Here is a 230,686-nt window from a genome sequence, read left to right on the forward strand (position 1 = left end):
CGTCGGCCACGACGAACAATCCGTTGTCGCGGGCCTTGGACGCGGCCGCGGGCATCGTCGACAACACGACGGTGGACCCATCGCCGGGGGTCGTCGCCAGTACGCGGCACGGGATCGTGATCGACACGTCGCGAGCGGTCTGCGCGACCAACGGGGCAGTGACGGACGCCGACGCGCCCGTCTGCTGCGGCCACGTGATCGACGCCGTGGACGTGCTGACCGGAAGGAAGGGTGTCAGGACCCCGGCGACGACGGCGACGAGTCCGGCGATCGCGGCGACGAGGGCGACGGTGCGGGATCCGGGTCCGCCGGACGCGCGCTGCGCAGCGGATTCGGCGGTGGTGTCGGCGTTGCCAGCGGACACTTCAGGCGACTTCGGCACAGGCGCATCGTAGTCAGCCATGCTGTGACAAACCCAAATCCTCTGTTGGCCGAGTCCCCGCTGGCCGAGCAGCGTCGTCCGAGCGCAGCGAGGCTGCCGGGTTCCCTCCTGCTGGCCGAGCAGCGTCGTCCGAGCGCAGCGAGGCCGCCGGGTTCCCTCCTGCTGGCCGAGCAGCGTCGTCCGAGCGCAGCGAGGCCGCCGGGTTTTCTCCTGCTGGCCGAGCAGCGTCGTCCGAGCGCAGCGAGGCCGCCGCGTCCGTCGAGGTCACTCGTCGCGACAGCTGCTGCGATCAGGAGAACCGCATGAGGATCGAGTGCACCGCCTGGGTGACGGTCATGCGGTCGTAGGTCTGGACGAATTCGAAGGTGCGCTCGAGATCAGGCCCGGCATCGTGCTGGTCGCGCGCCGAGAGCAAGGCCGCAAAGTGCGGTCCGAGGACCGCGACATTCCACTCGTTGATGAGGTCGTCATCCGCGTCGAGGGGGGCGCGGTGCACGTTCCCGTCCCGGATGTCGGGGAGTCCGACGCCGTAGACCCCGGCCAGGCCGGTTTTCTCCGACATCTCTCGCCACCGCTTCGCGGTCCGCGAGGTGAAGTGCTCGGCGAACTGGAAGGTGCCCAGGACGATCGCGGCACCGCCGATGGCCGCCTGTTCCTCCAGGGCCTTGCTCATCTCGATGAGCAGGCGCTTGTTGCCCATGCGCGGGGAGATCGAGGTCGACGCGATGCGGTAGGGCGTCGACTTGTCCGGGCCGGGCGTCGTCCAGACCGGCATCTCGGGCAGCGGCACGACGGTGCGATTGGCGAGGACGGACGGGTCGGTCACGGCCGGGTAGAGATCACCGATACCGAAGGCGGCACCCATGGTCTGCGCGGTGATGCGGCTGTCCTCGTCGTCGACGCCCTCGGCGATGACGACGGCATGGCTGCGCTCGGTGTGCGCGGCGAGCGCGTGGGCGAGATGGGCGGCGTCGGAGCTGGTCCGTGATGTGAGCAGCTCGGCGCCGGTGACGATGATGTCGGGCTCGACGAGGGAGAGCAGGGTGGCCGCGTGCTCGCTGCGGACCAGGCCGTCGACGCAGATGATCTTGCCCGCTGCGCGAGCGCGGGCGACGCGGGCGAGTGTTCGTTGCGGACTGCGTTCGACGGCGTCGGGCAGGATGACCATGACGTGGCGTTCGAGGCTGCGCGTGGTCTCGGCGTCGAGGTTGTCGATGAGGTCGAGATCGAGGGAGACCAGCAGCGGCAGGATCTTGGCCAACGACTGGGCGCGCTGGGACGCGGCCATCTTGCGCTTGCGTTCGTCGAGGACCGGATGCTCCTCGACGAGCCGGGCGGCGCGTTTAAGTGCGGCGGCGGTGGCGAGGCGGGTTCCGGCCGGACCCCGGAGCTGCAGTTCGACGGCCGCGAGAGCTCCGTCGGACAGCCGGCAGACCGGCGCGAACTGCATGTGGAGCTCCAGATCATCGAACAGGGTGAATGATCGCGTTTCGGACACACGTGCCTCCCCGTCAGAGCGAGAAGCGCCCCGATCGATCTGGTGGACGCGGTTTGCTACACATCCTGTTCGCGGCAAAAGCCTGTGGCCAGCGTAACAAACCGCGTTCTCCGGACACGATAAAGTAGCCCTTGGTTATTAAGGTTCCAAGCGCCGCAACGTATTCGACTGTGAGTCCTGTTCGTGTATCAGTGCCTGTTCGGGGTAGTGGTTGACGGAAGGTGTTACCGCGGTCGCGACCAACGGGGGAGAAGGTCGCGACCGCGGCTCCGGGGGCGGGTCCGGGGGTGTGGTGACCCGCTACTCGGTCTTCATACGGCGAGGTCAGCGGGCTGCGTCGGCCGCTTCCTTCTCGCCGCTCGCGCCGGCGTGGGTGAGTTCGCCGGTGTAGCTCTCGAGGTGAGCTCGCACGAACCACTGGAACTTCTCGAGCTCGGCGGTCTGGCCGATCAGGATGTCCTCGGTGATCGGATCGATGTCACCGATCTTCGAGATCCCGTCGCGATGCGAGGTGATGAAACCGTCGTACACCAGGTCGAGAGCGCCCAGGTGGGCCTGCGCGGTGTCGCGTCCGATGGAGTAGTCACTCCACGAGCGGTCCTGCTCGATGGCCTTGGCGGTGCCCTTCGGCGATGCGCCGAGGGTGGCGATGCGCTCGGCGATGGTGTCGGCATATCCGCGGACGAGCTCGACCTGGGGGTCGATCATCTCGTGGACGCCGATGAAGTTGGCGCCGACGACGTTCCAGTGGATGTGCTTGAGGGTGAGGTGCAGGTCGTTCAGCGCGCTGAGGCGCTCCTGCAGGATGCCGGCGACCTCGTCGGCGGCTTCATTGCTGAGTCCTGGTGCGGTGAATTTCGGCATACTTCGACGCTAGGCGCGCCGCTCCGGGGTGACGAGCGTGAAGGGGCATGAGTGACGGAACCGAGACGGCAGGTCACAGTGCGGTAACGAACGCCTGTGCGGGTGTTTGCGGCACCGACCCGCGGGAAGCGTAACCGCAGGTCGGCGCCGGTGTGCCCGTGTGCGCCGGTTCGTTACTCAGTAACCGCTCGAGCGCATCGGGGCGGGGTCGTACAGCCCGGAGCGTCGAGCAGTACCGAGGTCGAGTTCCGCGGCCGGTGCCGGGATGATCTCGGTGAACTGTTGCAGTCCGCCCCAGTCGCGTCCCCAGTTGTTACGGAGGTAGGTGGGCAGGAGGGTCGGACGCAGCATCGCCTCGGTGATGCCGAGCGGGCCGCCCGCGGTTCCCGACATCCAGGTCTGGCTGTTCTTCCGGGTGGCCTCGGCGTCGGGCATGATCCGCCACTGCGGCACCTCGAGGACGCCGTTGCGCACCTTCATCGGCTGCTGGCACGGGAAGACCATGCCGGGCAGCCAGTCGATGAAGACCGGGTCGGTCTGACCGACCACGTCGTTGAGCGTGGCCAGGGTGCTGACCCGCGGCGGCGTGACCGCCACCCACTCCGACGGTGCGGCCGCGGTGTCGGCGACCTCGACCCGCACGACGGTCGCCCGCTGCGGCGCATCGGCGAGCGGGAACCGCAGGTTGCGCCAGGTCGGCGTCTCGCCGATGTCGATCGGGAACATCCGGCCCAGAGCAGTCACCCGACCGTCGGTCTCGACCCGGCCGAACTGCATCGTGACCTTCTGGCCGGCGTGGACCACCCCGATGCCGTCGACCGCCTCCACCGAGCCGGCGACCGCCATCGTCAGCAGCGGGGCGTCCTCGGAGCGTTCGGGCAGCTGGTACCAGTCCGAGGTCAGCGACCCGGTGCCCGACGGCGAGCCGTAGCTGCCCAGCACGGGCGTCACGGCGGGGTCGAGTCCGAACGGCAGACGCACCGTCGATCCGTTGACGCCGCGGGCGCCCTGGCCGCCCTCGGTGCCGCCCTGAGCGGATGAGCTGTCGGCGGATTCGTCGGAACCCGCACCGGTCTGGGCGCTGTTCTGCGCACCCGAGGTGGTCGACGACTCGGTGCTCTCGGTCGCGTCGACCGAGAGCCGCCCGGGTACGCCGTTGGGGGTGAATCCGGTGGCGTCCGAGCCGGCCAGCGCGGCGGCGACACTCGGCGCCGGCCGCCCGTCGACGGCCGCGGGCCGCAGCAGACCGGCGGTGGGATCGGCCTCCACGAGGACGTCGTTGGCCAGCCCGCACGAGTTACCGGTGAGGGCGCGTGCGTTGGACTTCATCCACGACCACGAATCACGCTGCTCGTAGGCGCCTTTCGCGAACGAGGCGACCATGAACAGCACCATCATCCCGGCGATGACCGGCAGCGGGGAGAACTTCAGCTTCGAATACCACTTGTCGCCGCCCCGGGTTCGGGTCGTCTCGTCGACGAAGTCGTCGCGGAAGTGGAACCACAGACCCGCCAGTGCGGTGGCGACCGCGGCGACGAGGATGAACCAGGCGATGTTGATGCCGCCCACCGTGGGTGGGCGGTCCCACCACGGGACGCCGTAACTGCCCACGAACCACCAGCCGTTGGTGCCGGCGAAGGAGATCCCGGTGATCGCCAGCACCGCGGCCGCGAAGAAGCTGCGGTTGCGGCGAGATCGCAGCACCGCCGGCGCCATCATGGCGCCCGCCGCGGCGGCGAGGCCCGCGGCGATACCCGCGTACACACCGAAGTGGTGGGTCCACTTGGTCGGTGTGAAGGCGATGAAGAACATGGTGCCGAGGGTCACCGCGACCAGGCGCCAGATCGGCGCGCGCGCAACGCCGTTCGGGTGCTCCCGACGGAGGAGGCGGAGCAGTACGACGAAGAGGCACAGGATCATCGCCAGCACGCCGAAGCGTCGTGCGAGCGTGCCGTCGGCGGTGGGCAGGATCAGGTAGTAGTAGCGGATCGGCTCCTGCCACCACTCGAGCGTCGGACCGACGTCGGAGGCGACCTTGTTGCCCGCGATCAACGGCGCGAGCGGTTGATCGGCGAAGATCTGGAACAGCACGGCGGTGCCGGCGGCCAGGATGGGGGCGAGCATCGGCAGCAGGCCGTCGCGGGAACGGCGCGACACCAGCGTTTTCACGATCGGCCGGATTCCGGCGAGCAGTGCGGCGACCGCCATCAGTCCGCCGGGAGCGAGGGCGAGCGTGAAGGCGGCGGTGACCACCGCGATGGCATAGGGGAGCAGTCGGCGGGTCGCGATCGCGCGCTCCACACAGCACCAGGTGAGCAGTGCGCCCACGGCCTCGGCCGGTTCCGGACGCAGACCGTTGTTGAACGGCAACCAGATCGCGAGGAAGACGAAGGCAGCCGACCACACGGCGGGCGTGCTGTGCCGGACCGCGCGGCCCAGACGCGGGATCACCTCTCGGCTGATCAGCCACCAGCCCAGCAGGCCGAGAAGAAACGCGGGCAGGCGCATGAACGGTGCCGCGACGCTCACGTCCGTCATGGCCGAGATCACCTGGAAGTGCCAGCCGAACGGATCCTGCGGCACACCGAAGTAGCGGAAGTAGTTGTCGGCGTATCCGGCGTCGCCGGTGATCCGGCCGACGATGAAGTTGTAACCGTCGTCGGAGGTGTTGGCGCCCGCGAACCACCAGAAGGCGAGGATCGCGAACACCGCGACGTCCGGTGGTCGGATGGTGAACCATCCGGACGGGAGGAAGCGCTTGTGGCTGCGGCCATCTCGTCGATCCAGAATCCCGAGTGCGATCAGCGAGACGATCGTCAGGAGGATGCCGAGCACGATCGCGGTGAGCTTCAGCGGGGTGGGGGTGCTGACGTAGCGGGTGTCGATGGTGGCGCGCAGCGCCAACCCGTCGCGCGGCGCGTCGGCGGCCAGATCGCTGTAGATGCCGACGATCTGGGGACGCATCTCGTGGTCGGGCAGGGCGAAAGCATGCGAGGCACCCGAGTCCGCGGCCGGTTCGGGGAGACCCTCGAATCGCCCGCTCACCCCTTCGCCGTCGGCCTGGAAGACGATGCGGCAGTTCGGGTTCGTCTGTGCGGCGGTGCGATCGGTGTTCAGCAGCGCGACGTTGCGGTCGGTGAGGGTCAGCGCGTCGGCCGTCGCCCGGACGAACAATCCGCGGGCGCCGGCGTCCTGGCCGCCCTCGGGGATGGTCGACAGCAGCACCCCGCCCTGCGCGGGCAACCGGGTGGCCAGCGAACACGGCACCGACATGTCCATGTCGATCGGGACGAAGGACACCAGCGGCGCGGCGACATCCGAGACGCCACCACCCTGCGGCCATTTCAGTTCCGCGGTCGACTGATTCACCGGGAGCAGCGGGGTGAGGACGGCCAGCAGGAACCCGAGCAGGCCGGTGACGGTCGCGACGATCTTCGGGTTGACCCTGATCTTCGGGTTGCCCGCCGCCAGGCGGGAAGTGCGGGACTCACTCATCGGATTGGGGCTCCACCCTGATCGAGCCGGTGCGCGACCAGCCCCATTGCGTCGTCGATGCCGTGTCGATCCGCGCGTCGGGCGCGTCGGACACGAGCGGTGTCAGCTTCTCCAGTGCGCCCCAGTCGCGCACCCAGTCGTCCTGCAGGTACGTCGAGACCGCCGACGCCGAGGTGGTGGCCTCGGAGATGCCCAGCAGCCCGCCGTCCACGCCGGCCTGCCAGGTCTTGGACTGGGAGTTGGTCAGCGGGTAGTCGCCGAGGATGCGCCACTGCGGCACCTGCGCGACGCCGTGGGAGACGCCCATCGGCCGCTGGCACGGGAAGTGCGAGGCCACCCCGAAGTCGATGAGCGTGGGCGCCGCCGATCCGACGACCTCCTGCAGCGTCTGTAACCGCGGGGCGCGCGGCGGTGTGATCCCGATGAACTGCTTCTCGCCGAGATTGTTGTCCTGCAGGGACAATCGCATCACGGTCGCGCGCGGCGGGGCCGCCGACATCGGCACCCGCATGTTGCGCCACGGCATGTTGAGGATCACGGGCCCGGGGTCGATCGGCAGGATGTCGGGGCCGACCTGCTCGAAGGTCCCGTCGACGCCCGGACGCCCGAACTGCACCACCATCTTCTGTCCGAAGTTCCGTACGCCGAAGGTGTCGATGGTCGAGACGGCGCCCGCGGTGCTGAACACCAGCAGCGGCGACGCGGAGCGGTCGGCGGGCAGGTCGTACCAGCCGGTCGTGAGCCGCGCCTCGCCCGGATATCCGTAGCTGCCCAGGACCGGCGTGGTGGCGGGGTCGAGTCCATAGGGCAGTTTGGCGGTGGAACCGTTCACGGTCTCCGGTCCGCGCCCGCCGGTGGTCCCGGCACCCAGCCCCCCGGTGATGGCGAACGGGCGGGCCATACTCGCCGACACGTTCATCTGTCCGGGCCGCTGGCTCCCCGGCTCGGGCTGGAGGTCGTCGGGAATCCCGTTGGGGGAGAATCCCACCGGGTTCTCGCCGCGCAGCGCCTGGGTCGTGGTCGCGCCGCCCGCCGGGGTCAGCATGCCGGCGTTGGGATCGAGTTCGACGAGAACATCGTCCGCGAGGCCACAGCTGTTGCCGCGCAGGGTGTCCAGATTCTCGGCCAGGGCCGTCGACGCCGGGTATCGGGTCACCGCGGCCTTGGCGAACAACAGCAACTCGACGATCACGAGGAGCCCGGCGATCACCGCCAGCGGAGAGGAGGCGAGAAAGAGTCGTCGACGATCGGCCCGTGTCTCGCCGGGCCCGGTGTCGGCGTGGGCGAGACCGCGATTGGTGACGTAGTCCAGGCGCAGGTGCTGCCACACCGCGACCACGGCGGCGATCACGGCGAGGATCAGGAACAGGGTCGACGCCTGGTAACCGGCGATGACCGGCGCCCGGTCGAACCAGGAGATGCCGTATTCGTAGAGGAACGGCCACGAGTTGTATCCCGCCATCGCCGCCGCCATCGCGAACAGCAGCCCCGAGACGAACACGGTCAGGTTTCGGGCCGACCGGGCCGCCGACTGGGCCACGGCCACGGTGGCCACCGCCGCGATCGCCGACGCCAACCCGGCGAGCACGCCGAACTGGATGGTCCATTTGGTGGGCGTGAACGCGAACAGCAGCAGGGTGACACCCACGGCGCCGATCAGGCGCCATGCCGGCCCCGGGTCGACGCCGCGAATCCTCGTGCGGCGCAGCATGACCGCGACCGTCACGAACAGGCCGGCGAGCAGGAGCAGCAACGGCACCCGACGGGTGAGAGCGCCGTCGTCGGTCACGACGGAGATGAAGTAGTACCTCAGGAACTCCTGGTGCCAGGAGATGACCGGTCCGACCGTGTAACGCAGCTTGATCGCCTCGAGGACGGTCGCCAGGGTCTGATCGCGGAACACCACGATGAGGACGAGCATTCCGGCCGCGGCGATCGGCGCGAGGAGGGTCAGCGTCGACGTCCAGACGGAGCCGTCGAGTCGTCTACGCCGGTCGATGAGGATGTGCAGCAGCGAGCGGGCCGCCACCAGCAGGATGGCCACGCCGACGAGGCCGTGCGGGGCGAGTGCGAGGGTGAACCCCGCGACCAGCGCGGCGAGGGCCGCCGGCAGGAGTCGTCGTGTCGCGATCGCGTGTTCGGCGGCCCACCAGGTGAGCAGCGAACCGAGGACGATGATCCCCTCGCTGCGCAGCCCGCTGCAGAACGGCAGCCAGAACGCGGTGAACGTCAGGGCGGCGGCCCAGATCGCCCAGGAACTCCGCCGTACGGCCGGACCGAGACGGGGTAGCAGCACACGGCTGAGGACGAACCACGACACGAGTCCGGCGACGAGTTGCGGGATGTGCATCCACAGCACCGACGGCGAGACCGACGACCACGCCGCGAGGAAGCTGTAGTACCAGTCGAACGGTGCTTCCGGGATGCCGTAGAAGCGGTAGTAGTTGGCGAGGTAGCCGAAGCCGTCCGCGGTACGGCCCATGTTGAGGATGTAACCGTCGTCGGGCGAACCGGCCCCGAGGACGCTCCAGACCAGCAGGATCGCGGTGACGATCAGGTCGGTGGCCCGGGGTTTCAGCGAATGCCACCAGGAGCGGGTTCGCGCGCCGATCCGCCGGTGGTATCCGCCGATGCGATCGAGCAGCCCCAGCGCGACGACGGCGACGAGAACGGACAGGGCGGCGAGCGCCATCACCACGATCTTGAGGACCGACGGCGACGATTCGTAGCGGTTGTCGATGGTCACCTGCACGCGGAGGCCGTCGGCGGCGCGAGCCTGCTCCGGGCTCAGGTTGCTGAAGATGCCGTCGACCTGGGGGCGGCGGTCCGGTGGCAGCGTCGTCGACTCGCCGAGCCCGACGAACTCCGCGCCGGGGCCGGTGGGCGCGGAGAAGATGCGCAGTTCCCGGCATCGGTCCAGGTCGGCACGCGCGGCGGTGGCGGCAAGGCTGTTCCGGAAGGTCACGGTGATCGCGGCGTCGGTGGCGGTGACCCACAACGACGACGACTTCGACTTCGGCGCGTTGGTCGGCATGGTCGCCAGGACCACCCCGTCCTCGGCCGATGCCAGCGTCGCGCATGGGATGCGGGCGTCGAGGGTCTGCGGGGTCTGCGCGATGAGCGGGGCCATGACCGATGAGGTGTCGGCGCTCAGGTCCTGTCCGGCGGGCCAGTCGAAACCGGCGTCGACGGCCTTGACTGGCAGCAGTGGGGTGAGGGCGCACAGCACGATGCCCGCGACTCCGGCCACGATCGCCACCCACCGGGCGGTGCCTGCGGAGATGCTGGTCCCCGGCCCCGACGTGGCCGGCCCCGGCGACGACGGTTCTGCGGAATCCTCTGGCGAGGTCGGGGCTGTCACAGGCACGGTGCCTCATCGTAAGCGACGTGCCTCAGGCCACCTAGGGCCCACCCCGCAGCCCTGATCGACGAGGTGCGTGAACGTCGGTACCACTGCTTCCTGAGGAGCGTCCGGAGCTTGCGTAGGGCGCGTCACCCCCCGCTCCCTGAGAAGCGTCCGGAGCTTGCGTAGGGCGCGTCACCCCCCGCTCCCTGAGGAGCGTTCGGAGCTTGCGGAGGGAGCGTCACGAAGGGTCCCGCCCGCGCGACAGCTCAGATCTTGCCCGCGGGGCGGAGCCTACCAGCAACCACCGACAATCTTCAGTGGCGACTAAGCGGAGGAAACATTCTGGCGGACAACACATTTCGCTCTGCCGACTGCCCGCCTTTCGTGTACAGTCGAACGTACATTCGCAGCATCTGTTCTCGGGGGGAGGTGGCCGTCATGGCCGACACCACGCACGGCGACGATTCGGTGGCGCCGCAACCGCGTGCCGTCGAGCTGGTGGCCGAGTTGCATGCGATCCTCGACGAACTGCAGACCGTGGACCTGTCACCGTGCACCGATACCGAGTTGGCTGACGTGGCAGCCGAGACCGAACGCGCCATCGCACGACTGACCGTTGCCGGTGACCGGCAGATCGATCAGGCCGAGGCCCGCGACCTCCCCCGCAAGTCCGGCTGCCGAACCCTCATGCAGTTCATGACCCACCGGCTGCGGGTCTCCAACCCGGTGCGTCGTCGTAAGCAGATGGATGCCACCGCCACCCGCACCAGCCTCGGCGGCGAAGTGCTTACGCCCGAACACCCCTGCCTCGCTGAGGCGTTCGCTGCGGGAGCGGTTGGCTCTGCACACGTGCAGGCCGCCCTCGATGTCCTCGACCAGATCCCCCACGCTGTCGAGCATGATGTGAAAGTCGCTGCCGAGCGGCAGATGGCCGAGATCGCCGAAGCCCACACCCCCGCCGACATCACCCAACTCGGCGAACGTCTCCTCGCCCACCTCGACCCCGACGGCACCCTGTCCGACGACACCGACCAGAAACGACGCCGCGGCGTATGGATCGGTCGGCAGCGCGCCGATGGCACCGCGAAGATCTCGGGCACGCTGACTCCCGCACTCGCCGCCCGACTGACGATGATGTTCGCGGTCTGGGGTAAACCCGGACTCAACAACCCCGACGACCCGAACTCGCCCAGCGGGCCGGCCGGCACCGCCGATTCCGACGCCCTGGCCCTCGCAGCCGACCGCGACCAACGCACCCCCGCGCAGACCAATCACGACGCACTGGACGCCGCACTGGCCGCCGGTTTCGCCGACGGCACACTCGGCACGTCGCATCGCGGGCTGCCCGTGCAACTGATCATCAAAGCCGACCTGAACGACCTGATCCGCGAAGCCGGACTCGCCACCACCGCCACCGGCACCCTGCTCCCCATCCCCGACCTGCTCGCGATGGGCGCCGACGTGCAGCCGTGGTTGGCGATCTTCAAAGATTCGACCGCCGTGCCGCTGTACTTCGGTAGGGGGAAACGTTTGGCCACCCGCGAACAACGCCTCGTGTCCTTCGCCCGCCCCGACGGTGAAGTGTGCTCGGCACCCGGGTGCGACCAACCCGCCACCCAGGTCGAACTCCACCACGCCCACAAGGACTGGGCCAAAGGTGGTTTGACCGACATCGACGACCTCGCACCGGCCTGCCCCCGCCACAACCGCATGGTCGGCGACCAGCCCGGGCAGTACACCACCCGCATCGAACGGTCCGGACCCGACGAAGGCCGCTGCCTCTGGCGGCTCAACTCCGAACCCGGCGCGCCACCCAACCCCGAACGCCTCAATCGCCGGCCCGACATACCCCGGCGATTCGCCGAACATCTGAACACCGTGCGCGACGAGATCCACGGACCACCAACCCGGTCCGGCGACCAGTCGCGCCCCGACCTGTCGCGCCCCGACGCCGTCGGTCATGGCGACAGCGGTCGGCGTCTCGAACTCGCCTACCGCGAACTCGTCCAGCCGCGAACACTGCCGGAGCATCCCACCACTCGACCACTGACCCCGGTCGAAGCAGCCCTCGCACGCATCCTCGCCGACCATCCGTGACTGCGGAGCAGCTCGCCGGGCTGACTGCCACCACGGCGACCGGGCCGTCAGCGCCGCCGAATCGCTAGCATGCCGCCTGACTGTCAGTGCCGCAGCGGCGCGGGACTCCACAATCCGCTGCGGGTGGCCGTGCCGGTCTCGATCTCGGCGAGCGTGTCGACGTCACCGTATGGCTCGTAGCGTTCGAGGGCGCCCCAGTCGCGTCCGATGTCGGCCATCAGGTAGGTCGGCAGCGCTGTCGCCTGCTGGGAGACCTCGATCCACCCGAGCGGGCCGCCGCCGAAGCTGTTCTGCCACGCCGACACCGCGGCCGCCAGGTCGGACCCGGGCTTGATGCGCCACTTCGGGATCTCCGCGACCCCGACGTCGTGGGTGAACGGACGCTGGCACGGGAAGGCCAGCCCCGATGTCCAGTCGATGTGGACCGGGTCGGTGTCGCCGACGACGTCCTGCAGGGTGTCCATCTGCGGGATCCGCGGCGGGGTCAGCACGATGAACCGGTCCTCGGCGAGGTTGTCGTCGGTGGCGACGATCCGCACCGCGGTGGTGTCCGAGGGGAGCTCGTCGGTGTTGTATCGCAGGTTTCGCCACGACGGGCGCGGGCCGGGGTCGATGAGTTCGGTGTCGCCCGCGGCCTCGAGATCGGCGTCGCGGGTGTCCGGGCCGATCGGGTCGGCGGTGTACTCGAGCATGACGTTCGGGTTGTCGTACTCGCCGGCCACCGCCATCGTCAGCAGCGGGCGGTCCCGCCAGTCCTCCGGCAGTGCGTACCACCCGGAGGTGAGGCGGGCCGGCACCTGGTCGAGCTTCGAATAGCTGCCCATGACCGGGGTCGACGCGGGGTCGAGGAAGAACGGGAGGGCCGCGGTGCTGCCGTTGATCCCGGGCTCGGAGATCTCGCCGCCGCCGGTGCCGCCGGGGTTGGAGTTGACGATGTCGGGGGACTGCCAGACGTCGCCCGACAGCACGCCGAGAGATCCCTCGCTGGCCGTTGATTCCAGTGCCGTCGGCACGCCGTTCGGGAAGAACCCCGAGGTGGTCGGGGAGGTGCCGGGTGCCGGTGGTGGTCCGCCGAGCGGGTTGGACAGGGTGGGATCGACCGGACGGAGCATGTCGCGGTTGGGATCGGATTCCACCCAGACCTTGTCGGCCATGCCGCACGGTTTACCGGCGACCGCGGCGAAGTTGGACCGCGGGACCGAGTACGACGAGCTCTGGTGGATGCCGGCGAAGATCGCGGTGACGATCTGGAAGACGACGACCGCCATCGCGAGGTAGGCGAGCGGCGCGGCGGCCATCGAGGCGATCAGCCGCCTGTACCAGCGCTGATGAGCGGCGTCGCCGGCGGTCGACTCCTCGACGTGCGGATCGGTCCCGGTGAACGGCTCGCGGAAATGGAACCAGAGCGCGAGGAGCAGCAGGGCGAGCGCGGCGTAGAGCAGCACGCTGCCGAGCATGATGCCGCCGATCTTGACCTGCTCCACTCCCCACGGCATGCCCCAGGCGGAGTAGTAGTAGTACGAGTTCGGCGCGGTGAAGGCGAGACCGCCGATGAACAGGACGAGCGCGCAGAACAGGGTGCGGTTGCGCCGGGAGTGCATCGACTGCTGGCTGGCGGCGATCGCGGCGATCGCGGCGAGGGCGGCGGCGATGCCCGCGAAGACGCCGAAGTGGTGGGTCCACTTGGTGGGCGTGAACATGAGGAAGACCAGCGACGCGAAGGTGATCGCGACGATGCGACGCGTGGGGCCGATGGCGGTGCCCGGGATGCGGTTCTTGCGAACCAGCACGGCCGCCGAGACGACCAGTCCCAGGATCATGGCGAGCACGGCGAAACGTCGGGCGATGGAACCGTCGGCAGAGAAGGCGAAGAGCGCCGAGTAACGGCCGATCTCGTTGTACCAACTCATCGACGGGCCGAGCGCCGACTTCATGCTCGACGCCTCGGCGAACGACCGCAGGGTCAGGTTCGAGAACACGACGAAGACGACGAAGGTGCCGGCGGCCAGGATCGGCGCGATCAGCGCGACGAACGACCAGCGCAGTGATGTGCGGCGGTCACGGTCGGCGGCTTCTGAATCCTTCGGTGACGAACCAGTGGACGAGGTGGAACCGGACAACTCGGCGACGACGCGGGCCCGCTTGATGAGCGCCATGATCATCGGCCGCGCGCCTGCGATCAGTGCGGCGACGGCAAGGAGGCCCGTCGGCCCGGCGGCGATGCTGAAGGCACCGATCAGGCACGCGACCGCGGCGGGCAGCATTCGGCCGGTGGCGATGGCGCGTTCGACCGAACACCACGTCAGCAGCGCACCCAGGCAGATGATCGGCTCGGGCCGCAGGCCGTTGTTGAAGGGGAACCAGCACGCGAGGAACGCGAATGCGGCGGTCCAGGCGACCATCGGTCGGGTCAGGGCGGCCCGGCCCAGACGGGGGAGAACCTCGTGACTCACGATGAGCCACACCAGGATTCCGCACAGGAGTGCCGGCAGTCGCATCCACGGGCTGGCCACCGAGACGTGGCTGAGCAGACCGAACACCTGGTAGTACCAGCCGAAGGGTGCCTCGGGCGCGCCGTACCACCGGAAGTAGTTCGCGGTGTAGTCGCTGTCCTGGGCGACTCTCGACATGGTCAGGAGATAACCGTCGTCGGAGGTGTTGGGCCCGATCATGTGCCAGAGGATCAGCGCCCCGATGACCACGTAATCGCGGGCGTTGAGACGCCACCATCGGGCCGGGAAGATCCGTCGATGGCGGCGACCGTCGGTCGAGTCGAGCGCGGCCAGTGCGGCCAGTGACAACAGCGTCGACGCCACTCCGACGATGACGACCAGCCACTTCGAGATGGTGGGCGCGGTGTTGTAGCGCGAATCGATCGTGACGTGGGCGTCGAGGCCCGCGATGTCGGCGGCGGGGCCGGACAGGTCGGTGAAGAGGCCGGTGACCTGGGGGCGTTGATCGGGCCAGTACTTGAAGGCCTCTTTGTCCTCCGTCGTTCCTGCGAGCGGTTCGTCCTCGCCGTCCTCGTTCTGGGTGCCGCTCGTCATGCCGACGAACTCGGCGGTCACCGCGTCGGAGTCGGCGTGCACGACGATCTCGCGACAACCCTGGTCGCGCATGTCCTGCAGCGTGGCCGAGACCAGCGAGACGTTGCGGATCACGACCTCGACGCCCTGCCGGTCCAGGGGCGCATCGGCAGCGCCGGTCTTGCGGATGAACAGGCCGCGCTCGCCCGACTTCGGTGCCTGCTTCGGAGTCGTCGAGAGCAGCACCGATCCGCCGGGCGGCAGGTCGTCGACGGCGGTACAGGGGATCGTGACGTCGAGGTCGACGGGTGTGTAACCGATCAGCGGCGACGACACCGAACCGATCTGTCCGTTCTGGGGCCAGTCGATCTCGGCGGTTCGCTGCGACACCGGCATGAGTGGTGTCGCGAGTGCGAGGAGGAACCCGAGCAGTCCGGTGACGATGGCGACGATCCTCGCTCGTCGAACGGTCTGCGATGGCACAAAGAGAGATGGTAGCCCTAGCGACGTCTCGTCCCGGTCGGTGGCGGTCCCGGCGTCGGAGACTCGCCGACCGGCAGGTCAGGGCCAGTAAGGTGAACGCCATGTCCGACGCCGAGGTGACCGACCGTCTGCCGATCCTGCTGCTCAACGGTCCCAACCTGAACACGCTCGGCACCCGGGAGCCCGCCGTCTACGGCTCGGACACCCTCGCCGACGTGGTCGACCTCGCCGAGCGCACCGCCGCCGAGCTCGGCTTCGGGGTGCGCGCCGCGCAGACCAATCACGAGGGACAGATGCTCGACTGGATTCACGAGTCCGTCGGCGAGATCAGCGGCATCGTCATCAACCCCGGCGGATGGACACACACGTCGGTCGCTCTCGCCGACGCGCTCGCCGTCCCCGACGTCCCCGTGCTCGAGGTGCACATCAGCAATGTGTATCGGCGCGAAGCGTTTCGTCATCACTCCTATGTGTCCCCGATCGCGGCCGGGGTGATCGCCGGTTACGGCATCCGCGGCTACGAGTTCGCGATCCGCAGGCTCGCCGAACTCGTCGACTGACCCCGCGCCCCGTCGACTGTGCGCGGTGTGATCTCGCCGGAGGCCTAAGCGCGTCGAGTCACGGTGACTCGACGGAGGATTCGAGAGCGCGGTCGAGGATGGTGCGGAAGCCCTTGGCCAGTGCCTGGTGGGAATGCAGCGTGCCGCTCTCGAAGCCGATCAGCAGATACATTGCCGCGGTGGCGAACTCCTCGGCTTCGTCGCGATCGTGGAGCACCTCCTCGTAGGTGGCCGCGATGATGTCGCGGCGCTCCCGGTCCACGGTGTGCTGGATGGCGAGCACCTCGGGGTCGTGCGCGGCCCAGACCCGGATCGCGGCCTCCGTCGCGTGTGGCAGCCGTAGGCCGATGTCCGTGAGGGCGTCGAGACGCTCCCGTGGATCGGCGATGTCGCGAGCGCCGGCGATCAGTCGCTGGCTCTGTTCGTCGCGCCAGTGACGGATGAGGGCGGATCGGTACTCGGCCCAGTTCCCGAACGCGTGGTAGAAGCTCCCGGTGGTCGTGCCGGTCGCCTCGCAGATCGCTGCCAGCTTCAACCCCGCATGGCCGTGATCGGTGAGGATGGCCAGGCCGGCGTCGAGGTAACGCCGTTGCGTGTACTCCGACGGCTTCGCTTTCTTGCCGGTGGCCATCACCCCAGTGTGCTGCACGAATGGCGAGGTCGGCGCCCGGGGTCCGTGCTCCCGCAGCACCGCGAACACATCGAATGTGACCCCTTGCACATTTCTATAAGTCGACTTACAGTGACGTGGCACTCACCGAGGAGGACATCCGATGGGCAAGGCGACCCGAAACCAGGGACTCGATCCACAGACGCAGTTCCACGAGATCTACCGAAACCTGTCGACCTTCGACTTCCCCTGGGACATCAATCAAGCGCTGAGCTTTGCCCTGTTCCGCACGTATGCGGTGCCGAGCATCGGCCGATTGCTCGACGAGACGCGTGCGTTCACGGCCGAGACCCAGAAGCGCTACGACGACACCTCGCTCCTGCTGGAGGTGCCGCTCCTGGACGGATTCGACAGCAGTCGGGGCAAGTCCGCCATTCGGCGCATCAACCAGATGCACCGCATGTACGACATCAGCAACGACGACATGCGTTACGTCCTGTCGACATTCGTGGTCGTCCCGAAGCGGTGGATCGACGATTACGGCTGGCGGAAGCTGACCGACGACGAGGTGACCGCGTCGGTGAACTACTACCGGACGCTCGGGCGCCACATGGGGATCAAGGAGATCCCCGAGACCTACGGCGCTTTCGAGACCCTGATGGACGCCTACGAACGCGAGCATTTCGCGTTCGACGAGGGTGGTCGCCGCGTCGCTGATGCCACCAAGAGTCTGCTCGCGTCGTTCTATCCCAAGCCGCTCGCGCCGGCGATCGACGTCTTCAGCCGATCGCTGATGGATGACGCGTTGCTCGAGTCGTTCGGCTACCGGCGACCTGGACGTGTCGCGCGGTTGCTGTCGATCGGAGGACTCAAGGCGCGCGCCCGGGTCGTGGCCGCCCTGCCGGCCCGTCGATCACCACAGTACGTATCCGAGATGCAGCGAATTCGCAGCTACCCGAACGGTTTCGACATCGAGAAACTGGGCACGTTCGCGGGTGGCTGCCCGGTTCGGCACCTGCCGGCCGAGCCTGCACAGCACGCTCCGGCCGGGAGCTGAGGCTCGGGCTGCGTCTGCGGAATCTGCGAAAAGGTTGATCCGTTCGCTCCGAACCCTTGCGCCGCGGAGGCATTAGTGCAACCCTGGGGTTGCATCAATAACCGGCGACGAGGGAGCACCGATGAATGACGACACAGATACATATGACGTGACCGGTTCGGCGACAGCCGAATTCGACCGGATCGAGCGCGAGATCTCGATCGACGCATCCGCCGAGAGGGTCTGGTCTCTGGTCAGCGAGCCGGGGTGGTTCATCAACGACAAGGCGATCACCGAGCACCGGATCGAACGCGACGGAGACCTGTCGACCATCCACGACCCGGCTCACGGCGCCTTCACGTTCCGCACCATCGCACTCGACGAACCGAGATACGCCGCGTTTCGGTGGCTCGCCGACTCCGCTGATCCGCAGTCGGATTCGACGCTCGTCGAGTTCTGGATCACGCCATCGGAATCCGGCGTTGTCCTCAAGGTCGTGGAGTCCGGCTTCGCGTCCCTCCCCGGAACGGATGCCGAGCGGCGCGCGCGGTTCGACGGCAACAACGAGGGGTGGACCATCGAACTCGAATTGGCGCGAACACATCTCGGCGGCGTGCATGCCTGACGTCGCATCGGTCGAGGTCTTTGCCGCGCTGTCCGATGAGAGCCGATGGCAGATCCTCACGCGCCTGGGTTCGGAACCCGCATCCGCGTCACGTCTCGCGGACGAGCTCCCGATCAGTAGGCAAGCGATCGCGAAACACCTCCGCGTCCTCACCGAGGCAGGGTTGGTGACCTCGTCACGGGTCGGCCGCGAGATCCGATACGAAGCCGTGGGGACGCAGCTCTCCCGGGTCGCGCACCGGCTCGACGCCATCGGACGAGGCTGGGACCGCCGTCTCGCCGACATCAAACTCCGTGCCGAGCGGGGTTGAGCCGCAGGATTTCCTGCTTCTCAAGGGTGGGGGAGCGCGCCTCTCAGCGTGCTGACGACTTCAACACCTCGTCGATCGCCCGGGCGGTGTCGGCGGCGTGGGGTGCGCGGATCATCGAGATGTGATCGCCGGAGACGTCGTAAAAGCTCACCTCGCCCGACGACATCCGCCGCCACAGGTCCGGGTCATCGGGATTGGTGCGCGCCCGGATGACGCCGACGGGGCCGGCGTGGTCGCGCGGCCGGTAGCGGCGGATCATCCTCGTGCCCAAGCGGAAGAACACGACCCACTGCACGGGGGTCGGGAGCTGCACCATGCCGGCGGTGGGCACGAGGACCGCGAGCACGATCTCCTTCACCACCCGTTGGGGGAGCGGCTCCTTCGCCGGGGTGGGATCGTCCCCGGTGCGGTCGGGGAGGGCGGTGTCCTGGGTGTCGCCGCGTCGGGCACGCAACCGGTCGAGGACTCCTCCCTTCTCGCCGCGGACCCGGCGAGCCAGTACCGGGTCGAACAGCGAGTCGAGGACGACGACCGGATCGCACGTCTCGCCCGCGTCGGTCAACCGCGCAGCGACTTCCATCGCGACGAAACCGCCGAGCGAATAACCGCCGACCTGATACGGCCCGTGGGGTTGAACCGACCGGATGTCGTCGATCGCCCGTCGTGCCGCGGCGCGAACGGAATGATCGGCGCGGCCGCGCTTTTCGACGCCCCGCGACTGGATCGCGTAGACCGGGCGGTCGGTCTGTAGTGCGCGGACGACCGGGGTCAGACTCGTTGCGAGGCTGCCGGCGCCGGCGACCAGGAAGATCGGTCGGCCGGTACCCTTTCGCAGCGGGATGAGGGTGGCACCCGAGGCATTCGCCGAACGTTCCCTGGCGGCGGACTCGATGCGCTGCGCGAACAGCGCGATGGTCGGCGCCTCGGCGAGCATTGCGGTGTTCACGTCGAGTTGGAGATGATGCTGAACCTCGGCCAGCATCTTCGCCGCGGCCAGCGAATCGCCCCCGAGCTCGACGAAATCCTCGTTGCGGCCGATGGATTCGAGACCGAGGATCTGGCACCAGAATCGGTGCAGCGCCATCTCGGTCATCCCGCGGGGCGGCTCGTGATCGGGGCGGGCGGGCGGCGGTGGCAGTGCTGCCCGGTCCACCTTGCCGCGCTCGTTGCGGGGTAGTTCGGCGAGGACGACGATGTCACGCGGGATCATCCACGGTGTCAACGTCTTCCCGAGCTCCTGCCGGATCTCGGCCGGCGAGGGCGACCACTTCTCGGGATCCACGGCGACGTGGGCGGTGAGCCGGGCTTCGTCGCGGTCGGCGGTGACGACCGCGTCGGTGGTCCAGGCCAGGGCGCGGAGCGCGGCTTCCACCTCCAGTGGTTCGACGAGGTAGCCGCGGATCTTGATCGCGTCGTCGCTGCGTCCGAGGAGCGCGAGTTCGCCGGACTCGTCGAGTCGTCCCAGATCCCCGGTGCGATAGCGGGCTCGGCCGTCGGGGAGCTGGATGAAACGCTCGGCGGTCAGCTCCGGATTCCGGTGGTAACCGGACGCGATGTGAGCGGACTCGACAAGGACCTCACCGGTGGCGCCGACGGGCAGGTCGTTGCCGTCGGCGTCGACGATGCGGACGGACTTGTCCGATGCCGGTACACCCACCGGAATGGCGCCCGGTTCGATGTCCCGGTCGGGTGGGAACAGATTGAAGGCCAGGTTGCCGACCTCCGATGCGCCTGCCCAGCAACAGAAGACCCCGCCGGCGAGGATCGTGTCGCGGGCCAGCTGCACATCGGCACGATGCGTCGGTTCGCCACACGTGGACAGCAGGCGTAGCGAGTCGACGGCGTCGTCGGCCGACAGTTCACCCAGCCACGACCGCAGCAGCGACGGGGTGCAGTGTGCGGTCGTCGCCTCCTGCGCGACCAGCCAGTCCCGCAACCCGGTGGTGGTGCGGCGGCGGACGTCCCACAACAGCATGGTCGACCCGTTGAGCAGGCTCATCGCGAGGGCGTCCAGGCCGCCGCCGAAACTGAGCGGTAGGAGGACCACGGCACGATCCGCCGGCCGCATGCCGAGGAAACGGCGGCCGTCCCGGGCATGGTTGACCGGCATCTTCTGCGACAGCACAACGCCTTTGGGGGTTCCGGTCGATCCCGAGGTGAACAGCAGGACCGCCGGATCGCTCGGTCCTGGCTCGACGACGTCAGTTCGCGAGGGCTCGGCCTCGGCGTAGGTGTCCAGCAGTTGCGCACCGGAGCGTTCCAGCACGACGTCGCGTCGGTCCGGTGGCAGGAACGGGTCGATGAGGACGAGGGGCCGCCCGGAGCACAGCACGGAGAGCATCGCGATGACCGAGTCGATGTCGGATTCGATCTCCACTGCGACGGGTCGGCCCGAGTCGGTCGTCGCGGTGATCGTGCGCGTGAGGTCGTCGACTCGTCTGGCGGCATCCGCGAAGGTGATGGACTGCTCGGGCGTCCGGATCGCGATCGCGTCGCCACGGGCCGCGGCCACCGCTCGCCAGCGGGCGGCAGCGGTGCGCGCGGTGCCGGTGCCCGGGAGGTCGGTGACGACCGCACCATCGGGGTGAGTCGGACGTGTCTCGAGAGGGTTTTGGCTGGTCATGTCCTCAAACTTCCGCGGAGGCGGGAACGTCGACGGTCATGGACGGGCCACGGGAACTCGAGCCCGGGCAACGGTGCCACGCCGTGCGGGACTCGGCCCCTCCTCCGGCCCCGCCAGCTTGCTAGGTAAACCTACCTTTAGTTGCGCGATGCAGCACGACCGGGAGCCTGCGCACAGCGTCGTCCCAACGCCCGAGATCGCCGAATGTAACCTGTTCACTGGTCGCCGGACACTGTGTTCAGCGCCGGTCCGTCGACGATGATCGGGTCGTTCGACTTGTGCGAGGAGAGATCGACGATGCAGTACGACGAAGTGGTTCTGGGGCGTCGCAGCATTCGCGGGTTCACGCCGGACCCGGTCCCCCGGGAACTGATCGAGGAGATCCTCGCTCTCGCGATGCGGGCACCGTCGTCGATGAACACGCAGCCGTGGAACTTCCACGTGATCACCGGCGAGCCGCTCGATCGCATCCGCGCCGGTAACACCGAGCGCAATCTCGCGGGTGTCCCTCATTCGCGAGAGTTCCGGACAGGTGCGGAGAAGTTCACCGGCCCGCACCGCGACCGCCAGGTCCAGGTCGCCAAGCAGCTGTTCGGTGCCATGGGCATCGCGCGCGAGGACACCGAGATGCGGCAGGACTGGGTGCTGCGCGGTTTCCGCCAATTCGATGCCCCGGTGTGCGTGATCGTGACCTACGACCGCATCCTCGACGGCAGCGACGACACGCCATTCGACTGCGGGGCGGTCTCGACCGCACTGGTCAACGCCGCCTGGTCCCGCGGTCTGGGCGCGGTCATCAACAGTCAAGGCATCATGCAGTCACCCGTGGTCAGAGAACACGCCGGGATTCCGGACGACCAGGTGATCATGAAGAGCATCGCGCTGGGCTGGCCCGATGATACGTTTCCGGCCAACTCGGTGATCTCCGAGCGCAAGTCGGTCGAAGAGGCCACCACCTTCGTGGGCTTCGAGTAGTAGCGGCGTCGCACCCTGGTCCGGTGGCGGCGGTCAGCGCGGTAGGCGGGTCATTCCGTAGAGTCGCTCGGCCCGCACGCGCAGCAGTCGCCGCTGTTCGCGCACCATCGCGGCCCGATACTCGTCCCAATCCGGATGATCCTCACCGCGAAACGCCCGATACCAGGCGACCAGGTGGTCGACGGTCGCGTCGTCCGGAGCCGCCGCCACCGGACTCAACGAGCCCGTGCCCTCGACCACGGCGTAACCCGAGAAGAATCCGTCGCCGAGGACATGGAGACTGACCCGGGGATCACGCTCGACGTTGCGCGACTTCGCGCGCGGCGCCGTGACCGAGATCAGCGCAGACTCGGTCTCCGGCTCCCAGACATGAACGACGTTGGACGATTGTGGTCGTCCGTCACGCCGGAGCGTGATGAGGATCGACTGCTGGTGATCGGCGACGATCTTCAGCAGTTCAGGGTCGAGGGCATCTCGGGGAACGTTCATGCGCATCTCCAACGTCGGCGGCGCAGAGATCCTTACCAGGGAACCTCAGATCGGGCGGAGTCGAGGCCGTCCGCGTCAGCGCGACAGCGCCTCACGTGCGGCCGTGGCGACTCCGCCGCGATGGATCGGTCCGTGGCCGGGAAGCAGTATGTCGGCCTCGAGCTCGGTGAATCGTTCGACGCTGCGTCGAGCCGTGGGTTCGTCGTGCTGGAAGAGCGACGGGATGCACTGTGGGCCGGTGATCGTCGAGATCTCGTGTCCGCTCACGAGCGCGTCGCCGGATACCAGGGCGCGGCCGTCGGCGACGAGGTAGGCGCTGTGGCCGTCGGTGTGGCCGGGACTCGCGACGGGGACGGGCGCACCCGGGAGATCGAGCGGTTGCCGCTCGTCGACGGCGGCGTCGACGGGGAAACCCGACGCCCGTGCCAGGCCCGCGCGGCTGAGGACACCGAGCGGAGTGGTCTTGGCGAGCCATGCCCATAGTCGCGGATTCGCGACCTGCGGGGCGAGGTCGAGTGCATTGGCCTGCTGAAGGTGGTGGCGCAGCGCGTGATCCACCTCGACCGCGTCCATGTAGACGTCGAACCCGTACTGCGCCTGCAGCTTCACGAGGCCGCCGAGGTGATCCACGTGGGCGTGGGTGAGCAGTGCGCCGCGCACATCCTCGGGCGTGCGGCCGATCCGCTCGATGGATTCGACGACCTGACCGGCCTGCCCCGGGTAACCGCCGTCGATCAGCGTCAGTTCACCGTCCTCCTCCAGGAGGATCCAGTTCACGACGTCGGTGGAGACGAAGTGCGTCGTCGAGGAATCGCCGTCGACCCGGGTGATCGTCATCGGACGCGAGGTGCCGAACGGGAGCCGCATCGTGATCACTTCCGGACGACGAGGACGAACGGGCCGCGCTCTGTGACCTCGAAGCGCGGGTCGTCGAAGACCGTGGGGTCGAAGGTGACCGTGTAGCGCTTCACGTTGGGGTCGTTGGGATAGACGTCCTCGGCGAGACGGAGTGTGTAACCGTCTGCGCTGTACCGGAACAGGAAGACATTCGGCGGAGTCCACGGCGAGCGGTCGAGGGCGTCGACGAGCTGGTCGGCGTTCTCGCTCTCCGCCCATCGCGCGATCGCCGCTGCGCGCTTGTCGAATTCGGCGAGCGGATTCGCGTAGTGGGAGGTGAGTCCCTGGAAACCCCAGTAGGGGTAGATCGACAGGAACCCGAAATCGGCGGTGAGAACGACGTTGTCGGTGCGCGGCTTGCCGGTCTGCTCACGGATCAGTGTGTCCAGCTCCGCGAAATACGATTCGGCGCCGGCCGGGCGGGCATCGGCGCGTTCGCCGTAGCCGTCGGTGTCGGTGTAGGCGGTGGTGATCTCGGTCCCCAGATGGCCCGGGATGCTCTGTGCCATCGCGATGGCCGAGAGAACGGCGAGTGCCCCCACGACGACGCGCACGTCGCCGAACCGGCGCACTGCCCAGTGCGTGAGATCGACGACGCCGAAGACCCCGGCCGCGCTCAGGGTGGCGACCAGGATGGGCTCGAGGCGGAACGAGAGCAGGGTGGTGCCCAGTGCGGTCATCAGCATCGACAGCAGACAGAACAGGTAGACCGTGACGACCGTGACGCCCATCGCCAGGGCGACGGTGCGTGTGCGGAAGCGCACCAGGATCCACAGGAGGCCGATCATCGTGATGGCGCCGACGAGATCCAGGCCGAACATCGGGAGCGGCAACACCGAACCGCGCTCGGGCAGATAGTGTTCGGCGGTCCCCCCGCTGGCGGGGGTATTGGTCAGGCGCGCCCAGAGGTAGGGCGCCCAGACCAGCAGTGCGATCAGTCCGGAGATGACCCCGACGGCGACCAGGCGACCGACCACCGCGAGCACCACGCCGCGTCGTCGGCTCGTGACGGTCGCCGATGGAGTGGCCTTGTTCGACGCGCCCAGCCATCCCTGCACAGCGAAGTAGCCGGCCAAGAGGACGGCGGTGAGGGCGAACAACCCGGTGTAGAGCGTGTAGGTCGCGGCCGAGATACCCAGGAACACACCGGATGCCGCCACGGCAGGCCAGCTCGTCGCGCCGAACAGCGGGCCCACCGGTCCGTCGGCGGCTCGCGTTCGCCCGCGCAGCGCGTAGGTCAGGGTGATCAGCATCGGCACGCCGATCAGCACCAGAATTGCGGCGTACGGTTCCGGCGAGGCATACAGGAGAGTGACGGTCGTGACCGCGAGCCCGAGCGCGACACCGCGATCCGCGCCGAACATGCGAATGAACAGGATGACGCCCACGGCTGCCGCGACCGACATCGACACGATCGCCCACGTCTTGTAGGCCTCCCAGCCGGGCTGGCCGAGCAGGTTGGCGAAGCGGCCACCCCACCAGAACCAGCCGGCCGGGTAATAGGGCGCCAGGTCGGTGTAGGTCATGTCCGCGAGGTGCGGGCTCGACGTCATCCGGGTGAGGTACTCGGTGCGGAACTCCTGATCGACCGACAATCCGAACAGGTAGAGACGTGTTGCGCCCAGCGGCATTCCGATGGTGACGGTGACGAATCCCGACATCGCGGCCGCGGACAGCGCCGGCACCAGCAGGCGTCCCTTGCCGTACCGGTAGAGCAGTGCGGCCACCACCAGGATGGCGATGGCGAGCACCTGCCCGGCGGTCGTCAGCGACCGGGTCACGTTGGAGGAGTTGAACGCCGGCCAGTCGACGGTTCCGATGGCCGTCAGTCCCGCCATCGACACCACCCCGCCGACCACCACGGCGATCAGCAGTGACAGTGCCGTCCGCCCGTAACCGGCAGTCGTTCCGGGCCGGCCCTGGGCGTCGCCGTCGATTGTTGCTGTGGCGTCGGAGCTGTCAGTGGTGGCGGGATGCGTCATCGTCGACTGGGATCAGATCGGCAGCTTGCGGAAGATCGGCCGCGGGATGTGACGCAGCACCATCATGATGTAGCGGAACGGTCCCGGCACCCAGACGATCTCCTTGCCCTTGGTGGCCGCGGCCACGGCCAGGCGCCCCACATCTTCCTTGTCGACCGTGAGCGGCGCTTCCTTGACATGCGCCGACAACCGGGTGCGCACCTGGCCGGGACGGATGACGAGGACGCGAGCACCGAAGGGGCGCAGCGCCTCTCCGAGTCCGAGGTAGAACCCGTCGAGGCCGGCCTTGGTGGACCCGTACACGAAGTTGCTGCGACGGACGCGCTCGCCGGCGACCGAACTCATGGCGATGATCTGACCGTGTCCCTGGGCCTTGAACTTCTCACCGAGCAGCACGCCGACGGACACCGCTGCGGTGTAATTGATCTCGGCTTCGGCGACGGCGAGGCCGTGATCCTGCCAGGCCTGTTCGTCGTCGCCCTGGATGCCGAAGGCGACGATCGCGACGTCGACGTCGCCGTCGGCGAATGCCTTGTCGATGACGGCCCGGTGGGTGTCGGTGGCGCGGGCGTCGAAGTCGATCTGGGTGACCTCGGTGGCGCCGGCGTTCTTGGCCTTCGCCACGGCCGCGGCGGCGGTGGGATCACCCGGCAGGGTGGCGAGGATGACCCGCGCCGGGCCCTTGGTCAGGTACTCGGCGGTGATGGCGAGCCCGATCTCGGAGCTGCCGCCCAGGACCAGGATGGACTGCGGGGCGCCCACGGCGTTCAACATGTGTACTCGCTTTCGATGACGTGCAGGTCGGTGGGGTGCGTCGGAAAGGCTGGGAGTCAGGCGAGTTCGAGTCGCCGGCCCATGTCCGACATGAACACCCGGTTGGGGTCGATCCGACGACGCGTGGCGATCCACTCGTCGATCTCCGGGTACATGGCGTGGAAGTTCTCCGCCGACGTGCGCGAGTCCTTGGCGGTGTAGAGGCGGCCGCCCATCGACATGACGCGGCGGTCGAGCTCGTTGAGGAACTCGGCGAGATCGGCCTTGACGGGGAAGTCGAGGCAGACGTTCCAGCCCTTGAACGGGAAGCTCAGGGGCGCCCGGTTGCCCTCGCCGAAGAGCTTGATGACGTTGAGGAAGCTGACGTGGCCCGACGCCTGGATGTCCTCGATGAGTGCGGTGAACTCGCCCTCGTTGCCGGTCGGGACGATGAACTGGTACTGGCAGAAGCCGCCACCGCGTCCGTACGCGTTGTTCCAGTCACCGAACACGTCGAGCATGTGATAGAACTGCGCGAGATTTTTGACCTTGCCCTCGCTCGGCGGTCCGATCCGGTAGTAGGCCTCGCCGACCGCGGAGAAGCTGAGTTTGTTGGCGAGCCCGCGCGGGAAGATGTCGGGGAACCGGACCAACGGCTTGTTGTTGAACGACAGCGGGTTGTCCCGGTACTTCTCCGGCAGTTCGTCGACGCGGGCGAGGTTGCCCCGCGAGAAGGTGCCGCGGCCCAGCTTGGGCGGTGCGCTGATGGTGTCGAACCAGCCCGAGGCGTACTCGTACCCGTTCTCGAAGCCGTCCTCGAGGTGCAGGTCGATGGTTTCCTGCAGCGAGCCGGTACGAGCGGTGTCGGCGATGAAGTACGCGCTCTCGGTGCGCTTCATCTGGATCGTCGCCCGCAACACGATCCCGGTCAGTCCGATGCCGCCGATGGTCGCCCAGAAGAGTTCGCCGGTGGGATCGTCGGCCGAGCCGCCCGGGGTCAGGGTCAGGACCCGTCCGTCGGCGACGAGGAGTTGCATCTCGACGACATGATTGCCGAAGCTGCCCTGGCTGTGGTGGTTCTTGCCGTGGATGTCGTGCGCGATCGCGCCGCCCACCGTCACCTGGCGGGTGCCCGGAAGAACCGGCACCCACAGGCCGTGCGGGAGCGCTGCCTGCATGAGCGCGTCCAGGGAGACGCCGGCATCGACATCGACGGTGGCCGATTCGTCGTCGATGGCATAGATCCTGGTCAGTGGCGTCATGTCGATCGTGAGGCCGCCGCTGTTCTGGCCCGACTCGTTGTAGGAGCGACCGAGTCCACGGGCGATGACGCCGCGCTTGAGGTAATCCGGCTTGTCCGCGTTGTCGTCGGCCACGCGGGCCACGGCCTCGGCGATGACCTCGGGGTACGGCGTGGACAGGACATGACCCTCGATCGGGGTGGTGCGAGACCAGCCCACGAGCTTGCGGGTCGTGATCGGCAGCAACTCTTCAGTAGACATCGCTAGAGAGGGTACCTGGGCGAGGTGCCCACCGACCGTCATGCCGGGGCCGGGTCCGGGAGGCGCACCGGTGGACACGAGGCCCGTCGGTGCCATCAGGAAACGAACCATTGACTGATGGCACGATCCGTGGTGGCATGCATCACAGACGCAGTCCCGCGTACGACGAGGAGTCCGGCATGGAAGCGCTCAGTGATGTGACCCGTTCCGACGACGGGATCGACGAGGTGTCGCAGCGACTGCTGGCGTCGGCCGCGCGGTTGTCGCGCAATGCGCTGACGGAGATCGACTGGGAGGCGCCGCTCGACCCGGGCAAGTACGGCTGCAGCCCGGAATGGTCGACGCTGTACGGCACCGCGTACTGGGACGAGATGACCGAGCAGCAGCGGATCGCCCTCACGAGGCACGAGACAGCCTCGATCATGAGCATCGGCATCTGGTTCGAGATGATGCTGCAGGAGATGGTGATCCGCGACCAGTACCTCGGGGACTACCACCGGCCGGAGTTCCAGTTCGCGCTGACCGAGGTCGCCGACGAGTGCCGGCACTCGCTGATGTTCGCCAAGACGTCGTACAAGCTGACCGGGACCAGCTATACGCCGCACCCGCGCCTGGGTCGCTTCGGCAAGCTGTTCATGCGGGTTGCCGGCAGCGAAGTCGCCTACGCCGGAATCCTTGCCGCGGAGGAGGTCCTGGACGTGCTGCAGCGCGGGTGCATGCGCGACGACCGGGTGCTGCCGCTCGTGCGGACCGTCAACGAGATCCACGTCCTGGAAGAATCCCGGCACATGCGATTTGCTCGCGAAGAGGTCCGCCAGTCGATGCAGGACGCCAATTGGCTTCGACGACAGTTCAGTTCGGTGATCACCGCGATGGCGGTGTCGTACATCCTGGTCAGTCTCGTCCGTCCCAAGGCCTACGCCGACGCCGGCTTGGACCACCGTCGCGCCGTGGGGGAGATGCGCCGCAACCACCACTTCCAATCGATGGTCCGCTCGGGCTGCGCGCACCTGATGGGTTTTCTCGACGACGTCGGCCTGCTCACCCGGCCCGCGGCGCGCATCTACCGCAAGGTGCACATGCTCTGACGGCGCGACGAGACCGTCTACTCGACGTTGTCCACGGTCTCATCGGCGTGCTCGAGAACGCCCGCACCGCCTTCGGCGAGTTGGGCGCGTGAGGTGTCCTTCAGTGCGACTCCCGATCGTCCGAGTTTGCGGGCGCCGTCGACGAGGGATGCGGTGATGGCGGCCGCGGTCGTGTAGTCGAGCCCGCCGGGCGGGTGGATGTTGGAGATGCAGTTCCGGTCGGCATCGCTGCGCCCCGGTCGGGGGAGGTGGGTGAGGTAGATCCCCAGGCTGTCCGCGACCGACAGACCGGGACGTTCGCCGATGATCACGATGATCGTCTGCGCGCCGAGGGCTTCGCCGATGTGATCACCCAGGGCGACCCGGGCCTGGGTGGCGATCACCGGGGGCGCGATCGAGAACCGCGAGCCCAACTCGTCGATGAGCGCCGCGAGCAGTCCGCGTCCGTGGTCGACGAGCGCGCGCGGCGACAGACCGTCGGCGAGCACGATCCCGACGTCCGAGCCGGTCTCGGGCAGATGTGAGAGGTCGTCGGGCTGCCGTCCGAGGTCGGGTCGTCGTAGATACTCACCGCGGGACCCGGCTCTGCTGGAGACATGCAACGCCGGCTCGATGTCGACGTCGCTGATCTGCTCGGTGAGGGCGGCGACGTCGAGTGGTTCGTGAACGGCATCGCGGGCGGCGGAGTGGGCGGCCTTGAACTCGAGCACCCGCTGCGACGGGAGCGAGTTCCCCGCCCGGCCGAGTCCGATGCGCGCCTGTGTGGTCTGCCGCAACTCGGCCCAGGGGTCCTGCGCCGGCCGGGAGGAGGCGTTCATCGGGCCACGGTCAGTGATCGCAGGGGTGAGGTGTCCAGATCGACGGGCAGGATGCGTCCGTCGGGGTCGACCATGCCGAGCCCGGCGAGCCAGGTCTCGAACTCCGGGGCAGGGCGAAGGCCCAGTGCGCGGCGAACATACAGCGCGTCGTGGAACGACAGGCTCTGATAGCCGAGCATGACATCGTCGGCGCCCGGGACCGCGATGACGAAGGCCGCCCCGGCAACGCCGAGCAGGGTCAGCAGAGTGTCCATGTCGTCCTGGTCTGCTTCGGCGTGATTGGTGTAGCAGACGTCCACGCCCATGGGGAGGCCGAGGATCTTGCCGCAGAAGTGGTCCTCGAGGCCGGCCCGGATGATCTGCTTTCCGTCGTAGAGGTATTCGGGCCCGATGAATCCGACGACCGTGTTGACGAGCAGGGGTTCGAGGATGCGGGCCACTGCGTAGGCGCGCGCCTCCAGGGTCTGCTGATCGACGGGTTTGCCGCCGGTCCCCAGGTGAGCGTTCGCGGAGAGCGCCGACCCCTGCCCGGTTTCGAGATACATGAGGTTGTCGCCGACCGTGCCGCGATGCAGCGACCGTGCGGCCTCGTTGGCTTCGCGCAGGATCGAGATGTCGATCCCGAAGCTGCTGTTGGCCTTCTCGGTGCCGGCGATGGACTGGAACACGAGGTCGACCGGCACGCCTTGGTCGATCATCTCGATCGTGGTGGTGACGTGGGACAGGACGCAGGACTGCATCGGAATTCCGAAGCGTTGCCGTATGTCGTCGAGCAGGTGCAGCAGGTCGGAGGTGGCGTGAGGCGAGTCGGTTGCCGGGTTGATCCCGATGACCGCGTCCCCGCACCCCATCAGCAGTCCGTCCAGGGTTGCTGCGGCGATGCCGCGGGGATCGTCGGTGGGGTGGTTGGGCTGTAGGCGGGTGGAGATGCGTCCGGGCAGTCCGACGGTCGTGCGGAATGCTGCGGAGACCGTTGCTGCCGACGCGGCCAGGATCAAGTCCTGGTTGCGCATGATCTTCGACACCGCGGCAACCATCTCTGGTGTCAGTCCCGGTGCGACCGCGGCGATTCGGGCGGCGCTGTCCTTCCGGACCGCGGTTTCCAGGAACCAGTCTCGAAGGCCGCCGACGGTGAGGTGTGCGACCGCCTGGAACGCGCGGCGGTCCTGGGTGTCGATGATCAGTCTGGTGACTTCGTCTGTCTCGTAGGGAACGACGGGATTTTCGAGGAAGGTCGTCAGCGGGAGGTCGGCGAGTTGCCAAGCCGCAGCTGCACGTTCGGCATCGGACTCGGCGGCGCACCCGGCGAGTTCGTCGCCGGAGCGACGGGGGGTGGCCTTGGCCATCAGGTCGACCAGCCCGTCGAATGTGTATGTCGTGCCCGAGATGGTCTGGGTGTAGCTCATCGGAGATCCTCCTCGGCTTCGGCGAGGGCGGCGAACTCCTCGTCAGGAGAGTTGGCCACCAGGTGATGGCGGCTGTACAGCGCGAAGTACAGCATGAACAAGGCGAACACACCGAGGCAGCACAATGCTGCGACCACGTCGACCAGGAACGTCGCGATGACGGCGATCAGTGCGACGACGAGGGCGAAGCCGGTGGTGACGACGCCACCGGGGGTGCGGTAGGGGCGATTCATGTCGGGTTCCCGCCGCCGCAGGATGATGTGACTGACCATCATCAGCACGTAGCTCGACGCCGCGCCGAAAACGGCCATGTTCAGCAGCAGGTCACCTTTCCCGGTCAGCGACAGCAGGAAACCGATGATGCCGGGCACGATCAGCGCCAGGGTCGGCGCCTTGCGCTTGTTGGTCACCGACAACACGGGCGGCAGATAACCTGCGCGCGAGAGCGCGAACAACTGTCGCGAGTATGCGTAGATGATCGAGAAGAAGCTCGCGATCAGCCCGGCCAGTCCGATGTAGTTGACCACCTTCGCCATCGACGAATCCCCGAGTGCCTCGACGAGCGGATTGCCCGACTCCGACATCGGCCCTGCGCCACCCGCGCCGGTGGTGAGGAACAGCACGGTCACGCAGGTGACGAGCAGAACGCTGATCGCGGCGATGATGCCCCGCGGCACGTTGCGTTCGGGATCGGCGGCCTCCTCGGCTGCGAGCGGCACGCCCTCGATGGCCAGGAAGAACCAGATCGCGAACGGAATCGCCGCCCAGATGCCGAGGTAACCGAACGGCAGGAACGATGACGCCCCGGCTGCGTCGGTCGGTGCGATGTCGGTGAGATTGCCGACCTCGAAGTGCCCGATCGCGGTGATCGCGAAGATCACCAGGCCGATCAGCGCAATCGCGGTGATCGCGAACATCACCTTCAATGCCTCACCGGCGCCCGACAGGTGAATCCCGATGAAGATCGCATAGACGGCCAGATAGACCCACCAACCGTCGGTGATCCCGAACAGGTTCAATGATTCGACGTAGGCGCCGATGAACGTGGCAATCGCGGCCGGTGCGATCGAGTACTCGATCAAAATCGCTGTGCCCGTGGCGAAGCCGCCCCATGGACCGAGGGCGCGGCGCGCGAACGTGTAACCGCCACCGGCCGCGGGGAGGGCCGAGGACAGTTCTGCCATTCCCAGCACGAGGCACAGGTACATGGCCGCGATCACCACCGCGGCGATCGCGAGCCCGCCGAAACCGCCCTGTGCCAGTCCGAAATTCCACCCCGAGTAGTCGCCGGAGACCACGTAACTCACGCCCAGGCCGGCGAGCAGCAACCACCCCGCGGTCCCGCCCTTGAGCTGGCGTCTTGCCAGATAGTCCGGAGACTCCGAATGGCTGTCCGCACCCCCGGCGTGGTGCGCGCTCGCCGAATCGTCGATGGCCATGATGGCCTCCCTTTACTCAGGGGCCAGCCACTCGGTGCTCCGGGCAACTCTGGTCCAAGAAGATGTGACGCCCGACACTAAGTCGCGCAACGTTGCAACCGAGTTGGCCAGGTTGATCACCTACCCGACCGGCCAGGTCGATCGGCCTGCGCACCCTGCCCGCGCCACGGCGGGTCGCAGGGCCCACCTGTTCTGACGGACCAGGGTCGACGGGCCGCGGTTCAGGAATCGTGACGCGGGGGAGTGATGATCGCGGCGTTGACCAACGACAGCAGGTCCTCGACCCTGATGCCGTCGGGCAGCTCGGTGGCGAAGTCGGTCTCCAGCGAGGCCAGCCCGTGCGCCATCGCGAAGGTCGCGATCGCGATGAGATTGCCGGGCACTCCGCCGCCCCAGCCGTCATCCGCGGCGTCGGAGACCGTGCGCATGTGGAGTTCCCACGCCCGTGCCCGCGCCGCGACCAGCTCCGGGGCCTTGTTGTCGACCAGGCGTGAACCCATCATCAGGCCGACCGCGGCGCGGTGGTCGCGCGCGAACCGGACGTAGACCTGGCCCAGAGTGGCCACCGCCTCTCCGAGCGGCGCATTGCCGGGCAGCTGTTCGAGCGCACGGGTGTGCTCGGCGTGCAGGGTGTCGAACCCCTGCACGGCCACCGCCGTGAACAGCGCACGGCGATCGGCGAAGTGGTGGGCCACCGACTGATGGGTGATTCCCACGCGGCGAGCGATGGCGCGGAGGCTCGCCTTCTCCGGACCGGCCTCGTCGAGCTCGGCGACGGCCGCGACGAGCAGCGCCTCCCGGACCTCGGGTGTGGTCCGGCGTCGGATCGGGCAAGCCGGCTTCTGCATGTCCGCGATTATGTCCCACCCATGCGGGTGAGTTGGCGGACTCGAGGTCGCCGGGGCACGTGCTCGAGGCACGTCTCGGACCCCTCACTGCCGCCACGACCCGTTAGGTTAGGATGCGCTAACTGGCAGGGTCGGGGTTGACCGGTGCCGCTCTCGGCAGCGCCGATTCGTGAAAGGGCTTGTTGCATGCGTGCGTCCGTGGTTCGACGTGGAGTGGTGCTGGCGGCGGCGATCGTCGTGGGATTGGCGGGGTGCTCGTCTCAGTCGGACGGCGAGGACGACTCGGCTGCCGGTGGCGGAACACAGAGTGTGGAGCATGCCCGGGGCACGGCAGACGTTCCGAAGAATCCGCAGCGGGTCGTCGTGCTCGAGCCGGTGGAACTGGATACCGCGGTCGCGCTCGGGGTGACGCCGGTGGGCGCCGCGGTGGCCAGCAACGTGGCGGGGATTCCGAAGTATCTGGGCGTCGATGGGGTGGAGCCGGTCGGAACGGTGCCGGAACCCGATCTGGAATCGATCGCCGCCTTGAAGCCGGACCTGATCCTGGGTACCGAGTCTCGTCATTCCAAACTGTACGACCAGCTCGAGTCGATCGCGCCGACGGTCTTCATGGCGTCGCAGGCGGACCCCTGGCAGGAGAACGTCCTCCTGGTCGGGCAGGCGTTGGGCCGCAAGGACAAAGCGCAAGAATTGCTGAACGGCTTCAACGAGCGGTGCGCCCAGATCAAGGACACGTATGACGTCGAGGGCGAGACAGCGAATCTGATCCGGCCGCGCGACGAGACGACACTGAGCCTGTACGGACCGACCAGCTTCGCCGGCGGGACCCTGCAGTGTGTGGGGTACACGATCCCCGACCGCGAATGGGAAGACGGTCTGCAGGCCGACATCTCGCCGGAGAACATCCGGCAGGCGGTGGCCGACGACGTGTTCATCACGACGAGTGATGTCGACGACCCGTCGACGATCCCTGCTGCCATCACCCAGAACCGGGCTGCGTTTCCGTCGGTGACATTGGTGGACACCAGCTATTGGATCTCGGGAGTCGGGCTCAAGGGCGGCGCACTTGTTCTCGACGACATCGAGCGGTTCCTCCAGAAACCCTGATGTCGTCGTTGATCGACGCACCCGCCGGCACCGGCAGCGAGAACGCGGCGTCCGAACGGATGCTGCGGGCCTTGCCGACGTCGATCGGCCTGATGGGTGTGGCGCTTCTTCTCATTGTTGCGGTGGCGATGTCGCTGATGATCGGGTCGAACTCGATCACACCGGCAGCGGTGCTCGAGGTTCTCCGGGGTGGCGGTTCGCCCGAGGCGCGGTACGTGGTCATGGAGCTGCGGATCCCGCGTACGGCCGTCGGCCTGGTGGTGGGGGCGGCACTCGGCGCCGCCGGCGCGTTGATCCAGGCGTTCACCCGTAATCCGCTCGCCGACCCGGGCATCCTGGGAGTCAACGCGGGCGCTGCGTTCGCGGTTGCGGTCGGAGTGGCGTTCTTCGGGTTGCAGAGCATTCTCACCTCGGTCTGGCTGGCGCTTCTGGGGGCACTGGTGGTCACGCTCGGGGTGTATGTCATCGGTTCGTCGGGCCGCGGTTCGGCCGACCCGGTGCGCCTCACCCTGGCCGGCGTGGCGCTGGGCGCGGTGTTCTCCGGCATGACCACGGGTATGACGCTGAGCAATCCGGATGCCTTCGAGCACATGCGTTCGTGGAATGCGGGCTCGCTGGTCGGTCGCGGGCTGGATGTGCTGGCCCCGACCGTGCCGCTCGTAGCGGTCGCCTTGCTCGCGGCGTTCGTGCTGGCCGCCGGGTTGAATGCGCTCGCGCTGGGCGAGGATGTCGCGCGGGCGCAGGGGGCGAACGTGCGCGCCCTCCGCATCGGCGTCATCGCGTCGGTGACGGTTCTGGCAGGCACCGCGACCGCGCTCGCCGGGCCGATCGCCTTTGTGGGACTGATGGTTCCGCATGTGGCGCGGTGGTTGTTCGGGGTGGACCAGCGCAGGATCCTGGCGGCGTCGGTGGTCCTGGCGCCGGTGCTCGTCCTCCTCTCCGACGTGCTGGGGCGAATCCTCATCTCGCCGGCAGAGATTCCGGTCGGCATCGTCACGGCGTTCGTCGGGGCGCCGGTACTGATCCTGTTGGTTCGGCGGCAGAGAGCGAGCACGCTGTCATGACCGGCACCGGGTTGATCGACGTCGGTTACCGACGGCGGGTGATCGGCGTCGGTCCGTACGCGATGCCGGTGCGGGCGCGCAGCGTGGCCGTGGGTGTCGGCCTCGGTCTCGCCGTCGTCGTCCTCGGTGTCGTCGCACTCGGGCTGGGAACCTATCCGTTGTCGCCACTTGCCGTCGTCGAGACCCTGCTGGGCGGGGGCGACGCGCTCGATCGCACCGTGGTCTTCGAATGGCGACTGGCACGCACCCTTGCCGCGATCATTCTCGGCGCACTACTGGCGGTGGCCGGCGCGATCTTCCAGACGGTGACCCGGAACCCGTTGGTCAGTCCGGACATTCTGGGTCTGTCCAACGGGGCGTTCACCGGCATGCTCGTCACCGTTGTGGTGTTCTCGGCGAGCTGGTCGCAGATCACAGCCGGAGCGGTCGTCGGTGGTGTGGTGACCGCGGCAGTCATCTGGATGCTCGCCTACAAGGGTGGATTGCAGGGTTTCCGCCTCATCGTCACCGGCATCGGGGTGGCGGCGATGCTGGCGTCGCTCAACACGTGGATGCTCCTCGAGGTCGAGCTGGACACCGCGATGTTCGCCTCCGCCTGGGGTGCGGGGAGCCTCAACGGTGTCACCGCAACGCCTTTGATCGGCGCCGTAGGCGTGGCGATCGTCCCGGTGATGGTGCTGGCGGTCCTGACGCCGCGGATGCGGCAGCTCGACCTCGGTGACGACGTGGCCGCGGCCACCGGGGCCCGCCCCGCCCTCGTTCGCACAGTGGTACTGCTCAGCGCCGTCACACTCGTGTCCGCGGCGACCGCGGTCATCGGGCCGGTCGCCTTCATCGCCCTCGCGGCCCCGCAGATCGCACGACGACTGTCCGCGACTCCGTATCTGTCGCTGACGATATCGGCGCTCGTGGGGGCACTGTTGCTGCTGGCGTCCGATGTGATCGCCCAGCACGTTCTGCCCGTGACGTTGCCCGTCGGGGTGGTCACCGTCTCGGTGGGAGGCATCTACCTCGTCGCCATGATCATCCAGGAGATCCGTCGCCGTGCCTGACAAACACTCACCCACATCCGGCAACCGGCCCCGCACGTCGACCGAGGGCTCCGTGCGGTTGCGCGCCGACGACGTGACCCTCGGCTACGACGGCAAGACCATCATCGCCGGGCTGAGTGCGTCGATCCCGGACCGGTCGTTCACCGTGATCATCGGCCCGAACGCGTGTGGCAAATCCACACTTCTCCGTGGCCTGTCACGACTTCTCGCGCCCACGTGCGGGCAGGTGATCCTCGACGGCAAGGCGATCTCGAGCCGGCCGGCGAAAGACGTGGCGCGGCGCCTCGGTCTGCTCCCACAGTCCGCGATCGCGCCGGACGGGATCACCGTCGCCGATCTCGTTGCGCGGGGGCGATATCCGCACCAGGGTCTGCTGCGGCAATGGAGCAGTGCCGATGAGCAGGCGGTCCTCGACGCGCTCGAGGCCACGGGGACTGTCGATCTCGCCCCGCGACGCGTCGACGAGCTCTCCGGCGGGCAACGCCAACGCATCTGGGTGGCCATGGTGTTGGCGCAGGAGACCGATCTTCTCCTCCTGGATGAGCCGACAACATTTCTCGACATCGCCCACCAGGTGGAGCTCATGGAGTTGTTCGCGCATCTCAACCGCCAGGGACGTACCGTCATCGCGGTCCTGCACGACCTCAATCACGCAGCCCGGTACGCCGATCACATCATCGCCATGCGGGAGGGTGAGATCCTCGCGGCAGGCCCACCCGCGGAGGTGGTCACCAGCCAACGGGTCGAAGAAATCTATGACCTGCCCAATGTCGTCATCGCCGACCCCATCACCGGCGGGCCCCTCGTCGTACCCCGTCCGATGCCCGTCGGATCCATCCCGCACGTGGAGGCAGCACAATGACGCAGTCGATCGAATCGACCCGACCGTGGGAGTACAGCGCATTCCCGGTGACAGTCGCAAGCACACAACGGATCTCGCCGAACTTCATCCGCGTCACCCTGCTCGACCCGTCGCTGGGGAATTTCGCTCCCTGGGGCCTCGACCAACGCATCAAGCTCGTCCTGCCCATGGTCGACGGCACCGAACCCGACTTCGGACTCCTCGAGGACCCGACCCCGCACCCGAAGCAGTGGTACACCCGTTGGAAGGAGCTCCCGGCGGATCGCAGGAACGAGCTGCGGACTTACACCCCGTCGGCGATCCGTCCCGACCAGGGTGAGATCGATGTCGACGTGTTCGTCCACGAGCCGGCCGGGCCGGCTTCGCGATGGGCTCTGACCTGTTCGGCCGGCGACCGTCTCGTGATCACCGGGCCGGACGTCCGGGTCGGGCGCACCGGTTATGGAATTCACTACCAGCCACCTCACGCACCTGATCGGTTGCTCCTGATCGGTGATGAATCCGCGATGCCGGCGATCGGCAACATCATTGCCGCCACGCCGCCCACCACCCGCACGGATGTGTTGCTCGAACTCGCCGACCCACTCGACGACATCGTCGGTGCGGGACATCCGCACGCTCGGATACAGCACGTCACCCGCGGGCCCGACACGGGCCGACGGCTCGAAGAAGCGGTGCGGGACTGGGGTGCTCGGCATGCCGGCGACTTCCGGGACACGCTCCCGGCCGCCTATGCCTGGATCGCCGGTGAATCGACCACGACGACCCGGATTCGTCGGTACCTCACACACGAACTCGGCATGGACAAGAATCACGTCGCGTTCCTCGGATACTGGAAACTCGGTGGGCCGCTGGTCGGATGAGTGGCGGGGTCGAGAACCAGATTGCCTCGCCGACCCTCCGAGTCACCGTCCCATGGAGTAGAACTCGTCGTTGGGTGCGACCGCCGTCAGGTGTGCGAGACGGTTGGATGCGGCGAAGAACGCCGTGATCGCACCGATGTCCCAGATCTCGACGTCGGTGAGCCCCGCTGACCGAGCCCGGGCCATGTCACTGTCCGCGAACAGTTCTGGTGTCCTGGTGAGGGCGAGACTGAGATCGACGATCGCGCGCTGCCGACCATCCAGGTTCGCGCCCGCCGGGTTGGTTGCGACGTGATCGGACAGGTGTGAGTCCTTGGACCGCACACGCAGAATGGCGCCGTGGGCGACGACGCAGTAGATGCACCGGTTCGCTCCGGACGAGGCGACCACGACCAGTTCGCGCTCGGCTTTCGACAGTGGCCCGGGTTGGTCCATCAGGACGTCGTGGTAGTCCAAGAAGGCTCGCAACTCGTTTGGTCGGTGCCCCAGTGCGCGGAAGATGTTGGGGACGAAACCCGACTTCGACACGATGGGTTCGATCCGTTCACGAAGGTCAGGTGGCAGGTCGGCGAGCTCGGTCAGGGGAAACCGACTCGTACTCATGGGCAACGCCTTCCGTCACAGGGGCAGACTCTGTTCGCTGCGCGACAAGCCAATGCTCGCGCCTGGTGACGTGACTCACCACCCCCGGAAGGAGGGGGCGAAACCTTGCCAACGATCGATGTCACATATAGAGTCCCTGCCACTGGCAGTCTGAGTGTGGTCAGACCAGGGAAAGTCCAGGTCGAACCGCACGAGGGCTGATGTCGATGGGGGTCCGATGAAGAAATCCGGTGCACGTGGCGGCTCGCTGTGGATCGTTCTGGTGGTCATCGCTGTGATGGCGGTGTCGGCGTTCTATGTGGGCAAACTGCGTTTGAGTGAGATCCCGGACCGGGCGATCGGGCACTCACCCCCGGCGCCGCAGGCGGGCGTCGTGCGCGACAAGTCGATCGAGTACGTGGTGACCGGCCCGGCGGGATCATCCGCGCGGGTGTCCTACATCGAGCCCAGCGGGCGGGTCGTGGACGACAAGGTGTCCGTTCCGTGGCGGGTGGTGCTCCGAACGCGGGAACTGACGACATCCGTCGGGGTCCTGACCCAGTCATCGGGCCGCGGAACGGTGTCATGTGCGGTGCGGGTCAACGGATTCGAGCGCGCGCGGCAAGCCGGCTCGGGCGCCGACGGCAGCACTGTCGCCAACTGTCTGGTTCCGGTGGCGTAGATGAGCACCGACGACGGGGAACGGCAGATGGCCACCACACGCGGGCGGCTCGCGCGCCTTCGGCACGGGCTCTTCGCGGAGATCCGGCGACCCGTGCACCGCGAGGTGCTCCGTGACGGGGCATCGTCGCGTCCCCGGTTCGCGCGCTTCCTGTACGCCTGCTCGATCCCGGTCATCGTCATCTGGCTGCTCATCGCCGGTGGTCTCAACATCGTTGTACCGCAGCTCGAATCGACGGTCACCGAACACGCCCAGTCCTTCCTGCCCGACGAGGCGTCGTCGGTGCAGGCGCTGGTCAAGATGGGCGAGTACTTCGGCGGCGGGGGCAGCAACAACTTCGTCTACGTCCTGATGGAGGGTGACGAACCGCTGGGACCGGAAGCCCGCACCTACTACAACGAACTCCTGGCCGAGCTGACCGCGGACACCGAACACGTGAACTCCGCGATGGACCTGTGGTCGAATCCCGATCTCGCCCCGGCGGCGCAGAGTTCCGACGGTCATGTCGCCTATGTGCTGGTCAACCTCGCCGGCAACATGGGCACGGCGCTGGCCATGGAGTCGACCCAGTCCGCGCGCGACACGATCGCCGCGTCGACGCCGCCACCCGGCATCGACGTTCACGTCACCGGACCGTCGGCCGTCGTCAACGACGAGATGGTGGCCATCAACGACTCCATCATCCTGCTGGTGTCGGTGTGCGCGTTGCTGGTCGGCGCCGTGCTGCTGCTCGTCTACCGATCTGTGGTCACCGCGATGGTCCCCCTGTTGGGCGTGGGACTGGCCCTGGCGGTGGCCCGCGCGACCATCTCCTTCCTGGCCGAGAACGAGGTCATCAAGGTCTCGATCTTCGCCGCGGCGCTGTCGGCGGTGATCGTCCTGGGCGCAGGCACCAACTACGGGATCTTCCTGGTGGGCCGCTATCAAGAGGCCCGACGTAAGGGGCGCGACCGGGAGGACGCCTATTACGACGCGCTGGCCGGTGTGCAGCACATCGTCGTCGCGTCGGCGCTGACGGTCGCGGGTGCGATGGCCTGCCTGGCGGCAACCCGACTCGCCATGTTCAGCACGTCGGGATTGCCCTGCACCATAGCAATTCTCATCACCCTCGCCGCTGCACTCACCCTCGGGCCGGCGGTCCTCGCGGTCGCGACCCGACTGGGTTTCGTGGAACCCCGGGAGTCGGCCTCACCGCGACGCTGGCGCCGCATCGGCACCACCGTCGCACGCTGGCCGGGTCCGGTACTCGCGGCGGCGCTCGCCGTTCTCGCGGTCATGATCCTTCCGCTCGCCATGTACGCGCCGAGCTACAACGAACGCCGCGCGCAACCGGCGGACTCGCCCGCGAACGTGGGATTCGCTGCGGCAGACAGGCATCTACCGCCCAACATCATGGCGCCGAGTGTGCTCATCGTCGAATCCGACCACGACATGCGCAATTCGGCGGATCTGATCGCACTCGCGCAGATGACCGACGCGGTCGCCTCGATCGACGGTGTGAACGCCGTCCAGGGCATCACCCGCCCCCTCGGGCAGACCCTCGACCAGGGAACCCTCACCTCGCAGGCCGGGTACATCGGCAACCGCTTCGGGCAGATGACATCGCTTCTGCGCGATCGGATCACCGATCTCGACGCGATCGGCGCAACGGTCGACCGCCTGGACACCGCCATCGACGGCGTCGACGCCGCGCTGCGGCAAGGGGCGGCCGGCGCGGGGTCGCTGTCCGACGCCACCACGCAACTGCAGCAGACCAGCGACTCGACGCTGGCCAAGGTCGACGAACTCTCGGCGGGGATCGCGCCGATGCGCGGGCTGGTCCGGTCGATCCCGCAGTGTGGGGATGTCGCCGCGTGCCGCACCGCCCTGACCGGGCTGTCCGTTCTCGACGACGTTCCCGCCCTCCGCGAATCGGTCCGGGATCTCGCCAACGGCACGCGGTCCCTGAGCGGCGCCTTGCCCACCGCCGCCGAGCAGATCCCGACGCTGCGCGCCACGGTCACACAGATCCGTGAGCTGGTCGGGCCGTTGCGCACGACCCTGGGGGCTCTCCTCCCGCAGGTGGGTGAGATCACCGACTTCCTCGACGAGGTCAGTGGCGCGTACTCGGCGGGCAGTCCCGCTGCCGGCGGATTCTTCCTTCCGAGCCAGGCGTTGGAGAGCCCGCTCTTCCAGAGCGGTATCCCGTACTACTTCTCCGACGACGGCAAGGCGACGCGGATGATCGTCACCCCGCAGCGTGAGGGATTCAGCCGTGACGCGATGGACGTGAGCGCGCACGTCATCCCGACTGCCCTGGGCGCGATCAAGGACACGTCCCTGGCCGGATCCACCGTCAGCATCGGCGGCCCCGGCGGGACCCTGCTGAACATCGAGTCGTTCGCGCACGAGGACTTCATCGCCATCGTCGTCGCCGCCTTCGCCTTCGTGTTCTGCGTCGTCCTGTTCTTGCTGCGCAGTCTGGTGGCGGCGCTCGCCGTGATCGGGACCGTCGGCCTGTCGTATCTGTCGGCAATGGGGGTGTCGGTGTTCCTGTGGCAGGGCATCATCGGCAATCCACTGCACTGGTCGGTCGCGCCGATCGCGTTCACCTTCCTGGTGGCCGTCGGCGCCGACTACAACATGCTGCTGGTCAGCCGCTTTCGTGAGGAGTACGGGGCCGGCGGCGGCACCGGACTGATTCGCGCCATGGTCGGCACGGGAAGTGTTGTCACGCAGGCAGGTCTGACGTTCGGGATCACGATGCTGGCCATGCTCGCCAGCTACGCCCACAATGTCGCGCAGATCGGCACGACCGTCGCCATCGGACTCCTGATCGACACTCTCATCGTGCGGACCCTGGTCATGCCGGCGATCGCACGTCTCTCCGGCCGGTGGTTCTGGTGGCCGACGCCGTTCGTGTCGCTACCTGCGCGACGGACCCGCCTGGAACCCGAACACGACGAGCAGATGAGTCCGACCGTCGCGCAACGGCTCTGACGGTCGTTCGAATCCCGACCCGCTACTGCACCGGTTCGATGCGTAGCGAGCTGATGTGGCCGCCAGGCGTCGACCGTGAACCGGTTGGCCAGATCCCCTCTGCCGCCGGGGAAGTCGCCTTCGATGCGCTGGATGGCGATGACGGCGTCGCCGTCGCGCTCGATACGCATCAGTGTGGCCGTGTACGTGAACGCGTCGGCGACTGCCGCGCGCCACGAGGCGATCGCGGCACGCCCGTCGTAAGTGTGTCCGTCGTCGACGACGGCGGCGAACTCGGCGAACAGCGCGGAGATCCGGGTCGGATCTGTGCTCGGTGTCGCGTCGAGGTATGTCTCGACGACCGGCGGCGACTTCGGCCGCGCCACCCGTCTCAGCGCGAAAGCGTTGCGGTTCTACCACCGCGTCGGACTGCTCGAGCCGGCTCGCATCGATGCCGCCACTCAGTATCGCTACTACGCACCCGAGCAGATCGACGACGCACGTGTGATCCACCCATCCGGTCACTCGACATGCCGGTCGAGGAGGTGCGCCGTGCGCTGACAGCGCCCTCCGCAGCTGCCAAGAACGAGATCATCGCCGATCCGTCAGCGAGCACGGGATCGGTGCGACCGGGCCGGTCAGGGAGACGTATGTCGACGGCATCCCGGGCCAGAGCGGGACAACCGAGATCGCGTGGCCGGTTCACAGCTGACCCCGGTGGCGACAGGCCGCGGGTTTCACGGCCGTCGTCGAGGGGCACGCGGTGGACACAACCCGACGACAGGAGCCCGGCACATGAGTCACAAGCCTCCCAAGGACGTCCAGGAAGCAGCCCAGCGCGCGGTTCGATGGATCGACGACGGCAAGGCGGGGAAGGGATTCACCGACACCGGCCGCCATCGGGCCCACCAGTTGGCCGAGGGCAAGGACGTCGACGACGAGCAGATCCGCAAGATGCGCAACTACTTCTCCCGCCACGAGGTGGACAAGGACGCCACCGGGTTCAGCAACGGTGAAGACGGTTTTCCCTCGGCCGGACGTGTGGCCTGGGATGCATGGGGTGGCGACCCCGGACGCCGATGGGCGAACTCGCAGAAGATCGAGGGGGAGTGACCCGGGCCGCCAGGAGGACTCGGTGAAGATCACGGTGTTGGGGGCGCCGAGTAGTGCCGGTGCCTACTGCGTGGGCGTCGAACGTGCGCCCGCCGCATTGCGAGACGCCGGCCTCGTCGAGCAGTTGGCTGCCACCGGCGCGGAGGTCGTCGACGTAGGAGATCTGACGACAAGGTTGTGGTTTCCCGACCGGCAGAGCCCGTTCGCGCAGAACCTGGGTGGCGAGACGGATGCACTCGAGGAACTCTCCGCAGCTGCTGCCGGCTTGCTCGCAGCCGGGCAGCGTCTGCTCGTGCTCGGCGGCAGCTGCACGGCTGCGGTCGGGATGTGTGCCGCGATGGCGCTGGGCGGCGAACGCCCCCGCATCGTCTACGTGGACCGGCATCTCGATCTCAACACCCCGCGCTCGACGGCGGAGGGTTCGCTGAGCTGGATGGGCATGGCGCACGCGTTGGCCGTCGAGGGGGCGGCGCCGGAGTTGGTCGGCCTCATCGACCGCACGCCGATGCTGCACCCGTCGGACCTGGTCTACCTCGGAGTGGATGTGACTCGGGAGACCACTCGGTGGGAACGCGATCAGGTTGCCGAGCTGGGACTCGCGATCGTCGATCAGCGAACGCTCTGCGACGACCCCGGAGATGCGGCCCGCACCGCCCGCAGCACTCTCGCCCCCGGTCCGTTCGTGGTGCACCTTGACGTCGACGTGCTCGATTTCCTGGACGCGCCGATCGCCGAGAACGTGAACGGACGCAACAGCGGTCCGACCATCGCGATCCTCGAACAGGCCCTGGTCACGCTGCTGCACGACCCTGACTGTCGGGGGATGTCGATCGGGCAGCTGGACCCCGCGCGCGCCGCGGCGGATCGAACTGCGATACCGAGGCTCGTGTCGGCACTCGTCTCGGCACTGACCTTCACCTGAGCGGCCCGGGTCGGATCGGTGAGCCGGTCAGCCCAACGCGTCCACTCCCAGTACCGCGGCAGCGGCGTTGCGGCCCGGGATGCCGCTGACCCCGCCGCCGCGTCGAGCACCCGCCCCGCACAACAACACTCGAGGATGCGGGGTCTCGACGCCCCACTGGGCGACCTCGGCGGCGGTCTCGGCCCATGGCCACTGCAACGGCCGGTGGAAGATGTGCCCGCCGGGGAGTCCGATTGTGTCTTCGAGGTCCTGTGGCGTCTTCACCTCGATGCACGGACGACCGTTCAGGTCATGCGCGATGACCGACTGAACGGGTTCTCCGAGTACGGAGTTCAACGACGCGAAGGTTGCACCGACGGCGTGTTCGACGGCACCGGGTTCGTCGAACACCTCGGGCGGCATGTGCAGGCCGAAGAGAGTCAGCGTGTGTTTGCCGGCCAGCTCCGGTCCCAGGATCGACGGATCGCTGAGGGTGTGGCAGTAGATCTCGCAGGGTGGGAGATCCGGCACCTCACCACGATTCGCCTGCCGCCACGCATCGTGTAGTTGGGTTGCGGTCTGGTTGATGTGGAACGTTCCGGCGAACGCCGCCGCCGGCGAGACCGACCCGTCGCGGAGTCGCGGCAACCGGTCGAGCAGCAGATTGATCTTGAGCTGTGCTCCGCGGACGTCGGGCTCGCAGGGGATCGGCACCCCGTCGAGAAACGTGTTGAAGACCTGAGGCGCGCACGCCGCATAGAGCATCGACCCGCGATAGGTCCCGTCCGTCGTCCCGACGGTGCCGTCGTCGGGATCGACACCGGTGATCTCGACTCCCGTCACGAAGTCGGCGCCCGCCGAGTTCGCCGCCTGATACAGCGCTCCCGACACCGCGCCCATGCCGCCGACCGGCACATCCCAGTCCCCGGTTCCGCCGCCGATGACGTGGTACAGGAAGCAGATGTTCTGGCGCAGGGACGGATCGTCGAGGTCGGCGAAGGTGCCGATGAGTCCGTCGGTCGCGGCGATGCCGCGGACGAGATCGTCGTCGAAGTACTGGCGCAGGAGCGTGCCCAGCGGCAGCGTCGTGAGCGCTTCCCACAGTTCGGCGGTCGAGGTGTCGGTGGTGAGCCCGTCTGGGCCGACGACGAGGTCGTGCATCTCGGCCGCGGTGCGTAGGGGTTGGGTCATGGTCGGGAACACGCGGTCGGCGACCACGCCGAGCCGACGGTAGAACGACCGCCATGCGGTGAAGCCGACGTCGGACCCGGTCACCTCCCGGAACGTCGCGGCCGTCGCGTCGTCGTCGAGGGTGTCGACCAGGATTCCGCGCGCCGGGTCCGAGGGCACCGGTGTGTACGACGAATAGCGTCGGCGGACGAGCGAGATGTCGAGGTCGAGGTCGGCGATGACCGCGCGCGGCATCAGCGAGACCAGGTAGGAGTACCGCGACAACCGCGCGGACAGACCGGCGAACGGTGTCGCGGACACGGTGGCGCCGCCGACGTGGTCCGCTTTCTCCAGGACCAGCACGCGGCGTCCGGCGCGGGCGAGGTACGCGGCGGCGGTCAGGCCGTTGTGGCCCGCGCCGATCACGATGTCGTCGTACGACGCGTCGTCTGCGATGCCCATCGGTCCAGCGTTCCAGATCGACACACGACGCAGGATGCGGTTGTCGACATATCCTGATGCGGTGGACATCCCCTCGGTCGAGCTCAGCAACGGAAACTCGATCCCCCTGGTGGGGCTCGGCACCTACAACATGCTCGGCCGGCCGTGTGTGAGCGCCGTTGGGTCGGCCATCAAATCCGGCTACCGCCTCCTCGACACCGCGCCGCGGTACAGCAACGAGCTGAGCGTCGGAATGGGCCTGCACGGCACCGGTGTCCCCCGCGAGGACATCGTGGTGCAGACCAAGTTGGGTGGCGGCGACCAGGGTTTCGACGAGGCGATCAACGCCGCCAAGGAGAGCGCCCGGCGGCTGGGCGTCGCCCACATCGACGTCTACCTCATCCACTGGCCGTGCCCGAGCCTCGGCCGCACCGTCGACTCGTGGAAGGCCCTGCTGACGCTGGCCGACGAGGGATATGTCCGCACGCCGGGCGTGTCGAACTTCAAGCAGCATCACCTCCAGATGCTGTTCGACGAGACTGGGCGGTGGCCGGTGCTCAACCAGATCCAGTGCTCGCCGGTCCTGCCGCGCACCGAACTGCGAGAGTTCATGGCCGAGAGAGGCATTCACGCACAGGCATGGCATCCGACGGGCCGCAAGGAGGGGCTGCTCGCCGATCCGGTCATCCTCCGCATCGCGCGCAAGTACGGCAAGTCGCCCACCCAGATCGCGTTGCGGTGGTCGGTGCAGAACGGCATCAGCGTGGTTCCGAAGTCGTCGCACACCGGGCGACAGCTCGAGAACGCCGACCTCTTCGACTTTGCTCTCGACGACGCCGATCTCGCCGAACTCGCCACCCTCGACCGCGGCGAACGCGCCGCCCGCGACTCCGACGTCGACGAGGAGTTCTGACCCGCCTCGGCTAGGGTGTCAGCGTGTCTCGACCCGATCCCGGTGACCACGACGAGAACGCCGTCGGCGCTGACCACCATCTCCACGACGCCGATCACCCGCGTCACGAGGACTTCGCCACCCGGCATGCGCCGATGCCGATGGAGTTGCCGCTCGACGACGAAGAGGCATCGACCGACGTCGACCTGAAAACCCAGCTCATCCGGTTCGTCATCACGGGCGCGGGCTCCGCCGTCCTCGACTACGCCCTCACCATGTTCCTGCAGTACGTCGTCGGAGTGCCGGGGGGTGTGGCGAAGGCGGGCGGGTTCATCCTCGGCACCACCACGGCGTATCTGATCAACCGTCGCTGGACCTTCCGTGCCGAGCCGAGCACCGCGCGGTTCATCGCCGTTGTGTGCCTCTACCTTGTGACCTTCGTGGTGAACGTCGGGTTGTACGGCTGGTTGTCGCACCTGTGGGAGGAGACGGCCCTCTACTCCGCGATCGCCTTCGTCATCGCCCAGGGCACCGCGACCGTGATCAACTTCGTCGTCCAGCGGATGGTCATCTTCAAGATCCGCTGACCGGCCGGGTTCGGCATGCAGGGTCCCGCGCCGCGTCTGCCGGTTACGGTGTCCGGATGAGAACAGCGGTCGTCGTCGGCAGCGGACCCAACGGACTCGCAGGCGCGGTGCGCCTCGCGCAGGCAGGTCTCGACGTCACGGTCTTCGAGGCTGCCGACGAGATCGGCGGCGGGACGCGGAGCGCAGAGTTCCTCGAACCCGGCATCGTGCACGACGTCTGCTCGGCCTTCCATCCGCTCGGCGCTGCCTCGCCCTACCTTCAGACCCTCGGACTCGAGCGGTACGGGCTACGGTTTCTCAATCCCGAGATCGACGCCGCGCACCCGCTCGACGACGGCACCGCCGGCCTGTTCTATCGATCCGTCGAGAAGACCGCAGCGGGGCTGGGTCCCGACGGTCGTCGGTGGCGGGCGATGTTCGGCTCGCTCGGCGAGCATTTCGGCACCATCGCCGACGATGCGCTCGGCCCGATGCTCAGGGTGCCGCGGCATCCGTTGCGCTTCGCCGGCTTCGCGGCCCGGTCGGCACTGCCCGCGACCACGCTGGCGAGAGCCTTCTCGACGCCCCAGGCGCGGGCCCTGTTCATCGGTATCGCGGCACATCCGTTCGTCCGCCTGAACCACATCGGCACGGCCGCGGGCGGAGTCATGCTCACCGCCGCCGGACATGTCGCGGGCTGGCCGGTCGCCGAGGGCGGTTCGGCGGCGATCTCCCGTGCGCTCGCGGCCCTCCTGGAAGATCTCGGGGGCAAGATCGTCACCGGCAACCCCGTGCACTCACGTGCGCAACTCGACGCCGACATCGTCCTCTTGGATGTCGATCCCACTGCCGCGCAGCGCATTCTCGGGACCCAACAGCCCGAGCGCGTTGCGCGGGGGTACCGGCATCATCAGGCCGGACCGGCAGCGTTCAAGGTCGACTATGTGATCGACGGCGAGGTCGGCTGGACCGCACCCGGTTGTGACCGGGCGGGCGTCGTGCATCTCGGCGGCACGATGGACCAGGTCGTGAGGTCGGAGAACGCTGTGCTCGACGGTCGGATGCCCGACGATCCCTTCGTACTCATCGGGCAGCAGTGGTTGGCCGACCCGGGCCGGGCAAAGGGTGACCTCAAGCCCTTGTGGGCGTATGCGCATGTGCCGCAGGGATTCAGCGGCGACGCGACGGAGGCGGTGACGGCCCAGATCGAACGCTTCGCCCCGGGGTTCCGATCGCGGATCCGGGCCACGCGGAGCGCAGGCCCAGCCGATCTGCAGGCCGAGAACGCCAACTACGTCTCGGGGGACATCGGCGGCGGCCGAAACGACCTGTGGCACCTCATCGCCCGTCCACGCCTGACGCCGAATCCCTACGCCACGGGAGTCGAGGGCGTGTACCTGTGCTCGGCCTCGACCCCGCCCGGCGGCGGCGTGCACGGCATGTGCGGATTCCGTGCGGCCGAGGCGGCGCTGGCTGCTCGCTGACGCACCGCAGGTCGGGTTCTGGTCGACGGGGTCGTCACGCCCGCTGCGGCACTTCGGGCGGGATCGCCGCGAGCAGCTTGCGGGTGTAGTCGGTCGCCGGGTCGTGCAGGATCTCCGACGCCGGTCCGCTCTCGACGACCTTCCCCTCCTGCATCACCGCGACGGTGTCGCTGATCTGCTCGACGACGGCCAGGTCGTGCGCGATGAACAGGTACGTGAGGTTCTTCTCGCGCTGCAGCTCGGCGAGCAGGTCCAGCACGCTGGCCTGCACGGAGACATCGAGCGACGCGGTCGACTCGTCGAGGATCAGGATCTCGGGGTCCGAGGCCAGCGCACGCGCGATGCTCACCCGCTGCCGCTGTCCGCCGGACATCTCGTGCGGATAGCGGTCGAGGAACGACGCGTCCAGGCTGACGTCGGCGAGCAGCTGCTCGGCGCGTTGCCGCATCCCGTTGCGGCTGTCGGCCAGGCCGTGCGTCCGCAACGGTTCGGCGATCGACGCGGCCACGGTCATGCGGGGGTCGAGTGATGCAGCCGGGTCTTGGAAGACCATCGCGACCCGACGCCGGAGCAGGGCCTCGTCGGAGCCACCGACTCCGACGGCCTCCACCTGTCGGCCGTCGACGGTGACCGCGACGCTGCCCCGGACCGTCGTCCCCTGACCGGAGGTGATGAGTCCGGTGATGACACCCGCGATGGTCGACTTGCCCGAACCCGACTCACCGACGATGCCCAGGGTGCGACCGCGGGCGACGTCGAGATCGACACCGTCGACGGCGTGCACCACCTGCCGTCCCGACGGACCGCGGACCACGTAGTCGACGCCCAGCCCCGTGACACGTAACAGGGGGTCGGCATCGATCCGCTTCTCGAGGGCCGGGGCGTCGCCGCGCTCCACGACCTTGCTCAGCAGCGGACGCGAATCGAGCAGCGTGCGAGTGTAATCGTCCTGCGGGTCGTCGAACAGCGTTGCGACGTCGCTGCTCTCGACGATCCGCCCCTCGCGCATGACCATCACGCGGTCCGCGATCCGACCGATGACGCCGAGGTCGTGGCTGATCCACAGGACCGCCATTCCGCGTTCGCGCTGGAGTTCGGCGACGAGGTCGACAATCTGCGCCTGCGTGGTGACGTCGAGTGCGGTGGTGGCCTCGTCGGCGATGAGCAGCTCGGGGTCGCAGGCGAGCGCGATGGCGATCATCACGCGCTGCCGCTGGCCGCCGGACAACTGGTGGGGATAGGAACGCAGGCGGTTCTCGGGATCGGGGAGGTTCACGTCGCGCAGCAGCTTCAGCGCGCGCTCCCGCGCCTCGGCACGCGTGAGGCCGAGATGGCGGCGCGGGCCCTCGGTGAGCTGCTGCTCGACGGTGAGCAGGGGATTGAGACTCGACGACGGGTCCTGGAAGACGAATCCGACGCGCGAACCGTGCAGTGCCCGAAGTTTCGACGGTGTGGCGCCGACGATCTCGGTGTCACCGAGAACCGCCGAGCCGTGGACATAGGCGCTCGGCGCGTCGAACAGTCCGGTCGCCGACAGGACGCTCAGCGACTTGCCCGATCCGCTCTCCCCGACGATGCCGAGCGTCTCACCCGGTGCGACGGAGAAGCTGATGCCGTGCACGATCTCTCGCGGGCCGACACCGACGACGAGATCCTCGACGCGCAAGACCGAACCGTCGGATTCGTGGCGCTCCGCGGTCGAGGGTCTTGTCACCGTCGGCGACCTGCGCTCGTGCCCCCGGTTGCGCAACAGCGTGCGCTGACGCGGGTCGAGTACGTCGCGGACCCCATCGCCCACGAGGTTGAACGCGAAGACCGTCACCAGGATGGCCAGACCGGGAAAGACGCCCATCCACCACGCGGTGGTGATGAATCCCTGTGCGTCGAAGAGCATCCGGCCCCACGACGGGTCGGGCGGTTGAACACCGAGGCCGAGGAACGACAGTGCCGCCTCCGACAGGATGGCGAATGCCAGCGAGATCGAGGTCTGGACGATGACCGGTCCGGAGATGTTCGGCAGCACATGGCGTGCCAGGATCGCCGGCGTCCGCACGCCCATCGTGCGTGCCGCCTGGACGTACTGGGTCTGCCTCACCCGCAACGTGTCCGCCCGGGCGACGCGGGCGAAGATCGGTATGTACACGACGCCGATCGCGATCATCGCGGAGGTGACGCCTGGCCCCAGGACGGCGACGATGGCCAGCGCCAGCAGCAGGACCGGGAACGAGAACACGACGTCGACGATGCGCATGAGCGCCGTGTCGAGGACACCACCCGCGAAACCCGCGACCATGCCGAGGATCACGCCGACCGTGAGGGAGATGGCGACCGCGATGACCGCCACCCGCATGCTCACCGATGCGGCGAGCACGACCCTCGAGAAGACGTCGCGCCCCAGGTCGTCGGTGCCGAACAGGTGCGACCAGCTCGGCGCCTGCAGCGCGTTCGGGACGTCGATCTCGTTGGCGCCGTAGGGAGCGATGAGTGGACCGAACACTGCACAGACCAGCACGACCGCGATGATGACGAGCCCGATCACCGATGTGCGATTGCGCAACAGCAGGCGCCAGGCCGAGTCGGTCGGCGCGCCGGAGCCCGATGCCCCGGTGGCCGACTCGTCGGCGGTGCCCGGCTCGGGAGGATCGGGTGAGGTGAGGGTCATGACAGTCGGATCCTGGGATCGATGACGGCATAGAGGATGTCGACGACGAGGTTGACGACCAGGAAGATCACCGCGATGAGCAGGATCGCACCTTGCAGCACCGGGTAATCGCGGGCGGCGACGGAGTCGTAGACCAGCAGGCCCAGCCCGGGCCAGGCGAACACGACCTCGACGACGATGACACCGCCCAGCAGGCCGGCGAACTGGATACCGGAGATCGTCAGGACGGGTACGAGCGCGTTGCGGCCGACGTGGTCGAGCATGACCTTTCTGGTGCTCAGACCCTTGGATTCCGCGGTGGTGACGAACTGCGCGTTGACCACGTCGAGCACGGACGAGCGCACGTACCGGGTCATGATCGCCCCCGTGACCACCCCGACCGTGATCGCCGGGAGCACGAGGTGTTCCAACCATCCGAGCGGGTCGTCGGCGAAGGGTTGATACCCGGCGGACGGCAGCCAACCGAGCGCGGTGGAGAACAGCCCGATCAGCAGGATGCCCATCCAGAAGTCGGGCACGGAGATCCCGAACTGACTCACGACGCGAATGACGTTGTCGGCCATACGCCCTTCGCGCAGTGCGGCCCAGAATCCCAGCGGGACGGCGATGAGCAGCGCGACGACGATCGCCGCGGTCGCCAGTGTGATGGTGGCGGGGAGCCTTTCGAACAGCATCGTCGTCACCGGTTCGCTGTTGCGGAAGCTGACTCCGAGATCGCCGGTGAAGGCGTTTCCGACATAGTTGACCAGCTGCGTGGCCAGTGGCTGGTCGAGACCCGACGCGCTGCGCAGCGCTTCATACGATTCCGGCGTGTAGCGGGTGCCCAGGGCGATCCGCACCGGATCGCCCGGGACGATCTGCATCAGGAAGAAGACCGCGACGATCACGCCGAGAAGCACTGCGACCGTGTAGAGAAGCCGCACGAGGATGAAACGCAGCAGCGGTGACTGCAGTGCTGTCATCTCAGCTCCTCTCCAACCGGGCATCGCGGAACCGGATGGCCTTGTCGGGGCGGACGACGTATCCCTGCAGCTGTGTCACGAAGGCCTGTGTCGACGACGGGTTGTAGAGGTAGAGATAGCTGACGTCGTCGGCGATGATGCTCGCGGCGTCGGCATATGTCTGTTTGCGCGTCTCGACGTCGAGTTCGGTACGGCCACGGTCCAACAGCGCGTCGACCTCGGGGTTCGAGTACTTCTGTGAGTTCGAGGTGCCCTCGGAATGGTGTTGGGCGTAGTAGAAATCGTCCGGGTCGATGTTGCCCAGCCAACCGAGTAGCAGAGCGTCGAAGTCGCCTGCCGCCTGACGGTCGAGCCATGCGCCGAAGTCGAGCTGTTCGATCTTGACCGTGATGCCCACGTCCTCCAGGTTCGAGGCGATCACCTGTGCCGCGGTCACCGTCTCGGGATACTCGGTGGTGACCATCAGCCGCATGTCGAGGCCGCGGATCCCAGCCTGGCGCAGAAGCTCTTTCGACTTCGCGACCGCGGCGTCGCGATCGAGGCCCGCGGTGTAGCGGTCATATGGGGCGAACCAGGGACTGGTCGACGGAATGGCGAGCTGATTCGGTGTCGCGGTCCCGTATCCCACGACCTGAGCGATGGACTCGCGATCGAGCGCGTAGGCCACGGCTTGCCGGACCCGGGTGTCCCCGAACGGTTCGGCGTCGAAGTTCATCGTGACGTACCAGTAGTCGTTGGCGACCACGGTGCCCACATCGAGTGTGTCGTCGCGGCGCAGGATGCTCAGCTGCTGAGCGGGAATGGCGTCGGTCCAGTCGATCTCACCGGATCGCAGTGCCGACACCGCGGTGGTGCCCTGCGAGATGAAGCTGAAGTGGACTCCGTCGACGGCGGGTGCGCCACCCCAGTAGTCCGGGTTGGACGCGAGGACGATCGAGGCGCCCGGGGAGCGGGAGACGAACCTGAAAGGGCCTGTCCCCACGGGTGTGGTGGCGATCTCGCCGGATTCGGCGTTGCGCCGGTTGACGATGGCCAGTCCCTTGAACCCGCCGATGCTGGTGAGGAGGTTGGGTGTCGGTGCCTTGACGGTGAATCTGACACGGCGTTCGTCGAGTGCGGTGATCGAGGTGATGGCATCGAGTTTGTATGCGTTGGAGAGTTCTTCGTCGATGATCCGTCGGAAGGAGTACTCGACGTCGGCTGCGGTGAGTGGGTCGCCGTTGTGGAACGTGACCCCGTCGCGCAGGGTGAAGTCCCAGTTCAACCCGTCGGCGTCGACCACCCAGCTCTCGGCCAGGGCAGGCCGCATCTGCAGCTTCTCGTCGGGCTCGACGAGGGTGTCGAAGACGTTCTCGAGAACTTCGAACGTGAAGTAAGAACTCGATTTCTGTGGATCGAGCTGATCGGGCTCACCCGCGATGGCTGCCTTGATCGTGTTGGCGGTGTCCGATGATCCACCACCGCATGCGGCCAGGAGTGACGCGCCGAGGATCGTCGTGCCCGCGACACCGGCGACCCGAAAGAATCCGCGCCTGCTCAGCGACGACGACATCGACCCCGCGGCCGAATCGGTCATCGCTGTCCTCCCGCCCGAGGTGTTCACTCACCGGGGTGTGCGCACTTGTCCGTTCGTGCAGTCTGCCCCAGGGTGTGGGGTGGTGCAACAACGGACGCGGCGGCGCGTCGGGCCGGTGCAGTGCGTCGGGTGCGGTGGGCGGACCCCGATCTCAGCCGTTCATTTTGGCGATCACGTTGTCGGCGTACCAGTTCAGGTGATCGATCTTGGTCTGCAGCGGCTCGGTGTCCTCGCCCATCACGTAGGGGAGCCGGAAGCCGACGATCACGTCGGTGATCCCCTTGTCTTCCAGTCGCTTACAACCATCGACCGTATAGGCGTCCATCGAGATGACGTGGATCTCGAACGGGTCGTTGGTCTTACCCTCCGCCTTGCGGATCTCGGCGATCCGGTCGAGCAGCGTGTCGAGTTCCTCGGGCGGCCCACCGCCGTGCATCCAGCCGTCACCCCGGATGACCGCACGACGCAGTGCGGCGTCGGCATGCCCGCCGACGAGCAGCGGGATGGGCTCGGTGGGTGCGGGTGTCATCTTGATCTTCGGGATGTCGTAGAACTCGCCGTGGAACTCGAAGTACTCGCCGGTGGTCAAGCCCCGGATGATGTCCATGCACTCGTCCATGCGCTTGCCGCGACGCTTGAAGTCCACGCCCATGAAGTCGTAGTCCTCGGGCCACGGGCTGGTGCCCACACCCATCGCGAACCTGTTGTTCGTCAGATAGGCCACCGAGGCGGCCTGCTTGGCGACAAGCGCCGGCGGCCGCACCGGCAGTTTCACCACGAAGGGCGTGAAACGGATGGTCGAGGTGACCGCACCGAGAGCAGCAGCCTGGATGAACGTCTCGATGAACGCCTTGCCGTCGAGGAACTCGCGGTTGCCGTCGGGGGTGTACGGATACTTCGCGTCCGACTCCTCGGGGTAGGCGAGCGAGTCGGGGATGGTGAAACCGGCGTACCCGGCCGACTCCGCAGCCTGCGCGAGCGGCGCGTAATACGACGGATCGGTCATGGCCTCGGCGAACGTGAACCGCATCATGCTCCTCGGGACGGCAAGTGGAACTGCCCTCACAGTAGAACACGTTCTAGTTACGTGGCATGGAGTTCGTGATCGTGGCAGGTGGGAGCGGGTGCTAGCGCCGCCCGGCGAGCGGATTGGCTGCAGTCGCGCCGGGGCCGGCGTGCACGCGGAGGTCGCCGACGGCGATGTGCTCGCCGCACGCCGAGCACGTCGGTTCCACGGTCATCGTCTGCCCGCACGAATGGGTCGACACCACCGGCGCACCGTCTGCCGCGGTCCACTTGTCGCCCCACTGACGCAGCGCGGCCAGCACGGTCCAGAGGTCGCGCCCCTTCTCGGTGAGGCGGTAGTCGTAGCGCACCGGGTTGTCTTGATACGGCTCCTTGGTCAGGACGCCGTGCTCCACGAGGGTGTCCAGTCGCTGTGTCAGGACGTTCCGGGCGATGCCGAGGCGAGACGAGAACTCGTCGAAGCGCGTCACGCCGAACATCGCGTCCCGAACGATGAGCAGCGTCCACCATTCACCGACGACCTCCAATGTCTGGGCGATCGAGCAGTTCATCCCGGCGAACGAGGCGCGGCGCATGAAATCCAGACTAGTGGGTTGCGTGACGCAACTCAACCTGCTTGCATGAGTTGCGTGAAGCAACTCAGCAGGCACAGCCCTGTCGACGACGGATTGTCGGACAGTTTCGGAGCGACCCCGACCGGCGATGGCCGTTGGTCGGCGACCATCGACCCCTCCTGGTGGGGGTGGTCGGGTCCGCACGGCGGTGCGATCGCGGCGTTGGCCGTCCGGGTCGGTGCCGATGCGGCGCCCGACGTATCGGTGCGCGCTCTCGATCTGCGGTTTGTCGGCAAGCCGGACGGCGGGGAGTTGCTCCTGACGCCGTCGGTTCGGGAGGTCGGTCGGTACACCCGGATCGTCGATGTGACGGTCACGCAGGCCGGTGTCGAGGTCGCGACGGCGTCGGTCACCGCGGGACGCGTCGGCGATGCGGAGATCACGGATGTCGTCGATCGGATCTCGGGCGTGCCTGGTCCGGAAGGACTGGCCGCGTTCATGATTCCACCCGACATCGTGCCCATGGGTGCGCATTTGGACCTGCGGCCGGTCGACGGTCCGCTGCCGCTCACCGGCGCGAGCGAGTCGTGGATGCGCGCCTGGATCACCACTCGCACCCCGATGGCCGTCGATGCCGCCTACCTCGCTCTGCTCGCAGACTGTCTGCCGCCCGCGGTGTTCCTGACTCTGACTGCGCCCCTGGCGCTTCCGACGGTCGCCTTCTCCATGCACGTGACCGCCCCGTTGGACGATCCGACCCCCGCGCCGGTTCTCGTCCACACTCGTAACACGTCGACGTCCGGCGGGTGGTCGGTGGACGACACCTCGCTGCGCGACCGCAACGGCCGACTCCTGGCCTCCGCACGCCAGAGTCGTCGCGTTCTCGGATGGCCGACCCGATGACCGCCACGCGTGCCGGAACATCCACCCCGGCCACACGTCACGCGCGTCCGGGCATCGTCCTGCTCATACTGTCCGGAGCCGCGTTCATGGCCAGCCTCGATGTGTTCATCGTCAACGTGGCCTTCGACGACATCGGTGCCGACTTCGCCGACGCGACGCTGTCGCAGATGTCGTGGATCCTCAACGCCTATGCCATTCTGTATGCCGCACTGCTGGTTCCGGCCGGGCGGATCGTCGACCGGTACGGTCGCAAGGGTGGATTCCTACTCGGTCTGGCGATCTTCACCGTCGCGAGTGCCGCATGTGCTGCAGCGCAGGGGGTGTGGTGGCTGGTGGCATTCCGGGCGCTGCAGGCGCTCGGCGCGGCGATCCTGACCCCGGCGAGTCTGGGGTTGGTGGTCTCGACGATCCCGCCAGAGCGCCGCGCCCGGTCGGTCCGCATCTGGGCCGCCACCGGGGCACTCGCCGCTGCGTTCGGACCGGCTGTCGGCGGGTTGCTCGTCGAGGCGTCGTGGCGCTGGGTCTTCCTGGTGAACATCCCGGTGGGTGTGGCAGCCCTCGTCGCCGGGGCTGTTGTGCTGGCCCGTCCCCGGAACGACTCGGTCAGCGGCTTTCCGGATGCACTGGGTGCGACGCTGCTCGTCGTGTCGGTCGGTGCGCTCACGCTCGGCCTGGTCCAGGGAAGTGAGTGGGGCTGGTCGGACTTCCGGATCACCGGGGCATGGGTGATCGCCGTGGTGGCTCTGGTGGGGTTCATCGTCAGTTCGATGCACCACGACGAACCGGTCATCGCGCCGGCTCTGCTCCGGGTCCGGGCGTTCTCCGTCGCCAACGTGACGATGCTCCTGTTCTCGATCCCGTTTGCCGGCGCACTGCTCGCGAATATTCTGTGGCTGCAGCAGGTCTGGGGCTTCTCGCCGATCGCGACGGGGCTCGCGGTGTCGACCGGACCGCTGATGGTCCCGATCTTCGCGGCCGTCTCCCATCGTCTCAGCGCACGCGTGCCGGTCGGTGTGCTCGTCGCAATCGGGTGCGCATTGTTCGGGCTCGGCATCGTGCTCGTCGCCCTGTCGGTCGACGCCACACCCGATTTCGCATCGGAGATCCTGCCGGGGTGGCTGATCGGTGGCGTGGGAGTGGGATTCGCGTTGCCGTCGATCCTGTCGTCGGCGACCGCCGACCTACCCGCTGATCAGGCGGCGACGGGGAGCGCGGTGGTGAACATGAGTCGCCAGATCGGCATGTCCCTCGGCGTCAGCCTGCTGGTCGCGATCATCGGTACGTCGGTCGTGTACACAGACGTGCACCAGTCGTTCGTGACCGCGTGGTGGGTTCTCGCGGGAATCGCTGCGCTGGGGGCGATCTCGGCACTGGGGATGACACCGCGGCACGGTGCTCCCTGATCCGAAAGAAGCGCCCCCTCTGCTCTCTGAGGTGGCCGGACCCATTGCTCCCTGAGGTGCGAGGAGCGCAAGCGACGAGCCTCGAAGGGCTCGGTCACGTGCCTCGCAGGGCCCTTCGAGGCTCGCTTCGCTCGCACCTCAGGGAGCGGGGCGGGCTCGTCTCACTCCAGGGAGTAGAGCAGGATCAAGCCCTCAGGGCCGCGTGAACCGCTCCCGGCGTCCGAGGCCGCGGAGGCGTACCCACTCGGCGAACCCCTTCGGATCGCGTTGCTGCACAAGGAAGAACCATCCGAACCGGGCGTACTCCTGGGGCAGCAGCTTCCGGAGTCCGGGCTGGCTCATCAGATAACCGCGGTTGCGGTACGTGAAGAACCGCTTGGTCTCGTTGTCCGGGTACTGGGTGTGCATGCGACCGCCGAGAATCGGGCGGAACTCTGCCGACCCGTCCGGGTGCAGGTAGCCCGCGCGCAGGCATGTCCCGAACCGCACGCCGGATCGCACCAGACGACGGTGCACCTCGACCTCGTCGCCGCGGAAGAACAGCCTGAGGTCGGGAACACCCACCTGCTCGAGGCAGTAGGCAGAGAACAGCGCACCGTTGAACAGGGACGCGATACCGGGCAGCAGGTCATCGGACTGCGCCTCACCGTCGGCAAAGAGCTCCGATCGCTTCCGCCGCCAGACGAGTCCACGACGCAGCGGGAAGGCGAGGGTGTCGGGGTCGTCGAGGTTGGCGACGACGGGCGACACCTCGTCGAGCTGATGCCGCTCGGCGCAGTCCAGGAGCGTCGAGAGCACGGTCGGTCCGTCGGGGCGCCCGTCGTCGTCGGCGCACCAGACCCAGTCGGCGCCGAGGGCGAGCGCGTGCAGCATGCCGAGGGCGAAGCCGCCGGCGCCGCCGAGGTTGCGCTGCGAACCGAGGTACGTCGTCGGAACCGGCTGTGCGGCAACCAGTGCCGCCACCTCGGGTTCGTCGGCGTTGTCGACGACGATCAAGTGGTCGACGGGCCGGTCCTGTCCGGACACCACGGCAAGTGACTCCGCCAGCAACTCGACGCGACGGTGGGTGACCACCACCGCGATCACCTTCTGGCCGGCACCGGCGTCGGTCACTCCGGCTTCCCCTGCGCGTCGGACTTCTCGAGGTCGGCGATCACTTTCCGGACATGCGCCGCGGCGTCGGGTCCCTCGTACGCGCCGACGACCTCTTCGATGCCGCCTTCCATCCGGACCTGACCGTGGTCGATCCACAGGGCGCGGTCGCAGAGCTGGGCCAGGAACTCGTTGGAATGGCTGGCGAACACCAGGATTCCCGACCGTTCGACGAGCGCCTGGAGCCGACCGCGTGCCTTGCGCATGAAGTCGGCGTCGACCGCACCGATGCCCTCGTCGAGGATGAGGATCTCGGGATCGATGGAGGTCACGACGCCGAGCGCGATACGCACGCGCATACCGGTGGAGTAGGTGCGCAACGGCATCTGCAGGTAGTCACCGAGCTCGGTGAACTCCGCGATGTCGTCGATCTTCTTCAGCATCTCCTTGCGGGTCATGCCCAGGAACATGCCGCGGATGATGATGTTCTCGTAGCCGGAGATCTCCGGGTCCATGCCGACGCCGAGGTCGAAGACGGGTGCGACGCGGCCGTGCACCCGGCACGCGCCGCGGGTGGGTTCGTAGATGCCGGAGAGCAGGCGCAGCAGCGTCGACTTGCCTGCGCCGTTGTGTCCGACCAGGCCGACCCGGTCGCCGTGCTTCAGATGCAGGTTGATGTCCTTGAGCGCCTCGACGACCACCACGTTCGACTCGGTGGAACCGATCACGCCGCCGGCGGCGCCGATGACCGACTTTTTCAGCGAGCGCGTCTTGGCGTCGAAGATGGGGAAGTCGACGCACGCATCCCACGTGTCGACCCGGACCCGATCGTCGACGGGGTTGATGTTCTTGGCCATCTCGATTCCGTCCCTACACCCAGTACGCCACGCGGGCCCGGTAGTTGCGCATCACCAGCATCGCCAGCACCCAGCCGACGGCGGTGCAGCCCAGGACGACGGCCCAGTGATAGAACTCCACCGGCTCACCCAGCAGCGGCCCACGTGCGATCTCCAGGTAATGGAACATCGGGTTCAGCTCGACGAGCTTCAGCCGCGACGACGTCTCGCCCGTCGAATTGCCCAGGCTCTGGGTGGTCCAGATGATCGGCGTCATGAAGAACACCAGCTGCACCACGGTGGTCAGGAGTTGGCCGATGTCGCGGAACCGCGTCGACAAGATACCGAAGACGATGGTCACCCAGATCGAGTTCAGCACGTAGAGCACCAGCGCGGGGACGATCAGCGTCACCGTCCAATTGAGCGGCGGCGGAAAGATCAGGAACAGGATGACGATGATGACGACGTTGTGGGCGAAGATGATCAGCGCTCGCCACACGACCCGGTAGACGTGCACGCTCACCGGGGCCGGGAGCTGCTTGATCAGGCCCTCGTTCTTCGAGAAGACCTCGGCGCCCTCGAGGATCGAGCTCGAGATGAAGTTCCAGAAGATGAAACCGAGTGCGACGTACGGCAGGAACACCTTGATGTCCATGCCGAACAACTCGCCGTAGAGCAGGCCCATCGCGATGGCGGTCACACCGGTTGCGATGACGATCCACAGCGGTCCCAGCACCGAACGGCGGTAACGCTGCTTGATGTCCTGCCAACCGAGATGGAACCACAGCTCGCGGCTTGCGAAACCGTCGCCGAGGTCCTTGACCGCGCGCGCGAAGCTGCGCGAATCGGACCCCTCGGGACGCGCGGGAATCGCGTCGTCGTCTACTACCGCTGACACGAGGAGTCAGCGTACCCGTCGGCCCATGTGCTGCTCCCCGCTGGTTGAGCAGGCGACGAGCGCAGCCGCCGGGGCGAGCAAGCGGCCAAGGAGCGCGTCGAGGTCGAGGAGCCGTGTCGAAGCCACTCGCCCGCACCCACAGCTGTCAGAGGTACTGCCCGGTGCTGTGACCGGGACCGCCGGGCGCGGGCATCCCGGGCGGGAGTGCGCCCTGTCGCATCTGCTCGAGCTGCGCGCGGGCGGCCATCTGCTGGGCGAACAGTGCGGTCTGGATGCCGTGGAACAGGCCCTCGAGCCAACCGACGAGCTGGGCCTGTGCGATACGCAGTTCGGCATCCGACGGGGTGCCCTCGTCGGAGAACGGCAGGGCGAGCCGCTCGAGTTCTTCCCGGAGCTCCGGCGCGAGCCCCTCTTCGAGTTCACGGACCGACGACTGGTGGATCTCACGCAGGCGGTTGCGCGACGCGTCGTCGAGCGGAGCCGCGCGAACCTCTTCGAGCAGCTGCTTGATCATCGTGCCGATCCGCATGACCTTGGCGGGCTGCTCGACCATGTCGGCGACGCTGGTCGATTCCGACGAGTCGTCACCAGCCTGCCCGTCCATCCCCGCGCCGACGACGATCACGTTGTCGGAGTCGCCTGCCGAGCCGAACGGTCCTGGGGTCGGGCCGGGTCCTGGAGTGCCTTCGATAGCCATGGGCTCCATTGTGCCCGGACACCGCGAAACGGCAGATGGCCGACGTCTATCCTCGTGCCCATGCCCTTCGACGTCGCCTATGTGCGTGGATTGATTCCATCACTCGGCGACGGCTGGATTCACCTCGATCCGCAGGCCGGAATGCAGATCCCTGACTCGGTCGCGACCGCGGTGACCACTAGTTTCCGCAATCTCTCGGCTGCCCCGGGAGGGGTGTATCCGTCGGCCCGCGTGAGCGCCGAGGTGGTCGACGGCGCCCGGCGCGCGATCGCCGACCTCGTCGGCGGCGACGCCGCGGGTGTGGTCCTCGGACCGTCGCGCTACGCGCTGTTGTCCGGTCTCGCCGATGCGCTCGCGCCGCACGCGTGGTTGCGCGGCGATGTCGTCGTCACGCGCCAGGACGACGAACCGAACATCGTGCCCTGGCTCCGTGCCGCCGATCGGTACGGCGGCCGCGTCCGCTGGGCCGAAGTCGACGTCGAGACCGGCGGCCTCCCGGCCTGGCAGTTCGGCGACCTCGTCACCCCGGAGACGGAGGTTGTCGCGGTGACGCTCGCGTCGTCGACGACCGGGGCGATCACCGACATCAGCGAGATCGCGCCCCTGGTCCGTGAAGCAGGTGCGCTGCTTGTTGTGGACGCCACGAACGCCGCGCCGTACCTCAGCCTGGACATCCACGATCTGGGTGCCGACGTGCTCGTCGTGTCGGCCGAGCGCTGGGGTGGTCCGCGGATGGCGGCCATGGCCTTTCGCGAGCCCCACCTGATCGACCGCTTGAAGCTGATGGCCATGGATCCGGCCGCGCGCGGGCCCGCCCGGCTGGAACCCGAACCGCACCAGGGCGCGATGCTCGCGGGGCTCGTCGCATCGGTGGAACATCTGGCCGGACTCGACGAGGCCGGCATCGGCAAGCGGCGGCGCCGCCTCGTCACCTCGATGGACGGTGTCTACGAATATCTCCAGCGCCTCACCTACTACCTGGTGACGACACTGTCCCAGCTCAACCACGTGAACCTCGTGGGCACCGAGGACAACCGGATACCGCTGGCGAGCTTCACCGTCGAGTCCGTGGGTGCGGACAAGGTGGTCCGACGCCTGGCCGACAACGGTGTCTGCGCACTCGCCGACCTCCCCAATCGCGCGCTCGCGCGCATGGGCGCACCCGATTTCGGCGGGGCCGTGACGGTCGGGCTGGCCCCGTACTCGACGCCATACGAGGTCGACCACCTGGTGCGCACGCTCGGTTCACTCGCCTGACAGCGCGCCGGTAACGTGCCGGTATTCACTATGGTGTTGTTTGAGTTAACGACAATGTATGTTGTCATGCTGTGTCGGCAAAAACGATTGATGGTCCAGACAAGGGCCCACCCCGGTCGCTCACCGCTGCCGAGGCGGAGAGTTGGAAGAACCTGGTCGACGGCGGCTGGGCGCTGTTCGCCCGCGTCAACGACGAGTTCACCAAACGGAGCCTGTCCGTATCCGACCTGCGCATCCTCGAAGCGGTCTGCACCAGCCGGCAGTTGGGCGTGAGCGAGGTCGCCGATGCGGTGCACATGCGCGTCAGCACGGTGTCGCGCATGATCGCCCGCCTCAGCAACGACGGCGACATCGAGCGCCTCGAGTCCAAGGTCGACGGGCGGCATCGGCTCGTGCGTCTCACCGATCAGGGACGACGCACCCTCGCCGACCACGTCAACGTCCGCGATCGGGTGATCCGGCAGTTCGTCGTCGACGCGATGAGCCCGGACGAGTTCGCCGCGCTCGGTGCCGCGTTCCGCAAGATCCGCGCGGCGGTCGACGCCGCGGAACCTCCTACGGCCGGTTGAGCATTACTGGTCACTCCTCGACGCTCAGCAGCACCTTTCCGACGACGTCTCCGCTGTTGAGGTGATCATGCGCGGCAGCGGCGTCGGCGAGCGGGAACACGCGGTCGACGACGGGAACGACCTCCCCGGCTTCGATGAGCGGCCAGGTGCGGGTCAGCGTCGACGCGACGACCTCGGCCTTGCCGCCGGGTCCGTGCACGGGCCGGGCGCGCAGCGTCGTGCCCATCACGGACAAACGCTTCGCCAGCAGATGCCCGAGGTTGATCTCGGTGGTGGTGCCGCCCTGCATGCCGATGATGACGAGGCGCCCGTCGGTACGTAGCGCCTTCAGGTTCGACTTCAGGTATTTCGCGCCGATGATGTCGAGGATGACGTCGGCGCCGCCGGCGTCCTTGAGGACCTCGGCGAAGTCCTGGCTCGAGTAGTCGATGAGGATCTCGGCTCCGAACTCGCGGCAGCGTTCGAGCTTGTCCGGGGTGCGAGCGGTCACCGCGACCCGCGCGCCCATCGCATGGGCGATCTGGGTGGCATGCGTGCCGATACCGCTGGACCCGCCGTGGACCAGCAGGAGCTCGCCGGTGGTCAGGTGAGCGGTGTCGAAGATGTTCGACGACACCGTGCAGGCGACCTCGGGCAGCGCCGCCGCGGACACCAGATCGATGCCCTTCGGGACCGCGAGCAGCTGCTCGACCGGCACGGCGACCTTCTCGGCATAACCGCCGCCGGCGAGTAGTGCGCACACCTCGTCGCCCTCGGACCAGCCGGAGACGCCATCGCCGAGAGCCGATATCCGCCCGGAGACCTCCAGGCCGAGGATGTCCGACGCTCCGGGCGGCGGGGGATAGTTGCCCGCACGCTGCAGGATGTCGGCGCGGTTCACGCCGGCCGTGACCACGTCGATCACGACCTCACCGGCCTCGGGGGTCGGGTCGGGCACATCGGAGAGGGACAGGTTCTCGGATTCGACGACGATGGCTTTCACCTCTTCGATGGTGTCACAGCGCACCGGAGTGCCAGGCGAGGTCCGTTCCGGCGTCGCTGTGTAACCTTGCTCGTCAGGGAAGCGTGGCAGAGCGGCCGAATGCACTCGCCTTGAAAGCGAGCGTGGGTAAAACCACCGGGGGTTCAAATCCCTCCGCTTCCGCCAGGGGCCCCACCTGCGTGCGCAGGTGGGGCGTTTTCGTCATCCAGGTGTGGTGACCGCCGTCGTCAGCTCAGCCGATGACGTGCGATGTGCGAGTCGCCGCCGCACCTCATCGCGAATTAGCAGTGCGAGACGCTCAGCACGGGGCTGTCGACGCATCAGCGGTGAAGGGTGCTGCGGCCGAGATCACGCCGAACGGTCGCAGAGGATCGGGTCTGACCGTCCGTGGGTCCAAGCGTCTCGGCCTCCTGTACGAGATGGGGGTGCGACGCGCGGAAGATACTTCTAAAAAAGGAAATGCCTGGTCAGAGGTGCTTGAGCCAAACTTGGCGGGTTAGTCCCTAAAAAGAGTCAGTTGTCCCCTTGGCCCACGCGGGTACGTACTGCATGTGCTTCCGGCCGGCATCCGGGTCGTGGGGTGCGATCCACCCCGCTTCGAGGGCTTCTCGAATGTATGAGCTCGCGGTCGACGACTCCTTATCTGAAAGCCCAAACCGCTCGCGTACCGTGCTGTTTGTAATGCGTTCACCGCTGACGAATTTTAAGACGGCGTGGAGATACAGGGCCCTTATCCGTTCTTCCTTGCTCATCTCGTTTGGGGCTAAGTGCTGAAAAAGAGTTACTGCGGTGTGATTTTCGCTAACTCGCACTAGAGGTGCGGGAAGCTGGTACATCTCTATCTCGGCCGCAATACGGTCCCACCCGCTGCCACGCTCCTCGCAGATATGGCAACGCCTCATCATGTAAGCAAGTTTCTCATTTCGCGAACGTGGCGGGGCGTCCACGAACCGCGCGGGATCCACGAGCGGGGTGCCTGGATTGGTAAACTCAATTCGATTGTCGTACAACTCGATTAAAGGTCCGCTACCGGATATCGAGAAGTCTTGGTGAATCAGAGCGTTCGCCACGATCTCGCGTACAGCACTGGGCGGAAACATGCTGACCTCAGTGCGAAGTGCCCGACCGATTATCTCATTAGACGGCAATAAGTTGTCAATGTAGTCGACTAGACCAGTAAATCCACAAGCGTAACCGCGTCCACCGAGCTGCTCTTTCTCCGCGGTCAGCTTGTTCTTCCCTTTGTACTTAATGACACGGGGCGCTTTTCGCTCCAGCGCAGGAAAGTCTGTTAGACGTTCCGCGAACATAAGGGCACCGAGATTGGTTATCGCGTACCGTCCAGACGGCTCCAAAACAACGATCTGGTCAGCAACGAGCGCCTGAAGAATAAGTTCGGGTGTCGTCGGGACCGCCCTCTGTTGGAGCGTGAAGTAGACGCCATACTCTAACTGTTCGAGGACCTCATCTACCTCCAGCCCCGTCACGGCGAGTCGGTGTTCGAACGGGACGTCGTCAAGGTTCCGGTACAGCTGCTTCGCCTGAACAGGGTGATCATTCAGCTTCTTCTTATGGCTGCCGATGCGGATGTACGCGGTGCCGTTGAACAGCACCGGTGCGTGACTGGCTGCCGCAATCTCGAGGACGCCGACGTCCTTGCCAGCGATCTTGCCGAAGTGAAGCGTCAATCCCGGGTCCGGGCGCAACTTCGACAACAGCCAGAGGTGAAGGGATTGGTTGCCCTTCTTAGCGGTCCTCAGGTTGAAGGATGTGCCGACGAGTGAGTGAGTTCCGTCTTGAACGCCCCAAACTATGTACCCGCGGGACTCGCCATGCAGAGCCGCTGAGTTGGATAGAGCCGAGACGTAAGCCCCGATCTCCTCCGGGTCGGCCATATTCTCTTTGAACTCGAGCCACTCGCTCTCGGCTGGTTGCTCTCGCAGCGTCGTGACGAGTGCCTCAAACTCAGTACTTGGCGGGTCGGGTGGTGGCGGCGAGGGGGGAGTCACAAGTTGTGACGTTAGTTCAATCAGCTCAAAGAGGTGTGCGCCTCGGGGCTTCCTCCGGCCGCATGTAGCGGATGTCTAGTGGCACCACGGTGTTAGCGGCTACCTCGAGCTCAAGTTCTGCCGGTCGCTCACGTTTAGTTATGCGCGCATATTCGGTGTCGAACGTCATCGTAGTGGGCGTGAGGAACCCGCCAATCGCGCCCTATGACGATCGACCTGGCCGTTCGGGCTCTCTGTGTCACCGTGGACGAGGACCTGACCTCGCTCGCGATCGCATCTCATGACAAGCGCAGCGTCGAGCGGACTGCCGGCCTGTTCGGCTACGACCCGGGTGAGGAGTTGGAGGTAGTTGCGGTCGTCATTGGTCAGCGAGGGATTGATGGCACTTATGCAAACATGGTGCAGCCCATGTAGGACCTGATGGGCCCGCATGCTGCCCGCATTTGTCCTCTTCCGGGTCCCGAGCGGGTGGGAGCCTCTTCTGAGATCGCCTAGCTTCGTCGGCGGGGCCGAGACGTGGAAGGTAGAGCCATGGTCACCGGTGATTTCACCGTTGCATCGTTCAACGTCAACGGGATTCGGGCTGCGCGTCGTCGTGGCTTCGACGCCTGGCTCGCCGGACGGCAGCCCGATGTGGTCGGACTGCAGGAGTTGCGGTGCGGCATCGACGACGTCGGCGACTTCGACGGCTATCACGCTGCGATCGAGGTCGGCTCCATCGCGGGACGGAACGGCGTCGCGGTGCTCACCCGAGACGAACCGGCCGCGGTGCGCACGTGGGTGAGCCATCCGCCCAAGGCTCGAGGACTGCCCTCCTTCGCCCACGAGGGTCGCTACGTCGAGGTCGACCTCGCCGATCGGCCGCTGACCGTTGCCAACATCTACCTGCCCAAGGGTGGGCTACCCGCCGAGTTGCAGCGTCCCGGTTCGTCGCGCGAGACGCTCGACGGTGGCGCCAAACACGCGCGCAAGCAACGCTTCCTGGCCGGGTTCACGCGTGAGTTGGCGCGCAACCGGCTCGCCGCACGCCGCGCCGGTCGGGAGTTCCTCCTCCTCGGTGACCTCAATGTGGCGCACCTCGAACACGACGTCACCAACTGGCGCGCGGCCCGCAAGATGGAGGGCTTCCTGCCCGAAGAACGGGCGTGGTTCGGCGAGATCACCGGGCCGCGCCGGCTCGTCGACGTCGTCCGCGCACTGCACGGCGACCGCCCCGGACCGCTCACCTGGTGGAGCTGGGCGGGCGAGTCGTTCGTCAAAGACGTCGGATGGCGCATCGATCACCAACTCGCGTCGCCCACACTGGCCCGGCGGGCGCGCGCGGTGGTCGTCGACAAGGAGGCATCGCCGGACGCTCGGCTGTCCGATCACGCCCCGCTGGTCGTCGAGTACGCCGAGCTCTGAGTCCGGGCGCTCGGCGCCATCCGGATCACGCAAGCCGTTTGTGGCCCAGTGGCTTCGACTCGGCGCCTCGACCTCGACGCGCTCCTTCGCCGCTTGCTCGGCCCGGCGGCTGCGCTCGGTGCCGGCTCAACCAGCGGTGGGTGCGGTGCCGGCTCAACCCAGCGGTGGGGTGACGGGGCGCCTTCTCACGCGACCGTCAGCACTGCTCGGAGGTACTCCCACTCCATCCGTCCGTCGGTGAGGTAGCGGTCGGCGTGGGCGGCGATGGCGGCGTCGAGTTCGGCGACCCGCGCGGGGTCGTCGCCGATGTTGCGGTACGCCACGATCGTCGGTCCGTAGTGGGCCTTGAAGAACTCGCGGAACGCCGCGCCGTCGTCGAACTCGCTGATCTCCACGGTCTCGGTGACGAACTCATGGTCGGTGACACCGAAACCGAACAGCGACCGCACGTGGTCGGCGTCGCCCCAGAGCGGACCCGGCTGCGCACCGGGCGGCGGTGGCGGGGCGTACGGCTTCATGACCGCGAACAGTTCGCCGATGAAACCTGTTGGCGTCCAGTTGATCAGCCCGATCCGTCCGCCGGGTCGTACGATGCGGACGAGCTCGTCGGCACACTTCTGATGGTTCGGCGCGAACATGACCCCGACACACGACGTCGCGATGTCGAACTCGTTGTCATCGAACGGGAGATCCTCGGCGTCGGCGGTACGCCAGGTGATCGGCAGGTCGCGGTGCCGGGCTTCGCCCACGGACAGGAGCTCGGGTGTGAGGTCGCTGGCGACGACGTGCCCGCCGGCCTCGGCCGCCGGTACGGCCACATTCCCGGCGCCGGCGGCGACGTCGAGGACCTTGTCCCCGGCGGTGACGTGCATTGCGTCGACGAGGCGTCGACCCAGCGGTGCGATGAGGTCGGCGACGGCCGGATAGTCGCCGGAGGCCCAGAGCTTGCGGTGGCGAGCCTTGATCTCGGCGTCGAACGGGGCGCGTTGCGAAGTGGTCATGATGAAAGGTCCCTCGAGTCGTCGGATGGCTGTTGTCCGTGACCGGACACAACGAGCATCCGACGAAGCCCGGCCCGGGCTCTAGACCAAGATCTGTACCGGTGGCAGTTCAGTTTCTGTACTGGTCATCAGTCGACGACGGGTGTGTACTGGGTCGAGGAGGTTTCGACACGGCGCCTCGCTTCGCTCGGGGCCGGCTCAACCAGCAGCGGGGAGGCTGCGATGACATCGTATGGACAGTTCTGTCCGGTGGCCAAGGCGATGGAGTTGCTCGACGAGCGGTGGACAATTCTCATCGTTCGCGAACTCCTCCTGGGCAGTAGACATTTCAACGAGCTACGACGCGGCGTGCCGAAGATGTCGCCGGCACTGCTCACCAAACGGCTGCGAAGTCTCGAGCGCGCGGGGGTGATCAACCGCTCGGAGGTCGGCGGACGTTCGGTGTACACGCTGACGGCCATGGGCGAGGAGCTCACGACGGTCGTGGAGGCGTTGAGCGCGTGGGGTATCCGCTGGATCGGCGAACTCGGCGACGCCGACCTCGACCCCCATCTGCTCATGTGGGACATGCACCGCACCGTCCCCATCGACCGATGGCCGCGCCGACGCACCATGGTGCAGTTCGTCTTTCGAGACGTCATCGGCAAGGCGAGTATTTGGTGGCTGGTCGTCGCCGGCGGTGAGGCGCAGGTGTGCGACTTCGACCCCGGCTACGAACTCGACGCCACCGTGGTGACCGATTTGCGTACTCTCACCGAGATCTGGCGTGGCGATATCGACTGGCGTCTCGCGCTCACGAGCGATCGGGTCGAGATCCACGGTCCCGCGGAGGTGGCTCGGGACGTGCCGTCGTGGATCGGTCAGAGCCTCACCTCGGCGATTCCGCGACCGGCCTGAGCGTGGCTGAGCCGGTTCAGGCGATGTCGCGACGGAACGTCGTGTACCGACCGATGACCGCGAACGCGGCGATGTAGGCGAGCATCACGAGCGCGCCGGCCCACTGCGGGAGCAGGTCGTCGCTCCCGCCGCCCATCGTCGCGAAGAAGCTCGATCCGACAAGGGCGTCGGCGGCCGACCCGGGCAGGAACTTCGACACCGAGGACGTGACGTCGAACGTCGCGAGTGCGATGCGCGCGATGGGTTCGACGAGCTGGGTGAAGGCCAGCAAGATCACGATCGCAGCGACCTGGTTGGACACCACCGCGCCGAACGCCACGCCCATCGCCGTCCACAGCACCATCACCAGCATCGAGAGACCGATCACCTCGAGGGTGGAGCTGTCACCGAGGAACGCGCCGTCCCCGACGGTGGCGAGGATCGGTGCCGCCGTCGCGACGACCGCCAGCGTGCCCAGGACGCCGTAGAGCAGGCCCATCGGGATACCTGCGATCAGCTTCGCCACCAACAGGACTCCGCGTCGGGGCTCGACGAGCAGACTCGCGGTGATGGTCTTGTGCCGGAACTCCCCGGTGACAGCGAGGCTGCCGATCACGAGGGCGAACACATACCCGATCGGGCTGGTGAGCGCGTAGATCGAGCGGGCCAGGTCGGCGCCGACGAGGGTCGTCGGTTGCTGCATCGCATTCTCGGTGGTCATCGAGAAGGCCAGCGCCGCACCGATGAAGCCGAGGTATACGACCATCGCGACGAGCAGTACCCACCACATCCTGGTGGAGGTGAACTTGCGGTACTCGGCGATCAGCGCGGCCCTCATCGGACAGCCTCCGGCGACGTCGGGCCAGCGGCCGGGGGACCGGGTGGACCGCTCGGGAAATGACTCGTCGGTGCGTCCGACGACCTCGTGAGGTTCAGGAAGACCGCCTCGAGGTCGGCGCCGACGTCGGCGAGCTGGTGGAGTTCGATGCCCGCGGCGAAGGCCGCCGTACCGACCGTGGCAGCGCTCACGCCGGGAATCCGGAAACCGTCGTGGGTGTCCTCGACCTGCCAGCCGCGCTCACCCGCGAGCGCGACGAACGACGCCCGCGACGGGGTCCGCACGACGACCGCGTGCTCGGCCAGCGCCTCGAAGTCGGCGAGCGTCGACGCCCGGACCAGCTTGCCGTTGCCGATCACCACGACGTCGTCGACGGTGCTCCGCACCTCGGCGAGCACGTGGCTGGAGACGAGAACCGTCCGTCCCTCGTGGGCCAGTGAACGGAGCAGTCCGCGCAGCCACACGATCCCCTGCGGATCGAGTCCGTTCGCCGGCTCGTCGAGCAGGATGATCTGCGGGTCGCCGAGCAACGCGGTGGCCAGGCCGAGGCGCTGCCGCATGCCCATCGAGTAACCGCCGACGCGGCGGTCCGCGGCCTGGGCGAGTCCGACGAAGTCGAGCACTTCCCGGCATCGTGACGTGGGGACGCCAACCTGTGGAGCGAGCGCTTTGAGGTGCCCGAGTCCGGTGCGCCCGGGGTGGAAGCTCGACGCCTCCAGTGCCGCGCCGACGTGCTGGGCGGGTTGCGGGATCTGCCGGAACGGACGGTCGCCGATCAGCGCCCGGCCGGTGGTCGGTTCGACCAGGCCCAGGAGCATCCGCAGGGTCGTGGTCTTGCCCGAACCGTTCGGTCCGAGAAACCCGGTGACGCGACCGGGCGCAACGGTGAACGAGAGGTCGTCGACCGCGGTCAGGCTGCCGAACCGCTTGGTGAGACCGTCGATCGTGATCGCGGGTGACTCCATCGGTGCCTTCCGTTGGTGGGTTGGCCACTTACGCTATCAAACGCGCTCGTAATCAACCGGATTCGCGAGAATTCACCGGAAAGAGCCGGGAGTTGGTGCGCAATCTGTTGCGGCGCAGTCCAATCGGAGTTCAGCTCACAGCCAGTCGCGTTTACGGAACGAGAGGTAGAGGCCGACGACCACCACGACGATGAGCGTCGTGCTGGTGATGAAGCCGAGTAGTCGCTCGAAACCGGGGAACGGCACATTCTGTCCGTAGAAGCCGGTGATGGCGGTCGGCACGGCGATGATCGCGGCCCACGCGGTCAGCTTCTTCATGACCGTGTTGAGGCGCGCGTCGGCGAGGGTCAGGTTGGTCTCGAAAACGGTGGTGATCATGTCGCGCAACGACTCCGTCCACTCCGATGCGCGCAGCGCGTGGTCGTAGAGATCGGAGAAATGCGGATCGAGTTCGGGCGGCGCGTGGTTGTCGAACCGTCGTCGCTGGATGCCGGCGATCACCTCGCGCATCGGCAGGACCACCCGCCGTAGGACGACGAGGTCCTTGCGCAGGTCGTAGGTTCTGCGTTGCAGCTCGCGCCCCGGGATGCGCTCGTCGAAGAGCAACGCCTCGAGATCTTCGATCTCGTCGTCGAGGCGCTGCACGGCGTCGAAATGTCCGTCGACGACGACGTCGAGCAAGCCGTGCACGAGCGCGCCGATCCCGTATTGCATGGCCCCGCTGTCCGACCACCGCCGCATGACCTCGTCGATGTCGAGCGCCGGGGTCGGTCGCACGGTGATCAGTGCGTTGCGTTTGACGAAGACGGAAATGCGGTGCAGGTCGAACATTCGCGCCCGTCCGTTCGCAGAGGCGCGGAAATCGGTCGCCGCGGAGCCGTCATCGTCATCGTCCCGGTCCTCGGACTGTGCGTCTCCGTTGTGCAGCGACACCGCGTAGACCATCACGAAGGTGTGCCCGGTGTACGTGACGGTCTTGACCCGCTCGGCCGCCGCGACGGTGTCCTCGATCGCGAACGGGTCGAGTTCGAGTTCGTCGGCGAGCCGGGACAGCGTCTCGTGGGTGGGACATTCCAGATCCGCCCAGATCAGTTTCTCGGGATCCTCCAGGCAGTGGGAGATCTCGCCGAGGTCGAAGCCGTCCACCGGATCACCGTTCCGCCAGATCTGACCGCGGATGCGTTCGACGCCGCGAGGTTCCGACACATCCGAGGGCACTGTCATGTGGCCATCGTGACACCGTCGGACGTTTTCCGACGGTTCGACAGGCAGTGGCGACGTCGGTCACGCCGGGTGGTCGTCGTCCGCGGGTAGCATCGAAATCGGTGTCTGTGACGGGAACGGACACCGAATCTCCAGGTAAGGCGGCGACGACATGGTCGACAGCAGTTCCCGCGGACATCGGTTGATGCCCGCGCGCACGAGCGAACAGATCCGCGAGTGGTGCGATCGTTCCGCGGTGCCGGGCGAGCGGCGCGAACTGTCCGACACCGCGGCGCTGCTCATCGCGTCCGGATATCTCACCCCGGGTGGGCGGGCGATCGTGGTGCGCCGGATCTCCACCGGCCGGCCGATGCCGTCGATGTCCGCGGGCTTCGGCGACCTCCGACGCATGCAGCGCGCGATCGTCCAGATCGAACACCAGTTGTCGAGTCCGGTGGTGCCCGGCGTGGTCGGTGCCGTGATGCGCAACCGGCTCAACGGTCTGCAGCGCCGCCGCGAGGACGCCCGCAAGCAGATCGTCGCAGCCAAGGGTGTGTTCGCGTCGGGAACCAGGGCGATCCGGCGCGAGCGGCGCGAGAACGTCTATCTCGAGATCGAGGAACGAGACCGGCTCTTCGCCGGCCTGCTGTGCACGCCGACCCCCAACGTCAACACGTCGAGCTATGTCCGTCGCGCCGGAACCGCGGCGTTCGACCGGATCGCCGGCGTGGTCGGGCAGGTGGCCGCGAAGTCGGGCAACTCGCAGGCGGGGCAGTGGGCCGACCAGTTCCTGTCCGGCGTGCGCGAGGCGCCGGGGGGTGCCGCGCAGGCCGGTGCGCCTCGCGCCGCGACCTTCGTTGACGGTTACGAGACGCTCTTGTTCATCACCGGCCACTACTACGACCGCATCCTCGGCAACCCTGCGTGGCGTTCCGACCACTTCGAGGTCCAGCGCACCCAGGTGAACCTGCATGCCGAGGTCGCCGAGATCGCCGCCGACGTCATCGCACTGCGAGCTGTCCGCATCGACCTCGATCGGGCCAAGCGCAACGGCGGCTTCGACCGCACCTTCGCCGCGCAGATCGATCAGCGTGAGACGACGCTGCGACCGGTGTGGACCGAGCTCATCGACCGCGTCCAGGCGCTCGGCGAGGTCGCGCACGTCGTCGAGTCCGCGGCCGTCGAGTTACAGGTCCTCGCCGAGTACAACAAGGCGGCCACGCTGGATGATCGCATCGACGCGCTGATCGCGAGATCAGGTGACCGGGAGATCTCCGTCGACAACGCCAAGCGACTCACCGAGCAGGTCCGCAGCGGCGAAGAGCAACTGCGGATCTATCGAGATGTGTTGCAGGGCAACATCGCGCGGATCTCGCCGGCGGTGCCTCGCGAGCTACCCGCCCGCTACGAGCCCTCGTGACCACGCGCTGAGGTAGTCCTTCTCGGCGGGGGTGAGCCTTCGCAGGGTGTGCTTCTCGATGTCGACGACGGCCATCTGCGTACTCGCCACACATGCCGGACGACTGTCGGCTTCGGCGCCGGCACTGCGGATCTCGTAGCCGATGGTGAAGTCCACTGAACGAAAGCCCCTGATCCACATCCCGATTCGCAGTGGCGAGTCGTCGTGGCGCAGCTGTGCCTGGTATCGGATGTCGACGTGCACGATCATCGCGCTGGTGATCAGCGGGGCGTGGTCCTCGCCGGCGCTCAACAGCCACGCGATGCGCGCCTCCTCCATGAGCGTGACCATCCGCGCGTGGTTGATGTGACCGAACGCGTCCATGTCCGACCATCGCACCCCGACGTCGGCGACGTACGCGAAGTCGTGTCGCCCGAGCCTCTCGGTCGACGGTGCGTCGTCTGGCTGGGGAGGCTGGGGGTGAACAGCAGGTGAACTGGGCATCGTCGACTTTCCTCGGCGGTCCCGGTGACCGTGAGACGCCGTGGTCACGGCCTTCCACTCCGCTGGACGCCGGGTAGTCTGTGAGTCTAGATGTCCGCGCCGCGCCGATCCGACCGGCGCGGACGCGTACGTGGTGACACGACGGGTCCGAGTGCGCTCGGGGGGACTGTCGGCGAGGGAGTTGGCTGGATGTCGAGGCGATTGATCGCAGGTCTGGTGTGCCTGATGGCGGGGATTCTGTTGACCCCCGCCATTGCCGACGCGGCTCCCAAACAGGTGGCGCGGATCGCCAAGTCCGAGAAACTGAGCGCTCTGCGCACCGACATCTGGGTGTTCTCGCCGGCGATGAACGAGCGGATCAAGCTCTCGGTGCTCACGCCGGTCGGCGGTTCGGCGCCGCGCTCGACGGTCTACATGCTCGACGGCGCGGGCGCCGAGGGCGCGGTCAGCGACTGGATCACCAAGGGTCGGGCCGGACGCTTCTTCGCGGACAAGAACGTGAACGTCGTGCTGCCCACGGGCGGCAAGGGCACCTTCTACACCGACTGGCAGAAGAAGGACGCGGCGCTCGGGAAGCCGATGTGGGAGACCTTCCTGACCAAGGAGCTGCCCCCGCTCATCGACGAACGGTTCGACGGGAACGGCCGCAACGCCGTCATCGGGCTGTCGATGGGCGGACAGGCCGCATTCTCGCTGGCCATCCGTCATCCCGAGATGTACACCGGGGTGGCCTCGCTCAGCGGTTGTCCGCCGGTGTCCGGGCCGGTCAACGAGGCGTATGTCCGGGGCACCGTCGGCCGCGACGGTGGCGACGCCACCAACATGTGGGGCCCGTTCGGTTCCGCGGGCTGGCGCGCGCACGATCCGAGCCTGCATCTGGACCGCCTGCGGGGGAAGAACATCTTCATCTCCGCCGGGTCGGGTGCCGTCGGTCCCCTCGACCTCCAGCGACAGATCGATCCGGAAGAGGGGCCGCGCGAGGTCGTGACCGCGTCGTCGTCGGCGCTCGAACTGGGTGCATACCGCTGCTCGCTGGAATTCGCCATCACGCTGCGCGCGGCGGGGGTGCGCTATACGGACGGGTTCCGGCTCATCGGAACCCACACGTGGGCGTACTGGGAGCGCGATCTCGAGGTCCTCTGGCCGACGATCGGCCGCGGGCTGTAGTCGGCCGCGGGCTCGCGATCGCGACGACAGATCGTCAGGCCCGCGGGCCCTCCCAGTTCTCGGCGAACCGTAGGAACACGTCGTCCTCGGTGGCGTTGGTGACGGTCACCCGGACGCCGTCACCGTCGAACGGGCGGACCACCACACCGGCGTCGACGCAGGCGCGTGCGAATTCCATCGACGCCGCCCCCAGCTCGAGCCACACGAAGTTGGCCTGTGAGTCCGGCACCCGGTATCCGGCGTCGCGCAGTCGAGCGGTGACGCGGGCGCGTTCGGCGACGACCGCGTCCGTGCGGGCCAGCAGCTGCTCGCCGGCATCCAGGCTGGCGAGCGCTGCGGCTTGCGCCACGCTGCTGACCGAGAACGGGATGTGGACCTTTCCGAGGGCTGTGATGACCTCCGGGTCGCCGATCGCGTACCCCACCCGCAACCCGGCCAGTCCGTACGCCTTCGAGAAGGTCCGCAGCACCACCAGGTTGGGGAACTCACGGCGGAGCTCGAGTGCGTCGTACGCCTGATTCGACGGCAGGCGCAGGTACTCGAAGTACGCCTCGTCGAGGGCGACGACGATGTCCGACGGCACGTTGTTCAGGAACTCACGGAGATCGGCTGCCTCGACGACGGTGCCGGTCGGGTTGTTCGGGTTGCACACGAAGATGAGCCGCGTGCGGTCGGTGACCGCGTCGGCCATCGCGCGCAGGTCGTACGTCAGGTCTCCGGTGAGCGGGACCTGCACCGGTGTCGCGCCCGCGACGCGGGTCGCGAGGGGATAGGTCTCGAACGACCGCCACCCGAAGACCACCTCGTCGCCCGGTCCGCTCGTGATGAGGATCAGGTTCTGGCAGAGGATGACCGATCCGCAGCCGACCTGGACCTCGTCTTCGGTGACACCGAGCCCCTTGGCCAGCGCCGCGGTCAGCTCGACCATCCCGTTGTCGGGGTAGCGGTTCACGCCTGCGGCCGCGGCGCCGATGGCGTCGACGACGCTCGGCAGCGGACCTTCGGTGACCTCGTTGCTCGCGAGTTTCACCGCTCCCGGAAACGTCTTGCCCGGCACGTACACGGGAAGGTCGTCCAGGTCGGGGCGGATTCGCAAGCTCACCCGACCAATGTAGGCCGCGACCCCGGAGACGCAGAAACCGGCTCTGACCAACCGGTTTGCTTGTGGACGCGAAGGGTGTGTAACCTTTCGACTCGGCAGTTCGAAAGGACTCCGCCAGGGAGGCGTGCCAGAGCGGCCGAATGGGACTCACTGCTAATGAGTTGTTCCGCTTAAAACGGAACCGGAGGTTCAAATCCTCTCGCCTCCGCCACCGCAGTCGGCCGACGGCGGTACAACTGAAGAGCTGTACAACTGAATATCACGCGCCCGTAGCTCAACGGATAGAGCATCTGACTACGGATCAGAAGGTTTGGGGTTCGAATCCCTACGGGCGCACCACAGAGGCCCGTCACCGATCCCGGTGGCGGGCCTCTTCTGTGTGCGCCGGACCCTGGGTGGGTGGACGAGGTGCCGGGGCACACGCTCTGGGGCACGGCGGCTCTCGGGCGGTCGCCGATGAGCTCGCGGATGATCCGTCGTGGTGCCATCCATCCTCACCGGGCCGCGCGGCGTCGACACGAGTACGGCACTACCCCAATCGGCGAGGGGGTGGCTACCCGCGGAGGATCACCAGCTGCTGGGTCGCCCGGGTCATCGACACGTAGCGGTCGACCGCACCCTCGATGCCCGCGCCGAAGGAGTCGGGGTCGACGAGCACCACGAGATCGAACTCGAGTCCCTTGGCGAGGGTCGGGGTGAGCGACCGCACGCGGTCGGTCCCGGCGAACCCCGGTTCGCCGATCACGCAGGCGATCCCGTCTCGATGCGTCGACGTCCACTCGCCGACCACCGCGTCGAGGTCCGCGCGGTCGCCGTACGTGACCGGAATGTCCGCCCGCCGAACAGAAGTCGGCACATTCGCGTCGGGGAGAACCGCGCGGATGACGGGTGCAGCAGCGTCCATGATCTCCTCGGGGGTTCGGTAGTTGATCGTGAGTCCCGCCGCTGTGACGTCGCTCAACCCGACCCGCTCGAGTCGCTCGGCCCAGGACTCGCCGAATCCTCGGCGAGCCTGTGCGCGGTCGCCGACGACGGTGAAGCTCTTCGACGGGCAACGATCGATCAGCATCTGCCACTGGGCGTCGGTCAGTTCCTGTGCCTCGTCGACGACGATGTGCGCGAACGGCCCGGCCAGCGGGCCGGTGGTCTCACCGTCGAGGTCGTCCCCGAGGTTGTGGCGCAGGTTCTCGTGTCGCAGCATCGCCATCAACCCCTCTCCGTCGTCGTGGACCTCGGCGGCGATCAGGTCGTCGACCACCTGGTCGATCTTCTCGCGCTCCGCCTCCCGGTCGGAGCGCTGCCTACGACGACGGGCCGACGCCGCCGGGTCGCCGATCCGGCGGTGGGCGCGGTCGAGGATCGGCAGGTCGGCCTCGGTCCAGGCGTCCGGGTTGCTGCGCTGGAGTGCGCGGACCTCGTAGGGTGACAGCCACGGCGCGCACATGCGGAGGAAGGCCGGCACCGACCACAGGTCACCGACGATCTCCGCGGCGTCGAGCACCGGCCACGCTCGCGAGAATGCCGTCACGAGTTCGTCGTTCGCCGACAGTGCACGACGCAGCGCGTGGTGCGGCACGTCGTCGTCGTGTCGCGACGCGATGATCGACATCAGCTCCTCCCAGACCTCGTCGCGGGCATCGTTGTGCGCCGTGCCGCGTTCCGGTACGTCGAAGGCCTCCGCCCAGTCGGTCGGGGTCAGAGTTGTCTCGGCCCAGGGCGTTTCGACGACAAAGGGTGCTGTGGGTGGTTGTTCGTAGAACTTGACCGCCGGTTCGACGGCCTCGACCATGCGAGCCGACGACTTCAACCGTGCGACGGCGGCGTCGGCTTCGGTTGTCGCCGAATCGCCTTCGGCAACCAGATCGGCGAGAGTGCATGTCTGGACACTCTCCTCGCCGAGGCTCGGCAACACATCGGCGACATACGAGAGGTAGGGCCGGTGGGGCCCGACGACGAGCAGCCCGCCCCGATTGCCGGCGAGGCGCGGATCGGCGTAGACGAGGTAGGCGGCACGATGCAGCGCGACGACGGTCTTGCCGGTCCCGGGCCCGCCGTCGACGACGAGGGCGCCGTGCGATCCGGCGCGGATGATCGCGTCCTGATCGGTGGCGATGGTGCCCAGGACATCCCGCATGCGCGGAGAACGACTGGCACCGAGGTCGGCGAGGAAGGCCGACTGGTCGTCGAGTGCCGCGTGTGAGGCGAGCACCGCCGGGTCGTCGACGAAGACCTCGTCCCAGTAGTCGGTGATCCGACCGTGTGTCCAGCGGTAGCGGCGTCTGCTCCGCAGCCCCATCGGGTCACGCCGGGTGGCGGCGAAGAACGGCGCGGCCAGCGGCGTGCGCCAGTCGACGAGCAGGGTGTCGCCGGTGGGATCGGTCAGACCGAGCCGGCCGATGTACAGGATCTCCCCGTCGTCGCGGACCAGACGGCCCAGGCAGAGGTCGAGGCCGAATCGGCGCAGAGATCGAATGCGCGCCCCGAGCTGGTGGATCTCCATGTCGCGGTCGACCGCCCGGCGGCCCTTGCCGCCGGCTTCGCGCCGCAGTCCCTGCAAGCGTTCGTCGGCGTCGGCCAGCGTGCGGCACAGATTCGTGGTGATCGACGTGAAGTGTCGAGCGTCGTCGGCGATGAGGGCGGGATCGTTCTTCGGGGAGAGGCGGTGAGGGAGGTCGAACACCGCGGTGGTCGTCGAAGTCGCGTCGGAGGGGGCGTCGGGGGCTGAGGTCACAGAGAGGGGCTCCGAATCGGCAGGCGGCAGGGTGGTCTCGGCAGGTGCGACAGCGATTCTGCACCGCATGGGGGGCCTTGCGGCAAGCCCCTGTCCAGGGCTTATGGTGAAAGGGGAAGAGCGATCGTCGGGCGCGCGGGTGAAACGGACCCCGGTTTCATGTGATCCGATGACCAATCAGCTGTTGCGGGCCGCGATGGTGTATGTGAAAGTACTTTCAGTTCACTACGGTGAACTCCTATCGGTGGGGCCTGTCAGGGGGCTGCCGCCCCCGAGCGCACGGGGGCGGGGCGGCAGCGCGGCCACAGCCTTCATTTCCCGGTCTCCCGGGTCGCGACTCATTCGACCGACTGGTCCGCTTCTCTGCACCGCATCGACGTGACCTGCGGCTTTCCGATCGTCGGCGTGAGCACCAGACCTCGCGCCGTAAGGTCGGAGGTGGAATGACACGCGGCGTCGCGCCGGTCCGCCGGTTCGGAGCGGGTGCTTCGACGCGTCGACGACGACGCAGGATCTCGACCGGAGGCCGACGATGGGACAGCCGTACGGGGAGCCGAACCACGGCGCCCGTGATCCGCGGCACCGCGGCGAGGTCGGCGGCCTGCCCGCCGGGTCGCCCCGCGACCCCTACGGTCGGCCCGTCGCGACACAGCTCTATCCCCCGCTCGGGTACGCCTCCGACGGCACCCCGATGTTCCGTCCCGGCCAGCCGACGAACACCGAACTGAACCTGGCCGAGCGCGCGGAGCGCGCAGAGGCGGAGCGCATCGCGACCGCCGAGCGCGAGGCCGACAGCTCAGCCGGTGAGTCCCGTTCGCGCATTCTCGACGTGCCCACCGCGACACTGATTCTGACGCTCGGGGTGGTGGTGCTGCTCGTGGTGGCCTTCGTCGGTTTCCTCGGTCTGCGCAACGGGTCGTCGGACGAACCGGTCGCGGACTCGCCGCTCATCACCGACACGATGCCGATCCCGCGCACTTTCGAACCGCCCAGCCTCACCCCGCCCGAACCGGGACAACAGCTTCCGGGCCGGCCCGGTGAGCGAATCGACCCGCAGAACAAGCCGGTGACCTACGAGGCGACCATCGACGGTCAGGCCACCATCCTGTACGTCGACGACGCCGGCCTGCGCTCCGAATTCGCCCCGACGAATCCGTGGACTGTTCGCTTCACCGGCGGGATCAACCCGCTGCGTCTGTTGGTGATCGCGGGGACGGGTAGCTCGGTGAGCTGTTCGATCACTGTCGACGGCGAGAAGGTGGTGGAGGACACGGTGACGCCGTCGTCGACGCGCCGAACCGCGTCCTGCATCGCCTAGGTGTTCACGTCCCCGTCACCGCGAATACCGCGTGTCGGTCGGATGACCTGCTCGTCCGATGTGTGATCGGGGCCGTGGCTCGCTACCGTGGTCTCGTGAGTTCTCCGCAGACAGCCCCTGACAGCGGTCAGTCCTCCGCCCCCACCGACGAGTTCAAGACGATGCTCACGTGGCGAGGCGAGGACACCGATCGACTCGAACAGGTCCGCCTGGTCGTGTCCGGCACGCGCCTCAAGGCATACGGACGGATCATCGCCGCGGCGACCGCCGACCACGAGGCGTTCTCCGCGTCGTACGAGCTGCAGACCACCGATGCCGGTGTGGTCAAGCGGCTGACCGTGCACCTGGTGCGCGCCGACGGCGAGACGCAGTTCGGCATCACCCGCGACGACGAGGGCACGTGGCTGATCCGTCGCCCCGACGGCGAGACCACCCGCTCGGACTTTGGCGGCGCGCAGGACGTCGAGCTTGCCCTGTCGCCCATGTTCAATTCCCTGCCGATCCGTCGCGGCGATGTGTCGACCTCGTCGACCGAGGCCGCCGAGGTCCCCGTCGCCTACATGTACCTGCCGAGTGGTGAGGTGAAGCCGGCGACGATGTCGTACACCGCGGTCCAGGGCGGTTTCGAGGTGGTCTCGCCGCTCGCGACGACCACCATCACCGTCGACGACAACGGTTTCGTCCTCGACTACCCGGGTCTCGCGCGCCGGGTCTGAGGGCGGCCGGTCCCGACCTCAGCCCACCCACACCCGGCCCTGGTGGGCCTGACGACGCAGTTCTTGCTGCCAGCCGTCGTCGCCGACGGTCACCCCGCTGATGACCTCAGCGGTTCCGGAGTGCAACTGCTCGTAGGCCGACCGGGCGCGGTGCCCGTCGTCGACGAGCACTTCGACGGTGCCGTGGTCGCGGAGTTCGTCGCGCGCTGCGATGAGACGGTCGATGGTCTCACTGAGGACGTTGAGCACCGCGATGCCGTTGGCCTCGATCATCGCGCGTTGCAGGGCTGGTGCCGTGCCGGCGACCCGGGTTCCGTCGCGGAAGCTGCCCGCCGCCAGCCGCAGGGCGAGATCGCTCTCCCCGGCTCCGACGGCGGCGGTGGCCGCTGCGGTCAGATGCGGCAGGTGAGAGATCGCGGCGACCGCCCGGTCGTGCGCGTCCGGAGCCACCGGCACCACACGTGAGCCGACGGCCACAGCCAGCGAGGCCACCGTCAGCCAGTCGTCCGACGGCGTGTCGTCGGTGGTGGTGACCGCCCACATGGCCCCGTCGAAGAGGGCGGCGTCGGTCGCTGCCCAACCCGACGAACTGGTTCCCGCCATCGGATGGCCGCCCACGTACCGGCCACCGGGGTGGAGGTGGGCGAGCACGCGCGCGACTTCCTGCTTGACGCTGATGACGTCGGTGACCAGGACGCCGGGGGCGTGTTCGGCGAGAGCGGTCACCAGCGGCTCGATGGTCGTCACCGGCGTCGCCAGCACGACCAGCGCGTCCGACGACGCCGCGCGCTGAAGTGTCGCAACGAGATCCGTAGACGCGTCATAGCCGTCGCCGGTGGCGGCGTCGACCGTCGCGGTTGACCGGTTGTAGCCGAAGGCGTCGTGTCCGGCGTCGTGCAGGGCCCGCAGCAGTGACCCGCCGATCAGCCCGAGACCGAGCACGCACACCGGTCGGGGGAGGACGGGAGCGGGGGACGACGGCGCGGCAGTCACCCTGACACGTTCCCATACCGGTCACGCACGGTGAACCGGGACTTGGGAGTACCGGTGATAGGGGCTACGGTTTGCTGCATGGCCGGTGCCGGATTTGGGAAGTCGGGGTCGAACGCGCAGGACGTGGACGACGACATCGACGGTTTCGCCGTGGCGGTCGTCCGCGACGAGAGTGGCTGGAAGGTCACCGCGATGAAACCGTCGGCGCTCTCCGACCTCGAGGACGCCGAAACCCAGTTGCGTGAGCTGCGTTCCGCGGGCGCGGTGTTCGGGCTTCTGGACGTCGACGACGAGTTCTTCATCATCGTGCGGCCGTCCCCGACGGGAGCGCGTCTGCTGATCTCCGACGCGACCGCCTCCGTAGACTACGACATCGCGGTCGACGCGCTGGACGCGCTGAACGTCGAGGTGCCCGACATCGATCCGGACGAGCTCGACCAGATCGATCCGTGGGAGGAAGGGGATCTCGGGTTGCTCGCCGATCTGGGACTGCCCGACGCGGTGATGAGCATCATCGTCGGCGACACCGATCTCTACGCCGACGAACAGCTCGGCATGATCGCGGCACGGCTCGGCTTCGCCGACGAGCTGGGCAAGGTCCTCGACTCCCTCGGCCACTGAGTCGGCACGAACTCGTGCGATGAGTGCGCCCGCCTGGGAGGCCATGGTTCGTGCGGCGCTCGACGCGGCAGCACTCTCGGGGACCGACGACGTTCCCATCGGCGCGGTCGTGTTCGACCCGGAAGGCATCGAACTGGCTCGCGCCGCCAACCGCCGCGAGGCCGATGGCGATCCGACGGCACACGCCGAGGTGCTCGCTCTGCGTGCGGCGGCGCGGGCGTTCGGTGACGGCTGGCGCCTGCCCGGATGCACGATCGCGGTGACCGTCGAGCCCTGCACCATGTGCGCGGGCGCGATCACGCTGTCCCGGGTCGACGCCGTCGTGTTCGGAGCATGGGAGCCCAAGACGGGCGCGGTCGGCTCGCTGTGGGACGTCGTGCGCGACCCGCGGCTGTCGCATCGGCCCCAGGTGAAGGGTGGCGTGCTCGAACCCGAGTGCCGCGCCCTCATGGTCGACTTCTTCGCCACCCGACGACATCCGTGACCGCGGCGTCTCGGGGTCGCGAGACATCAAGATCGGTGAGATCTCAGGGTCCCGTCCGGTGGTCGTGGCCGCTCGGTCCTGGCAGATTGGACTGCAGTACCCCCGACCCGCGAGGAGTAGTCATGACCGATCCGTCCGACAAGGTGACCGCGGCCTTCGACACCGCGAAGGCGAAGATCAACGAACTCGCCGAGAGCGGCAAGGTCCAGGAGGCGCTGGGTACCGCCCGCGACAAGATCGACGAGTTCGTCGAGAGCAAGCAGGTGCAGGACGCCCTGGGCACCGCGAAGGACAAGCTCAACGACCTCGCCGAGAACGAGAAGGTCCAGGAGGCGTTCACCACCGCCAAGGACAAGCTCAACGAGGTGTCGCAGAAGTTCAACAACCGCTGACCTGGGGTTCTGCAGACCATCGTGGTCCTGTGGCACGGTGGAAGCAGGAGTCAGCTCCTGAGCGGCGGCGTTGGCGTCGAGCCGTGGCGCGACGAACGTCGTCGAGTTCTTCCACTCGGCCGATGGGCCGAACCCTATCGAGGAGGCTTCATGGGAACCACTGACGACGCACAGAACAAGGCCGAAGAGCTGAAGGGTCGCGGCAAGGAAGCTGCCGGCAGCCTCACCGACAACCAGGACCTCAAGAACGAGGGCAAAGGTGACCAGGCGCAGGCCCAGGGCAAGCAGAAGATCACCGATGCCGCTGACGCCGTCAAGGGCAAGATCGACGACGTCAAGGACAAGCTGACCGGCCACTGATCCAGCCGGCCGCCCGGCGGTGCTCGCCTGACCAGCCGATTTAAGTCTGACCGCCCCTCTGCGGTACAGTCTTCGGCGGTGGCGTGTCCGAGCGGCCGAAGGTGCAGCACTCGAAATGCTGTGTGCGGTAACCCCGTACCGAGGGTTCAAATCCCTCCGCCACCGCCAGAAATGGCCCCCCACTCGCAAGGGTGGGGGGCCATTTCGATGTTCTGGCCGCGGTTCCGCGGATCAGCCCATGCTGAACGGCTTGCCGTACACGGCGATCGATTGCGACACGTTGTCGGTCGTGATGCTCACCTTGGCGTAGGAGCGGGCCTGTGCGTAGCCGGCACAGCCGTTCACCATCATCGTCTCGTTGGTGTACGCCAGGGTGCCCTTGCCGCCGGCGAAGCTGATCGACGACGAGTGTCCGGCTGCACCGAACGCGTCCTTGTACTCACGGTCGTTGATGACGTAGTTGACCGCCTGGCCGGGGCCGATGGTCACGCCGGCTCCGGTCTCGGCCGTCGTGGTCGCGCTCTGGAGGTCGTAGTCGGGTGCGGTCGCGCCGGCCCGGCTGTTCGAGTTGCCGCCGAGGGTGAGCTGGCAACCGACGATGTAACCCGCGCCGACGCCGATCTTCGCCGCCTTGTCGGAGGTGGTCACCACGTACTTGCCGGAGACCCATGCATTGCGATGCAGGGGCGTGCCGCCCATGGAGGGGTTGATCCGCGCGGATTCGTTGCTGCGCGTGATGGTCACCGTCGTACCGTCTTTCAACTTCTTCGTGACGGACTGTCCGGGGAGTTGGACGGCGGTGTCGGCCTGCGCGGGTGCGGCGGTCAGCGCGGGCACCAGTGCCGCGCAGGCGATTGCGGTTGTGGCCGCGATGATCCGGGTGCGCGCGGCGGGGCGCTGGGGGACGGTCATGGGAGCTCCGATTCGGCGAGTCTTGGTCATGGTCAACGGGTTCGCGGTCAGCCGATGGAGAACGGCTTGCCGTAGAGGTTCACCTTCTGGTGCACCTCGCCGGTGGTCTCGATCGTGGTGAAGGCACGGGCCTGGGCGTACCCGCCACAGTTCTGCACATCGATCTGGGCGTCGTCGTAACCGAGATGGTAGGTGCCGGCCTTCTCGATGTTCTTGGTGTTCAGCACCACGAACGTGACGTCGCCGGCGGCAAGTGGAACGGTCAGGGTGCCCGAGAGCGACGGCGCGGTCGGGGTCAGCGAGCCGGACAGCCCGCCCTGGAGGCCCTTGATGTTCACCTGGCATCCGATGATGTAACCGGTGGACAGTGTGGCGGCGGCGCCGTTCGTCGCGGTTCCATTGCTCCCCGGTAGTGTCGTCTCGCCGGCCGCACCGACACTCGGCCCTGCCTTGGCGGGCTTGAGATGTGGTGCGTACAAGGTGATCTGGCCGCTGACCCAGGTGGTCCTGGACACGCCGTTCGCGGCCATCGACGCCGAGACCCGGGCGCTCTCCTCGGACCGGACGATCTGGATGCCCTCACCTTTCGCGGTGCCGCCCGGAAGTCGGACGAATGCGTCTGCGCCCGCCGACGCGGCGCCGGCGAGCAGCGCGGCAGTCACCGATCCGCCGATGAGTGCGGACAGTCCGACGGCCCGCAAGGTTCGTTGTGTCATCTCGTGCTCTCCTCGTTTCGTCTCCCCGTCCGCGGACGGGGTGTCGCACTGCGTCGAGAACTCATCGCAGGGGGATGAGCCCGTCAGCTGCGGCAGGGTGGCGATCGTAGGTGAACGTACCCTAAATAGAAGATGAGTGAAAAACTATGTAGGGGTTGACACACACCCCTCGAATAAAGGTAGCCTAACCTCTGTAAGGCGGTGGGCTCCTCCGGCGTTCGCGGGTTGTGGTTCACGCACTGTGTGTCGGGTTCGACTGCAGCGCAGACGAACTCGTTGACCATCGGGGATGTGTGACTCGGACGTCGACTTCGTGCTCGCTGCTGGGAGCAGCCCACGACATTCACGGTGCATTGCCCGCAGTGCACACCGGCGACGTCGTCATCGACTTCGAACGCTTCTATGAGTCCGTGGAGTGGATGGCCGAGCAACTGGTCTTCTGCGGGGTCACTCCCGGGAGCCGGGTGGCACTCGCGATCCACACGGGTTGGGAGTTCGTCCTCGCGTGGCATTCGTTGCTGGAGGCCGACGTCGTGACGGTCCCGATCGTCCTCGGCCCACGCTGCAATGCGGTCGGCACTCAGGATGTCGGTTTCGTCTTCGCCCACATCGACCAGTGCGTCGAGGTCGAGGACTTCGTCGAAGCCGTTGTGCCGCCGGCTCCATCCCGGGTGCTGTACCGGGTTGCCGGTGATTTCGTACTCGTCGCTCTCGGACGGGCTGCTCCGATCCGCGAGGAGGGTGGTCTCGTCACCGACCTCGAAGCCGGGTCTGTCGACAGTGCTCGCCGCCTCGTGGCCGAGGCGGAGTGGATGGCCGAGGACGACGGCGGTGTGCGGCGAGGTGTCCGTGTCCGACTGGAAGGGGATCTCGCCACCCGCGAGACCATGGTCCGAATTCTCGCGTGTGCGTCTGCCGGCGCATGTGTGGCGGTCGACGCGCCCTTCGGGCTGCCCGAGTGGGGTGCCCCCGTCGCTCCGTGACCGATGCGCCCGATACCTCAGCCCAGCGCGGCGGAGACCCGGTCGGCGAGGTCGGTCTCACGACGCCGGGCGAGGAGGCCGAGGATGTCGTCGACAGTGGAATCGTCGGGTAACCACAATGATTCCGCGAGTATCCGGGTGAGCCGGGACCTGGTGATGCGTTCCGGGCGACGTCCGATCCGGGTCAGGATGGCGTTGCCGGGTGACGTGCTGGAGTGCTCGGCCCGTCGAACGGCGAAGGTGCTCGGTCCGAAGTCGAGGAAGACCGCCGAACCGGCCGTGAGTTCGAGTGCGTCGATGAACCGTTTGATCGAACCCGTCCGTGCCTGAACCGACGCCCACCTGAAAGTCTGTGACCCCAGCGCGGTCTCGAGGACGACCGGTGTGCCGGGGCCGATGCCGAGGACGCCGGCGAGGGCGCTGGGAATGTTGAATCCTGTTCCGCGACACTGCGCCGGAGTGATCGTCGTCGCCCAGTGCACGACGTCGTTCTCGCGGTACAGGCCGCGTGTCCGTCCAGGCGTCCGGCGGGGCCGATGTGTTCGTTCGCGCCGGGTGACAATGCCGCCGCGGGTCTGGAACTCGCCGGCCCCGGCGTACGCACGGATGGTGGCCTCGCTGACGTCGTGACGGCCGCGGATCGTCGCGATGACGTCGTCGAGAGGCGCGGCGCCGTCGCGGTCGGACAGAATCGCATCGATCTGCAGATGGACCGGTTCGTATCGTGGGAGGCCCCACTCGGCGAGGCCATAGCGGGTGCGGTCGGTCTTGACGATACGTGCGTCCGATGCGAGGGCGTTTCGAATACTGTTGTGGGCACGCGGGATCGACGATATCGCGTCCACAATCTCGTCGAATGTCAACGGCGCGCCGTGTATCGCGAGCGTCGCGACGACGATCTCCCCCGTCGTCGAGCGGGTGGCGATCGCGTGGCCGTCGAGCACTTCGTATCCCGCCCGCCGCAACCACCGTGCGGCCGAATCATCGGACAGGCCGAGGTGGTCGGCGATCGCGGCTACCGGGGGCACCTCGCCGGGGCGTGCCGCCGCCGCGACGGCTGACTTCGTGAACTCGGCGACCCTTCGGAGGCTGCCCCGGATGATCCAGTTCTCGCTCGTGCGCAGACCCGACGCCGCGGCCACCACTCGCCAGCACGGGGCCTCGAGGTCGCCCACCGGTGACCCGGCGAGCGTCGAGTCGCCGGTGAGCGCAGTGGCGTCCGCGATCGGCGCGGCCCGCCGGTCGATCATCGCCGACAGCTCGGAGAGAACCGGATCGGCGTCTATCAACGAGGCCAGACGGGCTCGGAGGGAGCGATCGATCTGGGTGATCCGCTCGCGGGACAGTCCGAGGATCTCGGCGACCTCTGACTGTGTTCGAGGGTGGGCGGCGTAGACCCGCTCGGTCAGCACCCGCCGCTCCTGGCCGGACAGTCCGGCGTCGAAGGCGGCGACCGCGTCGAGCGCCTGCCTGTCGCCCGGCGTCCGTTCCGACGCCGAGAGTCCGCTGGCATGCGCGGTCATGGGTGGTGCGTTCTCGTCCACCATCGGATTGTCCCCCGAGCACAAAGGTCCGGAGGAAGTCTGGCCTCCGCGACCGTTCCCGTTCGCCTCTCGCTTCCATAGTGTTCTGGATCACATCGACCACCACGAATTCGGAGGCAAGTCCGTTGACCAGCACGTACTTCGCATGGGATCTGACCCACCGCGCCGACACCCCGTGTGTTCGCGATGACGAGGTCGCCCTGGACTACGCCGGTTTCGCGCGGCGCGTCGAGGGTGTCGCCGAACAACTCAGCCGGGGTGGCGTTCGACGCGGGGACGTCGTGGCCACCTTTCTGCCCAACCGGATCGAACTGCTGGTCACGCTGATGGCGGCATGGCGGATCGGTGCGGTTGCCACTCCGGTCAATCCGGCATTCACCCCCGCGGAAGCCGAGTACCAGCTGACGGATTCGCGAGCACGGGTCGTCATCGGCACACGCACAGCGGAACTGGGGTCCGGACTTGCCCGGTTCGACGTGGATGAGCTGGCGACGGGGCCGAGCGCGGACTGGCGGGGCTCAGAATCGCCGTCCGCCGACGACGACGCACTGCTCATCTACACGTCCGGCTCCACCGGCAAGCCAAAGGGTGTCCGGTTGTCGCACGGCAATCTGCACTACATGGCGTCGACGATGGTCACGCACTTCGGTCTCACCGAGGCCGACCACGCCCTCTTGGTGCTGCCCCTGTTCCACGTCAACGCCATCTGCGTGAGCTTCCTGGCGCCGATGCTCGCGGGCGGACAGCTGAGCATCACCGGAAAGTTCTCGCCATCAAGGTTCTTCGATGATGTCGCACGCCTCACCCCGACATACTTCTCGGCCGTGCCGACAATCTACGCGCTACTCGTGTCGCAGGACGGACTGACGAGCGAGGCCATCGGGTCACTCCGGTTCGCGGTCTGCGGCGCCGCCCCGATATCGAGGGAACTCCTCGATCGGGTCGAAGGCGCCTTCGGGATACCTGTCGTCGAGGGCTACGGCCTGACCGAGGGCACCTGTGCGTCGGCCTGCAATCCGGTCGTCGGAGTACGCAAACTCGGGACGGTGGGCCCCGCGCTTCCGGGCCAGCGGATCTCAGTCGTCGACGAACAGGGCACGGAGGTGCCCACCGGTGAGATCGGTGAAGTGGTCATCAGTGGGCCGAATGTCATGCGCGGCTACCTGAATCGACCGGAAGCCACCGCGGCGACCATCGTCGACGGCCGACTGCACACCGGGGATGTGGGCCGGCTCGACGAGGACGGATACCTCACCCTGGTCGACCGCATCAAGGACATGATCATCCGGGGCGGGGAGAACATCTATCCAAAGGAGATCGAGAACGCCCTCGCGACCCACCCGGACGTGCTCGAGTGCGCGGTCGTGGGCGCGCCGGACGAGCTCTACGGCGAGTTGCCGGTCGCATTCGTCGTCGCATACCCGGGCCGCGCGCTGGACGCCGAGACGCTGGCTGCTCACCTCGCCGGTCGATTGGCAAAGGTCAAGCAGCCGAGCATCATTCAGGTCGTCGACCAACTCCCGCGAAATCCGGTGGGAAAGATCGACAAACCGGCGCTGCGATCCGGTCTCCGAAGTCCGCAGCCCATCTGATCCTCACGTCGACCCGACCTCGACGCCCGCGCTGGGCGCCGGGTCGGTGGCCGGCGCGCCGAGACCGGGAATGCCCGACCCGCATCACATCACAACCGACACACAGAACAAGACAAGGAGTGCGCACCAATGGGACTCACCCAACCAGACTTCCCCCAGGTGGACCCGGAGACATTTCTCCAGCGGCCGTTCTTCGACCGGATTCGCGTGCTGGGAGCACATTGGGCCGACCACGGTTTCGGGACACCGAAGATGGTCCATCTGATCTATCTGATGAAGGTCTTCGTCTTCTACGGAGGCGTCGGGATCGTGCTCGCGACGCTGACATCCGGACTGAACCCGCTGCATGTGACCGAGTGGTGGAATCAACCGATCGTCTATCAGAAACTGGTCTTGTGGACCGTGCTGGTGGAGGTCCTGGGCATCGGAGGGTCGTGGGGGCCGCTGGCCGGACATTTCAAACCGATGACCGGTGGCTTCCTGTACTGGCTGCGGCCACAGACGATCCGGCTCCCACCATGGCCCGGCAAGGTGCCCCTCACCAAGGGTGACTCCCGCACCGCGTTCGACATCGCGGTCTACGCGCTCATACTCGCGAATCTTGCTGTTGCGATAGCACTCCCGGGTATCGTGTCGAACTCGCTGGACTCGGTGGTGGCCGACAATCAGGGACTGGTGAACCCCGTCCTGATGTACCCGCTCATCGCGTTGTTCGTCGTGATCGGCCTGCGTGACAAGGTCATCTTCATCGCCGCTCGCTCCGAGCAGTACCTCCCGGCGATGATCTTCTTCGGCTTCCTGCCCTTCGTCGACATGATCCTCGCGCTCAAACTGCTCATCGTGTCGGTCTGGGTCGGCGCCGGGATCTCCAAGCTGGGACATCACTTCTCGATGGTGATCCCACCGATGCTGTCGAACACCCCGTGGCTGCCGAGCAAGAAGATCAAGCGGGCGCACTATCGCAACTTCCCCGAGGACATGCGGCCGTCGAGGCTGGCCGGCGGCGTCGGGCACGTCCTGGGCACCATCGTCGAGGTCGTCACCCCACTGGTCTTGCTGGTCTCGACGAGCAAGTCGCTCACCGTGGCGGCGGTCGTCCTCATGGTGTGCTTCCACTTCTTCATCCTGTCGACGTTCCCACTGGCCGTTCCGCTCGAATGGAACCTGCTCTTCGCCTATGCCTCGGTGTTCCTGTTCCTCGGATTCCCGGCCTGGGACGGCTATGCGCTGACCGACACGTCGATGCCGTGGGCGATGGTGCTGATCGCCGCCGCGCTCTGCTTCTTTCCCGTGCTCGGCAACCTCCGTCCCGATCTGGTCTCGTTCCTCCCGTCGATGCGCCAGTATGCGGGGAACTGGGCGTCGGCCACCTGGGCTTTCGCGCCTGGTGCCGAGGAGAAGCTCGACCAGCACATCGTGCGGCCCGCGAAGAACACCCGCACCCAGCTCCTCGCGTCGTACCCGGCCGACGTGGCCGATGTCGTGATGCACCAGCTGCTGGCCTGGCGTTCGATGCACAGCCAGGGGCGTGCGCTGTACTCGCTGATGATCCGTCATCTCGGCACCGACATCGACTCCTACACGCTGAGGGAGGCGGAGTTCTCGTGTAACTCACTGGTGGCCTTCAACTTCGGTGACGGGCATCTCCACGACGAACGGCTCATCGCGGCGCTGCAGAAGCGGTGCGGTTTCGCGCCGGGCGAGTTCACGGTGGCCTGGATCGAGTCCCAGCCGATCCACCGGGGCACACAGCGGTTCAAGGTGATCGATGCGGCGCTGGGCGTCATCGAGACCGGGACCTACCGGGTGGTGGATGCGGTGAACGAGCAGCCGTGGCTGCCCAACGGCCCCATCCCGTTCCAGGTCGACTGGACTCTCGACGTTGACGCTCGCCGCGCCGTCACCGATCCTGAAGTGGTGCATGAACCGCAGATGCGCTCCGATGACCGAAGCGCGACGCCGGTCCGGCTGACGGATCAGGCGCCGCAGTGACCACAGCTGTCGTGGTCGGCGGCGGGCCCAATGGGCTCGCCGCCGCTCTGCACCTGGCGCGCAACGGTGTCGACGTGCAGGTCCTCGAGGCGGCCGAGGTCGTCGGTGGCGGGGCCCGGTCGGGCGAGCTCACGGTGCCGGGTGTCATCCACGACCATTGTTCGGCCTTCCACCCGTTGGGTGTGGGCTCGCCGTTCTGGTCGGAGGTCGGTCTCGAACGGTACGGGCTGGTGTGGAAGTGGCCCGACGCCGACTGCGCACATCCTCTCGATTCCGGTGAGGCCGGGCTGCTGTTCCGCTCGGTCGGCGCCACCGCGGCGGGGTTGGGCGCCGACGGATCGCGCTGGCAGGCGATGTTCGGTGATCTGGCCCGGCATTTCGACGATCTGGGCGACGATCTGCTCCGTCCGGTCATGCACGTGCCCGGTCACCCGATCCGGTTGGCGTCGTTCGGGCCCCGAGCCGTCCTGCCTGCCACCGTCATCGCGCGCTGGTTTCGCACCGAGCGTGCCCGCGCGCTGTACGGCGGGATCGCGGCACACCTGTTCTCCCGGTTGGACCGCCCGCTCACCGCGTCGCTCGGGCTGATGATCGCCGCGAGCGGACACCGTTACGGATGGCCGGTGGCCGAAGGCGGTTCAGGGGCGATCACCGCGGCGATCGTCGGCGCACTACGGGATTCGGGCGGCAAGATCGAGACCGGTGTCCGGGTGAGCTCGCGTGCCGACCTGCCGCCGGCGGACATCACGTTGCTGGACTTGTCCCCGGCGCAGGTCCTCTCGATCTTCGGCGACGAGATGCCGGCTCGAATCCGACGCTCGTACCGGCGTCACCGGATCGGGTCGTCGGCGTACAAGGTCGACTTCGCGATCGACGGGGACATCCCGTGGTCGAATCCGGATTGCCTGCGAGCCGGGACAGTGCACCTCGGTGGGAGTTTCGACGAGATCGCCCACATCGAGCGACAGCGAGCGGCCGGTGTGATGGTCCCACGGCCGTTCGTCCTGCTCGGTCAGCAGTACATCGCCGATCCCGGTCGCAGTGCGGGCGGCATCAATCCGATCTACGCCTACGCGCACGTCCCTCGAGGCTTCGACGGGGATGCCACCGAGCAGATCGTCGCGCAGATCGAGAGATTCGCCCCCGGATTCCGTGACCGGATCGTCGCGACCGCGAGCACTGGTACCGAACAACTCCATGCCTCGAACGCCAACTTCGCCGGCGGCGACATCATCGGCGGAGCGAACGACGGGTTGCAGATGGTCCTAAGGCCCCGTGCGGCGCTCGATCCGTACGCGATCGGAGTACCGGGTGTGTACATCTGCTCCCAGGCCAGCCCGCCAGGTGCTGGTATCCACGGGTTGTGTGGGTACCATGCCGCCGAGTCGGCATTACGGTACGCACGGTCGACACGATGACCGCCTCGCGATCGTCCCGTGCGCTGTGGACAGCGGGAGACGCCGCGCGCGACCGGCTCGCCGGAGTTCCCGCGGCAGCCGGTTCCGAACTGCTCGAGCAGGCGGCCGTGATCGCGAAGACGTTGCAGGAGAACGTGTCCGACATCGTCTCCGAGTTGAGTGCGATGATGGCCCGGGAGATCGATCAGCTCGACACCGACCCCAAGCTGGTGGAGTTGCTCGAGGCGAGCGTGCACGGCAACGTCTCCACGATCATCCACGTCCTGGCGAACGACATCCCGATCGAGCACCTGCAACCGACCACCGCCGCGGTGGAATACGCGTTGCGACTGGCGCAACGGGACGTGCCGTCGAACTCGCTCGTCCGGGCCTACCATCTCGGGCAGAACAGTGTGATGCGCCAATGTTATCGATTGGTCGAGGATCTCGATCTCGACGCGGGTCAGTCGATGGCGTTGACCCGGCACATCTCCGATGTGCTGTCCGGTTACATCGATTGGATCTCCCTGTACGTGTTCGAGGCGTACGAAGATGAACGCCGGCGGTGGCTCGGGGTCGAGGGCAACGTGCAATCAGCGGCCATCCACTCGTTCCTCGACAGCGCCGAACCCGATGAGCGGGCCTTCGAGTCCGAGACCGGTTATCCACTGGACCGGCGGCACGTCGCGCTCATCCTCTGGTCCTCCGACGATGAACCGCGCGAACTGGTGACGCTCACCCACGCGGCCCGCGAACTCGGTACCCGACTGGGCGGAGGCGCACCACCGATCGTCACCGCGATCGACCGTTCGACGGTCTGGGCCTGGATTCCCTTGGTCGGGCGGGACATCACCGACGACTCCTCCGTGGTCACCGTCCGCTCGACCGTGCCGGCGGGGATCCGAGTCGCGGTGGGACTGCCTGCATCCGGGGCGCGAGGATTCCGGCGAACCCACGAGCAGGCGCGCGCCGCCTACTCGGTGGCGACCATGCCGGGTGGTACGGCGGATCGGGTGATCGGATTCGGAGACCGGGGTGTGGCCGTGGTGTCCCTGCTGGCACGGGATCTCGAGTCGACGCGGGCCTGGGTCCGGGAGGTCCTGGGCGGGCTCGCCGAGGACACCTCGACCGCGAACATGTTGCGGGAGACCCTGTCTGTGTACTTCGCCACCAAAGAGAGCCATCTCCACACCGCCGAGCGACTCAACCTCCATCGCAACACGGTGAAGTACCGGGTCGGCAAAGCACTCGCCGAGGTCCCGTCGGACCGCGATCGCCTGGATCTCGCTCTGGCACTGACGGTCTGCGAATTCCTCGGGCCGGTGATGTTCACCCGTTGAGCGTCGGTGTCCGATGTCGTGGTGTCAGGCGCCGTCGTTCGACTTCTGGATGTCCCGGCGGGGTTGCCCGGTGATCTCGTCGATCTTCGCGCCGGTCGTGGGTGCGAAATGCGTGTCGTCGAACCGAGGCCTTCCGTCGACGCGCAGGTCATACCGTCGAAGTATGTCTCGCACCGGGTCTTTCATCTCGGCGAAGACGAGTGTGATGGCGTGGGTGCGGAGATAGTCGTCCAGTTCGACGAGTTCGTCGACCGCGGTGGCATCGATGTCGACGATGGGTTCGGCCGCGATGATCACGGTGTGCAGTTGTCGGCCCGCTGTTCTCGCCTCGCGGACCTTACCGCGGACGTAGTCGTCGAACATGCCGCCGTTGGCGAAGAAGAGTGGTGCGTCGAACCGGATGATGAGCACACCGTCGATGCGTTCGGCGTCGGGATGGCGGGTCACATCGTGGTAGCCGCGTAGACCCGGAACCCGCCCCAGCTCCGTCCGGTACGGACGCCACGCGAGATTCACGAAGGCGATGAACGACAGGCCGATCGCCACCAGGATGCCTTGCAGGACACCGATCAGCGCAACACCGAGGAACGCGGCGATCGACAGCGCGCCCTCGACCCAGTTGGCGCGGAACAGCGCCACCACGCCGGAGATGTCGATCAGCGAGATTGCCGCGGCGATCACGACGGCGGCCAGCGCTGCCGACGGCAGGTAGGCGGTGACTCCCGGTGCGACGAAGATGAACACGACGATCAGGAGCGCCCCGACGACCGCGGCGAGTTGCGATTTGGCCCCGGCCTGTTCGGCCACCGGGGTCCGGGACGACGACGCCGAGATCGCGAACCCGCTCAGGAACCCGGTGGCGATGTTGGCGGTGCCGATGGCCGCCATCTCCTGGCTGCCGTTGACCTGGTCGCCGGCTCGGGCAGCAAAGGTCCGGGACAGCACACTCGTGTCGGCGAAGGCGATCAGTGCGATACCGACAGCCGGGCCGATGAGGCTGATGACGTCGTCGACGGTCACGCCTTCCAACGACGGTGACGGGAACCCGCGGGGCATGGCGCCGACGACCGGCAGATCGTCGGACCATCCGAACACCGCCACTGCGACGATCGAGGCCACCACCGCGACGAGGACACCGGGAATGGCCTTGCGCCAGAACTTGAGCGCGAAGATCAGGACGAGGCATGCGATGCCGATGGCCGAGGGGAGCAGTTCGGCCTCACCGGACGCGACACCCTTGACGATGTTGACCGCCTCCTGGATGACGGAATCGCCGTCGACGCTGAACCCCAACAGCTTCGGCAGTTGGCTGAGCACGACGACGAGTGCGATTCCGTTGAGGTAACCGATACGGATCGGCTTGGACAGGAGATCGGTGACGAAGCCGAGCCGGAGCAACCCGCCGATCAGCAGGACCAGGCCGACCTCGATGGCCAGTACGCCGGCGAGCGCGATCCGTTCTTCGTCGAACGCCGCGAGCGGGATGATCGACGCCGCGATGATCGGGGCGAGCGACGAGTCGGGGCCGAGGACCAGGATGCGGGACGGTCCGACGGCGGCATACACGAGCAGCGGTATCACCGTGGCGTAGAGCCCGGTGACCGGCGGCAACCCGGCGACTTCGGCGTATCCCATACCCGCGGGGATCAGCAACGCCGTCAGCACGATACCGGCGACGATGTCGCCCTTCAGCCACGACTTCTCGTAACCGCGGAGCACTCCCAACCCGGGCAGGAGCCGTGAGACCGTTTCCGGTTGCATCAGGCGATTATGGGCCTTCCCGGCCGCGTCGGCACGCCTTTGCCGAGTGGATATCGTGCCGGATTCGATCGGGTCAGGCGGTGACGGTCCGGGCGACGCTTCTCGAGGCCGATGTCCGCGGCGGGATCACGGGTGACAGCGCGAGGGCGATGGTGCCGGTGACCGTGAGATGCGCGGGAACCTCGGCGTGCAGGGTGCGACGATGGCGGGAGAGGTCGACCACGGTGAGGTCGGCCATGGTGGCGCCCGCGAGGTGCGTGCCGGGGAAAGCGACGTCGAGCACCGCGGAGTGCAGGGGGAGAGCGGCGTCGACCTGGACGACGACGCGACCGTGTGCGGCAACCGCGGACGTGATCCGGGTGACCAGGGTGGGGAACCACACCGAGGTCGGGCACAGGGACTGGCAGACCGGTTGGCCCGCGGTGTCGAGGTAGAACGCGATCTTGCGGTGCAGGGATTCTGCGCGGAGCGAGAGATCGCCGGCGACGACATCCGTGCCCGACGCGTGCAGCGTTGTTCCCCACGTTGTCGTCTCGAACGTTCTGGTCACGGTGACACCTTTCAGTGAGGGCAGCATGTCGAACAAGGTCACCGGATCAGATCTACTCCGTGAAATGTTGTCGGGGAACAGATCCTGGCGCTAAGAGTTCGTCAATTCGGCTGCTGCGACGCAAGCATCTCGAGCGCGACGTCCCGAGCGGCGTCGAGTGCATCGGGTTCGACGCCCATGCCGGCGGTCACCAGCGCCCCCTCGTGCAGGATGAACAGCCGTTGCGCCAGTGTGTTCCCATCGGAGACACCGGCATTCGCCGCGACCGAGCGGAGCAGGTCCCGTAGCTCGTACTTCTGCCCGACGATGATCGGATAGGCCGGATGGTCGGGATCGCTGATCTCGGCGTGCGCGTTGATCATCGCGCACCCCTTGTGGCCTCGGTCGGCCGACCAGTCCCGCGTGGCGTCGAAGACCGCGGAGAGTTGCGCGCCCGGAGTCGCGTCGGCTGCGTCGAGCCGGGAGCGGAGGAATTCCTTCCAGGTGGCGTTGCGGGCACGTAGGTACTCGACCACCAACTGTTCCTTGGAACCGAAACGGTCGTAGAGGGTGCGCTTCGTGACGCCTGCCGCCTCCGCGATGGAGTCGACGCCGACCGCATGGATCCCGCGCTCGTAGAACAGCGAGGAGGCCGCGTCCAGGATGAGGCGGGCCTTCGGCGTCCAGTCCACGGTCGCCGGTGCGGCCTCGTGATGAGTGGTCACATGACAAAGACTACACCGATCGGTAAGGTCGGCGAACATGCAGACTTCACAGATCGGTATACCCGCGCGGTGGGCGACCTTTGCGATGTCGGCGGTGTTCGTCATCTGCTGGTCGTCTGGATTCATCGGAGCGAAACTCGGCGCCGGGGCGGCATCGGTGCTCACCGTGCTCATGTGGCGCTTCCTGGTTGTGGCGGTCGTGCTCGGGGGTGTCGTGTACCTCCTGTGGCGGCGGCGTGGTCTGGCGACGATGTCGGCGAGGTGGCTCGGTTCTCAGCTGGTGATCGGGGCCCTCTCGCAAGCGGGTTACACCGTCACCGTGTACTGGGCGATCGCGCTGGGCGTCAGCACCGGCACGACGGCACTGATCGACGGCGTCCAGCCGCTCGTCGTCGCCGCTCTGGCTGGGCCGCTGCTCGGGGCGGTCACCCATCGACGCCAGTGGTGGGGACTGCTCGTGGGAGCGGCCGGCGTCGTCGTGGTCACCTGGTCGGACGCGGCATCGTCCGCAGGTGCGCCCTGGTGGGCATACCTGGTTCCACTGCTGGGGATGGCCGCCCTCGTCGCGGCCACCTTCCTCGAGCGGCGCGTCGACGACTCACCCTCGCCTGTCGTCGTCTTGGCGATCCACTGCGGAGCGTCCGCGGTGATCTTCACCGTGGCAGGGCTTCTCGCGGGAGTGGCGATGCCGCCGGCAGACGGCGCCTTCTGGTTGGCCATCGTCTGGCTGACGGTGCTGTCCACCTTCGGCGGCTACGGGTTGTATTGGGTGCTCCTACGACGATCCGGCGTCACATCGGTGAACACGCTCATGTTCCTCATGCCGCCTGTCACCGCTGTCTGGGGCACCGCGATGTACGGCGAACCCTTCGGCTGGGCAACGGCTCTCGGGCTCGTGATGGCATGCGGCGCCACCTGGGTGGTGAATCGTGCGGCACCGCCGCCCGAGGCACGTGATCCGGGAGAGGCCGAAGCGCGTACGGCAACCGCTGCTCCCTGAGGTCGGGCGTTGCACCTCACCCGGCGGGTTCGTCCGTGCGGTCTCCGTCGGCGCGCCAGGTCACCGTGACCGGGACCTGGTCGTCCCACGGTTGGCGGGTGACGAGGTCGGCGACACGCACGTACCCGCGCTCGAACTCGCCGATCGCCGGGTCGACGAGACGGTACTCCTGCGTCTGACGGTGAATGGGTTGCGCGTCGAGCAGCACGATCCGAACTTCACCGGGCTCGAAATGGCAACGTCGCTGCAAGGATTCGATGAGTTGCTCGTTCGAGAGATGCCCGTCCCCGAAATTCCACCCCATCGCCGTGCTGCAGATGCGTTCGCCGTCGGTGAGGACGTACTGCTCTTCGGGCGTCGGGTGCATCGCTCGGTGCGCCAGCGTGAACAGCGCCCGACCGTGACTGTTGAACGAACGGAACGCATATCCCATGTAGAGCGGGATCTGGGCTGCTTCCGGGCTGCCGTAGAAGCGTTCGAGTTGTGCGGCCGGCATGGACGCGATGGCGACGATGCCCTGCTCGATCTTCGCCGACGCCGACGGTTTGATGCACCACAGGCCGGTGTCCCAGTTGCCGGCGTAGTACCGCATTCCCGGCAGGAACGAGACCTTGCGCGGCATCAGATTCCCGACGACGACAGTGCCGGCGGAGACTGCGAAGAGCAGTATCGGCCAGGGCGATTGGAGATCGGTCAGTCCGATGCCGGGGTGACCGAGGAAGATCGCCACGATCCCGAACATCATGAAGACGTTCCACTCCAACGGAACGCCCATCGGGATCGACGACAGGATGCCGAAGTGGAAGACGAGCATGATGGTCGCCGCGATCGCGGTCACCCATCCGCCGTGCGAGAAGAACAGGACAAGCGGGACGAGGCCCTCGATCGCAGTCGAGAAGTGGGCGATCCACCGCGAACGACGCCCTGGCCTCAGGTCATCGGGGAAGTTCTCGAAGAACTTGCGCTTGATCTTCGGCGACCGCCAGATCGGGTTGTTGGACATCATCGTCGCGATGACGAAGGGGAAGTGTTTGTTCAGCTTCGACGTCGCCGCCCCGAGCCAGATGCAGAGGAACACCAGCTTCGCAGCGATGATCATGTCGACACCGCTGAAGAGGAACGCGACCGTGAACGCGCCGTAGACCTCGCCGCGCGCCGCGAGGAACACGGTCTTGTCCCGGAGACCGATCGCCGCGAGCAAGCCCACCACGGCCCAGATCTGCCAGCTGGGGAGGACGCCGACCGTCGTGTCCAGTTCGGGGATCGCGCCGGAACCCGGGCTGAACAGCGCGATGACGAGGACGACGAGCAGCGCGCCGTAGAGGACGACATCGACCGGACCACGAGAGTCTCCTGCGGTCAACGGGATTCGCGGCCACGGTGGTTGACGGATGGTCTTCGGGCGCAACCAGTAGAGGATCGAACCCAGCGGTGGGAAGAACCGGTTGTTCAGCGGACCGAACCCACATCCGAGGCCCACGACCTCGAACAACATGGTGTAGAGCACGATCTTCTGGAAGACGATCGGCTCGTTGTACCAAGTCGTGACGTCGAAGAAGCCGTCGACGCCGGGGGTGCTGATCACGATGACCCAGCCGATGAGGATGTAGGCGAGGATCTTGCCCACATAGAACAGGTGTAGGGCCACCGGCGTGCCGAACCCGACTTCGGCCCAGTGCCGGGCCATCGGCTTGATCTTCTCCGCGCGAGAGCCCCGGCTCCACGTCGGGAAGTCGATCTCCGGGGTCGTCTGTTTCAGGAATCCCATCGTCGGAGAACCTAGCAAACCAAGTGCTTGCTTGGCGCCAGTTCGGTTGTCTGGGCGACAGCGACCGTTGTCGTGTGAACCGTGGTCTACTGAATGGATGATGTACGTCGTGATTGCCGTCTTCGTGGTGGTCATGGCGGCGGCCCTCGTCGTGCTGCTGGGCATGGCGATCGGCGCGTTCTCGGCGATGTTCACCGGCATGCGTGACGACATCCGCAGCCGGAGGACGGCCACACGGTCGAAGGCAGGCGGCCCACTCCCGGCGCGCGCACCCGAGGAATCCTCGGCGGACCCGTTGGCCGACCTCGCCGACACGCTTCGGGTGGCGCAGGCCCGGCGGTGGAAGTCATGCGAGTCGATTCGACAGCGCCTGGACGTCGATCCCTCCGACGGCGGGGAGGGCGATCCCGGCGGGTTCATCTTCCGAGCCCTGGACATCTGGTGTGGTCGATCGCTCGAGGGGTTCGACGATGGGCCCGATGATGCGGGAGGTCGGGCTCAGAGGTACAGACGTGCCGTGGACGAACTCGACGGCTTCTCGTCCGACCCGATAGGTCAGATCGCATGGACGACCGCGTCGGTTGCCGAACGCATCGACGGTCTCCCCGCGTGGCGCCTCGACTTCTTCGATCGCCACTCGGTGCGCGCCGACCTGAGCGGTGAGGTCACCGCCATCGCGAACGCGGCCGTCGGCCTTCGCGACCAGTTCGCCATTCTCGGCGACGCGCCGGCGGGGCACCTGGCCGCCGACCCGGAAGTGGTCTCCACGTTTGCCGAGAAATCACTCCTGCTGTCGGGCCGCCTCGACGAACTGGTCCGGCGCCTGGAGGCGTTCGCCGGCTACGAGCGGATCGTCGCGCAGATCCAGCATCGGCAGGAGAAGCAGGCGTGGCTCGACCGTGTCGGCGGGATCAACGATTTCGAGCATGTCGTCGCCACCGAATGGGATCGGGCGGAGGCCGACCGGGTGCGGCACATGGCCGACGAATCGGATGTGCTGGCCTCGATCTACCTCGATGAGATTGCGCCGTTGGCGAAGTCGTTGAAGCGCAACTGACCGAGACCGGTCGGTGTGCTCATCGCGGGGCGGTGACGATCTGGAACAGGACCTCCCGGCGGACGACGAAACCCAGTTGCTCGTACAACCGGATCGCGCTGACATTGCGGGCGTCGGCATGAAGGATCGGGGTGTCGCCTCGGTCCCGGATGCGGTGTGCCAGATCGAGTACGAGTCGTGAGGCCAGCCCGAGGCCGCGAAACCCCGGGTCGGTGCACACCGCGCTGATCTCGGTGTACCCCGGAAGCCCCAGCCGTTCGCCGCCCATCGCGATGAGACGACCGTTGCGTCGAATCCCGAGATAGGTGCCCATCTCGATGGTGCGAGGACGGAACGGGCCGGGGCGGGTCCGTTCGACCAGATCGGTCATCTCCGGCACATCCGCAGGTGTCAGGGGCACGGCCTCGTCGTCTCGCCGCGTGTCGACGCCTGCATCGATCATCTGTACTCCGGGCAGGTCCATCGTCGTATCCCATTCGTCTGGTGGACGATTGGTGACCACCGGCAAGAACAGGGAACCACCCGGACCGACGAAATCGGCGGCGTCCGACCAGTCCTGCGCGGTGGGAGAGTCGGGGAGAGCTGCCATGGGGCAGACGTCGGGGTGATACCGCAGAGCCGAACCATGGCGCTGTGCGAAGTGGGCGTGCGGACCGGTGAGCGCGGCGAGAGCCGGATTGTCGAGCAACGCGTGACCGGTGATTCCGTGTTCGGGTACCCGTTCGTCGGTGATGCGGTCGGTCACACGGTGACGATACGCCCACACGGTGCGGACATCGGTGGTGGCACGTCAGGGTGCGGGGTTGCACGTGGGTGTTGAAGCCTGTGGATGTATTCGGGAACGTGATCGGCCCGCGCTGTTACTGTCCGCCGTGTGAATTCACCCTATCCGCCGGGATACTCTCATCGCCCGAATCCCGGAAATCCGCGGCCTATCCGGCATCCCGGTCCGCATCCCGCCTTCGGCGTCCCGGTGAACCGTACTCCGCCGCCACGGAAGCAGGGGAGCGGATGCATGGTCGCGCTGCTGATCGGTGGTGGAATCGTCCTCGGTGTGGTCGTTCTTGCCGTCGGGCTCATGACGGCGTTCCGCGACGGGCAGAGGGGGGCGGACAGGGAACAAATGTTCGCAGTGGGCGACTGTGTGGTGTGGAACGCGGCGGGGACAGTGTTCGACCGCGTCCCGTGCTCGTCGCAGCGTGCGGTGGACAAGGTCTACGCGGTGGTCGAGCTGACGGAGCTCGCTCGATGTGTCCAGGTGGACGGAGTCGAGCGTGCGGTGACCCTGACGTCGCCGGACCGCGTGGCCCTCTGTGTGGGTCCGAAAGACATCGATCCCTCGAAGTCCATCAACAATGTGCAACGGGGCGAGTGCATCTCGTCCGAGGTGCCGCCGCAGCGGCCACGCCGGGTGGCGTGCACCGAAAGCGGGGCGAGGAAGGTCGACGCGCGAGTCGACCACCCGTTGCCACAGAATCATCCCGACGCCAAACGGGATTGCATCAACGCGGGAGCCGCTGATTCGACGCTGATGTTCTACTACGGGGCCGATGGAGTGGTGGACGGGAAGCATGAGGCGCATTACCGGTTGCTGTGTCTCTCGGATGCGCGTGGTTGATCATTCGTGTCGAAGTCCATGTCGGTGAGGTGCCGCAGAGGGTCGGGAGGGGGCGTTCGATGATGGGTGGACGTTTGGTGAGTGCACTGTTGAGACTGTTACGCCGATGAACCCGGCCGGCGGCGCCCCAGGGCCGCGCTCACTCCGGGGACAAACCGGCCAGGATTCGAGCCATCAGGTAATTGGACACCCGCAACTCACCGTTCCGAACGCGTCACCAGGAACTTGTCACGCAAACTGGAGACATCGAGCAGGCCACTCGGGCGGCCGCCGCCCAATACGAACGCACCGGGCACCGCGATTCAGCCGGTCTCCGGTGGACGCCAGTCGATGTCTGTGCGGGAGAGTGTCGTGATGTTGTCGCGGCCCAGCCAGACCGGAGTACTGACTGTTTGCGTGACGTACAGCCCGCGGCGTGCCGCGACGACGCGGTCGTACTGGCTCGGCCAGTTGATCTCGGTGGCGATCCCGTCGAGTGTTGTACGTCCACGGTCTAGCGCGCGTTGCACGTGGACCGGCGCGGGCAAGCGGTCGGACTTGTTGATGTTGCATCTTTGACAGGCGGTCACGAGATTGGCCAGTCCGTCGATGCCCAGGCGTGACCACGGTAAGACGTGATCTACGTGCCGAAGGCGTGTTGTCGTAGTCCCGCAGTAGAAGCACGACGGGCCGAACCTGTCGACCAGAGCTTCTCCTGCTCGCTGCAGGGATACTCGGTCGGTGCCGAAGAGGTGGCCGACCAGGTCCGGACCGTCGTCGAGGATGGCCTTGTTCATTCGACGCACGTCATCCACCCAGGCGAGTTGAAAAGCCGGTTTGAGCAAGGGGGCAAGGCGCGCAAGGGAGAGACAGACACCGGGGAACAGCGTGAGCCTGTTCCCGTGATCGATGACCACTCTTCGCGAGTCGGTCCCCATCCACGAGTCGTCATACAGGAAGCGTTCATTGGTATCGCCAGATGTCAGGTTCTGCAGGAGTTTCAGTGGATAGCGGACGAGGGTTCGCTTCACATTGGCATGGGCGATCAAGTATGTGTCCGACCTACGCGAAGCGAACAGCTCGGCTGTGCCCTGGCGTGGCCCGGTGGTCTGGGACCGCAAGACGGCAACCGCGTCGAAGATGACCCCTCGACCATCGCTGGATTGACGCAACTGGTTGCCGTCGAGGGGTCGCAACTGACGCCAGTACAGTTCGATCACTCGGCTCGTGAGTTCATCCAGGTCGATGTCCACCGGCGCCTCGGTGTCCTCGGGAACGGACTCGACGGCGAGGTCGAGCAGCGCCACGAGCACTGCGAGTTTATAGGTTGCTGTGCGCCTTCCGTTCTCGAGAATGGCGACGAGCTTCTGGCCGAGAGTCAAGGGATCGGCGGGGACGGACACCCAAGAAGCTTACGACTCTGCCAGTGGCCGCATGTGTTCGACGACTTTCGCCCAGTTCTCGAATCCTGGCCGGCCGAAATGAATGTGGGTCCCCTGGAAGTCTTCGACGCCGCGGGCGGTGCGATCGTCGATGATGAAGTCGCCTCGATTGAGGTTCTTGTGGTGCGAGAGGATTAGTCGCTTGTGGGCGCGGGAGTCCTTCTCGCGTCCGAAGTGCATTTTCACCCACAGCAGCTTCTCGGTCCAGGCGAGGGGATTGTCCCAGGGGGCAGTGGACAGGATGTAGGTGTCGAACAGTCGCGACAGGTCGTCGAAGGCTTCGATGGCTCCGGGCATGGGGTCCATCAGAGAGAAGATCCCGGGAACGTCGTCGAGTCGGCCCTCGAATCGTGTGTGCTCAGCTGCGCTGAGTTTGTCTATGCCGGAATGGAAATCGACGAGCGTGTTGTCCATGTCGATGTAAAGGATCTTCTTGGTGGTAACCACCGGTGCCTCTGTCATGATGTGTGATTCCCTCTGCGCTGGATCAGTTGTGACGATGGCTCATTCTTCCGACAATGTTCGGGCCGTGACCACGGTCGAAAAGGGGCTCGAACACCTGACACTCACAGAGTAGGACGGAGGTATGACAGTTTGACCGTTTCGCGTCGGCACCGCACAAGGCTGGGCGGGTGCATGTGATGCACCCGCCCAGCCTCTTTCGGATCTCGACCAGAAGGTCGCCGAGTCCGAGAACTCCGTAGAACTCAGTTCGAGACGATCTCCACCGGCACCGCGTTGCCGAGGGTGTGCCCGACCGGTGAGCTCGCCTGGACTTTGGCGTGTAGCTCGTCGAGCTTCTCGCGCGGGGCGTCGGAGTCGATGGTGACTGTCGCGGTGATGGACTCGAACCCCGCATGGCCCTCCGCCAGGCCGAGGAAGACGTGGAGGTCGAGGTCGCCTTTCAGATCGATTCGCAGATCCTTGAGTTCGATGCCCGCCGTCGTGGCGTTCGCGGCGTAACCGACGGCCAGGCAGTTGCCCAACGCGCCGAGTAGTTGCTCGACGGGGTTGGGCGCCGTGTCGCCGCCCCCGAGCGCGGCGGGCTCGTCGGATGCGATCGGCGAGAAGTTGCGAATCCGGGCCGCCGATGCGAACGAACCGTTCCACTGGACGTGCGCGGCCCACGTCGTCTGAGCCTTGGTGGCGTCGCCCTGGATCGCTTCGACCAGTTGGCCGACGGCGGCGATGTCCACGTCATTGAGGCGGGTGGCGGTCTCGGTCATGGTGCTCCTTCGACGGTCTGGTTGCCGACGAAGCTAGCGGGCGACGCGGTGACCGGCGAGGTTCTGCGTCAGGCTGGGCGGAAGCCTTCACTGTTGTCGCACGGGAGCGCATCCTGCGCGTCCGCAGATCGTGATCCGTAGCGCTGTCGACCCTGACTGCCAGACTTCAACTCGACTGACAGACCTCGATCGAAGTCTGTCAGTCGAGTTGAAGTCTGGGAGTGAGGGCGAACAGCGGCTGGGTGGTGGCATGAGCGCACCGAACCCGCTAGATTGTTCAGCATGCTGAACAATGTCGAGGTGCCTAGTGTGTGCCGCCACTCGCCGAGGACTGAGGGGCGAGTGTGACACCTGGGGAACAGGTCTCGATTCCACTGGCGCTGTTCGACTTCGTGCCGGTGGTCTTCGGCGCTCTTGGTGGATTCATCGTCGCTCGCCGAATCGGCTGGCTCCCTGCGTATGTCGGCGCCACCCTGGTCTTTGTCGGTGGATTCGCGAAAGCTACCTGGAAGCTTTTGGCTGCCTCCGACGTTGCTGATATCCCCAGGCTGGCGGATGGGTTGTTTCCACTCATGGGATGCGGGTTTCTGCTGCTCGCGGCAGCTGCGTGGGGAGTCCGCAACCTCGCGGTCGCTCTCCTTCTCATGGGTCTGGCGGCTGTTGGTGTGGCGGTACCGGCGATCGCGGACTGGTACCTGATCGCGGTGATACTCGGATCCACAGCGCTCTACGCCGCCCTCGCTCGCGACGCGTGGAAGGTCCGTGACGTCACGACGGTGGCGCTGCTCGCCGTGTGCCTGGTGGCGGCTTACACGCTGGGGCCGCTGGCGGGTCGAGAACAGACGCTGTCGCTGCAGTGGCTCGAGCAGTCGATCAACGCGGTCGGCCAGGCAGCTTTCGCGCTCGCCGCTTGGCGGCTGACGCGTGTGGTTCGCTCGGATGCGGCACGGGACGGGACCGGGGTGCTGACGCAGCACAGCCTCTGACACGGCCCGCCGACTGAGAATGTCGCCTGTCTACCAGGTGATTTCGATCTCCAGCTCGGATTCGTCCTCGCCCCGCTCGATCTCGATCTTCAACTGGACCCTGGCCGGGATGTCCACGCGGACGGTCTTGTTGTTCTCCACGAAGGACACTTCGTTGTGTCGCGCGATGGCGTCCGCGAGTTCGTGAATCTTCTTCGCCGCCTCCTCGCGAGTCAGTTCGGTCTTGGTCTTGTGCTCGAACAGTTCGTCGCTCATCAGTCCATCTGAACCGACCGGATGGGTCCGGTCAAGCGACATGCGTGCTGAGAAACGCCGACCCGTGACACGGACACCTTCTGGTCACCCGCGCTTCACGATCCATTGAAAGTGCTGCGCGACCCTGAGGATCATGACCCAACCCGAACGAGTCGGCACCCCGTCACGACGCACGATTCTGCGCACCGCCGCTGCGGGTGCGCTGCTCGTCCCGGTCGGATCGGCGATGGCGGCCTGTGGGTCGTCGAATACTGGTTCGGCGGCACCGAGCCTGGTCCGGAATCGCCCCGTTCTCACTCATGGAGTGGCCTCCGGGGAGGTCACCAGCGGAGGGGCACTCGTGTGGGCGCGGTCGGACCGCCCGGCGACCATGATCGTCGAGACGGCGTCGAGCGAGACCTTCACCAATGCACGGAAGCTCCGTGGACCGATGCTCACTCCCGCCGGCGATGGGACCGGCCGACTGCGGGTGGCCGGTCTGGAACCCGGGCAGACCGTGCACTACCGCGTCACTCTCGAAGGTGAGGACGGGGCGCTCTCCGAACCGGTGACCGGCGTCTTCACCACCGCTCCGGTGCGAGAGGGGGACATCAGGTTCCAATGGTCCGGTGACGTGGTCGGTCAGGGGTGGGGAATCAACCCCGACATGGGCGGGATGACCATCTTCGGCACCATGGCCGATCGCGATCCGCAGTTCTTCGTCCACTCCGGCGACGCCATCTACGCCGACAACCCCGTCGAACCGACGCAAGAGCAAAATGACGGCAAGGTCTACCGCAGTATCACCAGCCCGGCGAAGGAACAGGTGGCGCAGACCGTCGACCACTTCCGCGGGAACTACGCATACAACCTGACGGACCATCATTTTCGACGCTTCGTCGGGTCTGTCCCGCAGCTGGTGCAGTGGGACGATCACGAGGTCGTCAACAATTGGTTCCCGGGCGAGAGCCTCGCGGGGCAGGGGCGCGAGGGTTACATCGAGATGAGCGTCGATGTGTTGGCGCGCAATGGACGTCAGGCCTGGCAGGAATGGCAACCCGTCGAGATCGGCTCCGCTGGTCGTGTGTATCGCAAGGTCTCGTACGGCCCGCTGCTGGACGTCTTCCTCCTCGACATGCGCAGCCACAAGGACCCGAATCCCGATGCCTGGTCGAAAGACAACGCCGACGGTCTTCTCGGTTCCGAGCAGACGCAGTGGCTCATCGACGGACTCCGGGGTTCGCGGGCCACGTGGAAGATCGTCGCCAACGACCTGCCGCTGAGCATCGTCGTGGAGGACAAGAACACGACACCGGCCCATGGCCCGAAGGCGATGGAAGCAGTCGCGCAGGGGGATGACGGTGGCCCGCTCGGTCGAGAGATCGCGTTCTCTCGCATCCTTTCTCAGACGAGGGACGTTCAGAACATGGTGTTCCTCACCGCCGATGTCCACTACGCCGCCGCGATCTCCTACGAACCCGACCGCGCAGGCTTCCAGGACTTCTCGCCGTTCTGGGAGTTCGTGGCCGGACCACTGCACGCCGGAGCGTTCCCCGAGAGTCCGCTGGACCGTACATTCGGCGCCGAGTACGAGTTCGTTCACGCGCCGACGGAGTCGAATGTGTCGCCGGCCGAGGGGTTCCAGCACTTCGGCGAGGTCACGATCGACGGCAGGACCAAGGTGCTGAGTGTGACTCTGGTCGACGCATCGGGAAAGGACCTGTACCGAAAGGACCTCGAGCCGGCGTCGTGACGACCCTTTGACAGAGTGCGGGATTCGTCCCGGAATCCGTTGCCTGTTCCGCACTCTCGGGAGCGCTCACTAGCTCAACGGCCGCAGGAACTCACCGGTCACGTCGACGGCCGGGGCCGACGACCCGCCGCCCACGACCAAGGTCGCGAACGCCAGGTCCCCGACGATCCCGGCGAACCAGCCATGCGGGTTCTTGTTGTCCCCGTACTCGGCGGTGCCGGTCTTGCCGCCCAAGCCGGGAATGTCCCGGAGTGCGGTGGCCGTACCGCGAATGACCGTGTCACGCATCATGCCCCGAAGTGCACGAGTGACATCGTCCGAGATCTGTTGCGGTTCGATGTCTCCCGTCGTTCGCTGACCCTGAACCAAGCTGGGGACGACGGTTTCGCCGCGCGCGAGACTTGCCTCGGCGAGCGCAAGGCCGAAGGGGCTCACGGTCACCGTGCCCTGACCGATGCCGTTCTCGACACGTAGCGCGGGGGAGTCGGCTCTGGGTACCGAGCCGGTCACGGTCGTCAGGCCAGGAACGGTGTAATCCGCGCCGATGCCGAAGCGGCGCGCCATCGTCGTCAAGGCGTCGTCGGAGAGCTTGTTCGCGAGTGCGCCCATCGTCGTGTTGCACGACCGTGCGAACGCGGTGGGCAGTGGCACGGTCCCCAGGTCGAAGTCGTCCTCATTCGGGATGGTCCGCCCCTCGATGGTGGCGCGACCGGGGCAGCGGACCTGCGAACCGATTTGCACCGCCTCGGCATCGAGCGCAGCGGCGGTCGTGATGGTCTTGAAGGTCGAACCCGGTGGGTACAGGCCGGACAGCGACACCGACCCCGACTTGTCGGCGGCGCCGTTTTGTGCGACGGCGACGATGCCCCCGGTCGAGGGCTTGATTGCGACGATCATGGCTGGGCGTCGGTCACCGTCGACGGCGAGCTGAGCCCGGGTCTGGATATCCCGGTCGATGGTGGTTCGCACCGGCGGTGTCGGACCGGGCTGAGCCGAATCCACCAGGTGGGTGGGAGTGCCCTCGGCGTCGACTATCTGAACCGACCACCCGGCCGTGGCGTCGATCGCCGTGCGCCAGATGTCCTCGAGTCCCGACATCGCCGGCGAGTGGAGAGCTTTTGTCGCGCTGAGGAGCGCGCCCTGCTCGGTGAGCGTGACGCCGGGGATGGCTGCCACGTCGCGCTTCACCCGGCCGATGTCGGAGTCGCGGAGTCGGATGACCGTGTGTTGCCGAGCGTCGTTGCCCTCGAAGCTCGCGCGGATCCCGGCTGCCGTCATCCCGGGTTCGACAGGCCGGAGCGCACGCGCGAGTGTGGCTGCCGAATTGAGTTGGGCGCGCGACAGGCTCACCAGCGTCACGGGTTGCCACGTCATGAGGGGTCGACCGTTGGAGTCGAGCACCGGGGTTCGGTATGCGCGATCGTCGCTGTAGGAGAACGATTCTCCGGCACGGAGCTGTCGGTGCATCACCGACGGCTGCCACCGGACCCGCCACTGCGAATTCGACTCCACGAGCGTCACAGAGGTCTGATATTCGACACTGCGGTCCCGGATCTGCCAACGATGATCGAGCGAACCGCTGACCTCCTTGTCGTCGACGAGGCTGCCGGTCACCGAGAGTTTCGGCGTCTGACCCATGCCGTCGAACACCGCTGCGATCGCCGCGCCTGCCGCTGCCGGATCGTCGGTGAGCGCCGCAGCACCTGTGGCATCACCCTTCTGCAGAGCAGCGGCGAACGACCGCAACGCATCCTCCGGCGAGTCCGAGGTCAGGAAGCACCCCGACACCGTGCCCACGATCACCGCACATGCACTCAGGAGTGCCCACCAACGACGCATGTCCGCAAGCCAACCCATCGGGGCACCGTGACGCAAAGTTTCGGCACGCGATAGGTCGATAGTGATTCGCTATCGCCGCTGTTGGGAAGCCCCATCAACCTCCGTCATCGGGCGTTCGCAATTCGGTGACGACGGCGCGCGCGACCAGCCCGATCGCACGATCGACTTCCGGTAAGGCCATCTCGGATCTCGCACTCATCGTGAACACCGCGATCGCGAGCGGCAGCTCGCCGGGGAACTCGACGACCCCGACCTCGTTGCGGACGGCGACGAGCGTGCCCGTCTTTCCCGCGACGCTGACGCGTCGGAACGGAAACCCCGATGCGAGTCGCGAGGTGAACACCTGCTTCCTCATCGTCTGGCGGACGAACTCGCACGATGATGCGGACGCTGCTCGATCGGTCCAGACCGCGTCGAGCAGGGTCGTGCAGTCGCGCGGTGTCGCGGAGCTGGAGTAGGCGGCGTCGTAGGCGCTGATCGACGCGTCGAGATCGGGATCGGCCAGGGCGGCGAATGCCTCGGCGACCGTGCTCGTGCCGGTCTCCCGCTGCAGACGTTCGTGGAGTTCGGCGACGCCTCCGACGATCCGGGTGTTCGTCAGGCCCAGTTCGACGAGATCGTCTCGGACCTGCTGCAATCCGATCTGGGCAAGGATGACGTCGGCGGCGACATTGTCGGACGCGGTCATCATCGACGTTGCGAGGTCACGCCAGGACAAGGTCACCGGATCCACGAAGAGCGCGAGTCCGGTCGGGCCCTGAGCCCAACGGGTGGGATCGACGGTGACCGACGCGGAGAGATCGATGTCGCCGCGATCTGCGATGCGGCACAAAGAGATCAGCACGGCCAATTTGTAGACCGACGCGAGGACGACCGGCGTGTCGGCGTCGTGGCAGTACTCGATGGGCGTCGGGCCGATCGTCCGAACATGCACACAACCAGAACAACCTGCGTCGGCGAAAGACTCGCGGACAACCCGATCGAGTTCGGTACGGACGGACTCGGGCAGGGTCGACGATGCGCTCACGAGGCCTTGCCGATCCGGTAGAGGGCAGCGGTGACGACTTCGGCCACCTCGCCGAGGCCGGGTTCGCGATACACGACCCGAAGGCGCAGGGCGGTGGCGTCCCGGCCGATGGGAACGCAGCCGACGGCCTCGACCGCGGCGAGGGCGTCACGATCGGCGGTGAGCGCGAAGGCGTGCCCGGCGGCGACCGCCGCCAGCACCTGATCGGCCGAGGTCACCGGATGCAACTGCGGGTCGAGTCCCGACTCGCGGAGGCGGTCGATCAGCTGGTCGTGTGCCGGCGGGTTGAACGATCGCGGCGTGTGGCAGAACCGCAAGTCGGCCAGTTGCCGCAGGCGCGGCCGGTCGGTAGATGCCACCGGGTGCGTTGCAGGCACCACCACCGAACGCTTGAGTACGACGACCGGCCCGGCGGCCAACGAGCCGGTGACACAGGGTGCTTCGACGACGGCGAGGTCGATGGTGCCTGCCGAGACCTGTTCGATGAGGTTCACTGTCGAGGCGCTGACGGAGTCCTGCCCTGATGTCACACCTGCGATGCGCTGTGCCAGAGTGGCCGTGATCGTCGAGCCGACGAGTGATGCAGCACCCCAACGTAATACCTCAGTTCGTTCGTGGAGTCGACGGGCTTCGCCGAGGAACCTCGAGGCATCGTCGATGAGCAGTCGGGCTCGGGGTAAAAGTTCGCGGCCGGCGTCGGTGAGCTCGGCGCCGCGCGTGGTGCGTCGGATGAGCTGCAGACCCAACTGCTTTTCCAGACGCCGCAGTCCCTGCGACACCGGCGGCTGCGTCATCTCCAGGCGGGCCGCAGCCTCGCCGAAATGGCCCTCCTCGGCCACGGCGACGAAGAACCGCAGGTGCCTGATCAGATCCACGCGTTCCAGGATGGCATGGTGGGTGCAGTAAGTCTCTGAGCGAGGAGAAGCAGCGTGGATACGTTCACCACCGACGGACTGATCTTCGAGGTGACGGATTTGGGAGCCGACGACGACCCGACTGTGGTTCTCCTTCACGGATTCCCCCAGGACCGCACGGCGTGGGACGCGGTAGGTCAGTCGCTTGCCAGACGTGGCTTTCGGGTCCTGATTCCGAACCTGCGTGGTTACTCGCCTGAGGCGTGTCCGCGGCCGGTGTCGCGGTACGGGTTGCCACGCCTCGTCGCCGACATCATCGCGTTGCTCGACGCGGCCGAGGTCGACAGCGCTCACGTCGTGGGCCACGACTGGGGAGGGGCTTTGGTGTGGACGATGCGCAGAACTCACCCACACCGACTGCGTACCGCCACCATCGTGTCGACCCCGCACCCCCAGGCCCTGGCGTGGGGTATGACGCGAACAAAGCAAGCTCTGAAGAGCTGGTACATGCTCGCGCTGACTCTGCCGGCCGCGCCGGAATACGTTCTGACTAGACACTTGGCTCGATTCTTGGAGCGATCAGGTCTCTCTGAGGACCGTGCAAGCCACTATCAGCAACGTCTGAAGCGAAGAGGTGCCGCGCGGGGCGCAGTCAACTGGTATCGGCGGATGTTGTTCGAGATGCTTCGGCCGCCGAAGCACCCCCGCCCGCCGTCATCGCATCAGAAGGTGCCCACGGTCTACATCTACGGTCGCGACGATCCGTTCTTCAGTAGGGCTGTGATGCGCAAGACCGCCGAAGTCGCTCGCGGGGTGGACGTTCGCGAGATGCGTGGTGGTCATTGGCTACCGGAGTCCGAACCGGACGCTTTGTTGCACAGCATTGTTCGGCAGGTATTGAATGTCAGTGCCGACTGAACCGGCCGGCGCATGTATCGCGCTTACTGCGGGGGGCCTTGGTGTGCTGCGCAGCAGATGGGTGTGTTATCGACTTCTCCTCCGGCAGAGGAAGTTCTCGGGTCGAACGCCTTGGAGATCGGGATGATTCTTGTTCCCAATGCAGCTGCAGCTCATCGACGTTGCGGCAGTTTGCGCCGGACTTTGGACACAACTGCCGCAACTCGAACCGCGGCCCCGAAACGGGACCGTGCATGGCCTTCACAACACCACAGTGACTAGCTAATCGTCGCTAACAACCGCATTTTGGGTGTGCGCTGGACCGGACCATGGCTAAGGTGTGTGTACCACGTGTCGAGCCGTCGTCGCCTATCCTCTGAGCTGGGCAAGTTCGTCGCGGAGGTTTTCGCGAGCGCGACGTTCCCAGTGGGCCCGGCCGTAGTCCGTTTTGTACAGCGAGTCCATGTCAAGTAGATGGTTGAGAACGGTAGTCCGACCTGCTTTGTAAGCATCGTCTTCGACGGCAGAGTATTCGTCGCGGACACTGGCGTTGTAGGCGGCATACTCGCTGGGGCTGCTCGCCAGTATCGACAAGTCCGCGTCGCACAGTGCCGCCGCGTTCTGGTCGCAAATGTCGGCGGTGTGCGTAGCGGTGACTCGAACAAGCCGTGCGACCTCGGGCGCACACGCACGGCCGGTCAGCATCGTCTCGGCAAGGCTGGCGGACTTTTCTTCATTGTCTGGAGAGCCAATCTCGTAGACAGAATCGTGAAACCATGCCGCAAGCTGAACTGCTTCTTCATCGAATGGAGTACCGGCAGAACGTAGTACGGAAAGCGAGCTGATGACTTGATTCAAGTGTCGAACGTCATGGTACTTCCGATGGGGCTCGCTCCATCGGCTGATCAGCGCATCCCGATCCTGTGTGTTTAGGTATGCGGTTCCATGCTCAGGCATGAAACTCGCCCTTGGGTAGGCGTTGCCGAGCCGTTGACGGCCACCCTTCCGCTGGGGTGGTAATGGTCCAGTTGTCGGGAACTCGGCTGAAATCCATCCATCGACCATGTCCCAAGTAGAGCGAGTACGCCTCTTCGTCCGGGAAGTTGCCCATTCGCACATAGATCGACTCGCCGTCGAAGTTTCCGACGTACCACGAGCTGTCAAGCGGATCGGCAACAAAGTCGATCTGTGTGGCGAGCGCTTGGTCGAGGTCTGCAACGATGGACGCACGTGTTACCACTCTGACTCCTAAGTGTTAATCGTCGAAGTGTGCGGAACTGACCATATCGTTCAGGGCTGACCACGTCTCAAGGCGAGTTGACGCGGTAGTACCCGTGCACTGCAGGAGGTAGGCCACATTGCCCCGTCGATATGCCTCGAACTTATTGACCGTGTAGAGCCATTTGCCGTCATCTTCTCGATGACTGCCTGCTTGTATGGTCGCTCCTTCGGTACGCGTACTTATCGGATACCGGTCCGCGCGTTGCTCGGTCCACTCCGGAAACTCGCGAGCCTCGACGAAGGCGTGATCGAACAAGTCGTTTATATCAACCGTCGCGTCCACTACGAAACGTGTCAGGATCACGGTGACGTTGTCCGTAAAGCCTTCTTCTTGGGCTTGTTGCGCTAAATACAAGGCTATGAGCCCTAATTGCGTACCTGCGGGGTCGGCTCGATATTCGACAGCGTCGACCTCGATGCGCACGTCACCCGGGAGTGTTCGAGGATCGGCGACGCGTGATTGAACTACCGCCATCCGCTCAAGTCTGTCGTACAAAGTCCAGTTCTCGCTCAATCGAACAGGCCACCAATCTGCTTTCCGAATGTTCCTCCGATAAGTCCGCCGGCAAGGCCACCGACGACTACCCCGATGCCGACTCCGATAGGACCACCTGCTGCGCCTGCCAACGCACCGTACTCGGCGCCCGCCCACGCACCACCGACGGCACCTACGCCACTTCCCGCCGCTTCAGGGACGCTCTCCTCGCCATTCTTGACTTGGTTGTACCCGTCGTAAACCTCGTAGGCCACTGCCGCTGGTAGGGCGATCTTCGCCGCAACCTTCGTGGCTGTTGCGCCCATGCGGTCGGGAGCTACTTCTACTGGGCCAGCTCGAGGCGCCCGTGATTCAACCTCCCTTGGATCCGGCAGAACCGGCTTGTCCGGGTCTATCCCGAGACGCGTATTCACGGACTCGCGGCTTGTGGATGAAGACCTGATTATGTCGTCAAGTGCCTGCTCGCGGCTCATCCCATATTTTTGAGCTTTGTGCTCGATCAGTTGTTCCATATTCTTGTTTGGCTCTTCACGAAACAGCTGGGATGCGAGGTTTTGATCCGCCATAAGGGCGCGAGCCTTCGTTCGGATCTCGTTCCGAAGCTCTTGCGCAATCAGTGCCCGCTGATCCAATGGCATATCAGACTTTGCCAAAGTGTCATTGAGGGACTTCAGTCTCCGTTCGGCTTCTGCGTAGTAACTCCGAGTCTCGGAATTCGTCAGTGATCCATCCGGGTAGTGTGGAAGACCAAGCGATGCAATACCGAAGACGCCCGCATAGGTACCGTCAAATGCTCCCGGTGGAATCTGTTCAGGACGAAGTTCTCCGTCTGCTGCTCTGATCGCCGCGGCCAGATCATCATCCGCAGCCTCTGCATTGATCAACAGTTGGTTGACTCGAATCTGAAGCGCCGTCCGAAGGGACTCCCTCTTCTCCGAGTCCTCGGCGGACATCACGGTCTGTAGGGTGGAGGCCACTCTGCCGCTATCCTCGACGATAAAGCCATTGCTAAACGCGTCGCCGCGGATCTGGCCGAGGACTCGCTTGATGGTTTCGACCTTTTGTGCCGCAGCCCGCGCGGCCGCAGCTATCGTGGCGACTTGGTTTCCGTGAGCATCGAAGTCAACCCGGGCCCGACCAATGGAACGCTTTGCGGCTGCGGCGGCGTCACCGTCCCAAGAAGAGAACGTATCCAGGTTCTTCAGATTAGTTGATTGAGTCGTGCAGTGTTCTGCTTGGCCAGCGCACACGCGGAAAACCGCTTCAATGTCCGCTGCATTCCAGCGATCGATATCGGATATCGATATCACAAGTTGAGCATTCGGTCCGAGACCGGGGGAGCGACGTCCGCTTGGCCATCGCTAGGCGGTTTCGCGAGGTTGGCGGCTGAAATACTGTCATCGAGTTCGAACTTGTACGCCGCGGCTACGAACCGAGCTGAGTTCTCTCCGAGACGTGCGGTCAGGTCCCGCGCAGACGCCTGCAGTCCACCAACTCGTTCTGCCAATGCTCGAGCCGACGCGCCCACCCAGCCAGCTTCAGCGGCCTCCGCCAAGGTCCGGAACCCGCCATGAAAAACGTCGATGGCCTCGTCGTGCCAACCGCCTAGCTGTTGACCCCCATACCGCAGATTGACAGGATCAACCGACACTCTCTCGCTCATTGCGACCCCCAGCTATCGGCGAGCATGCGACCCGAGGTATTCGGACCCGTAACGATAGTAGTTGGGCAGGATCTTCCGTACGGGGTGCACGTTGCATCTGGGGATAGACCGGACGCAAGTCGGTTACCCGGCATGGGACGCGGCTACCAGCACTGCTGTTCCACAGACGGGCGCTTGTTGCCCAATCAGCGCAGGAACACCGCGGCCGATTCCGCGAGATCGAGCAGCGGTTGGGGGAAGACACCGAGCGCCACCGTCACCAGCGTGCACAGGGCGATCCCGGAGGTCGTCAGCACGCTCGGCTTCACCACATGCGGGGCGCCGGTGGTGGGGACGTCGTCGAAGAACATGGCCACGATGATGCGGATGTAGACGTAGGCGGCGATCGCGCTGCTGATGACGCCGACGACCACGAGCACGCCGCCGCCGGAGCCGGCGGCTGCGGCGAAGACGTCGAACTTGGCGATGAAACCGCTGGTCAGGGGGATGCCCGCGAACGAGAGCAGGTAGACCGCGAACATGGCGCCCACCAACGGGTATCGGCGTCCCAACCCCGACCATTGGGTCAGGTCGGTGGCCTCCCGGCCGGACAGGTGCGGGTTCCGTGGGGCGGGTGTCGTGCCGTGGATGGCGGCGCTGCGAGCGGAGGACCCGGCGGCGGAGTCGGGTTCGCGGATCACCGCGACGGTCGCGAAGGCGCCGAGAGTGGTGAACGCGTAGGCGGCGAGGTAGAAGAGCGTGGCGCCGAGACCGGCCTCGTCGAAGGCGATCAGGCCGAGCAGGATGAACCCGGCGTGTGCGATGGACGAGTACGCGAGCATCCGCTTCACGTCGTTCTGCGTCACCGCCATCACCGAGGCGATGACCATCGAGGCGATCGCCACCGCCCACAACGCGGGTTCCCACTGCTCGCGGAGCCCCTCGAAGCCGACGTAGAACACGCGTAGCAGCGCCCCGAAGGCGGCGACCTTGGTTGCTGCGGCCATGAACGCGGTGACCGGCGTCGGCGCGCCCTGGTAGACATCGGGAATCCACGAATGGAACGGCACCGCACCCACTTTGAAGAGCAGGCCCGCGGCGAGCAGTGCCAGCCCGATGAGGGCCAGCGTGGTGTCGCCACCGCTGTCGGCAGTCGCGGAGATCGACGCACCGATCGTCGAGAGGTTGAGCGAACCGGTGGCGCCGTAGACGAATGCCGAACCGAACAGGAAGAACGCCGACGAGAACGCGCCCAGCAGGAAGTACTTCAGCGAGGCCTCCTGCGAGATGAGGCGCCGTCGCCGCGCAAGTCCACACAGTAGGTACAACGGGAGCGAGAACACCTCCAGCGCCACGAACATCGTGAGCAGGTCGCCGCATGCCGGGAACAGCATCATCCCACCCACCGCGAGCAGTGCCAGGGGAAAGACCTCGGTGGTGACCGCGCCGGCGCGGGTGGCCTCGAACTCGGCGTCGGTGTTGGGCACCGACGCCCCGGACGGGGTGAACATGTCGGCGTCGACGCCACCGCCGGCCGGGCCGCCGGTGGTGATGCCGTTGCCGGTCGACGGTCCATCCGGTCCGCCGACCCCGGCGAGCTTGCGCATCGTCACCGGCGCCACGACCCGCTCGAGGCGACGCTCGGCCATGAACCCGACCGCGACGATCGCGATGATCAGCAGCAGCCCTTGCAGATACAGGGTCGGGCGGTCGATCACGACCGCGCCGGACATCGCGAACTCGCCGTTCGCGCCATCGTGCGTCTGCGCGATCGTCACCGTGACCAGCGCGGCGAGGCCGATGATCAGTGCGCCCAGTGAGAGCGACAGTTGCAGTGGGTATCGCAGTCGGCTGGGCGCGAAGGCTTCGACGAGCACCCCGATGACGCCGGCGCCGAACACGATGAGCATCGGCGACAGTGACGCGTATTCGACGCTGGGGGTGGCGATGGCGGCGAGCGTCATCGGACCGTCGGTGAGGGTTGTCGGGTTCATCAGTTGCCCTCCGCATCCGGTTCGGCCACCGCTGGTTCGGGCGCCTCGACGCCGACTGTGGTGAGAGTTGCCTGCACTGCGGGATCGATCAGGTCGATCATCGGCTTCGGGTACACCCCCAGCGCGATGAGCAGCGCGAGCAACGGGGCGACGACCACCAGTTCACGTCCCGCCAGGTCGCGCATCGACGATCCTCGGACATCAGGTGCCTTCGGTGGCCCGCCCATCATGCGCTGATAGGTCCACAGGATGTAGATCGCCGAGAGGACGAGCGCCGAACAGGCGACCACTGCGGCGACCGGATAGCGGGTGAATGTGCCGATGAGGACTAGGAACTCGCTGATGAACGGTGCGAGACCGGGGAGGGAGAGAGTGGCGAGTCCGGCGACGAGGAAGGTGCCCGCGAGGACCGGCGCGACCTTCTGTACCCCGCCGTAATCGGCGATCAAGGTGCTCCCGCGCCGGGACACCAGGAAACCGGCGATGAGGAACAGTGCGGCGGTCGAGATCCCGTGGTTGACCATGTAGAGGGCGGAGCCGGTCTGGCCCTGATCGGTCATCACGAAGATGCCGAGGATGATGAAGCCGAAGTGGGAGATCGACGTATAGGCGATCAGCCGCATCACGTCGGTCTGGCCGATCGCCAGCACCGCGCCGTAGACGATGCTGACCACCGCCAGCCCACAGACGAGCGGCGCGAAGTACTGTGACGCGTCCGGGAACAGCTGCATGCAGAATCGCAGCATCGCGAAGGTCCCGACCTTGTCCATCACGGCCATCATCAGTACCGCCGAGGCCGGAGTCGCTGCGACCGCGGCGTCGGGCAGCCACGAATGCAGCGGCCACAGCGGCGCCTTGACCGCGAACGCGAACAGGAAGCCGAGGAAGAGCAGCTTGGCCAGTCCGGTCGAGTCGTCGATCTGTCCGCTCGCGACAGCGGCGGCGATGTCCGGCAGTGCGAAGGTTCCGCCACCGTCCGCACCGACGCCGTTCTGGGCGGTCACCACGTAGAGTCCGATCACCGCGGCCAGCAGAACGAGGCCACCGAAGAGGTTGTACAGCAGGAACTTCACCGCGGCCGCCGACCGGTTGGGTCCGGTGCCGAACCCGCCGATCAGGAAGTACATCGGGATGAGCATCGCCTCGAAGAAGATGTAGAACAGCAGCACGTCGAGCGCGACGAAGCTCATCAGCACCATCGCCTCGGTCGCGAGGAACAGCGCCAGATAGATGTGCGGGCCCTTCTGTGCGCGGCCGCCCGAATTATCCAGCGAGCCCGACGATTCGACGTCGCGCCAGCCGGCGACGAGCAGAAGTGGCAGGAGCGCCGCGGTCAGCAGTATCAAGACCAGCCCGATGCCGTCGAGCCCCAATCCGTACCGCGTACCCAACGCCGGTATCCAACTGACGTCCTCCACGAACTGGTACCGCTGGCCGTCCGGATCGAAACCGATCGCGAGACCGATCGACAGGGCGAGAACGGCCACGGACACCACGAGCGCGAACCACTTCGCCGCGGTCACCCGATGTGCCGGGACTGCGAGGACGAGCGCGGCGCCGACCGCGGGCGCGACCCAGAGGACGGTCAGCCAGGGGATGCTCACAGGACGTTCACCGCCATCACCAGGGCGACGATCACGGTGGTGCCGACGAACATCGACAGGGCATAGGACCGGACATATCCGTTCTGCCACCCGCGTATTCGTCGCGACGCGCCGGTCACCGCATCGCCGACGCCGCTGGTGAGCGCGTCGACGCCGTCGGACTCGACTGCGACGAGGCCGGCGGTGACCCGCTGACCCGGCCGCATCAGCAGCTCTTCGTTGACGGCGTCGCCGTACAGATCGCGTCGGGCGGCCACGGTGAGCACGGACACGTCCTCGGGTGCGGTCACCGGTACCGGCCGAGTCGCGTATCGACGATAGGCGACAGCCACGCCGACGGCGACCACGAGCAGGATGATCGCCGTCATGGCCCACACCGGGATGAGGTGGTGCGGGGTGTGTTCGCCGACAACGGGTTCGAGCCACGTCTCCAGCGATCCGCCGATGGCCAGGAGGCCGCCCGAGGCGATGGACCCGAGTGCGATCAGGATCATCGGGCCGGTCATGACCCGCGGCGACTCGTGCGGGTGCGGTGCCGGCGAGTCCGTGCCGTCGTGCCAGCGCTTCTCGCCGAAGAAGGTGAGCAGCATGACCCGGGTCATGTAGAAGGCGGTGATCCCGGCACCGAGAAGTGCAGCGCCACCGAGGATCAGTCCCTTTGCCCCACCGGCACCGAATGCCGCCTCGATGATGTGATCCTTCGAGTAGAAGCCGGCGAACGGCGGCACCCCGATGATGGCGAGGTACCCGACGCCGAAGGTGACGAACGTGATCGGCATGAGGGTGCGCAGGCCACCGTAGCGGCGCATGTCGGTCTCGTCGTTCATCCCGTGCATCACCGAACCCGCGCCGAGGAACAGGCCTGCCTTGAAGAATCCGTGGGTCAGCAGGTGCAGGATGGCGAACGCGTAGCCCGCCGGCCCGAGCCCGGCGGCCAGGACCATGTACCCGATCTGACTCATCGTCGACGCGGCGAGCGCCTTCTTGATGTCGTCCTTCGCGCAACCGATGATCGCGCCGAACAACAGGGTGACCGCGCCGACGACCACGACCCCGACCTGGGCGGCGGGGGCGAGGTCGAAGATCGCACCCGAGCGGACGATGAGGTAGACTCCCGCGGTCACCATGGTCGCGGCATGGATCAGCGCCGACACCGGGGTCGGACCCTCCATCGCGTCGCCAAGCCAGGACTGCAGCGGTACTTGCGCCGACTTGCCGCACGCGGCGAGGAGCAACACGAAACCCAGTGCGGTGAGGGTGCTCTCGCCCGCCTGGGAGGCGCCGCCGAACACCGCGGTGAAGGCCACCGACCCGAACGTGGCGAACATGATCATGAGGGCGACGGCCAGCCCGATGTCGCCGACCCGGTTGACGACGAAGGCCTTCTTGGCCGCGGTGGCCGCCGACGGCTTGTGCTGCCAGAAGCCGATCAGCAGGTAGGACGCGAGGCCGACTCCTTCCCAGCCGAGGTAGAGGCCCAGATAGTTGTCGGCCAGGACGAGGACGAGCATGGCCGCGAGAAACAGGTTGAGGTAGGCGAAGAATCGACGACGATCGGGATCGTCCTGCATGTATCCGATCGAGTAGACGTGGATGAGTGAACCGACGCCGGTGATCAGGAGGACGAAGCACATCGACAGCTGATCGAGGAGAAGTCCGAAGTCGACCTGCAGCTCGCCCACCGGTACCCAACTGAACAGGATGTCCGACACGGCGCGGTCATCGGCGCCACGAGAGACCATGCCGACGAACATGATCAGCGCGACCGCGAACGACGCGATCGCGAGGACCGTGCCGAGCAGGTGCCCCCACCGGTCGGTGACCCTGCCGCCGAGGAGAAGGATCGCGGCGCCGAGCAGCGGCAGTGCCGGGATCGACCAGAGCAGTGACGCAGTGAGTTCGGCGTTCACCAATCCTCCTCTACCGCTTCAGCAGATCCGCGTCGTCGACCGACGCCGAACGGCGTGATCGGAAGATGGTCATGATGATCGCCAGCCCGACCACCACTTCGGCGGCGGCGACGACCATCGTGAAGAAGGCGATCACCTGACCGTCGAACGACTGGTTCATCCGGGCGAAGGTGACGAAGGCGAGGTTCGCTGCGTTGAGCATGAGCTCGACACACATGAAGACGACGATCGCGTTGCGTCGCAGCAGCACTCCGGCGGCGCCGATGGTGAACAGCAGCGCCGAGAGGTAGAGGTAGTTCTCCGGGTTCACCGGTCGCTCCCCGAGTCCTCGGGGGGCCGAGTCCGGAGCGTCCGCGCGGCCAGGATGGCGTTCACCGACAGGTCCGACGGCGATCCGTCGGGAAGGCGTGCCGGTACGTCGACCGCGTTGTGACGCGCGTACACGCCGGGCGTCGGCAGCGGGGTCAGGTTGACCCCACTGCGGAACCGCGCCTGCGACAGCTCTTTCTGGGTGAGGCGTGGTCCGAAGCGCTCCCGGTGCGCGAGCACCATGGCACCGAGCGTGGCGGCGATGAGGAGGGCCCCCGTCAGTTCGAAGGCCCACAGGTAGCGGACGAAGATCAGCTCGGCGATGGCCTCGACACCGGAGTCGCTCTGCGCGGCCACGACTCCGGGATTCCGGGCGCCGGTGACCACTCCGACGGTGGCGCTGCCGATCCCGGCGATCAGCAGAATCCCGAAGCCGAGCCCGATGAGAGCTGCGGACACGCGCTGACCGCGTAGCGTCTCGCGCAACGAGTCGGAGGAGTCGACGCCGATCAGCATGATGACGAACAGGAACAGCATCATCACCGCACCGGTGTAGACGACCACCTGCACCACGCCGAGGAACAGCGCCCCCTGCGCGACGTAGAAGACGGCGAGAACGATCATCGTGGTGGCCAGGAAGATCGCGGAGTGCACGGCTTTGGTGGCGAACACGACACCCAGTGCGCCGGCGACCGCGACCGCTCCGAGAATCCAGAACTGGATCGCCTCACCGGTGGAGGTGCGCACCACCTCGTCGGCGAGCCACAGCGTGCCCGCGGGGGTCATGGCCGTGTCTCCCGTGCGCTGCTGTCCCGCACAGTCGGATTCGGCAGGGTCACGCGACCGTCGGCAGTCACTTCGCCTCGGTAGTAGTTCTCCTCGGTGGAGCCCGGCGCCATCGCATGTGGCGGCGCGTCGACGCCGGGTTGCAGCGGGGCCAGGAGACGGTCCTTCTCGTAGATGAGGTCGGCGCGGTTGTCGTCGGCGAGTTCGTAGTCGTTCGTCATCGTGAGCGCCCTCGTGGGGCACGCCTCGATGCACAGTCCGCAGCCGATGCACCGCAGATAGTTGATCTGGTAGACGCGTCCATATCGTTCGCCGGGCGAGTAGCGCTCGTCGGGCGTGTTGTCGGCACCCTCCACGTAGATGGCGTCGGCCGGGCACGCCCACGCGCACAGCTCGCATCCGATGCACTTCTCGAGACCGTCGGGGTGCCGATTCAATTGGTGCCGACCGTGATACCGGGCGGCTGTGGGTCGCTTCTGCTCGGGGTACTGCTCGGTGATGGTCGGCTGGAACATGCCGCCGAAGGTGACGCGCAACCCGCTCACCGGTTTCAGGAAGTCAGGCATCGGTCGTCTCCCTCACGGTGCTGGGCATCGGCGGGACGGGGAAACCGCCGGCCATCGGGTCGAACTCGTCGGGTGCGGTCGGGTCTGCATACTCCTGCGGCGGGTCCGGGATGTCGGGAACGCGCATCAGGCGCCAGACCGCGTAGGCGATCAACCCGGTCACCACGAGTCCGGCGCCGGCGGAGACGAGCGCGCGGGTGAGGTCGGCGTCCTCACCGGCGAAGGCGGCGCGGATGATCGCGACGACCATCACCCAGGTGAGCGAGATGGGGATCAGGACCTTCCAACCCAGGTTCATGAACTGGTCGTACCGCAAGCGCGGCAGGCTGGTTCGGAGCCAGATGAAGACGAACAGGAATGCCCACACCTTCAACGTGAACCAGAGCACCGGCCACCATCCGGAATTCGCCCAGTCGAAGGTGCTCACCGGCCACGGCGCCTGCCACCCACCGAGGAACAGCGTGGTGGCCAGTGCGGAGACGGTGACCATGTTGATGTACTCGGCGAGCATGAACATCGCGAACTTCAACGACGAGTACTCGGTGTGGAACCCGCCGACCAGCTCGCCCTCCGCCTCGGGCAGATCGAAGGGCGCCCGGTTGGTCTCGCCGACCATCGAGATGGCGTAGATGACGAACGAGGGCAGCAGGAGCAGCACGTACCAGTGACGCTCCTGCGCGGCGACGATTCCCGATGTCGACATCGTCGCGGCGTCGAGGAATACGGCGGCGAAGGTGAGGCCCATCGCGATCTCGTACGAGATCACCTGGGCGGTCGAGCGGAGTCCGCCGAGCAGCGGGTAGGTGGAGCCCGACGACCAGCCCGCCAGGACGATCCCGTAGACGCCCACCGACGTCACGGCCAGGACGTACAGCACCCCGACCGGGAGATCGGTGAGCTGCAACGGCGTCTGGTGACCGAACACCGACACCATCGGGCCGAACGGGATGACGGCGAAGGCCATCACCGCCGGGACGACTGCGATGATCGGCGCCAACAGATAGATCACCTTGTCGACGCCGGTGGGGATGATCCCTTCCTTGAGGGCGAGTTTGACGCCGTCGGCGAGGCTCTGGAGAACCCCTCTGGGGCCCACGCGGTTCGGCCCGATCCGGGTCTGCATGCGCGCCATGATCTTTCGCTCGAGCAGGATGGCGATGAGCGGATTGACCACGAGGAACACGAACACGGCCAGCGCTTTGGCGACGACGAGCCAGATCGGGTCGTGCCCGAAGTCGTCGAGTGTGGGGAAATCGGCGGCGATGCTCACGCGGCACCCCCTTCGGCGTCGTCTCTGATGTCGACCGGTGCCGGGGCCGGTGCGAGCGCCACGAGGTCACCCTCCTGCGCGCGGAGCGCGGCGTGGACGTGTGAGCCGCGTGAGAACAGCGGCAGCCACACGACCCGATCCGGCATGTCGGTGATCTCGACCGGCAGGACAATGGCGCCGTCGGCGGTGCTGACGCGGAGACGGTCGCCCGCACCGACACCGGCTTCGGCGGCGGTCGACGGCGCGAGCCGGGCCACCGGCGGGCGGGCGGTGCCGGCGAGGTGCGGTTCCCCGTCCTGCAACCGGCCGTCGTCGAGCAGTGTGTGCCATCCGGCCAGAACCGCTTGGCCGACAGCGGGACTGGGTTGCGTCCGGTCGACGGCGTCGATGGTGGTTCGGCGGCCCGACCACGGGCCGATCCGCCGCAGGTCGATGTGGATGGTCGGTACGTCGGCGCATCGGAGGTCGGCACCCATCTGCCGGGCGATCGCGTCGATGATGCGGTGGTCGGGAAGATGGCCCGAATCCTTCAGCGCAGTGGTGAAGCTGCGTGGGCGGCCCTCCCAGTCGACGAAGGTGCCTTCCTTCTCCGCGACGGCGGCCACCGGGAAGACGACGTCCGCGGATCGGGCGACCGCGCTGAGGCGTTGCTCGAGGCTGACGATGAACGGCGCGGCCGCGAGGGCCTCGGTCGCCGCGGCCGGGTCGGGCAGGTCGTCGACGTCGACGCCGGCGACCATCAGCGCGAGTCCGTGATACCGCGCGGCATCGATGATCCCGGCTGTGTCGCGTCCCGCCCGCGGGTCGAGATCGGTGCCCCAGACCGCGGATACCGCGGCACGAGCGGCATCGTCGGCGAGCGGCCGGCCGCCGGGCAGGAGGCCTGGCAACGCGCCCGCTTCGAGCGCGCCTCGTTCGCCGGCGCGCCGCGGAATCCAGGCGAGTCGGGCGCCGGAGCGGTCGGCCAGCTCGGTGGCCGCGAGCAGTGCACCGGGCCGGGAGGCGAGCCGCTCGCCGACGAGGATGATCGAACCGGGTGCCTCGAGATGGGCGAGCACGGCGTCGGACCGCAGCACCCGGGCCTCGTCGCCCGGTACGACCGGGAACAGGGCGGCGTCGAGTTTGGCCGCTCCGCGACTCGCGAACGGCGCCACGGTCGCAATGCGTTGGCCTGCGGTGCGTACCGCACGGCGGAGGCGGAGGAAGACGATCGGGGACTCCTCCTCGGGTTCGAAGCCGGCGAGCAGCACCGCGGGGGCAGCGGACAGGTCGTCGTACGTGGTCGCGAGTCCGTGGCCGGCCACCCGGGCGGCGAGGAAGGCGGCCTCCTCGGTGCTGTGGCTGCGTACGCGGAAGTCGATGTCGTTCGTGTGCAGGACAGTTCGCGCAAACCGGGAGTACGCGTAGGCGTCCTCCACGGTCAACCGTCCGCCGGTGAGGACGCCGACGTTGCCGAGCGCACCGGACAGCCCCTCCGCGGCGGCGCGTACGGCGTGCGCCCACGACACCTCGGTCAGCTCACCGTTCCGGTCGCGAACCAGGGGGGCGGTGATCCGCTCGGCCGAGGACGCGTAGGCGAACGCCCACCGTCCCTTGTCACAGTTCCACTCGGAGTTGACGTCGGGATCGTCACCGGCGAGGCGGCGCAACACCTTGCCACGACGGTGATCGGTGCGCTGGGCGCACCCGCTCGCGCAGTGCTCGCACACGCTCGGCGTCGACACCAGGTCGAAGGGGCGGGCGCGGAACCGGTACTGCGCCCCGGTCAGGGCACCCACCGGACAGATCTGGACGGTGTTGCCGGAGAAGTAGGAGTCGAACGGTTCGTCCGCGTAGATGCTGACCTGTTGCAGCGCACCGCGATCCGCGAGTTCTATGAGCGGATCGCCGGCGACCTCCGTGGCGAACCGCGTGCATCGGGCACACAGCACACAGCGTTCCCGGTCCAGCAGGACCTCCGACGACAGCGGGACCGGTTTGGTGAAAGTTCGCTTGACGCCGTCGAATCGCGATTCGGAACGTCCGGCCGACATGGCCTGGTTCTGCAGGGGGCACTCGCCGCCCTTGTCGCACACCGGGCAATCCAGGGGGTGGTTGATCAGGAGCAGCTCCATCACCCCGCGTTGCGCTCCCGCCGCGATCTGCGAGGTGAGCTGGGTGCGGACCACCATCCCCTCGGTCGCCACCGTCGTACACGACGCGAGTGGCTTGCGCTGCCCCTCGACCTCGACGAGACACTGGCGGCAGGCGCCGACGGGGTCGAGAAGCGGATGGTCGCAGAACCGCGGGATCGTGATCCCGATCTGTTCGGCAGCACGGATGACCAGGGTGCCCTTCGGCACCCGGACGGCACGGTCGTCGATGGTGATGCCCACCAGGTTGTCGGTCGTCGCAGCGGGATCGCTGCCGTGGGTGAGTGTCATCGGACGCCTCCCGACCAGACGGTCGATCGTGAGTGGTCGAACGGGCATCCGTGGTCGAGGTGGGCCAGGTACTCGTCGCGGAAGTACTTCAACGACGACACGATCGGACTGCCCGCGCCGTCCCCGAGCGCGCAGAACGACTTCCCCACGATGCTGTTGGTGACGTCGGCGAGGGTGTCGAGGTCGGCGGCGGTTCCGCCCTCGTGTTCCAACCGGTGGAGCAGTTGCACCAGCCAGTACGTGCCTTCGCGACACGGGGTGCACTTGCCGCAGGACTCGTGTTCGTAGAACTCCGTCCATCGCAGGACCGCACCGACCACGCACGTCGTCTCGTCGAAGATCTGCAGGGCCTTGGTGCCGAGCATCGAGCCGGCCGCCCCGACGCCCTCGTAGTCGAGCGGTACGTCGAGGTGCGCCGGTGTCAGGAGCGGCGTCGACGAGCCGCCCGGAGTCCAGAACTTGAGCTCGTGTCCGGCGCGTACCCCGCCCGCACGATCGAGCAACTCGCGCAACGAAACCCCCAGCGGCGCTTCGTACTGCCCGGGACGCGTGACATGACCCGACAGCGAATACAGGGTGAACCCGGGCGACTTCTCGGTGCCCATGGACCGGAACCAGTCGACACCGTTGCGGATGATCGCCGGGACACTGGCGATCGACTCCACGTTGTTCACGACCGTCGGACTCGCGTACAACCCGGCGACCGCGGGGAAGGGTGGGCGTAGACGGGGCTGCCCGCGTCGGCCCTCCAGCGAATCGAGCAGAGCGGTTTCCTCGCCGCAGATGTAGGCACCCGCACCGGCGTGGACGACCAGTTCGAGATCGAAGCCGGAACCCAAGATGTCGGTGGCGAGATAGCCTGCGGCGTAGGCCTCGTCGACGGCCGTGCGCAGTCGACGGAGAACCGAGGCGACTTCGCCGCGAACGTAGATGAACGCGTGGTGCGCGCGGATGGCGTACGCCGCGATGATCACGCCCTCGACGAGCGTGTGCGGCGACGCGAGCATCAACGGCATGTCCTTGCAGGTGCCGGGCTCGGACTCATCCGCGTTGACCACGAGGTAGTGCGGGACGGACGGGTCGGTCTGGGGAATGAACGACCATTTCATCCCCACCGGGAACCCCGCACCGCCGCGCCCGCGGAGACCGGAGGCCTTGATCGTCTCGATGATCTCGTCGGGAGGGGATGTCAATGCGGTAGACAACGCCCGATACCCGTTGTGGCGCCGGTGGTTGTCCAGGGTCCAGGATTCTGGCTCGTCCCAGTGGCGGGACAGGACCGGGGTTTCCGGGGGTTCGGGTTCGGGTGATGGTGGTTGCGAGGTGGCTTCGACTCGGCGCCTCGCTCCGCTCGGTGCCGGGTCGGCCAGCGGGGTGGGTGCCGGCTCAACCAGCGGGGAGGCCGGGCCGGCGAGGTCGCGTTCGGTCTCGCGGAACGACCGCACGGGACCGGTGCCTCGAACCGGGGAGACCGCGACACCGGCGCGGAGGTCCTCGATGAGTTCGATCGTCGACTCCGGGGTCTGGTCGTCGAAGAACTCCCAGTTGACCATCACCACCGGCGCGAAGTCGCAGGCCGCATTGCACTCCACGTGTTCGACGGTGATTCGGCGATCGGCCGTCGTGTCTCCGGGTTCGATGCCGAGGTGGTCGCAGACCGACCGCAGGATCTCGTCGCCGCCGAGGGTCGCACACAGGGTGTTCGTGCAGACCCCGACCAGGTACTCGCCGGTGGGTGTGCGCCGGTACATCGAATAGAAGGTGGCGACCGAGGCCACCTGGGCAGGCGTCAGATCCAGTTGTGCGGCACAGAATTCGATGCCGGCGCGGGTCAGGCGGCCATCTTGGGATTGCACCAGGTGCAGCAGTGGTAGCAGCGCCGATCGTGCGTGGGGATAGCGGCCGATGATCGGAAGCGCCTCGGCGGTCAGATGTTCGACGACCTCATCGGGGTAACCGGCCGGGCCGTCGAAGGTGATCGGCGGGACCGGCATGTCGTGCGTGGGTGCCGATCCCTCCGGTGGGGGTGCGGTGCTCAGGTCCACGAACACGGGATCGGTCATCGGTCCACGCCTCCCATCACGGGGTCGATGCTGGCCACCGCGGTGATGACGTCGGCCACCATTCCGCCTTCGCACATCGCGGCGACCGCTTGCAGATTCGTGAACGACGGGTCGCGGAAGTGGACACGATACGGGCGCGTGCCACCGTCGCTGACCATGTGGACGCCGAGTTCTCCGCGCGGTGATTCGACGGCCACGTAGCACTGCCCGGCCGGTACCCGCATGCCCTCGGTGACCAGTTTGAAATGGTGGATGAGGGCTTCCATCGAGGTGCCCATGATCCGGGCGATGTGCTCGGGCGAGTTGCCCAGTCCGTCCGGTCCGAGAGCGAGGTCGGCGGGCCAGGCGAGTTTGCGGTCGGCGACCATCACCGGCCCCGGGCGGAGACGCTCCAGACACTGTTCGACGATGCGGAGGGACTCGCGCATCTCGCGGACGCGGATCAGGTAGCGGCCGTAGGAGTCGCAGGTGTCCTCGGTGATCACGTCGAACTCGTAGTCCTCGTAACCGCAGTACGGTTCGGACCTGCGCAGATCGTGCGGGTAGCCGGTCGACCGTAGTACCGGGCCGGTGATGCCGAGCGCCATGCAGCCGGTGAGGTCGAGATAACCGACGCCCTGCGTCCTCGCCTTCCAGATGTAGTTGTCGGTGAGCAGGTCTCCGAGTTGGTCGAGACGAGTGGGGAGTTGGCCGATCACCTCGGCGACCCGCTCGATGCCGTCCGCCGGTAGGTCCTGTGCGACCCCTCCGGGACGGATGTAGGCGTGGTTCATCCGGAGGCCCGTGATGTGCTCGAACAGGTCGAGGATGGACTCCCGCTCGCGGAATCCGAGGAACATCGCCGTGACGGCGCCCAGTTCCATTCCGCCGGTGGCCAAGGCGACGAGATGACTGGAGATGCGGTTGAGCTCCATCAGCATCACGCGGATGACGGTGGCGCGCTCCGGGATGTCGTCGGTGATGCCGAGGAGCTTCTCCACTCCGAGGCAATAGGCGGTCTCGTTGAAGAACGGCGACAGGTAGTCCATCCGCGTGACGAACGTGACGCCCTGGGTCCAGTTGCGGTACTCCAGGTTCTTCTCGATCCCGGTGTGCAGATAGCCGATTCCGCACCGGGCCTCGGTGACGGTCTCGCCTTCGATCTCGAGGATCAGGCGCAGGACGCCGTGCGTCGACGGGTGTTGCGGACCCATGTTGACGACGATGCGTTCGTCTCCGGGTTGCTGTTCGGCGCGGGTGCGGACGTCGGACACGATCGAGTCCCAGTCCTGTCCGGACACGGTGTAGGTGTGGGTGTCGGTCATCAGTTGTACGACCTCCTCCGGTCGGGCGGGTCGACACGGGTTCCCTTGTATTCCACGGGGACTCCACCGAGTGGGTAGTCCTTGCGCTGAGGATGGCCCTCCCAGTCGTCGGGCATCTCGATCCGGGTCAGCGATCGGTGGCCGTCGAAGACGATGCCGAAGAAGTCGTAGGTCTCGCGTTCGTGCCAGTCGTTGGTCGGATAGATGTCGCAGATGCTCGGGATGTGCGGATCGGTGTCCGGGGCGGCGACCTCGAGCCGGACCCGTCGACCGTGCGTCAGCGACGCCAAGGGATAGACGGCGTGGAGTTCACGGTCCGCGTCGCCGGGGTAGTGGACACCGTTGACCCCGAGGCAGAGCTCGAAACGTAGCGCCGGCGCATTACGGAGTGCAAGAGCGACGGTCGGGAGGTGTTGGCGTGCAACGTGGATGGTCATCTCGTCGCGGAAGATCACGACCTTTTCGATGGCCTCGTCGTGGCGCTCGCCCAATTCGCCGAGCAGGTGATCGGCGATCTCGTCGAAGTAGCCGCCGTACGGGCGGGACGAGCTGGGCGGGAGTGTGACCGGGCGGATCAACCCGCCGTATCCGGACGTGTCGCCGGTTCCGGGCGGGCCGAACAGGCCGTGGCGGACGCCGATCTGTTCTGCGTCGCGCGGTGGGGGCGCCGGGTTCTCGGGGTCTTGGTGGCCTGCGGGCGTCGTCATCGGAGCAGCCCCTTCAGCTCGATCGTCGGGGTGGCCTGGAGCGCTGCGCGTTCGGCCGCCCAGATGGCCTCCTCGCGGTTGACTCCGAGCGGCATCTCCTGGATCTTCTCGTGCAGTTTGAGGATCGCGTGCAGGAGCATCTCCGGACGTGGCGGGCAGCCGGGCAGATAGATGTCGACGGGGACCACGTGGTCGACGCCCTGGACGATCGCGTAATTGTTGAACATCCCGCCCGATGACGCGCAGACCCCCATGGCGAGAACCCATTTAGGTTCCGGCATCTGGTCGTAGATCTGACGCAGGACGGGGGCCATCTTCTGGCTGACGCGACCGGCGACGATCATGAGGTCGGCCTGCCGGGGTGATGCCCGGAACGCCTCCATGCCGAAGCGGGCGAGATCGTAGCGTCCCGACGTGGTGGCCATCATCTCGATGGCGCAGCAGGCGAGGCCGAAGGTCGCCGGCCACAACGAACCCTTGCGCATGAACCCCGCCAGATCCTCGACAGTACTCAGCAGGAATCCGCTGGGGAGCCGTTCCTCGAGTCCCATGGGTGGCCTCCTTGTCGGGGTCGGATCGGTGAAAAGCTCTCAGTCCCAACTCAGTCCGCCGCGACGCCATTCGTAGGCGTAGGCGACGGACACGTTGACGATGAACAGGAGCATGGCCATGAGACCGAACCACCCGAGTGAGTCGAATGCGACAGCCCATGGGTAGAGGAACACGATCTCGATGTCGAAGATGATGAAGAGCATCGCGGTGAGGTAGTACTTGACCGGCACGCGCTGGATGGAGCCGGTTGCCACCGTGCCGCCCGCGGTGCGACGCGTCGGGTAGAGCAGGCTCTGTTCGACCGGCTCGATGCCGCACTCGTAGGGCTCGAGTTTGGCGCGGTTGTACCGTTTCGGGCCGATCGCGATGCCGATGAAGACGCTGAAAACGGCAAACGCCACGCCGATTGCCCCGAGGACCATGATCGGGACGTAGGCGTTCAAAGCGCGGACCCCTCCTCGCTTGTGGCGACCGGAGTGCACCTGTTCGGTGCGGCCGGCCCGGGTGTTCGTCCTATCCGCGCCGCCGGCCGATCTGGTCCGCCAGTACGAATGTGAGCTGCAACACAAGCCTAGGTGAGTGTGTGGCGCGAGTCACTGTTTTCTAGAGTTCGGCGTTTCCGATCATGTCGACGAACGCGCGTGGAAGGGCGATCGGGTCGACGGGCAGGACGGCCACGGCATCGGCGCGGGACCAGTCCGCGAGCCATCGGTCATCGGCGCGCCCGAGGAGGACGAGCACCGGCGGAGCGGGGTCGAGTTCGTCCTTCATCTGCTTGGCCAGGCCCATGCCGCCGGCCGGGGTGGCCTCGCCGTCGGCGATCACGGCGTCGACGACACCGGCGTCGAGCTGTGCGAACACCATTGGGGCCGTGGCGACCTCGATATAGCTGACGGGTGGGATGCCGGGATCCGGGTGGCTGCCGATCGCACCGATGACCTGGGCGCGGGTCTGCGCGTCGTCGGAATAGACCAGCACCCGCAGGGCCCGCGCAGACTGGGAGTGGGTCACGGGTGTGATGCTACAACCCGCCACCCTCCGGATCTGTGGAAAACATGCGGGCGCCGCGCCCCGGCCGCCTCGGAGCGCGGGGTCAGTGCTCGGTGGAGAACCCCACGCGGCGTCGGTGCACCTCGAGTGCGAAGGTGACCAGCGAATCGATCAGATCGGGGTAGGGAACGCCGGTCGCTTCCCACAGTTTGGGATACATCGACCCGGGGGTGAATCCCGGGATGGTGTTGACCTCGTTGAGCAGCCAGCCGCGGCCGGACTCCTCGTAGAAGAAGTCGACGCGGGCCATGCCGGAGCATCGCATCGCGGTGAACGTCTTCGCCGCGAGTTCGCGAACCTCGGCGGCCGCCGCGTCGGACACCGGGGCGGGGATGACCAGCTGGGCGGCGCCGGTGACGTACTTGTCCTCGTAGTCGTAGAACTCGCTCCCCGGCTTGATCTCCCCCGGCACCGAGGTCTCGGGCGCGGTGTCGCCGAGAACGGCGACCTCGATCTCGCGCCCGGTCACGGCCTCTTCGATGATGACCACGTTGTCGTAGCGGAGCGCGAGATTCACCGCCGCGTCGAGTTCGGCCTCGTCGTGGGCCTTGGTGATGCCGACCGACGAGCCGAGGTTCGCGGGTTTGACGAAGACCGGAAGCCCCAGGGCGTCGATCGCCCGGCCGGTGATCGTCTCCGGGTCGTCGACGCCGTCGCGGAACTCGACCCAGCGGCACTGCGGGATGCCCGCCTGCTCGGCGACGATCTTCGCCATCGCCTTGTCCATGCAGACCGCCGACGACAGCACTCCCGCGCCCACGTACGGCAGCTTGAACAGCTCGAGCATCCCCTGGATGGTGCCGTCCTCGCCGTGCGGTCCGTGCAGAAGCGGAAGGACGACCGTGATGGCCTCGTCCGCGTGACCGCGCAGTTCGGTGAGCGGGTCGACGACGGTCCCGGCGACCTCGAGCGTGTCGGGGAGTGGCGTCCCGTCGGCGATGGCCGCGATCGCCTTGTCGTTGCGTAGCCAGGTCCCGTCCTTGGCGATGCCGATGGGGACCAGGTCGTACTTGTTCCGATCGGCCGCGGCCAGGACATGCGCCGCTGTGACCCGCGACACATCGTGCTCGGCGGAGACTCCACCAAAGAGGACCACCAGACGCAACAGCCGAGAAGACATGCCTGTCACGATACGGCCCTGTGCTCGTCGGCGGCTCAGCCGGCAGGGCAGGCCCGTCGGCTAGCGTGAGACCGTGCATTTCAGAGCGAGTGAGGTCGCGGAGGCCGTGGGCGGGGAGCTTCTCGGCCCCGACGTGCAGATCGACGGGGCGAGCATCGACTCGCGGAGCGTCCGGCCGGGGCAGCTGTTCGTACCGATCGTCGCCGAGCGCGACGGCCACGACTTCATCCCGGCGGCCCTCGACGGAGGTGCCACCGCCTACCTCACGTCGCGAACCGATCCGGTCGGTGGGACCGCGATCCGTGTCCCCGACACCGCGCTCGCGCTGGCCGACCTCGGGCGCGCCGTCCGTGCCCGGATCCCCGACCGAGTGGTGGGCATCACCGGGTCTGTCGGCAAGACCTCGACCAAGGACCTGCTCGCCGGGGTGCTGAGCACCACCTACCGGACCGCGGCCAGCGAGAGGTCGTTCAACAACGAGCTCGGACTCCCGATCACCCTCGCGGCGGCCGCCGACGACGTGGAGGCGGTGGTCCTCGAGATGGGTGCGCGCGGGATCGGACACATCGACCTGCTGTGCTCCATCGGCAGTCCGACGGTCGGCGTCATCACGCGCGTCGAAGGTGTGCACCTGGAGCTGTTCGGCGACATCGAGTCCGTCGCGCGCGCGAAAGGTGAACTGGTGGAATCGCTCCCGGCCGACGGGATCGCGGTGCTCAACGCCGACCACCGGTATGTCGCCGCGATGGCGGATCGCACCTCGGCGCGCGTCCTGCGATATGGACTCTCGCCGGATTCCGATGTGTACGCATCCGACATCGTGATGGACGACGAGTTGCGCGCGTCGTTCCGACTGCACACCCCGTGGGGTTCGACCGACGTGCGGTTGGGTGCCCGCGGCGAGCATCAGGTCCCCAACGCGCTGGCCGCCGCGGCTGCGGGTGGGGGTCTCGGGGTCCCCGTCGACGACATCGCGACCGGCCTGCTCGGAGCGCAATTGTCCGGCCTGCGAATGGAACTCGCGACATCATCGAAGGGCGTCGTCGTGCTGAACGACGCCTACAACGCGAATCCGACGTCGATGTCGGCCGCGCTGCGGTCGCTGGCCGCCCTGGCCGCGACCCGACGCGTGGCGGTACTCGGCACCATGGCCGAACTCGGCGCCGATTCGGCGGCCCAACATCAGGCGATCGCGCTCGAGGCCCGAGACCTCGGGATCGAGGTCATCGCCGTCGCCGAGACCGGCTACGGCGACACCGCCCGGCACGTGTCCGACGTCGACGGCGTGACGGCCGAACTCGGCGCCCTCGACGAGGGGACCGCGGTCCTGGTCAAGGGCAGCCGGGTCGCCGCACTCGAGCGGGTGGCGCAGGCGCTGCTGGACTAGCTCAGTGGTGGAAGTGTGACCCGTCCCCCTCGCGAGGCATCGGGCTCTCGAGACGATTGAGGAAGTCGACCTCGGCCCGGATGTCGGCGATGAGGGCCCGGGCGAGGTCGTGACTCAGCCCGGCGCGCACGACGATTCGCTGGACGGTCAGGTCGGCGAGGTCGTCGGCCATCGGGTAGGCGGGTACCAGCCAGCCCTTCATGCGTAGCCGGTCGGACAGGTCGTAGAGGTTCCAGTTCTCGCTGTGCCCGGCCTTCAGTTTCCAGGCGAAGACCGGAATGGTGTCGCCCTTGCTGACCAGCTCGAGACCGTCGATCTGGGAAATCTGGCCGGAAAGCCATTGCGCCACATCGAGAGACCCCTGTTGGACCTGGGTGAAGCCGTCGCGGCCGAGTCGCAGGAACATGTAGTACTGCAACAGGACCTGGGCGCCGGGGCGCGAGAAGTTGAGCGCGAGCGTAGGCATGTCGCCGCCGAGGTAGGAGCAGTGGAACACCATGCTCTCCGGCAACGCGTCGGTGTTGCGCCACACGATCCATCCGACACCGGGATAGACCAGCCCGTACTTGTGGCCGGAGGTGTTGATCGAGACCACCCGATCGACGCGGAAATCCCACTCGAGATCCGGCTGGCAGAAGGGGGCGATCATGGCACCCGACGCTCCGTCGATGTGGATCTTGACGTCGAGGCCGGTGTCGGCCTGGATCTCGTCCAGCTTCGCCGCGATCGCGGTCACCGGCTCGTACATGCCCGTGTAGGTCTGACCCATGATGGCGACGACGCCGATGGTGTTCTCGTCCACGTACTTCTCGAGTTCGTGGCCGTCGAGCACGAGGTGGTCGGGGCTGATGGGCACCCATTTCGGCTCGACCTCGAAGTAGTTGCAGAATTTCTCCCAGCACACCTGGACCGCGGTCGAGAGAACGATGTTGGGGTTCTCGGTCGACTTGCCCTCGGCGCGGCGTCGGGTCTGCCAGTGCCGCTTGAGGGCGAGTCCACCGAGCATGCACGCCTCCGACGAACCGATCGTGGAGGTGCCGATCGCGTTGTCGACGTCCGGGTTGTGCCACAGGTCGGCGAGGATGCGCCAGCACCGGTCCTCGATGGCCGCCGTCTGCGGATACTCGTCCTTGTCGATCATGTTCTTGTCGACGGTCTCCGCGTACAGCTTCTGCGCCTCGTCGTCCATCCACGTGGATACGAAGGTCGCGAGGTTGAGGCGAGCATTGCCGTCGAGCATCGCCTCGTCGTGGACGATCTGATATGCCGTCTCGGGCAACAACATCGAGTCACCCAGCGCGAACTTGGGGAGGTCGGTGGCCTCTCCATCGCGGGTGAAGACGGTGCGCAGGGTCATCGCATCGCCGATGTTGGTGGTGGCGCGGGCGCCACCGGACTGGTTGTGAACGCCCGGGTCGGTGGTCATGTGCACCGAAGTTAGTCGAACCGGACCACTTCCGGAGCGCTTCGTGAGTGAACCGCCGACGCACGGTCGTCGAACTCATCCTCCGGCGTTCGACGACCGTGCCCGGCATCGGTCACTGTTGCGCCGCGTTGGCTCGGATCACCTCTCGCAGGTAGACGGCGAGCCCGGGCGCGTGTTCGTCATAGTGCTCGGTGAACCGCGGGTCCGCGACGTACATGTCGGCGAGGCAGATCTGCATGGCGTGGTCGCAGTCGTAGAAGCGACCGATCTGAGCCCGGTGCTCCTCGGCGAGCGCGTTGGCCTCCGCCGAACCGGGTGTCACGTCGCGACGCATCGCGTCGGCCAGACGGCGCTCGAGATCGTCGGTCTCGTCCTTGATCCGTTGCCAATCCTCTTTGGAATACTGCGCGGTCCGCTGCTGGCTCTGTGTCCATGCCTCGGTGTCGCCCCAGCGCTCCTCGGCTTCGACGGCGTACTCCTCGCCGGGCCAGTCGTCTCCGAAGATCTCGGCCTGGTCGGCCGCCGACAGGGTGATGCCCTTCTTCTTGGCGTTCATCATCTCCTCCAGTGCTGCGACCATCCGGAGCAGGCGATCGATCCGGCCGGTGAGGATCTCGCGCTGGGTCTGGAGATGACTCAGCGGGTCCGCATCGGGGTCGTCGAGCAGGGCCGCTATCTGCTCGAGGGAAAAGCCCAGCTCACGGTAGGTGAGTACCTGGTGGAGTCGTTCGACGTCGGTGTCGTCGTACACGCGGTACCCGGCCGGCGTCCGGCCGGACGGCACCACCAGACCGATCTGGTCGTAATGATGCAGGGTGCGGACGCTGACCCCCACCAGCCCGGCGACGACACCCACGGTCAGATCGCGGACGTTGTCGCTCTCGGTGCGCTTTTCCTCGCTCACGGGACCTACCCTGCTGCCTGACGTCGCGTGAGGGTCAAGTGTGGGGGGTTCGGGCTGTCGTCGGGTTCACGGTGCGAAGCCGATGACCGCGGTGCCCTTCTGGCAGGCGGCGAGGACGCCCTCGAGTTGCGACGGCGCGCAGGTCCAGCCGGCGATCGACTGCTGCTGGCCGGTGGTGATCTTCGGTCCGTACTGGGTGGCGATGGTGCGCGCCGAGTCGCAGGCCACGTCGCCGGCGAGCACCATGACCCGCAACGAGCCGTCGGGGCCGGGGATCGTGCCGCAGGAGGTGTCGGAGTCGTCGGATGCGACTGCGCTGGAGGTCGGCGTCGACGACACGGGCTTGCGACCCGGGACCACCGGGGGCGACGTGGCGGGTTGTTCGGCGGACTGCGGTACGGACTCCGCAGCGCCGGCCTGGGTGGTCGACGAGGCGGTGGTCACGTCCTGTTCCGCGCCGCACGCCAGGAGCGTCGACATCGCCGCGGCGAGTCCGACGGCCGTCGCGGCGACCTTGATCGTTCGGCGAGGGCGGCTCGTGGTGGCACCGGTGGGACGAGTTCTGCGCGACATGGTTCCCCACGGTAGCGAATGGGGTGGCGCGCTCCGAACAGGTCGTCGCCACCCGCGCCGGTTTGGGCGGGCGCGCTGGACCTGCGAAGATGCAGGACGTGAGCAGTACCGGAACCGAACTCGCCGACCCCACGTACGCCATCGCCACCACCCTGCCCGGCACCCGCGGGCGCACGGGGACGATCACCACGCCGCACGGGCCGATCCACACCCCGGCGTTCGTGCCCGTCGGTACCAAGGCGACGGTCAAGACGGTACTGCCGGAATCGGTCTCGGCCCTCGGCGCCCAGGCGGTGCTCGCCAACGCCTACCACCTGTACCTGCAGCCGGGTCCGGAGATCATCGACGCCGCGGGCGGGCTCGGCGCGTTCATGAACTGGCGAGGACCCACCTACACCGACAGCGGCGGATTCCAGGTGATGTCGCTCGGTGCGGGATTCAAGAAGGTCATCTCGATGGAGGCCACCGGCACCCCCGACGACGACCTGACCGCCAACGGCAAGGAACGGCTGTCAAGGGTCGACGACGACGGGGTGACCTTCAAGTCGCACCTGGACGGCTCGACGCACCGCTTCACCCCAGAGGTGTCGATGCAGATCCAACACCAGCTGGGCGCCGACATCATCTTCGCCTTCGACGAACTCACCACGCTGATGAACACCCGCGACTATCAGGTGAATTCGCTGGAGCGGACCCGGCTGTGGGCGATCCGGTGCCTCGACGAACACAATCGGTTGAGCGTCGAGCGCGCTCATCGGCCGCAGCAGGCCCTGTGGGGTGTCATCCAGGGTGCCCAGTACGAGGATCTGCGGCGCAAGGCGGCTCGCGACCTCGTCGCCCTCAGCGAGGCGGATCGCGGGGCCGGCGGAAAGGGGTTCGGCGGCTACGGCATCGGCGGGGCGCTCGAGAAGGACAACCTCGGCACGATAGTCGGATGGGTGAACGACGAGCTGCCGGAGGACTCGCCGAAACACCTGCTCGGGATCAGTGAACCGGACGACATCTTCACCGCCATCGAGAACGGGGTGGACACCTTCGACTGTGTGTCGCCGACGCGGGTCGCCCGCAACGGTGCCATCTACTCACTCGACGGCCGGTACAACGTCACCAACGCCAAGTACCGCAGCGACTTCCGTCCGCTCGACCCCGAGGTCGAGAACTACACGTCGCAGTACAGCCGTGCCTATCTGCACCATCTGTTCAAGGCGAAGGAAGGCCTCGGCCCCACGCTGGCGACGCTGCACAACGTGTCCTTCATCGTCACGCTCGTCGACCGTGCCCGCGAGGCCATCGAGAACGGCACGTACACCGAGTACCGCGACGAATTCCTTCGCCGCTATTACGGGGCGTCGCGCGACGCATGACTTCGCCCACCGCGTCGGTGACGGCGGTGTTCAGAAGGGTGGCGGGTTGGCGTCGTTCCAGCGCTGTTCCGCGCGTTGCTGGCGTCGGAAGTCGTTGTCGCGTAACCGTTTCAGTTCGGCACGTGCGGGGTGGTCGGGTGGCCGTCTCGGGGCGAGGCGGTTGAACAGGTCGCGCCCGCTGAAGGCGTTGCCGACGAACATGTGCCCGGTGGGTGTGGTGAACCACGCCGTGAGGAATTCGTCCTGGTGGTCCTGCCAGCTGGTGAAGGTCTTGATGCGGTGATGAAACCGGCACAGCGGTTTCAGATTCCGCGCATCGGTCGGTCCACCACGACGTGGGTCGGTGTGGTCGAACGGGTCGGTGTGATCGAGATCGATCTGCCAGACCGGGGCGTTGCAGCCGGGGAAGGTGCAGCACAGTTCACCCGCACGCACCAACGCCTGCAGCTTCTTCGACGGGGTGTATCGCGTTGTCGAACTGTCCGCCTCGGGAGCCGATGCCAGTGGCGCGTCGGGCGCGGGATGGATGTAGGTGCGGCGGGCTTCGGCGAGGAGTGTTCGGGCGGTGTCGGCGTCGATGATGCCGTGGCGGTCGAGGAAGGCGGGGTCGTCGTCGAGACCGATCAGGGTCGACAGGTTCACCACGATGTGAAACGTCGCCCGCGGCGCCAGCGATGACGACGGCGAGGCGGCCGGCGCGGCCGGGTCATCGACAGCGACGTCGGCTGACGGGTCGACGACGGTGCCCACATCCACCATCTCAGCAGCTGGTGCAGGCGTCTCGACGGTCTCCACTGTCGCTGGGTCGAAATCTAGTCCTGTCTCGGGTTCGGTTGCGGTGGTGGCGCAGTCGTCGCATGAGCACGCGATAGAAGCTTCACCCCGGGCGAGTGCTTTCAGGGCATCGGCCCGGCGGTTGGCCAACGTTCGAGGGTCACCGGCGTGTACCGCGGTGGCCATCGCCGTCAGGCGGGCGTCGAACTCGGCGGCATCGACGTCGGGCAACGTGCCGTTGATCCGGGACTGTCCGGGCGTGAACCGATCGGGGGTGACGGTCACCTTGCGGTCTTTGGTCACCCGTTCCTGGCGGCGGCGGATCGCATCGGGTGCCCATGCCGCGACGATCGCGTCGACCATGGCGGTGAACCGAGCCGTGGACATCGGTGCTCGGGCGAAGATCGCCTCGGCCAGGTGGGCGTCGACGGTCTGCATTTCTTCGTCGTCGGTGATCAGTTTGGTGCGCTTGAGGGCGATCAGGAAGCGACGCTTGTCGATTCGACCGCACGCGAGTGCGTGTCCGGTGAACGCTAGCCGGTAGCGCAGCGCGTCACCGGCGAAGATGAGTTCTTTCGCTTCGGCCGGGGTGACCGTGAGGGTGGCGCCGACTTCGGCGATGGCCTGTTCGAGGCCGGTCGGACCGAACTGCTCATACGGGTTCTCCCCGGCGGCCACGCGTGCCGACAGGGCATCGAAGGCTTCGATGGAGTCGAGTTCGCCGGTGTGCACCTCAGCGCGCCGCTGGGTGTAGTCCATTTCGCGTTCGTCGTGAATGAGACTGGCAACGGTCATCATTCGATGCGCAGACGCGGCCGCCAGGCCGGCGCAATGATTCAAGACCTCGACGAGTTCGGCGGCGGAGAGTTCATTGTCGGGACGAAGGCGCGGTTCGACGGAATGCTGTGATGGGTCCACCGCTGTGGTGGATCCGGCCCCCGCCCCCGATGACATGACTCCACTGTACTCGAATATGTGTTCGAGTCAAGGGTTTCTCATTCGCAATCCGCGGCGAAGTGGGTTGCCCACGGTCCGGGTGGCGCCCCGCCCGGCTCTCTGTGCCGCTAGCTCGGTTTGTGCCAGGTGATCGAGTGTCGCCACAGTGGTAGTCGACGCCACTTCATACCGGGAAGTACCTCAGCGGCGATCTGCCTGACCTCGCCGAAGGTATGGGGAAACTGCATCCGCACAGGGGCATTGTGCTGCCAGAAGCCCCGAGTGCGAGACAAGACCTGGTGCTGCGCCGTTCCTACCAGGTCGCAGGCGAAATCATACGCGGATGAGCTACGGGCGCAGCCGATCACAACAAGGGTGCCGCCGGCAGCGGTGAGTTCGGCCAGCCGCTCGAGTCCGACGGCAAGCTCAGGGAAATGATGAATGGTGGCGACGGCGACCACGAGGTCGTAGTGAGCTTCGGGCAGCTTGTAAGTCAGAACATCCCCGGCAATCCAGGTGATATCTGCCGGGGCGCTCGACCGAGCACGGGCGATGCTCTCGGCGTCCGAATCGATACCGGTGACCTCAGGGAACTTCTCAGCGAGACGAATCGCCAGGAGTCCATCACCAGTGCCCACGTCAAGTGCAGTGCGTGTGTTCGTCGGCGCGGCGTCGAGGGCTTTGTTGTAGTAGTGGATGTTGTGGTTCCACACGTCTCCTTCTTTGCGCACCTCGCCATCGTGGCATGCACCAACAGTCCCGGTAGGAGGTCGACGTGTGCGACGGTGAGGTGATGACGACTCCTGCGCGATTCGGTCTGGTGTCTCTGGCTATCTCGCAGCCGATGTCTTGACGCAGACTCTCACCGATGACCCGACACATCACACAGAATCCTCGCCGACCATTCGTTCACGGATTCCACCGGACACTCCGGTGCTGTCCGGGTTGAGGTCGTGGATCGCGCCCGAATGCGGCTCGACGGGCGTGCCCTTCTCGGTCTCGGACTTCGCGACCGCCGCCGAGAACCGCTCGGTGAGTCCCGGCATGATCTGGTGAGAGGCGTTGGCGGCCTTGGCCTTGTAGCCGATTGGTTGGTCCAGTTTCGGATCGGTGCAGGCGGCGACGATCGCGTCGACCACGATCTGCGGGTCGTCCATCGCGGACATGCGAGGTTCGTGCCCGGTGTAGTTGGCGGCGTGAACCCACCACGGTGTGTCCACCGCCCACGGCATGATGGTGCCGACCTTGATCTCGTCGGCGCCGGCCATTCGCAGCTCCTCGCTGAGCGAGTGTCCGAGGCTCCGGACCGCCGCTTTTGTTGCCGCATAAGTGTTCTGGAGCGCGATGGGAACCGCGCTGTCGACCGAGCCCACATTCACCAGCGTGCCGTGACCTTGCGACCGGAAGATGCGAAGTGCCGCATGCGCACCGTAGATCAGCCCCTTCAGGTTCACGTCGACGAGGCGGGCGTGATCCTCGATCGGGATGTCCCAGAAGTACCCGACCGCGCCGACCCCGACGTTGTTCACCCATACGTCGACGGAGCGGAAGCGTTCGAGTGCAGCGGATGCCAGATGGGCGACCGCGCGCGGATCGCTGACGTCGGTGGGTACCGCCATCGCGGACCCGCCCTGGCCGGTGATCTCCGCGACGATTTCGTCGAGCACGGCGGTTCGACGGGCCGCGACCACCACGTTGGCGCCGAGTTCACCGAGCCGGACCGCGGCACCGCGCCCGAACCCGCTGGACGCCCCGGCGATGACGACGGTCGAACCGGTGATCTCGTTCTTGTCGCTCATGCTGACCGCCTACCCGAGGTCGGGGCCACCAAACCGACATCGACGGCCGGATGGTCGCTCAGGTGGCGGCGCGGGATTGCCGGAACGTCTCGATCGCGGCGCGGTCGTAGGAGTTCGCGGCGGTTCCGATGCCCTGCGCGACATGCGCGGCGACAGCGCAACCGAGTTCGGCGGAGTCGGCGAGATCGAGCCCGCGGAGCCGACCGGTGAGGAATCCGGCGGAGAACGCGTCACCGCACCCGGTGGTGTCGACGACGTCCACCGGGAACGCGGGTACCCCTATGGCGTCGTCGGCGGTCACGACCAGCGCACCCTCGGCGCCGCGGGTGAGTGCCACACATCCGACGCCGCGCCCGAGGAGCGCTCGTGCGCCGTTCTCGAGGTCGTCGGAGCCGGTCAGGCCGCGGGTCTGCTCGTCGTTTGGCAGCAGGTAGTCGAGATGGGGAAGCGCCTCGCCGATCCACTCGAGGAGCCCGGGGTCGCCACCGGAGAGCAGGTCCGCCGACGTCGTGATCCCGCCGTCGCGGGCGCGGCCCAGGAGTTCGGCGGCTAGCGGGCCGCCGAGGAATTCGGGTCCGCCGAGGTGCAGATGATCGAGCCCGTCGAGCGCGCCGGAGGCGAGGTCGTCCAGGACGAACTGGGCATTGGCTCCGATGCAGTGCCACGCGGGCCGGTCCCCGTTGGGCCGCACGGGTATGACCGACGACGACGTCTGGACCCCGTCCTTGGGCACGAGACCGCATGTGTCGACGCCCTCGGCGTCGAGCAGCGCGGTCAGCGATCGCCCGATCGGGTCGCCGCCGATCGCACCGTGGGTTCGGACCGAGGCGCCCAACCGGCTGAGCACGAGCGCGGTGCCGCCCGCGGTACCGGCCGCCGAGAAGCCGATGGACTCGACCAACGCGCCGTCGGAGCCCGCCGGGATGGAATCGATACCGACGACATGTATGTCCAGCACGTGGACGCCCACGGTCGCGATCGTGAGGGGGGCGGTCGTCGCGGACGAAGGTGTCACGTGCGGTTCTCCTTGGGGGTCCCGTAGTCCAGTCGGATCGCCTGGGCGACAGTGGACTGCTGTTCGTCGGCGGTCAGCTCGCGGGGCCGGCCGATGCTACTGGCCCGGTGGTACAACGTGGCGAGCCATTCCAGCAGCAGGGCGTTCGCCACGGCGTCGGCCAGGCTGGAACCGCGTGCCACCGAACCGTGATTCGCCATCAGCGCGACCTGCGTGTCGACCAGGGCGCCGGCGACGATCTCCGCCAGTTCCGGGCTGCCGAACGTCGCATAGGGGGCGATCGGTATCGCGCCACCGAGACCGAGCTGTTGATAGTGCAGCACCGGCAGCGAGGTCAGTCCGCTCACACAGGCAACCGCGGTGCCGAAGGGTGCGTGCGTGTGCACGATCGCCTGGGCACTCGTTCGCTCGTATACGCACAGGTGCAGGTCGAGCTCGGAGGACGGGGCGATCATCCCGTCGACGGCGTCGCCGGAGAGGGACACGACCGTGACGTCGGCCGCCGAACATTCCGCGAGGACGATCCCGGTCCCGGTGATGGCGACGTGGTCGCCCGCGCGGGCCGACACGTTGCCCGCAGTGCCGATCAGGAGGCCTTCGGCGGCCACCCGCCGAGCGGCCTCGGCGACCTGCTCGCGCAGCGACGAGAACGTCATCGGACGTGGGTGTCGACCCGGGGGCCGCGGGAAAACATCGCCGGGCGTGTCGCGGAACTCGCGGCGCGTTGGGTACGTTGGGACCACATACCGGACATTTACCCACATGCCTCAGCGCTCGGCACCCGGTATGGAACAGCCGAGCACCAGCGAGAGAGACGATGAGACGCGGAAAGCGCCGAAAACGCCGACGACACCAGTCGGCCCCCTGTTCTGAACTGAATCATCCGGGCGTTCCGCCCGGCACCGGCACCGGGGCGGTCACATGCTGACCCTCCTCGGAATCGGACTCGGAATCCTGGTGGTCTTTCTGATCACCGCCCTCACCGGTTACTTCGTGGCCCAGGAATTCGGCTACATGGCGGTCGACCGGTCCCGCCTCAAAGCCCGTGCCGAAGCCGGCGACGCTGCCGCGAAACGCGCGCTCGCGGTCACCCGCCGCACATCCTTCATGCTCTCCGGCGCGCAGCTGGGCATCACCGTCACCGGCCTTCTCGTCGGTTACGTCGCCGAACCGCTGATCGGTTCCGGCGTCGGGGAGTTGCTCGGTGGCGTCGGCATCCCGGTCGGTGTGGGCGTCGCGATCGGCACGATCATCGCGATCATCTTCTCGACCGTCGTGCAGATGGTCTTCGGTGAGCTGTTCCCCAAGAACCTCGCCATCGCCCGGCCCGAGCCGGTCGCACGGTGGCTCGCTCGGTCGACCACGATCTACCTGGCCGTGTTCGGCTGGCTCATCGCCCTGTTCGACAAGTCGTCGAACCTGTTGCTCCGGGCGCTGCGCATCGAACCCGTCCACGACGTCGAGCATTCGGCGTCGGTGCGCGATCTCGAGCACATCGTGGCCGAGTCGCGGGACGCCGGCGATCTGCCCGACGATCTGTCCGTCCTGCTCGACCGCGTACTCGAATTCCCCACGCGCACAGCAGAACACGCAATGATCCCGCGGCCGAACACCGATCATGTCGACGCGGATCTGCCGGCCGGCGACGTGCTGACCCTGATGAGTACCGGGCACACGCGTTATCCCGTACTCGCCGGCGGTGACGACGAGGTGCGGGGTGTGATCCACCTGCAGGATCTGCTCGAGTGGACTCATGCGCTGAAACAGCAACCGCCGCAAGCTGATCAGAACGCCACCGCGGTCGATCTATGCCGTCGGGCGGTGGTCGTGCCCTCCACGCTCCCGCTGCCCGAGGTGTTGGAGAACCTCGCGGACGCCCATGACGAGATGGCGGTGGTCATCGACGAGTACGGCGGCTTCGCCGGCGTCGTGACCGCCGAGGACATCGCCGAGGAACTGGTCGGCGAGATCGACGACGAACACGATGCCGAGTCGACCGTCGCCATCGAGGAGATCCCCGAGGGCTGGCGTGTACGTGGCGACGCACATGTCGACGAGGTCTCCCGGACCGTCGGCTGGGACCTACCCGAAGGCGACTACGAGACGATGGCCGGTCTGGTGATCGCCGAGTTCGTCGGACTGCCCGGGGTCGGCGACACGGTCACGATCGCGATCGAACCCGACCCGTCGACCCTGCTCGACGACGACGAGGCGCCACCCCGCACCGTGCGGGCCACGGTGCTCGAAGTGGACAAGCGGGTTCCCGCGCTGCTGTCGATCAGCGTTGCCCAAGACGAGACGCATACGCACGCGAAGAATCCGGCCGAGAGCGGAGAGGGGCGAGACAATGGATAACCCATGGGTCATCACGGCCATCACAGTGGCCCTGATCGCGTCGAGCGCCTTCTTCGTCGCGATCGAGTTCGCACTCATCGCCGCCAAGCGGCACCGGCTCGAGGATGCGGCCGCGACCAGCGGCAGCGCCCGCGCGGCACTCCGCAGCGCATCGGAACTGTCGGTACTGCTCGCCGGATCGCAGCTCGGTATCACGGTGTGCACGCTCGCACTGGGTTCGATCACGAAACCGGCCGTGCACTACTGGCTCACGCCGCTGTTCGCGGGATGGGGGCTGCCGTACTGGTCGGCCGATGTGATCGGCTTCGTCCTCGCCCTCATCATCGTGACGTTCCTCCACCTCGTCGTCGGCGAGATGGCGCCGAAGTCGTGGGCGATCGCCCACCCCGAGAAGTCGGCGATCATGCTGGCGATCCCGATGCGCGCCTTCATGTGGGTCACCCGCCCGTTCATCGTCCAGCTCAACAACCTGGCCAACTGGTGCCTCAAGCGCGTCGGCGTCGAAGCCGTCGATCAGGTCGCGACGGGGCAGGACAGCGATGCCCTCCGACACCTGGTCGAGCACTCGGCCACCGTGGGCACGCTCGACGAGCGGTACCACGCCCACCTGACGAGTGCGCTGGAACTGGAGTCGTTGACCGTCGGAGACGTCGTGACGCCCAACGACCATCTGGCCGCCGTCGGTCCGACCGCGGACACCGATGAGATCCAGACGGCGGGCCGGACCTCGGGGCACCTGCGACTGCTCGTCCGCGACGACGCATCGGCGGCGCCCGTCCGCGGCGTCGTGCACGTCCGCGACAGTCTGAGCGCGTCGCCGGGCGCCACGGCGGCCGATCTCATGCGTCCGGTCCTCAGCGTCGAGTCGGGCCAGCCCGTCTACGAGACGCTCACCGCCATGCGGGAACAGCGCGCCCACCTCGCGCTGGTCACCGATGACGGCCGCGCGGTCGGGCTCATCACCATCAACGACGTGCTCCAGCGGTTGCTGGCGACTACGGCGTAGGAGCGTTGACGAGCGTGCGTCACTGACCCTTCGTGGCTCGTCGCTTGCGCTCCTCGCACCTCAGGGAGCAGGGGTTATGCGTTCTTTCGGATTGGGGAGCGTGGAAGTGGGCCGCTAGGTCCACTCGTCGGACGTCAGGAACCACGGCTCGGTCGGCAGCGCCGCCGGGTCGAAACGCCCGGCCAGCAGCGGGAGGGTCACGGGCTCGTCCCGGCCCCCGAGGCCCAGCGAGTGGGCGATGCGGGACAACACCGTCGACGACGAGATGCCCTCGTCCGCGAGGTCGGACAGAGTGACCGCGCCGTCGCGTTTGCTGAGCCGTATCCCGTTGGTGTTCAGCACCATCGGGACGTGGGCGTACACCGGCGGGGTCGATCCGAGCAACGTCGCCAGGTAGGTCTGGCGCGGGGCCGAGGACAGCAGATCGTCGCCGCGGACGACCTGATCGACACCCTGCGCGGCGTCGTCGACGACCACGGCCAGGTTGTAGGCCGGGGTGCCGTCGTTGCGCTGCAACACGAAGTCGTCGACCGCGCCCGAGTACGCGCCGTGCAGCAGGTCGTCGACGCCGAACACCTCGACATCGGCGCGGAGCCGGATCGCGGGTGGGCGGGTGGCGCGGCGTTCGTCGCGCTCGGCCGCGGTGAGGTCGCGGCACGTGCCGGGATAGGCGCCCTGCGGCGCATGCGGCGCGGACGGCGCCTCGAGGATCTCGCGGCGGGTGCAGAAGCACTCGAAGGTGCGACCGGCATCGCGGAGGTCGGCGATGACGGCGCGATATGTGGCGAGCCGGTCCGTCTGATGGATGACGGGCGGGTCCCAGTCCATGCCCATGGCCGCGAGGTCGGACAGCTGGCGGGAGTCGGCATCCGGGACGGCGCGGTCGAGATCCTCCATCCGGATCAGGAACTGCCGGCCGGTGGTACGCGCGAAGAGCCACGCGAGGAGCGCGGTCCGCAGGTTGCCGACGTGGAGGTCCCCGGAGGGGGAGGGCGCGTACCGGCCCGCTCGCGGCGTCGACATCGCGTCGAGATTACCGTCCCGCGATGAGAATCGTCGTCGGGACCGGTCTGCCTGTGCGGCCCGGACCACGCCCCCGGGTACGCGGCGGCGCGTAGGCGTTGCGGTCGCGTCGACGAGTGAGGAACGATGAGTTTCATGGATCTCCCGGTCATGCCGCCTGTAGCGCCGATGCTGGCCAAGGCGGTGACCAGCGTGCCGCCGCAACCGGACGGTTCGGTGGCGTGGTCGTATGAACCCAAATGGGATGGTTTTCGCGCGTTGGTCTTCCGCGACGGCGACGAGGTCACGATCGGATCGCGAGGCGGCAAGGACCTGGCACGGTACTTCCCCGAGATCGTCGCGGCGGTGAAAGACGAACTGCCCGAGAAGGTGGTCCTCGACGGCGAGATCGGGGTGCCCGCCCTCATCGGCGACACCCACCGGTTGGACTGGGACTCGCTGGCGCAACGGATACATCCCGCCGAGTCGCGCGTGACCATGCTCGCCGAGAAGACCCCGGCGATCTTCATCGGCTTCGACGCGCTTGCGCTGGCGTCGACGAGCGTGATGGCCGAACCGTTCGAAGTACGACGGGAGGCGCTGCTGCGGGCCGTCGGTCCGGGTGGGCGGGATCGTCGCGTGCATGTCAGCCGGGTGACGAGCGACCCCGCGGTCGCCGAGGACTGGTTCTCCGCCTTCGAAGGTGCCGGGCTCGACGGTGTCGTCGCCAAACGACTCGACGGCGTGTACGTCGAGAACAAGCGGGAGATGCTGAAGATCAAACACAAGCGCACCGCGGACTGCGTGATCTTCGGGTATCGAATCCACAAGTCGGGGACCGGGATCGGCTCGATGCTGCTCGGATTGTTCGGTGACGACGGCGAACTGCGGATGGTCGGTGGGGCCGGCGCCTTCTCCGACGCGAAACGGATCGAGCTGCAGCAGATGTTCGAGCCGATGCGCCTCGACCCCGAGAAGGCGTCACCGGGTGAGCCGACGCGATGGCGGTCGGAGAAGTCGGGGGAGTGGATTCCGATCCGTCCCGAACTGGTCGCGGAGTTCGCCTACGACCAGATGGAGAACCACCGCTTCCGGCACACCGTGAAGTTCCTGCGGTGGCGGCCCGATCGGGACCCGGAGAGCTGCGGCTATGACCAGCTCGAGGTCCCCCTCACCTACGATCTCCACGACGTCCTCGAAGGGGAATGACCATGGCATCTCGCTCTCCCGCAGAGGAACTCGACGTCGACGGAATCGCCGTCCGGATGAGTAACCCGGACAAGATCTACTTCCCCGAACTCGGCGAGAACGGGGGCCGCAAGCGGGATCTCGTGGGGTATTACCGCACCGTCGCGCTGGGAGTCGAGGAGAGCGGCGAGGGCCCGTTGATGCACGCGGCCCGCGATCGGCCGACGTTCCTGCAGCGCTTCCCCGACGGGGTCGAGGGCGAGGAGATCTATCAGAAGCACATCGCGAAGAAGCGTCCGGAGCATGTGCAATCGACTCCGATCGTGTTCCCGTCCAAGCGAACCGGCGATGCGATCCGGCCGACGGTGCCCGCCGACCTGGTGTGGGGCGCCAATCTGGGGACGGTCACCTTCCACACCTGGCCGACGCTGCATCCCGACAACGATCACCCCGACCAGCTCCGCATCGACCTCGATCCGCAGCCCGGCACGACCTTCGAAGACGTCCGGCGCGTGGCTGTCGAGGGGTTGAAGCCGCTGCTCGACGACCTGGGTTTCGTCGGTTTCGCGAAGACCTCCGGCGGGCGCGGAGTGCACGTGTACGTGCCCATCGAGCCGCTGTGGGACTTCATCGCGACCCGACGCTGCGTGATCGCGCTCGCCCGCGAACTCGAACGCCGCGACCCGGATGCGGTCACCACGTCGTGGTGGAAAGAGGAACGCGGAGAACGGATCTTCATCGATTACAACCAGAACGCCCGCGACCGGACGATGGCGTCACCGTATTCCGTCCGACGCAGCGCCCGCGCGCGGGTGTCGACGCCGGTGACGTGGGACGAACTCGCCGATGTCGACCCGGACGACTGCACCATCGCGACCGTCCCGAAGCTCCTCGCGGATCGTGGCGATCCGTGGGCCGACATCGCCGACCATCGGCGCGGCGTCGAGAAGCTCCTGGAGATGGTGCAGGCCGACGACGCAAACGGCTTGGGTGACATGCCTTATCCGCCCAGTTACCCCAAGATGCCGGGCGAGCCGCCGCGGGTGCAGCCGAGCAAGAAGGTCGCCGAGCACTGGGACGAGAAGGGGAATCGACGTTCCGATGGGTGACCGCGGAGCCGTCAGGTACGGAACGCGATCAAGAGCCCCAGGTAGACCAGGTAGAGAGCCACGAACGCGACGCCCTCGTACCGGGACACCCGCCGCCCGGAGAGGAACACCGGAATGCACAGCAACGCAACGGCGGCCATCAGTGGAAGGTCCACCCGGATCAGGTCATCGGTGACCTCGAGCGGCCGCACCAGTGCGGTCACGCCGAGGATGAAGGTGATGTTGTAGACGCTCGACCCGATGAGATTGCCGATGGCGAGGTCGCGGTTGCCGCGGAGCGTCGACATGATGGTCGTCGTGAGCTCGGGTGCGGACGTGCCGATCGCCACGACGGTGAGGCCGATGAACGCCTCGCTGACGCCCAGCTCCGTTGCCACGTCCACCGATCCGCGGACGAGCCAGTCGGCCGCGAGCACGATCAAGACGATCCCACCGAGCAGTTCGAGTACCCGGCCCCAGACCGGTCCACCTGTGGCGGGGAGCTCGTCGGTGACGGTCGGCGACGCCCTGGCCTTCACTTCCACGCGGATGGCGGTCACGGTGTAGGCAACCGCGACCGCCAGGAGCAGCACGCCGTCCAGACGGTTCAGGTCGCCGTTCAGGCTCAACACCAGGAGCAGCAGTGCGCTGACGGTCATGACCGGCAGGTCGAGCCGAATGGTCTGACGTCCCAGCGCGAGTGGTACCAGGGCAGCCGAGAGGCCGAGGATGAGAAGGAGATTGACGATGTTGGTGCCCGCGATGTTGCCGATCGCGAGCGGACCCGCATCGTTCAGGGACGCATCGATGCCCACGGCGAGCTCCGGCATGCTGGTCCCGATGGAGACGATCGTGAGCCCGACCAGCAGGGGAGAGACACCGAGCCGGCTCGCGATCGCCGACCCACCGCGGACCAGGAACTCCGCGCCGACGATCAGTCCGGCCAGGCCCGCCAGGATCAGCGCGGCGTCGAGGACCATCCGGACTCCTTCCCGACCGTTGCGGGGTGATCAGCGGCGCAGCGCCTCCGCGGCCCAGGTGGCGAAGCTCTGCCAGCCGACATCGGGGAATCGTCGATGCAGCGTCGGGATGTCGACCTCGTAGCCGCGCCCGCCGAGGAAGGTGAACATCGCCCGCATGTCCTCGGACTCGATGCGTTCCGGGTCGTAGGACTCCGCGGTGACGGTGGTGCCGAGGACCTCGCCGATGATGCGCGCCATCTCGGCCGGCGTCGGCTGGTCGGACGCGAGGTCGATGCGCTGCCCGACGTGGACCTCGGGTGCGGCGAACAGGGTGGCAACCAGTCGTCCGAGGTCGCGCCGCGAGAGTTGTTGCAGCGGCTTGTCGGCGGGCATGGCGATCGGCATCACGCCTGCCGCGAGGGCGTCGGCGCCGCCGAGCAGGTTGTCGAAGAAATAGGCCGGGCCGACGATCGTGTGCGGGATCTCGGTGGCCGCCAGCATCTGCTCGACCTCGAACTTGGAATCGAAATGCGGCACGCCGGTCTGGCGATCGGCCGAGGCGACCGAGGAGAACACGAGGTACGGGATCGATGCGGACGTGGCCGCCTCGATGAGTGCGCGACCCTGGCCGATCTCGGCGCCGACCCCGGACTCGAACGGCGTGGTGAGTGCGAACACGCCTGCGGACCCGGTGAACGCCTCGGACAGACCCACGCCACTCACGATGTCGCCGACCGCGAGTTCGACACCCCGATCGGCCAGGCGTGCCGCCTTGCTCGACACCGCGTCCCGCACGACGGCGCGGACGGGGAAACCGGCGTCGAGCAGCGCATCGAGCACGGCGCCGCCCTGCCCTCCGGTGGCTCCGACGACAACAACAGGAGAGGTATCCGCCATGCCGTCGACCCTAGCGGTGGGATGCCCCCGCCGGACGGTTTGGGTTGGTGCACGCTCGGCGGCTATCATCTCGACGTTGGAGGATTCGCCTAGTGGCCTATGGCGCTCGCCTGGAACGCGGGTTGGGTTAACAGCCCTCAGGGGTTCGAATCCCCTATCCTCCGCCACCGAAGGTCCGTAGTGACGCCCGCTCGCCGGGTGCACCGCGGACCTTCGTCGTTGTAGCGACTGGGCCGGGGGTGGTGTCGCCCCGCCGGAGCCCCTCGCTACACTGGACGACGGATCCCGCGCGGCGTGCATCCTGTGAACTCCCCCAGGGCCGGAAGGCAGCAAGGGTCAACGGGCTCTCTCGGGTGCGCGGGGTCCCCTATATCCGATACACATCTTCTAGGTCTGCGGCGTCGGCCACCCGCACCGGCGTCGAGCCGCGAGAGGGCCCACGTTGAACTTCCACTCGATGAGTGCCGACCAGCTCCGCGACACCCAGGCGGATCTGACCAAGCAGTACGAGTCACTGCGCGCTCTGGGCCTGAAGCTCGACCTCACCCGCGGCAAGCCGGCTCCCGAGCAGCTCGACCTCTCCAACGGCCTGCTGTCCCTCCCGGGCGACGAGTACCGCGACGGGGCGGGCACCGACACCCGCAACTACGGCGGACTCAACGGACTCCCGGAGCTGCGCGGGATCTTCGGCGAGCTGCTCGCCGTCGACCCCGACAACCTCCTCGCGCTCGGCAACTCGAGTCTCGAGATCATGCACGACCTCACCGTGTTCGGGATGCTGCACGGCACCGCCGACTCCGATGCGCCGTGGGGTCGTGAGCCGATCAAGTTCCTGTGCCCCTCGCCCGGGTACGACCGCCACTTCGCGATCACCGAGAGCCTCGGCATCGAGATGATCCCGGTGCCGATGCTTCCCGACGGTCCCGACGTGCGGGTGTGCGCCGAACTCGTGGCCGGCGACCCGAGCATCAAGGGCATGTGGGCCGTGCCGACCTACTCCAACCCGACCGGCGTCACCTTCTCCGAAGAGACTGCCCGCGGTCTGCTGGAGATGCCCGCAGCCCCCGACTTCCGGATCTACTGGGACAACGCCTACGTGGTGCACACCCTGGTGGAGAACCCGCCCGCCGCGCTGCCGATCGTCGAGATGGCCGCGGCCGCCGGCCACCCCAACCGCGTGTACGTCCTCGGCTCGACGTCGAAGATCACCTTCGCCGGCGCGGGCGTCTCGTTCTTCGGCTCGTCGCCGGAGAACCTGGCCTGGTTCAGCAAGTACCTCTCGCTGAAGACCATCGGACCCGACAAGGTCAATCAGCTGCGTCACCTCAAGTTCTTCGGCGATGCCGACGGCGTGCGGGCGCACATGGCCCGTCACCGGGAGATCCTCGCCCCGAAGTTCCAGCTCGTGCTCGACATCCTCGACGATCGCCTCACGGAGTCGAAGGTCGCGTCGTGGTCGGAGCCGGAGGGCGGCTACTTCATCAGCCTCGACGTCGTCGACGGCGCGGCCCGACGCACCATCGAGTTGGCCAAAGAGGCCGGTATCGCTCTCACCGCGGCCGGATCGGCGTTCCCGTACAAGACCGATCCGCACGATCAGAACATCCGCCTCGCACCGACGTTCCCGAACACCGACGACCTGCGAGCCGCGATGGATGGGGTGTCCACGTGCGTTCTGCTGGCGGCGGCGGAGACACTCCTCGCCCGGTCCAGCTGAGGTCGTCGCGCGCCCCCGCGGCCGCTGACACGGCGGCCGTGGAAGCCGCGGACGGTGCCGACACACCCGCAACGCGCCGACCGCGGCGTTAGATTGCTCTCATTCTCCGGCGAGTGCGCTGGCGTGCACGCCACTTTGTGACAGGCTTTCAAATCGTGAATCTGCCCAGGCCGGTTCTTCTCGCAACCGGTTTCGCCGTCGTGGGGGTCATCGCACTGGCGCTCCAGGACGTCGTCGTACCCTTGGGCGCCCAGTTCTGGGGGTTGCTGAACAATCAGATCGACCTTGCGGTGTATCAGGCGGGCGCCCGGTCGGTGACCGGAGGCATCAGCCTCTACGACGTCAAGATGGTCGGCGACCTGGACTACACCTATTCGCCGTTCTCCGCGCTGTTGTTCAGTCCGCTGGCCTGGGTGTCCTTCGATCTCGCGCGTCCGCTGTGGACCGCAGGCATCGTCGTGGCGCTCTACCTGGTGATCATGCTGAGCTTCCGCAGCCTCGGCCGACCGGTGACCTGGCCGTTGCGCGTCATCGCGGTGTCGCTGGTCGCGGTGGCGATGTTGTTCGAGCCGGTGCGGACGACCATCTGGTACGGACAGATCAACGTCTTCCTGATGCTCGTCATCCTCGCGGACCTGACGCGTCCGGACGGTGGACGCCTCAAGGGGTTCTGGACCGGCGTCGCCGCCGGCATCAAGCTGACACCCCTCATCTTCGCCGGATACTTCCTGGTGCAGCGGAACTGGCGCGCCCTCGCGGGGGTCATCGGTGGTTTCGCCACCACCGTGGTGATCGGTTTCGCGGTGTTGCCGGGGGATTCGTGGTCGTACTGGACCGGAAAACTGTTCGAGTCCGACCGGGTCGGGTCGGCGCAGTTGCGCGGCAACCAGTCCCTCCGCGGCATGCTCGCCAACCACCTCGACACCGACAATCCGCCGACGCTCCTGTGGCTCGTCGTGGTCCTGGCGGCACTCGCGGTCGGCTTCGCGGTCGCGACCTACGCCCATCGCAAGGGCCAGGAACTCCTGGCCATCAGCATCGTCGGCATGACCGCGTGCGTCGTGTCGCCGATGTCCTGGGGCCATCACTGGGTCTGGTTCATCCCGATCCTGGTCATCGGGGTCCACCTGGTCCTCGACGTCCGACGCCCGCGCACCCCGCGGGTGTGGGCGGGTGTTGGTGTCGCGGCTCTCGTCCTGCTTGCGTTCTCGTGGCCGACGCACGTGCCCGCGCTGATCCCCGACGGCTATTACACGGGGTTGTACGTCAAGACCCACATCCGGTGGATGAACTGGTTCACCGTCAGCCCCTACCTGTGGGCCTACCTCGGTGTGCTCGTCGCAACGGTCGTCGGCCTGCGGATGGTCGGCAGCCGCGGACCGTCGACGTCCGACCCGGTCATCCCGGCCGGCGTCGCGGCCGCTGTCATCGCCGACGGCGGCTTGCCGACCGGTGATGCGGGCGGCTCCGGGGCCGAGGACCGGCGGCATGCGGACAGAAGCGGCGGTGAGTCCGGACCCCCCGAGTCCGACCGCCCGTCCGAGCCCACCGACCACGTCCACGGTATGGCCGATGACCTGGTCGGAACCGACGGCGAACCCGTCAGCGAGACACCCGAACAGGGGTCTGCTCCGCCAGTGTGAGGCACGCTCATCGAGTGTCACGGGTCGCCGGTAGTCTCGACGCGTGGCTCTGTATCGCACCTATCGCCCGGCTACCTTCGCCGACGTCGTGGGGCAGGAGCACGTCACCGATCCGTTGAGCCGCGCCCTGGATTCCGGGCGCATCAACCACGCGTATCTCTTCTCGGGTCCGCGTGGCTGTGGCAAGACGTCGTCGGCGCGAATCCTGGCCCGTTCGCTGAACTGTGTGCAGGGGCCGACCTCCACACCGTGCGGGACCTGCGCCTCATGCGTGGCGCTCGCGCCGGGCGGACCGGGCAACCTCGACGTCATCGAACTCGACGCCGCGAGCCATGGTGGTGTCGACGACACCCGCGAGCTCCGCGACCGCGCGTTCTACGCGCCCGCCGAGTCGCGCTACCGCGTCTTCATCGTCGACGAGGCGCACATGGTGACGAACGCGGGCTTCAACGCGCTCCTCAAGATCGTCGAGGAGCCGCCGGAGCACCTGATCTTCGTGTTCGCGACCACCGAACCCGAGAAGGTGCTCCCGACCATCCGGTCGCGGACCCATCACTATCCGTTCCGGCTGCTCGCGCCGCCGGTCATGCGCGGCCTGCTGGAGAAGATCTGCGAGCGCGAGAACGTGACGGTGGCGCCCGAGGTGTATCCGCTCGTCATCCGTGCGGGCGGCGGATCTCCTCGTGACTCACTGTCGATCCTCGACCAGTTGCTCGCCGGCGCCGACGACGACGGGGTCGCCTACGAACGCGCCCTGGCCCTGCTCGGTGTCACCGACGTCGCGCTGATCGACACCGCCGTCGACGCACTCGCCGACGCCGACGGGTCGGCGTTGTTCGGCACGGTGGAGAAGGTGGTCGACGCCGGGCACGACCCCCGGCGATTCGCCGTCGACCTGCTCGAGCGTCTGCGCGATCTGATTCTGCTGCAAGCGGTTCCAGATGCTGCCGACCGCGGGTTGGTCGAGGCCCCGGGCGACCAGCTCGCCCGGATGCGCGCCCAGATCGAGACCCTCGGCCCGGCGTCGCTGACGCGGTTCGCCGAGATCGTGCACAACGCGCTCGGGGAGATGCGGGGCACCACGTCGCCGCGGCTGCTGCTCGAGGTGATGTGCGCGCGGATGCTGTTGCCCGCAGTGTCCGCCGACGACGCGGCGCTGCTGCAGCGACTCGAACGACTCGAGTCGGGCATCGGCACCACGTCGATCCCGGTGCCCGCGAAGCCGGCTGAGCCGGAACCGGAGCCGAAGTTCGTCCGGCCGTCGCAACGCAAGGCGATGGAAGACGCCAAGGCCGCCCAGGCTTCCGACCGTGCGGCTGCCGAGGCGGTGGAGGCCGACGCCGCGGCTCCCGAACCCGTGGCGCCGGAACCCGTGGCGCCGGAACCGACCGCGCCGGAACCGACCGCGCCGGAACCTGTGGCGCCGGAACCCGTGGCGCCGGAACCCGTGGCGCCGGAACCCGTGGCGCCGGACCTCGACTCCGCCGCACCGACCGAAGGGCCCGCCGAGGACGAATCGATGTTCGACGAGCTGATCGCCGAACAGCCGAGCGTCGATGCGACAGACCCCGACCCGGTGGCAGACCCGGCGCCTGCCACGCCGACGCAACCGCCGGCTCGTGCCGAGCGGACTCCGTCCGCGCCGGAGCCGCCGTCGCGTCCGCGGGTGACGTCTTCGCCGGAACCGGAACCAGTCGCCGTATCCGCGTCGACGTCGCCCTACGACGACATCCCGCTTCCCGATGAGCCCGTCGATGAGGACGACGTGCCACCACCGGATGCGATGCCCGTCCGCGCCCGCCGGCCAGAACCCGCACCCGAGCCGGAAGCAGAGGCCGAGTCCGAGCCCGAGGCGCCCGCCGGTCTCGACGCCGACTCGGTGCGCAAGCGGTATCAGGACTTTCGGGCCGCGGTGCGTGAGCGTTCGAAGAGTTTGGAGCCGATGCTCTCGGCAGCGGTCATCGCCGACGTCGACGGAACGACCGTGGTGTTGTCGCATCCCGTCGAGGTGTTGGTCGGGCGTCTGTCGGCGCCGCACGCCGTCACGATCATCCGAGAGGCGCTGACCGAGGTCTTCGGTACCGAACTCGACGTTCGCACGGTGCACCAGGCGCCGGGTGCCGCCGCGCCCACGGGCGCGTCTGCCGCACCGCCGTCGAAGCAGCCGGGTAAGGCGCGCCAGTCGTATTCACGGCCGAGTCGTGCGCGCGACCAGTCGGCGACGCCGGCGCCCGCGCCGGAACCGGTTGCCGAACCGGAGGAACCCGAGCCGCCACGCGCCGACGAGGACATCCCGCACGACGAGCGCGCGGAGATGGTGGCCGACGCGCGGACCGGGAACCCCGAGCAGCGGCTCGACCCGGACCAGGTGGCGCTGGAATTGCTCAAGTCCGAGTTGGGGGCCAGGCCGCTCGAGTGACCGGGTGTGTTCGCGGCCGGCGCTCGTGTACGGCCGTTCGTGGTAGAACGCACAGATGCGACGAGTAGCGGTGCGCCTCGGACTGTCACTGATGTCGGTGACGGCGGCGCTCACGATGTCGATGGCGTGCGCTGCGGCGACCCCGACCGAAGCGCCTGCGGTCGGTGCGTCTCCCGGCGGCGGAACATCGGGATCGGCGGTCGGAGCTCCCGCCGTCGGGCCGGCGCCGTCGATGCGGATGCCGGTCGACCGGCGGGTCAGCGCCGTCGGTTTCGTCGACGTCCGGACCGCGGTTCCCGACGCCGTCCTCGACCTGCGATATGCGACGGCCGACAACTTCGTCGGCGAGCGACTGTACCCGCCGAACGCCCGCTGTCTGGTCCACGAATCGATGACCCCGGGACTTCGAACCGCCGCGCGGACTCTACGGGCCCGCGGCGAGGTGCTGGTGTTCTGGGACTGCTACCGGCCGCACTCGGTGCAGCAGAAGATGTTCGACAAGGTGCCGGATCCCGCGTGGGTGGCCAGGCCGGGGCCGTATTCGACCAGCCACGAAGCCGGACGTTCGGTTGACGTGACACTGGCCGACGGCCGCCCGAACTGTCCTCCGGCGCGCGTCGTCGGCGACCGGTGTCGTCTCGACATGGGGACCGACTTCGACTCGTTCACCCCGCGGGCCACCGCGTATGCGACCGAGGGGGTGTCCGCGCCGGCACGGGCCGCTCGAACCCGCCTTCGAGAGGCGATGGCCGCCGGTGGGCTGACGATCTACGCGGGGGAGTGGTGGCACTTCGACGGACCCGGCGCCCACGTCCGCCGCCCGGTCATCGACGTGCCGGTCACCTGAGCGTCGGGACCCTTCGAGGCTCGTCGCTTGCGCTCCTCGCACCTCAGGGAGCGGGGGCTGTCGCTTGCGCTCCTCGCACCTCAGGGAGCGGGGGCTGTCGCTTGCGCTCCTCGCACCTCAGGGAGCGGGGGCTGTCGCTTGCGCTCCTCGCACCTCAGGGAGCGGGGGCTGTCGCCTGCGCTCCTGCAGGTAGCAGAGGCAGGGCAGTCGTCAGGGTCGGGCTCGCCGTCAGGCGTCCCACCACGGCCGGAGTGGTACCTGGTGACCGCCGTCCTCGTCGAGCTTCGTGGCGAGCACGTGATGGAGCTGGATGATGTTGCGGTCGAAGCCGATTCGGCATCCTGCCATGTAGAGGCCCCACAGCAGCGCGGTGCCCTCGCCGACCTCGGCCACCGCCTCGTCCCAGTGCTCGACGAGGTTGATGTTCCAGTCACGCAGCGTCATCGCGTAGTGCTCGCGGAAGTTCTCCTCGTGGATGACCTCCATGCCGCCGATGTCCTGCAGCTTCGAGATGATCTTGCCGGAGCCGGTGAGCTCTCCGTCGGGGAACACGTAGCGGTCGATGAACGATCCGGCTTTGCTGCGACTGGCGTTGTCGGGCCGGGTGATGCAGTGGTTGAGCAGCATGCCGCCGGGGCGGAGCTTGTCGCGCATGAAGCCGAAGTACGCGGGGTAGTTGTGGACGCCGATGTGCTCGGTGAGCCCGATGGACGACACGGCGTCGAATCCGCTCTCGGTGATGTCGCGGTAGTCGCTGTGCCGGACCTCGGCGAACTCGCCGAGTCCTTCGTCGGCGATGGCCTTCTGGGCCCACTGCGCCTGCTCGGCGGACAGTGTCGCCCCGATGGCGTGGACGCCGCGTCGGGCGGCATAGCGGACCATTCCGCCCCAGCCGCAACCGATGTCGAGGAGGCGGTCGCCGGGCTTGAGGCGGAGCTTCTCGAAGATGAGGCGGTACTTGTTCTCCTGCGCGGCTTCCAGCGATGCGTCGCGTTCCGGGTAGACGGCGCAGGTGTAGGTCATCGACGGTCCGAGGACCCACTCGTAGAACGTGTTCGAGACGTCGTAGTGGTAGTGGATGACCTCGGCGTCGCGGGACTTGCTGTGCCGCAGTCCTTCCGCGAATCGCCGCCAGCGCGGCACGGCCTCCTGCGGCGGCGGTGCGATCGGCTTGAAGTGCTCGATGCCCAGCGACCTGGCGATGTGCGCGAGTGCCAGCGGGGAGGGACGGTGGAACTGCAGGTTGCTGGCGAGAGCCTTCAGTGCGGGGTACGGGTCGCCGGGGTGGGCGCCGATGAGTTCGAGATCGCCTGCGATGTAGGCCCGTGCGAGCCCGAGGTCGCCGGGCGCGGTCACCAGATACGTCGTCCCCCGCGGGGTCTTGAGGTCGAGGCCGTATTGGGCGTCCGCGGGTCCGGCGCTGCTGCCGTCGTAGGCGGTGATCCGGATCGAGAGATTGCCGCCGAGGAGGGTCTCGAAGATCTCGGCGAGGGTCATCTTGCCGGCGTGTGAGTCGACACTCGACGGCGTGCTGTCCTTGAACGTGGTCATTGGCGTTTCACCGCTTTCGCATAGAGGTCCAGCAGACGGCCGCGCGGGTCGTACCGCTTCTTGAGGAGCCGATAACTCTCTCCGCCGTAGAGTTCGTCGAACTCCTCCGGCGTGTAGAAACTCTCTGAGTACAGCGACTTGTGGCCGTCGAGTTCGGCGACCTTGCGTTCGATGATCTTGTTGGTGTGTCCGGGATCGCCCGGGGTGACCGGCACGGCCGACCAGAAGCCGACATTGACGTAGGTGCGTTGCGGGGCAAGGGGATACAGCGGCCACGGGCGTACCGGATCGGCGCTCGGGAGGGCCGGCTCCCGAAGACGCAGTGGGCACAGCCAGATCGGTTCGATCGGGATGTCGGCGAGGAACCACTCCACGTACTCGGCGGTCCGTTCGATGGGCACCTCGATGTCCTGCACGACCCGCTCGCCCGCGGGCAGGCCCTTGCGGGCGTTGAGCCGGTCACCGATGTCGAACCGCTGGTCGAGTCCGATGAGCTTCCAGTAGAAACTGCTGCGCAGGTACCGCTTCGGCCACCAGCGTCGGATCTTCGGGTTCTGTGCGCCGAACGCGCGGGAGCACCAGAACCAGTCGGTGTCCCAGCGCCACAGGTAGTCGTGGATCGTGAGCCGATCGGTGGTCTTTCGCTGAATGGACCGGTAGAAGACATCCATCCCGGTGTAGTCGCTGACCGGCCCGTCGTCGTCGGTCTGACGGCCGAGTGTCAGGTAGGACTCGTTGGCGGAGAAGACGACTCCGTCGAGATAGTCGACGGGCTCGCCGTCGTGCGTCTTGGTGGTGACGATCGCGTCCATGGTCGACTGGAGGTCGGCGATGGTGGTGAACCGGAGATGGCGCAACGCCACGTAGGGCTTCACCGGCTCCAGCTCGATGCGGAGGCGGACCGAATATCCGAGCGTGCCATAGGAATTCGGGAATCCGTAGAAGAGGTCGGCGTGCTCGTTGGTCGGCGTCGCCGTCAGGATCTCGCCGTCGCCGGTGAGGATGTCGATCTCCAGCACCGATTCGTGGGGAAGGCCGGATCGGAACGATGTGCTCTCGATGCCGAGGCCGGTGACCGCGCCGCCCAGGGTGATCGTCTTGAGCTGCGGGACGACCAGCGGCGCGAGGCCGTACGGCAGGGTGGCCGCGACCAGGTTCTCGTAGGTACACATCCCGGCGACGTCGGCGGTTCGTGCCGCCGGATCCACCGAGATCACGCGGTCGAGTCCGGAGACGTCCAGTCCGGGATGCGGATTGGCGGCGCGCTTGCGGAAGAGGTTGGACGTCTTCTTGGCCAGGCGCACGGTTGCGTGCGGCGGAATGGCACGATAGCTGGCCAGAAGGTCGGACACCCCCTGGTCGAATGCCGCTCCCCCCATCTCCAGCCGGTTGCTCACCCGGATAGCCTAGGACTTGATCAGTTCGCCCGCCAATCGTTTCGTACTGAGGAGTGTCCAATCGTGGGTCAGGTTTCCGCATCGCAGTCGCTCGACATCGCCGCCGCCCCGGACGCCGTGGTCGGAGCACTCGCCGACTACAACGACGTACGCCCGGCCATCCTCCCGGAGCAGTACCGCGACTACAAGGTGATCAGCGGCGGCAACGGCGACGGCACCGTCGTGCACTGGATCCTGCAGGCCACCTCGAAGCGTCAGCGTGACGTGCAGGCGACGGTCAGCGTCACCCCGGACACCGTCACCGAGCGCGATGCCAACTCGACGATGGTGACCACCTACACCGTCGCTCCGTCGGGAAGCGGTTCGCGCGTCACGACCACCACCACGTGGCAGGGTGCGGGCGGCATCGGCGGATTCTTCGAAAAGACGTTTGCGCCGAAGGGTCTCAATCGAATTCAGGCCGAGGTGCTCGGAAATCTGAAGAAGCGCCTCGAGCGCTGAGAAGTCGGAGTCTCCTCCGGCGGCGTTCGAACACACACACATGACCGGCGCGGGGCCTTCCGGCAGGCGACGTCGGGGCCGGGCGCGGCCATCGCCGTTGCCCATCCGCGACGGCGTCGACGCCACGCGCGTGGTGTTGCGTTCGGGGCCGGAGTCGACGGTGTCGCAGGCGTTGCTGGCCGCGCCCGGTCTGGCGGGGCTGACGGCCGACGACCTGCGTCGACGCGCCTCCGCCGGCGAGGTCGTCGATGCCGACGGTCACCCGGTGGATCTCGATTCGCCGTCGCGCCGCAACGTCTCGCTCTATCTCTACCGCGACCTCGACGACGAGGTGCCGGTCCCGTTCGACCTACCGGTGCTCTACCGCGACGAGAACATCGTCGTGGTGGACAAACCGCATTTCCTCGCCACCATGCCCCGGGGCCGTCACGTCACCGAGACCGCGCTGGTCCGACTGCGTCGCGAGCTGGGCTCCGACACGATCTCGCCGGCTCACCGACTCGACCGGCTCACCGCCGGAGTGCTGCTGTTCACGCTGCGCCCGGAGGTGCGGGCGGCCTATCAAGATCTGTTCGCATCCCGGATCGCCCGCAAGGAGTACCTCGCGCTCGCGCCCGCCGACGAGGCACTCGCCAGCACCGTGACCGTGCGGGATCGGATCGAGAAGACCGCGGGCGACCTCCGCGCGCTCGTCGTCGACGGACCCGTCAACGCCATCAGTGACATCACTCTCGTCGACGGCGCGGGGCGCCACGGCGTCTACCGGCTGGTGCCGCACACCGGTCGCACGCATCAGCTCCGATTGCACATGGCGTCACTGGGTGTGCCCATCGTCGATGACCCGCTGTACCCCGAGGTGCGTCCGGAACTGGCGGCGCGCCCCGACCACGCGGACTTCTCGAGACCCCTGCGCCTGCTGGCACGGGTGTTGGAGTTCAGCGATCCTCTGACCGGCGAGCACCGCAGGTTCGAGAGCCTGCGGTCGGTGTCGGGGTAGCAGGACACGATCTACCCTGGCCGCATGACCATCCGAGCGTCCTACGAGCGGCATCCCGACTTGGGGTGCGAGGCCGTGGTCTTCATCGACGACGAGTCGCTGGCATGTTTTCAGATCCAACGCGATCTCGTCGGGGGACCGCGCGCCGACGAGTACTGCGTCACGACGGGGGCGAGTGCGCCGATCTACGGGGCGATCACACAGTGGCGTCGGGTCGACGACCGATTCGAGTTCGCACTGACAGCGCGAGCGGGACGGCTGTTCGGCGACGAGGTCCTGTCTTTCGAGGTCGCGGCCGTCGAGGAGTCGACCGTCGACGACATCGCCGCGCATGTCGATCGGTTGCTGCGCTGACGCTGCGACTACCCTGGGCCGGGTGACGCAACCATTCGATCCCAGCGCGTTGTTCGGCGGCGGTCAGGGCGGAGAGAACCCGATGGCCGGACTGCTCGCGCAAGCTCAGCAGATGCAGGAGAAACTCCTGTCCGCGCAGAACGAGATCGCTGCGGCAGAGGTGGTCGGCAGCGCGGGCAACGGACTCGTCACCGTGACCGGCAACGGCACCGGCGAGGTGACCGCGGTGTCGATCGACCCGAAGGTCGTCGATCCCGACGACGTGGAAACCCTGCAGGACCTGCTGCTCGGTGCGCTCGCCGACCTGTCGGAGAAGCGCGAGCAGCTGGCCAGCGAGAAGATGGGCCCGCTCGCCGGTGGCCTCGGCGGCGGCCTTCCCGGACTCGGCGGCTGAGCACCACGCCCACGCACGACGCCGAACGACGAGTAGAGACCCCGGACACCATGGACGCAGAACACCATGTATGAGGGACCGATCCAGGACCTGATCGACCAGCTGGCCAAACAGCCGGGGCTCGGTCCGAAGGGGGCCCAGCGGATCGCGTTCCACCTGCTGGCCGGAGAGAAATCCGACATCGATCGCCTCATCGCGGCGCTCGGGCGGGTTCGCGACGACGTCGTCTTCTGTGCCGAGTGCGGAAACGTGTCGGCGAACCGCCTGTGCCGGATCTGCTCGGACTCGCGTCGCGACGCCAGCAAGATCTGCGTCGTCGAGGAGCCCAAGGACGTGCATGCGATCGAACGGACCAAGGAGTTCACCGGGCGCTATCACGTGCTCGGGGGTGCTCTGGATCCGTTGTCGGGGATCGGCCCCGACCAGTTGCGGATCCGCGAGCTGTTGCGTCGGCTGGCCAATCAGGAGGACGGCGTCGACGTCTCCGAGGTGATCGTCGCCACCGACCCGAACACCGAGGGCGAAGCCACCGCGACCTACCTCCAGCGCATGCTCAAGGACTTCCCCGGTCTGTCGGTCACCCGACTCGCGTCGGGGTTGCCGATGGGCGGCGACCTCGAGTTCGCCGACGAGCTCACTCTGGGCCGTGCCCTGTCGGGTCGTCGCATCCTGGCGTGAGGCCCGGCCCTCCTACCCGGCCCCTCGTACCCGGCAAACCGGACGGCTACTGTCAGGTGGTGATCTCGCGTAATCGGTGGCGTCGTCGAAATCGGGTAGTGGCAACGGGCCTGACGGCGGTGGTCGTGGCCGGGCTGGTGAGCGTGGGTCAGTTCGCGGCGACGCCCGAAGCGTCGGCGGCGCCCGCGCTCGACTGGGAAGCATGTCCCGCCGTTCACGGCGTCCCGGCGACCGTCCGATGCGCGACGGTCGAGGTGCCGCTCGACTACCGGAAGCCGGATGGCAAGACGATCGAGATCGGTGTCAGCCGGATGCAGGCGCGAGACCAATCGCGCCGGCGCGGTGTCGTGATGGGCAACCCGGGAGGTCCGGGTGGCGACGGCATCGCGATGTTCAGCCAGGTGCCCCCGCCCGCGGCGATGCTCGACGAATGGGACCTGGTGGCCGTGCAGCCCCGGGGTCTGGTGTCGGGCACGCCGCTGCGCTGCGAACCCATCACCGGCGACGAACCCGAACTGATGACTGCGCTGGGCAAGGTGAATCGCGATCGCTGTGAGGCCCGGACACCGGGTCTGGGGGCCTCGCTCACCACCGAGAACACCGCCCGGGACATGGAGGTCGTCCGCGGTCTGCTCGGTGAGTCGAAGGTCAGTCTCTACGGCATCTCCTACGGCACCCTGTTGATGTCGACGTATGCGACCCTGTTCCCGCAGCGGGTCGACCGGATGGTCCTCGATTCCGGTTTCGACCCCGATCTCGTGTGGAACACCCTCCTCTCCGCCCAGACGCCCGGCTACAAGGCCCGCGTACACGCGATGATGGCGTGGATCGCGCGCCACGACCGGATCTACGGTCTCGGAGAGACTCCGCTGGCCGTGTACCGGAAGTGGAGTGACCGGGTCAGTGCGGAGGCAGGCGTCCCGCCGTCCCTCCTGGCGCCGCCGGCCCAGGTGGGCGACGTGCCCCCGGGACTGCGGGCGTTCGCCCAGCAGTACATCGCCGGCACCGACCTCACCGCCGACGCGCGGGCGCGGTTCGAGAACCTGATGCTCACGTTGCTCCGACCCGGCTCGCTGCAACTGTCGTCGCAGCTACTGGTGCTCACTCGCGCCCTCGCGCCGGATCGGAACTCGTGGCCACTCGTCGCACAGTTGACCGCGAAGCCCGGCCGCAAGCTGCCCACCCCGGCGCCCGCGGTCCTCGAAGCCGCGCAGGTCTCTCAGGACATGCAGGGCGCGGTCCTCTGCAACGAGAACCGGGTGCCCGCACAGCCTTCGCTCGGCTTCCAGGCGTTCGTCGCGAACTACGTCACCGGGGATCCGTTCGAGGCGCCCGGGCTCGCCTATGAGTCCGGACTCGCCTGCGCCGGCGCGCCGGCCCTCGCCCGGCCGATCGAGATCCGCAATCGCGGGCTGGCGGTGACACCGTTGCAGATCCAGAGCGTCGGCGACCCGCAGACCCCGTATCGCGGCGCGCTGAAGATGCGTTCACTCATGCGGAGCCACCTCATCACCGTCGGCGGTGGCGACCACGCGCAACTCGGCCGGGCCAACAAGCCGCTCGAGAACGCGATCGTCGAATATCTCCGCACGGGGCGGACCGCCGTGCAGCGCGTTCCCGAAGCACCCATCACGGCTCCGCTGACGCAGATGCCGCCGGCATTCGCGGCCGGCACGGCCGGTCGGTGACCCATCCTGATCCGGTGAACCCCCGGATCCGCGCCCGGATCACCGACTTGGCCGATCGCCTCGATGCGGGGATCGTCGCCGTCGACGGGCCGTCGGGAGCGGGGAAATCGACGATCGCCGACCTCCTGGTCGCGGACCTGCGAGCCCGTGGAGTCGGCGTGACCCTGGTCCGCACCGACGACTTCGCGACGTGGGACGACCCGGTCGCATGGTGGCCGGAGCTGGAAGCCGATGTGCTGCATCCCTTCACGCGACGACGGGACTACCGGTACCGGCCGCGCGTATGGCAGGACGGCACCCCGACCCCCGGACCCCGTGTGTGGATCGAGTGGCAGCCCCTGCTCATCATCGAAGGGGTCTCCTCGGCGCGGCGACGGATCGCCGACCGCCTGTCCCACGCGCTGTGGCTCGACGGCGGAACACCCGGCGAACGACTCGAGCGGACGATCGCCCGTGACGGGGAGGGCGCGCGGGCACATCTGGAGGCCTGGCAGCAGTTCGAACGCGGCTGGTTCGGCGTGGATCGCACCCGGGAACGGTGCGTCGTCCTCGACTGACGGGGTCCTCGGCCGATGAGGTGCCGCTTCCGACTCGACGGTTAGTGTCGAGGTATGGCCACCCGACGACGCTTCCGTGATCTGGCGGAGCTCGACGCGCAGCTGATCGAGTGCAGAGCATGCCCGCGTCTCGTCGAATGGCGGGAGCAGGTCGCCCGCGAGAAGCGTCGCGCGTATGCCGACGAGGAGTACTGGGGCCGGCCGGTGGCCGGTATCGGTCCGGCCGACGCGCGACTGCTGATCGTCGGACTCGCCCCCGCGGCGCACGGCGGAAACCGCACCGGGCGTATGTTCACCGGAGATCGCAGCGGCGATGTCCTGTTCTCGGCGTTGTACCTCGCCGGCCTTGCGAGCCAACCCCATTCGGTCGCGATCGGTGACGGGTTGGAGCTCTTCGACACGCGGATCACCGCGCCGGTGCATTGTGCCCCGCCGCAGAACAAACCGACGGTGGAAGAGCGCGACACCTGTTCCCGCTGGCTGCACGCCGAACTCGAACTGCTCGCGCCGACCGTGCGTTCGGTGGTCACCCTCGGTGGATTCGGTTGGCAGTCAACGCTTCGTACCTTCGCGAGGCTCGGCTGGGCGGTCCCGAAGCCGATGCCGAAGTTCGGCCACGGCGTCTCCACGACCCTCGTCCGCGACGGCACCGAACTCGAGGTGTTCGGCTGCTACCACGTGAGCCAGCAGAACACCTTCACCGGACGGTTGACGGTGGAGATGGTCGTGGACGTGCTGACCGCGGCCGCACGGTCGGCGGGTGTCGAGAACGGCCACCGCCCGGCTTTCTGAGGTGCGAACGGTGCGAGCGAAGCGAGCCACGAAGGGACTGGCGAGGCACGTCGCCAAGCCCTTCGAGGCTCGTCGCTTGCGCTCCTCGCACCTCAGGGAGCAGGGGTCGCTACCGCCGCCGACCGGCGGCGAGGCGCTCGCGACGAAGCCGGTCGACCTCGGGGAGATCCAGCGGCGCAAGGGATTCGACGCCCATAGCGATCACCAGGAGATGATCGGCGAGTTCGGGGTTGCGGGCCAGTGCCGGACCGTGCATGTAGGTGCCGATGACGCTGCCCTGGACGACGCCCTCGGTGCCGTCGCCGACGCCGTTGCCGACGCCGTGCCGTACTCGACCCAGCGGGGCTGCGTCGGAACCGAGAGTGGTTCCGCCGCGGTGGTTCTCGAAGCCGGTGAGAGTCTGGGTCAAACCGGGCAACGACGGCTCGACGAGCAGCTCGCCGATGCTCCGGGTTGCTTGGGGGGCCGTCGTGAGGTCGAACAGGGAGATGCCATCGACGCGCTCACCCGCCGACGTCTCGTACCAGTGGCCGAGCACCTGGATGGCCGCACAGATGGCCAGCACCGGACGTCCGGCCGCTGCGGCCTGCTGCAGACCGGGGTAGCGCGTGAGATGTCGGGTGGCGAGCCGCTGCGCGTAGTCCTCTGCGCCGCCGAGGGTGTAGATGTCGAGGGAGTCGGGGACGGGGTCGTCGAGCGTGATGTGCACGACCTCGGCGTCGATGCCGCGCATCAGCGCTCGACGTTTCAGCACGAGCGCGTTCCCGCCGTCCCCGTAGGTGCCCATGACGTCGGGCAGGACGAGACCGATCCGCAGGGTCGATTCGCTCACTGCTCTGCCCTCCGCGATCGTGCTGCGCGTTCCAGGGCGGTCCCGAGATCGCGGAACGCCGTGTAGTTGGCCAGGACCTCGACGCGTCCCGGCGGGCAGGATGCGATGGCCGCCATGGGGTCGGGGACGGTGGTGTGCTCGGCGCCCGCGTAGAGCAACCGAACGGAGAGATCGGCGGCGCGCTCGCCGGCCGCGACGACCTGCATGGTCTCGAACGCCTCGAATCGCACATCCCACAGCCACGACAGGTCCTCGCCGTCGGGTACCTGGCCGTTGACCGCGATGACGAGTCCGTCGGCGTCCTGGTCGATCATCGACATCGCCTCTTGCCAACCGGCCGGGTTCTTCGCCAGAAGTGTTCGGACGGAATGGTTTCCGACCTGATGGATGCCGTACCGGCCGGCGACCTCGCCGACCGTGCCGACGGCTGCCACCGCGCTGCGCGGGTCGGCGCCCATCGCGACGGCCGCCGCCACCGCCTGGGTCGCGTTGCCGCGGTTGGCCCTACCCGGTACCGCGAGCTCCAGGGGAGCGCTGAATCCGTCGGGGCCGTAGATGGTCTCGTCGTCGAACCACCAGTCGGGGGTGGGGCGCCGGAAGTCGTCGTCGCCGGTCGAGCGCCACCCCTCCTCGGAACGGACGATGGGCTCGCCGGTCCGCGGGCAACTGACCGAGTCGCCGACCCAGCCGGCGCCGGCCGCGACCCACACGACGTCCGGGGCATCGAAGGCGGCAGAGGTCACGAGGACGTCGTCGCAATTGGCGATCACCGTGGTCTCGGGGTGACGTGCGATGCCCTCGCGGAGCCGGCGCTCGATCATGTTGATCTCGCCGACCCGGTCGAGCTGGTCCCGGGAGAGGTTCAGCAGCACCAGGACCTCGGGGTCGACGGTGTCGCTGACATGGGGGACGTGCAGCTCGTCCACTTCCAGTGCGCAGAACGGGGCGGTGCGGCTGAGTGTGAGTGTCGCGATGATCCCGGCGTCCATGTTGGCGCCGTCGGCCTGCGTCGCGACCTCACCGAGTTCGGCCATGGCGGCCGCGGTCATCCGCGTGGTCGTCGACTTGCCGTTGGTGCCGGTGACGATGGCGGTCCGCTTGCCGGCCGCGAGCCTGCCCATGATGTGGGGGTCGATCTTCGCGGCGACGAGTCCGCCGATCATCGATCCCCTGCCTCGTCCCGCGGTTCGTGACGCCCACCGAGCGGCAGCGGCAGCGCCCAGGGCAACGGCGGTACGCGCGGGAACTCGGGTATTCGTACGGGGTGCGGAACCGGCGGAAGAGAGTCGGTCGGGCATGCGCACGAGTGTGTCACAGGCCGATCCGGCGGGAGTGGTCGTGCCATGCGCCGGCGCCGCGTAGGCTCTGCGGCTGTGAGCCGCGACACCCAACTGCGACTGTCCCTGCCCGCTCGAGTGCAACGCCGCGTGCTGCTCGCCGCCGCGCGGATCCCCGTCGGCGCGCTGGCCGTTCTGGGGCGTCGGGCACCGGTGAACTCCGACGGCGAACGGGTGGCCCCCGAACTCGCGGCGATCGGCTGGGCCAACGACAACGTGCCCGGCTTGAATCCCTTCCAGGGTGAGGTGGCGCAGTCGCGCGCGCAGACCGATGAGAGCGGCGCATCCATGGCCGAGGTGCTGCCGCCGCTGGCGGTGGAAGAGGACCTCGTCATCGACGGGCCCGCCGGACCGATCCCGGCCACCCGATACCGCTCCTCGACCGAGTCGGCGGGATTGCTCGTCTACTACCACGGTGGTGGGTTCGTCACCGGCAGTCGGATCAGCCACGACGCGTTCGTCCGGCGTCTCGCGCACGGCACCGGACTCGACGCGCTGTCGGTCGAGTACCGCCTGGCCCCGGAGGCGCCGTTTCCGGCAGCGGTCGAGGATGCGGTCGCGGCCTGGCGCTTCGCCGTCGAGGTCGCACCGAGGTGGGGGCTCGATCCGGGGCGGATCGTGGTCGGCGGGGACAGCGCCGGCGGGAACCTCGCGACCGTCGTCGCCCGCGAGGTCCGGGGCGATGCGGTGACCCCGGTGTTCCAGCTGCTCATCTATCCGGTCACCGATCAGGCCGCCGACACCCCGTCGCGGCGGGAGTTCGCCACCGGATACTTCCTCACCGCCGACGGCATCGACTGGTTCACCGACCGGTATGTACCCGATGTCGCGCAGCGGCGCGACCCGCGCTGCTCGCCGCTGTTGGCCGACGATCTCAGTGGCCTCCCGCCCGCGCATGTGATGGTCGCCGGGTTCGACCCGCTCCGCGACGAGGGCCTCGCGTACGCGCGCAGACTCGAGGAGGCGGGCGTGCCGGTCACGGTTCGCCGAGAGGGCGCGATGATCCACGGATTCGTCAACATGACCCTCATCAGTCCCGGCGCCCGCGCGGCGGTCGACCGCCTGTGCGCGGTGGTGCGCGATGCGCTCGCCGCGACTCCGCCCGGCGGGACGACGTCACCGGTCTGAGCGCACCGGGATCGCGATGCCGACGAGCGCGGCGGGGCCGACCGGTCCGGAGTCGGGCGACCCGGCCGTGGTCGGATCGACGTCGACCGCGGCTCGTCTGCGGGCCCGCGGACGGGCCATCACCCCGGCCGCGCAGCCGGCCACGACGATGACCGCGCCGATGATCTCGCCGACCGACGGGACCTCGCCGAGGACGACGAAGGCCGCCGAGATCCCGACCACGGGCACGAGGAGCGACATCGGGGACACCCGACTGGCGTCGTTGCGCCCGAGAAGTGTGGTCCACAGGCCTGCGCCGATGACGGTGCCGAAGACCGCGAGGTAGAGCAGACCGCCGAGGGCGCGGAGACCACTCTCGGTGCCGAGCGTGGCGAGCGCCTCGAACCCCGCGGCCGGGCCCTCGACGATGAGACTGACCGCGTACAGCGGCGGGGTGGCGACGACGGCCATCCACAGCGTCATCCGGAGGGAATCATCGGGACGGGCGAGCCGGCCACCGATGTTGCCGGCCGCCCAACTCAGACCGCCGAGAACGGTGAGGCCGATCGGCAGCAGTGCGGCCGCGCCGAGGTCGCTGCTGTGAACGCGGTCCAGCGCGATCACCGCCATGCCGACGACCGCGATCGCCAGTCCGAGGACCTGGCCGACGGTCATCCGCTCCCGGAGGAACAGCACGCCGAGCACGACGGTGAACGGCGCCGAGGTCTGGAGCACCAGCGAGGCGAGCCCGGTGGGCATGCCCAGATCCATCGCCAGGAACAACAAGATGAACTGCACGCTGCCGAAGCCGGCGACGTAGAGCAGAAACCACTTCAGGCGCACCTTCGGGAACCGGACGAAGAGCATCACCGGTATCGCGAGCACCGCGAATCGCATGGCGGCGAGAAAGAACGGCGGAAAGTGGTCGAGTCCGAGTCGGATCGCGATGAAGTTCAGTCCCCAGAGGACGACGACGAACAACCCGAGGAGGCGATCACGAGTGGACATGGCCCCATCGTCGGCGCTACCCAAGTGAAGAACAATCTAATTTTGACGCACTGACTATTCAGATTTACTGAATATTACGCGCGTCACTCCTGGGCCGCGGCGACCTTCGCGCGCACGTCGTCCATGTCGAGACCCTCGACGGCGCCGATCAATTCCTCGAGCTGAGCCGCGGGGAGCGCGCCCGGCTGGTTGAACACCAGGATCCCGTCGCAGAACGCCATCAGTGTCGGGATGGAACGGATGCCGAGACTGCCGGCGAGCTGCTGCTCGGCCTCGGTGTCGATCTTGCCGAACGTGATGTTCGAATGTGTTTCGGAAGCCTTCTCGAAAACCGGCGCGAACTGGCGGCACGGACCGCACCAGCCGGCCCAGAAGTCGAGCAGGACGATGCCGTCCGAGGCGATGGTGTCCTCGAAGGTTTCCAGGGTGATGTCTTGTGATGCCATGCCCCCGACAACGGTGTGGGGGGTCCAGACATTCCGGGCAGCCCGGACGGGGACTCGATGCACGTTGCGCGAGCAGTCGGCCGGAGTGGGCCGCCGGCATGGGTGAGTACCGTTGCCGCATGGAGGTCCGGCGTCTACGGCTGCTGCGTGAGTTCGCCGATCGGGAGTCGATCGGTGCGGTGGCCGATGCGATGCACATGACCCCGTCAGCGGTGTCGCAGCAGTTGAAGGTCCTGGCCGAGGAGGCGGGGGTCGCGCTGTTCGAACCCGACGGCAGGCGAATCCGTCTGACGGAGGCCGGACGCGCACTCGTGTTGCGCGCCGACGACGTGATCGCGGCGGTGGATCGGGCCCAGGAGGAGATGTCGTCGTACCGGTCCGGCAAGGCGCGCGTCCGGCTGGCGATGTTCCCGTCGGGTGCGACGCTTCTGCTGCCGTCGGTCCTTGAGCGCGCCGGGGCGTCGGGCATCGACGTGCACGCAGTGCATCTGGACGTCGGATATCACGATGCCGCACCAGCTCTCGCGGATCACGACATCGTGGTCACCCACCGTGACGAACGAACGCCCGCGATCGACGTACCCCGGGTCCGGGTCACCGAGCTGATGCGCGAACCCGTCGACGTGATCGTCGCCGCCGACAACGAATTGGCCCTGCGGGACCAGGTCGCGGTCACCGAACTCGCCGACCACGACTGGATCAGTGTCGAAGGCGGCTTCCCGGTCGACGATGTGCTGCTGTCGATCGCGGCGGCGACCGGTGTGGCGCCGCGGGTGACCCAGCGGATGCTGGACTTCACGACGATCGAGGCACTGGTGGCCCATGGGCACGGCATCGCTCTGATGCCGCGGTTCGCCGTCCGCCACCCGGAGGTGAAACGGCTGGTGCTCAAGGGTGTTCGTGCCGCACGGGTCTACGAGGCGCTCGCCCGGCCGCGTTCGCGAGCGGCCGTACAGCAGGTCGTCGACCACCTGCGCGGCGTCGGCGCCGACCAGGGCTGACCGCCGCCCGGCGAGGGTGGCACAGGATGACGCACACAGCCCGGGGCGTGGCGCCCCGGGCTGTCGACGATGTCGAGGACTCAGACGCCGAGGCTCTTGCCGACGATGTCCTTCATGATCTCGGTGGTGCCACCGAAGATCGTCTGGATACGCGCGTCGGTGTAGGCGCGGGCGACGCGGTACTCGTTCATGTAGCCGTAGCCGCCGTGCAGCTGCAGGCAGCTGTCGATGACGCGCTTGGCCAGTTCGGTACACCACCATTTGTTCTTCGAGGCGTCGACGGCGTTCAGCTCGCCGTCGAGAACGCCCTGCAGGCAGCGGTCGATGTAGACCTCGGCGATGTCGAGCTCGGTGGCCATCTCGGCGAGGGTGAAGCGATTCGCCTGGAAGGTGCCGATCGGACGGCCGAAGGCCTTGCGGTCCTTGGTGTACTGCAGCGTCTCGTCGAAGATGGCGCGTGCCCCGGCGATGGCGCCGATGCCGATCGACAGGCGCTCGGAGGGCAGGTTCTGCATGAGGTGGTAGAAGCCCATGCCCTCCTGGCCAAGCAGGTTCTCGGCGGGCACCCGCACGTCGTTGAAGTGCAGCTCGGCGGTGTCCTGTGCCTTGAGGCCCATCTTGTCGAGCTTGCGCCCGCGCTCGAAGCCCTCCATGCCGCGCTCGACGACCAACAGGGAGAACGCCTTGTGGCCTGCTTCGGGGTCCGGGTTGGTCCTGCACACCACGACCACGAGATCGGAGTTGATGCCCGAGGAGATGAACGTCTTGTTGCCGTTGAGGACGTAGTGATCACCCTCCAGCTTCGCCGAGGTCTTGATGCCCGCGAGGTCGGAGCCGGCGCCCGGCTCGGTCATCGCGACGGCGAGAATCGTCTCACCGGTGGCGATCCCGGGCATCCAGCGCTTCTTCTGCTCGTCGTTGGCGAGGTGCACGAAGTACGGTGCGACGACGTCGTTCTGCAGGCTGAGGCCGGGTGCCGCCCCGTCGAACTTCGCGAATTCCTCGACCACCACGGCGTTGAACCGGAAGTCGTCCATGGCGCCGCCGCCGCCGTACTCCTCCGGGATGTTGAACCCGAGAAGGCCTGCGTCACCGGCCTTCTTGAACGCGATGCGATCGACCTGACCGGCTCGCGTCCACTCCTCGGTGTACGGGGCGCATTCGCGCTGCAGGAACTGGCGCGCGGTTTCCCGCAGGGCCTCGTGCTCGTCTTCGAAGATGGTGCGTTTCATGGCTTCTCCCTTTCGTGAGTGAGTCTGTCTCAGATGTCGGTCGGTGATCGGTCGGCGTCGCTGTGTCCTCGGGCACCGACGACGCGCAGGGAGATCAGGGCGTACGACGCCGCGACCTCGGCCGGTGTCCGGGGACCAGACGGGCGGTACCAGGTGGTCACCGCCTGGCACGCACCGAAGAGATAGCGCAGGACCTCTTTCGGGTCCTCTTCGAAGTGGAACTCGCCCGATTCGACACCGCGCGCGATGACATCGGCGAGCAGGTCCTCGGTTTCGGTGCGCATCGCGACGTAGGTCTCACGTCGCGGATCGTCGGAGTCGAGATGGCGGAACTCGTGGGCAACGCTGGCGAGTTCGAGATCGCTCGTCATGTGCAGGACGATCGACTCGATGGCATTGGACAATTGCTCGCTCGGCGTCCGGCCGGACTGGATGGCCGCACCGACCCATGCCAGCACCGAGGTCATCGCGGCCTCGAGCAGTTCGACGAGGATGCCGAGTTTGTTGTCGTGGTGGTAGTAGAGCGTCGGCAGGGAAACGCCTGCCCGCGAGGCGATGTCGCGGATCGAGGTGCCGTGATAACCGCGCTCGTAGAAGGCGTGCTTGGCCGCGACGAGGGTGGCCGGAAGCGGCACGGGCTCGCGCTCCCGCCAGTCCAGCCCCTCGGTCTCGATCGTCAGCTTCCGGGGGGGAGCCGTCCGCGCCGCCTCAGACACGTTCGATGATGGTGGCGTTGGCCATGCCGGCGCCCTCGCACATGGTCTGGAGGCCGTAGCGGCCGCCGGTCGCCTCGAGATGGTTGACCATCGTCGACAGCAGGCGGGTACCGGACGAACCGAGCGCGTGACCCAGCGAGATGGCACCACCGCGCGGGTTCAGTTTGGCTGGGTCGGCACCGAATTCGTGTGCCCAGGCCAGCGGCACCGGTGCGAACGCCTCGTTGACCTCGTAGGTGTCGATGTCGTCGATGGACAACCCGGATCGCTTGAGCACCTTGTGGGTCGCCGGGATCGGTGCGGTGAGCATGAAGATCGGGTCGTCGCCGGCGACCGAGAACGAATGGAAACGCGCACGCGGGGTGAGCCCCAGCTTGGCGGCCATGGTGTCGCTCATGATGAGCGCACCCGATGCGCCATCGGTCAGCGGTGAGGAGTTGCCCGGCGTGATGAGCCAGTTGATGTCCGGGAAGCGTGCGGCGGTCTCTTCGGTGTAGAAGGACGGGCGCAGACCGGACAGTCCTTCGGCGGTGGTCGTCGCCCGGACGGTTTCGTCGATGCGGTGGGTGACGGTCTCGCCGTTGGCGTCGGTGACGTCGATCGGCAGGACCTCGCGGTCGAAGAAGCCCTCCGCGGCCGCGGCTGCGGCGCGTTGATGCGACTGCGCGGCGAAGGCGTCGAGGGTGTCGCGATCGAACTTCCACTTGGCCGAGATCAATTCGGCCGAGATGCCCTGGTTGACCAGACCCTCGGGGTAGCGCGCGGCGATGCTCGGACCGTACGGGCTCTGTCCGGCGGTGGTGAATCCCATCGGGACGCGGCTCATGGATTCCACGCCCGCGGCGATGACCACGTCGTAGGCGCCGGCGATGATGCCCTGCGCGGCGAAGTGGGCGGCCTGCTGGCTCGATCCGCACTGCCGGTCGACTGTGGTGGCGGGGACGGACTCGGGGAAGCCTGCCGAGAGGAGTGCGGTCCGCGAGATGTTCAGGGCCTGCTCGCCGGCCTGGCCGACGCAGCCGCCGATCACGTCGTCGACGATGGCCGGATCGATGTCGTTGCGCTCGACCAGCGAACGCAACACGTGCGCCAGCAACTCGACGGGCTTGGTCTCCGAGAGCGCCCCACCGGGCTTGCCCTTTCCGGACGCGAGACGGACGACGTCGACGATGACGGCTTCGGGCATGGGGTTCCTCTCGGTGGCGCGACGCAGCACAGTGCATGGCACGCGTCACTTTATCTAACGATCGTTATACCCGGTCTAGCACGCCATCAGCAGCGGAATCAAGATCGGGGACCGGTGGACACGACGAAGCCCTCACCCGGTGGTCGGGTGAGGGCGATTGCCGCAAGAGCGTCAGATGGTCCCTTTATCGTCCTGACCTGCGGGGACGGCGGTGAATGTGCGCACATCGAGAGGTCCGGCGAGCAGACCGCCGATCGTCTTGCCGAGTTCGGTGAGGGCAGGTGCGGCGCCGTGGGTGGCCAGGGCCTCCATGGATTCCCAGCGCTCGATCATCACCAGATCGGTCGAGTCCCCGGTGGCCTCGTGTAGTGCGTACTTCCCGCAACCGGGCTCATCGTGCACCTGGGGGATGGCCTTGAGGACGGCGTCGCGCACGGCCTGTTCCTCCCCGGCCTTGGGGGAGATGGTGGCGACAACGATCACTTCGGACATTCATGGTTCTCCATTCGCGGTCGAGCGGGGGCGGCGCGGGTGTCGCGCGGTGAACCGGAAGGCCGAACGGTCGACGACCCGGACACCTCGGTGACGTTAGGGGAGTGGGCGGGGCTTCGGTGCCCGTTTGCCGACACGGGGGCGGTGACGCGCCCGTGACCGGCGGTGCGATCCGGAATGAGATGGAGAACACAGTCGAGGCCTCAATGTGACTACGTGTGATGCCTGATATTTGGGACAGAATCGACGCTTCGTGTCTACGAACCCGCAGACCAGTGGCATGTTCCGCTCAAATCCGGTGTGCGAGCCGCTGATCGGACACGTGGATCGTCACTGCCCCCAGCGGGCGGTGTCGATGACCCGGGGGCAGGTGATCGCACCGGATGCGGTTTGCCCGCCACAAACGCGTCTACCTATGCTCCGTGCGTTCGGTCACATTCCGCGGCCGTGAAGTGCCTGGGACGGTTTCGGGGGTTGTGGGTGACTACTGCGAGCATCCGTCTGGGGCGTTCGGGGCCTGCGACCTATGTGCTCGGCTCGGTCCGGACCTTCGGGCGCCTGGTGCGGATGACGGCCAGGTCCTCGGCGATTGCCGGCGCGGAGATCGCGACCGGCCGATTCCCGTTGCGCGAGAGCCTGGTTCAGGGGTGGTTCTTCGTATCGGTGTCCCTGTGGCCGGCGATACTCATCTCGGTACCGATGGGGGTCGTGATCGCGGTGCAGATCGGCAGCGTCGCCTCGAACGTGGGTGCCAACTCGATGGCCGGAGCCGTCGGCGGCATGGGTGTCATGCAGCAGATCGCGCCATTGGCGACCGCCCTGCTCGTCGGTGGCGCCGGCGGGTCGGCGATCGCGTCGGACCTCGGCGCGCGCACGATCCGCGATGAGATCGATGCGCTGCGCACCATGGGTATCGACCCTCATCAGCGTCTGGTGGCGCCGCGGCTGGTGGCGATGTCCCTGGTGGCGCCCGCTCTCGCGGTTCTGGTGATCCTGATGAGCATCCTGTCCAGCTTCGCCGTGGCGGCCATCGGGCAGGGTGTCGCGCCGGGTTCGTACTGGTTGTCCTTCGGCAGTTTCGCATCGATCACCGACCTGCTGATCTGCCTCGGCAAAGCCGTCGTCTTCGGATTCGTGGTGGCCGCCATCGCCTGTCACCGCGGCCTCGAGGCGAAAGGCGGACCGAAGGGTGTCGCCGACAGCGTGAATGCCGCAGTCGTGCTCGGCATCCTCGTCTGCGTCGTCGTCAATCTCGCACTGACCCAGCTGACCATGATGTTCGTCCCCATCCGGTTCCTGTGACGGGCGGCAGATGATCACCGAGACAGACGAACCCGCCCACTACCGGCGGCGTTGGCTCGGCTGGACCCGCTCGCTCCGAAGGGCCTGGGGGCCGGTCGACGCAGTGGGACGCCAGTTCCATTTCGTGTGGATGGCGCTGAGCGGCATCGGCCATGCGCTCCGGATGCATCGCCGACGGACGGCCGAGATCTTCACCGACCTCGCCTGGGGGAATGGCCGGGCCCTGATCGTCGGTGGCGGAGTCGCGCCGGTGCTCGCGCTGATGGGTGTGGTGTCGGGCGCGATGATCGGGATCATCGGGTTCGAGGTACTCGACATGCTGGGGGTCGGGCCGCTGGCCGGTGCGATGTCGGCGATAGCCAATCCGCGTGAGCTCGCGCCCCTGATCGCCGCGGTCGGCTTCGCGGCCCAGGCCGGTTGCCGGATCACCGCCGAGGTCGGCGCCATGCGGATCTCCGAGGAGATCGACGCGCTCGAGGCACAGGCGATCGACCCCGTGCCGTATGTGGTCTCGACGCGCGTGATCGCGTCGGTGCTCACGGTGATACCGGCCTATCTCATCGCGCTCGCGCTCGGCTTCGCGACCACCCGCCTCACCGTCACCGCTGTCCAGGGGCAGCCGACCGGCGCCTACCAGCACTACTTCGACATGTTCGTCGAACCCTTCGACCTCGCCTACTCGCTGGTGAAGGTCGCGGTGTTCGTCATAGTGGTGACGCTCGTCCACGCCTATCAGGGCTTCTATGCCTCCGGTGGCCCGGAGGGCGTCGGGGTGGCGTCGGGTCGCGCGATCCGCGCCAGCCTCGTGGCCATCACCGTGTGCGACATGGTGCTGACCCTGCTGATGTGGGGCCTCGAATCGTCGATCGACTTCGCGGGGTGAGTGCATGACCAATCATCGGGAGCCGAGTGTCCGCGGTTATCGGATCCGCGGCCTGTGCGTCCTCGCGCTTGTGATGTTGCTCGGAATCGCACTGTGGCAGAAAGTGACCCCGGAGCCCGCCGACGGCGTGCGGTTCGCCCTGGTGGTCGCCGACCTCGGCGACGGTGTCGGGGAGGCCACCCCGGTCCGGTTGCACGGGCTCACGGTGGGTGAGGTCGTCGACCATCGGCCGCACGGGCCCGGACGTCAGCTCGTCACACTCTCGGTGGACGGCGCGCGATTCGGTGAGTTGTCCGACGAGCTCGATGTGCGTTTCATCTCCGGCACCGTGTTCGGTTCGACGGCCGTCGAGCTCGTTCCGTCGGAAACCGGTGTGCCACTGCGCCCGCGAGCGGTCCTCGATCTGGGCAACCGCGCGTCCGACGACACCATCACGACCATCATGCGGGACTCCGGACGACTGATGATCGACGTCGTCAACCGCGATCTCGCGATGTCTCTCGACGCGGGCGCCGAACTCAGCGCGGCGTCGGCCCCGCTGCTCGCCTCCGGACTCGTCGTGTTGCGCACGATGCAGCGAAAGATGAATATGCCGATGGCCGAACTGCTTCCGGCTCTGGCCAACGCATCAGAGGGCACCGCGGCGTTCACCCCGTCGGCCATCGGCATCCTCAACTCACTCGCCTCGGTGGCAGAACTCGACGATCCGACGCAGGTGGAGCTCGCCAACGGCACCATCGTCGAGGTCTCGAACCTGGTGTTCTCCTTCGCCGGCCGCCTCGTGGGTGCTCTCGCGCCGATGTCGGGCCTCATGGATGTGATGCTCGACCTCATCATCCCGCTCAATCAAGGGCTGCAGGGCATCACACCGGGCAAGGTGGAGCGCCTGCTCGACGGCGCGGACGGTGCGCTGCATCGTCGCGGCGGCCGCGTCGACCTCGACACCGAGATCCTGCTGCAGGGGTTCCCCGCCTTCGGACTGCCGCTGGCGTCGATGAAGGGGACACGATGAAGAGCCCACGTCAGGCCGCCATCCGGCTCGCCGTTCTCGGCGTCGCGGCCGCACTGATCGTCACGCTGATCGTCGCGGCCATCCAGCGTCCCGTCGCCGGTGAGACGGTGGACTATCGCGCCACCTTCGGAGATGTCTTCGGCCTCACCCAGAATGCCGATGTCCGGTTGCGCGGCGTCCAGATCGGCAAGGTGACCGGAATCGATCTGACCGACGACGCCCGCGCCGAAGTCGGGTTCCACATCCAGGACGAGCACCGGTTGCGCACCGCGGACAAGTTGTCCATCCGATTCCAGAACCTGACCGGTCAGCGCTACCTCGAGGTCATCCGCGGCGAGGCGACCGCCCCGGAGGTCGCCGACGGCTCGCTCGTCACCAACACTGCGGACTCCTTCGACATCACCACCGTCTTCAACGGCCTGCGCCCGTTGCTCAGCGCGGCGGATCCCGAGGTCTACAACCGACTCGCGACCAATCTGGTGGCACTCATCGACGGCGGCAGCGACGACATGGGGCCGGTGCTCAAGGACATCACGTTGCTTGCCTCCTACGCGAGTGACCGCACCGCGGTGATGGAGACGATCGTCGGCAACCTGGAGCAGATCTCGGTCGAGATCAACGGGCGGTCGGAGAATCTCGCGGCGATCCTCAAGGTGTTCCACTCGATCTTCATGCCGATCGCGACCCGGATGGAGGAGTTCCTGTCGCTCATGGACAAGGGGTCCATCGAGCTCTCGGAGATCCTGCGCGTGACCGATGCGCTCGCGCTGATGGGGCTCGGGGCCCGGAGCACCTCCGACGACGTGAATCAGAAGATCACCGAGGTAATCCCCGACACACGCGCCGCGGTGCGGTCGCTGTCGCTGCTCCCCGGACTGCTCGAGGGCCTGAACAAGGTGATCCCACAGGCGAACCCGGCGCGATCGTGCAGCAACGGGCAGGTCACGATGCCGGTGACCGCCGGCGTCCTGCTGAACGGCCGGCCGCTCACCGTGTGCAAGGGGGACCGATGAGTGACACCCGCAGCAAGACGCTGATCGGCGCGGAGGACGCGTCGTCGAGCTCCCAGATGTGGTGGGCGACCGTCAGTATCGCCGTTGTCGCGATCCTCATCGCGACGACGAGCATTCTGTACCTGAAACCGCCGGGTACGCAGACCTTCCACCTGACACTCAGCGAATCCGGCAACCTGCGGGCCGGGGACGCCGTCCGGGTGGCAGGTGTCCCGGTCGGCAAGATACTCGGACTCGGCCTCCGCGAGGATCACGTCGACGTCGAGTTCTCGGTGAAATCCGAGGTCTTCGTCGGCGACACGACATCGGTGAGTGTACGGATGCTGACCCCGATCGGCGGGCTGTATCTCGCGATGATGCCGTCGGGCACCGAGCCGCTGCGCGAGCCCATCCCGCAGACACGTGCCGACGTGCCGTTCCTCGTCGACGATCTCGTCTCGAACGCGGTCGACGTGACCGACCAGATCGACACCGACGCATTGCGCGACGCGATGTCGGCGTCCTCGGTGGCCCTCGACGACGCGCCGGGAACGGTGCGCAGCACCGTCACCGACATGCAGAAGGTGATCGAACTCTTCGCCCGCCAGAAGAACCAGATCGAGGACCTGCTGTCGCTGTCCAACGAGTACCTCGGCGCCGTGCTCGACAACAAGTCATTGATCACCGAGGTGATCCGGGCCTACGCCGTGCTCGGACCGTCGGCCATCGCATCGGCCGAGGAGACGAAGGTCTTCGCCGACTCCCTCTCGATCCTCGTCGGCGTCATCTTCGACTTCCTGTCGGGCCCGTACCAACAGAAGCTCGAACCCCTTCTGCCGCCGCTCGTCGAGGCGCGGAACGTCGGCCGGGACATGGTCGGTTGGTCGACGCAGGTCGTCGACCAGATGCGACACACGCTGGTGAGCCTGGGCGAGCTGGCCGGCCCCGAGGGCAAGGCGCTGATCGACCAGAGCGGACTCACCACCCGGTTGCCCGACGTCTGCCTGCCCGTGCCCGGACGGACCTGCTGATGGCCACCGCGGACCAGTCGTCCCACGTCTCGGCGACCCGACGGCGCGCCCTGGCCGTCCTCACCATCGTCATCACGGTGGTCGCCGTGTGCAGTGTCGCGTTCACCAGCACCGACACCCGGACCGGAACCGGGATCTGTGCGGCGTTCGAGAACTCGTTCGGCCTGTATCCCGGCGCGGCCGTGACCATCCGCGGAATACAGGTCGGAACGGTCGACTCGGTGACGCCGCGCGGCACCTCCGTCCAGGTCGACATGTCCATCGACGACCGGCCTCTCGGTGGCGACGTCGGCGCGGCGATCGTGAACTCGTCGATCCTCACCGACCGACGCGTCGAGCTCGTGAACACCGAAGAACGGAGCGGCACAGCAGAGTTCGACGGCACGTGCATTCCGGAATCGCGTACGGCCGAGCCCATCAGCGTTCCGGATGCGCTGGCATCGTTCTCCCGGTTCTTCACCGAGATCACCACCGCCGACGAGTCGGGCCGACTACCTCTGCAGGTTTTGCTCGAAGGTGCGGACCGCGAGATCGGCGGCCTCGGACCCACGATCAACCGACAGCTACGGTCGTTGGGCCAGATGATGGAATCGCCGGACACCTTCATGAGGCAGTTCGGCACGCTCATCGAGAACAGTGCAGAGCTCACCGAGTTCGTCGACGCCGACTGGGACAACGTCTCCACCACCATCACAACGCTCGGGCCGGGCCTGTCGCTGATCGAGTACCTGCTCGGACTGGTCAAGACCATCGTCGAGAAGCTCGCCGACGCCATCGGCCCTCTCGACCGGCTGTTCAACGAGAACTTCCCGCTCGTCATGGATGCGCTCAACGCGTCCGTACCGATCGTGAAGCTGGTGCGCACCAGAGCAGAGGAATCCCCGGAGCTGCTCCGCACGATCCCCGGCGTCCTCACCATGCTCCACACGATGATCGAACGCCCGGGGCGCGGAATCGGCGTCGACTATCGTGCACCCACTGCGCAGCTGCGAAGCCCCGACGCTGAGCGGATGTGCGCTGCGCTCAACAAGATCCCGGGGAGCCGATGTGAGGTGGCGTCGTCGCAGATGATCGCCGTGCCGCTACCGCAGTTGCTTCTCGACGACCTGACGGGACATCGACGATGATCCACGGCCTCATCTCGCCGCGTCGTCGCCTGACGGCGTGGCTCGGGCTGCTCCTGGCCGCAGTCCTGACGTGCGTCGGCTGCTCGTTCAATCCGGGGAACCACGCCATGCCGGGTACCGGTGTCGGCGGTCCGACGTACCGCCTCGACCTCGAGTTCACCTCCCTGCTCAGTCTTCCCGCCGGCGCCGAGGTGCGCAGCAACGGTGCGAAGGTCGGTTCGATGCAATCGATCACGCTCCGCGACGCGTTCGTGATCGCGCACGTCGAGGTCAGCGAGGACGTCGAGTTGCCCTATGGGACAAGGGCGGAACTACGACAGACGTCGATGCTCGGCGACATCTACATCGCCCTGATCCCGCCGGCCGTGGTGGGGCCGGACAATCTCGGCGACGGCGATGTCATCTCCCTCGCCGACACCGACCCGGGACCGCAGATCGAAGATGTGCTGGCGAGGATGGCCGACTTCGTCAACGCCGGCAGCGTGACCCGCCTGCAGGATGCGATCGCCGGCCTCAACGCCGCGCTGCCCTCCGACGTCGCCGAACTCCGGGGATTGTCCGAATTCGGTTCGGCCGCACTGCACGAGTCCGCTGACAACCGCGACGCAATCGGTCGCACCATCGAGGCCGCAGACCAGCTGAGTGGTCGCCTCGACGCGATGCGTGGCGATCTCGGATTCATCTTCTCCGATCGCGCCCGCAGCCGGATGGAACGAGTGCCGCAGTTCATGACTGCCGTCCTCAACGTCGTGATCGACGTCAACACGCTGACCACCGGCCTGGAGTGGCTCATCCCGCGGCTTCCCCACCTGCGGGCCAATCTCGAGCTGATCGCCCCGCTCATCCGGGAACCCTCCGCGAGTCCACACCACCTCAACGGCAACGCGGCCACGGTGGTGTCCTTGACCACGAACAAGCTTATTCCGTTTCTGTTGGGGCCCAACGTGAACATCGACCGGGTCAGCATCGCTGAGCAGGACGTCAGCGCGAACGCGTTCATGTTGCTCAAGATGGTGGGGGCGGTCCGATGAGTCGAATCCCGGGGTGGGCCTCGGCCGTGGCGCTGATCGTCACGACAGTGCTCGGGGTCGGCTACCTTGTCGTCGACGTGCTCGCGGTCGATCCGATGGAGAAGAAGACGAGCATCACCGTCGATCTGACCGACTCCGCCGGCCTGACAACCGGTTCCGACGTTGTCTATCGCGGTGTGAACATCGGACAGGTCGACGAGGTCACCGGACGTGAAGGTGGCGTCCGGGTCCGCCTCTCCTATTCGGCGAACCACCGCGTGCCCGTGGAGACCGACCTCGAGGTCGAACAGCTGTCATCACTCGGCGAATCTGTGTTCGCGTTCATGCCCACCACCGATGCGGGTCCCTTCCTGACGAACGACGCCCATCTCACGCAGACCGTCGAGGTGCCGACCTCGGTCGCGCAGTTGCTCGGTGACACCTCGGCGATGCTCGAGCAGGTCGAACCGCAGCGGGTGACACGGCTGATCGACACTTTCTCGCAGGCGGTCACGGGCATCGAGTCCACGGTGACCCCGGCGGTGCGTCGCGCTGCCGATCTGTTGCTGCTGACCCTCACGTCGAGACAGGGTCATCTCGACGCACTGACCGACCACCTGACCGAGATACTCTCCAAGATAGATGAACTGAAGCCGGCGATGTTGGCGGCGCCGCCGCAGCTCGACGCGTTCGGGGAATCGTTGGGGGTCTCGTACGAGTACCTGTTCCTCGCCTCCCGCGAGCTCCGGGGGAGCGAGATCATGAGCTCGTGGCGCGACGAGCAGACGCAACTCGTCGAGGTGCTCGAGAAGTTGTCGCCCGACCTGCTCGCGCTCGGCGGCATACTGCGCCCGATCTCCAAGGCGACCGGACCGCTGATCGGCATGATCGACCTCGCCGACCTGATCGACAGCGCTCTGCATTCCCTGCCCGGTGACCGGCTCCGCGTCGAACTCACCGCCCCGGGCGGACAACCGTGAACCCCAGCCTCTCAAGGAGTCGAGCATGAGCCAGCACGAGAACCCCAGCGTCGAGGACACCACCGGCGAGAAGGACGCCGACACCGACACCGGTGGACCGGCAGTGGCCGTGGACGACACACGCGAGGTACCCGAACGGGCCGCGAAACCCGCGAAAACCAAGGCGCCGAAGGTCAAGTCGCCGGGGTCGACGTCGACGAAGGGCGGCTCGGCCAAGGGCGGGAAGAAGGGCGGGAAGGCGAAGAAGAAGGGTTCGGGTGACGCGCCGCGGGCGAGCGCCCGGACGCGTGGACCGTTCGCCGTGCTCAGTGCCGTCGCGGCAATCGCGACCATTCTCGCTGTCGTGTTCGGAACTCTCTGGGCCACCGATGGTTCCGACGACGAGCTGGCGGTGCTGACATCGACGATCGCCACCGAGGCGGAGGCCGAGCGGGTGGCCGGTGACTATGCACTGAACGTGTCGAAGGTCGACTACTCCGACATCGACGCGTGGCGCGGGGCCTTGCAGACCGGGGTGACCCAACAGCTCAAGGAGAAGATGAGCACCGCCGTCGACGTGGTCGCACCGCTGCTGACCCAGATGCAGTACGTCTCCACGGCCGAGAAGCTGGCCGCAACCGTCGCTCATACCGACGGAAATCGGTACGTGGTGCGGGTTTTCGTCGACATGGACTCCAAGAGCAGGCAGACCCCGGACGGTGTCACGGCGACTGCCAGCTACACCATCACCCTCGACAAGGCAGGCGACTGGACGATCACCGATGTCGGCGGCCTGGGCGCCGGGCTACCCGGACAGGGCGAGGAGGCGCCCGCCGGCGGCAACTGAGCCGCCGGCGAATCCCTGAGGTGCGAACGCAGCGGCGGCCCATGCTCCTGAGGTGCGAGCGCAGCGGACTTTCTGCTCCCTGAGGTGCCAGCGCAGCGGACTTTCTGCTCCCTGAGGTGCGAGCGCAGCGGACTTTCTGCTCCCTGAGGTGCGAGCGCAGCGAGCCTCGAAGGGTCAGCGCCAGCCGAGCGCCGGCGCGACGTGCGTCAGGATCGACTCGAGCACATGCGCGTTGTAGTCCACACCCAGTTGATTCGGCACCGTCAGCAGCAGGGTGTCGGCCGCGGCGATCGCCTCGTCCTCACGTAGTTGCTCGATCAGCTTGTCCGGCTCATCGGCGTAGCTGCGGCCGAACCGGGCCACGCTGTTGTCGATGACACCGACCTGGTCCGACTCGGCGACGCCGCGGCCGAAGTAGGCGCGGTCGCGGTCGTCGACGATGGCGAAGATGCTGCGGCTCACCGACACTCGCGGCTCACGCGGGTGCCCGGCGTCGGCCCAGGCCTTGCGGAAGCGCTGGATCTGTTCGGCCTGCAACTGGTGGAAGGGCACGCCGGTGTCCTCGGTCAGCAGCGTCGAACTCATCAGGTTCATGCCCTGCTGCGCGGTCCACTCAGCCGTTGCCCGGCTCCCGGCACCCCACCAGATGCGATCCCGGAGACCGGGCGACTGCGGCTCGATGGGCAGCAGGCCGGGCGGATTGGGGAACATCGGCCGAGGATTGGGCGTCGCGAAACCCCCGCCCTCGATGACGCGTAGGAACACCTCGGTGTGCTGGCGGGCCATGTCGGCGTCGGTCTCGCCGTCGGGCGGGACGTAACCGAAGTACTTGTACCCGTCGATGACCTGCTCTGGCGATCCACGGCTGATGCCGAGCTGGAGCCTGCCCTCGGAGATGAGATCGGCGGCGCCGGCGTCCTCGGCCATGTACAGCGGATTCTCGTACCGCATGTCGATGACCCCGGTGCCGATCTCGATCCGGCTGGTCTTCGCGGCGATTGCGGCCAGCAGCGGGAACGGCGAGGCGAGCTGTCGGGCGAAGTGGTGGACCCGGAAGTACGCGCCGTCGGCGCCGAGTTCCTCGGCGGCCACCGCCAGGTCGATCGACTGGAGCAAAGTGTCGGCCCCGGACCGCACCTGGGACCCGTGGGCGTCCGACCAGTGGCCGAACGAGAGGAAACCGATGTTCTTCATGACCCTCTAAATGAAACTCCGGTCCGTTTTGTTCCCGCGACCCCGCGACCCCGCGGCCGTTCGGCGGATCGGACCAGATCAGCCGAACGGCGGCGGTTCGAGGAAGGTGGGGTCAGGGCGCCCAGGTGCCCGGGGCGGTCTCGTCGTCGGCGGCCGGCACCGAGACGACCCGGTAGGCGCGGTTCACCGCCGAGACGACTGCACGCAGGCTCGCGGTGGTGATGGACGAGGCGATCCCGACACCCCACACCGTCTCGCCGTTGACCTCGGTCTCCACGTACGCCGCGGCGCTCGCGTCGCCGCCCGCGGTCAGCGCGTGCTCGCTGTAATCGAGCACCCGGACCTCGTAACCGACGGTGCCAAGCGCGTCGACGAACGCCGCCAAGGGTCCGTTGCCCGAGCCGGAGATCTCGCGCTCGTTGCCCTCGACCTTCACCACCGCGGTGATGTGGTCGTCGCCGCCGTCGACCTCCGCGGCGTCGACCTTCTGACGGATGCGCTCCAGCGGCCAGATCGGATGCAGGTAGTTCTCCGCGAAGACGTCCCACATCTCCTTCGGATTGACCTCGCCACCCTCGCCGTCGGTGATCTTCTGGATCTCGCGGCTGAACTCGATCTGCAGACGACGCGGCAGGTTCATGCCGTGGTCGGCCTTCATGATGTAGGCGACGCCACCCTTGCCGGACTGGCTGTTCACCCGGATGACCGCTTCGTAGTTGCGGCCCACGTCCTTGGGGTCGATCGGCAGATACGGGACGGCCCAGGTGATGTCGTCGACGTCGGAATCGGCGTCGTCGGCGTCGACCTTCATCTGGTCGAGGCCCTTGTTGATGGCGTCCTGATGGCTGCCCGAGAAGGCCGTGTAGACCAGGTCTCCGCCGTAGGGATGGCGCTCGGGGACGTTCAGCTGGTTGCAGTACTCGACCGTCCGGCGGATCTCGTCGATGTCGGAGAAGCTGATCTGCGGGTCGACCCCGCGGCTGAACATGTTCATGCCGAGGGTGACCAGACAGACGTTGCCGGTGCGCTCGCCGTTGCCGAACAGGCATCCCTCGATGCGGTCGGCGCCCGCCTGGTAGCCGAGTTCGGCTGCGGCGACGGCGGTTCCGCGGTCGTTGTGCGGATGCAGGCTCAGGATGACCGAGTCGCGCCGGGCGAGGTTGCGGTGCATCCACTCGATCGAGTCGGCGTAGACGTTGGGAGTCGCCATCTCGACGGTCGCCGGCAGGTTGAGGATCATCGGCCGCTCGGGTGTGGGGGCGATGATCTCGGTGACCGCGTCGCACACCTCCTTGGCGAAGCTCAGCTCGGTACCGGTGTACGACTCGGGGGAGTACTCGTAGCGCCAGTTGGTGTCGGGGTAGTTCTGCTGCACCTCGAGCACCTTGTGTGCGGCGTCGGTGGCGATCTTGGTGATCGCCGCCTTGTCCGCGCGGAACACGACGCGCCGCTGCAGGACCGACGTCGAGTTGTAGAAGTGCACGATGACGTTGGCGGCACCGCGGCAGGCGTCGAAGGTGCGCTCGATCAGCTCGTCGCGACACTGGGTCAGGACCTGGATCGTCACGTCGTCGGGGATGGCGCCGTCCTCGATGATCTCGCGGACGAAGTCGTAGTCGGTCTGACTCGCGGACGGGAAGCCGACCTCGATCTCCTTGTAACCCATCCGGACCAGAAGATCGAACATGCGGCGCTTGCGTGCCGGGCTCATCGGGTCGATCAGTGCTTGGTTGCCGTCGCGCAGGTCGACCGCGCACCACATCGGGGCGGTGGTGATGACCTTGTCGGGCCAGGTGCGGTCGGGAACCGACACATTCTCGACCTCATCGGCGAACTGGCGGTATCGGTGAACCGGCATCGCCGAACTGCGTTGCGGATTCCATACGGGCTGTCCGGCGGGAATCGGGCCCGCGGGCTCGACGATTCGGCTGGCGCCGGAAGTGAAGCTGTCTGCTGGTGCCATGGTGGTCATTCTCCGTGTCTGGAAGGAAAGTGACCGGCGCGTGATTGGGCCCCGCGACGGAGGGCCGGTCGGTTCAGACCCCGCCGCGGCAACCGAGGAGGAGTGCGCGCTGCATGCGCCTGACTGTACTCCCCGGCGACGAAGTGACCAAAGCTGCAGGTGAGACCCCAGATCGGCTCCCCCCTCTTCGGGGGGTGCCGCCCCAGCTGCCCGCATTCCAGACTATGACATGCCTCTCAGTCGGCAGCGTGAGTGACGTAATTCATCCATGCGGCCGACGGGGCGCCCGGGTGAGTTGTCGTCCGGGATAGCGCGCCGCCCACGCGGCCGTCTGCAGAAAGGGACGAACGCCAGTGACGACCATCCCCGCCGAGCCCCCGGTGACCGACCCGCCGGAGGGCAAGCGCACAAGCCTTCGACGAGTGGCCGCCGCGAGCTCCATCGGTACGACCATCGAGTTCTACGACTTCTTCATCTACGGCACCGCCGCCGCGCTGGTGTTCCCGACGGTGTTCTTCCCGTCCGCCGACGAGGTCACCGGGACGATCGCCTCCTTCGCGACCTTCGCCGTGGCCTTCTTCGCCCGCCCGGTCGGCGCCATGCTCTTCGGTCACTTCGGCGACCGGATCGGCCGCAAGCGCACCCTGGTGTGGACCCTGCTGATCATGGGACTGGCGACGGTCGCGATCGGACTTCTGCCCGGTTACGAGACCGGTGTGTTCGGCTTCGCCGAATCCGGCATCGGTATCGCGGCCCCCATCCTCCTCGTGTTCCTGCGGTTCCTGCAGGGCTTCGCCGTCGGCGGGGAATGGGCGGGCGCAACGCTTCTCACCGCCGAATACGCCCCGCCGGGCAAGCGTGGGCTGTACGCGATGTTCCCTCAGCTCGGCCCGGCCTTCGCGTTCTTCCTCTCGAGCCTGACCTTCCTCATCGCGAGCCTGACCCTCGGCGAGACCAGTTCGGCCTTCCTCGATTACGGCTGGCGGATCCCCTTCATCCTCTCGTTCGCGCTGGTGGCTGTCGGGTTGTGGGTTAGGCTCGCGGTCGCCGAGACCCCGGTGTTCCGGGAGGCGCAGCAGCGCAAGGCGACCGGCGCCGCCACGACCGACGGCCCCGCCCTGCCGTTCCTGGACGCGTTCCGGCACCAGTGGCGCGAGATCCTCATCGCCGGCGGTGCGCTGGCGAGCCTGTTCTCGCTGTTCTACATGGGTACCGCGTTCCTCACGAACTACGGCACCAAGTCGCTGGAGCTGTCGCGGACGTTCGTGCTGACCGCCGGGATGGGTGCGGCCGTGGTGTTCGGTCTGTCGACCGCGGCTTCGGCGGTGTGGTCGGACCGCGTGGGGCGTCGCCGGGTCATCCTCACCTCGTGTGCCATCGCGATTCCGTGGACGCTGGTGCTGTTCCCGATCCTCGAGATCGGCGGCGGCCTGGCATTCGTCGTCGGGCTCCTCGGCACGCTGCTCATCTTCGGCATCGCCTACGGGCCTGCCGGTGCGCTCCTGCCCGAACTGTTCGAGGCGCGGTACCGCTACACCGGTGCGGGAATGGGCTACAACCTGGCCGGCATCCTCGGTGGGGCGATCCCGCCGCTGATCGCCGCCCCGTTGATCGCCGGTCCCGGTGCCATCTGGGTGGGCGTCCTGCTCGCCGGTCTGTCGGCGCTCAGCGTGGTCTGCACGATCATGATCGTCGAGACGAAGGACAAGACCATGCGTGCGTCGGCAACCGACGACGACCAGGTCTTGGTCGCGTAAACGTCTTGGTTGCGTAAACGACTGTCACCCAACGCATACGCACTCCGCCCCCGAGCCGAACGGCTCGGGGGCGGAGTGTTGTGGGACGAGGGTCGGCGGACTCAGGGGGTGTAGCGCAACCAGTCGACGGTCATCGTCGCCGGACTCGGGGTCGTCGACGACGGAGGGCCGGGCCAGATCCCGCCGACGGCCACGTTGAGCAATGCGTACATCGGCTTGTCGAAGACCCATCGTTCATCGCCGGTGAGGGAGGACTTGTTGATCGTGTGGACCGCGTTCCCGTCGATGGTGAAGCGGATCTGCGACGACGTCTTGGTCACGGCATAGACGTGGAAGTCGCCGGGGTCGATGCCGGTGAGGTCGTGGCCCCGCTCCCAGCGGCCGGCGAGGGGGCCCGGCAGCGGGAGTCCGGGCAGCAGGTCGGTGAGTGAGATGTCGAGCGACCCGGTGGCGGTCCCCAGGGCCGTGGGGCCGTGCACACCCACGTGCACCCAGTCGGAAGTGTTGATCGTCTCCGCGACGTCGATTTCGCCGGCCGCCGGGTATCCGACCGAATCGATGTCGGCACCGAGCAACCAGAACGCCGGGTGCAGTCCACGTCCCTGCGGCAGGGAGAGGCGCGCCGAGATCGTCCCGTAGGTGAACTCGAAGCTGTCCTTGGTGGTCAGCCGGGCCGAGGTCCAGCCGCCGGTCGCAGCGCGGCGTGCCTCGATGAGGAGGTTGCCGTTGCCGTCCAGTCGCGAGTTGAGGCGGTCGGCGGTGTAGTTCTGCACCTCGTTGTTGCCCCAGCCGCCGGCGCCGGTCTCGTGCTGCAGCGCCGACGGCAAGGTGCCGGCCGCGCCGTTGAACTCGAGGCTGAAGGGCTCATCGGCGTGGGCGGTCGCCGGCACGGACAGTGCCGCAGCGGCCGACAGTGCCGTGACGGCGGCGACGGGAGCGAGGAGCGCTCCCAATCGGCGGAGCATTCCTCGTCGAGGAGGTGTGACAGTCATGCAGAAGAAGTACCACAAGTCACTCCTGTCCCATATGCCTCGTTCGTCACATCCGCCGGTCAGGTGTCCGCGAAGTCCGGGAACGCGGCATGACCCCAATGGTCGGCGAAGGCGACCTCTTCGAGGGGGAGTCGGGTGCGTGGCTTCTCGTCGCGGGCGCGGATGTCCTCGGGGAGCGACGCCGCGTCGGCGGCGAGCACTCCGATGCCGAGCAACACCAGCGGCCGTCGGCCGGCCGGAATCCCGAAAGCGTCTCGGGCGGCCTCGGCGTCGAACCCGGCCATCGGATGAGCGTTGAAACCGAGTGCCTCGGCCTGCAGGATCATCTGGGCGACGGCGAGTCCGCAGTCGACCGCCCCGTAGGTATGGGCCTTCGCGTCGTCGGGGTCATCGGTGGTGCAGACCAGGACCAGCGCCGCCGACCGCGGCGCCCACCCCGAGTTGCCCCGGGTCAGGACGCCGCCGAGGGCGGCGAAGGTGGGGTCGTCACGCAGGCCGACGATGAACCGCACCGGTTGCACTCGGCCCCAGGTGGGTGCCCAGCGACCAGCGTCGACGATGGTGGTGAGGTCCTCGACGGAGACGGTGGCAGACGGGTCGTAGCCGCGCGCGCTCCAGCGTCCCGAGATCAGTTCGTGCATCCGCCCGAGGGTAGTGGCGCGCGGCCGTCCCGGTCCGCGGTCAGGGCTCGGTACGTCCCACGCCGACGGGACCGGTCGCCGGGAGCGAAGCGAGCGGGACCGGATCAGCACCGTCGGGCAGCTGCACGTCGGCGACCTCGGCCTGCGGATCGGTCGGCTCGTCGCGCATCACGACGAGCAGGATCGTCCCCAGGACGAGCAGGGCGAGACCGCTCGCGAGCGATGCGGCATGCATGCCGTCGACGAACGACTGCTTCGCCGCCGTGGCCAGACCCTCGCCGGCCGGACCCATGTCGGACGAGCGGTGCAGCGTCTCGCCGAGGGTGTCGCCGAACGCCCAGCCGCGATCGCCGTCCCGGAACACCAGGGTGGCCAGCGATCCGAGAAGCGCCAGACCCATCGCGGTGCCGAGTTCGAAACTCGTCTCCGAGATACCGGATGCGGCGCCCGATCGTTCCGGGGGCACCGAACCGACGACCACGACGGAGACCAGGCTGAACTGGATGCCGTAACCGATGCCCGCGATCGTCGTGCACAGGATGTACACCCAGACCGGAGACGAGGTGCCGAGGGTCAGCATGCCGAGGTTGCCCGCCGCCGCGAGGCCGACGGAACCGACGAAGGCCAACCGGGTGCCCAGGAAGGCGGCGACCCTGGTCGCCCCGATCGAGAACACCGCCACCGCGACGGCCATCGGGAGGCCGGCGATGGCCGCGGCCAGGACGTCGTGGCCCATGACCGACTGGAGATAGACGCCGGTCAGGTAGGACATGCCGCCGAGGGCCATCATGCCGATCAGCGCGACGGCGACCGCGCCGCTGAACTGCGCGTTGCCGAACAGTTTGAGGTCGAGGAGGGGGGACGCGATTCGCCGCTGGTGCAGCAGGAACGCGATGAGCAGAGCCGCACCCACCACGCCCGCGACGACCACGGCGGTCGAGGCGCCGTCGCTCGCCACCGTCTTGACCGCGTAGACCAGCGGGAGGATGCCGGCCATCGAGAGCACGACGCCGAGGACGTCGAAGGGATCGGTGGTCGCAGCCCGGTACTCCGGGATCAGGCGCGGGCCGAAGACGAAGAGCAGGACGAGCACCGGAACGTTGATGAGGAAGACCACGCCCCACCAGAAGTGGTGCAGCAGAACACCGCCGATGACCGGGCCCACCGCGCTTCCGCCGGCGAACGCCGCGGTCCACACGCCGATCGCGCGACCGCGCTCGCGGGCGTCCGGGAACATGTTGGCGATGAGCGACAGGCTCGACGGCAGCAGGGTCGCGCCGCCGATGCCCATCAGGGCGCGCGCCGCGATCAGGATGCCGGCCGTGGGAGCGAAGGCCGCGATGACCGAGGCGACGCCGAAGAGGCCGGCGCCGGCGAGCAGGATGCGACGACGCCCCACGCGGTCGCCGACGTTGCCCATCGTGATGAGCAGTCCGGCGATGAGGAACCCATAGATGTCGAGAATCCACAGCTGCTGGGCCGCGGACGGCGCGAGCGCGTCGGTGATCGACGGAATGGCGAGGTACAGCACCGAGACGTCCATCGAGACCAGGAACACCGGGAGGGTGAGCACGGCCAGTCCCAGCCACGTTCGTCGGTCGGCGGCACCCGGGGTCGGGTGGAGCCGGTTCGACGGGTCGAGCTGGGCGGACATCATTTCCTCCTTCGCGGCAGACGACAGCTACCTACGCGTACGGTGTACGCGGGTCAGCGTACGGGGATGAGTACGCTGTACGCAATCGCTTTATTCCCGCTCTGAGCAGGAGGAACCCGAAAGTGACGTCCGACACCTCGAAGCTGTCGCCCGCGACGATCGTGAACGCCGCGATCGCCGTCGCCGATGACGACGGCATCGGCTCGCTGTCGATGCGGCGGGTTGCCGAGAAACTCGGGGTCGGTGCGATGTCGCTCTATCGCCACGTCGCGGACAAGGACGCGCTGCTGCAGGCGATGTCGACCGAGGTGGGACGTCGGTTCCCGTACCCGGTGGACACCGCGCCCGGGTGGCGCGCCCGGGTCGAGGTGGCCGTCGACGTCGACTGGGAGCTCTACACGCGGCACCCATGGGTCGTCCTCGCCTACTCGTCTCCCCGGCACAGCTATGGCGAGGATTCGCTGGCGTGCCTCGATTGGCTCGCGGCCGGGTTCCTGGAACTCGGCGTCGGCATCGAACGCGCGACCGACATGGCGCTGTCGGTCTGGAGTTTCGTCCACGGTGTGGCGCTGGTTGCGGTGAGCGACCAACTGCTGCACGACGACTCGCTGCTCCCGTCCGCCGGACTCGCCGAGGTGATCTCGGGAGAGTCCGAGGTCGAGGTCCCGTCGCACCTCGCCCGTCTGGCCGGGCGGCCCGATGCCGGCCGGCTCCTCGATCCCCGCGCGCGGCTCGACGCCGGGATCGACTACCTCTGCCGGGGATTCGCGGCGTCTGCGGTGTGAGTCCCGGCCCTCGATACGAGAGGGCCCCAGAACCTCAGGGGCAAGGGGGTCACATGGCGTGGGGGAACACGGTGAGCATGTGCGCGCCGAACCACGAGCTGCCCACCACGACCGGCACGACGATCAGGCCGGCGACGACCGGTCGCATCCGGGCGAGCGCCATCGCCAGCGGGATCAGCAGGACGAACGCGGGCAGGAGCAGCCGCGGCCTGCTCATCATCAGCCCGCTCGACAGCACGATCTGCGCGACCAGCAGCGAGCCGTAGAGCAGGACCGGCCACGGCATCCGTGACCACACCGCGACGCCGAGCATCGCCAGCGTGCTCAAGACGATCCACGCGGTCGCCACCGGTGCGATCTCGGCCGAGTGCACGAGCATCTCGTTGACGAACCGGAAAGCGGCCTCACCCCAGTCGAACTGGGTGTCCCACCCCTCGGTCTGGATTCGGAACCATCCGGTCGGTGATCCGGTGTGCGCCCACACCACGCAGAGGTATGCGAGATAGCCGAGGGGGCTGATCAGGATGGCGACGATCGCGCGGACCCGTGCCCCTCGGGAGACGGTGGTTCGGCGTGCCTGCCACAGGAAGACGACGGCCGCGAGCATCACGACCCCGATCAGGACCGCCGCCGTCGGCCGGCACAACCCGCAGATCGCGGCCACGACGCCGGCGAGGAGCCAGCGCTTCTCGAGGACCCCGACCAGCGCCCACACCGCGAGCGCGCAGAACAGCGCCTCGGTGTAGGCCATGTTCAGCACGATCGACATCGGCGTCGCCGCGAACAGCGCCACCAGGAAGAGTCCGGTGCCCCGCTCGGGGGCCGGGCCGACCGGTGACCGGCGGGCCATGCGTCGCGCGCACACCATGCCCAGGCGTGCCGCGCCGACCGCGGCCACACAACCCAGGAGCAGGTTCACCGTGAGGGCGGCACCGAACGGGCTCAGCCCGGGCAACTTCGCGATCAACCCGACGAGGTACGGATATCCCGGGAAGAAGGCGTAGGCCGTGTCGACGGTGTGCAGCCCCCGTGCGTCGGTGAGGGCGTAGGGCACGCCGTCGTAACCGTGGGTCGCGATCGCGATCATCCACTGCCCGTCCCACACCGTCAGGGAGTCGCCGAGCGTGGTCCCGCGGAGGTCGGCGAATCGGGCCAGGACCAGGATGCCGATCGCCCGGATGACGAGGAAGACGAGCAGCGCGTCGAGCCACCAGCGATGTCTGCGGAGGCCGGCGGGCGACGAGCCGACCGGACCGAAGAACACCGAGGTCAGCGTCCGCAGTCGACGACCCGCGTCGGACCGGCTCCCGGTCCGGCCGTCGGCGCCGCTTCCGGTATCGCCGACGTCGGTAGGGGAGGCCACCCGAGCGATCCTAGGGCGGATCGGATCGTCCGGGTGCCGATGGGTGGCGCGGAGACCAGGTCAGGCCGTCGGGCGTGGTCCCGGTAAGGTTGTCCCGGCAAGTTGACGTCTATGGTCCGGCCGACGCGGCCGGCAGGAGGTAACTCGACGTGGCCCTCGTGGTGCAGAAGTACGGCGGATCCTCGGTCGCAACGGCCGAACGCATCCGTCGCGTCGCCGAGCGGATCGTCGAGACCAAGAAGCAGGGCAACGACGTCGTCGTGGTCGTGTCCGCGATGGGCGACACCACCGATGAGCTGCTCGACCTCGCCCAGCAGGTCAATCCTGCGCCGCCGGCGCGCGAGATGGACATGCTGTTGACCTCGGGTGAGCGGATCTCGAACTCGCTCGTGGCCATGGCCATCAGCTCGATGGGCGCCCAGGCGCAGTCGTTCACCGGCTCGCAGGCCGGCGTGATCACGACGAGCAGCCACGGCAAGGCCAAGATCATCGACGTGACCCCCGGCCGAGTCCGCAGCGCCCTCGACGAGGGCAAGATCGTGCTGGTCGCCGGTTTCCAGGGTGTCTCGCAGGACACCAAAGACGTCACCACACTGGGACGCGGCGGCTCGGACACCACTGCGGTCGCGCTCGCCGCGGCGCTCGAAGCGGATGTCTGCGAGATCTACACCGACGTCGACGGCGTCTACTCCGCGGACCCGCGCATCGTGCCCGACGCCCGCCGGCTGGACACCGTCAGTTTCGAGGAGATGCTCGAACTGGCCGCCTGCGGTGCCAAAGTGCTGATGCTGCGCTGCGTCGAATACGCCCGTCGCTACAACGTTCCCGTTCACGTGCGCTCGTCGTACTCGACCAAACCCGGCACCGTGGTGACCGGATCGATGGAGGACATTCCCGTGGAAGAAGCCATTCTCACCGGCGTCGCACATGATCGCAGCGAGGCCAAGATCACCGTCGTCGGGCTCGACGACAAGCCCGGTTACGCCGCGCGGGTCTTCCGTGCCGTCGCCGACGCCGAGATCAACATCGACATGGTGCTCCAGAACGTCTCGAAGATCGACACCGGCAAGACCGACATCACGTTCACCCTGCCGCGCGAGCTCGGACCGCTCGGTGTCGAGAAGCTCACCAGGCTGCAGCAGGAGATCGGCTTCACCGATCTGCTCTACGACGATCACATCGGCAAGGTCTCGCTGGTGGGTGCGGGCATGAAGTCGCATCCCGGCGTCACCGCCACGTTCTGTGAGGCGCTCAGTGAGGCCGGCGTCAACATCGAGTTGATCTCCACGTCGGAGATCCGTATCTCGGTGCTGTGCCGCGACACCGAACTCGACGACGCGGTGCGCGCCCTGCACGCCGCATTCGACCTCGGCGGCGAAGAAGAAGCCGTCGTCTACGCCGGAACGGGGCGATAGCCATGGGTGTTCGTATCGGAGTCGTGGGTGCGACCGGTCAGGTCGGTGCCGTCATGCGAACCCTGTTGGCCCAGCGCAACTTCCCGGCCGACGAGGTGCGGTTCTTCGCGTCGTCGCGTTCGGCAGGCAAGACGCTGCCGTGGGGCGACGGCGAGATCGTCGTCGAGGACGCCTCGACCGCCGACCCGTCGGGTCTGGACATCGCGCTGTTCTCCGCGGGGGCCACGATGTCCCGCGAGCAGGCGCCGCGTTTCGCCGCGGCCGGCGTGACCGTCATCGACAACTCGTCGGCGTGGCGCAAGGATCCCGATGTGCCGCTGGTGGTCTCGGAGGTCAACGGCGAGCTGGCGAAGAACCCGCCCAAGGGGATCATCGCCAACCCCAACTGCACCACCATGGCCGCGATGCCGGTCCTCAAGCCGCTGCACGACGAGGCCGGCCTCCAGCGACTGATCGTCTCGAGCTACCAGGCTGTCTCGGGCAGTGGCCTGGCCGGTGTCGAGGAACTCGCCGGTCAGGTGCGTGCTGTTGCCGGTGAGGCCGAGAAGCTGGTCCACGACGGATCTGCTGTCGAGTTCCCGGCGCCGAACAAGTACGTCGCGCCGATCGCCTTCAACGTGCTGCCCCTCGCCGGGTCGCTCGTCGACGACGGTTCGGGTGAGACCGACGAGGATCAGAAGCTGCGCAACGAGTCTCGCAAGATCTTGGGCCTCCCAGAGCTGCTCGTGAGCGGCACCTGCGTGCGGGTGCCGGTGTTCACTGGACACTCGCTGTCGATCAACGCCGAGTTCGCGAGTCCGCTGTCGGTGGCGCGCGCCCAGGAGATCCTCGGCGCGGCCGCCGGTGTCGAGCTCGCCGACGTGCCGACGCCACTGGCGGCCGCGGGCAACGACGCGTCGCTCGTGGGCCGGATCCGCCAGGACCCGGGTGTTCCCGAAGGTCGCGGACTCGCGCTCTTCATCTCGGGGGACAACCTCCGAAAAGGCGCTGCGCTCAACACCATCCAGATCGCCGAACTGCTGGTCTGAGCGGTCCCACCCGAGCGGCCTTCGTGGCTCGCTGCGCTCGCACCTCAGGCAGCAAAGGGGTGGCTCGCTGCGCTCGCACCTCAGGCAGCTAAGGGGTCTCTTCGGAGACAGCTGCCGCCGCCTCGGTGATGATCGCCCGCATCGACGCCTCCGCGACCTCCGGGTCGCGGAGGCGTATTGCTCTGGCCACGTCGTCGTGCAGTGCGATGGCGGCCGGGTTGGGGGTCGCCGGCATCATCCCGTGATGGGTGCGTCCGGCCAGGACCTCGTTCACCACGCCGGTGAGTGACCGGAACATCTCGTTGCCGCTCGCCTCGAGCAGTGTCCGGTGGAAGACCTTGTCGGCCAACAGGTATGACTCGAGGTCGCCGGTGCGGCCATGCACCGACATGTCCGACACCGCCGCGGCGAGGATGCGGCACTGGTGTTCGTTCGCGCGTTCCGCGGCCAGCGCTGCCGCCACCGGTTCGAAACCACGCCGCAACTCCGACAGTGTCGCCAGGAACTCGGCGCGCTCACCGCCGTCGAGCCGCCACCGGATCAGCCGTGCGTCGAACACGCTCCAGCGCGTCCGCGGTTGGATGGTGATGCCGACGCGCCGCCTCGACTCGACCAGACCCATCGACTCCAGTACCCGGATCACCTCACGGGACACTGTCCGGGAGACGCCGTGTTCGGCGCTGATGGAGTCGAGGGTCAGCACGCTGCCGGCCGGCTGTGCTCCGGACACGATTCGTCTGCCGATCGCCGCAAGGATCTCCTCGTGCCGTTCGGGTGCGCTTCGTGTGCCCTGACTCACCGTTACATCTTCTCATTAGTCGAGGTCCGGCCGAATGTGCGTACTTAATGGCAGGACGTGCCTGCAAAAGTATGACTATTGAGGCAGCCTACGTGATCAGCAGCACAATGTCGTGAGGAGTGAACATGCGATCACCGATTGTCGTCATGGGGGTGTCGGGGTCCGGGAAGTCGACGGTCGGAGCAGCGCTGGCGCAGCGTTTGCGCGTGCCGTTCGCCGACGCCGACGACTTCCACCCGGCGGAGAACATCGCCAAGATGTCGGCCGGACAACCGCTCGACGACGACGATCGCGGCCCCTGGCTCGAATCGATCGGGGTCTGGCTGGCCGAGCACGAGAGCGGTGGCGTCATGAGCTGTTCCGCACTCAAGCGCGACTACCGGAACCGCCTCCGCGAGCACGCGCCGGCGACACTGTTCGCCCACCTGGCCGGCTCGGTCGACGTCATCTCGCGACGGCAGGCGTCGCGGCCCGGGCACTTCATGCCCCCGGCACTGCTCGCCTCGCAGTTCGAGACCCTGGAGCCGCTGACCGCGGACGAACGCGGGTTCACCGTCGACGTCGACCAGAGTGTGGACGCCATCGTCGACGAACTGGTCGCGTCCCTGCCCGACACGCACGTTGACGGCGAGGAGAGCTGACGATGTCGACGACGACCACGATCCTCGCCGCCGGTGCGGACCTACCCGAACCCGTTGCCCCCGGTTGGCAACTCATTCTCGCGGCGCTGGCCGGCATCGCCGTCATCGTCGTCGCGATCACGATCGCGAAGGTCCACCCCTTCCTCGCGCTCGTCGGCGGCGGTGCGACGGTCGGCATCGTCGCGGGTGAGTCCATCCCGACGGTCCTCGAGTCGTTCACCGCCGGATTCGGCACCACCGCAGCGGGTGTCGGCATCCTGATCGCACTCGGTGCCATGTTTGCCAAACTCCTGGCGGACTCCGGCGGGGCCGACGAGATCGTCGACACGATCGTCGGTCATGCGTCACCGCGGATGCTGCCGTGGGCGATGGCCCTCGTCGGCGCCATCATCGGGCTGCCGATGTTCTTCGAGATCGGTCTCGTCCTTCTGATGCCGGTGATCTACCTGGTGGCCCGACGATCGGGACTCGGTCTGATCCCGATCGGCATTCCCGCGCTGGCCGGGCTCTCGGCGATGCACGGTTTCGTCCCGCCGCACCCGGGCCCGCTGGTGGCGATCGACGCTCTCGGCGCCGACCTGGGCATGACCCTCGGACTCGGTGTGCTGGTGGCCATTCCGACCATCATCGTGTCCGGACCGCTGTTCGGTGTGCTCGCCGGGAAATGGGTGACGGTCGACGCCCCGACGACCTTCGACGTCGATCCGGCAGACGGCCCGACGACGAAGCGGCCGTCTTTCGCGATCACCATGTTCAGCGTCCTGCTGCCCGTCGTGCTGATGCTGGGCAAAGCCATCGCCGAGATCTTCATCGCCGACGAGGACCAGCCCCTGCGCAAGGTGCTCGACATCCTCGGCACCCCGCTGATCGCGCTGCTGATCGCCGTGATCGTCGCGATGTTCACCCTCGGCCGTGGGTCCGGGATGGACCGCGAGACGATCTCGAAGTGCACGGGTGCGGCACTGCCCGCCATCGCGGGAATCCTGCTGATCGTCTCGGCCGGTGGCGGATTCAAGGAGGTGCTCGTCGACACGGGCATCGGCACCCTGCTGGCGGACTGGGCGACCGGTGCGAACGTCTCCGTCCTCCTGCTCGCCTGGACCCTCGCGGCACTGATCCGCCTCGCGACCGGTTCGGCGACGGTTGCCACCATCACCGCGTCGTCGTTGATCCTCGGACTGGTCGACGGTATGGGTTCGGGAGAGCTCTCCCTGGTCGTCCTGGCGATCGGTGCCGGCTCGGTGTTCCTGTCGCACGTCAACGATGCCGGCTTCTGGTTGGTGAAGGAGTACTTCGGGATGACCGTCGGCCAGACCTTCAAGACCTGGTCGATGATGGAGACCGTCCTGTCGGTGACCGGACTGATCGTGGTACTCGCTCTCGGCCTGGTCATCTGACGTCAACCTTCGCCGATCGTCGCGGCCTCCGGCCGGACTCGGTGGCGACCCTTGACTTTCCGAAACCTCATGACGAATACTGGCCAACGTGGCGAGCGTCACATTCGGAAACTCTCGGGAGACTGACTGATGGTTGTGAAGAAACGCCATATCGTGGCCGCGTTGGCGGCAACCGTTGCGCTGGCCACGACTGCGTGCGGTGGTTCTGACTCTTCCCGGGCTGCCGCGGCAGACGGGCAGTCACGTCTCGTCAAGGTCATGATGACTCCTGCGGTGGCCTACCGGTTGCCGGTGATGGTCGCGGAGGAGAAAGGGTTCTTCGATGAGCTGAACATTCAGATCGAAGACATCCCCCAACCCAACAACATGACTGGCGCGCAAGGGATTGCGTCGACGAAATCTGATGCGGGCCAACTCTCGGTCGCCACTGCGGTCCAAGCGATTCAGGCCGGGCAGGATCTGAAGATGTTCTGCGGGCTGGTCATGGAGGTCCAGTCGAGTCTGATGGCCAATGTCGATTCGGACTATCCGAGTACGACCGGAGGCGCGTCTTGGCAGGAAGTGATGAAATCGGCTCAGGGCAAGCGGGTCGGCGTGCAGGCGCCGGTCGGGTCGGGGTTTCAGCTGTTGACAGCCGCAGCGTTCGAGGAGGCGGGGGTCACCGACATCACGTGGGTCAACATGGGTGCGGGCAATGCGAGTAATGGCGCGGCACTCGACAGCGGCAGTGTTGATTTCGCGATCGCATCACCACCGGCCACACAGTTCCTCGAGGACTCCGGAAAGCAGGAGGCACTGGAGTATCTTCCCGACGGCCCCAGCACGTTCAAGGACTACTATGGTAGCGCTTGGGCGGCTCCGACCTCATGGGTGGAATCAAATGCCGATACCGCGAAAGACTTCTGTGCTGGGGTGCAGAAGGGTATCGATTATGTGCAGGACCCCGCGAATGCTGACGATGTGAAGCAGATTCTGATGCAAGACACCAAGATTCCGGAGAACATCGCTCAGTCGGTGCTGGAGACGGTCTACAAGCCGTACTCGACCGCACTGCCGGCTGATCGCTTCCGCGCGACGCTCGAGGGGTACGTGGATGCTGGCATCGCCAAGGCCAGTCCTCCGGTCACATACGAATCACTGGTCACGGACTTGTCTGCGCCCTCAGGTCAGTAGTCGCCGGGGTGGGCCGGAGCCTGCGCGTCGTCCACGATCTAGCAACTGATGCCGTTACAGCACAACCGATTCCCGACAGAGGAGCACCCATGTCGTCACAACCTCGCCATGTCGAACCCCAGAGGCGATCGCAGAGAGTGGATGTGGTGGTCCTCGGGACCGGCGCAGCTGGTCTGGCGGCGGCCGTCACCGCGGCGTCCTACGGTGCGAGCGTTGCGTTGGTGGAGAAGGGCGACAAGGTCGGCGGGACCAGCGCCTGGTCCGGTGGCATGGTGTGGATCCCGAACAACCCGCATATGCGCTCGAAGGGGATCGCAGACAATGTGGACGACGCACGGCGGTACCTGACGTCGATGTCGCACGGGATGATCGAGGACTCGCTGGCCGAGTCCTTTCTCGTGAACGGACCCGAAGTGATCCGGTGGCTCGAGGCCAACACACCGGTGCAGTTCACGATTGTCGACGGGATGCCCGACTATCACCCGGAGCACCCGGGTGGTTGCGTTACTGGCGGAAGGAGTCTCGAGTGTGACCTGTACCCGTTCGGAGAACTCGGTGAGTGGGCCGAACGGGTCACGGTTGGAGCACAGAACGCCAAACCATACTTCCGAATGAGCGAGACCCCCATCGGATCGCCGATCCCGGTGCGCCTTGATCCCGGCGAACTCGCACGGCGGAAAGCCGGAAACCTGAGGGGTGTCGGGCAGAGTTTGGTCGGGCGACTCCTCCGAGGGTGCCTCGACCGCGGCTTGGTACCGGTCACGTCGACGGCGGGGAGGCGTTTGATCGTCGAGGACGGAACCGTGGTGGGTGTGACAGTCGAGGGGCCCGACGGTGAACTCGACATACGGGCGTCTGGCGGGGTCGTCCTCGCAACCGGTGGCTTCGAATGGGATTCACAGTTCGTTCGCAGCTTTCTGCGTGGTCCTCTGACTCGGACAGTCTCGCTGCCGACGAACACCGGCGACGGACTGCGGATGAGTATGCGGATCGGCGCGGCGCTCGCGAACATGCGTGAGGCGTGGTGGGTACCGATTGCCGACGTCGAGAACGAGGAGGGTGACACCTACGCCTACCTCATACAGGCCGACCGCACGAAGCCGCATTCGATCATGGTCAACGGGGCAGGCCGTCGATTCACGAACGAGGCGGCGAATTACAATTCCGCCGGTGCTGCGTTCCACGTCATGGACGCGCACACATTCGAGTACGCAAACCTACCCGCGTACATGATCTTCGACGCAGAGTTCCTGAGACGGTATGGCTTTGCGAAACATGCCCCTGGCGACGCCGGTTACGAGTGGCTCACCAGCGCGGATACGATCGCGGGGCTGGCTGCGAAGATCGGTGTCCCGAGCGACGCGCTCGAAGAGACCGTAGACCTCTGGAACAAACACTGCATCGATCTGGTGGACCCGGACTTTCACCGGGGAAGCAGTGCGCACGACAACTGGTGGGGTGACCCGGCGTACAAGGGCACGCCTGCAGCAACACTCGGGCCCGTCGACTCGGCTCCGTACTACGCCATCGAAGTCCATGCGGGTGCACTCGGAACCCGGGGTGGTCCGCGTACGGGCCCCGACGGCGAGGTGCTCGACGTGGACGGCGAGGTCATTCCAGGTTTGTACGCTGCGGGGAATGTGATGGCGTCGCCACTCGGAATGACATATGGCGGAGGCGGGGGCACCCTCGCATGTGGACTCGTCTTCGGCCATCTCGCCGGGAGGCACGCTGCCCAGCGCGCGGCAGGATGATCGGCCGCTCCGTCGATTGTGATCGAAGCGCATCGGCGCCTTGCCCTCGGGGTCAACGGACATCTGCTCGGTCACGACGATGAATTGCAGGCGGCACCTCCGACTGCGAGAGAGCAAGGGTGTCCTCGCAGTCGGAGGTCGTCAGTTCGAGCCGGTTGGCGACAACGGGTGAACGGTGATCACGTTCAATTGACCGGTTCCATACCGGGAGTGAAGAGACCGTTTGTCCAGCTTGCCGACCACCGTGCGCGGCAGGCTGTCTGCCGATGACCAGCGCTCGGGTACCCACCACCTGGCCACCCGGTCAGACGTCCACGCGCTCAGGGCCTCAGGATCGAATCGGCTCCCAGCACGTGTCACGACGACGGCCAAGGGCCGCTCCTGCCAACGGCTGTCGTCGACGCCGATCACCGCGACGTCCTCGACGTCGGGGTGGGTCCGGATCGCATTCTCGAGATCGATCGACGAGATCCACTCACCACCGGATTTGATGACGTCTTTGATCCGGTCGGTGATTCGTACGTAACCATTGTGCGTGACCGAACCGATGTCGCCGGTGGGGAACCAGTCGTCGTCGCCGGGAGACTGACCAAAGTACCGGGCGGCCACCCACGGTCCGCGCACGGACAGTTCGCCGGAGCTCTGACCGTCGAAGGGGAGCTCGTCGCCGGTCTCCACATCGAGAACACGAAGCTGGACCCCGGGAATGACCCTGCCCGCCATGGCGAGGTATGTGAACTGATCTCCCTCGGGGAGTCGGCTCGGCGGATGGCCCATGCTGCAGATGCCGAGAGATTCGGTCATGCCCCACCCCTGGATCATGGGAACACCCCGCGCCCGGTAGAACTCGATGATGTCGCGAGGTGCCGCGGAACCTCCGGACACGATCAGACGCAGGCTCGAGAGATCTGCAGCGTCGTCCTGCCAACGGCCGAGGAGGTCACTCCAGAGTGTGACGACGCCGACCGCAAGAGTCACTCTCTCACGTTCGATCATGTGAGCCATCGGCTCGGGCTGTAAATGCCGGCCCGGCAGCACGATCCGTGCACCTGCCATCCACGCGGCCAGGTGCAGACTGGCGGCGTTGGTGTGGTAGATCGCGACGGAAACCAGCACCGAGTCCGACTCCCCGATCGAATACACGTTGGGCATGCTGATCGCGAAAGTGTGCAGGAAGATGGCACGATGGCTGTACACGACGCCTTTGGGGGAGCCCGAGGTGCCGCTGGTGTAGCACAGCACCGCCGCGGAGTGCTCGTCGATGACTCGAGGCGCCCGGTCCCGTGACGATTCGACCACGAGTTTGTCGAAGTCGAGCCATTCGGGGGGACTGTCATCGGATGGGTTCACGACGATCACGTGCTCGATCGTCGAATCTCCCGCCGTCATAGGCCCGATCATGTCGCTGAAGTGGGAGTCCACGATGAGGACTCTGTCCTGTGCTTCGTGAATCATGTGTGCGAGCTGTTCGACCGGCAACCGCGGGTTGAGCGGGTGCAGAACCCGCCCCGAGCACGTCACCCCGAAGTAGGTGGAAAGGTGCTCGGAGTGGTTCCACATCATCGTCGCGACGCACTCGCCAGGGGCAACTCGCAAGGCGTCCAGAACTGCCGCCAACGAGTCGGATTCGTCACCGATATCGGCGAAAGTTCGAACTGTTGCCACCCCGTCCCGGTAGGAGACGACCTCGGCGTCGGCGTGAACTCGACGCCCGTGCTCGAATATCGCGTTCACAGCGAGACTGAATTCCTGCATGGTGTTGCTGATCATGGTGGCCTCCGTGAGGATTCAGCTCGGGGTTGCACCGAGTGCGCGCCGGAACCACAGTGACGTGACATCCGGGTCGGGCACTTCGGTGCTCAAGACATCCTTGAGTGCGGCCATTGCCGCAACGCCGCTCCGTGCGAAGCTGTCGGCCAGGGTGATGGCAGTGGCCTCCAGTTCCGGAGGGGACACAACCTGGGAGACCAACCCCAGACCGAGGGCCTCGGAAGACCCGATTCGGCTACCGGACAACAGTATTCGTCGTGCTTGTAACCTTCCCACGACGCCTTCGAGTCGGCGGGCGGCGCTCAGCGCGGGCAGTCCGAACCGCACCTCGGGGAAGCTGAACCACGCACGGTCGGAGGCGATGACCTGGTCGGCGCACAGGCACAATTCGAACCCGGCCCCCACAGCAGGCCCGTCGACGGCGACTATGACGGCAACGCCAGTGCGTTCGATGGTGGTCCAGCACGCGTTGACCTCGGCGATGTACTCACGCGGGTCCTGCGCATATTGCTGAGCGTCCTCGAGATCGGCGCCCACGCAGAACTGTTCGGGTCTGATCGACCGGATGACAACTGCCCTCTTGCGCTGGTCGGCGGCTGCTTCCACCGCCTCCGTCAATGCTCTGAAATCGTCTCGCCGGAAGCAAGGTTGTGACGATTCGACTGGTAGCAGGTCTACCAGCGCCACGTGCGGCGGAAGCTCGGTGCGGTTCCCCAGAGGTGTGTTGGTCATCGGATCGGTCCTTGCGTGGTCGCAGGTGTGGTTTCGCGGTCAGGCACGGTCACCTCACGACAGAAGCCGGTGACGACGCTGAGAAATGCATCGTTGGTGCCTCCGGACGCCGAATGTCCTGCGCCCTCTACATTGACGTACTCGGTGTCCGGTCGAACTGCGAGGAGGCGACGCACCGACTCGTCACTCAGCATCGTTGACATCCCGCCGCGCACGAGTATGAGAGGTGTTCGGGATGTTGCCGTCACGGCTTCGTTGAGTTCTCGCTCTCGTAGTTCGAGATCGATATCGAGGTCGAAGACATTGGGATCCCACTTCCAGAACAATGTGCCACCGTCTCTTCGGACATGCCGTTCCATGGCCGCTCCGGGGGCGGGCGTCGCGTCTCCGTTCAACTCCGCCACACTTGCCGCCACCTCATCGAGGGTTGCGAAACCTGCTGTGCTGCGCGCGAGGAAGTCTTGGATCTCGTCGTTCCCGTCCTCATCGACATGAGGAGCGACGTCCACCAGTGCGATCCCCGCGACTCGGTGGCCGCACGCAGCGTAGGTGAGCGCGACGTCACCTCCGTATGAGAATCCACCCAGGACCGGCGGCGCCACAGCGTCGAGCGCCAATGCCTCCACCACCGTGCGCAGGTCGGCTCCCGCCCGAGCCCGGCTGTAGTCGGCGTTCTTCGACCAGTCGGAGTTCCCGTGTCCCCTCAAGTCGTAGGTGACCACCTGGAGATCGGCTGCTGCCAGCGCCTTTGCCGCGCGTCTCCACGAATGACGGCTCTGACCGATTCCGTGTAGTAGCACCACAGTTGCGGTGCCCTCCTTCTCCCACACCTCGCCTTCGAGGCGGACGCCGTCGTCAGTAATGACCGAGAAGATCTGTGATTGCGGTGCGGGTGCATCGATTCCCATTGGCTTCCTTTGCTTGTGAGCATCTGTGGGTCGGCGTGAAGCAAGTGGACGTGTAGTGGATTCGCAGGTTCTGCGGCCTAGGCGGGTGAGACTGTCTGGTCGGCGAACGGACGAGAGCGACAAACCGATTCGTCTGAACATCACCGCGATGTGGATGGTGGCGAACCGGGTGGGCGTGCTCGTTCTCGGCTCTCAATGACATGGCCGGTCTGCGCGCACACCGCCGGCCTTGCGCTGCCAATGGTCCTCCTCGGGCCGTCAAGACCCATCGCGCGTGACTGTGGTCACCACTAAACGCGATCATTTCATCATGAGGATCTGGGGTCAAGGGTCAGCCTTCGCGTGAGGTGACGACACTGACGTCAAAAGTGTTGTTCGACAACCAATCACGAGAAATCCGGTGCGGTGTACCTGAGTGGTTCGATGACTGAATGCCGGTGGGTGAGCCGTTGACATGGCCCGACAACGTGATTAAAGTAACGTTCCATCACAATCATCATGAGAAATAAAGACCGACTGGGAGTTCGCAGATGCCGCTCGAAGACCACGTTCAACTCGTTTCTGTAGATGACCACCTGATCGAACGCCCGAACGTCTGGCAGGATCGGCTGCCGACGAGATTCAGGGAGGCAGGCCCGCGGATCATCGAATCGACGGGCACCGAGAAGGACCAGTACGGCTTCGGTCAATCGGTCTCGAAAGGGCGTCAGGTCTGGACTCTCGAGGGCAAGGTCTACGCGCAGCTGGGCCTGAACGCTGTTGCGGGAAAGCCGCGTGATCAGGTGGGGACCGACCCGGTGCGATTCGAGGAAATGATCCCCGGGTGTTACGACCCCAAGGCGCGTGTTCTCGACATGGATGTGGACGGTGTACAGGCAGCCATGCTCTTCCCCTCGTTTCCGCGGTTCGCGGGGACGTTGTTCGGCACCCTCGACGACCGGGAACTGGCGCGGCAGTGCGTCATGGCGTGGAACGATTACGTCTTGGAGGAGTGGTGCGCCGCTTATCCGGACCGCTTCATCCCGATGGTCATCCTCCCGTTCTGGGACCTCGACCAGGCGTTGGCGGAGTTGGACCGCGTCGCAGACCACAACATCCGCGCCATCTCGTTCCCCGAGAATCCCTCGAAACTCGGGCATCCGTCACTACACAGCAACCACTGGGACCCACTGTGGGCGCGACTTCAAGAGGCGGGGATCGTCGTGTGCCTGCATTTCGGGACCTCCGGACAGGTCACCCTGACGTCGGACGATGCGCCGATGGCGGTGATGACGACGCTGATGGGGACGAACTCGATGGCCGCGATGGCCGATCTTCTCTACTCGCCGATGCTGCACAAGTTCCCGTCTCTCAAGGTCTCCCTCTCCGAAGGTGGGGTGGGCTGGGTGCCCTGGCTCCTCGAACGCGCGGACCAGGTCTGGGAGCGCCATCGCTTCTACCAGAACATCAATCAGGAAGTGCCGCCGTCGGAGATCTTCCGTCGCAACATCTGGGGGTGTTTCATCGTCGATCAGTTCGGTGTTGACAACCGTCATGCGATCGGGATCGACCGACTGACCTGGGAATGCGACTACCCGCATTCGGATTCGTATTGGCCCAACAGCCGCAAGATCGTCTCTGAGATGTTCGACAAAGTCCCGTCGCCGGAGGTCGAGCAGATCGTGGAAATGAATGCTCGGGAACTCTTCCGATTCCCGAGACTGTGAGGTGACGACATCATGATGGCCGACCCCAAGCAAGAGCAAACGCTCGACGAGAGCATGAAGTCAGACTGGGACGAACAAGATCTGCTGACGATCGACGAGGCAGCCGACCGTGTGAGAGAAGAGCAACAGAACCTCACGGTCAGCCTCGAGGGCGAGCGTGACGAACAGGTCCGACACCGGCTCGAACGCCGATTGGACACGTTGTCCAAGTGCCTGGAGAGCATCACGGCGGGACCGACCGAGCTGGCGCGCATACAGGTATAGCCCGTACTGCCCGGCCAGTGTCTTGCGGGGCTGTGGCGGAGGCCCGTGCGTCCGGTAGCTTGACCACTCATGACACGGATGAGGCGGGTCTGGCCCGCGACGATAACCGGGGTCCTGGCCATGGTCGTGTCTCTCGCTCATCCCGCAGCGGCACAACCGGACTCGCCGAGCGCGGGACTCGGGCCGACCGACACCTCGCTCATGCACGGCGACCTCGCTTCGACGGACTCCACCCGGCATCGCGGACCCGGCCCCGGCGCGCGGCTGGCTGCCTCTTCGGTCCCCGGCGGCGCCTGCGCGGCGACGTTCGTGGGGCGCGACGGGATGCCCGTCGCGTTGTGCACGCAGTTCGTCGGGTCGTCGCCGCCTGCGTTCGCGGTTCCGATGGTCGTCCTCTTCGATCCCCGGACCGCGCGGCCGCTGGCGTCCACACACCTGACGAAGGGCGGTCTGCTCGGCGGTGTGTACGGCTACCTCGATGACCGCGACCGGGTGGTCGTAGCCGACGGCTCGAATTCGATTCTCCGTGTCGCGCACGCGAAGACGGCCACCGGATGGCAGGTCTACGTCGACCATCGGGTCGACGTCCGGAAGGCGATCCCGGCAGGTGACGCGATCACCGGCCTGGCGCCGGACTTCGACGGCCGCGTCTGGTTCGCGACGACAGGCGGGGTGGTCGGGACGGTGGACCGGCACGACATCGTGCGGTCCACCCGGCTCCCGGCTGGAGAGGAACTGGGCAACGGCCTGTCGATCCGGCGGGCCGGCGCGTCGATCCTGACGACGCACGCGCTGTACGAGATGCGCGCCGACGCAGGCGGCGCACCGCGAGTCGTCTGGCGTCGCGCCTATGACCGGGGGCCGGCACGCAAACCCGGGCAGCTCACCTGGGGGTCGGGGACGACACCGACGTACTTCGGTCCGGGCGGCGACGGGTGGGTCGCGATGGTCGACAACGCGGAGCCGCCGCGACTTCGGGTGCTGCGCAGCGACGACGGCACCGAAGTCTGTAGTTTGCAGGCGTTTTCGACTTCGGGTCCGGGCACCGAGAACTCGCCGATGGCGTGGGGGAACTCATTGGTCATCCCCAGTACATACGGTTATCAGTACCCGCCGATGGCGGTGCGGGGTCGTGCGGTGCCGGACGTTGCCCCGTTCGTCGGCGGAGCGACCCGCATCGACGTCGGTGAAAGCGGTTGCCGACGCGTCTGGGAGAACCGCGGCCGGATTGCCACGTTGCCCAAACTGTCTCGTGCGGATGGTCTGATCCATGCGATCGGGTACGGACCTCTCGAGCCGGGTCGGCCCCAACAGCTGGGTGAAGTCGTCTACCTCGCAACCGACTTCGAGACGGGGCGGCGGGTGGCGACCGTGCCGGTCGGTACGGCGCCGTTCGACGAACCCCTCGAACTGACCGGAACGATCACCGCGGATGGAACACTGTGGCAGGCGACTCTCGGTCGCATGCTGAAGGTCGCGCCGGGGCGTTGAAGCGACTCTCAGCAATCCCCCTCGGCCACTTCGTCGACCAGCCCCCAGGACAACGCGGTGGCGGGACCGACTCGCAGCCCGGACATCGCGAGATACGAGGTGCGCCATCTCCCGATCCGGCGCGGGATGCTGACCGTACCGCCGGCGCCGGGAATGAGGCCGAGACCCAGCTCGGGCAGTCCGAACACGGCGTCGGGACGGGCGACGATGGTCCCGCAGTATGCTGCCATCTCGAGACCACTGCCGAGGACTGCGCCGTGGACGTGCGCGCGGAGTCGGGTTCCGAGTCGTGTGCGAACCGCGTCGAGGAGCAGGGCGGGGCTGTACTTTGTGCGAGCGAGGTGCGCGGCGGCGGGATCATCGAGTAGTCCGAACTCGACGAGATCCCCTCCGCTACAGAAGGATCGACCACTGCCGGTGAACACGACCGAGGCGATGGACTCGTCGGTGAGGGCGACCTCCAGGCCGTCGATGAGTCCCGAGCGCAGGGCGTTGCTGAACGCGTTGTGTCGATCGGGTCGGTTGAACGTGATCGTCAGGGCGTCGTCGTGGCGGTGGAGTAGCACGGCGTCAACTTGCACGTGTGGTGCGCAGTGGCCCTTCTCCGCCAGCCAGCGGGCGAACTCAGGACCCGCCTGCAGCGTGGAGTAGGCGAGTGATTCGGTGGTCAGCCCCCGCCGAGTGCCGGTACCGGGGGTGTTCACGCGCAACACGTCGTCGCAGACCCTCGCTGCCACCGGGTTTGCCGAGATCGTGGCGCGAACACTCTCGAGGCTGTCGGTGATCGAGTCGACGACCACCAGACGCGGATCGTCGCCCGACTGCTCGGTGAGCGTGAACGAGGCGTGATCGGCCCAGGCATCGGCGACGGAGCCGGGGGGCACCGATCCACTGGGACTCACGGCGACGACGATGCCGCCGAACGAGTCGTGCTCGTCCGGCGGCGCGTCGAGACCGTCCAGGTCGACGACCGTCAGAGACGTGTCGAGGTCGTCCATCGTCGTCGCGGTCTTCCTCTCACACCGGCCGCGAGGCGGCGTCTTCGCCGGCGAGGTAGCCGAACACGACACCGAGCACGATGGTGCCACCGGCGCCGCCGTAGAATCCGAGAGTGGTTGCGCCGCCGACATTCCCGGCAGCGTAGAGCCCTTGGATCGGGTCGCCCTCGAGATTGAGGACGCGCCCCTTCTCATCGGTGCGTGGGCCACCCAGTGTGCCGATCGCACTCGCCTCGACCTTGACCGCGTAGTACGGAGGCCGATCGATCGGGCCCAGCGCTCCCGAGGCCGGATTCTTCAGGGCGGGTCGCATGATCATCGCGAGTGGACGCACCAGGCATCGGCGCATGAGGTCCCCTCGCCGGGAGCGGGAGAAATGGGCCATCACGAAACCGGCGATCGGGCCGATCAGCTTCGCGAGGGTGGCGCGACTGCGCTCGGCCAGACGTGGCGACCATGCGTTCCACGACAGTCTTCCCAAGAAGGGGTTGTGGTCTCCGAAGAACCGCTCAAAGGTCGTCGTGCCGCGACCGAACCACGGATCGCGTCCCTTCGCTGCCTCCGGGTTGAAGTCGCGGACGGTCTCGGCAAGGCCGGCCGGGTCGATTCCGCACTTGCGTGCAAGTGCCTCGAGGGTGGGCGCGGACTCCACGTTGGGCGGGTACTCCCCACCCGGCTGGGTGCCGAGGAAGGCGTAGCGCTCGTGGTAGTACTCGTCGAAGATCATCCAGGCGGTCTCGTTGACCATTTCGCCGCTCTCGGGATCGGCAGCGCGCATGACTGCGCCGAGGTCGTTGTACGACGCCGCCTCGTTGCCGAACCGTTGGCCGTGTCGATTGACCATGATCGTGTGCGGGAGTGCGCGTTCGCCCTGGACCAGGCGACTGATGGGCCTACCGTCCAGTTCCTCCCCGGGTACCTGGATGCCGGGCATCCACCAGGCCTGGTCCATGCCGACGAGATCGGCACCGACATCGGTCACCATCTGCACGGCGTCCCCGACATGGCCCTTGACGCTGACCTGGACGGGGAATTCACCTCCCAGGTATTTGGACGTCAGATCGGTCGAGCCCTCGAAACCTCCCGAGGCGAGGATGACGCCGCGCCGCGCCGATATCGTCGTGTCGCCGCCGGCGGTCTGGATCTCGACGCCGGTGACGACTCCGGCTTCGGTCACCAGGCGGGTCACGCGGCTGCGGGTGCGGACCTGCACTCCGAGGTCGAGACATCCCTCCAGTAGCGCCCCGATCAGTGCATATCCGCCGAGCCACACACTCTGGATGCCGTTCATCAGCCAGAGCGGCAGCGGATTGCGCGCCATGCCGGACTTCTTCGGCGGACGCACCACCGACGTGTCGTCACCGAGCCCTACGGGCGACCACGGCGCGGGGAACAGGGCACGGAAATTCGACGCCCCACGGATGTCCGAGGTGTAGTCCGGCCAGGCGACCGGTATCCACCGCAGACCTGTTCGCTCTTCGACGAAGTGCGCAACGGCCGGCGCGGTATCGAGGAAGGTGTCGATGACCTTGGTGTCGAGAGTGGCGTCACGGCCCTCTCCGAGAAGATAGACGCGGCCCTCCTCGCGAGAATCCGAGGTACCGAGCGCGCCATAGGAGTACTGGTGGTTCGGGACCCAGATGGCGCCACCGGAGATCGCGGAAGTGCCGCCGACGAGGTCCTCGGATTCCAGAACCAGGACGGCGGCCCCCTTTGCTGCTGCGCTCAACGCTGCGGCCATGCCTGAGGCACCGGAACCGACGACGATGACGTCGATCTCGGTGGGAACGTCGAGTTCGGCGGCTGAGCCGACTCTTCCTCGAGGTGCAGAGGTACGATTGTTCAGCTTCATGAGGCCCCTCACTGACTCTCTCTACTATGCGCTGGCTCACACCATACGCTATTCATCATGATCAAATTTCTGGCGGGGTTTCGGCTCGGTCAGCGGGCGAGGTACCCGGCGTCGACCGCCAGGGAATGCCCGGTCACGTATGACGATCGGTCCGAACACAGCCACAAGCAGGCCTCGGCGATCTCGTCCGGAGTGCCCAGGCGCCCGAACAGGCTGAGGCCGAATTCGTCGGGAGGCGTGACTCCCGACGCCGCTCGCGCGGCGCGAATCATCGGCGTGTCGATGCCGCCGGGTAGAACCGCGTTGACGCGGATCTGATCCCGGCCGTGCTCGAGCGCGGCGGTCTTGGTCAAGCCCACGACGCCGTGCTTGGTCGCGACGTAGGCCGGATTGTGTGCGCGCGCTTTCACCGAGCTGACCGAGCCGAGGTTCACGATCGATCCGGATTTCTGCGAGACCATCTGTCGTAGCTCATGTTTGAGGCACAGAGCGACTGCCCGGAGGTTCACCGCGACGATACGGTCGAACGTCGCGATGTCGAGATCGACGATCGGCGCCGAGTCGGGGGGCATGGCGGCGTTGTTCACGGCGCAGTCGAGCCGGCCCCACTGGTCAGTCGCAACGGCAACCATGTTCGCGACGTCGTCCTCATTCGACACGTCGACGCGTGTGAAAGACGCAATCCCGCCCCCGGCCGAGATCTCGTCGACTGTCGCCTGCCCTCGGTCTACGTCGAGGTCGGCTATGAGGACCCGCGCCCCGGAAGAGGCGAGAAGCCGGGCAGTCGCGGCGCCCATTCCAGAACCTCCGCCGGTGACGATCGCGACGCGACCGTCCATCTCGGATCGGTGTCCGGTGTGTGTCATGTGGTGCTCCTGTCTGCGAAGGAAACTTCGCACTATGGGTCCGAGAGGTTGTCCCGAGAAGCCTGTGACCTCGACTGTCTCGCAGAGGGTGTGATCTCCATCTCGAGCGATCCGAACTGTGACGCGGCTTGACAACCTATTCCTCATGATAAACACTTTGATGTGACAGTCGCCATAGTGATGCGACGTACAGCCACCTTGGAAGGACGCTCATGAGCTGGAAAAAACTGACGGCGCTCGTCGGCACCGCAGCGGTAGCCGTTGGCATCGCCGCATGCGGAAGCGGCGGCAGTTCGGGAGACGCAGGGGCCATGCAGGTCATGATGTTCCCGAGCGTCGCCTACCGCCTTCCGGTGATTGTGGCCCAGGAGAAGGGCTTCTTCGCTGACGAGGGCGTGAGCATCAATGTGATCGCGCAGCCCAACAATCTGCAGGGCATCCAGGCGCTCGAGGCGACCAAATCCCAAGCCGGCATGATGGGCACTTCGACTTTCGCGCAGGGCATCCAGGCCGGCAGCCAGGTGCAGGCGTTCTGCGGTGGAATCGATGTCACGCAGTCCTCGATCGTCGCATCGGCAGACTCCCCGTTGCCGTCGGTGTCCGAAGGGGCATCTCCGGATCAGGTCTTCGACGCGATCAAGGGCCGCAAGGTCGGCGCACAGACTCCGGTCGGCAGTGGTTTCCAGGTCATGCTCGAGGACGCGCTGACCGAAGGCGGCGCGACGGACCTGACCTGGGTCAATGTCGGCGGCAGTAACTCGGTCACGCAGGCATCGCTGCAGAACGGCAGCGTCGATGTCGCGCAGTCGAGTCCGTCGGGAACGCAGCAGTTGGTCGGAACCGGCGTGGCCAAAGAGCTGATCTACCTGCCCGATCACAGCGAACTCTATGGCCAGATGTACGGCAGCCCGTGGGTCGGCCCGACCGCCTGGCTCCAGGACAACGCGGAGACCGCCAAGGGGTTCTGTGACGCGACGGCCACCGCCCTCGACTACATCAAGGATCCGGCCAACCGAGACGAGGTCCGGCAGATATCGATGAAGGACAGCGGGATCACCGACGAGAAGGTCGCTGATGCAGTCCTGGCAACTTACGATCGGGGCTACTCGGCCGACCTGTCGACAGATGTCATCCAGCGGACGTTCGACAAATACGTCGAACTCGGCATCGTGAAGCCCGAGCCCCGGCTCGACGCCTCGACTCTCGTGAACACGGTCGGACGTTGACATGACCACTGTCACGCCGAACACACGAAAGAGCGGCAAGCACATGAGCGAAGCGGTACGTGCCGCTGATCCCGTCGCCGAGCCCCGGGTCAGCTTCACCAACATTCGGCAGGTGTTCGAACTGCCGAAGCAATCGAAGAAAGACACCTCCGCAGCGTCGACCGTTGTTGCGCTCGACAACGTGACGTTGGAGATCCCTGACGGCCAGTTCGTGGCGTTGGTGGGGGCCAGTGGCTGTGGAAAGACGACGCTGATGAACATGGTCGCGGGTTTGGTGAAACCCACGCATGGGACCGTCAAGGTGAACGGGGAAGCTCCCCGTCTCCCCAACCTGGACATCGGGTACATGTTCGCTCGAGATGCCCTGCTGCCGTGGCGAAGTGCTCGTCGCAGTGTGGAACTGCCACTCGAGGTTCGCGGTTGGGATCGGCAACGTCGCCGGGAACGCGCCGACGAGATGCTCGACCTCGTCGGCCTGCGTGACAAGCACACGCAGTACCGAAACCAGCTCTCACAGGGGATGCGCCAGCGCGTCGCGCTCGCCAGGACGCTGGCCTCCGATCCGTCGATCCTGTTGATGGACGAGCCCTTTGCCGCACTCGACGCGCGGACCAAGCTCACGCTCGAAGGAGAGTTTCTTCGAATCTGGGAGAACGGTGGGGATGAACGCAAGACGGTCATCTTCGTCACCCATGATCTGGACGAAGCTGTCCTGCTGGCCGACCGGGTGGTGATCATGCTGCCCCGTCCGGGACGTATCGCCGAGGACATCATCGTCGATCTACCTCGCCCCCGTGCGGACCATCTCGGTGAGGTCCGTTACACGGAGGAGTTCCGTGAGATCACTCAGAATCTCTTCGACAGCCTCGAAGGCGCGATCGCCTCGACTGCACCTGACGCGGTGAATGAGCGATGACGATATCTGATGAGAGGGTGACTCTTTCATCCTCGACGCCGACGACGGAGCCAGATGATGCGGCGAAGGCGCCGTCGAAGATGAAGCACCGCTTGGCGGTCACGGCGATCCAGGTCGCCGTGGTCGCGACCTTCCTCGCGCTGTGGGAGTGGGCGTCTCGGACCGAGGTGATCGACCCGCTGCTGTTCGGACGACCCAGCCAGGTGTGGACCGCGTTCTTCGACTATGTCCCGTCGCCCGAGGGCTTGGCGTCGCTGAGCGCGACCTTCCAGGCGGTTGCCCTGGCCTTCGTGATCGGGTCCGTTCTCGGTACCGTGTGTGGCTTCATTCTCGGGCTCAGCAGCTGGGCCAACGACATCTTCGGTCCGTTCTTGGTGCCGCTCAACAGCATTCCGCGCATCGCGCTGGCACCGATGTTCATCGCCTGGTTCGGACTGACGATGAACGCGAAGGTGTTCCTCGCCGTGACGATCGTGTTCTTCATCCTCGCTGAGAACGCCAGGTCGGCGGTCCAGTCGGTCGACACCGATCTCATGACGATGGCGCGGGTGGTCGGTCTCAAGGGCCCGGCGCTGGTCTGGAAGGTCGTCCTGCCGTCCGCGGTGCCGACCATGTTCGCAGGTCTCCGCCTGACCTTCACGTATTCGCTGCTCGGTGTCATCGCCTCGGAGATGATCGCCGCGACGAACGGTATCGGTCAGGACATAGTCCTGTTCTCCTCGGGTTACCAGATCAACACTGTGTTCGCGATCATCATCGAGCTGGTGATCATCGCGGTGTTCGTCAACGCGGTCTTCCAGTACACCGAGCGTCGGCTCCTGCGCTGGCAGGACTGAGATCGTCACAGACCCCGGCCCCGGCGACATCGTCGCCGGGGCCGGTTTCAACTGCGCTGTCGGTGCTCGGTGGGCCGTTCGGCATCAACCTTTCATGCCGCGCGCATCCATTCCACTCAGCGAATCACCTGCGACCTCGGCGTTGTGCGCGTGGCCCATGTGATGGAGCCCGAACACCGAATCGAGTCCAGACCGGAAGCCTTGCAGATCTTCGGCCTGATTGACCGCCTTCTTGGCCAAAGCCAGGCCGAAAGCCGGCATCGTCGCGATCCTCGCGGCGATGGCGTCGACGCGGTCGTCGAGTTCGTCACGCGCCACGACCTGGTTCACCAAACCCGCGGCCAGTGCGCGAGTGGCATCGAAACGGTCACCGGTGAACAGGAACTCCTTGGCCGTACGAGGGCTCATCACCCAGGGGTGCGCGAAGTACTCGACGCCCGGGATGCCCATCTTGACGACCGGGTCGGAGAAGAACGCATCGTCCGAGGCGACGATGAAGTCGCACGCCCAGGCAAGCATCAGACCGCCGGCTATGCATGCGCCGTGGACCTTCGCGATCATCGGCTTGGGGATCTCGCGCCACCTGCGGCACATGCCCAGGTAGACCTCGGACTCGCGGGCGAAGCGGGAGTCCACGCCCTCGCGGCCGACATGATCCCAGTAGATGAGCGCGCGCCGGTCGAAGCTCTGGTCGACATCGCGCCCCGGTGTGCCGATGTCGTGTCCGGCACAGAAGTGCTTGCCGGCGCCGGACAGGACGATGGCCTTCACGTCGTCGTCCTCGACCGCGCGGACGAGAGCGTCATCGATGGCGTAGGTCATCGCGGAGTTCTGTGCGTTGGAGTACTCGGGCCGGTTGAGCGTCACGTATGCGATCGCTTCGCGGGTCTCGTAGGTGATGAGGCCGGGATTCGTTTCTGTCATGGCCGGAGGGTAGCAGCACTTCCCAAATTCATCACGATGAATTGATGCTTCTCGCGAACTCACCAGATAGGCTGTGAGACATGAAGATAGGACCGTTTGATGTCGTACCCACGCGCCGCGACGCGCGGTTGGACATCGCCGATTATCGGGCCGCTGCGCGTCGTCGTCTACCCCGACCGGTGTGGGCTTACGTGGAGAACGGCGCGGACGACGGTCGAACCACTGCCGCGAACGCGTGGGCGTGGAGTCGATGGAATGTGCGACAACGCGTGCTGGCCGGAGTGCCGTCAGTCGACACCGCCACCACGGTGGTCGGTGATGACCTGGGGCTTCCGATTCTGCTTGCGCCCGTGGGTCTTGCGGGGGCTGTGGGAGGCGCCGGTGATCTCGCAGCCGTCGAAGCGGCCGAACGTGTTTCGACGCGCGCGATCCTGAGCACCGGGTCAACCCACTCGCTCGAGGAAGTCGGCCGGTCGGCTACCTCGGCCGGTTGGTTCCAGCTCTATCCCTGGGGCGACCGGAATCTGACCGGGTCACTCATCGATCGGGCTCGCGCCGCCGGGTTCGGCACCCTCGTCGTCACCGTGGATGTTCCTGTCGTCGGTAATCGATTGGGGGAGAGGCGCTTCGGTATGAATTCGGAACCATGGCTGTCGCCGGCCGTCGCTCTGCACTATGCCGCTCGTCCCCGCTGGCTCCTCGCAGCAGCCCGGCACCGGCGGTTCAGCCTGGCGAACCTGTCTGCTGCCGGCGACGACGGTGGGATCGCCGAGTCGGTTCGTCGCCACGCGATCGCGATGCGCCCCGACCTGTCCTGGGACGACCTGGCGTGGATGCGTGCCCGCTGGGACGGGCCCGTCGTGGTCAAGGGCGTCCTGGACGGGGAAGATGCCGCTCGCGCAGTCGACAGTGGTGCCGAGGGGGTGATCGTCTCCAACCACGGTGGTCGACAACTTGCCGGAACCCTGCCCACGGCTCGGGCGCTGGTCGACATCGTCGACCGGGTGGGGTGTGACGTAGACGTTCTCGTTGACGGTGGAATCCGTTCGGGCTCAGACGTTGTCGTCGCATTGGCGCTGGGGGCGCGGGCCGTCCTGATCGGTCGTCCCTGGCTGTACGGGTTGGCTGTGGGAGGCGTCGACGGTGTGTCCGGCGTACTCGACATACTCGATTCCGAGACGCGGCGCACCGCCCACCTGATGGGTGTGAGCTCACTTCGCGACTTGTCTCGCAGTCACCTTGCCTGTGTCGAAGGTGAGGTGGGAGATCTCTGGTGGTGATGACGCCACCGGTCGGTTACTTGCGGCCGGTCACCATCCACCCATCATGGGTGGATGGCAGGGGATCGGCACGAGGCGGCGTGACCGCTCACCGGGCGATGCTCACGGGCAGGGCGATGTCACACTCGTCGGTGGTGACGATCTCCTTGGAAACAGGCACATTCCCGTGCGCCCCGTACCCCCACGACATCATGACGCACGAGTAGGCGCCCGGGCCCCCGGCCACGAGCACCAGGACCGCTTCGGGTGACTCCAGCGCCCTACGGTTGCCATGCGCGTCGACCGGAGCCTCGTCGGCGAGTGGGATGTCGCCGTTCAGCCGTGCCAGCTCGTATGGGTTGGTCGCCCTGTCATACAGCTCGCGCTGGATGTCTGCGCGGGTGTAACCCGCCGCATGAAGAGCCCTGGCGTGCTCGAGATTCAGGCAGACGACGACGGTGCCGCGTCCGGCGACCGCGTTGTTGTTGCCGGGCGACGTGATCGTCCGGGCTATCAGCTCGAGAAGACGATTGTGCTGGTCCGGGTCATCGTCATCGAGAACGCATGTGAGGGTGTGTGGTCCGAGGACGTTCACCGCGGTCAGCACGCTCTGTTCCGCGTCGAAGCCGAAGGTCTCGTGCAGCCGTGGGTACGGGCTCTCCTCGTGCTCCGCCAGACAGTACGACAGCTTGCCCGGGTGTCCGAGCAGGGTCATGTCGGTGAACCCCGGCCATCCTCCTCCGAGATTGATGAGGCACAGCCGAATTGCTCTGCCGATCGTGAGGTTCGCGGCGTGTCCGTAACCCAGGGCGCCGTGCGAACCGGAGATCGCGAGCGCCGGGGCGATCGGGCCGCTGACGATGAGCAGTGGGGTCAGCGCGTGCGTCGTCGACTGGACCGCGGACATGTCGAGTCGTTCGTCGCAGACAGCTTTCACGCCGGCCACGACCACCGGCAGATAGTCCGGGACGCACCCCGCCATCACGGCGTTGATCGCCACCTTCTCGATGGTCGCCTCTCCCATCTGCGGGGCGACCCGTCCCAGGATGAGGTCACGGTCGAGGCCGGCGATCGCTGCCGCGAACAACATCTCCTCGACACGTTCCCGCGTGGGGAGGATGACCGGGAGCCCGTCCGTACGGCGATTGTCGCGCAACCAGTTCTGCAGTTCGTCGTCCGAGCGGCCCTCTATCTCGCGTGAGACCAGCTTTGACTGTGCCATGTCAGTGCCCCACTCCGACGGGAAGCGGCTGTCCGGCGAGCACGCCGATCACCTCGTGGACCGCTCCGGCCGCGATGCGTTCGATGTTCTCGACGCCGGTGCCGGAGACAGGGTGTGGGAGCGGCACCCGTGGCACGTCAGGCATTCTGGCCGAATCGGCGATGAACTGTGCGAGCTCGAGGAACTTGTAGGACACGAGGGCCACGGACGGTATGCCCAGTTTCGCGATCGCCGCAGCATCCCGCACGGTGCTGGAGGTACAGGAACCGCACTGCCCCAACGCCGTCACGACGATGTCGGAGTTCCGCACGTCCTCCAGCATCTCCTCGCTCACGGTGATCGTCGGGTCGTCTCGCTCGAAGAGTCGGATCACCGGGCGGTCGAGCTTCTCTTCGAGTAGCCGCCCGACCGCGGACAGCAGCGTTCCGGCGTCCGGGAAGCCGTTCGAGACCAGACCAACCCGCAGGCCGGCCTGTGTCACATCCGCTTTGAGTGTGTAGTCGACGACGTCGACGGGGTCGGACGCCGCAGGATCGTAGATGACTGGCATTTTCGGAACCCTCTCGATGAAGCGCGGATGGTCGGTCTACCGCCGACTCGCGGGACGCCGGTGAGGAGCCCCTCAGCCGACGAGCGTCCTCGCGGGGGCGACTACTGCGCACCCAGGCACTGTGGCGACGCTCACACCAATGTTTATCATGAGAAATGGTGCTGTCAAGGTGCGTGCGTGCTCGAACTGAGCCGCTGCGCTGCTCAGGGCACCAGCACGATCTTGCCGGTGTGACTACTCGCTTCTAGCCGTTCGTGGGCACGCGCGACATCGGCCAGCGGCATCACGCAGTCGATGACAGGCTTGATGGCGCCTGATGCGTAGAGCGGCCACACCTGCTCGACCAGTTGGGAGCAGATCGCCGCCTTCTCGGCGAGTGGTCGGGGCCGGAGCGAGGTGGCGATGACTCGTGCGCGCTTGACCAGCAGTCGGCCGATGTTCAGGTCACCCCTTGTGCCACCTTGCATTCCGATGATCGCGAGTCGTCCGCCGGTTGCCAGTGTCTTCAGATTTCGATCCAGGTACGACGCACCCATGTTGTCCAGGATCACGTCGACGCCCCTGCCTCCGGTGGCTTCTTTCACCACTCCGACGAAGTCCTCGTCGCGGTAGTCGATCCCCACGTCCGCGCCGAGGTCCAGGCATGTGGCGACCTTGCCGGGACTGCCTGCCGTGGCGAACACGCGATGGCCGCGCGCGGCGGCCAGGCTGATGGCGAATGAGCCGATCCCGCCGGCGCCGCCGTGGACGAGGATGGTCTCACCGGGTTTCATTGCGGACTCCATGAAGACGTTCGACCACACGGTGGCCGCGGCCTCGGGCAGAGCCGCAGCCGAGATCAGGTCCACGCCTGCGGGTACCGGCATCACTTGGCCCGCGGGTACGACCGCCCGGTCCGCGTACCCGCCGCCGGCGACGAGAGCACACACCTCGTCGCCCGGTTTCCACCGCGTGACGTCGTCGCCCACCGCGAGGACGGTGCCGCTGCACTCGAGGCCCATCACGTCGGTGACTCCTGGTGGCGGCGGATAGTTCCCGACCCGCTGATGGGTGTCGCCCTTGTTGACGGCCGTGGCCGCCACGCCCAGGAGTACTTCACCGGAGGCGGGGGTCGGGTCGGGCAGCTCGCTGATCTGGAGGACCTCGGGCCCCCCGAACTCTCGGACGGTCACGGCTCGCATCGTCGGCTCCTCGTATGGAATTCGATCGGCGCATCACGCACCGGTGTAAACATCATGAGAAATAAGATAATGTGTTCCACGTCGCAAGTCCACGGTCGGCGTGAGCGCCGGCTCTTCAGGAGGTTCTTCTGACATGACCGCAACCGGCCATCACCGATCCAGCGTCGACGGCACCGAAGTCGACGCCCGTGCCGCGGCATTCCTCTCGGCGGGGACGATCCCGCACGTGATCGAGGGAGAACGCCGCATGTCACGGGTCGGCGGGGAGCGGCCGATCATGAATCCTTCGACCGGGAACCAGATCGGTGTGGTCGCCGACGGCGACGCCGACGATCTCGACGACGCGGTCCGCAGTGCCCGCGCCGCATTCGAGGACGGGCGCTGGCGCCTGCTGGCCCCGCGTGAGAAGGAGGAGCGACTCCATCGGCTCGCCGACCTGATCGCCGAACAGCGCGAGGTGACCGGCGACCTCGACGGGCTCGACGCCGGGATCGTGCGCAAGTACGCGTCGTTCGTCTCCCAGGCGTCGATCAACGCCCTGCGCTACTACGCGGGCTGGCCCACCAAGATCTCCGGTCACATGCCGCCGGTCGGGCCCGACTACACCGTCACCGAGCGGATCGAACCGATCGGCGTCATGGGGGTCATCAAGCCGTGGAACGGACCGGCGGCCTTCTTCAACCAGGTCGCCCCGGCGCTCGCGGCCGGCAACTCTGTCGTGCTCAAGCCGGCCGAACACACTCCTCTCACCGCCACGTACATGGCCCTGCTCGCCCTCGAGGCCGGCATTCCGCCCGGTGTGCTGAACGTGGTCCACGGAGCCGGCGCGGTAGGCAGCGCGCTGGTCGCGCACCCCGGGGTCAATCGACTGTCCTTCACCGGTTCGGTCAACACCGGGCGAGCACTCGCCGCCGCGGCTGCGCAGACATTCAAGAAGGTGAACATCGAACTCGGCGGCAAGTCGCCGGTGGTCGTCTTCCCGGATGCGGATCTCGATCTGGCGGCATCGACGGCCGCGGGGTCGGTGTGGAACAACTCCGGTCAGGTCTGTACCGCCGGTTCGCGCACTCTGGTGCACCGCGACATCTACGACGACTTCCTCGAGCGCGCCGTGAAGGTGTCCGAAAACCTCACCGTCGGTCACGCTTTCGACGAAGCGGTCGATCTCGGACCCTTGATCACGCCGCAGCAGCGCGACAAGGTCCGCTCCTATGTGGACATCGGACGGGCCGAAGGAGCCACGGTCAGACTCGCGGGTGGGGCGCCCGACTCGGGCGGCAACTTCCAGGCGCCGGTGATCTTTGCCGACGTCGACATGTCGATGCGGGTGGCTCGGGAGGAGATCTTCGGCCCGGTGATGTCGGTCATCCCGTTCGACACCGAGGACCAGGCGTATCGAATCGCCAACGACACCGAGTTCGGTCTGGCGGCAGGGGTGTTCACGCGCGACATCGCACGCGTCGAACGAGCTGCCGACGTCCTGGACGCCGGCACGGTGTGGATCAACTGCTACCAGGTACTCGATGCGGCGGTGTCCTTCGGCGGCGCGAAGTACTCGGGATACGGCCGCAGCCTGGGGTCGCCTGCGCTGGAGGAGTACACGCGTCGCAAGTCGGTGTGGTCTCGCCGCTACCGATGAGATTCGCCTTGCGATAATCATCATGATAAATTAATGTGGCTTGTGACACAGTCGTCTGAAGTACAGGTGAGGGAAAGCGGATGTCTACGACACAGGAAATGGTCGAACGGATGGCGCGCGTGGTCGATGACATGGAGATCCGACGGACGATCACCGACTACGCGACCCTTGTGGACGCGCGGCAGTGGAAGCGACTTGCGGCCATCCTCGACGAGGACGTCGTCGTGGAGTACCACAATGGCCGCACGACCGTGACGGGTGCGACCGCAGTGGCCGAATACGTCGAGGCCAACACCTCGCACGTGTCATGGCAGCACCACATGGTGTCGCCGTATGGCGTCGACGTCGACGGTGACACCGCGTCCGCCCTTGCCTACCTGGTCTCACACCAGCAGATCCGCAACGACGACGCCGAGTTCCTCATGATGGCGGCCGATTACACGCTCGAGCTCGCCCGTCGCGATCGCGGATGGGTCATCACCCACATGGTCCACACGATCAAGGTGGCGAGCTTCCTGCCGATCTCGTCCACACCGATCGCCGGTGCCGAGGTCCCCGCCGCCGTCCGCCACTGAGAACGTCTCGCCAACCAGCCAGCCAAGATTCGAGGACACATCACCATGGCAGCCCATTCGACCCCCGAACTCACCGAAGCCGACCTGGCGGAAGCTGCGGAGCGGCTCAAGCGTGCCGAGGCCGCCGGTTGCCCGGTCGTCAACTTCGACTACACGACCCCGCAGCCGGCCTTGAGCTACTTCTCGAAGTTCGACGAGCTGCGAAACCAGGGGCCGACCGCGTACTCGTCCTACGGCCCCGGGTTCTGGATGCTGTTGACCTCCGATCTGGTCCGTGAGGCATACCAGACCCCGGAGGTGTTCAGCAGCCACGCGACCATCCCGTCGATCCCCAATCCGGACTGGCACTGGATCCCGACGATGGTCGACCCGCCGCAGCACAGCGAGTACCGTCGGATGCTCAACATCGCGTTCTCGCCCCGTTTCGTGAAGCAGAACGAGGACCGGATCCGACAGGATTGCATCGAGACCATCGAGAAGTTCGCCGCCGACGGAAAATGCGACTTCATCGAGCAGTTCGCGAAAGTGTTTCCGACACAGGTTTTCCTGCGTATCGTCGGCCTGCCGATGGAGCACACCGAGATGTTCATGGCGTGGGTCGAGGCGACCTTCGAGGGCCTCGGCCACTTCGGGGACAAGGCGGTCAGCCAGCGCGACGCGCAGATCGCGATCCGCGGTTACTTCTCGGAGATCCTGAAAGACCGGCGGGAGAACCCGCCGGCCAATGCCGAGGATGACTTCTTCTCCATCCTGGCCAACACCGTGATCGGCGGCGAACCGATCACCGACGAGAACTTCGCCAACATGTCCGAGGTCATCCTGCTGGCCGGGCTGGACACGGTGAAAAGTCAGCTCAGCTACATGTTCTACTGGCTGGCCAACAACCCGAGCGATCGTGAATGGATCGTCCGCGAGCCGGAGATCATCCCGAATGCCGTGGAGGAGTTCCTGCGGGCCCACAACATCGTCATGACCGCTCGAAAGGTGACCGAGGACACCGATTTCCACGGTTGCCCGATGAAGAAGGGCGACATGGTGATGGTCGCCAACCCCTCGGCGTCGCGGGACGAGGCGGAGTTCGACAACCCGACCGAGATCCAGCTCGACCGTCAGATCACCACTCATTACTCCTTCGCGGGCGGTCCGCACCGCTGCGTCGGCGCGCACCTCGCCCGCAAGGAGTTGGCGATCGCGCTCGAAGAGTGGCACAAGCGCATCCCGAACTACTCCGTCACCAACACCGAGGGCCTTGTCGAGGCGGGCCCGCAGGTCGGACTGGAACGACTGGAGCTGGGGTGGACGGTATGACCATGCACGACACCGCAATCCGTCGAATCACCATCGACACCGGCCGGTGCAGCGGTCACGGACGCTGCTACACGCTGGCCCCCGACGTGTTCGATCCCGACGACGAGGGCTTTCCGGTCCTGCTCGCCGAGACCGTCACCGGCGATTCGCCGCACCTGCGTGACGTGCAGGCAGCCGTGGACGGCTGCCCGGAGCGCGCCATCTCGATGGAGGCCGAGGCATGACGGCAGCCGCCACCCGGCGCCCCGATCTCGACGAGCACACCGTCTCGGCCCGCGTGTGGCTGGCCGAGAATGCGCCTGCGACATCCGTGGCCGCCCGTGATGCTCACGACGTCTCGGTGTTCCACAACCTGTCCCACGACGTCGAGCAAGGACTGATCGACGAGCTGCGCGCGTGGCAACGCACGAAGTTCGACGGTGGCTATGCGGCGATCTCCTGGCCGTCAGACATGTACGGCGCGGGCCTGCCGGCCGAGTTCGAGGACGCGTTCAAACAGGCGGAGGCCGAGCTGGTCCCGCTGCCTCGGCACGAATTGCTCTCGGTGACCGTCAATCTGATCGCACCGACGATCCGTATCTTCGCCTCCGAGACCGTCCGGTCGATGTTGCTGCCGGGGCTGCTGGACGGGTCGTTACTGGCTTGTCAGCTGTTCTCCGAACCGGCCGCCGGCTCCGACCTCGCCAACGTCTCCACTCGCGCACGTCGGGACGGTGACGACTGGGTCCTGTCCGGACAGAAGGTGTGGACCTCGGGCGCCCAGTTCGCCGATTGGGGTCAGGCCATCGTCCGCACGGAACCGGGTTCGTCGGGGAGCGGCGGACTGACGACCTTCGTCATCCCGATGGATGCCGAGGGTGTCGAGGTACGGCCGATCCGGCAGATGTCGGGCGGCACCAGCTTCAACGAGGTGTTCCTCAACGACGTTCGGATACCGGACAGCCATCGGCTGGGTGACATCGGCGACGGGTGGGCGGTCACTCGCGCCACACTCGGTTTCGAGCGGGCGAACGCATCGAACAAGAAGGGGGTGGGCGGCTCGTTCGACCAGCTCCTGGAGCTCGCGCAGCGCACCGGTTCCCTGCAACACCGCGACATCCGCACGGGGCTGGCCGAGGTGCGCCTCCGCGAGGTCGGCGCCGAGGTGGCGCTGCGCCGGGACAAGCGTGCCCGTGACGCCGGCGAGGCGCCTGGTGCGGCCGGGTCGATGCGCAAACTCCAGTGGGTGACGCGGCTCGGCATGGTCTCCGACCTGGCGCGAACAATGCTGGGAGACAAGCTGATCGCTGACGACGGCGACCCCGGCACGTTCTCCTGGAACGCACACCTGCTCGGTGCGCCCGGCTACCGGATCGCCGGCGGCACCGACCAGATCCAGCGCTCCATCATCGCCGAACGTCATCTCGGGCTGCCGCGGGAACCGCGCGCGCCCAAGCCCTCTCGAACGGAACCCACCAAATGAGTGTCTCCATCGACCTGTCCGGTCGTGCCGTCCTGGTGACCGGCGGCAGCCGCGGACTCGGACTCGAGATGGCACATGCCTACGCCGAGGCCGGTGCCAACGTGATCATCGCGAGCCGCAAGCAGGCGGGTGTCGACGAGGCGGCCGCTGCCGTGACCGAGGCGAGTGGAGTCCGTGCCGCCGGGATCGCCGGTCATGTCGGTGACTGGGACGGTTGTGTCGCGCTCGTCGATGCCGCCGTCGCAGAATTCGGCCGACTCGACGTCCTCGTCAACAACGCCGGGATCGCGCCGACCTACGACTCGCTCGAGACCGCCTCGCAGAAGCTCTTCGACAAGACCCTCGAGGTCAATCTGAAGGGGCCCTTCCGGATGGCGACGCTGGCCGCACCGAAGATGGCCGACGGCGGTTCCATCATCAACGTCAGCTCGATCGCGTCGGTTCGTCCGAAGACCACGGACCTGATCTATGCCGCGGCCAAGGCCGGCCTCAACACGCTGACAAAGGGATTGGCGCAGGAGTACGGTCCCCGCCTGCGCTGCAACACGATCATGGCCGGCCCGTTCCTGACCGACCTGGCCGACGCCTGGTACACCGACGAATGGCGAGCCCGGGCGAAGGGCTTCCCGATGGGACGAGCCGGCCAGCCCAACGAGATAGTCGGTGCCGCACTGTATTTCGGGTCCGATCTGTCCAGTTTCACCACCGGGACGGTCCTGCCCGTCGACGGTGGCCGGACCGCGACCTCCTGAACACCGACGGGATGAGTGAGCACACCATGAGCACTGCCTCTGACGATGCTGTGGCGACCGACCGACGGCCGGTCCCCCGGACGGGTCCGCTGGCCGGTGTCCGCGTGGCCGATTTCTGTTGGATGGGTGTCGGTTCGGTGGCGACCCGGATGCTGGCGGACTTCGGCGCCGAGGTCGTCAAGATCGAGAACCGCCGGCGCATCGACCGGCCCCGGCTCCTTCCGATCTACAAGGGCGAAGTCCGCAACTACGGCGAGGAACGTTCCGACGCCGACCCGAATCGTGGCGGGTTGCACAACAACTACAGCCGCAACAAGCTCGGCAT

At 67.0% G+C, this 230,686-nt stretch carries 207 protein-coding genes, 5 tRNA genes and 1 other RNA gene (2 of these 213 running past the window's edge); 103 read left to right on the plus strand and 110 right to left on the minus strand.

The annotated features are described in order from the left end of the window. The 5 genes from BCM27_RS01585 to BCM27_RS01605 all read right to left on the minus strand — a co-directional run. On the minus strand, positions 1-403 hold the start of the coding sequence (locus tag BCM27_RS01585) for an arabinosyltransferase domain-containing protein (RefSeq protein ID WP_004018735.1). The gene continues 3,002 nt to the left of window position 1, outside the view; the window shows 403 of its 3,405 coding nt (coding positions 1-403); the start codon lies at positions 401-403; the stop codon falls past the left edge of the window. Between the two features lie 268 nt (positions 404-671). Beyond that, positions 672-1,880, minus strand: coding sequence for a DICT sensory domain-containing protein (locus tag BCM27_RS01590; protein WP_004018736.1), 1,209 nt, complete (start codon positions 1,878-1,880; stop codon positions 672-674). 324 nt (positions 1,881-2,204) lie between these two features. Beyond that, entirely contained in the window at positions 2,205-2,744 is a 540-nt protein-coding gene (locus BCM27_RS01595; RefSeq protein WP_004018737.1) for a Dps family protein, read from the minus strand. Between the two features lie 177 nt (positions 2,745-2,921). Next, a complete protein-coding gene (locus tag BCM27_RS01600; RefSeq protein ID WP_004018738.1) occupies positions 2,922-6,239 on the minus strand; it encodes an arabinosyltransferase domain-containing protein in 3,318 nt (1,105 codons plus the stop codon). Further along, positions 6,232-9,606: an arabinosyltransferase domain-containing protein gene (locus tag BCM27_RS01605; RefSeq protein ID WP_204161403.1), complete on the minus strand. Its 3,375-nt coding sequence runs from the start codon at positions 9,604-9,606 to the stop codon at positions 6,232-6,234. Before BCM27_RS01605 ends, BCM27_RS01600 begins: the two co-directional genes overlap by 8 nt. Before the next feature lie 417 nt (positions 9,607-10,023). Between BCM27_RS01605 and BCM27_RS01610 the strand changes: the two genes are divergently transcribed. Further along, complete coding sequence (locus BCM27_RS01610; protein WP_068884431.1) at positions 10,024-11,682, plus strand: HNH endonuclease signature motif containing protein; 1,659 nt, start codon at positions 10,024-10,026, stop codon at positions 11,680-11,682. An 83-nt stretch (positions 11,683-11,765) separates the two neighbouring features. Here BCM27_RS01610 and BCM27_RS01615 read toward each other — a convergent pair whose 3' ends face one another. Continuing rightward, positions 11,766-15,191, minus strand: coding sequence for an arabinosyltransferase domain-containing protein (locus BCM27_RS01615; protein ID WP_004021854.1), 3,426 nt, complete (start codon positions 15,189-15,191; stop codon positions 11,766-11,768). A 101-nt stretch (positions 15,192-15,292) separates the two neighbouring features. On the opposite strand from BCM27_RS01615, the gene aroQ reads away from it, so the two are divergent. After that, complete coding sequence (gene aroQ, locus BCM27_RS01620; RefSeq protein ID WP_004021853.1) at positions 15,293-15,751, plus strand: type II 3-dehydroquinate dehydratase; 459 nt, start codon at positions 15,293-15,295, stop codon at positions 15,749-15,751. Positions 15,752-15,809: 58 nt separating this feature from the next. On the opposite strand, the gene BCM27_RS01625 is transcribed toward aroQ, so the two are convergent. Further along, positions 15,810-16,382 (minus strand): TetR/AcrR family transcriptional regulator, encoded by a 573-nt coding sequence (locus tag BCM27_RS01625; RefSeq protein WP_033204696.1) that lies wholly within the window; start codon positions 16,380-16,382, stop codon positions 15,810-15,812. A gap of 142 nt (positions 16,383-16,524) precedes the next feature. Here BCM27_RS01625 and BCM27_RS01630 point away from each other — a divergent pair, with 142 nt between their 5' ends. From BCM27_RS01630 to BCM27_RS01640, 3 genes are all read left to right on the plus strand, one after another. Beyond that, on the plus strand, positions 16,525-17,418 hold the full coding sequence (locus tag BCM27_RS01630) for an oxygenase MpaB family protein (protein ID WP_004021851.1): 894 nt from the start codon (positions 16,525-16,527) through the stop codon (positions 17,416-17,418). A 121-nt stretch (positions 17,419-17,539) separates the two neighbouring features. After that, positions 17,540-18,022: an SRPBCC domain-containing protein gene (locus tag BCM27_RS01635; protein WP_004021850.1), complete on the plus strand. Its 483-nt coding sequence runs from the start codon at positions 17,540-17,542 to the stop codon at positions 18,020-18,022. Next, positions 18,015-18,332: an ArsR/SmtB family transcription factor gene (locus tag BCM27_RS01640; RefSeq protein WP_004021849.1), complete on the plus strand. Its 318-nt coding sequence runs from the start codon at positions 18,015-18,017 to the stop codon at positions 18,330-18,332. The genes BCM27_RS01635 and BCM27_RS01640 overlap by 8 nt, the downstream gene beginning before the upstream one ends. Before the next feature lie 43 nt (positions 18,333-18,375). Here the strand turns inward: BCM27_RS01640 and BCM27_RS01645 are convergent, their stop codons facing one another. Then, positions 18,376-20,955: an alpha/beta fold hydrolase gene (locus BCM27_RS01645; protein WP_004021848.1), complete on the minus strand. Its 2,580-nt coding sequence runs from the start codon at positions 20,953-20,955 to the stop codon at positions 18,376-18,378. Positions 20,956-21,252: 297 nt separating this feature from the next. Here BCM27_RS01645 and BCM27_RS01650 point away from each other — a divergent pair, with 297 nt between their 5' ends. Continuing rightward, positions 21,253-21,930, plus strand: a complete 678-nt coding sequence (locus tag BCM27_RS01650; RefSeq protein WP_004021847.1) for a nitroreductase — start codon at positions 21,253-21,255, stop codon at positions 21,928-21,930. Positions 21,931-21,963: 33 nt separating this feature from the next. Here BCM27_RS01650 and BCM27_RS01655 read toward each other — a convergent pair whose 3' ends face one another. The 5 genes from BCM27_RS01655 to BCM27_RS01675 form a co-directional block, all read right to left on the minus strand. Next, the gene (locus BCM27_RS01655; RefSeq protein ID WP_004021846.1) at positions 21,964-22,419 is read right to left on the minus strand and encodes a PPOX class F420-dependent oxidoreductase; all 456 of its coding nucleotides are present in this window, start codon (positions 22,417-22,419) and stop codon (positions 21,964-21,966) included. A 75-nt stretch (positions 22,420-22,494) separates the two neighbouring features. Continuing rightward, positions 22,495-23,286 carry an MBL fold metallo-hydrolase gene (locus tag BCM27_RS01660; RefSeq protein ID WP_004021845.1) on the minus strand — a complete coding sequence of 264 codons (792 nt, stop codon included), beginning with the start codon at positions 23,284-23,286 and terminating at the stop codon, positions 22,495-22,497. A gap of 5 nt (positions 23,287-23,291) precedes the next feature. Next, on the minus strand, positions 23,292-25,298 hold the full coding sequence (locus BCM27_RS01665) for a galactan 5-O-arabinofuranosyltransferase (protein WP_004021844.1): 2,007 nt from the start codon (positions 25,296-25,298) through the stop codon (positions 23,292-23,294). A gap of 12 nt (positions 25,299-25,310) precedes the next feature. Further along, the gene (locus tag BCM27_RS01670) at positions 25,311-26,072 is read right to left on the minus strand and encodes a decaprenylphospho-beta-D-erythro-pentofuranosid-2-ulose 2-reductase (RefSeq protein WP_004021843.1); all 762 of its coding nucleotides are present in this window, start codon (positions 26,070-26,072) and stop codon (positions 25,311-25,313) included. A 56-nt stretch (positions 26,073-26,128) separates the two neighbouring features. After that, the gene (locus BCM27_RS01675; protein ID WP_033204689.1) at positions 26,129-27,553 is read right to left on the minus strand and encodes a decaprenylphosphoryl-beta-D-ribose oxidase; all 1,425 of its coding nucleotides are present in this window, start codon (positions 27,551-27,553) and stop codon (positions 26,129-26,131) included. Positions 27,554-27,732: 179 nt separating this feature from the next. Between BCM27_RS01675 and BCM27_RS01680 the strand changes: the two genes are divergently transcribed. Further along, complete coding sequence (locus tag BCM27_RS01680; protein WP_004021841.1) at positions 27,733-28,641, plus strand: AurF N-oxygenase family protein; 909 nt, start codon at positions 27,733-27,735, stop codon at positions 28,639-28,641. A 17-nt stretch (positions 28,642-28,658) separates the two neighbouring features. On the opposite strand, the gene eutC is transcribed toward BCM27_RS01680, so the two are convergent. The 4 genes from eutC to BCM27_RS01705 form a co-directional block, all read right to left on the minus strand. Further along, complete coding sequence (gene eutC, locus BCM27_RS01685; protein WP_004021840.1) at positions 28,659-29,459, minus strand: ethanolamine ammonia-lyase subunit EutC; 801 nt, start codon at positions 29,457-29,459, stop codon at positions 28,659-28,661. Beyond that, a complete protein-coding gene (locus BCM27_RS01690; RefSeq protein ID WP_004021839.1) occupies positions 29,456-30,865 on the minus strand; it encodes an ethanolamine ammonia-lyase subunit EutB in 1,410 nt (469 codons plus the stop codon). The genes eutC and BCM27_RS01690 overlap by 4 nt, the downstream gene beginning before the upstream one ends. Continuing rightward, the gene (eat, locus tag BCM27_RS01695) at positions 30,862-32,304 is read right to left on the minus strand and encodes an ethanolamine permease (RefSeq protein WP_004021838.1); all 1,443 of its coding nucleotides are present in this window, start codon (positions 32,302-32,304) and stop codon (positions 30,862-30,864) included. Before eat ends, BCM27_RS01690 begins: the two co-directional genes overlap by 4 nt. Before the next feature lie 221 nt (positions 32,305-32,525). Next, a complete protein-coding gene (locus BCM27_RS01705) occupies positions 32,526-33,152 on the minus strand; it encodes a TetR/AcrR family transcriptional regulator (protein WP_004021837.1) in 627 nt (208 codons plus the stop codon). 186 nt (positions 33,153-33,338) lie between these two features. Between BCM27_RS01705 and BCM27_RS01710 the strand changes: the two genes are divergently transcribed. The 5 genes from BCM27_RS01710 to BCM27_RS01730 are packed head-to-tail and all read left to right on the plus strand — an operon-like array spanning position 33,339 to position 38,100. Then, positions 33,339-34,259 (plus strand): ABC transporter substrate-binding protein, encoded by a 921-nt coding sequence (locus tag BCM27_RS01710; protein WP_004021836.1) that lies wholly within the window; start codon positions 33,339-33,341, stop codon positions 34,257-34,259. Beyond that, positions 34,259-35,323, plus strand: a complete 1,065-nt coding sequence (locus tag BCM27_RS01715; protein WP_004021835.1) for an iron chelate uptake ABC transporter family permease subunit — start codon at positions 34,259-34,261, stop codon at positions 35,321-35,323. Before BCM27_RS01710 ends, BCM27_RS01715 begins: the two co-directional genes overlap by 1 nt. Further along, positions 35,320-36,375, plus strand: a complete 1,056-nt coding sequence (locus BCM27_RS01720) for a FecCD family ABC transporter permease (RefSeq protein ID WP_004021834.1) — start codon at positions 35,320-35,322, stop codon at positions 36,373-36,375. Before BCM27_RS01715 ends, BCM27_RS01720 begins: the two co-directional genes overlap by 4 nt. Continuing rightward, on the plus strand, positions 36,368-37,237 hold the full coding sequence (locus BCM27_RS01725; protein WP_004021833.1) for an ABC transporter ATP-binding protein: 870 nt from the start codon (positions 36,368-36,370) through the stop codon (positions 37,235-37,237). Before BCM27_RS01720 ends, BCM27_RS01725 begins: the two co-directional genes overlap by 8 nt. Then, the gene (locus BCM27_RS01730; RefSeq protein WP_004021832.1) at positions 37,234-38,100 is read left to right on the plus strand and encodes a siderophore-interacting protein; all 867 of its coding nucleotides are present in this window, start codon (positions 37,234-37,236) and stop codon (positions 38,098-38,100) included. Before BCM27_RS01725 ends, BCM27_RS01730 begins: the two co-directional genes overlap by 4 nt. Before the next feature lie 42 nt (positions 38,101-38,142). Here the strand turns inward: BCM27_RS01730 and BCM27_RS01735 are convergent, their stop codons facing one another. Next, the gene (locus tag BCM27_RS01735) at positions 38,143-38,703 is read right to left on the minus strand and encodes a peroxidase-related enzyme (protein ID WP_004021831.1); all 561 of its coding nucleotides are present in this window, start codon (positions 38,701-38,703) and stop codon (positions 38,143-38,145) included. A 217-nt stretch (positions 38,704-38,920) separates the two neighbouring features. Between BCM27_RS01735 and BCM27_RS01740 the strand changes: the two genes are divergently transcribed. The 5 genes from BCM27_RS01740 to BCM27_RS01760 all read left to right on the plus strand — a co-directional run bounded on the left by BCM27_RS01740 (position 38,921) and on the right by BCM27_RS01760 (position 44,357). Then, positions 38,921-39,364, plus strand: coding sequence for an MmpS family transport accessory protein (locus BCM27_RS01740; protein ID WP_004021830.1), 444 nt, complete (start codon positions 38,921-38,923; stop codon positions 39,362-39,364). After that, the gene (locus BCM27_RS01745) at positions 39,365-42,343 is read left to right on the plus strand and encodes an MMPL/RND family transporter (protein ID WP_004021829.1); all 2,979 of its coding nucleotides are present in this window, start codon (positions 39,365-39,367) and stop codon (positions 42,341-42,343) included. Between the two features lie 243 nt (positions 42,344-42,586). Further along, positions 42,587-42,883: a MerR family transcriptional regulator gene (locus tag BCM27_RS01750; RefSeq protein ID WP_033204576.1), complete on the plus strand. Its 297-nt coding sequence runs from the start codon at positions 42,587-42,589 to the stop codon at positions 42,881-42,883. A 234-nt stretch (positions 42,884-43,117) separates the two neighbouring features. Next, a complete protein-coding gene (locus BCM27_RS01755; protein WP_004021827.1) occupies positions 43,118-43,435 on the plus strand; it encodes a hypothetical protein in 318 nt (105 codons plus the stop codon). Between the two features lie 22 nt (positions 43,436-43,457). Then, entirely contained in the window at positions 43,458-44,357 is a 900-nt protein-coding gene (locus tag BCM27_RS01760) for an arginase family protein (RefSeq protein WP_004021826.1), read from the plus strand. A gap of 27 nt (positions 44,358-44,384) precedes the next feature. On the opposite strand, the gene BCM27_RS01765 is transcribed toward BCM27_RS01760, so the two are convergent. After that, complete coding sequence (locus BCM27_RS01765) at positions 44,385-45,968, minus strand: phytoene desaturase family protein (RefSeq protein ID WP_033204682.1); 1,584 nt, start codon at positions 45,966-45,968, stop codon at positions 44,385-44,387. A gap of 61 nt (positions 45,969-46,029) precedes the next feature. Between BCM27_RS01765 and BCM27_RS01770 the strand changes: the two genes are divergently transcribed. Genes BCM27_RS01770 through BCM27_RS01780 form a run of 3 tightly spaced genes read left to right on the plus strand, consistent with a single transcriptional unit; the run spans position 46,030 to position 48,889 of the window. Continuing rightward, complete coding sequence (locus tag BCM27_RS01770; RefSeq protein ID WP_033204573.1) at positions 46,030-46,860, plus strand: aldo/keto reductase; 831 nt, start codon at positions 46,030-46,032, stop codon at positions 46,858-46,860. Positions 46,861-46,883: 23 nt separating this feature from the next. Beyond that, complete coding sequence (locus BCM27_RS01775) at positions 46,884-47,426, plus strand: GtrA family protein (protein WP_004021823.1); 543 nt, start codon at positions 46,884-46,886, stop codon at positions 47,424-47,426. A gap of 56 nt (positions 47,427-47,482) precedes the next feature. Further along, positions 47,483-48,889: a phytoene desaturase family protein gene (locus BCM27_RS01780; protein WP_033204571.1), complete on the plus strand. Its 1,407-nt coding sequence runs from the start codon at positions 47,483-47,485 to the stop codon at positions 48,887-48,889. 34 nt (positions 48,890-48,923) lie between these two features. On the opposite strand, the gene BCM27_RS01785 is transcribed toward BCM27_RS01780, so the two are convergent. From BCM27_RS01785 to BCM27_RS01805, 5 genes are all read right to left on the minus strand, one after another. Beyond that, entirely contained in the window at positions 48,924-51,551 is a 2,628-nt protein-coding gene (locus BCM27_RS01785) for an ABC transporter ATP-binding protein/permease (protein ID WP_004021821.1), read from the minus strand. Then, on the minus strand, positions 51,548-52,513 hold the full coding sequence (locus tag BCM27_RS01790) for an ABC transporter permease (RefSeq protein ID WP_004021820.1): 966 nt from the start codon (positions 52,511-52,513) through the stop codon (positions 51,548-51,550). The genes BCM27_RS01785 and BCM27_RS01790 overlap by 4 nt, the downstream gene beginning before the upstream one ends. Position 52,514: 1 nt before the next feature. Then, positions 52,515-54,089, minus strand: a complete 1,575-nt coding sequence (locus tag BCM27_RS01795; protein ID WP_004021819.1) for an ABC transporter substrate-binding protein — start codon at positions 54,087-54,089, stop codon at positions 52,515-52,517. A 151-nt stretch (positions 54,090-54,240) separates the two neighbouring features. Continuing rightward, the gene (locus BCM27_RS01800) at positions 54,241-55,119 is read right to left on the minus strand and encodes a TIGR03619 family F420-dependent LLM class oxidoreductase (protein WP_004021818.1); all 879 of its coding nucleotides are present in this window, start codon (positions 55,117-55,119) and stop codon (positions 54,241-54,243) included. Positions 55,120-55,216: 97 nt separating this feature from the next. After that, positions 55,217-55,690 (minus strand): winged helix-turn-helix transcriptional regulator, encoded by a 474-nt coding sequence (locus BCM27_RS01805; RefSeq protein ID WP_004021817.1) that lies wholly within the window; start codon positions 55,688-55,690, stop codon positions 55,217-55,219. Between the two features lie 54 nt (positions 55,691-55,744). Here BCM27_RS01805 and BCM27_RS01810 point away from each other — a divergent pair, with 54 nt between their 5' ends. Together BCM27_RS01810 and BCM27_RS01815 are read left to right on the plus strand one after the other, a co-directional pair. Beyond that, positions 55,745-56,572: an acyl-CoA thioesterase gene (locus BCM27_RS01810; protein ID WP_004021816.1), complete on the plus strand. Its 828-nt coding sequence runs from the start codon at positions 55,745-55,747 to the stop codon at positions 56,570-56,572. Then, positions 56,557-57,975, plus strand: a complete 1,419-nt coding sequence (locus BCM27_RS01815) for an MFS transporter (RefSeq protein WP_004021815.1) — start codon at positions 56,557-56,559, stop codon at positions 57,973-57,975. The genes BCM27_RS01810 and BCM27_RS01815 overlap by 16 nt, the downstream gene beginning before the upstream one ends. Positions 57,976-58,167: 192 nt before the next feature. Here the strand turns inward: BCM27_RS01815 and glfT1 are convergent, their stop codons facing one another. From glfT1 to BCM27_RS01835, 4 genes are all read right to left on the minus strand, one after another. Continuing rightward, positions 58,168-59,088: a galactofuranosyltransferase GlfT1 gene (glfT1, locus tag BCM27_RS01820; RefSeq protein WP_004021814.1), complete on the minus strand. Its 921-nt coding sequence runs from the start codon at positions 59,086-59,088 to the stop codon at positions 58,168-58,170. Beyond that, a complete protein-coding gene (gene wzt / locus BCM27_RS01825) occupies positions 59,085-59,924 on the minus strand; it encodes a galactan export ABC transporter ATP-binding subunit Wzt/RfbE (protein WP_004021813.1) in 840 nt (279 codons plus the stop codon). Before wzt ends, glfT1 begins: the two co-directional genes overlap by 4 nt. A gap of 13 nt (positions 59,925-59,937) precedes the next feature. After that, positions 59,938-60,801: a galactan export ABC transporter permease subunit Wzm/RfbD gene (gene wzm / locus BCM27_RS01830; protein WP_004021812.1), complete on the minus strand. Its 864-nt coding sequence runs from the start codon at positions 60,799-60,801 to the stop codon at positions 59,938-59,940. A gap of 145 nt (positions 60,802-60,946) precedes the next feature. After that, positions 60,947-61,498, minus strand: a complete 552-nt coding sequence (locus BCM27_RS01835; RefSeq protein WP_004021811.1) for a bacterial proteasome activator family protein — start codon at positions 61,496-61,498, stop codon at positions 60,947-60,949. A gap of 60 nt (positions 61,499-61,558) precedes the next feature. Here BCM27_RS01835 and BCM27_RS01840 point away from each other — a divergent pair, with 60 nt between their 5' ends. Together BCM27_RS01840 and BCM27_RS01845 are read left to right on the plus strand one after the other, a co-directional pair. Next, entirely contained in the window at positions 61,559-62,755 is a 1,197-nt protein-coding gene (locus tag BCM27_RS01840; protein ID WP_004021810.1) for a cysteine desulfurase-like protein, read from the plus strand. 71 nt (positions 62,756-62,826) lie between these two features. Further along, positions 62,827-63,324 carry a MarR family winged helix-turn-helix transcriptional regulator gene (locus tag BCM27_RS01845; protein ID WP_004021809.1) on the plus strand — a complete coding sequence of 166 codons (498 nt, stop codon included), beginning with the start codon at positions 62,827-62,829 and terminating at the stop codon, positions 63,322-63,324. Between the two features lie 10 nt (positions 63,325-63,334). Here the strand turns inward: BCM27_RS01845 and BCM27_RS01850 are convergent, their stop codons facing one another. Next, entirely contained in the window at positions 63,335-64,306 is a 972-nt protein-coding gene (locus BCM27_RS01850) for an NAD(P)H-quinone oxidoreductase (protein WP_033204569.1), read from the minus strand. A 77-nt stretch (positions 64,307-64,383) separates the two neighbouring features. Between BCM27_RS01850 and BCM27_RS01855 the strand changes: the two genes are divergently transcribed. After that, positions 64,384-64,471 (plus strand) — tRNA-Ser (locus BCM27_RS01855). Positions 64,472-64,809: 338 nt separating this feature from the next. Here the strand turns inward: BCM27_RS01855 and BCM27_RS01860 are convergent. Further along, positions 64,810-66,315, minus strand: coding sequence for an ATP-binding protein (locus BCM27_RS01860; RefSeq protein WP_004021807.1), 1,506 nt, complete (start codon positions 66,313-66,315; stop codon positions 64,810-64,812). A 204-nt stretch (positions 66,316-66,519) separates the two neighbouring features. Between BCM27_RS01860 and BCM27_RS01865 the strand changes: the two genes are divergently transcribed. Both BCM27_RS01865 and BCM27_RS01870 read left to right on the plus strand, forming a co-directional pair. After that, positions 66,520-66,729: a hypothetical protein gene (locus BCM27_RS01865; RefSeq protein ID WP_004021806.1), complete on the plus strand. Its 210-nt coding sequence runs from the start codon at positions 66,520-66,522 to the stop codon at positions 66,727-66,729. A 117-nt stretch (positions 66,730-66,846) separates the two neighbouring features. Then, positions 66,847-67,719 carry an exodeoxyribonuclease III gene (locus BCM27_RS01870; protein ID WP_004021805.1) on the plus strand — a complete coding sequence of 291 codons (873 nt, stop codon included), beginning with the start codon at positions 66,847-66,849 and terminating at the stop codon, positions 67,717-67,719. Between the two features lie 185 nt (positions 67,720-67,904). Here BCM27_RS01870 and BCM27_RS01875 read toward each other — a convergent pair whose 3' ends face one another. Then, positions 67,905-68,720: a class I SAM-dependent methyltransferase gene (locus BCM27_RS01875; protein WP_004021804.1), complete on the minus strand. Its 816-nt coding sequence runs from the start codon at positions 68,718-68,720 to the stop codon at positions 67,905-67,907. Positions 68,721-68,942: 222 nt separating this feature from the next. On the opposite strand from BCM27_RS01875, the gene BCM27_RS01880 reads away from it, so the two are divergent. Further along, the gene (locus BCM27_RS01880) at positions 68,943-69,617 is read left to right on the plus strand and encodes a winged helix-turn-helix transcriptional regulator (protein WP_033204672.1); all 675 of its coding nucleotides are present in this window, start codon (positions 68,943-68,945) and stop codon (positions 69,615-69,617) included. Positions 69,618-69,633: 16 nt separating this feature from the next. On the opposite strand, the gene BCM27_RS01885 is transcribed toward BCM27_RS01880, so the two are convergent. The 3 genes from BCM27_RS01885 to BCM27_RS01895 all read right to left on the minus strand — a co-directional run bounded on the left by BCM27_RS01885 (position 69,634) and on the right by BCM27_RS01895 (position 72,623). Continuing rightward, on the minus strand, positions 69,634-70,434 hold the full coding sequence (locus BCM27_RS01885) for an ABC transporter permease subunit (RefSeq protein WP_004021802.1): 801 nt from the start codon (positions 70,432-70,434) through the stop codon (positions 69,634-69,636). Beyond that, entirely contained in the window at positions 70,431-71,399 is a 969-nt protein-coding gene (locus tag BCM27_RS01890; protein ID WP_004021801.1) for an ABC transporter ATP-binding protein, read from the minus strand. The genes BCM27_RS01885 and BCM27_RS01890 overlap by 4 nt, the downstream gene beginning before the upstream one ends. Positions 71,400-71,534: 135 nt before the next feature. Continuing rightward, positions 71,535-72,623 (minus strand): magnesium transporter CorA family protein, encoded by a 1,089-nt coding sequence (locus BCM27_RS01895; protein WP_004021800.1) that lies wholly within the window; start codon positions 72,621-72,623, stop codon positions 71,535-71,537. Positions 72,624-72,774: 151 nt separating this feature from the next. On the opposite strand from BCM27_RS01895, the gene BCM27_RS01900 reads away from it, so the two are divergent. Further along, a complete protein-coding gene (locus tag BCM27_RS01900) occupies positions 72,775-74,022 on the plus strand; it encodes a hypothetical protein (protein ID WP_004021799.1) in 1,248 nt (415 codons plus the stop codon). Here BCM27_RS01900 and BCM27_RS01905 read toward each other — a convergent pair. After that, the gene (locus BCM27_RS01905) at positions 73,996-74,505 is read right to left on the minus strand and encodes an acyl-CoA thioesterase (protein ID WP_004021798.1); all 510 of its coding nucleotides are present in this window, start codon (positions 74,503-74,505) and stop codon (positions 73,996-73,998) included. The two genes, BCM27_RS01900 and BCM27_RS01905, sit on opposite strands and share 27 nt — an antisense overlap. 189 nt (positions 74,506-74,694) lie before the next feature. On the opposite strand from BCM27_RS01905, the gene BCM27_RS01910 reads away from it, so the two are divergent. Next, positions 74,695-75,672 (plus strand): alpha/beta hydrolase, encoded by a 978-nt coding sequence (locus tag BCM27_RS01910; protein ID WP_004021797.1) that lies wholly within the window; start codon positions 74,695-74,697, stop codon positions 75,670-75,672. 34 nt (positions 75,673-75,706) lie between these two features. Here the strand turns inward: BCM27_RS01910 and hisC are convergent, their stop codons facing one another. Beyond that, positions 75,707-76,774 (minus strand): histidinol-phosphate transaminase, encoded by a 1,068-nt coding sequence (gene hisC, locus BCM27_RS01915; protein WP_033204566.1) that lies wholly within the window; start codon positions 76,772-76,774, stop codon positions 75,707-75,709. A gap of 118 nt (positions 76,775-76,892) precedes the next feature. Between hisC and BCM27_RS01920 the strand changes: the two genes are divergently transcribed. After that, a tRNA-Ser gene (locus BCM27_RS01920) sits at positions 76,893-76,985 on the plus strand. A gap of 52 nt (positions 76,986-77,037) precedes the next feature. Then, a tRNA-Arg gene (locus BCM27_RS01925) sits at positions 77,038-77,113 on the plus strand. Positions 77,114-77,327: 214 nt separating this feature from the next. Here the strand turns inward: BCM27_RS01925 and helR are convergent. Beyond that, on the minus strand, positions 77,328-79,505 hold the full coding sequence (gene helR, locus BCM27_RS01930) for an RNA polymerase recycling motor ATPase HelR (protein ID WP_004021795.1): 2,178 nt from the start codon (positions 79,503-79,505) through the stop codon (positions 77,328-77,330). A gap of 532 nt (positions 79,506-80,037) precedes the next feature. On the opposite strand from helR, the gene BCM27_RS01935 reads away from it, so the two are divergent. Both BCM27_RS01935 and BCM27_RS01940 read left to right on the plus strand, forming a co-directional pair. Beyond that, entirely contained in the window at positions 80,038-80,823 is a 786-nt protein-coding gene (locus BCM27_RS01935) for a hypothetical protein (protein WP_004021793.1), read from the plus strand. Between the two features lie 161 nt (positions 80,824-80,984). After that, a complete protein-coding gene (locus BCM27_RS01940) occupies positions 80,985-81,539 on the plus strand; it encodes a putative glycolipid-binding domain-containing protein (protein WP_081487018.1) in 555 nt (184 codons plus the stop codon). A gap of 18 nt (positions 81,540-81,557) precedes the next feature. Here BCM27_RS01940 and BCM27_RS01945 read toward each other — a convergent pair whose 3' ends face one another. Further along, positions 81,558-82,532 (minus strand): prephenate dehydrogenase, encoded by a 975-nt coding sequence (locus BCM27_RS01945; RefSeq protein WP_004021791.1) that lies wholly within the window; start codon positions 82,530-82,532, stop codon positions 81,558-81,560. A gap of 78 nt (positions 82,533-82,610) precedes the next feature. Here BCM27_RS01945 and BCM27_RS01950 point away from each other — a divergent pair, with 78 nt between their 5' ends. The 5 genes from BCM27_RS01950 to BCM27_RS01970 all read left to right on the plus strand — a co-directional run bounded on the left by BCM27_RS01950 (position 82,611) and on the right by BCM27_RS01970 (position 84,557). Then, complete coding sequence (locus BCM27_RS01950; RefSeq protein WP_004021790.1) at positions 82,611-83,153, plus strand: tRNA adenosine deaminase-associated protein; 543 nt, start codon at positions 82,611-82,613, stop codon at positions 83,151-83,153. A 19-nt stretch (positions 83,154-83,172) separates the two neighbouring features. Next, complete coding sequence (locus tag BCM27_RS01955; protein WP_004021789.1) at positions 83,173-83,637, plus strand: nucleoside deaminase; 465 nt, start codon at positions 83,173-83,175, stop codon at positions 83,635-83,637. A 122-nt stretch (positions 83,638-83,759) separates the two neighbouring features. Then, the gene (locus tag BCM27_RS01960; RefSeq protein ID WP_004021788.1) at positions 83,760-84,029 is read left to right on the plus strand and encodes a hypothetical protein; all 270 of its coding nucleotides are present in this window, start codon (positions 83,760-83,762) and stop codon (positions 84,027-84,029) included. 150 nt (positions 84,030-84,179) lie between these two features. Further along, positions 84,180-84,389, plus strand: a complete 210-nt coding sequence (locus BCM27_RS01965) for a CsbD family protein (RefSeq protein WP_004021787.1) — start codon at positions 84,180-84,182, stop codon at positions 84,387-84,389. Between the two features lie 77 nt (positions 84,390-84,466). Further along, a tRNA-Ser gene (locus BCM27_RS01970) sits at positions 84,467-84,557 on the plus strand. A gap of 63 nt (positions 84,558-84,620) precedes the next feature. Here BCM27_RS01970 and BCM27_RS01975 read toward each other — a convergent pair. Beyond that, positions 84,621-85,301, minus strand: a complete 681-nt coding sequence (locus BCM27_RS01975) for an MspA family porin (RefSeq protein WP_239450645.1) — start codon at positions 85,299-85,301, stop codon at positions 84,621-84,623. A 47-nt stretch (positions 85,302-85,348) separates the two neighbouring features. Continuing rightward, a complete protein-coding gene (locus BCM27_RS01980; protein WP_004021785.1) occupies positions 85,349-86,017 on the minus strand; it encodes an MspA family porin in 669 nt (222 codons plus the stop codon). A gap of 362 nt (positions 86,018-86,379) precedes the next feature. Between BCM27_RS01980 and BCM27_RS01985 the strand changes: the two genes are divergently transcribed. Beyond that, positions 86,380-87,000 carry an AMP-binding protein gene (locus BCM27_RS01985; protein ID WP_004021784.1) on the plus strand — a complete coding sequence of 207 codons (621 nt, stop codon included), beginning with the start codon at positions 86,380-86,382 and terminating at the stop codon, positions 86,998-87,000. A 17-nt stretch (positions 87,001-87,017) separates the two neighbouring features. Here the strand turns inward: BCM27_RS01985 and BCM27_RS01990 are convergent, their stop codons facing one another. Beyond that, positions 87,018-88,523, minus strand: coding sequence for a sigma factor-like helix-turn-helix DNA-binding protein (locus BCM27_RS01990; protein ID WP_004021783.1), 1,506 nt, complete (start codon positions 88,521-88,523; stop codon positions 87,018-87,020). Between the two features lie 146 nt (positions 88,524-88,669). Between BCM27_RS01990 and BCM27_RS01995 the strand changes: the two genes are divergently transcribed. From BCM27_RS01995 to BCM27_RS02010, 4 genes are all read left to right on the plus strand, one after another. Further along, positions 88,670-90,136, plus strand: coding sequence for a class I adenylate-forming enzyme family protein (locus BCM27_RS01995; protein WP_004021782.1), 1,467 nt, complete (start codon positions 88,670-88,672; stop codon positions 90,134-90,136). A gap of 129 nt (positions 90,137-90,265) precedes the next feature. After that, positions 90,266-92,128, plus strand: a complete 1,863-nt coding sequence (locus tag BCM27_RS02000) for a DUF3556 domain-containing protein (protein WP_004021781.1) — start codon at positions 90,266-90,268, stop codon at positions 92,126-92,128. Next, a complete protein-coding gene (locus BCM27_RS02005; protein ID WP_004021780.1) occupies positions 92,125-93,546 on the plus strand; it encodes a phytoene desaturase family protein in 1,422 nt (473 codons plus the stop codon). The genes BCM27_RS02000 and BCM27_RS02005 overlap by 4 nt, the downstream gene beginning before the upstream one ends. Beyond that, positions 93,543-94,865, plus strand: a complete 1,323-nt coding sequence (locus BCM27_RS02010) for a PucR family transcriptional regulator (RefSeq protein ID WP_004021779.1) — start codon at positions 93,543-93,545, stop codon at positions 94,863-94,865. Before BCM27_RS02005 ends, BCM27_RS02010 begins: the two co-directional genes overlap by 4 nt. Positions 94,866-94,889: 24 nt before the next feature. On the opposite strand, the gene BCM27_RS02015 is transcribed toward BCM27_RS02010, so the two are convergent. The 3 genes from BCM27_RS02015 to BCM27_RS02025 form a co-directional block, all read right to left on the minus strand. After that, complete coding sequence (locus tag BCM27_RS02015) at positions 94,890-96,626, minus strand: SulP family inorganic anion transporter (RefSeq protein ID WP_004021778.1); 1,737 nt, start codon at positions 96,624-96,626, stop codon at positions 94,890-94,892. 73 nt (positions 96,627-96,699) lie between these two features. After that, positions 96,700-97,176: a hypothetical protein gene (locus BCM27_RS02020; protein ID WP_167550892.1), complete on the minus strand. Its 477-nt coding sequence runs from the start codon at positions 97,174-97,176 to the stop codon at positions 96,700-96,702. Between the two features lie 101 nt (positions 97,177-97,277). Beyond that, the gene (locus BCM27_RS02025; protein ID WP_004021776.1) at positions 97,278-97,847 is read right to left on the minus strand and encodes a TetR/AcrR family transcriptional regulator; all 570 of its coding nucleotides are present in this window, start codon (positions 97,845-97,847) and stop codon (positions 97,278-97,280) included. Between the two features lie 70 nt (positions 97,848-97,917). Between BCM27_RS02025 and BCM27_RS02030 the strand changes: the two genes are divergently transcribed. Beyond that, positions 97,918-98,880, plus strand: a complete 963-nt coding sequence (locus BCM27_RS02030; protein ID WP_004021775.1) for a DMT family transporter — start codon at positions 97,918-97,920, stop codon at positions 98,878-98,880. A gap of 16 nt (positions 98,881-98,896) precedes the next feature. Here BCM27_RS02030 and BCM27_RS02035 read toward each other — a convergent pair whose 3' ends face one another. Further along, positions 98,897-100,648: a DUF3556 domain-containing protein gene (locus BCM27_RS02035; protein ID WP_004021774.1), complete on the minus strand. Its 1,752-nt coding sequence runs from the start codon at positions 100,646-100,648 to the stop codon at positions 98,897-98,899. A 97-nt stretch (positions 100,649-100,745) separates the two neighbouring features. Here BCM27_RS02035 and BCM27_RS02040 point away from each other — a divergent pair, with 97 nt between their 5' ends. Next, positions 100,746-101,705, plus strand: a complete 960-nt coding sequence (locus BCM27_RS02040; protein ID WP_033204561.1) for a hypothetical protein — start codon at positions 100,746-100,748, stop codon at positions 101,703-101,705. Between the two features lie 19 nt (positions 101,706-101,724). Here BCM27_RS02040 and BCM27_RS02045 read toward each other — a convergent pair whose 3' ends face one another. Beyond that, the gene (locus tag BCM27_RS02045) at positions 101,725-102,450 is read right to left on the minus strand and encodes a GNAT family N-acetyltransferase (protein WP_004021772.1); all 726 of its coding nucleotides are present in this window, start codon (positions 102,448-102,450) and stop codon (positions 101,725-101,727) included. A 270-nt stretch (positions 102,451-102,720) separates the two neighbouring features. On the opposite strand from BCM27_RS02045, the gene BCM27_RS02050 reads away from it, so the two are divergent. Further along, positions 102,721-103,323, plus strand: a complete 603-nt coding sequence (locus BCM27_RS02050; RefSeq protein WP_004021771.1) for a hypothetical protein — start codon at positions 102,721-102,723, stop codon at positions 103,321-103,323. A 302-nt stretch (positions 103,324-103,625) separates the two neighbouring features. On the opposite strand, the gene BCM27_RS02055 is transcribed toward BCM27_RS02050, so the two are convergent. The 3 genes from BCM27_RS02055 to BCM27_RS02065 all read right to left on the minus strand — a co-directional run bounded on the left by BCM27_RS02055 (position 103,626) and on the right by BCM27_RS02065 (position 105,970). Further along, a complete protein-coding gene (locus BCM27_RS02055; RefSeq protein WP_004021770.1) occupies positions 103,626-104,705 on the minus strand; it encodes an HNH endonuclease in 1,080 nt (359 codons plus the stop codon). A 9-nt stretch (positions 104,706-104,714) separates the two neighbouring features. Beyond that, entirely contained in the window at positions 104,715-105,206 is a 492-nt protein-coding gene (locus tag BCM27_RS02060) for a 5' nucleotidase, NT5C type (RefSeq protein ID WP_033204558.1), read from the minus strand. Positions 105,207-105,451: 245 nt separating this feature from the next. Continuing rightward, positions 105,452-105,970, minus strand: a complete 519-nt coding sequence (locus BCM27_RS02065; RefSeq protein ID WP_004021532.1) for an OsmC family protein — start codon at positions 105,968-105,970, stop codon at positions 105,452-105,454. Between the two features lie 344 nt (positions 105,971-106,314). On the opposite strand from BCM27_RS02065, the gene BCM27_RS02070 reads away from it, so the two are divergent. Beyond that, on the plus strand, positions 106,315-106,956 hold the full coding sequence (locus BCM27_RS02070) for a hypothetical protein (protein WP_004021533.1): 642 nt from the start codon (positions 106,315-106,317) through the stop codon (positions 106,954-106,956). 30 nt (positions 106,957-106,986) lie between these two features. Here the strand turns inward: BCM27_RS02070 and BCM27_RS02075 are convergent, their stop codons facing one another. Further along, entirely contained in the window at positions 106,987-107,211 is a 225-nt protein-coding gene (locus BCM27_RS02075; protein ID WP_004021534.1) for an amphi-Trp domain-containing protein, read from the minus strand. A gap of 133 nt (positions 107,212-107,344) precedes the next feature. Here BCM27_RS02075 and BCM27_RS02080 point away from each other — a divergent pair, with 133 nt between their 5' ends. After that, positions 107,345-108,943: an alkaline phosphatase D family protein gene (locus BCM27_RS02080; protein WP_004021535.1), complete on the plus strand. Its 1,599-nt coding sequence runs from the start codon at positions 107,345-107,347 to the stop codon at positions 108,941-108,943. Positions 108,944-109,012: 69 nt separating this feature from the next. On the opposite strand, the gene BCM27_RS02085 is transcribed toward BCM27_RS02080, so the two are convergent. From BCM27_RS02085 to BCM27_RS02095, 3 genes are all read right to left on the minus strand, one after another. Continuing rightward, positions 109,013-110,782, minus strand: a complete 1,770-nt coding sequence (locus BCM27_RS02085) for a penicillin-binding transpeptidase domain-containing protein (RefSeq protein WP_033204556.1) — start codon at positions 110,780-110,782, stop codon at positions 109,013-109,015. A gap of 94 nt (positions 110,783-110,876) precedes the next feature. Continuing rightward, complete coding sequence (locus BCM27_RS02090; protein WP_004021537.1) at positions 110,877-111,809, minus strand: serine hydrolase; 933 nt, start codon at positions 111,807-111,809, stop codon at positions 110,877-110,879. Then, complete coding sequence (locus BCM27_RS02095; protein ID WP_004021538.1) at positions 111,806-112,684, minus strand: LysR family transcriptional regulator; 879 nt, start codon at positions 112,682-112,684, stop codon at positions 111,806-111,808. The genes BCM27_RS02090 and BCM27_RS02095 overlap by 4 nt, the downstream gene beginning before the upstream one ends. Positions 112,685-112,738: 54 nt before the next feature. Here BCM27_RS02095 and BCM27_RS02100 point away from each other — a divergent pair, with 54 nt between their 5' ends. Then, a complete protein-coding gene (locus BCM27_RS02100) occupies positions 112,739-113,581 on the plus strand; it encodes an alpha/beta fold hydrolase (protein ID WP_004021539.1) in 843 nt (280 codons plus the stop codon). Between the two features lie 348 nt (positions 113,582-113,929). Here BCM27_RS02100 and BCM27_RS02105 read toward each other — a convergent pair whose 3' ends face one another. The 19 genes from BCM27_RS02105 to BCM27_RS02190 all read right to left on the minus strand — a co-directional run bounded on the left by BCM27_RS02105 (position 113,930) and on the right by BCM27_RS02190 (position 134,637). Then, the gene (locus BCM27_RS02105) at positions 113,930-114,418 is read right to left on the minus strand and encodes an HD domain-containing protein (protein WP_239450646.1); all 489 of its coding nucleotides are present in this window, start codon (positions 114,416-114,418) and stop codon (positions 113,930-113,932) included. Positions 114,419-114,509: 91 nt separating this feature from the next. Then, positions 114,510-114,800, minus strand: a complete 291-nt coding sequence (locus BCM27_RS02110; RefSeq protein WP_004021541.1) for a hypothetical protein — start codon at positions 114,798-114,800, stop codon at positions 114,510-114,512. A 15-nt stretch (positions 114,801-114,815) separates the two neighbouring features. After that, positions 114,816-115,265 (minus strand): LpqN/LpqT family lipoprotein, encoded by a 450-nt coding sequence (locus BCM27_RS02115; RefSeq protein WP_239402042.1) that lies wholly within the window; start codon positions 115,263-115,265, stop codon positions 114,816-114,818. Positions 115,266-115,351: 86 nt separating this feature from the next. Beyond that, positions 115,352-116,647, minus strand: coding sequence for a hypothetical protein (locus BCM27_RS25305; RefSeq protein ID WP_004021543.1), 1,296 nt, complete (start codon positions 116,645-116,647; stop codon positions 115,352-115,354). A 538-nt stretch (positions 116,648-117,185) separates the two neighbouring features. After that, a complete protein-coding gene (gene nuoN / locus BCM27_RS02120) occupies positions 117,186-118,973 on the minus strand; it encodes an NADH-quinone oxidoreductase subunit NuoN (RefSeq protein ID WP_004021545.1) in 1,788 nt (595 codons plus the stop codon). Then, positions 118,973-120,577, minus strand: a complete 1,605-nt coding sequence (locus BCM27_RS02125; protein WP_004021546.1) for an NADH-quinone oxidoreductase subunit M — start codon at positions 120,575-120,577, stop codon at positions 118,973-118,975. Before BCM27_RS02125 ends, nuoN begins: the two co-directional genes overlap by 1 nt. After that, positions 120,574-122,487, minus strand: coding sequence for an NADH-quinone oxidoreductase subunit L (nuoL, locus tag BCM27_RS02130; RefSeq protein ID WP_004021548.1), 1,914 nt, complete (start codon positions 122,485-122,487; stop codon positions 120,574-120,576). Before nuoL ends, BCM27_RS02125 begins: the two co-directional genes overlap by 4 nt. A gap of 10 nt (positions 122,488-122,497) precedes the next feature. After that, positions 122,498-122,797: an NADH-quinone oxidoreductase subunit NuoK gene (nuoK, locus tag BCM27_RS02135; RefSeq protein WP_004021549.1), complete on the minus strand. Its 300-nt coding sequence runs from the start codon at positions 122,795-122,797 to the stop codon at positions 122,498-122,500. Continuing rightward, positions 122,794-123,582 carry an NADH-quinone oxidoreductase subunit J gene (locus tag BCM27_RS02140; RefSeq protein ID WP_004021550.1) on the minus strand — a complete coding sequence of 263 codons (789 nt, stop codon included), beginning with the start codon at positions 123,580-123,582 and terminating at the stop codon, positions 122,794-122,796. Before BCM27_RS02140 ends, nuoK begins: the two co-directional genes overlap by 4 nt. Then, positions 123,579-124,148 (minus strand): NADH-quinone oxidoreductase subunit NuoI, encoded by a 570-nt coding sequence (nuoI, locus tag BCM27_RS02145; RefSeq protein WP_004021551.1) that lies wholly within the window; start codon positions 124,146-124,148, stop codon positions 123,579-123,581. The genes BCM27_RS02140 and nuoI overlap by 4 nt, the downstream gene beginning before the upstream one ends. Beyond that, a complete protein-coding gene (gene nuoH / locus BCM27_RS02150) occupies positions 124,141-125,418 on the minus strand; it encodes an NADH-quinone oxidoreductase subunit NuoH (RefSeq protein ID WP_004021552.1) in 1,278 nt (425 codons plus the stop codon). The genes nuoI and nuoH overlap by 8 nt, the downstream gene beginning before the upstream one ends. Beyond that, complete coding sequence (locus BCM27_RS02155; protein ID WP_004021553.1) at positions 125,415-127,841, minus strand: NADH-quinone oxidoreductase subunit G; 2,427 nt, start codon at positions 127,839-127,841, stop codon at positions 125,415-125,417. The genes nuoH and BCM27_RS02155 overlap by 4 nt, the downstream gene beginning before the upstream one ends. Next, the gene (nuoF, locus tag BCM27_RS25310; RefSeq protein ID WP_081908915.1) at positions 127,838-129,904 is read right to left on the minus strand and encodes an NADH-quinone oxidoreductase subunit NuoF; all 2,067 of its coding nucleotides are present in this window, start codon (positions 129,902-129,904) and stop codon (positions 127,838-127,840) included. The genes BCM27_RS02155 and nuoF overlap by 4 nt, the downstream gene beginning before the upstream one ends. Then, the gene (gene nuoD, locus BCM27_RS02165; protein WP_004021556.1) at positions 129,901-131,208 is read right to left on the minus strand and encodes an NADH dehydrogenase (quinone) subunit D; all 1,308 of its coding nucleotides are present in this window, start codon (positions 131,206-131,208) and stop codon (positions 129,901-129,903) included. Before nuoD ends, nuoF begins: the two co-directional genes overlap by 4 nt. Next, positions 131,208-131,915 (minus strand): NADH-quinone oxidoreductase subunit C, encoded by a 708-nt coding sequence (locus BCM27_RS02170; RefSeq protein ID WP_004021557.1) that lies wholly within the window; start codon positions 131,913-131,915, stop codon positions 131,208-131,210. The genes nuoD and BCM27_RS02170 overlap by 1 nt, the downstream gene beginning before the upstream one ends. Then, positions 131,912-132,466, minus strand: coding sequence for a NuoB/complex I 20 kDa subunit family protein (locus tag BCM27_RS02175; RefSeq protein ID WP_004021558.1), 555 nt, complete (start codon positions 132,464-132,466; stop codon positions 131,912-131,914). Before BCM27_RS02175 ends, BCM27_RS02170 begins: the two co-directional genes overlap by 4 nt. A gap of 39 nt (positions 132,467-132,505) precedes the next feature. Further along, positions 132,506-132,910 carry an NADH-quinone oxidoreductase subunit A gene (locus tag BCM27_RS02180; RefSeq protein WP_004021559.1) on the minus strand — a complete coding sequence of 135 codons (405 nt, stop codon included), beginning with the start codon at positions 132,908-132,910 and terminating at the stop codon, positions 132,506-132,508. Between the two features lie 160 nt (positions 132,911-133,070). Further along, complete coding sequence (locus tag BCM27_RS02185; protein ID WP_004021560.1) at positions 133,071-133,478, minus strand: hypothetical protein; 408 nt, start codon at positions 133,476-133,478, stop codon at positions 133,071-133,073. An 82-nt stretch (positions 133,479-133,560) separates the two neighbouring features. Then, positions 133,561-134,637, minus strand: coding sequence for a D-alanine--D-alanine ligase family protein (locus tag BCM27_RS02190; RefSeq protein ID WP_004021561.1), 1,077 nt, complete (start codon positions 134,635-134,637; stop codon positions 133,561-133,563). A gap of 73 nt (positions 134,638-134,710) precedes the next feature. On the opposite strand from BCM27_RS02190, the gene BCM27_RS02195 reads away from it, so the two are divergent. Beyond that, positions 134,711-136,024 carry a UDP-N-acetylmuramoyl-tripeptide--D-alanyl-D-alanine ligase gene (locus tag BCM27_RS02195; RefSeq protein ID WP_004021562.1) on the plus strand — a complete coding sequence of 438 codons (1,314 nt, stop codon included), beginning with the start codon at positions 134,711-134,713 and terminating at the stop codon, positions 136,022-136,024. 1 nt (position 136,025) lies between these two features. Here BCM27_RS02195 and gad read toward each other — a convergent pair whose 3' ends face one another. The 3 genes from gad to BCM27_RS02210 form a co-directional block, all read right to left on the minus strand. Next, positions 136,026-137,450, minus strand: a complete 1,425-nt coding sequence (gene gad, locus BCM27_RS02200) for a glutamate decarboxylase (RefSeq protein WP_033204552.1) — start codon at positions 137,448-137,450, stop codon at positions 136,026-136,028. A 112-nt stretch (positions 137,451-137,562) separates the two neighbouring features. Next, complete coding sequence (locus BCM27_RS02205) at positions 137,563-138,354, minus strand: MerR family transcriptional regulator (RefSeq protein WP_004021564.1); 792 nt, start codon at positions 138,352-138,354, stop codon at positions 137,563-137,565. 66 nt (positions 138,355-138,420) lie between these two features. Beyond that, the gene (locus BCM27_RS02210) at positions 138,421-138,927 is read right to left on the minus strand and encodes a hypothetical protein (protein ID WP_051987100.1); all 507 of its coding nucleotides are present in this window, start codon (positions 138,925-138,927) and stop codon (positions 138,421-138,423) included. An 89-nt stretch (positions 138,928-139,016) separates the two neighbouring features. On the opposite strand from BCM27_RS02210, the gene tgt reads away from it, so the two are divergent. Beyond that, positions 139,017-140,291: a tRNA guanosine(34) transglycosylase Tgt gene (gene tgt, locus BCM27_RS02215; protein WP_004021566.1), complete on the plus strand. Its 1,275-nt coding sequence runs from the start codon at positions 139,017-139,019 to the stop codon at positions 140,289-140,291. 30 nt (positions 140,292-140,321) lie between these two features. Here the strand turns inward: tgt and BCM27_RS02220 are convergent, their stop codons facing one another. From BCM27_RS02220 to BCM27_RS02240, 5 genes are all read right to left on the minus strand, one after another. Next, complete coding sequence (locus tag BCM27_RS02220; RefSeq protein ID WP_004021567.1) at positions 140,322-142,019, minus strand: HNH endonuclease signature motif containing protein; 1,698 nt, start codon at positions 142,017-142,019, stop codon at positions 140,322-140,324. Between the two features lie 110 nt (positions 142,020-142,129). Then, complete coding sequence (locus BCM27_RS02225) at positions 142,130-142,732, minus strand: class I SAM-dependent methyltransferase (RefSeq protein WP_033204550.1); 603 nt, start codon at positions 142,730-142,732, stop codon at positions 142,130-142,132. Between the two features lie 150 nt (positions 142,733-142,882). After that, positions 142,883-143,800: an SDR family NAD(P)-dependent oxidoreductase gene (locus BCM27_RS02230; protein ID WP_004021569.1), complete on the minus strand. Its 918-nt coding sequence runs from the start codon at positions 143,798-143,800 to the stop codon at positions 142,883-142,885. A gap of 58 nt (positions 143,801-143,858) precedes the next feature. Further along, entirely contained in the window at positions 143,859-144,815 is a 957-nt protein-coding gene (locus BCM27_RS02235; protein WP_004021570.1) for a carbohydrate kinase family protein, read from the minus strand. Further along, positions 144,812-145,471, minus strand: coding sequence for a class II aldolase/adducin family protein (locus BCM27_RS02240; protein WP_004021571.1), 660 nt, complete (start codon positions 145,469-145,471; stop codon positions 144,812-144,814). The genes BCM27_RS02235 and BCM27_RS02240 overlap by 4 nt, the downstream gene beginning before the upstream one ends. Positions 145,472-145,736: 265 nt before the next feature. On the opposite strand from BCM27_RS02240, the gene BCM27_RS02245 reads away from it, so the two are divergent. Further along, entirely contained in the window at positions 145,737-147,170 is a 1,434-nt protein-coding gene (locus BCM27_RS02245; RefSeq protein ID WP_004021572.1) for a hemolysin family protein, read from the plus strand. Then, positions 147,163-148,176 carry a hemolysin family protein gene (locus BCM27_RS02250; RefSeq protein ID WP_004021573.1) on the plus strand — a complete coding sequence of 338 codons (1,014 nt, stop codon included), beginning with the start codon at positions 147,163-147,165 and terminating at the stop codon, positions 148,174-148,176. Before BCM27_RS02245 ends, BCM27_RS02250 begins: the two co-directional genes overlap by 8 nt. Positions 148,177-148,290: 114 nt before the next feature. Here the strand turns inward: BCM27_RS02250 and gluQRS are convergent, their stop codons facing one another. Continuing rightward, positions 148,291-149,199 carry a tRNA glutamyl-Q(34) synthetase GluQRS gene (gene gluQRS / locus BCM27_RS02255; protein ID WP_004021574.1) on the minus strand — a complete coding sequence of 303 codons (909 nt, stop codon included), beginning with the start codon at positions 149,197-149,199 and terminating at the stop codon, positions 148,291-148,293. A 135-nt stretch (positions 149,200-149,334) separates the two neighbouring features. Here gluQRS and BCM27_RS02260 point away from each other — a divergent pair, with 135 nt between their 5' ends. Together BCM27_RS02260 and BCM27_RS02265 are read left to right on the plus strand one after the other, a co-directional pair. Beyond that, on the plus strand, positions 149,335-150,387 hold the full coding sequence (locus BCM27_RS02260; RefSeq protein WP_033204651.1) for an ATP-dependent DNA ligase: 1,053 nt from the start codon (positions 149,335-149,337) through the stop codon (positions 150,385-150,387). Positions 150,388-150,389: 2 nt separating this feature from the next. Then, the gene (locus BCM27_RS02265) at positions 150,390-151,475 is read left to right on the plus strand and encodes a DNA polymerase domain-containing protein (protein ID WP_004021576.1); all 1,086 of its coding nucleotides are present in this window, start codon (positions 150,390-150,392) and stop codon (positions 151,473-151,475) included. A gap of 11 nt (positions 151,476-151,486) precedes the next feature. Here BCM27_RS02265 and BCM27_RS02270 read toward each other — a convergent pair whose 3' ends face one another. Then, positions 151,487-152,434: a calcium/sodium antiporter gene (locus BCM27_RS02270; protein WP_004021577.1), complete on the minus strand. Its 948-nt coding sequence runs from the start codon at positions 152,432-152,434 to the stop codon at positions 151,487-151,489. A gap of 30 nt (positions 152,435-152,464) precedes the next feature. After that, positions 152,465-153,313, minus strand: coding sequence for an NmrA/HSCARG family protein (locus tag BCM27_RS02275; RefSeq protein ID WP_033204547.1), 849 nt, complete (start codon positions 153,311-153,313; stop codon positions 152,465-152,467). Positions 153,314-153,391: 78 nt separating this feature from the next. Here BCM27_RS02275 and BCM27_RS02280 point away from each other — a divergent pair. The 6 genes from BCM27_RS02280 to BCM27_RS02305 all read left to right on the plus strand — a co-directional run bounded on the left by BCM27_RS02280 (position 153,392) and on the right by BCM27_RS02305 (position 159,939). Continuing rightward, positions 153,392-153,480, plus strand: a tRNA-Ser gene (locus tag BCM27_RS02280). 110 nt (positions 153,481-153,590) lie between these two features. Further along, positions 153,591-153,685: signal recognition particle sRNA small type (gene ffs / locus BCM27_RS02285), an RNA gene on the plus strand. Positions 153,686-153,755: 70 nt separating this feature from the next. Then, positions 153,756-155,030 carry an aspartate aminotransferase type Ic gene (locus tag BCM27_RS02290; protein WP_004021579.1) on the plus strand — a complete coding sequence of 425 codons (1,275 nt, stop codon included), beginning with the start codon at positions 153,756-153,758 and terminating at the stop codon, positions 155,028-155,030. A gap of 155 nt (positions 155,031-155,185) precedes the next feature. Continuing rightward, a complete protein-coding gene (locus tag BCM27_RS02295; RefSeq protein WP_004021580.1) occupies positions 155,186-156,673 on the plus strand; it encodes a glycosyltransferase 87 family protein in 1,488 nt (495 codons plus the stop codon). Positions 156,674-156,716: 43 nt separating this feature from the next. Continuing rightward, the gene (locus BCM27_RS02300; RefSeq protein ID WP_004021581.1) at positions 156,717-159,092 is read left to right on the plus strand and encodes a DNA polymerase III subunit gamma and tau; all 2,376 of its coding nucleotides are present in this window, start codon (positions 156,717-156,719) and stop codon (positions 159,090-159,092) included. Between the two features lie 55 nt (positions 159,093-159,147). After that, positions 159,148-159,939, plus strand: coding sequence for a M15 family metallopeptidase (locus BCM27_RS02305; RefSeq protein ID WP_051987101.1), 792 nt, complete (start codon positions 159,148-159,150; stop codon positions 159,937-159,939). Between the two features lie 228 nt (positions 159,940-160,167). On the opposite strand, the gene BCM27_RS02310 is transcribed toward BCM27_RS02305, so the two are convergent. Further along, positions 160,168-161,490, minus strand: a complete 1,323-nt coding sequence (locus tag BCM27_RS02310; protein WP_004021583.1) for a class I SAM-dependent methyltransferase — start codon at positions 161,488-161,490, stop codon at positions 160,168-160,170. Further along, entirely contained in the window at positions 161,487-162,869 is a 1,383-nt protein-coding gene (locus BCM27_RS02315; RefSeq protein ID WP_033204647.1) for an FAD-binding oxidoreductase, read from the minus strand. Before BCM27_RS02315 ends, BCM27_RS02310 begins: the two co-directional genes overlap by 4 nt. Before the next feature lie 81 nt (positions 162,870-162,950). On the opposite strand from BCM27_RS02315, the gene BCM27_RS02320 reads away from it, so the two are divergent. From BCM27_RS02320 to BCM27_RS02355, 8 genes are all read left to right on the plus strand, one after another. Then, positions 162,951-163,388, plus strand: coding sequence for an SRPBCC family protein (locus BCM27_RS02320; RefSeq protein ID WP_004021585.1), 438 nt, complete (start codon positions 162,951-162,953; stop codon positions 163,386-163,388). 40 nt (positions 163,389-163,428) lie between these two features. Further along, complete coding sequence (locus BCM27_RS02325; protein ID WP_204161404.1) at positions 163,429-164,385, plus strand: pseudouridine synthase; 957 nt, start codon at positions 163,429-163,431, stop codon at positions 164,383-164,385. A gap of 24 nt (positions 164,386-164,409) precedes the next feature. Beyond that, on the plus strand, positions 164,410-164,739 hold the full coding sequence (locus BCM27_RS02330) for a hypothetical protein (RefSeq protein WP_004021587.1): 330 nt from the start codon (positions 164,410-164,412) through the stop codon (positions 164,737-164,739). Further along, the gene (locus tag BCM27_RS02335) at positions 164,717-165,133 is read left to right on the plus strand and encodes a YbaB/EbfC family nucleoid-associated protein (RefSeq protein WP_004021588.1); all 417 of its coding nucleotides are present in this window, start codon (positions 164,717-164,719) and stop codon (positions 165,131-165,133) included. Before BCM27_RS02330 ends, BCM27_RS02335 begins: the two co-directional genes overlap by 23 nt. Positions 165,134-165,199: 66 nt before the next feature. Next, complete coding sequence (gene recR, locus BCM27_RS02340) at positions 165,200-165,811, plus strand: recombination mediator RecR (protein WP_004021589.1); 612 nt, start codon at positions 165,200-165,202, stop codon at positions 165,809-165,811. A 98-nt stretch (positions 165,812-165,909) separates the two neighbouring features. Then, on the plus strand, positions 165,910-167,499 hold the full coding sequence (locus tag BCM27_RS02345; protein WP_004021590.1) for an alpha/beta fold hydrolase: 1,590 nt from the start codon (positions 165,910-165,912) through the stop codon (positions 167,497-167,499). Between the two features lie 14 nt (positions 167,500-167,513). Continuing rightward, positions 167,514-168,056 (plus strand): uridine kinase family protein, encoded by a 543-nt coding sequence (locus BCM27_RS02350; RefSeq protein ID WP_081487014.1) that lies wholly within the window; start codon positions 167,514-167,516, stop codon positions 168,054-168,056. Between the two features lie 54 nt (positions 168,057-168,110). Beyond that, the gene (locus BCM27_RS02355; protein ID WP_004021592.1) at positions 168,111-168,848 is read left to right on the plus strand and encodes a uracil-DNA glycosylase; all 738 of its coding nucleotides are present in this window, start codon (positions 168,111-168,113) and stop codon (positions 168,846-168,848) included. A 109-nt stretch (positions 168,849-168,957) separates the two neighbouring features. On the opposite strand, the gene BCM27_RS02360 is transcribed toward BCM27_RS02355, so the two are convergent. Together BCM27_RS02360 and BCM27_RS02365 are read right to left on the minus strand one after the other, a co-directional pair. Beyond that, a complete protein-coding gene (locus BCM27_RS02360) occupies positions 168,958-169,680 on the minus strand; it encodes a type 1 glutamine amidotransferase (RefSeq protein ID WP_033204542.1) in 723 nt (240 codons plus the stop codon). Next, positions 169,677-170,978, minus strand: a complete 1,302-nt coding sequence (locus BCM27_RS02365; protein ID WP_051987102.1) for a MurT ligase domain-containing protein — start codon at positions 170,976-170,978, stop codon at positions 169,677-169,679. Before BCM27_RS02365 ends, BCM27_RS02360 begins: the two co-directional genes overlap by 4 nt. Positions 170,979-171,053: 75 nt before the next feature. On the opposite strand from BCM27_RS02365, the gene BCM27_RS02370 reads away from it, so the two are divergent. After that, the gene (locus tag BCM27_RS02370) at positions 171,054-172,145 is read left to right on the plus strand and encodes an alpha/beta hydrolase (RefSeq protein WP_004021595.1); all 1,092 of its coding nucleotides are present in this window, start codon (positions 171,054-171,056) and stop codon (positions 172,143-172,145) included. Here BCM27_RS02370 and BCM27_RS02375 read toward each other — a convergent pair. Then, a complete protein-coding gene (locus BCM27_RS02375) occupies positions 172,134-173,132 on the minus strand; it encodes an EamA family transporter (RefSeq protein ID WP_004021596.1) in 999 nt (332 codons plus the stop codon). The two genes, BCM27_RS02370 and BCM27_RS02375, sit on opposite strands and share 12 nt — an antisense overlap. Positions 173,133-173,215: 83 nt before the next feature. Continuing rightward, the gene (trxA, locus tag BCM27_RS02380) at positions 173,216-173,578 is read right to left on the minus strand and encodes a thioredoxin (RefSeq protein WP_004021597.1); all 363 of its coding nucleotides are present in this window, start codon (positions 173,576-173,578) and stop codon (positions 173,216-173,218) included. A 119-nt stretch (positions 173,579-173,697) separates the two neighbouring features. Here trxA and BCM27_RS02385 point away from each other — a divergent pair, with 119 nt between their 5' ends. Then, positions 173,698-174,579, plus strand: a complete 882-nt coding sequence (locus tag BCM27_RS02385; protein ID WP_033204540.1) for a LysR family transcriptional regulator — start codon at positions 173,698-173,700, stop codon at positions 174,577-174,579. An 80-nt stretch (positions 174,580-174,659) separates the two neighbouring features. Here the strand turns inward: BCM27_RS02385 and BCM27_RS02390 are convergent, their stop codons facing one another. The 4 genes from BCM27_RS02390 to BCM27_RS02405 form a co-directional block, all read right to left on the minus strand. Next, a complete protein-coding gene (locus BCM27_RS02390) occupies positions 174,660-175,811 on the minus strand; it encodes an acyl-CoA dehydrogenase family protein (protein ID WP_004021599.1) in 1,152 nt (383 codons plus the stop codon). 29 nt (positions 175,812-175,840) lie between these two features. Beyond that, entirely contained in the window at positions 175,841-176,527 is a 687-nt protein-coding gene (locus BCM27_RS02395; RefSeq protein ID WP_004021600.1) for a TetR/AcrR family transcriptional regulator, read from the minus strand. Continuing rightward, a complete protein-coding gene (locus tag BCM27_RS02400; protein WP_004021602.1) occupies positions 176,520-177,713 on the minus strand; it encodes a thiolase family protein in 1,194 nt (397 codons plus the stop codon). The genes BCM27_RS02395 and BCM27_RS02400 overlap by 8 nt, the downstream gene beginning before the upstream one ends. A gap of 171 nt (positions 177,714-177,884) precedes the next feature. Beyond that, on the minus strand, positions 177,885-178,205 hold the full coding sequence (locus BCM27_RS02405; protein WP_004021603.1) for a putative quinol monooxygenase: 321 nt from the start codon (positions 178,203-178,205) through the stop codon (positions 177,885-177,887). A gap of 480 nt (positions 178,206-178,685) precedes the next feature. Here BCM27_RS02405 and BCM27_RS02410 point away from each other — a divergent pair, with 480 nt between their 5' ends. Genes BCM27_RS02410 through BCM27_RS02450 form a run of 9 tightly spaced genes read left to right on the plus strand, consistent with a single transcriptional unit; the run spans position 178,686 to position 187,368 of the window. Beyond that, on the plus strand, positions 178,686-179,507 hold the full coding sequence (locus BCM27_RS02410; RefSeq protein WP_004021604.1) for an MlaE family ABC transporter permease: 822 nt from the start codon (positions 178,686-178,688) through the stop codon (positions 179,505-179,507). Positions 179,508-179,517: 10 nt separating this feature from the next. Then, positions 179,518-180,390 carry an ABC transporter permease gene (locus BCM27_RS02415; protein ID WP_004021605.1) on the plus strand — a complete coding sequence of 291 codons (873 nt, stop codon included), beginning with the start codon at positions 179,518-179,520 and terminating at the stop codon, positions 180,388-180,390. A gap of 4 nt (positions 180,391-180,394) precedes the next feature. Continuing rightward, on the plus strand, positions 180,395-181,402 hold the full coding sequence (locus tag BCM27_RS02420; RefSeq protein ID WP_004021606.1) for an MlaD family protein: 1,008 nt from the start codon (positions 180,395-180,397) through the stop codon (positions 181,400-181,402). Next, positions 181,399-182,415, plus strand: a complete 1,017-nt coding sequence (locus BCM27_RS02425; protein ID WP_004021607.1) for an MlaD family protein — start codon at positions 181,399-181,401, stop codon at positions 182,413-182,415. The genes BCM27_RS02420 and BCM27_RS02425 overlap by 4 nt, the downstream gene beginning before the upstream one ends. Beyond that, a complete protein-coding gene (locus tag BCM27_RS02430; RefSeq protein WP_004021609.1) occupies positions 182,412-183,425 on the plus strand; it encodes an MlaD family protein in 1,014 nt (337 codons plus the stop codon). The genes BCM27_RS02425 and BCM27_RS02430 overlap by 4 nt, the downstream gene beginning before the upstream one ends. Further along, positions 183,425-184,552 carry an MlaD family protein gene (locus BCM27_RS02435; RefSeq protein ID WP_004021611.1) on the plus strand — a complete coding sequence of 376 codons (1,128 nt, stop codon included), beginning with the start codon at positions 183,425-183,427 and terminating at the stop codon, positions 184,550-184,552. The genes BCM27_RS02430 and BCM27_RS02435 overlap by 1 nt, the downstream gene beginning before the upstream one ends. Next, positions 184,549-185,583: an MlaD family protein gene (locus BCM27_RS02440; protein ID WP_004021612.1), complete on the plus strand. Its 1,035-nt coding sequence runs from the start codon at positions 184,549-184,551 to the stop codon at positions 185,581-185,583. The genes BCM27_RS02435 and BCM27_RS02440 overlap by 4 nt, the downstream gene beginning before the upstream one ends. Next, on the plus strand, positions 185,580-186,542 hold the full coding sequence (locus BCM27_RS02445) for an MlaD family protein (RefSeq protein ID WP_004021613.1): 963 nt from the start codon (positions 185,580-185,582) through the stop codon (positions 186,540-186,542). The genes BCM27_RS02440 and BCM27_RS02445 overlap by 4 nt, the downstream gene beginning before the upstream one ends. Before the next feature lie 25 nt (positions 186,543-186,567). Continuing rightward, complete coding sequence (locus tag BCM27_RS02450; protein ID WP_004021614.1) at positions 186,568-187,368, plus strand: hypothetical protein; 801 nt, start codon at positions 186,568-186,570, stop codon at positions 187,366-187,368. A gap of 174 nt (positions 187,369-187,542) precedes the next feature. Here the strand turns inward: BCM27_RS02450 and BCM27_RS02455 are convergent, their stop codons facing one another. Both BCM27_RS02455 and leuA read right to left on the minus strand, forming a co-directional pair. Then, complete coding sequence (locus BCM27_RS02455; RefSeq protein ID WP_004021615.1) at positions 187,543-188,562, minus strand: LLM class flavin-dependent oxidoreductase; 1,020 nt, start codon at positions 188,560-188,562, stop codon at positions 187,543-187,545. Positions 188,563-188,674: 112 nt separating this feature from the next. After that, on the minus strand, positions 188,675-190,525 hold the full coding sequence (gene leuA / locus BCM27_RS02460) for a 2-isopropylmalate synthase (RefSeq protein ID WP_004021616.1): 1,851 nt from the start codon (positions 190,523-190,525) through the stop codon (positions 188,675-188,677). Positions 190,526-190,878: 353 nt separating this feature from the next. Here leuA and BCM27_RS02465 point away from each other — a divergent pair, with 353 nt between their 5' ends. After that, positions 190,879-192,282 carry an MFS transporter gene (locus tag BCM27_RS02465; RefSeq protein ID WP_004021617.1) on the plus strand — a complete coding sequence of 468 codons (1,404 nt, stop codon included), beginning with the start codon at positions 190,879-190,881 and terminating at the stop codon, positions 192,280-192,282. A 101-nt stretch (positions 192,283-192,383) separates the two neighbouring features. Here the strand turns inward: BCM27_RS02465 and BCM27_RS02470 are convergent, their stop codons facing one another. From BCM27_RS02470 to BCM27_RS02480, 3 genes are all read right to left on the minus strand, one after another. After that, positions 192,384-193,247 carry a glycoside hydrolase family 16 protein gene (locus tag BCM27_RS02470; RefSeq protein ID WP_239450647.1) on the minus strand — a complete coding sequence of 288 codons (864 nt, stop codon included), beginning with the start codon at positions 193,245-193,247 and terminating at the stop codon, positions 192,384-192,386. 86 nt (positions 193,248-193,333) lie between these two features. Further along, positions 193,334-193,915 carry a nitroreductase family protein gene (locus BCM27_RS02475; RefSeq protein WP_004021619.1) on the minus strand — a complete coding sequence of 194 codons (582 nt, stop codon included), beginning with the start codon at positions 193,913-193,915 and terminating at the stop codon, positions 193,334-193,336. 40 nt (positions 193,916-193,955) lie between these two features. Further along, positions 193,956-195,569 carry an MFS transporter gene (locus BCM27_RS02480; protein ID WP_004021620.1) on the minus strand — a complete coding sequence of 538 codons (1,614 nt, stop codon included), beginning with the start codon at positions 195,567-195,569 and terminating at the stop codon, positions 193,956-193,958. Positions 195,570-195,691: 122 nt separating this feature from the next. Between BCM27_RS02480 and BCM27_RS02485 the strand changes: the two genes are divergently transcribed. Beyond that, positions 195,692-196,354: a TetR/AcrR family transcriptional regulator gene (locus BCM27_RS02485; RefSeq protein WP_004021621.1), complete on the plus strand. Its 663-nt coding sequence runs from the start codon at positions 195,692-195,694 to the stop codon at positions 196,352-196,354. Positions 196,355-196,403: 49 nt separating this feature from the next. Here BCM27_RS02485 and BCM27_RS02490 read toward each other — a convergent pair whose 3' ends face one another. Then, complete coding sequence (locus BCM27_RS02490; protein ID WP_004021622.1) at positions 196,404-197,717, minus strand: hypothetical protein; 1,314 nt, start codon at positions 197,715-197,717, stop codon at positions 196,404-196,406. 149 nt (positions 197,718-197,866) lie between these two features. Between BCM27_RS02490 and BCM27_RS02495 the strand changes: the two genes are divergently transcribed. Continuing rightward, positions 197,867-199,132, plus strand: a complete 1,266-nt coding sequence (locus tag BCM27_RS02495) for an aspartate kinase (protein ID WP_004021623.1) — start codon at positions 197,867-197,869, stop codon at positions 199,130-199,132. A gap of 2 nt (positions 199,133-199,134) precedes the next feature. Then, complete coding sequence (locus tag BCM27_RS02500; RefSeq protein WP_004021624.1) at positions 199,135-200,160, plus strand: aspartate-semialdehyde dehydrogenase; 1,026 nt, start codon at positions 199,135-199,137, stop codon at positions 200,158-200,160. Positions 200,161-200,248: 88 nt separating this feature from the next. Here BCM27_RS02500 and BCM27_RS02505 read toward each other — a convergent pair whose 3' ends face one another. Next, a complete protein-coding gene (locus BCM27_RS02505) occupies positions 200,249-200,959 on the minus strand; it encodes a FadR/GntR family transcriptional regulator (protein WP_004021625.1) in 711 nt (236 codons plus the stop codon). Between the two features lie 125 nt (positions 200,960-201,084). Here BCM27_RS02505 and BCM27_RS02510 point away from each other — a divergent pair, with 125 nt between their 5' ends. The 4 genes from BCM27_RS02510 to BCM27_RS02525 all read left to right on the plus strand — a co-directional run bounded on the left by BCM27_RS02510 (position 201,085) and on the right by BCM27_RS02525 (position 205,924). Further along, positions 201,085-201,600: a gluconokinase gene (locus tag BCM27_RS02510; RefSeq protein ID WP_004021626.1), complete on the plus strand. Its 516-nt coding sequence runs from the start codon at positions 201,085-201,087 to the stop codon at positions 201,598-201,600. A 2-nt stretch (positions 201,601-201,602) separates the two neighbouring features. Next, positions 201,603-202,997: a GntP family permease gene (locus tag BCM27_RS02515; protein WP_004021627.1), complete on the plus strand. Its 1,395-nt coding sequence runs from the start codon at positions 201,603-201,605 to the stop codon at positions 202,995-202,997. Positions 202,998-203,126: 129 nt separating this feature from the next. Next, positions 203,127-204,170, plus strand: coding sequence for an ABC transporter substrate-binding protein (locus tag BCM27_RS02520; protein WP_004021628.1), 1,044 nt, complete (start codon positions 203,127-203,129; stop codon positions 204,168-204,170). Positions 204,171-204,316: 146 nt separating this feature from the next. Beyond that, positions 204,317-205,924 (plus strand): FAD-dependent oxidoreductase, encoded by a 1,608-nt coding sequence (locus BCM27_RS02525; protein ID WP_306304213.1) that lies wholly within the window; start codon positions 204,317-204,319, stop codon positions 205,922-205,924. A gap of 141 nt (positions 205,925-206,065) precedes the next feature. Here BCM27_RS02525 and BCM27_RS02530 read toward each other — a convergent pair whose 3' ends face one another. The 3 genes from BCM27_RS02530 to BCM27_RS02540 are packed head-to-tail and all read right to left on the minus strand — an operon-like array spanning position 206,066 to position 209,334. Next, positions 206,066-207,694, minus strand: coding sequence for a long-chain-fatty-acid--CoA ligase (locus tag BCM27_RS02530; RefSeq protein ID WP_004021630.1), 1,629 nt, complete (start codon positions 207,692-207,694; stop codon positions 206,066-206,068). Between the two features lie 18 nt (positions 207,695-207,712). Continuing rightward, on the minus strand, positions 207,713-208,426 hold the full coding sequence (locus tag BCM27_RS02535; RefSeq protein WP_004021631.1) for an enoyl-CoA hydratase/isomerase family protein: 714 nt from the start codon (positions 208,424-208,426) through the stop codon (positions 207,713-207,715). Next, the gene (locus BCM27_RS02540) at positions 208,423-209,334 is read right to left on the minus strand and encodes an alpha/beta fold hydrolase (RefSeq protein ID WP_004021632.1); all 912 of its coding nucleotides are present in this window, start codon (positions 209,332-209,334) and stop codon (positions 208,423-208,425) included. The genes BCM27_RS02535 and BCM27_RS02540 overlap by 4 nt, the downstream gene beginning before the upstream one ends. A gap of 530 nt (positions 209,335-209,864) precedes the next feature. Between BCM27_RS02540 and BCM27_RS02545 the strand changes: the two genes are divergently transcribed. The 3 genes from BCM27_RS02545 to BCM27_RS02555 all read left to right on the plus strand — a co-directional run bounded on the left by BCM27_RS02545 (position 209,865) and on the right by BCM27_RS02555 (position 212,795). Beyond that, positions 209,865-211,040, plus strand: a complete 1,176-nt coding sequence (locus BCM27_RS02545) for an amidohydrolase family protein (RefSeq protein ID WP_004021633.1) — start codon at positions 209,865-209,867, stop codon at positions 211,038-211,040. A 12-nt stretch (positions 211,041-211,052) separates the two neighbouring features. Then, positions 211,053-211,304, plus strand: a complete 252-nt coding sequence (locus tag BCM27_RS02550) for a hypothetical protein (RefSeq protein WP_004021634.1) — start codon at positions 211,053-211,055, stop codon at positions 211,302-211,304. A gap of 120 nt (positions 211,305-211,424) precedes the next feature. Beyond that, on the plus strand, positions 211,425-212,795 hold the full coding sequence (locus BCM27_RS02555) for a hypothetical protein (protein WP_004021635.1): 1,371 nt from the start codon (positions 211,425-211,427) through the stop codon (positions 212,793-212,795). An 8-nt stretch (positions 212,796-212,803) separates the two neighbouring features. Here the strand turns inward: BCM27_RS02555 and BCM27_RS02560 are convergent, their stop codons facing one another. The 3 genes from BCM27_RS02560 to BCM27_RS02570 form a co-directional block, all read right to left on the minus strand. Next, positions 212,804-213,793: an enoyl-CoA hydratase/isomerase family protein gene (locus BCM27_RS02560; RefSeq protein WP_004021636.1), complete on the minus strand. Its 990-nt coding sequence runs from the start codon at positions 213,791-213,793 to the stop codon at positions 212,804-212,806. A 19-nt stretch (positions 213,794-213,812) separates the two neighbouring features. Then, positions 213,813-215,645 (minus strand): FAD-dependent oxidoreductase, encoded by a 1,833-nt coding sequence (locus tag BCM27_RS02565; protein ID WP_099049335.1) that lies wholly within the window; start codon positions 215,643-215,645, stop codon positions 213,813-213,815. An 89-nt stretch (positions 215,646-215,734) separates the two neighbouring features. Continuing rightward, on the minus strand, positions 215,735-216,511 hold the full coding sequence (locus BCM27_RS02570) for an SDR family NAD(P)-dependent oxidoreductase (protein ID WP_004021504.1): 777 nt from the start codon (positions 216,509-216,511) through the stop codon (positions 215,735-215,737). Between the two features lie 212 nt (positions 216,512-216,723). Between BCM27_RS02570 and BCM27_RS02575 the strand changes: the two genes are divergently transcribed. The 3 genes from BCM27_RS02575 to BCM27_RS02585 all read left to right on the plus strand — a co-directional run bounded on the left by BCM27_RS02575 (position 216,724) and on the right by BCM27_RS02585 (position 219,489). Then, a complete protein-coding gene (locus BCM27_RS02575; RefSeq protein ID WP_004021505.1) occupies positions 216,724-217,737 on the plus strand; it encodes an ABC transporter substrate-binding protein in 1,014 nt (337 codons plus the stop codon). A 1-nt stretch (position 217,738) separates the two neighbouring features. After that, the gene (locus BCM27_RS02580) at positions 217,739-218,653 is read left to right on the plus strand and encodes an ABC transporter ATP-binding protein (protein ID WP_004021506.1); all 915 of its coding nucleotides are present in this window, start codon (positions 217,739-217,741) and stop codon (positions 218,651-218,653) included. Positions 218,654-218,733: 80 nt separating this feature from the next. Continuing rightward, a complete protein-coding gene (locus tag BCM27_RS02585; RefSeq protein WP_004021507.1) occupies positions 218,734-219,489 on the plus strand; it encodes an ABC transporter permease in 756 nt (251 codons plus the stop codon). Positions 219,490-219,573: 84 nt separating this feature from the next. Here BCM27_RS02585 and BCM27_RS02590 read toward each other — a convergent pair whose 3' ends face one another. Continuing rightward, positions 219,574-220,413 carry an enoyl-CoA hydratase gene (locus tag BCM27_RS02590; RefSeq protein ID WP_004021508.1) on the minus strand — a complete coding sequence of 280 codons (840 nt, stop codon included), beginning with the start codon at positions 220,411-220,413 and terminating at the stop codon, positions 219,574-219,576. A gap of 80 nt (positions 220,414-220,493) precedes the next feature. Between BCM27_RS02590 and BCM27_RS02595 the strand changes: the two genes are divergently transcribed. Further along, entirely contained in the window at positions 220,494-221,693 is a 1,200-nt protein-coding gene (locus BCM27_RS02595) for an alpha-hydroxy acid oxidase (RefSeq protein WP_004021509.1), read from the plus strand. Positions 221,694-221,781: 88 nt separating this feature from the next. On the opposite strand, the gene BCM27_RS02600 is transcribed toward BCM27_RS02595, so the two are convergent. The 3 genes from BCM27_RS02600 to BCM27_RS02610 all read right to left on the minus strand — a co-directional run bounded on the left by BCM27_RS02600 (position 221,782) and on the right by BCM27_RS02610 (position 224,625). Then, positions 221,782-222,894, minus strand: coding sequence for a hypothetical protein (locus BCM27_RS02600; RefSeq protein ID WP_004021511.1), 1,113 nt, complete (start codon positions 222,892-222,894; stop codon positions 221,782-221,784). Between the two features lies 1 nt (position 222,895). Further along, positions 222,896-223,444, minus strand: coding sequence for a UGSC family (seleno)protein (locus BCM27_RS25705; protein ID WP_004021512.1), 549 nt, complete (start codon positions 223,442-223,444; stop codon positions 222,896-222,898). Positions 223,445-223,647: 203 nt separating this feature from the next. Continuing rightward, entirely contained in the window at positions 223,648-224,625 is a 978-nt protein-coding gene (locus BCM27_RS02610) for an NAD(P)H-quinone oxidoreductase (protein WP_004021513.1), read from the minus strand. A 133-nt stretch (positions 224,626-224,758) separates the two neighbouring features. On the opposite strand from BCM27_RS02610, the gene BCM27_RS02615 reads away from it, so the two are divergent. The 7 genes from BCM27_RS02615 to BCM27_RS02645 form a co-directional block, all read left to right on the plus strand. Further along, on the plus strand, positions 224,759-226,264 hold the full coding sequence (locus BCM27_RS02615; protein WP_004021514.1) for an aldehyde dehydrogenase family protein: 1,506 nt from the start codon (positions 224,759-224,761) through the stop codon (positions 226,262-226,264). Between the two features lie 80 nt (positions 226,265-226,344). Further along, complete coding sequence (locus BCM27_RS02620) at positions 226,345-226,839, plus strand: nuclear transport factor 2 family protein (protein ID WP_081487012.1); 495 nt, start codon at positions 226,345-226,347, stop codon at positions 226,837-226,839. A gap of 45 nt (positions 226,840-226,884) precedes the next feature. After that, positions 226,885-228,147: a cytochrome P450 gene (locus tag BCM27_RS02625; protein WP_004021516.1), complete on the plus strand. Its 1,263-nt coding sequence runs from the start codon at positions 226,885-226,887 to the stop codon at positions 228,145-228,147. 2 nt (positions 228,148-228,149) lie between these two features. Then, positions 228,150-228,371 carry a ferredoxin gene (locus BCM27_RS02630; RefSeq protein ID WP_239450648.1) on the plus strand — a complete coding sequence of 74 codons (222 nt, stop codon included), beginning with the start codon at positions 228,150-228,152 and terminating at the stop codon, positions 228,369-228,371. Further along, on the plus strand, positions 228,368-229,609 hold the full coding sequence (locus BCM27_RS02635; RefSeq protein WP_004021518.1) for an acyl-CoA dehydrogenase family protein: 1,242 nt from the start codon (positions 228,368-228,370) through the stop codon (positions 229,607-229,609). The genes BCM27_RS02630 and BCM27_RS02635 overlap by 4 nt, the downstream gene beginning before the upstream one ends. After that, complete coding sequence (locus BCM27_RS02640) at positions 229,606-230,361, plus strand: SDR family NAD(P)-dependent oxidoreductase (RefSeq protein ID WP_004021519.1); 756 nt, start codon at positions 229,606-229,608, stop codon at positions 230,359-230,361. Before BCM27_RS02635 ends, BCM27_RS02640 begins: the two co-directional genes overlap by 4 nt. A gap of 26 nt (positions 230,362-230,387) precedes the next feature. Further along, positions 230,388-230,686, plus strand: partial view of a CaiB/BaiF CoA transferase family protein gene (locus tag BCM27_RS02645; RefSeq protein ID WP_004021520.1) — the beginning only. Its footprint extends 1,009 nt past the window's final position; the window shows 299 of its 1,308 coding nt (coding positions 1-299); it begins with the start codon at positions 230,388-230,390; its stop codon lies off the right edge, out of view.

The organism is Gordonia terrae, from assembly GCF_001698225.1.
Lineage (GTDB): Bacteria > Actinomycetota > Actinomycetes > Mycobacteriales > Mycobacteriaceae > Gordonia > Gordonia terrae.

Bases quoted from the DNA above. Each gene is read 5' to 3' on its own strand.
- BCM27_RS01910 (WP_004021797.1), top strand. From the start codon at position 74,695: ATGTCGAGGCGATTGATCGCAGGTCTGGTGTGCCTGATGGCGGGGATT.
- BCM27_RS01630 (WP_004021851.1), top strand. From the start codon at position 16,525: ATGGGCAAGGCGACCCGAAACCAGGGACTCGATCCACAGACGCAGTTC.
- BCM27_RS01625 (WP_033204696.1), bottom strand. From the start codon at position 16,382: ATGGCCACCGGCAAGAAAGCGAAGCCGTCGGAGTACACGCAACGGCGT.
- BCM27_RS01875 (WP_004021804.1), bottom strand. From the start codon at position 68,720: ATGACCACTTCGCAACGCGCCCCGTTCGACGCCGAGATCAAGGCTCGC.
- BCM27_RS02615 (WP_004021514.1), top strand. From the start codon at position 224,759: ATGACCGCAACCGGCCATCACCGATCCAGCGTCGACGGCACCGAAGTC.
- nuoI (WP_004021551.1), bottom strand. From the start codon at position 124,148: ATGCCTGACTTCCTGAAACCGGTGAGCGGGTTGCGCGTCACCTTCGGC.
- BCM27_RS01900 (WP_004021799.1), top strand. From the start codon at position 72,775: ATGGTCGACAGCAGTTCCCGCGGACATCGGTTGATGCCCGCGCGCACG.
- BCM27_RS01675 (WP_033204689.1), bottom strand. From the start codon at position 27,553: ATGTCTACTGAAGAGTTGCTGCCGATCACGACCCGCAAGCTCGTGGGC.
- BCM27_RS01960 (WP_004021788.1), top strand. From the start codon at position 83,760: ATGACCGATCCGTCCGACAAGGTGACCGCGGCCTTCGACACCGCGAAG.
- BCM27_RS02355 (WP_004021592.1), top strand. From the start codon at position 168,111: ATGGCCACCCGACGACGCTTCCGTGATCTGGCGGAGCTCGACGCGCAG.
- BCM27_RS01955 (WP_004021789.1), top strand. From the start codon at position 83,173: ATGAGTGCGCCCGCCTGGGAGGCCATGGTTCGTGCGGCGCTCGACGCG.
- BCM27_RS02330 (WP_004021587.1), top strand. From the start codon at position 164,410: ATGACCATCCGAGCGTCCTACGAGCGGCATCCCGACTTGGGGTGCGAG.
- trxA (WP_004021597.1), bottom strand. From the start codon at position 173,578: ATGGCATCACAAGACATCACCCTGGAAACCTTCGAGGACACCATCGCC.
- BCM27_RS01870 (WP_004021805.1), top strand. From the start codon at position 66,847: ATGGTCACCGGTGATTTCACCGTTGCATCGTTCAACGTCAACGGGATT.
- BCM27_RS02175 (WP_004021558.1), bottom strand. From the start codon at position 132,466: ATGGGACTCGAGGAACGGCTCCCCAGCGGATTCCTGCTGAGTACTGTC.
- BCM27_RS02535 (WP_004021631.1), bottom strand. From the start codon at position 208,426: ATGACCAACACACCTCTGGGGAACCGCACCGAGCTTCCGCCGCACGTG.
- BCM27_RS01705 (WP_004021837.1), bottom strand. From the start codon at position 33,152: ATGCAGAAGCCGGCTTGCCCGATCCGACGCCGGACCACACCCGAGGTC.
- BCM27_RS02085 (WP_033204556.1), bottom strand. From the start codon at position 110,782: ATGCGTCGTTGGTGGGCACTCCTGAGTGCATGTGCGGTGATCGTGGGC.
- BCM27_RS02620 (WP_081487012.1), top strand. From the start codon at position 226,345: ATGTCTACGACACAGGAAATGGTCGAACGGATGGCGCGCGTGGTCGAT.
- BCM27_RS02040 (WP_033204561.1), top strand. From the start codon at position 100,746: ATGATGTACGTCGTGATTGCCGTCTTCGTGGTGGTCATGGCGGCGGCC.
- wzt (WP_004021813.1), bottom strand. From the start codon at position 59,924: ATGGCCAAGAACATCAACCCCGTCGACGATCGGGTCCGGGTCGACACG.
- BCM27_RS02260 (WP_033204651.1), top strand. From the start codon at position 149,335: ATGGATCTCCCGGTCATGCCGCCTGTAGCGCCGATGCTGGCCAAGGCG.
- BCM27_RS01890 (WP_004021801.1), bottom strand. From the start codon at position 71,399: ATGGAGTCACCCGCGATCACGATCGACGGTCTCACCAAGCGGTTCGGC.
- BCM27_RS02595 (WP_004021509.1), top strand. From the start codon at position 220,494: ATGAAGATAGGACCGTTTGATGTCGTACCCACGCGCCGCGACGCGCGG.
- BCM27_RS02515 (WP_004021627.1), top strand. From the start codon at position 201,603: ATGTCGACGACGACCACGATCCTCGCCGCCGGTGCGGACCTACCCGAA.
- BCM27_RS01680 (WP_004021841.1), top strand. From the start codon at position 27,733: ATGGAAGCGCTCAGTGATGTGACCCGTTCCGACGACGGGATCGACGAG.
- BCM27_RS01885 (WP_004021802.1), bottom strand. From the start codon at position 70,434: ATGAGGGCCGCGCTGATCGCCGAGTACCGCAAGTTCACCTCCACCAGG.
- BCM27_RS02275 (WP_033204547.1), bottom strand. From the start codon at position 153,313: ATGGCGGATACCTCTCCTGTTGTTGTCGTCGGAGCCACCGGAGGGCAG.
- BCM27_RS01805 (WP_004021817.1), bottom strand. From the start codon at position 55,690: ATGCGCCGCGCCTCGTTCGCCGGGATGAACTGCTCGATCGCCCAGACA.
- BCM27_RS02510 (WP_004021626.1), top strand. From the start codon at position 201,085: ATGCGATCACCGATTGTCGTCATGGGGGTGTCGGGGTCCGGGAAGTCG.
- BCM27_RS25705 (WP_004021512.1), bottom strand. From the start codon at position 223,444: ATGCCAGTCATCTACGATCCTGCGGCGTCCGACCCCGTCGACGTCGTC.
- BCM27_RS01965 (WP_004021787.1), top strand. From the start codon at position 84,180: ATGGGAACCACTGACGACGCACAGAACAAGGCCGAAGAGCTGAAGGGT.
- BCM27_RS02445 (WP_004021613.1), top strand. From the start codon at position 185,580: ATGAGTCGAATCCCGGGGTGGGCCTCGGCCGTGGCGCTGATCGTCACG.
- BCM27_RS02550 (WP_004021634.1), top strand. From the start codon at position 211,053: ATGATGGCCGACCCCAAGCAAGAGCAAACGCTCGACGAGAGCATGAAG.
- BCM27_RS02190 (WP_004021561.1), bottom strand. From the start codon at position 134,637: ATGTCTTCTCGGCTGTTGCGTCTGGTGGTCCTCTTTGGTGGAGTCTCC.
- BCM27_RS01635 (WP_004021850.1), top strand. From the start codon at position 17,540: ATGAATGACGACACAGATACATATGACGTGACCGGTTCGGCGACAGCC.
- BCM27_RS02155 (WP_004021553.1), bottom strand. From the start codon at position 127,841: ATGACACTCACCCACGGCAGCGATCCCGCTGCGACGACCGACAACCTG.
- BCM27_RS01665 (WP_004021844.1), bottom strand. From the start codon at position 25,298: ATGACGCATCCCGCCACCACTGACAGCTCCGACGCCACAGCAACAATC.
- BCM27_RS02310 (WP_004021583.1), bottom strand. From the start codon at position 161,490: ATGACCACGTTCAAGGACAGCACGCCGTCGAGTGTCGACTCACACGCC.
- BCM27_RS02060 (WP_033204558.1), bottom strand. From the start codon at position 105,206: ATGACAGAGGCACCGGTGGTTACCACCAAGAAGATCCTTTACATCGAC.
- BCM27_RS01975 (WP_239450645.1), bottom strand. From the start codon at position 85,301: ATGACCGTCCCCCAGCGCCCCGCCGCGCGCACCCGGATCATCGCGGCC.
- BCM27_RS01640 (WP_004021849.1), top strand. From the start codon at position 18,015: ATGCCTGACGTCGCATCGGTCGAGGTCTTTGCCGCGCTGTCCGATGAG.
- BCM27_RS02170 (WP_004021557.1), bottom strand. From the start codon at position 131,915: ATGACGACGCCCGCAGGCCACCAAGACCCCGAGAACCCGGCGCCCCCA.
- BCM27_RS01815 (WP_004021815.1), top strand. From the start codon at position 56,557: ATGGCCGACCCGATGACCGCCACGCGTGCCGGAACATCCACCCCGGCC.
- BCM27_RS02565 (WP_099049335.1), bottom strand. From the start codon at position 215,645: ATGAAGCTGAACAATCGTACCTCTGCACCTCGAGGAAGAGTCGGCTCA.
- BCM27_RS02010 (WP_004021779.1), top strand. From the start codon at position 93,543: ATGACCGCCTCGCGATCGTCCCGTGCGCTGTGGACAGCGGGAGACGCC.
- BCM27_RS02325 (WP_204161404.1), top strand. From the start codon at position 163,429: ATGACCGGCGCGGGGCCTTCCGGCAGGCGACGTCGGGGCCGGGCGCGG.
- recR (WP_004021589.1), top strand. From the start codon at position 165,200: ATGTATGAGGGACCGATCCAGGACCTGATCGACCAGCTGGCCAAACAG.
- BCM27_RS01790 (WP_004021820.1), bottom strand. From the start codon at position 52,513: ATGACAGCACTGCAGTCACCGCTGCTGCGTTTCATCCTCGTGCGGCTT.
- BCM27_RS01785 (WP_004021821.1), bottom strand. From the start codon at position 51,551: ATGACCCTCACCTCACCCGATCCTCCCGAGCCGGGCACCGCCGACGAG.
- BCM27_RS02540 (WP_004021632.1), bottom strand. From the start codon at position 209,334: ATGGGAATCGATGCACCCGCACCGCAATCACAGATCTTCTCGGTCATT.
- BCM27_RS01655 (WP_004021846.1), bottom strand. From the start codon at position 22,419: ATGAACGTTCCCCGAGATGCCCTCGACCCTGAACTGCTGAAGATCGTC.
- BCM27_RS02640 (WP_004021519.1), top strand. From the start codon at position 229,606: ATGAGTGTCTCCATCGACCTGTCCGGTCGTGCCGTCCTGGTGACCGGC.
- BCM27_RS01610 (WP_068884431.1), top strand. From the start codon at position 10,024: ATGGCCGACACCACGCACGGCGACGATTCGGTGGCGCCGCAACCGCGT.
- BCM27_RS02305 (WP_051987101.1), top strand. From the start codon at position 159,148: ATGCGACGAGTAGCGGTGCGCCTCGGACTGTCACTGATGTCGGTGACG.
- BCM27_RS02140 (WP_004021550.1), bottom strand. From the start codon at position 123,582: ATGACCCCCGCGGGCACGCTGTGGCTCGCCGACGAGGTGGTGCGCACC.
- BCM27_RS02250 (WP_004021573.1), top strand. From the start codon at position 147,163: ATGGATAACCCATGGGTCATCACGGCCATCACAGTGGCCCTGATCGCG.
- leuA (WP_004021616.1), bottom strand. From the start codon at position 190,525: ATGGCACCAGCAGACAGCTTCACTTCCGGCGCCAGCCGAATCGTCGAG.
- BCM27_RS02050 (WP_004021771.1), top strand. From the start codon at position 102,721: ATGGTCGCGCTGCTGATCGGTGGTGGAATCGTCCTCGGTGTGGTCGTT.
- nuoN (WP_004021545.1), bottom strand. From the start codon at position 118,973: ATGAACCCGACAACCCTCACCGACGGTCCGATGACGCTCGCCGCCATC.
- BCM27_RS02555 (WP_004021635.1), top strand. From the start codon at position 211,425: ATGGTCGTGTCTCTCGCTCATCCCGCAGCGGCACAACCGGACTCGCCG.
- BCM27_RS02575 (WP_004021505.1), top strand. From the start codon at position 216,724: ATGAGCTGGAAAAAACTGACGGCGCTCGTCGGCACCGCAGCGGTAGCC.
- BCM27_RS02530 (WP_004021630.1), bottom strand. From the start codon at position 207,694: ATGATCAGCAACACCATGCAGGAATTCAGTCTCGCTGTGAACGCGATA.
- BCM27_RS01940 (WP_081487018.1), top strand. From the start codon at position 80,985: ATGCTCACGTGGCGAGGCGAGGACACCGATCGACTCGAACAGGTCCGC.
- eutC (WP_004021840.1), bottom strand. From the start codon at position 29,459: ATGAACGCCTCCTCCCGGCCGGCGCAGGACCCCTGGGCCGAGTTGCGG.
- BCM27_RS02220 (WP_004021567.1), bottom strand. From the start codon at position 142,019: ATGTCATCGGGGGCGGGGGCCGGATCCACCACAGCGGTGGACCCATCA.
- BCM27_RS01765 (WP_033204682.1), bottom strand. From the start codon at position 45,968: ATGGGCATCGCAGACGACGCGTCGTACGACGACATCGTGATCGGCGCG.
- BCM27_RS01720 (WP_004021834.1), top strand. From the start codon at position 35,320: ATGACCGGCACCGGGTTGATCGACGTCGGTTACCGACGGCGGGTGATC.
- gad (WP_033204552.1), bottom strand. From the start codon at position 137,450: ATGACCACCGACCCGGGCGTTCACAACCAGTCCGGTGGCGCCCGCGCC.
- BCM27_RS01835 (WP_004021811.1), bottom strand. From the start codon at position 61,498: ATGGCTATCGAAGGCACTCCAGGACCCGGCCCGACCCCAGGACCGTTC.
- BCM27_RS01660 (WP_004021845.1), bottom strand. From the start codon at position 23,286: ATGCGGCTCCCGTTCGGCACCTCGCGTCCGATGACGATCACCCGGGTC.
- nuoD (WP_004021556.1), bottom strand. From the start codon at position 131,208: ATGACCGACACCCACACCTACACCGTGTCCGGACAGGACTGGGACTCG.
- BCM27_RS02075 (WP_004021534.1), bottom strand. From the start codon at position 107,211: ATGAGCGACGAACTGTTCGAGCACAAGACCAAGACCGAACTGACTCGC.
- BCM27_RS02560 (WP_004021636.1), bottom strand. From the start codon at position 213,793: ATGGACGACCTCGACACGTCTCTGACGGTCGTCGACCTGGACGGTCTC.
- BCM27_RS02630 (WP_239450648.1), top strand. From the start codon at position 228,150: ATGCACGACACCGCAATCCGTCGAATCACCATCGACACCGGCCGGTGC.
- BCM27_RS02365 (WP_051987102.1), bottom strand. From the start codon at position 170,978: ATGCCCGACCGACTCTCTTCCGCCGGTTCCGCACCCCGTACGAATACC.
- BCM27_RS01840 (WP_004021810.1), top strand. From the start codon at position 61,559: ATGCCCTTCGACGTCGCCTATGTGCGTGGATTGATTCCATCACTCGGC.
- BCM27_RS01715 (WP_004021835.1), top strand. From the start codon at position 34,259: ATGTCGTCGTTGATCGACGCACCCGCCGGCACCGGCAGCGAGAACGCG.
- BCM27_RS01730 (WP_004021832.1), top strand. From the start codon at position 37,234: ATGACGCAGTCGATCGAATCGACCCGACCGTGGGAGTACAGCGCATTC.
- BCM27_RS02585 (WP_004021507.1), top strand. From the start codon at position 218,734: ATGAAGCACCGCTTGGCGGTCACGGCGATCCAGGTCGCCGTGGTCGCG.
- BCM27_RS02610 (WP_004021513.1), bottom strand. From the start codon at position 224,625: ATGCGAGCCGTGACCGTCCGAGAGTTCGGGGGGCCCGAGGTCCTCCAG.
- BCM27_RS02000 (WP_004021781.1), top strand. From the start codon at position 90,266: ATGGGACTCACCCAACCAGACTTCCCCCAGGTGGACCCGGAGACATTT.
- BCM27_RS02450 (WP_004021614.1), top strand. From the start codon at position 186,568: ATGAGCCAGCACGAGAACCCCAGCGTCGAGGACACCACCGGCGAGAAG.
- BCM27_RS02570 (WP_004021504.1), bottom strand. From the start codon at position 216,511: ATGACACACACCGGACACCGATCCGAGATGGACGGTCGCGTCGCGATC.
- BCM27_RS02435 (WP_004021611.1), top strand. From the start codon at position 183,425: ATGGCCACCGCGGACCAGTCGTCCCACGTCTCGGCGACCCGACGGCGC.
- BCM27_RS02420 (WP_004021606.1), top strand. From the start codon at position 180,395: ATGACCAATCATCGGGAGCCGAGTGTCCGCGGTTATCGGATCCGCGGC.
- BCM27_RS02425 (WP_004021607.1), top strand. From the start codon at position 181,399: ATGAAGAGCCCACGTCAGGCCGCCATCCGGCTCGCCGTTCTCGGCGTC.
- BCM27_RS02385 (WP_033204540.1), top strand. From the start codon at position 173,698: ATGGAGGTCCGGCGTCTACGGCTGCTGCGTGAGTTCGCCGATCGGGAG.
- BCM27_RS02545 (WP_004021633.1), top strand. From the start codon at position 209,865: ATGCCGCTCGAAGACCACGTTCAACTCGTTTCTGTAGATGACCACCTG.
- BCM27_RS02270 (WP_004021577.1), bottom strand. From the start codon at position 152,434: ATGGTCCTCGACGCCGCGCTGATCCTGGCGGGCCTGGCCGGACTGATC.
- BCM27_RS01690 (WP_004021839.1), bottom strand. From the start codon at position 30,865: ATGAGCTACACCCAGACCATCTCGGGCACGACATACACATTCGACGGG.
- BCM27_RS01880 (WP_033204672.1), top strand. From the start codon at position 68,943: ATGACATCGTATGGACAGTTCTGTCCGGTGGCCAAGGCGATGGAGTTG.
- BCM27_RS02265 (WP_004021576.1), top strand. From the start codon at position 150,390: ATGGCATCTCGCTCTCCCGCAGAGGAACTCGACGTCGACGGAATCGCC.
- BCM27_RS02625 (WP_004021516.1), top strand. From the start codon at position 226,885: ATGGCAGCCCATTCGACCCCCGAACTCACCGAAGCCGACCTGGCGGAA.
- BCM27_RS01735 (WP_004021831.1), bottom strand. From the start codon at position 38,703: ATGAGTACGAGTCGGTTTCCCCTGACCGAGCTCGCCGACCTGCCACCT.
- BCM27_RS01950 (WP_004021790.1), top strand. From the start codon at position 82,611: ATGGCCGGTGCCGGATTTGGGAAGTCGGGGTCGAACGCGCAGGACGTG.
- BCM27_RS02065 (WP_004021532.1), bottom strand. From the start codon at position 105,970: ATGACCGAGACCGCCACCCGCCTCAATGACGTGGACATCGCCGCCGTC.
- BCM27_RS01780 (WP_033204571.1), top strand. From the start codon at position 47,483: ATGAGAACAGCGGTCGTCGTCGGCAGCGGACCCAACGGACTCGCAGGC.
- aroQ (WP_004021853.1), top strand. From the start codon at position 15,293: ATGTCCGACGCCGAGGTGACCGACCGTCTGCCGATCCTGCTGCTCAAC.
- BCM27_RS01600 (WP_004018738.1), bottom strand. From the start codon at position 6,239: ATGAGTGAGTCCCGCACTTCCCGCCTGGCGGCGGGCAACCCGAAGATC.
- BCM27_RS02590 (WP_004021508.1), bottom strand. From the start codon at position 220,413: ATGACAGAAACGAATCCCGGCCTCATCACCTACGAGACCCGCGAAGCG.
- BCM27_RS02600 (WP_004021511.1), bottom strand. From the start codon at position 222,894: ATGGCACAGTCAAAGCTGGTCTCACGCGAGATAGAGGGCCGCTCGGAC.
- tgt (WP_004021566.1), top strand. From the start codon at position 139,017: ATGCAGGACGTGAGCAGTACCGGAACCGAACTCGCCGACCCCACGTAC.
- BCM27_RS01865 (WP_004021806.1), top strand. From the start codon at position 66,520: ATGACGATCGACCTGGCCGTTCGGGCTCTCTGTGTCACCGTGGACGAG.
- BCM27_RS02030 (WP_004021775.1), top strand. From the start codon at position 97,918: ATGCAGACTTCACAGATCGGTATACCCGCGCGGTGGGCGACCTTTGCG.
- BCM27_RS02405 (WP_004021603.1), bottom strand. From the start codon at position 178,205: ATGTCCGAAGTGATCGTTGTCGCCACCATCTCCCCCAAGGCCGGGGAG.
- BCM27_RS02430 (WP_004021609.1), top strand. From the start codon at position 182,412: ATGAGTGACACCCGCAGCAAGACGCTGATCGGCGCGGAGGACGCGTCG.
- BCM27_RS01980 (WP_004021785.1), bottom strand. From the start codon at position 86,017: ATGACACAACGAACCTTGCGGGCCGTCGGACTGTCCGCACTCATCGGC.
- BCM27_RS01935 (WP_004021793.1), top strand. From the start codon at position 80,038: ATGGGACAGCCGTACGGGGAGCCGAACCACGGCGCCCGTGATCCGCGG.
- BCM27_RS02390 (WP_004021599.1), bottom strand. From the start codon at position 175,811: ATGAAACGCACCATCTTCGAAGACGAGCACGAGGCCCTGCGGGAAACC.
- BCM27_RS01800 (WP_004021818.1), bottom strand. From the start codon at position 55,119: ATGCGGTTCACGTTCGCCGAGGCCATGACCGATCCGTCGTATTACGCG.
- BCM27_RS02035 (WP_004021774.1), bottom strand. From the start codon at position 100,648: ATGGGATTCCTGAAACAGACGACCCCGGAGATCGACTTCCCGACGTGG.
- BCM27_RS02245 (WP_004021572.1), top strand. From the start codon at position 145,737: ATGCTGACCCTCCTCGGAATCGGACTCGGAATCCTGGTGGTCTTTCTG.
- BCM27_RS01795 (WP_004021819.1), bottom strand. From the start codon at position 54,089: ATGACCGATTCGGCCGCGGGGTCGATGTCGTCGTCGCTGAGCAGGCGC.
- BCM27_RS02580 (WP_004021506.1), top strand. From the start codon at position 217,739: ATGACCACTGTCACGCCGAACACACGAAAGAGCGGCAAGCACATGAGC.
- BCM27_RS02015 (WP_004021778.1), bottom strand. From the start codon at position 96,626: ATGCAACCGGAAACGGTCTCACGGCTCCTGCCCGGGTTGGGAGTGCTC.
- BCM27_RS02315 (WP_033204647.1), bottom strand. From the start codon at position 162,869: ATGGGGGGAGCGGCATTCGACCAGGGGGTGTCCGACCTTCTGGCCAGC.
- BCM27_RS02230 (WP_004021569.1), bottom strand. From the start codon at position 143,800: ATGAGCGACAAGAACGAGATCACCGGTTCGACCGTCGTCATCGCCGGG.
- BCM27_RS01650 (WP_004021847.1), top strand. From the start codon at position 21,253: ATGCAGTACGACGAAGTGGTTCTGGGGCGTCGCAGCATTCGCGGGTTC.
- BCM27_RS02455 (WP_004021615.1), bottom strand. From the start codon at position 188,562: ATGAAGAACATCGGTTTCCTCTCGTTCGGCCACTGGTCGGACGCCCAC.
- nuoF (WP_081908915.1), bottom strand. From the start codon at position 129,904: ATGACCGATCCCGTGTTCGTGGACCTGAGCACCGCACCCCCACCGGAG.
- BCM27_RS01710 (WP_004021836.1), top strand. From the start codon at position 33,339: ATGCGTGCGTCCGTGGTTCGACGTGGAGTGGTGCTGGCGGCGGCGATC.
- BCM27_RS02470 (WP_239450647.1), bottom strand. From the start codon at position 193,247: ATGCTCCGCCGATTGGGAGCGCTCCTCGCTCCCGTCGCCGCCGTCACG.
- gluQRS (WP_004021574.1), bottom strand. From the start codon at position 149,199: ATGTCGACGCCGCGAGCGGGCCGGTACGCGCCCTCCCCCTCCGGGGAC.
- BCM27_RS01595 (WP_004018737.1), bottom strand. From the start codon at position 2,744: ATGCCGAAATTCACCGCACCAGGACTCAGCAATGAAGCCGCCGACGAG.
- BCM27_RS02375 (WP_004021596.1), bottom strand. From the start codon at position 173,132: ATGTCCACTCGTGATCGCCTCCTCGGGTTGTTCGTCGTCGTCCTCTGG.
- BCM27_RS02635 (WP_004021518.1), top strand. From the start codon at position 228,368: ATGACGGCAGCCGCCACCCGGCGCCCCGATCTCGACGAGCACACCGTC.
- BCM27_RS01755 (WP_004021827.1), top strand. From the start codon at position 43,118: ATGAGTCACAAGCCTCCCAAGGACGTCCAGGAAGCAGCCCAGCGCGCG.
- BCM27_RS02415 (WP_004021605.1), top strand. From the start codon at position 179,518: ATGATCACCGAGACAGACGAACCCGCCCACTACCGGCGGCGTTGGCTC.
- BCM27_RS02400 (WP_004021602.1), bottom strand. From the start codon at position 177,713: ATGCCCGAAGCCGTCATCGTCGACGTCGTCCGTCTCGCGTCCGGAAAG.
- BCM27_RS01645 (WP_004021848.1), bottom strand. From the start codon at position 20,955: ATGACCAGCCAAAACCCTCTCGAGACACGTCCGACTCACCCCGATGGT.
- BCM27_RS02210 (WP_051987100.1), bottom strand. From the start codon at position 138,927: ATGTCGCGCAGAACTCGTCCCACCGGTGCCACCACGAGCCGCCCTCGC.
- BCM27_RS02080 (WP_004021535.1), top strand. From the start codon at position 107,345: ATGACCCAACCCGAACGAGTCGGCACCCCGTCACGACGCACGATTCTG.
- BCM27_RS02335 (WP_004021588.1), top strand. From the start codon at position 164,717: ATGTCGATCGGTTGCTGCGCTGACGCTGCGACTACCCTGGGCCGGGTG.
- BCM27_RS02520 (WP_004021628.1), top strand. From the start codon at position 203,127: ATGGTTGTGAAGAAACGCCATATCGTGGCCGCGTTGGCGGCAACCGTT.
- BCM27_RS01905 (WP_004021798.1), bottom strand. From the start codon at position 74,505: ATGCCCAGTTCACCTGCTGTTCACCCCCAGCCTCCCCAGCCAGACGAC.
- eat (WP_004021838.1), bottom strand. From the start codon at position 32,304: ATGGCCATCGACGATTCGGCGAGCGCGCACCACGCCGGGGGTGCGGAC.
- BCM27_RS02480 (WP_004021620.1), bottom strand. From the start codon at position 195,569: ATGTCCGCCCAGCTCGACCCGTCGAACCGGCTCCACCCGACCCCGGGT.
- BCM27_RS02475 (WP_004021619.1), bottom strand. From the start codon at position 193,915: ATGCACGAACTGATCTCGGGACGCTGGAGCGCGCGCGGCTACGACCCG.
- BCM27_RS01740 (WP_004021830.1), top strand. From the start codon at position 38,921: ATGAAGAAATCCGGTGCACGTGGCGGCTCGCTGTGGATCGTTCTGGTG.
- BCM27_RS01895 (WP_004021800.1), bottom strand. From the start codon at position 72,623: ATGACAGTGCCCTCGGATGTGTCGGAACCTCGCGGCGTCGAACGCATC.
- BCM27_RS02440 (WP_004021612.1), top strand. From the start codon at position 184,549: ATGATCCACGGCCTCATCTCGCCGCGTCGTCGCCTGACGGCGTGGCTC.
- BCM27_RS02500 (WP_004021624.1), top strand. From the start codon at position 199,135: ATGGGTGTTCGTATCGGAGTCGTGGGTGCGACCGGTCAGGTCGGTGCC.
- BCM27_RS01745 (WP_004021829.1), top strand. From the start codon at position 39,365: ATGAGCACCGACGACGGGGAACGGCAGATGGCCACCACACGCGGGCGG.
- BCM27_RS01990 (WP_004021783.1), bottom strand. From the start codon at position 88,523: ATGACCGCGCATGCCAGCGGACTCTCGGCGTCGGAACGGACGCCGGGC.
- BCM27_RS01670 (WP_004021843.1), bottom strand. From the start codon at position 26,072: ATGTTGAACGCCGTGGGCGCCCCGCAGTCCATCCTGGTCCTGGGCGGC.
- BCM27_RS02240 (WP_004021571.1), bottom strand. From the start codon at position 145,471: ATGACGTTCTCGTCGCTGCGCGAGCAGGTCGCCGAGGCCGCTCGGCGG.